Annotated in this window: 224 protein-coding genes, 2 tRNA genes and 3 pseudogenes (2 of these 229 only partly in view); 102 read left to right on the forward strand and 127 right to left on the reverse strand. The window is 64.1% G+C overall.

The features are described from left to right. The 7 genes from MAFF_RS19505 to MAFF_RS19535 form a co-directional block, all read left to right on the forward strand. Nucleotides 1-507, forward strand: partial view of a hypothetical protein gene (locus MAFF_RS19505; protein ID WP_010912668.1) — the end only. It extends 1,311 nt beyond the left edge of the window; the window shows 507 of its 1,818 coding nt (coding positions 1,312-1,818); the start codon falls outside the window, past its left edge; the stop codon is at nt 505-507. Between the two features lie 211 nt (nt 508-718). Then, the gene (locus tag MAFF_RS19510; protein ID WP_010912669.1) at nt 719-2,068 is read left to right on the forward strand and encodes a putative bifunctional diguanylate cyclase/phosphodiesterase; all 1,350 of its coding nucleotides are present in this window, start codon (nt 719-721) and stop codon (nt 2,066-2,068) included. Between the two features lie 268 nt (nt 2,069-2,336). Next, entirely contained in the window at nt 2,337-3,104 is a 768-nt protein-coding gene (locus MAFF_RS19515) for an SDR family NAD(P)-dependent oxidoreductase (RefSeq protein WP_044548629.1), read from the forward strand. Further along, nucleotides 3,101-4,060 (forward strand): 2-dehydro-3-deoxygalactonokinase, encoded by a 960-nt coding sequence (locus MAFF_RS19520; protein WP_044548631.1) that lies wholly within the window; start codon nt 3,101-3,103, stop codon nt 4,058-4,060. Before MAFF_RS19515 ends, MAFF_RS19520 begins: the two co-directional genes overlap by 4 nt. Further along, a complete protein-coding gene (locus tag MAFF_RS19525) occupies nt 4,057-4,695 on the forward strand; it encodes a 2-dehydro-3-deoxy-6-phosphogalactonate aldolase (protein WP_010912672.1) in 639 nt (212 codons plus the stop codon). The genes MAFF_RS19520 and MAFF_RS19525 overlap by 4 nt, the downstream gene beginning before the upstream one ends. Then, nucleotides 4,695-5,567 (forward strand): SMP-30/gluconolactonase/LRE family protein, encoded by an 873-nt coding sequence (locus tag MAFF_RS19530; RefSeq protein ID WP_010912673.1) that lies wholly within the window; start codon nt 4,695-4,697, stop codon nt 5,565-5,567. Before MAFF_RS19525 ends, MAFF_RS19530 begins: the two co-directional genes overlap by 1 nt. Before the next feature lie 159 nt (nt 5,568-5,726). Beyond that, nucleotides 5,727-6,800, forward strand: coding sequence for a D-alanine:D-lactate ligase-like protein (locus MAFF_RS19535; RefSeq protein WP_044551081.1), 1,074 nt, complete (start codon nt 5,727-5,729; stop codon nt 6,798-6,800). A gap of 7 nt (nt 6,801-6,807) precedes the next feature. Here MAFF_RS19535 and MAFF_RS19540 read toward each other — a convergent pair whose 3' ends face one another. Then, nucleotides 6,808-7,344 (reverse strand): autotransporter, encoded by a 537-nt coding sequence (locus MAFF_RS19540; protein WP_010912675.1) that lies wholly within the window; start codon nt 7,342-7,344, stop codon nt 6,808-6,810. Nucleotides 7,345-7,426: 82 nt separating this feature from the next. On the opposite strand from MAFF_RS19540, the gene MAFF_RS19545 reads away from it, so the two are divergent. Further along, complete coding sequence (locus tag MAFF_RS19545) at nt 7,427-8,173, forward strand: GntR family transcriptional regulator (RefSeq protein WP_010912676.1); 747 nt, start codon at nt 7,427-7,429, stop codon at nt 8,171-8,173. Between the two features lie 106 nt (nt 8,174-8,279). On the opposite strand, the gene MAFF_RS19550 is transcribed toward MAFF_RS19545, so the two are convergent. The 6 genes from MAFF_RS19550 to dnaK all read right to left on the reverse strand — a co-directional run bounded on the left by MAFF_RS19550 (nt 8,280) and on the right by dnaK (nt 14,084). Then, nucleotides 8,280-8,567: a DUF1330 domain-containing protein gene (locus MAFF_RS19550; RefSeq protein ID WP_010912677.1), complete on the reverse strand. Its 288-nt coding sequence runs from the start codon at nt 8,565-8,567 to the stop codon at nt 8,280-8,282. Nucleotides 8,568-8,583: 16 nt separating this feature from the next. Next, a complete protein-coding gene (pyrF, locus tag MAFF_RS19555; RefSeq protein ID WP_010912678.1) occupies nt 8,584-9,297 on the reverse strand; it encodes an orotidine-5'-phosphate decarboxylase in 714 nt (237 codons plus the stop codon). A gap of 11 nt (nt 9,298-9,308) precedes the next feature. Further along, entirely contained in the window at nt 9,309-9,905 is a 597-nt protein-coding gene (locus MAFF_RS19560) for an NADPH-dependent FMN reductase (RefSeq protein ID WP_010912679.1), read from the reverse strand. 152 nt (nt 9,906-10,057) lie between these two features. Continuing rightward, nucleotides 10,058-10,663, reverse strand: a complete 606-nt coding sequence (gene pmtA, locus MAFF_RS19565) for a phospholipid N-methyltransferase PmtA (RefSeq protein ID WP_010912680.1) — start codon at nt 10,661-10,663, stop codon at nt 10,058-10,060. A gap of 150 nt (nt 10,664-10,813) precedes the next feature. Beyond that, entirely contained in the window at nt 10,814-11,944 is a 1,131-nt protein-coding gene (dnaJ, locus tag MAFF_RS19570; protein WP_010912681.1) for a molecular chaperone DnaJ, read from the reverse strand. 223 nt (nt 11,945-12,167) lie between these two features. Continuing rightward, nucleotides 12,168-14,084, reverse strand: coding sequence for a molecular chaperone DnaK (gene dnaK, locus MAFF_RS19575; RefSeq protein ID WP_010912682.1), 1,917 nt, complete (start codon nt 14,082-14,084; stop codon nt 12,168-12,170). A gap of 212 nt (nt 14,085-14,296) precedes the next feature. Between dnaK and MAFF_RS19580 the strand changes: the two genes are divergently transcribed. From MAFF_RS19580 to MAFF_RS19600, 5 genes are all read left to right on the forward strand, one after another. Further along, nucleotides 14,297-16,534, forward strand: coding sequence for a hypothetical protein (locus MAFF_RS19580; RefSeq protein ID WP_010912683.1), 2,238 nt, complete (start codon nt 14,297-14,299; stop codon nt 16,532-16,534). A gap of 10 nt (nt 16,535-16,544) precedes the next feature. Next, complete coding sequence (locus tag MAFF_RS19585; protein ID WP_010912684.1) at nt 16,545-20,399, forward strand: hypothetical protein; 3,855 nt, start codon at nt 16,545-16,547, stop codon at nt 20,397-20,399. Between the two features lie 207 nt (nt 20,400-20,606). Further along, nucleotides 20,607-21,284, forward strand: a complete 678-nt coding sequence (rpe, locus tag MAFF_RS19590) for a ribulose-phosphate 3-epimerase (protein ID WP_010912685.1) — start codon at nt 20,607-20,609, stop codon at nt 21,282-21,284. A gap of 325 nt (nt 21,285-21,609) precedes the next feature. Next, nucleotides 21,610-22,353: a GntR family transcriptional regulator gene (locus tag MAFF_RS19595; protein ID WP_010912686.1), complete on the forward strand. Its 744-nt coding sequence runs from the start codon at nt 21,610-21,612 to the stop codon at nt 22,351-22,353. A 177-nt stretch (nt 22,354-22,530) separates the two neighbouring features. Then, nucleotides 22,531-24,045: a malonate--CoA ligase gene (locus tag MAFF_RS19600; protein ID WP_010912687.1), complete on the forward strand. Its 1,515-nt coding sequence runs from the start codon at nt 22,531-22,533 to the stop codon at nt 24,043-24,045. A gap of 138 nt (nt 24,046-24,183) precedes the next feature. Here MAFF_RS19600 and MAFF_RS19605 read toward each other — a convergent pair whose 3' ends face one another. The 6 genes from MAFF_RS19605 to MAFF_RS19630 form a co-directional block, all read right to left on the reverse strand. Next, nucleotides 24,184-26,247 (reverse strand): ABC transporter ATP-binding protein/permease, encoded by a 2,064-nt coding sequence (locus MAFF_RS19605; protein WP_010912688.1) that lies wholly within the window; start codon nt 26,245-26,247, stop codon nt 24,184-24,186. A gap of 75 nt (nt 26,248-26,322) precedes the next feature. Then, nucleotides 26,323-27,435, reverse strand: a complete 1,113-nt coding sequence (locus MAFF_RS19610) for an NAD(P)/FAD-dependent oxidoreductase (protein ID WP_010912689.1) — start codon at nt 27,433-27,435, stop codon at nt 26,323-26,325. A 10-nt stretch (nt 27,436-27,445) separates the two neighbouring features. Beyond that, nucleotides 27,446-28,618: an N-acetylglucosamine-6-phosphate deacetylase gene (nagA, locus tag MAFF_RS19615; protein ID WP_010912690.1), complete on the reverse strand. Its 1,173-nt coding sequence runs from the start codon at nt 28,616-28,618 to the stop codon at nt 27,446-27,448. Then, entirely contained in the window at nt 28,615-29,649 is a 1,035-nt protein-coding gene (locus MAFF_RS19620; RefSeq protein ID WP_010912691.1) for an SIS domain-containing protein, read from the reverse strand. The genes nagA and MAFF_RS19620 overlap by 4 nt, the downstream gene beginning before the upstream one ends. Beyond that, the gene (locus tag MAFF_RS19625) at nt 29,646-30,428 is read right to left on the reverse strand and encodes a GntR family transcriptional regulator (RefSeq protein ID WP_010912692.1); all 783 of its coding nucleotides are present in this window, start codon (nt 30,426-30,428) and stop codon (nt 29,646-29,648) included. Before MAFF_RS19625 ends, MAFF_RS19620 begins: the two co-directional genes overlap by 4 nt. Next, on the reverse strand, nt 30,425-31,306 hold the full coding sequence (locus MAFF_RS19630; RefSeq protein ID WP_010912693.1) for an N-acetylglucosamine kinase: 882 nt from the start codon (nt 31,304-31,306) through the stop codon (nt 30,425-30,427). The genes MAFF_RS19625 and MAFF_RS19630 overlap by 4 nt, the downstream gene beginning before the upstream one ends. 198 nt (nt 31,307-31,504) lie before the next feature. Between MAFF_RS19630 and MAFF_RS19635 the strand changes: the two genes are divergently transcribed. The 7 genes from MAFF_RS19635 (at nt 31,505) to MAFF_RS19665 (ending at nt 38,295) form a co-directional block, all read left to right on the forward strand. Further along, nucleotides 31,505-32,464, forward strand: coding sequence for an N-acetylmuramic acid 6-phosphate etherase (locus MAFF_RS19635; protein WP_010912694.1), 960 nt, complete (start codon nt 31,505-31,507; stop codon nt 32,462-32,464). Between the two features lie 2 nt (nt 32,465-32,466). Then, a complete protein-coding gene (locus MAFF_RS19640; RefSeq protein ID WP_010912695.1) occupies nt 32,467-33,726 on the forward strand; it encodes an ABC transporter substrate-binding protein in 1,260 nt (419 codons plus the stop codon). Nucleotides 33,727-33,979: 253 nt separating this feature from the next. Further along, nucleotides 33,980-34,909 carry a carbohydrate ABC transporter permease gene (locus MAFF_RS19645; protein ID WP_032932454.1) on the forward strand — a complete coding sequence of 310 codons (930 nt, stop codon included), beginning with the start codon at nt 33,980-33,982 and terminating at the stop codon, nt 34,907-34,909. Nucleotides 34,910-34,919: 10 nt separating this feature from the next. Further along, complete coding sequence (locus tag MAFF_RS19650; RefSeq protein WP_010912697.1) at nt 34,920-35,759, forward strand: carbohydrate ABC transporter permease; 840 nt, start codon at nt 34,920-34,922, stop codon at nt 35,757-35,759. Continuing rightward, on the forward strand, nt 35,756-36,223 hold the full coding sequence (locus tag MAFF_RS19655) for a DUF4304 domain-containing protein (RefSeq protein WP_010912698.1): 468 nt from the start codon (nt 35,756-35,758) through the stop codon (nt 36,221-36,223). The genes MAFF_RS19650 and MAFF_RS19655 overlap by 4 nt, the downstream gene beginning before the upstream one ends. Nucleotide 36,224: 1 nt before the next feature. Further along, a complete protein-coding gene (locus MAFF_RS19660) occupies nt 36,225-37,280 on the forward strand; it encodes a Gfo/Idh/MocA family protein (protein ID WP_010912699.1) in 1,056 nt (351 codons plus the stop codon). A gap of 16 nt (nt 37,281-37,296) precedes the next feature. Beyond that, entirely contained in the window at nt 37,297-38,295 is a 999-nt protein-coding gene (locus MAFF_RS19665; protein WP_010912700.1) for an ABC transporter ATP-binding protein, read from the forward strand. A 79-nt stretch (nt 38,296-38,374) separates the two neighbouring features. Here the strand turns inward: MAFF_RS19665 and MAFF_RS19670 are convergent, their stop codons facing one another. The 5 genes from MAFF_RS19670 to MAFF_RS19690 all read right to left on the reverse strand — a co-directional run bounded on the left by MAFF_RS19670 (nt 38,375) and on the right by MAFF_RS19690 (nt 44,828). Further along, nucleotides 38,375-39,220, reverse strand: a complete 846-nt coding sequence (locus MAFF_RS19670) for a fumarylacetoacetate hydrolase family protein (RefSeq protein ID WP_010912701.1) — start codon at nt 39,218-39,220, stop codon at nt 38,375-38,377. 192 nt (nt 39,221-39,412) lie between these two features. Beyond that, a complete protein-coding gene (locus MAFF_RS19675) occupies nt 39,413-40,144 on the reverse strand; it encodes an SDR family oxidoreductase (RefSeq protein WP_010912702.1) in 732 nt (243 codons plus the stop codon). A gap of 189 nt (nt 40,145-40,333) precedes the next feature. Next, on the reverse strand, nt 40,334-42,706 hold the full coding sequence (locus MAFF_RS19680) for an aldehyde dehydrogenase family protein (protein ID WP_044548642.1): 2,373 nt from the start codon (nt 42,704-42,706) through the stop codon (nt 40,334-40,336). A 67-nt stretch (nt 42,707-42,773) separates the two neighbouring features. Continuing rightward, entirely contained in the window at nt 42,774-43,820 is a 1,047-nt protein-coding gene (gene deoC / locus MAFF_RS19685; RefSeq protein WP_010912704.1) for a deoxyribose-phosphate aldolase, read from the reverse strand. A 180-nt stretch (nt 43,821-44,000) separates the two neighbouring features. Next, a complete protein-coding gene (locus MAFF_RS19690; protein ID WP_010912705.1) occupies nt 44,001-44,828 on the reverse strand; it encodes a ferredoxin--NADP reductase in 828 nt (275 codons plus the stop codon). Between the two features lie 220 nt (nt 44,829-45,048). Between MAFF_RS19690 and MAFF_RS19695 the strand changes: the two genes are divergently transcribed. From MAFF_RS19695 to MAFF_RS19710, 4 genes are all read left to right on the forward strand, one after another. Then, complete coding sequence (locus tag MAFF_RS19695) at nt 45,049-47,133, forward strand: hydantoinase/oxoprolinase family protein (protein ID WP_010912706.1); 2,085 nt, start codon at nt 45,049-45,051, stop codon at nt 47,131-47,133. A gap of 16 nt (nt 47,134-47,149) precedes the next feature. After that, the gene (locus MAFF_RS19700; RefSeq protein ID WP_010912707.1) at nt 47,150-48,892 is read left to right on the forward strand and encodes a hydantoinase B/oxoprolinase family protein; all 1,743 of its coding nucleotides are present in this window, start codon (nt 47,150-47,152) and stop codon (nt 48,890-48,892) included. Nucleotides 48,893-49,015: 123 nt separating this feature from the next. Further along, nucleotides 49,016-49,789, forward strand: a complete 774-nt coding sequence (locus MAFF_RS19705) for an ABC transporter substrate-binding protein (RefSeq protein WP_010912708.1) — start codon at nt 49,016-49,018, stop codon at nt 49,787-49,789. A 177-nt stretch (nt 49,790-49,966) separates the two neighbouring features. Next, nucleotides 49,967-51,097, forward strand: coding sequence for an aminomethyltransferase family protein (locus MAFF_RS19710; RefSeq protein WP_044548644.1), 1,131 nt, complete (start codon nt 49,967-49,969; stop codon nt 51,095-51,097). Between the two features lie 153 nt (nt 51,098-51,250). On the opposite strand, the gene MAFF_RS19715 is transcribed toward MAFF_RS19710, so the two are convergent. From MAFF_RS19715 to MAFF_RS19725, 3 genes are all read right to left on the reverse strand, one after another. Beyond that, nucleotides 51,251-51,907 carry a methionine ABC transporter permease gene (locus MAFF_RS19715; RefSeq protein ID WP_010912710.1) on the reverse strand — a complete coding sequence of 219 codons (657 nt, stop codon included), beginning with the start codon at nt 51,905-51,907 and terminating at the stop codon, nt 51,251-51,253. After that, on the reverse strand, nt 51,888-52,985 hold the full coding sequence (locus tag MAFF_RS19720; protein ID WP_010912711.1) for a methionine ABC transporter ATP-binding protein: 1,098 nt from the start codon (nt 52,983-52,985) through the stop codon (nt 51,888-51,890). The genes MAFF_RS19715 and MAFF_RS19720 overlap by 20 nt, the downstream gene beginning before the upstream one ends. Nucleotides 52,986-53,078: 93 nt before the next feature. Next, nucleotides 53,079-53,933: a MetQ/NlpA family lipoprotein gene (locus MAFF_RS19725; RefSeq protein WP_010912712.1), complete on the reverse strand. Its 855-nt coding sequence runs from the start codon at nt 53,931-53,933 to the stop codon at nt 53,079-53,081. A gap of 248 nt (nt 53,934-54,181) precedes the next feature. Between MAFF_RS19725 and hpaR the strand changes: the two genes are divergently transcribed. Together hpaR and MAFF_RS19735 are read left to right on the forward strand one after the other, a co-directional pair. Next, nucleotides 54,182-54,685 carry a homoprotocatechuate degradation operon regulator HpaR gene (hpaR, locus tag MAFF_RS19730; RefSeq protein ID WP_010912713.1) on the forward strand — a complete coding sequence of 168 codons (504 nt, stop codon included), beginning with the start codon at nt 54,182-54,184 and terminating at the stop codon, nt 54,683-54,685. Between the two features lie 45 nt (nt 54,686-54,730). Next, nucleotides 54,731-55,020 (forward strand): annotated as a pseudogene (locus tag MAFF_RS19735) (helix-turn-helix domain-containing protein); the annotation flags it as partial. 257 nt (nt 55,021-55,277) lie between these two features. Here MAFF_RS19735 and MAFF_RS36875 read toward each other — a convergent pair. The 5 genes and pseudogenes from MAFF_RS36875 to MAFF_RS19760 form a co-directional block, all read right to left on the reverse strand. Beyond that, on the reverse strand, nt 55,278-57,701 hold the full coding sequence (locus MAFF_RS36875) for a glycoside hydrolase family 99-like domain-containing protein (RefSeq protein WP_157866022.1): 2,424 nt from the start codon (nt 57,699-57,701) through the stop codon (nt 55,278-55,280). Between the two features lie 226 nt (nt 57,702-57,927). Further along, nucleotides 57,928-59,247 carry a rhamnan synthesis F family protein gene (locus MAFF_RS36670; protein ID WP_080511896.1) on the reverse strand — a complete coding sequence of 440 codons (1,320 nt, stop codon included), beginning with the start codon at nt 59,245-59,247 and terminating at the stop codon, nt 57,928-57,930. Next, nucleotides 59,237-60,112: a glycosyltransferase family 2 protein gene (locus MAFF_RS19750; RefSeq protein ID WP_157866024.1), complete on the reverse strand. Its 876-nt coding sequence runs from the start codon at nt 60,110-60,112 to the stop codon at nt 59,237-59,239. The genes MAFF_RS36670 and MAFF_RS19750 overlap by 11 nt, the downstream gene beginning before the upstream one ends. A 295-nt stretch (nt 60,113-60,407) precedes the next feature. Continuing rightward, nucleotides 60,408-60,800 carry a lysozyme inhibitor LprI family protein gene (locus MAFF_RS19755; protein WP_010912718.1) on the reverse strand — a complete coding sequence of 131 codons (393 nt, stop codon included), beginning with the start codon at nt 60,798-60,800 and terminating at the stop codon, nt 60,408-60,410. Nucleotides 60,801-60,943: 143 nt separating this feature from the next. Further along, nucleotides 60,944-61,174: pseudogene (locus MAFF_RS19760) on the reverse strand (ketopantoate reductase C-terminal domain-containing protein); the annotation flags it as partial. A gap of 255 nt (nt 61,175-61,429) precedes the next feature. Here MAFF_RS19760 and MAFF_RS19765 point away from each other — a divergent pair. Both MAFF_RS19765 and MAFF_RS19770 read left to right on the forward strand, forming a co-directional pair. Continuing rightward, nucleotides 61,430-61,768 carry a GNAT family N-acetyltransferase gene (locus MAFF_RS19765; RefSeq protein ID WP_244420582.1) on the forward strand — a complete coding sequence of 113 codons (339 nt, stop codon included), beginning with the start codon at nt 61,430-61,432 and terminating at the stop codon, nt 61,766-61,768. Between the two features lie 164 nt (nt 61,769-61,932). Then, a complete protein-coding gene (locus MAFF_RS19770) occupies nt 61,933-62,127 on the forward strand; it encodes a hypothetical protein (RefSeq protein WP_010912721.1) in 195 nt (64 codons plus the stop codon). Between the two features lie 360 nt (nt 62,128-62,487). On the opposite strand, the gene MAFF_RS19775 is transcribed toward MAFF_RS19770, so the two are convergent. Together MAFF_RS19775 and MAFF_RS19780 are read right to left on the reverse strand one after the other, a co-directional pair. Then, nucleotides 62,488-62,564, reverse strand: a tRNA-Arg gene (locus MAFF_RS19775). A 277-nt stretch (nt 62,565-62,841) separates the two neighbouring features. Beyond that, a complete protein-coding gene (locus tag MAFF_RS19780; protein ID WP_032932475.1) occupies nt 62,842-64,329 on the reverse strand; it encodes an ATP-binding protein in 1,488 nt (495 codons plus the stop codon). A gap of 280 nt (nt 64,330-64,609) precedes the next feature. Between MAFF_RS19780 and rpmH the strand changes: the two genes are divergently transcribed. From rpmH to yihA, 6 genes are all read left to right on the forward strand, one after another. Continuing rightward, nucleotides 64,610-64,744 carry a 50S ribosomal protein L34 gene (gene rpmH, locus MAFF_RS37835; protein ID WP_008833937.1) on the forward strand — a complete coding sequence of 45 codons (135 nt, stop codon included), beginning with the start codon at nt 64,610-64,612 and terminating at the stop codon, nt 64,742-64,744. A gap of 14 nt (nt 64,745-64,758) precedes the next feature. After that, entirely contained in the window at nt 64,759-65,112 is a 354-nt protein-coding gene (rnpA, locus tag MAFF_RS19785) for a ribonuclease P protein component (protein WP_044548651.1), read from the forward strand. Between the two features lie 14 nt (nt 65,113-65,126). Next, nucleotides 65,127-66,938, forward strand: coding sequence for a membrane protein insertase YidC (gene yidC, locus MAFF_RS19790; RefSeq protein ID WP_010912724.1), 1,812 nt, complete (start codon nt 65,127-65,129; stop codon nt 66,936-66,938). 164 nt (nt 66,939-67,102) lie between these two features. Beyond that, nucleotides 67,103-67,663 carry a fasciclin domain-containing protein gene (locus tag MAFF_RS19795; protein ID WP_010912725.1) on the forward strand — a complete coding sequence of 187 codons (561 nt, stop codon included), beginning with the start codon at nt 67,103-67,105 and terminating at the stop codon, nt 67,661-67,663. Nucleotides 67,664-68,126: 463 nt separating this feature from the next. Beyond that, the gene (locus MAFF_RS19800) at nt 68,127-68,765 is read left to right on the forward strand and encodes a CatB-related O-acetyltransferase (protein ID WP_010912726.1); all 639 of its coding nucleotides are present in this window, start codon (nt 68,127-68,129) and stop codon (nt 68,763-68,765) included. Beyond that, complete coding sequence (gene yihA / locus MAFF_RS19805; protein ID WP_019862432.1) at nt 68,762-69,421, forward strand: ribosome biogenesis GTP-binding protein YihA/YsxC; 660 nt, start codon at nt 68,762-68,764, stop codon at nt 69,419-69,421. The genes MAFF_RS19800 and yihA overlap by 4 nt, the downstream gene beginning before the upstream one ends. Here the strand turns inward: yihA and MAFF_RS19810 are convergent. Continuing rightward, nucleotides 69,418-70,152, reverse strand: a complete 735-nt coding sequence (locus MAFF_RS19810; protein ID WP_010912728.1) for a TetR/AcrR family transcriptional regulator — start codon at nt 70,150-70,152, stop codon at nt 69,418-69,420. The genes yihA and MAFF_RS19810 overlap by 4 nt on opposite strands. 128 nt (nt 70,153-70,280) lie before the next feature. On the opposite strand from MAFF_RS19810, the gene MAFF_RS19815 reads away from it, so the two are divergent. Together MAFF_RS19815 and MAFF_RS19820 are read left to right on the forward strand one after the other, a co-directional pair. Then, complete coding sequence (locus tag MAFF_RS19815) at nt 70,281-71,468, forward strand: HlyD family secretion protein (protein WP_010912729.1); 1,188 nt, start codon at nt 70,281-70,283, stop codon at nt 71,466-71,468. Between the two features lie 72 nt (nt 71,469-71,540). Next, complete coding sequence (locus MAFF_RS19820; RefSeq protein WP_010912730.1) at nt 71,541-73,136, forward strand: DHA2 family efflux MFS transporter permease subunit; 1,596 nt, start codon at nt 71,541-71,543, stop codon at nt 73,134-73,136. Between the two features lie 122 nt (nt 73,137-73,258). Here the strand turns inward: MAFF_RS19820 and msrB are convergent, their stop codons facing one another. The 4 genes from msrB to MAFF_RS19840 form a co-directional block, all read right to left on the reverse strand. Then, nucleotides 73,259-73,762 carry a peptide-methionine (R)-S-oxide reductase MsrB gene (gene msrB, locus MAFF_RS19825; protein WP_010912731.1) on the reverse strand — a complete coding sequence of 168 codons (504 nt, stop codon included), beginning with the start codon at nt 73,760-73,762 and terminating at the stop codon, nt 73,259-73,261. 209 nt (nt 73,763-73,971) lie between these two features. Beyond that, nucleotides 73,972-74,529 (reverse strand): fasciclin domain-containing protein, encoded by a 558-nt coding sequence (locus MAFF_RS19830; protein ID WP_044551090.1) that lies wholly within the window; start codon nt 74,527-74,529, stop codon nt 73,972-73,974. Between the two features lie 215 nt (nt 74,530-74,744). Beyond that, nucleotides 74,745-75,467: an anti-sigma factor gene (locus MAFF_RS19835; protein WP_080511898.1), complete on the reverse strand. Its 723-nt coding sequence runs from the start codon at nt 75,465-75,467 to the stop codon at nt 74,745-74,747. Next, the gene (locus tag MAFF_RS19840; protein WP_010912734.1) at nt 75,464-76,003 is read right to left on the reverse strand and encodes a sigma-70 family RNA polymerase sigma factor; all 540 of its coding nucleotides are present in this window, start codon (nt 76,001-76,003) and stop codon (nt 75,464-75,466) included. The genes MAFF_RS19835 and MAFF_RS19840 overlap by 4 nt, the downstream gene beginning before the upstream one ends. A 138-nt stretch (nt 76,004-76,141) precedes the next feature. Here MAFF_RS19840 and MAFF_RS19845 point away from each other — a divergent pair, with 138 nt between their 5' ends. Together MAFF_RS19845 and argB are read left to right on the forward strand one after the other, a co-directional pair. Beyond that, nucleotides 76,142-77,638, forward strand: a complete 1,497-nt coding sequence (locus MAFF_RS19845) for an amidase (protein ID WP_010912735.1) — start codon at nt 76,142-76,144, stop codon at nt 77,636-77,638. Between the two features lie 162 nt (nt 77,639-77,800). After that, nucleotides 77,801-78,694: an acetylglutamate kinase gene (gene argB / locus MAFF_RS19850; protein WP_010912736.1), complete on the forward strand. Its 894-nt coding sequence runs from the start codon at nt 77,801-77,803 to the stop codon at nt 78,692-78,694. A gap of 31 nt (nt 78,695-78,725) precedes the next feature. Here the strand turns inward: argB and MAFF_RS19855 are convergent, their stop codons facing one another. From MAFF_RS19855 to MAFF_RS19865, 3 genes are all read right to left on the reverse strand, one after another. Further along, nucleotides 78,726-79,124, reverse strand: coding sequence for a RidA family protein (locus MAFF_RS19855; RefSeq protein WP_010912737.1), 399 nt, complete (start codon nt 79,122-79,124; stop codon nt 78,726-78,728). 174 nt (nt 79,125-79,298) lie between these two features. Beyond that, nucleotides 79,299-80,834, reverse strand: a complete 1,536-nt coding sequence (bchE, locus tag MAFF_RS19860; RefSeq protein WP_010912738.1) for a magnesium-protoporphyrin IX monomethyl ester anaerobic oxidative cyclase — start codon at nt 80,832-80,834, stop codon at nt 79,299-79,301. 116 nt (nt 80,835-80,950) lie between these two features. Further along, nucleotides 80,951-81,427 (reverse strand): Lrp/AsnC family transcriptional regulator, encoded by a 477-nt coding sequence (locus MAFF_RS19865; RefSeq protein WP_010912739.1) that lies wholly within the window; start codon nt 81,425-81,427, stop codon nt 80,951-80,953. Nucleotides 81,428-81,562: 135 nt separating this feature from the next. Between MAFF_RS19865 and phhA the strand changes: the two genes are divergently transcribed. After that, complete coding sequence (gene phhA, locus MAFF_RS19870) at nt 81,563-82,399, forward strand: phenylalanine 4-monooxygenase (RefSeq protein WP_044548657.1); 837 nt, start codon at nt 81,563-81,565, stop codon at nt 82,397-82,399. 109 nt (nt 82,400-82,508) lie between these two features. On the opposite strand, the gene MAFF_RS19875 is transcribed toward phhA, so the two are convergent. Next, complete coding sequence (locus tag MAFF_RS19875; protein ID WP_010912741.1) at nt 82,509-82,913, reverse strand: VOC family protein; 405 nt, start codon at nt 82,911-82,913, stop codon at nt 82,509-82,511. Nucleotides 82,914-83,015: 102 nt separating this feature from the next. Here MAFF_RS19875 and MAFF_RS19880 point away from each other — a divergent pair, with 102 nt between their 5' ends. Beyond that, entirely contained in the window at nt 83,016-83,648 is a 633-nt protein-coding gene (locus MAFF_RS19880) for a TetR/AcrR family transcriptional regulator (protein ID WP_010912742.1), read from the forward strand. Between the two features lie 52 nt (nt 83,649-83,700). Here the strand turns inward: MAFF_RS19880 and MAFF_RS19885 are convergent, their stop codons facing one another. Further along, on the reverse strand, nt 83,701-84,195 hold the full coding sequence (locus MAFF_RS19885; protein ID WP_010912743.1) for a MarR family winged helix-turn-helix transcriptional regulator: 495 nt from the start codon (nt 84,193-84,195) through the stop codon (nt 83,701-83,703). A gap of 94 nt (nt 84,196-84,289) precedes the next feature. Between MAFF_RS19885 and MAFF_RS40075 the strand changes: the two genes are divergently transcribed. Together MAFF_RS40075 and MAFF_RS41440 are read left to right on the forward strand one after the other, a co-directional pair. Then, entirely contained in the window at nt 84,290-84,457 is a 168-nt protein-coding gene (locus MAFF_RS40075) for a hypothetical protein (protein WP_010912744.1), read from the forward strand. A 2-nt stretch (nt 84,458-84,459) separates the two neighbouring features. Next, nucleotides 84,460-85,668: an FAD-dependent oxidoreductase gene (locus tag MAFF_RS41440; protein WP_010912745.1), complete on the forward strand. Its 1,209-nt coding sequence runs from the start codon at nt 84,460-84,462 to the stop codon at nt 85,666-85,668. Nucleotides 85,669-85,710: 42 nt separating this feature from the next. Here the strand turns inward: MAFF_RS41440 and MAFF_RS19895 are convergent, their stop codons facing one another. The 3 genes from MAFF_RS19895 to MAFF_RS19905 all read right to left on the reverse strand — a co-directional run bounded on the left by MAFF_RS19895 (nt 85,711) and on the right by MAFF_RS19905 (nt 88,273). Next, nucleotides 85,711-87,150, reverse strand: a complete 1,440-nt coding sequence (locus tag MAFF_RS19895; protein WP_010912746.1) for a GMC oxidoreductase — start codon at nt 87,148-87,150, stop codon at nt 85,711-85,713. Beyond that, nucleotides 87,147-87,326: a hypothetical protein gene (locus MAFF_RS19900; protein ID WP_032932495.1), complete on the reverse strand. Its 180-nt coding sequence runs from the start codon at nt 87,324-87,326 to the stop codon at nt 87,147-87,149. Before MAFF_RS19900 ends, MAFF_RS19895 begins: the two co-directional genes overlap by 4 nt. 185 nt (nt 87,327-87,511) lie before the next feature. Then, nucleotides 87,512-88,273: a GGDEF domain-containing protein gene (locus MAFF_RS19905; RefSeq protein WP_010912748.1), complete on the reverse strand. Its 762-nt coding sequence runs from the start codon at nt 88,271-88,273 to the stop codon at nt 87,512-87,514. A gap of 162 nt (nt 88,274-88,435) precedes the next feature. Here MAFF_RS19905 and MAFF_RS19910 point away from each other — a divergent pair, with 162 nt between their 5' ends. Further along, nucleotides 88,436-89,161, forward strand: a complete 726-nt coding sequence (locus tag MAFF_RS19910; RefSeq protein ID WP_010912749.1) for a pyrimidine 5'-nucleotidase — start codon at nt 88,436-88,438, stop codon at nt 89,159-89,161. An 88-nt stretch (nt 89,162-89,249) separates the two neighbouring features. Here MAFF_RS19910 and MAFF_RS19915 read toward each other — a convergent pair whose 3' ends face one another. Then, nucleotides 89,250-90,095 (reverse strand): LOG family protein, encoded by an 846-nt coding sequence (locus MAFF_RS19915; RefSeq protein ID WP_027047607.1) that lies wholly within the window; start codon nt 90,093-90,095, stop codon nt 89,250-89,252. Nucleotides 90,096-90,320: 225 nt separating this feature from the next. Between MAFF_RS19915 and dapD the strand changes: the two genes are divergently transcribed. From dapD to MAFF_RS19935, 4 genes are all read left to right on the forward strand, one after another. Beyond that, the gene (dapD, locus tag MAFF_RS19920) at nt 90,321-91,175 is read left to right on the forward strand and encodes a 2,3,4,5-tetrahydropyridine-2,6-dicarboxylate N-succinyltransferase (protein WP_010912751.1); all 855 of its coding nucleotides are present in this window, start codon (nt 90,321-90,323) and stop codon (nt 91,173-91,175) included. A 72-nt stretch (nt 91,176-91,247) separates the two neighbouring features. Beyond that, a complete protein-coding gene (locus MAFF_RS19925; RefSeq protein WP_010912752.1) occupies nt 91,248-91,610 on the forward strand; it encodes a DUF805 domain-containing protein in 363 nt (120 codons plus the stop codon). Then, nucleotides 91,603-91,980 (forward strand): DUF805 domain-containing protein, encoded by a 378-nt coding sequence (locus MAFF_RS19930; RefSeq protein ID WP_010912753.1) that lies wholly within the window; start codon nt 91,603-91,605, stop codon nt 91,978-91,980. The genes MAFF_RS19925 and MAFF_RS19930 overlap by 8 nt, the downstream gene beginning before the upstream one ends. Nucleotides 91,981-91,993: 13 nt before the next feature. Then, nucleotides 91,994-92,767, forward strand: a complete 774-nt coding sequence (locus tag MAFF_RS19935; protein WP_044548661.1) for a hypothetical protein — start codon at nt 91,994-91,996, stop codon at nt 92,765-92,767. Here the strand turns inward: MAFF_RS19935 and MAFF_RS37845 are convergent. Then, complete coding sequence (locus MAFF_RS37845) at nt 92,670-93,728, reverse strand: 2-dehydropantoate 2-reductase (RefSeq protein ID WP_010912754.1); 1,059 nt, start codon at nt 93,726-93,728, stop codon at nt 92,670-92,672. The two genes, MAFF_RS19935 and MAFF_RS37845, sit on opposite strands and share 98 nt — an antisense overlap. Before the next feature lie 125 nt (nt 93,729-93,853). Between MAFF_RS37845 and dapE the strand changes: the two genes are divergently transcribed. Together dapE and MAFF_RS19950 are read left to right on the forward strand one after the other, a co-directional pair. Beyond that, nucleotides 93,854-95,047 carry a succinyl-diaminopimelate desuccinylase gene (gene dapE, locus MAFF_RS19945; protein WP_010912755.1) on the forward strand — a complete coding sequence of 398 codons (1,194 nt, stop codon included), beginning with the start codon at nt 93,854-93,856 and terminating at the stop codon, nt 95,045-95,047. 5 nt (nt 95,048-95,052) lie between these two features. Next, nucleotides 95,053-95,703 carry a hypothetical protein gene (locus tag MAFF_RS19950; protein WP_010912756.1) on the forward strand — a complete coding sequence of 217 codons (651 nt, stop codon included), beginning with the start codon at nt 95,053-95,055 and terminating at the stop codon, nt 95,701-95,703. Between the two features lie 21 nt (nt 95,704-95,724). Here the strand turns inward: MAFF_RS19950 and truA are convergent, their stop codons facing one another. From truA to def, 4 genes are all read right to left on the reverse strand, one after another. Further along, nucleotides 95,725-96,471, reverse strand: coding sequence for a tRNA pseudouridine(38-40) synthase TruA (truA, locus tag MAFF_RS19955; RefSeq protein ID WP_010912757.1), 747 nt, complete (start codon nt 96,469-96,471; stop codon nt 95,725-95,727). A 121-nt stretch (nt 96,472-96,592) separates the two neighbouring features. After that, a complete protein-coding gene (locus MAFF_RS19960) occupies nt 96,593-97,099 on the reverse strand; it encodes a GNAT family N-acetyltransferase (RefSeq protein WP_010912758.1) in 507 nt (168 codons plus the stop codon). Beyond that, nucleotides 97,096-98,049 (reverse strand): methionyl-tRNA formyltransferase, encoded by a 954-nt coding sequence (fmt, locus tag MAFF_RS19965; RefSeq protein ID WP_010912759.1) that lies wholly within the window; start codon nt 98,047-98,049, stop codon nt 97,096-97,098. The genes MAFF_RS19960 and fmt overlap by 4 nt, the downstream gene beginning before the upstream one ends. A gap of 6 nt (nt 98,050-98,055) precedes the next feature. Continuing rightward, nucleotides 98,056-98,586, reverse strand: a complete 531-nt coding sequence (gene def, locus MAFF_RS19970) for a peptide deformylase (protein WP_010912760.1) — start codon at nt 98,584-98,586, stop codon at nt 98,056-98,058. Between the two features lie 103 nt (nt 98,587-98,689). On the opposite strand from def, the gene MAFF_RS19975 reads away from it, so the two are divergent. After that, entirely contained in the window at nt 98,690-99,961 is a 1,272-nt protein-coding gene (locus tag MAFF_RS19975) for a DNA recombination protein RmuC (protein ID WP_032932506.1), read from the forward strand. Here MAFF_RS19975 and MAFF_RS19980 read toward each other — a convergent pair. The 4 genes from MAFF_RS19980 to MAFF_RS19995 form a co-directional block, all read right to left on the reverse strand. Beyond that, nucleotides 99,958-100,770, reverse strand: a complete 813-nt coding sequence (locus MAFF_RS19980; RefSeq protein ID WP_010912762.1) for a class I SAM-dependent methyltransferase — start codon at nt 100,768-100,770, stop codon at nt 99,958-99,960. The genes MAFF_RS19975 and MAFF_RS19980 overlap by 4 nt on opposite strands. 80 nt (nt 100,771-100,850) lie before the next feature. Then, a complete protein-coding gene (locus tag MAFF_RS19985; RefSeq protein WP_010912763.1) occupies nt 100,851-101,255 on the reverse strand; it encodes a GFA family protein in 405 nt (134 codons plus the stop codon). A gap of 76 nt (nt 101,256-101,331) precedes the next feature. After that, nucleotides 101,332-102,285 carry a cation diffusion facilitator family transporter gene (locus tag MAFF_RS19990; protein ID WP_010912764.1) on the reverse strand — a complete coding sequence of 318 codons (954 nt, stop codon included), beginning with the start codon at nt 102,283-102,285 and terminating at the stop codon, nt 101,332-101,334. Between the two features lie 125 nt (nt 102,286-102,410). Continuing rightward, the gene (locus MAFF_RS19995) at nt 102,411-103,220 is read right to left on the reverse strand and encodes a transglutaminase-like domain-containing protein (RefSeq protein WP_010912765.1); all 810 of its coding nucleotides are present in this window, start codon (nt 103,218-103,220) and stop codon (nt 102,411-102,413) included. A gap of 212 nt (nt 103,221-103,432) precedes the next feature. On the opposite strand from MAFF_RS19995, the gene MAFF_RS41180 reads away from it, so the two are divergent. Beyond that, complete coding sequence (locus MAFF_RS41180) at nt 103,433-103,558, forward strand: hypothetical protein (RefSeq protein ID WP_013891842.1); 126 nt, start codon at nt 103,433-103,435, stop codon at nt 103,556-103,558. Nucleotides 103,559-103,761: 203 nt separating this feature from the next. Then, the gene (gene sugE / locus MAFF_RS20000) at nt 103,762-104,076 is read left to right on the forward strand and encodes a quaternary ammonium compound efflux SMR transporter SugE (RefSeq protein WP_010912766.1); all 315 of its coding nucleotides are present in this window, start codon (nt 103,762-103,764) and stop codon (nt 104,074-104,076) included. Between the two features lie 100 nt (nt 104,077-104,176). On the opposite strand, the gene MAFF_RS20005 is transcribed toward sugE, so the two are convergent. After that, complete coding sequence (locus MAFF_RS20005; RefSeq protein WP_027047610.1) at nt 104,177-104,605, reverse strand: DUF6481 family protein; 429 nt, start codon at nt 104,603-104,605, stop codon at nt 104,177-104,179. 221 nt (nt 104,606-104,826) lie between these two features. Here MAFF_RS20005 and MAFF_RS20010 point away from each other — a divergent pair, with 221 nt between their 5' ends. The 5 genes and pseudogenes from MAFF_RS20010 (at nt 104,827) to MAFF_RS20030 (ending at nt 109,933) form a co-directional block, all read left to right on the forward strand. Then, nucleotides 104,827-105,888, forward strand: coding sequence for an LLM class flavin-dependent oxidoreductase (locus tag MAFF_RS20010; RefSeq protein ID WP_010912768.1), 1,062 nt, complete (start codon nt 104,827-104,829; stop codon nt 105,886-105,888). Between the two features lie 96 nt (nt 105,889-105,984). Next, nucleotides 105,985-107,154 (forward strand): AI-2E family transporter, encoded by a 1,170-nt coding sequence (locus MAFF_RS20015; protein ID WP_032933935.1) that lies wholly within the window; start codon nt 105,985-105,987, stop codon nt 107,152-107,154. Nucleotides 107,155-107,225: 71 nt separating this feature from the next. Further along, the gene (locus MAFF_RS20020; protein WP_010912770.1) at nt 107,226-108,062 is read left to right on the forward strand and encodes an arylamine N-acetyltransferase family protein; all 837 of its coding nucleotides are present in this window, start codon (nt 107,226-107,228) and stop codon (nt 108,060-108,062) included. Beyond that, a pseudogene (locus MAFF_RS20025) lies at nt 108,059-109,058 on the forward strand (LLM class flavin-dependent oxidoreductase). The gene MAFF_RS20020 and the pseudogene MAFF_RS20025 overlap by 4 nt, the downstream one beginning before the upstream one ends. Nucleotides 109,059-109,138: 80 nt before the next feature. Further along, on the forward strand, nt 109,139-109,933 hold the full coding sequence (locus tag MAFF_RS20030; protein ID WP_010912773.1) for an inositol monophosphatase family protein: 795 nt from the start codon (nt 109,139-109,141) through the stop codon (nt 109,931-109,933). A gap of 31 nt (nt 109,934-109,964) precedes the next feature. Here the strand turns inward: MAFF_RS20030 and MAFF_RS20035 are convergent, their stop codons facing one another. The 6 genes from MAFF_RS20035 to MAFF_RS20060 form a co-directional block, all read right to left on the reverse strand. Then, nucleotides 109,965-110,426 (reverse strand): MarR family winged helix-turn-helix transcriptional regulator, encoded by a 462-nt coding sequence (locus MAFF_RS20035; RefSeq protein ID WP_010912774.1) that lies wholly within the window; start codon nt 110,424-110,426, stop codon nt 109,965-109,967. After that, a complete protein-coding gene (locus MAFF_RS20040; protein ID WP_010912775.1) occupies nt 110,423-111,007 on the reverse strand; it encodes an amino acid synthesis family protein in 585 nt (194 codons plus the stop codon). The genes MAFF_RS20035 and MAFF_RS20040 overlap by 4 nt, the downstream gene beginning before the upstream one ends. After that, nucleotides 111,000-111,884, reverse strand: a complete 885-nt coding sequence (locus tag MAFF_RS20045) for a UPF0280 family protein (protein ID WP_010912776.1) — start codon at nt 111,882-111,884, stop codon at nt 111,000-111,002. Before MAFF_RS20045 ends, MAFF_RS20040 begins: the two co-directional genes overlap by 8 nt. Beyond that, nucleotides 111,884-113,425, reverse strand: a complete 1,542-nt coding sequence (locus tag MAFF_RS20050) for a hypothetical protein (RefSeq protein ID WP_010912777.1) — start codon at nt 113,423-113,425, stop codon at nt 111,884-111,886. Before MAFF_RS20050 ends, MAFF_RS20045 begins: the two co-directional genes overlap by 1 nt. Further along, nucleotides 113,422-116,199, reverse strand: coding sequence for a molybdopterin cofactor-binding domain-containing protein (locus MAFF_RS20055; RefSeq protein ID WP_044551092.1), 2,778 nt, complete (start codon nt 116,197-116,199; stop codon nt 113,422-113,424). Before MAFF_RS20055 ends, MAFF_RS20050 begins: the two co-directional genes overlap by 4 nt. A 68-nt stretch (nt 116,200-116,267) precedes the next feature. Further along, on the reverse strand, nt 116,268-117,131 hold the full coding sequence (locus tag MAFF_RS20060; RefSeq protein WP_044548669.1) for an FAD binding domain-containing protein: 864 nt from the start codon (nt 117,129-117,131) through the stop codon (nt 116,268-116,270). Between the two features lie 297 nt (nt 117,132-117,428). Here MAFF_RS20060 and pncA point away from each other — a divergent pair, with 297 nt between their 5' ends. Next, nucleotides 117,429-118,043, forward strand: a complete 615-nt coding sequence (gene pncA, locus MAFF_RS20065; protein ID WP_010912780.1) for a bifunctional nicotinamidase/pyrazinamidase — start codon at nt 117,429-117,431, stop codon at nt 118,041-118,043. A gap of 49 nt (nt 118,044-118,092) precedes the next feature. Continuing rightward, a complete protein-coding gene (locus MAFF_RS20070; protein WP_010912781.1) occupies nt 118,093-119,502 on the forward strand; it encodes a sodium:proton antiporter in 1,410 nt (469 codons plus the stop codon). On the opposite strand, the gene MAFF_RS20075 is transcribed toward MAFF_RS20070, so the two are convergent. The 8 genes from MAFF_RS20075 to gcvA (MAFF_RS20110) all read right to left on the reverse strand — a co-directional run bounded on the left by MAFF_RS20075 (nt 119,503) and on the right by gcvA (MAFF_RS20110) (nt 128,474). Continuing rightward, a complete protein-coding gene (locus MAFF_RS20075) occupies nt 119,503-120,225 on the reverse strand; it encodes an ABC transporter ATP-binding protein (protein ID WP_010912782.1) in 723 nt (240 codons plus the stop codon). It abuts the gene before it with no gap. After that, nucleotides 120,222-120,947 carry an ABC transporter ATP-binding protein gene (locus MAFF_RS20080; protein WP_010912783.1) on the reverse strand — a complete coding sequence of 242 codons (726 nt, stop codon included), beginning with the start codon at nt 120,945-120,947 and terminating at the stop codon, nt 120,222-120,224. Before MAFF_RS20080 ends, MAFF_RS20075 begins: the two co-directional genes overlap by 4 nt. Further along, nucleotides 120,944-121,906, reverse strand: coding sequence for a branched-chain amino acid ABC transporter permease (locus MAFF_RS20085; RefSeq protein WP_010912784.1), 963 nt, complete (start codon nt 121,904-121,906; stop codon nt 120,944-120,946). The genes MAFF_RS20080 and MAFF_RS20085 overlap by 4 nt, the downstream gene beginning before the upstream one ends. Next, entirely contained in the window at nt 121,903-122,784 is an 882-nt protein-coding gene (locus MAFF_RS20090; RefSeq protein ID WP_010912785.1) for a branched-chain amino acid ABC transporter permease, read from the reverse strand. Before MAFF_RS20090 ends, MAFF_RS20085 begins: the two co-directional genes overlap by 4 nt. A 158-nt stretch (nt 122,785-122,942) precedes the next feature. Continuing rightward, nucleotides 122,943-124,265, reverse strand: a complete 1,323-nt coding sequence (locus MAFF_RS20095; protein WP_010912786.1) for an ABC transporter substrate-binding protein — start codon at nt 124,263-124,265, stop codon at nt 122,943-122,945. A 155-nt stretch (nt 124,266-124,420) separates the two neighbouring features. Then, nucleotides 124,421-125,863 carry a hypothetical protein gene (locus MAFF_RS20100; RefSeq protein WP_044548671.1) on the reverse strand — a complete coding sequence of 481 codons (1,443 nt, stop codon included), beginning with the start codon at nt 125,861-125,863 and terminating at the stop codon, nt 124,421-124,423. 197 nt (nt 125,864-126,060) lie between these two features. Further along, nucleotides 126,061-127,365 (reverse strand): nicotinate phosphoribosyltransferase, encoded by a 1,305-nt coding sequence (pncB, locus tag MAFF_RS20105; protein ID WP_010912788.1) that lies wholly within the window; start codon nt 127,363-127,365, stop codon nt 126,061-126,063. A gap of 134 nt (nt 127,366-127,499) precedes the next feature. After that, nucleotides 127,500-128,474: a transcriptional regulator GcvA gene (gene gcvA, locus MAFF_RS20110; RefSeq protein WP_010912789.1), complete on the reverse strand. Its 975-nt coding sequence runs from the start codon at nt 128,472-128,474 to the stop codon at nt 127,500-127,502. A 209-nt stretch (nt 128,475-128,683) separates the two neighbouring features. Between gcvA (MAFF_RS20110) and speB the strand changes: the two genes are divergently transcribed. From speB to MAFF_RS20130, 4 genes are all read left to right on the forward strand, one after another. After that, nucleotides 128,684-129,745 carry an agmatinase gene (gene speB, locus MAFF_RS20115; protein ID WP_044548674.1) on the forward strand — a complete coding sequence of 354 codons (1,062 nt, stop codon included), beginning with the start codon at nt 128,684-128,686 and terminating at the stop codon, nt 129,743-129,745. Between the two features lie 81 nt (nt 129,746-129,826). Next, complete coding sequence (locus MAFF_RS20120) at nt 129,827-130,636, forward strand: transporter substrate-binding domain-containing protein (RefSeq protein WP_010912791.1); 810 nt, start codon at nt 129,827-129,829, stop codon at nt 130,634-130,636. A gap of 8 nt (nt 130,637-130,644) precedes the next feature. Continuing rightward, a complete protein-coding gene (locus tag MAFF_RS20125; RefSeq protein ID WP_010912792.1) occupies nt 130,645-131,301 on the forward strand; it encodes an amino acid ABC transporter permease in 657 nt (218 codons plus the stop codon). Then, nucleotides 131,298-131,945 (forward strand): amino acid ABC transporter permease, encoded by a 648-nt coding sequence (locus MAFF_RS20130; RefSeq protein ID WP_010912793.1) that lies wholly within the window; start codon nt 131,298-131,300, stop codon nt 131,943-131,945. The genes MAFF_RS20125 and MAFF_RS20130 overlap by 4 nt, the downstream gene beginning before the upstream one ends. Before the next feature lie 59 nt (nt 131,946-132,004). Here MAFF_RS20130 and MAFF_RS20135 read toward each other — a convergent pair whose 3' ends face one another. Next, nucleotides 132,005-132,889, reverse strand: coding sequence for an AraC family transcriptional regulator (locus MAFF_RS20135; protein WP_044548678.1), 885 nt, complete (start codon nt 132,887-132,889; stop codon nt 132,005-132,007). Between the two features lie 176 nt (nt 132,890-133,065). Between MAFF_RS20135 and MAFF_RS20140 the strand changes: the two genes are divergently transcribed. Continuing rightward, nucleotides 133,066-133,929, forward strand: coding sequence for a dienelactone hydrolase family protein (locus MAFF_RS20140; protein ID WP_010912795.1), 864 nt, complete (start codon nt 133,066-133,068; stop codon nt 133,927-133,929). Nucleotides 133,930-134,060: 131 nt separating this feature from the next. Beyond that, nucleotides 134,061-134,465, forward strand: a complete 405-nt coding sequence (locus MAFF_RS20145; RefSeq protein WP_044548679.1) for a c-type cytochrome — start codon at nt 134,061-134,063, stop codon at nt 134,463-134,465. Between the two features lie 22 nt (nt 134,466-134,487). On the opposite strand, the gene MAFF_RS20150 is transcribed toward MAFF_RS20145, so the two are convergent. Beyond that, on the reverse strand, nt 134,488-135,891 hold the full coding sequence (locus MAFF_RS20150) for an MATE family efflux transporter (protein WP_010912797.1): 1,404 nt from the start codon (nt 135,889-135,891) through the stop codon (nt 134,488-134,490). A gap of 249 nt (nt 135,892-136,140) precedes the next feature. Here MAFF_RS20150 and MAFF_RS20155 point away from each other — a divergent pair, with 249 nt between their 5' ends. From MAFF_RS20155 to MAFF_RS20180, 6 genes are all read left to right on the forward strand, one after another. After that, on the forward strand, nt 136,141-137,058 hold the full coding sequence (locus tag MAFF_RS20155; RefSeq protein WP_010912798.1) for an AraC family transcriptional regulator: 918 nt from the start codon (nt 136,141-136,143) through the stop codon (nt 137,056-137,058). A gap of 241 nt (nt 137,059-137,299) precedes the next feature. Beyond that, the gene (locus MAFF_RS20160; RefSeq protein WP_032932535.1) at nt 137,300-138,574 is read left to right on the forward strand and encodes an ABC transporter substrate-binding protein; all 1,275 of its coding nucleotides are present in this window, start codon (nt 137,300-137,302) and stop codon (nt 138,572-138,574) included. A gap of 130 nt (nt 138,575-138,704) precedes the next feature. Next, entirely contained in the window at nt 138,705-139,571 is an 867-nt protein-coding gene (locus MAFF_RS20165) for a carbohydrate ABC transporter permease (protein WP_032932536.1), read from the forward strand. After that, nucleotides 139,568-140,380, forward strand: coding sequence for a carbohydrate ABC transporter permease (locus MAFF_RS20170; protein WP_044548682.1), 813 nt, complete (start codon nt 139,568-139,570; stop codon nt 140,378-140,380). Before MAFF_RS20165 ends, MAFF_RS20170 begins: the two co-directional genes overlap by 4 nt. Before the next feature lie 15 nt (nt 140,381-140,395). Then, on the forward strand, nt 140,396-141,442 hold the full coding sequence (locus tag MAFF_RS20175) for an NAD(P)-dependent alcohol dehydrogenase (RefSeq protein WP_010912802.1): 1,047 nt from the start codon (nt 140,396-140,398) through the stop codon (nt 141,440-141,442). A 2-nt stretch (nt 141,443-141,444) separates the two neighbouring features. Continuing rightward, complete coding sequence (locus MAFF_RS20180) at nt 141,445-142,530, forward strand: ABC transporter ATP-binding protein (RefSeq protein WP_044551095.1); 1,086 nt, start codon at nt 141,445-141,447, stop codon at nt 142,528-142,530. Nucleotides 142,531-142,537: 7 nt separating this feature from the next. Here the strand turns inward: MAFF_RS20180 and MAFF_RS20185 are convergent, their stop codons facing one another. The 9 genes from MAFF_RS20185 to gcvA (MAFF_RS20225) form a co-directional block, all read right to left on the reverse strand. Further along, nucleotides 142,538-144,124: an FGGY-family carbohydrate kinase gene (locus MAFF_RS20185; protein WP_010912804.1), complete on the reverse strand. Its 1,587-nt coding sequence runs from the start codon at nt 144,122-144,124 to the stop codon at nt 142,538-142,540. Further along, a complete protein-coding gene (locus tag MAFF_RS20190; RefSeq protein WP_010912805.1) occupies nt 144,121-144,804 on the reverse strand; it encodes an HAD family hydrolase in 684 nt (227 codons plus the stop codon). Before MAFF_RS20190 ends, MAFF_RS20185 begins: the two co-directional genes overlap by 4 nt. A gap of 15 nt (nt 144,805-144,819) precedes the next feature. Next, nucleotides 144,820-146,298: a mannitol dehydrogenase family protein gene (locus tag MAFF_RS20195; RefSeq protein ID WP_010912806.1), complete on the reverse strand. Its 1,479-nt coding sequence runs from the start codon at nt 146,296-146,298 to the stop codon at nt 144,820-144,822. Nucleotides 146,299-146,453: 155 nt separating this feature from the next. Then, the gene (locus tag MAFF_RS20200; protein WP_010912807.1) at nt 146,454-147,224 is read right to left on the reverse strand and encodes an L-iditol 2-dehydrogenase; all 771 of its coding nucleotides are present in this window, start codon (nt 147,222-147,224) and stop codon (nt 146,454-146,456) included. After that, a complete protein-coding gene (locus tag MAFF_RS20205) occupies nt 147,221-148,225 on the reverse strand; it encodes an ABC transporter ATP-binding protein (RefSeq protein ID WP_010912808.1) in 1,005 nt (334 codons plus the stop codon). Before MAFF_RS20205 ends, MAFF_RS20200 begins: the two co-directional genes overlap by 4 nt. A 62-nt stretch (nt 148,226-148,287) precedes the next feature. Beyond that, nucleotides 148,288-149,112: a carbohydrate ABC transporter permease gene (locus MAFF_RS20210; RefSeq protein WP_010912809.1), complete on the reverse strand. Its 825-nt coding sequence runs from the start codon at nt 149,110-149,112 to the stop codon at nt 148,288-148,290. Nucleotides 149,113-149,124: 12 nt separating this feature from the next. Continuing rightward, nucleotides 149,125-149,997, reverse strand: coding sequence for a carbohydrate ABC transporter permease (locus tag MAFF_RS20215; protein ID WP_032932545.1), 873 nt, complete (start codon nt 149,995-149,997; stop codon nt 149,125-149,127). A 123-nt stretch (nt 149,998-150,120) separates the two neighbouring features. Further along, nucleotides 150,121-151,431, reverse strand: a complete 1,311-nt coding sequence (locus MAFF_RS20220; RefSeq protein WP_010912811.1) for an ABC transporter substrate-binding protein — start codon at nt 151,429-151,431, stop codon at nt 150,121-150,123. Between the two features lie 203 nt (nt 151,432-151,634). Beyond that, entirely contained in the window at nt 151,635-152,540 is a 906-nt protein-coding gene (gcvA, locus tag MAFF_RS20225; protein WP_010912812.1) for a transcriptional regulator GcvA, read from the reverse strand. A gap of 110 nt (nt 152,541-152,650) precedes the next feature. Between gcvA (MAFF_RS20225) and MAFF_RS20230 the strand changes: the two genes are divergently transcribed. After that, nucleotides 152,651-152,836, forward strand: a complete 186-nt coding sequence (locus MAFF_RS20230) for a hypothetical protein (protein ID WP_010912813.1) — start codon at nt 152,651-152,653, stop codon at nt 152,834-152,836. A 61-nt stretch (nt 152,837-152,897) separates the two neighbouring features. Here MAFF_RS20230 and MAFF_RS20235 read toward each other — a convergent pair whose 3' ends face one another. Next, entirely contained in the window at nt 152,898-153,857 is a 960-nt protein-coding gene (locus MAFF_RS20235) for a sugar-binding transcriptional regulator (RefSeq protein ID WP_010912814.1), read from the reverse strand. 244 nt (nt 153,858-154,101) lie between these two features. Between MAFF_RS20235 and MAFF_RS20240 the strand changes: the two genes are divergently transcribed. Further along, nucleotides 154,102-154,734, forward strand: a complete 633-nt coding sequence (locus MAFF_RS20240; RefSeq protein ID WP_010912815.1) for an HAD family hydrolase — start codon at nt 154,102-154,104, stop codon at nt 154,732-154,734. Here MAFF_RS20240 and MAFF_RS20245 read toward each other — a convergent pair. The 8 genes from MAFF_RS20245 to ureC all read right to left on the reverse strand — a co-directional run bounded on the left by MAFF_RS20245 (nt 154,731) and on the right by ureC (nt 160,946). Beyond that, complete coding sequence (locus MAFF_RS20245) at nt 154,731-155,498, reverse strand: class II aldolase and adducin N-terminal domain-containing protein (RefSeq protein WP_044548688.1); 768 nt, start codon at nt 155,496-155,498, stop codon at nt 154,731-154,733. The two genes, MAFF_RS20240 and MAFF_RS20245, sit on opposite strands and share 4 nt — an antisense overlap. A gap of 86 nt (nt 155,499-155,584) precedes the next feature. Beyond that, entirely contained in the window at nt 155,585-156,226 is a 642-nt protein-coding gene (gene ureG, locus MAFF_RS20250) for an urease accessory protein UreG (protein WP_010912817.1), read from the reverse strand. Then, a complete protein-coding gene (locus tag MAFF_RS20255; protein ID WP_010912818.1) occupies nt 156,223-156,663 on the reverse strand; it encodes a DUF3995 domain-containing protein in 441 nt (146 codons plus the stop codon). The genes ureG and MAFF_RS20255 overlap by 4 nt, the downstream gene beginning before the upstream one ends. Then, nucleotides 156,660-157,331 carry an urease accessory protein UreF gene (locus tag MAFF_RS20260; protein ID WP_010912819.1) on the reverse strand — a complete coding sequence of 224 codons (672 nt, stop codon included), beginning with the start codon at nt 157,329-157,331 and terminating at the stop codon, nt 156,660-156,662. Before MAFF_RS20260 ends, MAFF_RS20255 begins: the two co-directional genes overlap by 4 nt. Beyond that, entirely contained in the window at nt 157,324-157,914 is a 591-nt protein-coding gene (ureE, locus tag MAFF_RS20265; protein WP_010912820.1) for an urease accessory protein UreE, read from the reverse strand. Before ureE ends, MAFF_RS20260 begins: the two co-directional genes overlap by 8 nt. Next, nucleotides 157,911-158,516 (reverse strand): glutathione S-transferase family protein, encoded by a 606-nt coding sequence (locus MAFF_RS20270; RefSeq protein WP_010912821.1) that lies wholly within the window; start codon nt 158,514-158,516, stop codon nt 157,911-157,913. Before MAFF_RS20270 ends, ureE begins: the two co-directional genes overlap by 4 nt. Before the next feature lie 44 nt (nt 158,517-158,560). Next, nucleotides 158,561-159,154 (reverse strand): hypothetical protein, encoded by a 594-nt coding sequence (locus tag MAFF_RS20275; RefSeq protein ID WP_010912822.1) that lies wholly within the window; start codon nt 159,152-159,154, stop codon nt 158,561-158,563. Between the two features lie 79 nt (nt 159,155-159,233). Then, complete coding sequence (gene ureC, locus MAFF_RS20280; protein WP_010912823.1) at nt 159,234-160,946, reverse strand: urease subunit alpha; 1,713 nt, start codon at nt 160,944-160,946, stop codon at nt 159,234-159,236. A gap of 167 nt (nt 160,947-161,113) precedes the next feature. Between ureC and MAFF_RS20285 the strand changes: the two genes are divergently transcribed. Beyond that, on the forward strand, nt 161,114-161,491 hold the full coding sequence (locus MAFF_RS20285) for a hypothetical protein (RefSeq protein ID WP_080512088.1): 378 nt from the start codon (nt 161,114-161,116) through the stop codon (nt 161,489-161,491). Between the two features lie 114 nt (nt 161,492-161,605). After that, nucleotides 161,606-162,100 carry a hypothetical protein gene (locus MAFF_RS20290; RefSeq protein WP_010912825.1) on the forward strand — a complete coding sequence of 165 codons (495 nt, stop codon included), beginning with the start codon at nt 161,606-161,608 and terminating at the stop codon, nt 162,098-162,100. 59 nt (nt 162,101-162,159) lie between these two features. Here the strand turns inward: MAFF_RS20290 and MAFF_RS20295 are convergent, their stop codons facing one another. From MAFF_RS20295 to MAFF_RS20315, 5 genes are read right to left on the reverse strand one after another with little or no spacing between them, the layout of a single operon-like run. Then, the gene (locus tag MAFF_RS20295) at nt 162,160-162,465 is read right to left on the reverse strand and encodes an urease subunit beta (RefSeq protein WP_010912826.1); all 306 of its coding nucleotides are present in this window, start codon (nt 162,463-162,465) and stop codon (nt 162,160-162,162) included. Nucleotides 162,466-162,471: 6 nt separating this feature from the next. Continuing rightward, a complete protein-coding gene (locus MAFF_RS20300; RefSeq protein ID WP_010912827.1) occupies nt 162,472-163,059 on the reverse strand; it encodes a HupE/UreJ family protein in 588 nt (195 codons plus the stop codon). Between the two features lie 30 nt (nt 163,060-163,089). Next, entirely contained in the window at nt 163,090-163,344 is a 255-nt protein-coding gene (locus MAFF_RS20305) for a DUF1272 domain-containing protein (RefSeq protein WP_010912828.1), read from the reverse strand. A 10-nt stretch (nt 163,345-163,354) separates the two neighbouring features. Continuing rightward, on the reverse strand, nt 163,355-163,657 hold the full coding sequence (locus tag MAFF_RS20310) for an urease subunit gamma (protein ID WP_010912829.1): 303 nt from the start codon (nt 163,655-163,657) through the stop codon (nt 163,355-163,357). A 13-nt stretch (nt 163,658-163,670) separates the two neighbouring features. Continuing rightward, nucleotides 163,671-164,513 (reverse strand): urease accessory protein UreD, encoded by an 843-nt coding sequence (locus MAFF_RS20315; RefSeq protein WP_010912830.1) that lies wholly within the window; start codon nt 164,511-164,513, stop codon nt 163,671-163,673. 202 nt (nt 164,514-164,715) lie between these two features. Between MAFF_RS20315 and MAFF_RS20320 the strand changes: the two genes are divergently transcribed. From MAFF_RS20320 to MAFF_RS20330, 3 genes are all read left to right on the forward strand, one after another. Further along, nucleotides 164,716-164,970: an acyl carrier protein gene (locus tag MAFF_RS20320; RefSeq protein ID WP_010912831.1), complete on the forward strand. Its 255-nt coding sequence runs from the start codon at nt 164,716-164,718 to the stop codon at nt 164,968-164,970. A gap of 4 nt (nt 164,971-164,974) precedes the next feature. Further along, a complete protein-coding gene (locus MAFF_RS20325) occupies nt 164,975-166,183 on the forward strand; it encodes a beta-ketoacyl-[acyl-carrier-protein] synthase family protein (RefSeq protein ID WP_010912832.1) in 1,209 nt (402 codons plus the stop codon). Between the two features lie 230 nt (nt 166,184-166,413). Further along, nucleotides 166,414-167,118, forward strand: a complete 705-nt coding sequence (locus tag MAFF_RS20330) for a glutathione S-transferase family protein (protein WP_010912833.1) — start codon at nt 166,414-166,416, stop codon at nt 167,116-167,118. A gap of 62 nt (nt 167,119-167,180) precedes the next feature. Here the strand turns inward: MAFF_RS20330 and MAFF_RS20335 are convergent, their stop codons facing one another. The 4 genes from MAFF_RS20335 to MAFF_RS20350 all read right to left on the reverse strand — a co-directional run bounded on the left by MAFF_RS20335 (nt 167,181) and on the right by MAFF_RS20350 (nt 171,284). After that, on the reverse strand, nt 167,181-167,486 hold the full coding sequence (locus MAFF_RS20335; RefSeq protein ID WP_010912834.1) for a hypothetical protein: 306 nt from the start codon (nt 167,484-167,486) through the stop codon (nt 167,181-167,183). Between the two features lie 93 nt (nt 167,487-167,579). Further along, nucleotides 167,580-168,191, reverse strand: coding sequence for a nucleoside triphosphate hydrolase (locus MAFF_RS20340; RefSeq protein ID WP_044548690.1), 612 nt, complete (start codon nt 168,189-168,191; stop codon nt 167,580-167,582). Between the two features lie 92 nt (nt 168,192-168,283). Continuing rightward, nucleotides 168,284-169,384, reverse strand: a complete 1,101-nt coding sequence (locus tag MAFF_RS20345; protein WP_044548691.1) for a hypothetical protein — start codon at nt 169,382-169,384, stop codon at nt 168,284-168,286. A gap of 85 nt (nt 169,385-169,469) precedes the next feature. Next, on the reverse strand, nt 169,470-171,284 hold the full coding sequence (locus tag MAFF_RS20350) for a methyl-accepting chemotaxis protein (protein WP_044548692.1): 1,815 nt from the start codon (nt 171,282-171,284) through the stop codon (nt 169,470-169,472). Between the two features lie 211 nt (nt 171,285-171,495). On the opposite strand from MAFF_RS20350, the gene MAFF_RS20355 reads away from it, so the two are divergent. The 3 genes from MAFF_RS20355 to MAFF_RS20365 all read left to right on the forward strand — a co-directional run bounded on the left by MAFF_RS20355 (nt 171,496) and on the right by MAFF_RS20365 (nt 174,074). Continuing rightward, nucleotides 171,496-172,389, forward strand: a complete 894-nt coding sequence (locus tag MAFF_RS20355; protein WP_052292093.1) for a D-alanyl-D-alanine carboxypeptidase family protein — start codon at nt 171,496-171,498, stop codon at nt 172,387-172,389. A 458-nt stretch (nt 172,390-172,847) separates the two neighbouring features. Further along, complete coding sequence (locus tag MAFF_RS20360; protein WP_010912839.1) at nt 172,848-173,771, forward strand: DUF1003 domain-containing protein; 924 nt, start codon at nt 172,848-172,850, stop codon at nt 173,769-173,771. Nucleotides 173,772-173,997: 226 nt separating this feature from the next. Continuing rightward, nucleotides 173,998-174,074 (forward strand) — tRNA-Arg (locus MAFF_RS20365). Nucleotides 174,075-174,213: 139 nt separating this feature from the next. Here the strand turns inward: MAFF_RS20365 and MAFF_RS20370 are convergent. The 3 genes from MAFF_RS20370 to MAFF_RS20380 all read right to left on the reverse strand — a co-directional run bounded on the left by MAFF_RS20370 (nt 174,214) and on the right by MAFF_RS20380 (nt 176,828). Next, on the reverse strand, nt 174,214-174,549 hold the full coding sequence (locus tag MAFF_RS20370) for a hypothetical protein (RefSeq protein ID WP_157866026.1): 336 nt from the start codon (nt 174,547-174,549) through the stop codon (nt 174,214-174,216). Between the two features lie 450 nt (nt 174,550-174,999). Continuing rightward, the gene (locus MAFF_RS20375; protein WP_157866028.1) at nt 175,000-175,596 is read right to left on the reverse strand and encodes a hypothetical protein; all 597 of its coding nucleotides are present in this window, start codon (nt 175,594-175,596) and stop codon (nt 175,000-175,002) included. Nucleotides 175,597-175,724: 128 nt separating this feature from the next. Continuing rightward, nucleotides 175,725-176,828: a LacI family DNA-binding transcriptional regulator gene (locus tag MAFF_RS20380; protein WP_162034360.1), complete on the reverse strand. Its 1,104-nt coding sequence runs from the start codon at nt 176,826-176,828 to the stop codon at nt 175,725-175,727. Nucleotides 176,829-177,432: 604 nt separating this feature from the next. On the opposite strand from MAFF_RS20380, the gene MAFF_RS20385 reads away from it, so the two are divergent. From MAFF_RS20385 to MAFF_RS20395, 3 genes are all read left to right on the forward strand, one after another. Beyond that, on the forward strand, nt 177,433-178,395 hold the full coding sequence (locus MAFF_RS20385; RefSeq protein WP_010912842.1) for a sugar-binding protein: 963 nt from the start codon (nt 177,433-177,435) through the stop codon (nt 178,393-178,395). A gap of 115 nt (nt 178,396-178,510) precedes the next feature. Beyond that, a complete protein-coding gene (locus MAFF_RS20390) occupies nt 178,511-180,049 on the forward strand; it encodes a sugar ABC transporter ATP-binding protein (protein ID WP_010912844.1) in 1,539 nt (512 codons plus the stop codon). A 54-nt stretch (nt 180,050-180,103) separates the two neighbouring features. Further along, on the forward strand, nt 180,104-181,099 hold the full coding sequence (locus MAFF_RS20395) for an ABC transporter permease (RefSeq protein WP_032932571.1): 996 nt from the start codon (nt 180,104-180,106) through the stop codon (nt 181,097-181,099). 96 nt (nt 181,100-181,195) lie between these two features. Here MAFF_RS20395 and MAFF_RS20400 read toward each other — a convergent pair whose 3' ends face one another. The 11 genes from MAFF_RS20400 to MAFF_RS20450 all read right to left on the reverse strand — a co-directional run bounded on the left by MAFF_RS20400 (nt 181,196) and on the right by MAFF_RS20450 (nt 192,284). Further along, nucleotides 181,196-181,411: a hypothetical protein gene (locus MAFF_RS20400; protein WP_010912846.1), complete on the reverse strand. Its 216-nt coding sequence runs from the start codon at nt 181,409-181,411 to the stop codon at nt 181,196-181,198. Next, nucleotides 181,408-182,163: a COG4280 domain-containing protein gene (locus MAFF_RS20405; protein WP_010912847.1), complete on the reverse strand. Its 756-nt coding sequence runs from the start codon at nt 182,161-182,163 to the stop codon at nt 181,408-181,410. The genes MAFF_RS20400 and MAFF_RS20405 overlap by 4 nt, the downstream gene beginning before the upstream one ends. A gap of 170 nt (nt 182,164-182,333) precedes the next feature. Further along, nucleotides 182,334-182,963 (reverse strand): phosphonate metabolism protein/1,5-bisphosphokinase (PRPP-forming) PhnN, encoded by a 630-nt coding sequence (gene phnN / locus MAFF_RS20410; protein ID WP_044548694.1) that lies wholly within the window; start codon nt 182,961-182,963, stop codon nt 182,334-182,336. After that, entirely contained in the window at nt 182,960-184,099 is a 1,140-nt protein-coding gene (locus MAFF_RS20415) for an alpha-D-ribose 1-methylphosphonate 5-triphosphate diphosphatase (RefSeq protein WP_010912849.1), read from the reverse strand. The genes phnN and MAFF_RS20415 overlap by 4 nt, the downstream gene beginning before the upstream one ends. Before the next feature lie 35 nt (nt 184,100-184,134). Then, nucleotides 184,135-184,842, reverse strand: coding sequence for a DUF1045 domain-containing protein (locus MAFF_RS20420; RefSeq protein WP_010912850.1), 708 nt, complete (start codon nt 184,840-184,842; stop codon nt 184,135-184,137). Between the two features lie 244 nt (nt 184,843-185,086). Next, nucleotides 185,087-185,899 carry a 5-deoxy-glucuronate isomerase gene (gene iolB / locus MAFF_RS20425; RefSeq protein WP_010912851.1) on the reverse strand — a complete coding sequence of 271 codons (813 nt, stop codon included), beginning with the start codon at nt 185,897-185,899 and terminating at the stop codon, nt 185,087-185,089. A gap of 197 nt (nt 185,900-186,096) precedes the next feature. Beyond that, complete coding sequence (locus MAFF_RS20430; protein ID WP_010912852.1) at nt 186,097-186,315, reverse strand: hypothetical protein; 219 nt, start codon at nt 186,313-186,315, stop codon at nt 186,097-186,099. 43 nt (nt 186,316-186,358) lie between these two features. Next, a complete protein-coding gene (gene iolE, locus MAFF_RS20435) occupies nt 186,359-187,276 on the reverse strand; it encodes a myo-inosose-2 dehydratase (RefSeq protein ID WP_010912853.1) in 918 nt (305 codons plus the stop codon). Nucleotides 187,277-187,462: 186 nt separating this feature from the next. Then, on the reverse strand, nt 187,463-189,313 hold the full coding sequence (gene iolD, locus MAFF_RS20440; RefSeq protein ID WP_044551101.1) for a 3D-(3,5/4)-trihydroxycyclohexane-1,2-dione acylhydrolase (decyclizing): 1,851 nt from the start codon (nt 189,311-189,313) through the stop codon (nt 187,463-187,465). Between the two features lie 35 nt (nt 189,314-189,348). Then, nucleotides 189,349-191,283, reverse strand: coding sequence for a bifunctional 5-dehydro-2-deoxygluconokinase/5-dehydro-2-deoxyphosphogluconate aldolase (locus MAFF_RS20445; RefSeq protein WP_010912855.1), 1,935 nt, complete (start codon nt 191,281-191,283; stop codon nt 189,349-189,351). A 155-nt stretch (nt 191,284-191,438) separates the two neighbouring features. Then, nucleotides 191,439-192,284 carry a MurR/RpiR family transcriptional regulator gene (locus MAFF_RS20450; RefSeq protein ID WP_010912856.1) on the reverse strand — a complete coding sequence of 282 codons (846 nt, stop codon included), beginning with the start codon at nt 192,282-192,284 and terminating at the stop codon, nt 191,439-191,441. A gap of 156 nt (nt 192,285-192,440) precedes the next feature. Between MAFF_RS20450 and MAFF_RS20455 the strand changes: the two genes are divergently transcribed. Next, a complete protein-coding gene (locus MAFF_RS20455) occupies nt 192,441-193,550 on the forward strand; it encodes a Gfo/Idh/MocA family protein (protein ID WP_010912857.1) in 1,110 nt (369 codons plus the stop codon). A gap of 11 nt (nt 193,551-193,561) precedes the next feature. On the opposite strand, the gene MAFF_RS20460 is transcribed toward MAFF_RS20455, so the two are convergent. After that, nucleotides 193,562-194,257, reverse strand: coding sequence for a helix-turn-helix transcriptional regulator (locus MAFF_RS20460; protein ID WP_044548695.1), 696 nt, complete (start codon nt 194,255-194,257; stop codon nt 193,562-193,564). Between the two features lie 129 nt (nt 194,258-194,386). On the opposite strand from MAFF_RS20460, the gene MAFF_RS20465 reads away from it, so the two are divergent. Beyond that, nucleotides 194,387-195,022 carry a LysE family translocator gene (locus MAFF_RS20465; protein WP_010912859.1) on the forward strand — a complete coding sequence of 212 codons (636 nt, stop codon included), beginning with the start codon at nt 194,387-194,389 and terminating at the stop codon, nt 195,020-195,022. A 33-nt stretch (nt 195,023-195,055) separates the two neighbouring features. Here MAFF_RS20465 and MAFF_RS20470 read toward each other — a convergent pair whose 3' ends face one another. The 7 genes from MAFF_RS20470 to MAFF_RS20500 all read right to left on the reverse strand — a co-directional run bounded on the left by MAFF_RS20470 (nt 195,056) and on the right by MAFF_RS20500 (nt 202,732). Next, nucleotides 195,056-196,147, reverse strand: coding sequence for a 3-deoxy-7-phosphoheptulonate synthase (locus MAFF_RS20470; RefSeq protein ID WP_010912860.1), 1,092 nt, complete (start codon nt 196,145-196,147; stop codon nt 195,056-195,058). A gap of 409 nt (nt 196,148-196,556) precedes the next feature. Continuing rightward, on the reverse strand, nt 196,557-197,351 hold the full coding sequence (locus MAFF_RS20475; protein WP_010912861.1) for an SDR family oxidoreductase: 795 nt from the start codon (nt 197,349-197,351) through the stop codon (nt 196,557-196,559). A gap of 37 nt (nt 197,352-197,388) precedes the next feature. Continuing rightward, entirely contained in the window at nt 197,389-198,384 is a 996-nt protein-coding gene (gene iolG / locus MAFF_RS20480) for an inositol 2-dehydrogenase (protein ID WP_010912862.1), read from the reverse strand. A gap of 121 nt (nt 198,385-198,505) precedes the next feature. Further along, complete coding sequence (locus MAFF_RS20485; RefSeq protein ID WP_010912863.1) at nt 198,506-199,273, reverse strand: ATP-binding cassette domain-containing protein; 768 nt, start codon at nt 199,271-199,273, stop codon at nt 198,506-198,508. Nucleotides 199,274-199,275: 2 nt separating this feature from the next. Beyond that, entirely contained in the window at nt 199,276-200,352 is a 1,077-nt protein-coding gene (locus tag MAFF_RS20490) for an ABC transporter permease (RefSeq protein WP_010912864.1), read from the reverse strand. Nucleotides 200,353-200,461: 109 nt separating this feature from the next. Next, on the reverse strand, nt 200,462-201,403 hold the full coding sequence (locus MAFF_RS20495) for a sugar ABC transporter substrate-binding protein (protein WP_010912865.1): 942 nt from the start codon (nt 201,401-201,403) through the stop codon (nt 200,462-200,464). Nucleotides 201,404-201,700: 297 nt separating this feature from the next. Beyond that, nucleotides 201,701-202,732: a LacI family DNA-binding transcriptional regulator gene (locus tag MAFF_RS20500; protein WP_010912866.1), complete on the reverse strand. Its 1,032-nt coding sequence runs from the start codon at nt 202,730-202,732 to the stop codon at nt 201,701-201,703. Nucleotides 202,733-202,897: 165 nt separating this feature from the next. Here MAFF_RS20500 and MAFF_RS20505 point away from each other — a divergent pair, with 165 nt between their 5' ends. Genes MAFF_RS20505 through MAFF_RS20515 form a run of 3 tightly spaced genes read left to right on the forward strand, consistent with a single transcriptional unit; the run spans nt 202,898 to nt 205,573 of the window. Further along, nucleotides 202,898-203,989, forward strand: coding sequence for a fatty acid desaturase family protein (locus MAFF_RS20505; protein WP_010912867.1), 1,092 nt, complete (start codon nt 202,898-202,900; stop codon nt 203,987-203,989). Between the two features lie 34 nt (nt 203,990-204,023). After that, nucleotides 204,024-204,338, forward strand: coding sequence for a MocE family 2Fe-2S type ferredoxin (locus tag MAFF_RS20510; RefSeq protein WP_010912868.1), 315 nt, complete (start codon nt 204,024-204,026; stop codon nt 204,336-204,338). Further along, a complete protein-coding gene (locus MAFF_RS20515) occupies nt 204,335-205,573 on the forward strand; it encodes an NAD(P)/FAD-dependent oxidoreductase (RefSeq protein ID WP_010912869.1) in 1,239 nt (412 codons plus the stop codon). Before MAFF_RS20510 ends, MAFF_RS20515 begins: the two co-directional genes overlap by 4 nt. A 6-nt stretch (nt 205,574-205,579) precedes the next feature. On the opposite strand, the gene MAFF_RS20520 is transcribed toward MAFF_RS20515, so the two are convergent. The 5 genes from MAFF_RS20520 to hslV all read right to left on the reverse strand — a co-directional run bounded on the left by MAFF_RS20520 (nt 205,580) and on the right by hslV (nt 209,702). Further along, entirely contained in the window at nt 205,580-206,554 is a 975-nt protein-coding gene (locus MAFF_RS20520; protein ID WP_010912870.1) for a DUF1402 family protein, read from the reverse strand. Between the two features lie 168 nt (nt 206,555-206,722). Next, on the reverse strand, nt 206,723-208,033 hold the full coding sequence (hslU, locus tag MAFF_RS20525; protein WP_032932595.1) for an ATP-dependent protease ATPase subunit HslU: 1,311 nt from the start codon (nt 208,031-208,033) through the stop codon (nt 206,723-206,725). A 2-nt stretch (nt 208,034-208,035) separates the two neighbouring features. Then, on the reverse strand, nt 208,036-208,635 hold the full coding sequence (locus MAFF_RS20530; RefSeq protein WP_044548699.1) for a DUF2585 domain-containing protein: 600 nt from the start codon (nt 208,633-208,635) through the stop codon (nt 208,036-208,038). A gap of 4 nt (nt 208,636-208,639) precedes the next feature. Continuing rightward, nucleotides 208,640-209,161, reverse strand: coding sequence for a GNAT family N-acetyltransferase (locus tag MAFF_RS20535; protein WP_010912873.1), 522 nt, complete (start codon nt 209,159-209,161; stop codon nt 208,640-208,642). Then, nucleotides 209,151-209,702 carry an ATP-dependent protease subunit HslV gene (gene hslV / locus MAFF_RS20540; RefSeq protein WP_019862614.1) on the reverse strand — a complete coding sequence of 184 codons (552 nt, stop codon included), beginning with the start codon at nt 209,700-209,702 and terminating at the stop codon, nt 209,151-209,153. Before hslV ends, MAFF_RS20535 begins: the two co-directional genes overlap by 11 nt. Nucleotides 209,703-209,939: 237 nt before the next feature. Here hslV and hisB point away from each other — a divergent pair, with 237 nt between their 5' ends. The 9 genes from hisB to coaA are packed head-to-tail and all read left to right on the forward strand — an operon-like array spanning nt 209,940 to nt 215,674. Further along, a complete protein-coding gene (gene hisB, locus MAFF_RS20545) occupies nt 209,940-210,539 on the forward strand; it encodes an imidazoleglycerol-phosphate dehydratase HisB (RefSeq protein WP_010912875.1) in 600 nt (199 codons plus the stop codon). A gap of 3 nt (nt 210,540-210,542) precedes the next feature. Then, nucleotides 210,543-211,019, forward strand: a complete 477-nt coding sequence (locus MAFF_RS20550; RefSeq protein WP_010912876.1) for a DUF2628 domain-containing protein — start codon at nt 210,543-210,545, stop codon at nt 211,017-211,019. A gap of 1 nt (nt 211,020) precedes the next feature. Beyond that, the gene (gene hisH, locus MAFF_RS20555) at nt 211,021-211,671 is read left to right on the forward strand and encodes an imidazole glycerol phosphate synthase subunit HisH (protein WP_010912877.1); all 651 of its coding nucleotides are present in this window, start codon (nt 211,021-211,023) and stop codon (nt 211,669-211,671) included. Between the two features lie 2 nt (nt 211,672-211,673). Beyond that, the gene (locus MAFF_RS20560; protein WP_032933946.1) at nt 211,674-211,964 is read left to right on the forward strand and encodes a DUF1330 domain-containing protein; all 291 of its coding nucleotides are present in this window, start codon (nt 211,674-211,676) and stop codon (nt 211,962-211,964) included. 1 nt (nt 211,965) lies between these two features. Then, nucleotides 211,966-212,709, forward strand: a complete 744-nt coding sequence (hisA, locus tag MAFF_RS20565) for a 1-(5-phosphoribosyl)-5-[(5-phosphoribosylamino)methylideneamino]imidazole-4-carboxamide isomerase (protein WP_010912879.1) — start codon at nt 211,966-211,968, stop codon at nt 212,707-212,709. After that, nucleotides 212,706-213,542, forward strand: a complete 837-nt coding sequence (locus MAFF_RS20570) for an arginase family protein (RefSeq protein WP_010912880.1) — start codon at nt 212,706-212,708, stop codon at nt 213,540-213,542. Before hisA ends, MAFF_RS20570 begins: the two co-directional genes overlap by 4 nt. After that, nucleotides 213,539-214,333, forward strand: coding sequence for an imidazole glycerol phosphate synthase subunit HisF (gene hisF, locus MAFF_RS20575; RefSeq protein WP_044548702.1), 795 nt, complete (start codon nt 213,539-213,541; stop codon nt 214,331-214,333). The genes MAFF_RS20570 and hisF overlap by 4 nt, the downstream gene beginning before the upstream one ends. 33 nt (nt 214,334-214,366) lie before the next feature. Beyond that, nucleotides 214,367-214,690, forward strand: coding sequence for a phosphoribosyl-ATP diphosphatase (locus MAFF_RS20580; protein ID WP_010912882.1), 324 nt, complete (start codon nt 214,367-214,369; stop codon nt 214,688-214,690). 24 nt (nt 214,691-214,714) lie between these two features. Next, nucleotides 214,715-215,674, forward strand: coding sequence for a type I pantothenate kinase (coaA, locus tag MAFF_RS20585; protein ID WP_010912883.1), 960 nt, complete (start codon nt 214,715-214,717; stop codon nt 215,672-215,674). A gap of 76 nt (nt 215,675-215,750) precedes the next feature. On the opposite strand, the gene MAFF_RS20590 is transcribed toward coaA, so the two are convergent. The 4 genes from MAFF_RS20590 to MAFF_RS20605 all read right to left on the reverse strand — a co-directional run bounded on the left by MAFF_RS20590 (nt 215,751) and on the right by MAFF_RS20605 (nt 220,226). Beyond that, the gene (locus tag MAFF_RS20590) at nt 215,751-217,292 is read right to left on the reverse strand and encodes a DegQ family serine endoprotease (RefSeq protein ID WP_010912884.1); all 1,542 of its coding nucleotides are present in this window, start codon (nt 217,290-217,292) and stop codon (nt 215,751-215,753) included. Between the two features lie 197 nt (nt 217,293-217,489). Further along, nucleotides 217,490-218,206 (reverse strand): MBL fold metallo-hydrolase, encoded by a 717-nt coding sequence (locus tag MAFF_RS20595; RefSeq protein ID WP_010912885.1) that lies wholly within the window; start codon nt 218,204-218,206, stop codon nt 217,490-217,492. Beyond that, entirely contained in the window at nt 218,206-219,372 is a 1,167-nt protein-coding gene (locus MAFF_RS20600; protein ID WP_010912886.1) for a diphosphate--fructose-6-phosphate 1-phosphotransferase, read from the reverse strand. Before MAFF_RS20600 ends, MAFF_RS20595 begins: the two co-directional genes overlap by 1 nt. An 86-nt stretch (nt 219,373-219,458) precedes the next feature. Then, nucleotides 219,459-220,226, reverse strand: a complete 768-nt coding sequence (locus MAFF_RS20605) for a L,D-transpeptidase (RefSeq protein WP_010912887.1) — start codon at nt 220,224-220,226, stop codon at nt 219,459-219,461. 80 nt (nt 220,227-220,306) lie between these two features. Here MAFF_RS20605 and MAFF_RS39780 point away from each other — a divergent pair, with 80 nt between their 5' ends. Together MAFF_RS39780 and MAFF_RS20610 are read left to right on the forward strand one after the other, a co-directional pair. Then, a complete protein-coding gene (locus MAFF_RS39780; RefSeq protein WP_010912888.1) occupies nt 220,307-220,588 on the forward strand; it encodes a hypothetical protein in 282 nt (93 codons plus the stop codon). A gap of 147 nt (nt 220,589-220,735) precedes the next feature. Beyond that, nucleotides 220,736-221,359, forward strand: a complete 624-nt coding sequence (locus tag MAFF_RS20610; protein WP_010912889.1) for a LysE family translocator — start codon at nt 220,736-220,738, stop codon at nt 221,357-221,359. Nucleotides 221,360-221,408: 49 nt separating this feature from the next. Here the strand turns inward: MAFF_RS20610 and MAFF_RS20615 are convergent, their stop codons facing one another. After that, nucleotides 221,409-221,828, reverse strand: coding sequence for an autotransporter outer membrane beta-barrel domain-containing protein (locus MAFF_RS20615; RefSeq protein WP_244420584.1), 420 nt, complete (start codon nt 221,826-221,828; stop codon nt 221,409-221,411). Between the two features lie 76 nt (nt 221,829-221,904). Here MAFF_RS20615 and MAFF_RS20620 point away from each other — a divergent pair, with 76 nt between their 5' ends. Together MAFF_RS20620 and xylB are read left to right on the forward strand one after the other, a co-directional pair. Then, on the forward strand, nt 221,905-223,227 hold the full coding sequence (locus MAFF_RS20620; protein WP_010912891.1) for a tetratricopeptide repeat protein: 1,323 nt from the start codon (nt 221,905-221,907) through the stop codon (nt 223,225-223,227). A gap of 82 nt (nt 223,228-223,309) precedes the next feature. Next, nucleotides 223,310-224,543 carry the 5' portion of a xylulokinase gene (gene xylB, locus MAFF_RS20625; RefSeq protein WP_010912892.1) on the forward strand. Its footprint extends 221 nt past the window's final position, so the window shows 1,234 of its 1,455 coding nt (coding positions 1-1,234); it begins with the start codon at nt 223,310-223,312; its stop codon lies beyond the right edge, outside the window.

Consider the following 224,543-nt stretch of genomic DNA (forward strand, 5'->3'; position numbering starts at 1 on the left):
GCACTCAGGGTGGTCGCGGCCTGGCTGGTCTCGGTCAACGCACTCTGGGCGTGCGCAGCCGTGGCTGCATCAAGCGCCTTCGAAACCGGTGCGGCCGTCAAGGCCGCCAGTGTCAATGGGACCTGCCAAGGCAAGACCGCGTTCGCAGCGCTCAGCCAGCTGCCGGACACCACCGTGCTCGCCATTTCCAATCTTGGCTCACCCATCCTGGCCTATTCCGGACATCGCGTGTTCGCCGGGCCGTATCATCGCAACGTCGCGGGAAACCTGCTTGCACTCGATACCTTCCTCGGATCGAATGCAGATGCCAGGAAGGTGGTCGAAAGCAACCATGTCGGGCTTGTGGCGCTCTGCCGCGGCAACGCGGAAACCCGCCTGCTCGTTGCCAGGGCGCCGGACGGCTTTCTGGCCGGGCTGACGCACGGCAACGTACCGGACTGGCTGGAGCCCGTGGCGGAGACACGGGGCGCCCAGCTCGAGCTCTATCACGTCAAGCTCGGCGGCTGAAAATCACCGCGAGAACAAAGGTTTGACACAAGGTTTAGCCGGCTTCCCAAAGGCTTCCGGCTTTCTGCCACGGCAAGATCGCTGGTGAAAACCGGATTCCGTTTCTCCAGATCGCGTCCCGGCCGCGAAAAATCGATTTTCGAGATACGTTTCCTAAAGGGTTTGCTGGCAGTCTCCGACATAAATTCCGACGTCAAAAACAGGGACACCGATGCAAACTCCGTTTGGCACCGGTCAGGCAAACAGGGAGAGCACGGATCTGGCCTTCACCGATCCGTTGACCGGGCTTGGCAACCATCGCCGCTTCTTCGACAAGGTCGATCGCCTGATCAGCGACCGCGCCGACGATCCCGCGCCCTTCACCGTCGGCATTCTCGACCTCGACGGCTTCAAGCCGATCAACGATCTGTTCGGCCACAAGGCCGGCGACGATATCCTGATCCAGGTCGCCATGCGGCTGCGCGCCTCGATGGACGGCCATTCGACGGTCTGCCGCATCGGCGCCGACGAATTCGCCTTCCTCTATCCGCTGGTGTTCTCCGAGGAAGCGGCGGCGGAAAAATCCCGCATGCTGATCGAGATCCTGTCGGCGCCCTACGATGTCGGCGAACGCACCGCCAGGCTGTCGGCCTCGGTCGGCTGCTCGCTGTTCTCTTCCGGCGACGAGACCACCGAGATCCTCATCAACAAGGCCGAGACGGCGCTCTACCACGCCAAGCGTTCCGGCCGTGGCCGGGTCGTCGTCTACACCCGCGAAATGGAAGAGGCGGCCAAGCGCGTCACCCGCATCGAGCAGGCGCTGCGCCGCGCCGTCTCGGCCGGCGAGGTGGAGCCGCATTTCCAGCCGATCGTCGACCTCACCACGCGCCGCACCATCGGCTTCGAGACGCTGGCGCGCTGGACCGATCGTGACCTCGGTGCGGTGCCGCCGACGGTCTTCATCCCCATCGCCGAGGAACGCGGCATCATCGGTCCGCTGTCGCAGCTGGTGCTGCGCAAGGCGACCGAGGCGGCCCGGAGCTGGCCGAGCGACCTGTTCCTGTCCTTCAACCTGTCACCGTCGCAGCTCGTCGACCAGAACACCGGCCTGCACATATTGGCGATCCTCGACCGCACCGGCTTCGATCCGCGTCGGCTGGAGATCGAGATCACCGAGACCGGCCTGATGAACGACCCGGCCTCGGCCGCGCAGATCGTCGAGGATCTGCGCCGCGTCGGCATCCGCGTCTCGCTCGACGATTTCGGCACCGGCCAGTCTTCGCTCGGCCGCCTGCGCGAATTCCATTTCGACAAGCTCAAGATCGACCGCGCCTTCGTCTCCTCCATTCTCGACGACCGCCCGTCCGAACACATCATCCGCGCCATTCTCGCCATGTGCGAAGGGCTTGGCATGGATGTGGTCGCCGAAGGCATAGAAGAGGAAGCGCAGGCCGATCGCCTGGTCCAGTTCGGCTGCGCCGGCGGGCAGGGCTATCTGTTCGGCAAGCCGGTCGATGCCGACGCCACGCTCGGCTATCTCCGCGATTCCTTCCGCGGCGCCCTGCGCGCCAAGGCGATCTGACCGGCGATTTCGACGCAATCGACATTCCGCCGATGTCGCGGCGCGCTTCCAGTGCGGCGCATTGTCGTTTTGTCCGACATAAGCCTGAAAATCCGACGTTTCGCCCTTGCCCACGCGACTTGCGTGACTAGGATGCGCGCCATTCATGCCTACAGCGCCGCGCGTCCCTTGGGACGCGCAAAGGACGCTGTAGTAATTTACATTTTGCGCATGATCCCTTTCCGAAAATCGGATCGATTTTCGGGGTCATGCGCTGGGAGAGTAGAATATGATGCCATCGGCGGATTTTGCCGACCTCAAGGGCGCCTCGGTGCTGATCACCGGCGGCGGTTCCGGGATCGGCGCGGCGCTGACCGAGGGGTTTGTGCGCCAGGGTGCCAATGTCGCCTTCATCGACATCGCCGAGGGTCCGAGCACGCTGCTTGCCGACCGCATCGAGAAGGAATTCGGCCGGCGGCCGCTCTACCTCAAGACCGATCTGCGCGACATCGAGGCGCTGCGCGCCTCGGCGGCCAGGGCGGCGGAGGCGCATGGCGATGTCACGGTGCTGATCAACAATGCCGCCTGGGACGAGCGCCACGCCGTCGAGGACGTGACGGTGGAGTTCTGGGACAACAACCAGGCGATCAACCTCAGGCCGCATTTCTTCACCGCGCAGGCGGTGGCGCCGGGCATGAAGCGGGCCGGCGGCGGCTCGATCATCAACTTCACCTCGACATCCTACCTCATCAACCATCCCGACATGCCGGCCTACACCGCCGCCAAGGCGGGCATCCTCGGCCTCACCAAGGGGCTCGCCGGCAAGCTCGGGCCGGACCGCATCCGCGTCAACGCCGTCGCGCCCGGCTGGGTGATCACCGAACGGCAGCAGGAACGCTGGGTGACCGAAGGAGCGCTAGCAGCCCATGTCGCCAAGCAGTGCATCAAGGAGGTCATGCGCCCGGACGACATGGTCGGCACGGTGCTGTTCCTGGCCTCGGATGCCTCGCGCATGCTGACCGCGCAGATGCTGATCGTCGACGGAGGTTTTCTGTGAGCCCAGAATTTGCCGGCAACGCTCCGGCGGTAGCCGCACTCGATTGGGGCACGACCCGGCTCCGCGCATGGCTGATCGACGGCAGCGGCAAGCTGCTTGCCGAGCGCCGCGGCGATGACGGCCTGATCACCGCACGCGAAAAAGGTTTTTCGCACGTTCTGGAAGGCCATTTGGCCGCCATGGGCGCGCCTGACGGGCTGCCCATCATCATCTGCGGCATGGCCGGCTCTCGTCAGGGCTGGATCGAGGCGCCGTATGTGACCGTGCCGGCGCCGATCGGCGCCATCCTGCGCGGCGCAGCCCGCATCGAGGGCGAACGCCGCGACATCCGTATCGTGCCGGGCCTCGCCCAGCGCCTGGCCGATGCGCCCGATGTCATGCGCGGTGAGGAAACACAGCTTGCCGGCGCCGGTTTGCCGGCAAAGGGACGGCATCTCGCCTGCATGCCCGGCACCCATTCGAAATGGGTCGTGGTCGAGGACGGCGCGGTTGCCGGCTTCGGCACATGGCCGACCGGCGAGTTGTTTTCGGTGCTGGCCGGGCACTCCATCCTGAGGCATTCGCTGGGCGAACATCCGGCTCCCGTCGCTGCGGACAATCCATTCTTCCGGCAATGGTGCGAACGGGCGCTTGGCGAGGGCGGCGACGTCACGTCTAAGCTGTTTGCCATCCGTGCCGCCGGGCTCTTGCAGGACCTGAAGTCGGAAGATGCGGCGGCCTGTCTGTCCGGGCTTTTGATCGGCGGCGAGATCGCCTCGGCGAAGCGCCGCTATGGCGCCGGCAATGCGCCCGTCGTGCTGATTGCCTCGGGTGCGCTCGCTGTGCTCTACCAGGCTGCGCTCGACCTTGCAGGGCTTGCCGTCCGCACCGTCGACGCGGATGAAGCGGTGCGCGCCGGCCTCGTCGAAGCCGCGCGCGAAAACGGCATGATCGCCAGAACCGGAGCCTTGGCATGATCGAGACCGCAGCCTTTCCAAAACTCAAGCGCGGGCTGGTCGCCATCCTGCGTGGCCTGAAACCCGCCGAGGCGATTGCCATGGGGCAGGCGGTGTTCGATGCCGGCATCGAGGCGATCGAAGTGCCGCTCAACTCACCCCAGCCCTTCTCGTCGATCGCCAGGATTGTCCAAGTGCTGCCGAAGTCGGCCCTGATCGGCGCCGGCACGGTGCTGACGGCGGCCGATGTCGACGGCCTGCACCAGGCTGGCGGGCGGCTGCTGGTCAGCCCCAACATCGATGCCGAGGTGATGGCGCGCGCCATGCATTACGGCATGGTCACCATGCCCGGCGTGTTCACGCCGACGGAAGCTTTCCAGGCGATCCGGCTGGGCGCTTCGGCCTTGAAATTCTTTCCGGCGAGCGCACTCGGCGCATCAGGCATTTCCGCCATCCGGGCGGTGCTGCCGGCGCAGACCCTGGTCGGCGCCGTCGGCGGCGTTTCGGAGAAGGATTTTGCCGGCTACAAGTCGGTGGGCGTCACGGTCTTTGGCTTGGGCTCCAGCCTGTTCAAGCCCGGCATGAGCGTCGATGACGTCGCGGCGCGTGCGCACGCCGCCGTTGCGGCCTGGGATGCGGTTTTCGGAGAGGCATGATGAGCGCGGTTTCGATTTTCTCCGATCACATCTGCCAGCTCGGCGAGGGCCCGAGCTACGATCCGGCCAGCGATGCGCTGTTCTGGTTCGACATCGTCAACGGCCAGCTTCTGGAAAAGCCGCTCACGGGCGCGTTGAAAATCCACGAGCTTGGCCAGATGGCCAGCGCCATCGCCATCATCGACGACCAGCGCCAGCTGATCGCCACCGAGACCGGGCTTTTTGTCCGCGACGTCGCGACCGGCACGATGACGCTGCATACGCCCATCGAGGCCGATAACCCGCTCACCCGCTCCAACGATTCGCGCGTCCATCCCTGCGGTGCCTTTTGGGTCGGCACGATGGCGAAGGACGAGAGCAAGGGTGCGGGCTCGATCTACTGGTTCTCTAGGGGCGAATTGCGCCGCCTGTTTTCGGACATCACCGTGTCGAACTCGATCTGCTTTTCCGAGGACGGGGCGATTGCCTACTACACCGACACCGCGACCGGTCTGTTGATGCGCGTCGGCTGCGATCCGGTGACAGGCCTGCCGGTTGGCGAACCGAAAGTGTTCGTCGACCATCGCTCGTCGAAGGGCTATGTCGACGGCTCCGTCGTCGACCGCGACGGCGTGCTGTGGAATGCCGTCTGGGGCGGCAAGGCGGTGAAGGCCTATTCGCCCGACGGCACATTGTTGCGCGAAATTCCCATGCCGGTGACGCAGGCCTCCTGCCCGGCCTTTGTCGGCGCCAAGGCCGACCGGCTGGCGGTGACCTCGGCCTGGAAGGGCAAGGACGACAAGCAGCGCAAGCTCGACCCGCAGGCGGGCATGACCTTCCTCATCGACATCCCCGTCAACGGCCGGTTCGAACCGCGCGTGCTGATCGCCTGAACAGGAGCGGTAGATGATTGTTTTTGCCGGGCGTTGTCACGCAACCGCCCGGCGCGGTCGGTTTCGCGAAAGCCGATGGCAGGCGCCGTGCGATGGTAATGCATGTCGCTTGGACGCGCCGCGCTCCAAGCCATCGCACCGTTGGAATCCCGCCCCATCATGTCAAAGCACAAGCCGAAACTGATCCTTGTCTACGAGCCGGAAAAGGCTTGCTTCGACCGTTTGATCGCCGACGGCTACCCGCCGCAGCGTGCCACCGAAATCTCGTCCTACCTGGCGCAGTCGACGGATATCGCCCCCGAATTCGCGGCACTCGCCGCCGCCTGCGAGGCCCGGGGTGTCGCCTTTGCGCCGGTGGCGCTCGACGATGCCGCAGAAGTGCTGGAGGCTGAGGACGGGCAGAGCACACTGGTCTGGACGCTGACCGACGGCATCGCCTATTTCCGTGGCGGCGCGGCCCCCGCGCTGGCACGGCTGAACGGGCTGCGCACCGTCGGCGCCGACGATTCGCTGTTCGCGCTTTGCCAGGACAAGTTCCGCTCCGGCGCCGTGCTCGGCGCGCTCGGCCTGCCGGCGCCGCAGGCCGGCCTTGCCCGCGATGGTAAATGGCTGGTCGAGCCGCCGGCCTCCGCCGCCGGCTGGTTCGTCAAGCCCAACCGGCTTGGCGCCAAGATAGGCATCTGGCCGGATTCCCGATGCCATGAGCTGGGTCATGCGCTGGAGCTTAGCCGGCGCGTCTTCGCCGCCTATCGCGACGATGTCGTCGTCCAGCCCTATGTCGCCGGCCGCAATGCACGCGCCAGCTTTCTCGGCCTGACGCCGCAAACCGGTGTCGAGGCGCTCGGCATCGCCTTTGTCGATTCCGGCGCCGATTTCCAGACCATGGCGGACAGTATGGCGCTCTATGGCGAAACCGGCGAGGCGGTGAAGGCGGCAGGACTTTATGCTGAACCGGAGCTCGTTGCCGTTGCCGACGTCCAGCCGGGCGCCGATGCCAGGATCAGGGCGATCGCCGGGCGGCTGATCGGCGGGCTCGGCCTGCGCGACGTGTTTTCCATCGACCTGCGCGTCGAGGCCGACGACACGGTTCACCTGATCGAGTTCGAGGTCTGTCCCGGCCTGCCCTGCTTCGATTTCCGCGCCTACTGCCGCCAGCAATGGGGCCTGGAGCTTGCCGAGGCCATGGCCGCGACGGCGGCAAGCCGATTTATCGGCCAGCACCACGGCGGCTAGGCTCGGTCTATATCGGCCGTGCGCCGGCCATGTACCTGGCGTTGTCGAACGGCTCCGGCCGGTTGTCGGCCAGGCTCCACAATTGGCGGTCGGTGCCTGGCAGATCGCCGAGATAGACATGCAGGGCGCCGGAGCGGGCGCTGCCGGTATTGGCGACCGAGTGGATGGTGTTGGCAGACATGTGCACCAGCGCGGGCGCCGCAAAATCCTGCCGCTCCGGCTCGTCGACCTCTTCGCCGGCGAGTGGGTAGATGAAATTGGTCTCGCCGCCCCAATAGATGCCGACCAGGGCGTCCATCAGATGGTTATGCGGCGGATACTGCACGCCGGGCGAAAGCGTGATGTGGTAGATCGTCAGCTGCGGGCTGGCATGCAGCAAGAGCTCGTCGTCATCCTCCTCGTGAACCAGCCCGCCGAGCGCATGGAAGCGGTTGGTATAGTCGCCCAGGACGGCCTTGACCTCCTCGAAGGGATTGGCGCCAGCCGCCGCGTTGACGATATCCATGATCGCGCGGTAGAGAAGGGAGTCGGCGGATAGAGGCATGCCACAGCTCCTGACTGAGATGCTCAGGGAAAATACCTAAGATGGCCAGTGCTCGTCAATGCCGGTGCGAAGCGAGAGAAGCATGAAGCCGACAAAAACCACGCCATCGAAATCGGTCACGCCCCCGGGCGGGACGGCGGCGCTGTCGACGGCGGACCTGCTGCGCAGCGAACAGGCCTACGAACAGCTGAAGAGCGATATCGTCGCCTGCGTCCTGTCACCCGGTGAAGCCTTGACCGAAAAGCAGATCGAGGCGCGCTACGGCATCAAGAAGGCGACGATCCGCTCCGCACTGGCCCGCCTCATGCAGGAAGGACTGGTCCGGAGCGAGCCGCGCCGCGGCTATGTCATCACCACGCTAACCCTGCGCGACGTCAACGAGATCTTCGACGTGCGCAGCCTGGTCGAGCCGGAAGTGTTCCGGGTTGCCACCACCGGCATTACCGAGCGCGGGCTGGATGAGATCAGGCTGGCGGCCAGAAAGGTGCTGAAGCCCGAGACGCTGCGCAGCCCTGTTGCGTTCCTGGCCGCCGACCGCGCCTTTCGTCTGGCGATCGCCGAGCTTTCCGAGAATTTGCGTCTGGCGCAGCTGCTCAGCCAGATCCTCGACCAGTCGGAACGGGCGCTCCATCTCGGCTTCAAGTCGCGCGATTTCATGCCGCTGATCATCGAACAGCAGAAGCAATTGCTGCAGGCCTGCGAAAAGAGCGACGTTCCCGGCATCGTGAAACTCGCCCGCGCACAGTGCCTTGCCCTCAAGCATCAGCTGGTCGGAGCTCTGCTTGGCGGGGCCAAGCTGCGGGACGTGAACCTTCAGGACTTCGTCTGAAGCAGTTCCGGGGAAAGTGAGTAGCGGTTTCCCCGGGAAAAGCGCATGGCGCTTTCCCTTGGGGATTGCTTCAAAACAAAAGGGCCCTGTCGAGCCGGGATAGGCTTCAGGCCCCTTCGACCAGCACGATCTCGCCGTCGGCGACCTTCTGGCGGATGGCGACCGCGCGCTGATATTCCGGCGAATGGTAGCAGTCATGCGCGACCGCAAGCGATTCGAATTCGATGATCACGTTGCGGGCGCGGCCAGGCCCCTCGGCCAGTTCATGGGCTCCGCCGCGCGCCAGGAATTTCGCGCCAAAACGCTCGAAGGCGAGCTTCGAAGCGGCGATATACTCCTTGTAGCCTTCGGCATCGCGCACATCGACGCGGGCGATCCAGTATCCCTTGGGCATTGTTCTCTCCCTTATTCTATGCAGAGCGCATTTCGTCGAGGATCGCCTGCGCCGCCGCGCGGCGGTCGCTTGCCGCGACGATCGGGCGGGCCACCACAAGATGGCTGGCGCCGTTGCGGATCGCTTGCGCCGGCGTCACCACGCGTTTCTGGTCGCCATGGTCGCTGCCGGCCGGCCGGATGCCGGGTGTCACCACCGCCATGTCGGGGCCAACGATGCGGCGCACCGCTTCTGCCTCCGCCGCCGAGCAGACGATGCCGCCCATGCCGGCATGCAGCGCTTGTTCAGAGCGCCGCAGCACCAGCGTGTGCGGGTCATATTCATAGCCGACATCGATCATGTCCTGCTCGTCCATCGAGGTCAGCACGCTGACGGCGAGCAGGCAAAGGTCACTGCCCCTGGCCGCTTCCACCGCCGCGCGCATCGCCTTGGGATAGGCGTGGATGGTCAGCATGGTCATGCCCATCTTGACGATGTTCTCGACGCCCTTGGCCACCGTGTGGTCGATGTCGAGCAGCTTCATGTCGAGGAAGATCTTTGTCCCGCCGCTGGCCAGTTCCCTGGCAAAGTCGAGCCCGCCGGCGAAAGCCAGCTGATAGCCGATCTTGTAGAAGGAGACGACGCCGTCGAGTTCGCGCACCGCCTGCTCGGCTTCCCGCACGGTCGGTAGGTCGAGGCCGACGATCAGTCTTTCCTGGATGGACTGGGCCTGGATGGATTTGGCCTGCATGGTCGCGGCGGTCACGCCTCGATCCGGGTCGACAGCATGCGCGAGGTTTCGATCAGCGTGCGGCATAAATGCTCCATCGATTTGTATAGTCTTTCGTCACGGAAATTGCCGCCTTCGTCGAAGGCGGCGCCGCCGTCCGGCACCGAACATTCCGGTGTCACCACCTCCATCTGGCAGCGTACCAGCACGGCGCGCAGATGGTTGATGCAGCGTATGCCGGCAAAATGGCCGTTGGAGGACGAGCACAGCCCGGCGACCTTGCCGGCAAGCGGCCTGACCGATCGGCCGCCATCCCGGCGCACCCGGCTCACCCAGTCGATCGTGTTCTTGAGCAGCGGCGGGATCGAGCCGTTATATTCGGGCGTGGCGATCAGCAGGCCGTCATGGGTTGAAATCAGACGGCCGAGTTTGACGGCGTTTTCCGGGACACCCTTTTCCTTCTCGAGATCCTCGTCGAGGATCGGCAAGGGATAGTCGGCGAGCGAAATGCGGGTCACCTCGGCGCCTTGCACCGCAAGTTCCTTCTGCGCCACATCGGCGGTCCTGCCGCTATAGGCGCCGCTGCGCACCGAGCCGGCAAAGACGAGGATTTTCGGGATCACTGCCATTGGCCACCCTTGTTCCCGGACAGGTACAGCCAGAGGCGGCTCAAATCAACGGCTGGGTCGGTGAATAGGGGAGTAAGGCAGTAGGGTAGGGGGCACAGTCTGGAAATTGAATCGTCATTTCCTACTCCCTTACTGCCCTACTCCCCTCTCACTTAATGCGGTTCGCGGCGGTAGATCCAAAGCTGCGTCGGCGGGATGTTGCGGAAGATGAAATCGAAATGCTTGACCGTATAGTCGCCGCGGCCGGCCGGAATCGGCGACATCGGGCCATAGGTCAGTTGCACGATCGGACGGCCCGCCGGGATGCGGTCGAGCAGGCTCTCTATATACGCGATGCGCTGGGCGACCGGGAAATTGAGAAGCGGCACGCCGGACACGACGGAATCGAAAATCATCCCGCTCCTCTCGCCAAGCGTGGCGTTGAGGTTGAAGGCGTCGCCCTCGATGACGTTGACGCCGGGATAGAGCTGGCGCAGATGGCGCACGAAATCCGTGGAATATTCGACGGCATAGAGGTTTTCGGGCCGTACGCCCTGGGCGAGGATGGCGCGGGTGATGACGCCGGTGCCCGGACCGACCTCAAGCACCGGCAGGCCGGACTTGGGATTGACGATCGAGGCCATCTTGCGCGCGGTGATCGAACTGGTCGGAACGATCGAACCGACCGTCTTCGGCTTGTCGATCCAGCCCTTGAAGAATTTGAGTTCGTCGTCGAACTTCTCGGCAAGCGCCTTCCGCAGTCCGTGACCACGTGTCATGCAAGCTCTCCTCAAGGCTCCCCGCAAAGCTACTTAACACCTGGTTGACGCAAGGCAAGGCGTTGCGAGACGCATGTCGTGGATAAGATAGATTTCGTCGCGTCTCAAGACCCGGCGCGTTTCATGCATTCCCGCGCCGTTCTTGCACGATCAACGCTCGCCGAAAGACTCGAAAAAATCCTTCATGCGGGCGAAAAACCCGCTCGATTGGGGCGAATTGTCCTGCGAGGAGAGCTGTTCGAACTCCTCCAGCAACTCGCGCTGGCGGCGCGACAGGTTCTGCGGCGTCTCGACAGCGGTCTGGATATAGAGGTCGCCGACATTGGGCTGGCGCAGCACCGGCATGCCCTTGCCCTTGAGGCGGAACTGGCGGCCGTTCTGCGTGCCTTCGGGCACTTTCACCTTGGTCTGGGTGCCGTCCAGCGTCGTCACCTCGAAGGAACCGCCAAGGGCCGCCGTCGTCATCGAGATCGGCACCTTGCAATAGAGGTCGGCACCATCGCGCTGGAAGAATTCATGCGGCTTCACCGCCAGGAAAATATAGAGGTCGCCCGAAGGCCCGCCGCGCAGGCCGGCCTCGCCCTCATTGGCAAGGCGGATGCGGGTGCCGTCCTCGATGCCGGCCGGAATGTTGACCGACAGCGAGCGTTCCTCGGTGACGCGGCCCTGGCCGGCGCATTTCGGGCATGGATCCTTGATCGTCTGGCCGCGGCCCTGGCATTGCGGGCAGGTGCGCTCGATCGAGAAGAAGCCTTGCGTCGCCCGCACCTTGCCGTGGCCGTGGCACATCGAGCATGTCACCGGCTGGGTGCCGGGTTTGGCGCCGCTGCCGGAGCATTCGGTGCACGATATCGAGGCCGGAACGCGGATTTGCGCGGTCTTGCCGGCAAAGGCCTCTTCCAGCGAGATTTCCATGTTGTAGCGCAGGTCGGCGCCGCGCTCGCGGCCGCCTGACGAGCGGCGCTGGCGCCCGCCCATCATGTCGCCGAAAATATCCTCGAAGATGTCGGCGAAGCCGCCGGCACCAAAGCCTTGCGCGCCGCCATTCATGCCGCCCTGTTCGAAGGCGGCGTGGCCGAAACGGTCGTAGGCCGCGCGCTTTTGCGGGTCCTTCAGCGTCTCGTAGGCTTCGTTGATTTCCTTGAACTTGTGCTCGCAGGAATGATCGCCGGGATTGCGGTCAGGATGGAACTGCATGGCGAGCTTGCGGAAAGCGCTCTTGAGCTCCTTCTCGTCGGCGCCCTTTTGCACGCCCAGCGTTTCGTAGAAATCAGCTTTCATTTTTTCCCGCTGTCCGGATGCTCAACGTCTTGATGCATTGTTGCGTCGTTTGCCGGCACGTCGCCTCGATTTAGGAGCGGTGCTGCCCCGATGCTAGGGCCGGCGCGAACTTGTCCGTGGTTTTCAGTGATTTTTTCGGCAGGACCCGCACTTTTCTCAGCGAGGGTTGCAAAAAAGCCCGGCTTTACGCCGGGCTTTCCGCTTTATCTTGCCGTCAGGCGGCTCAGGCCGACTTCTTCTTGTCGTCGTCCTCGTCGATTTCCTCGAAATCGGCATCGACCACGTCGGAGTCCTTGGCGGCATCCGCCTTGGCGTCGGCTTCCGCCGCTTCCTTCTGCGAGGCCTCGTACATGGCCTGGCCGAGCTTCATCGAAGCTTCGGCGAGCGCCTGGCTCTTGGCCTCGATGTCGGCCGCGTCGTCGCCCTCGGCGGCGGTCTTCAACGCCGCGATGGCATCGGAAATCGCCGTGCGCTCGGCTTCCGAGACCTTGTCGCCATATTCCTTCAGCGACTTCTCGGACGAATGCACCAGCGCCTCGGCCTGGTTGCGGGCCTCGACCACGGCGCGCCGCTTCTTGTCGGTCTCGGCATTGGCTTCGGCGTCCTTGACCATCTTCTCGATGTCGGCGTCCGAAAGACCACCCGAGGCCTGGATGCGGATCTGATGCTCCTTGCCGGTGCCCTTGTCCTTGGCCGAAACGTTGACGATGCCGTTGGCGTCGATGTCGAAGGTGACCTCGATCTGCGGCACGCCGCGCGGCGCCGGCGGAATGCCGACCAGGTCGAACTGGCCGAGCGCCTTGTTGTCGGCGGCCATTTCACGCTCACCCTGGAAGACGCGGATGGTCACGGCCGACTGCGAATCCTCGGCGGTCGAGAACACCTGGCTCTTCTTGGTCGGGATCGTCGTGTTGCGCTCGATCAGCCGGGTGAACACGCCGCCCAGCGTCTCAATGCCGAGCGACAGCGGCGTCACGTCGAGCAACAGCACGTCCTTGACGTCGCCCTGCAGCACGCCGGCCTGGATGGCGGCGCCGAGAGCGACGACCTCATCCGGGTTGACGCCCTTGTGCGGCTCCTTGCCGAAGAACTGCTTCACGATCTCCTGGATCTTGGGCATGCGGGTCATGCCGCCGACCAGGACCACTTCGTCGATCTCGCCAGCCTTCAGCCCGGCATCCTTGAGCGCCGCCTTGCACGGGTCGATGGTGCGCTGGACGAGGTCTTCGACCAGGCTTTCGAACTTGGCGCGCGTCAGCTTCAGCGTCAGGTGCTTCGGGCCGGTCGCGTCGGCGGTGATGAAGGGCAGGTTGATTTCGGTCTGCGTGGTGGACGACAGCTCGATCTTGGCCTTTTCAGCCGCCTCCTTGAGGCGCTGCAAGGCAAGCTTGTCGTTCTTCAGGTCGATGCCCTGTTCCTTCTTGAACTCGGCCGCCAGATATTCGACCAGGCGCATGTCGAAATCCTCGCCGCCGAGGAAGGTGTCGCCATTGGTCGACTTCACCTCGAACACGCCGTCGCCGATTTCGAGCACCGAAATGTCGAACGTGCCGCCGCCAAGGTCATAGACGGCAATGGTCTTGCCATCCTTCTTGTCGAGGCCGTAGGCGAGTGCGGCAGCCGTAGGCTCGTTGATGATGCGCAGCACTTCGAGGCCGGCGATCTTGCCGGCGTCCTTGGTGGCCTGGCGCTGGGCGTCGTTGAAATAGGCCGGAACGGTGATGACCGCCTTCTCGACCTTCTCGCCGAGATAGGCTTCCGCCGTTTCCTTCATCTTCTGCAGGATCATGGCCGAGATCTGGCTGGGCGACTGCTTCTTGCCGCCGGCCTCGACCCAGGCATCGCCATTGTCGCCCTTGACGATCTTGTAGGGGACAAGCTTCTTGTCCTTTTCCGTCACCGGATCGTCATAACGGCGGCCGATCAGGCGCTTGACCGCGAAGATGGTGTTTTCAGGATTGGTGACCGCCTGGCGCTTGGCCGGCTGGCCGACCAGACGTTCGCCGTCGCCCGAGATGGCGACGATGGAAGGCGTCGTGCGCGCGCCTTCCGCATTCTCGATTACCTTGGGCTCCTTGCCATCCATGATGGCGATGCAGGAATTGGTGGTGCCGAGATCGATACCGATTACTTTTGCCATTTTTCTAGTCTCTCCGCTAAGCAGGCTTTCAGGACCCGTGAAGGCGTTCCGACGAAAGCCCCTGTTCACAAGAAATCCCGTCCGGCCACCGATGTTCCGGCGCCGCACGGCTTGGCGCGTATATAAGAACAGCCGGCATCGGGCGCAAGCATTCTGCGCAAGGCTTCCGTGAACCTTTCCACCTCAGCCGGCGACTGAGGTCCAGGTGCCGCATGGTGCGGCCCGGAAAGGAAGCCCCCATGACCAGCAACCCAGAGGCTCTGAGGTCTCCGGGAACAACAGGAGCTCGGCGCGACCACCGCCTTCGGGACGGGGTCGATGCGCTGGGCTTCCCGCTGATTCCGTTGACCCTGCGTAAGAGCAGGCGTATCGTGACAATGAGGAAAGCAGACAATTCGAGCAGGGAAGAACGAGCCGGACCGCCGCGCCTTGCCCTGGTTTGCGCGGCACAGCCGGAGGCTCCTCCCGTAGACTTCGGGGGGAGTTCCATGTCTTGCGATCGCGGCCCGTTCGTGTCTTCTCACACCAGCCGTTTGCACCGCCTGATCAAGGCAACCGGCGGATTTCTTGCGATTGCCCTGACCGCCGGCCTTTGGCTTGGCGGCATCGCCAAGGCGCAGGATACCCAGATCATCTACCCCGGCTCGATGGCGGTCACCGGATTTTCCGGCACCGTCATTCCGAACTTCGACGAAGGCCTGCCGCCCGGCGTCGATCCGGTCGACGAAACCTTCATCGACACCACGCGCGCCACCTTGCGCGTTTTCGACGTATCGCATCTGGGCGGGCCGGCCTCGGGCCAGCTCGTCTTCACGCCGCCGCCTTTCGAGGTCACGGCCGGCCAGGTCGGCCAGGTTTTCGGCCTCACCTATGACGATGGCGTGCGCGACGGTGTTCCGTCGGGCGTTCCCAATCTTTATGCCGCAGCAACCTCGCTGCACGGCATCCGCATCGTCACGCCTGACGCCGACAGTGACGGCAGGCCGGAACGGCAGCGCCGCGGCACCGCGGGCGCCACCTTCATGGAAGGCCAGTTCGGCGCCCAAAACGGCGGCGGACCCGGCACCATCTGGAAGATCGACGGCATCACCGGCCAGGTCGCCAAATTCGCCGACATCGACACCAACAGCGGCCCCGGCATCGGCAACCTCACCTTCGATCCCAACCACCGCCAGTTCTTCGCCTCGGATCTCGACACCGGCCTGATCCATCGCATCGACGCCAACGGCAGGCTGATCGACACGTTCGATCATGGCGTCGCCGGGCGCCCGGCGCATGGTTTGGCTCCCGTCGCCGACGATGGCGCGGTGATGGACATTCAAGGTGCCGCCTTCGACACGGAAGACCCCGAGACCTGGGGCTACACCCAGGACGAGCGCCGCGTCTGGGCCGTCTCCTATCATGGCGGCCGGCTGTACTATTCGGTCGGCGAAAAGTCGGAGATCTGGTCGGTGGGCATTGCCCGCGACGGCAGCTTTGCCGGCGACCCGCGCTGGGAGCTGACGGTCAAGGCCGACAAGGACTACGCCGTCACCGACATCGCCTTCGACAACGGCGGCTTCATGTATCTCGCCCAGCGCGGCCCGGTCGAAAACCGCTATGATTACAGCCAGTTCGCCGATTCCGGCAAGGGCGAGGTCATCCGCTACTGGCACGAGAATCCGGACGATCCGACAACGGAATCGGTCTGGGTGGAAGTGCCGCAGGAATATGCGGTCGGTTTCCCGCAGGGCAACCGGCAGTCGGCCGGCGGCCTCGACCTGCAATATGGCTATGACGCCGACGGCAATCTCGACACCTCGGTGTGCACGCAGACGCTGGTCAATACCGGCGACAAATTGCGCGACAATCCAACGCTGGCCGAGCAGCTCGCCGCCGGCGGGCCGCTCGCCGTGCATGGCGTGCAGATCACGCCCAAGGATCTGGTCAAGCCGGCCAACGTGCCGCCCTTCGGTTCCTGGTTCGTCGATTTCGACGGCTATTTCGAGGATCCCGAAGTGGAAGGCCATGTCGGCGACGTCGCTGTCTGGCACCCTTGCGAGGGCCGCGCCGGCTATTATGAAGAAATCCCGGGCGGCTATCTGCCACCCTTCTACCCGCCGGACTTCCCACCGCCCGGCAATCTGCCTCCCTGTCTCGATGTCGAGGACGTCCAGTACTACTGCACGCCTTCGGGCCTCGAGGCCGATCTTTATCTCCATGACCATGCCGGCTTCGGCGGCGATTCGATCAAGGCCCAGTCCAGGACGCCAGGCGTCGCGGTGACGTCACCCATGTCGCATGCGCCCGGCACGCCTTACACGATCAACATCACCGGCCACTATCCGGGCGACAGAGTGGATGTTGGACTTTGCTTCTACAGGAAGTCCGACAAGGACAAGGGTGGCTACTACCCTTGCTGCAAGATGACCTTGCCGCTCCGCACCCCAGCCGTCAGCTGCGAACGTTGAGGAGGGGAAGATGAACAATCTCGCACTCTCCCCGCTCGCGCAAAACAACACAACCGTCATGGAGACGATCATGAAACCCCTGTCATACGCCAGGCGCGGCGCGCGCTGGGCGATGGCGGCCGGTATCGCGGTCGCCATGCTAACCCCTCTCGCGAGCCACGCGGAAGACGCCGCTCCGATCACCCCGGAACTGAGGCTCGACCTCGGCAATTCACGCGTCGTCAATCCGAGGCCGGAACGGGTCGTTCCCTTCTTCACCAAGACAGGCACCCAGAGAGGCTGCGACTATGTCGTCTACTCCCTGAGCTTCGGCCTGCGCGGTGATCCGCAGGGCTTTGCCGATCCGGGCCTGGCGGGCTTGCTGAAGAAACTCAAGATCGAGTTCAAGGACCAGCTCCCGCACGGCCTTGCCATCGTCAACGTCAACGTGTCCGGCGACGGCACGGATGCCTCCGGCGGACCCCTGCCGGGCGCGACGATCAGCAATTCGGCAGGCCCCGACGACACGGCAACGGTGTCCGATTTCCGGCTCTCCGCCGCCGATCTCGACGGTGCGGGTGCCGCCAATGAACGCGTCATCAATTTCCAGATCACGGCCAAGATCGACCATGCGGCGTTTCCCGCGCCGACGATCATCGACAACCAGGGCCTGATCAAGGTGAGCAACGAAGCCGGCACCGGGACCATCATCCCGTCGCAGGATCCGAGCAAGCCCGATGATGGCGACTACAAGACCGGCGTGAAGACCTCGATCAAGATCGATGTCACCAAGTGCAACCCGCCACCGCCACCTCCCGGCAAGGAATGCTTCAAGGTGGAACGCGGCACGGTCGATTGCGTGCCTGGCGGCGGCGCCTTCATCTACCACATGCCGGTCGGCCCGGAGATGGGCGGCAAGTGGGTGCAGGTGTCGACCACCACGCCCGGCATCACCATCATCCCCGACACCCAGCTGGTGCCTCCGGGCGGCGGTGTGCTCAACTGGAAGATCGTCGGCGCGTCGCCCGGCGACGTCATCCATCTCATCGTCACCGGCATCGAGACTTATGCCGGGCCGAAGGAAGGCTGGGGCCTGTGCTGCACGCAGACCATCGACATCGTCATCCCGCGTGACCAGAGGTGCCCGCCCAAGGACAAGGAGCCGGACCTCAAGGTCGAGAAACGCGCCGATGTCCCACGCTGCACCATGGCCGGCGGCTGCGACTTCACCATCAGGGTCACCAATGTCGGCACCGCGCCCTACAACGGCAAGATCGTGCTCGACGAGGTGACGCTGCCGGCCGGCTCGACGCTGAGCTCAGGGCCCAATCCGCCCTGGGTCTGCGTGCCCGGCACCACCCCGATGACATGCACCTATCCGGTGACCACGCTCAATCCGGGGGCCTTTGTCGACCTCAAGCTCGGCTTCAGGCCTGCCGGCGGCTGGCAAGGCAGTGCACTGCGCAACTGCGCGACCTACAACTATGCCGCCAGCGGCAAGCCGTTGTTCGGCAGCCAGTCGAACGACCGTGGCTGCGCCTCGATCCCGATCTGCCGCCGTGGCGATCGTGACCGCGACTGCCAGCCGCCGGTCGAGAAGAAGGTCGACCTGATCCTGAAGAAGCGGGCCCGTACCGAAATCTGCACGCCGGACGGCGTCTGCACTTTCGTGATCGACATCATCAACAACGGCACGTCGACCTATAACGGGCCGTTGACGGTGATCGACAACTATCCTGGCGGCGCACCGAGCTCCTCGACCTTCGGGCCGAGCCCGCCCTGGACATGCGGTCCGAACGGCCCCGGCCAGTTCCGCTGCGACAATGCCGGCATTTCGCTGCCGGCGGGCGCCTCGACGCCGATCTTCGTCAAGGCGGTCATGCCGGCCGGCTACCAGTCGGATACGGTCGAGAACTGCGCCGAGGTGAAGGCCATTCCCGGTGAGGTCGACCTCACCAACAACAAGGCCTGCGCCAAGGAACGCATCCGTCGGCCCAATGGCGGCAAGCCTGGCCTGCGCATCACCAAGGTGTGCAACGGCTCGCTGGCCGGCGCCGCGGTCGTTTCTTGCCGCATCACCGTCTCCAACGCCGGCACGGCAGCCCCCACCGGTCCGGTGCGGGTCAACGATGCCGCCACGCTGGTGTCGGGCGGCGCGCCCGTCCAGGTCCAGACCGTCACCCCTGACGGCGCGGAATGGGCGTGCGGACCGGTTCCGGCCAACACGCTGTCGTGCCAGATTCCCGGCGCCGTCATGACGCCCGGAACCAGCAGGCACTTCGACGTCACGGTCTCGGCCAATGGCGAGTTCGAAAACTGCGCGCGCGGCTCCTATGGGCCGGCGCCGGGCGACGACATCGTCTATCCGATCGGCCAGGCCTGCGCCAAGGGCGGCGGCTCTTCGACCATCCGTGTCGAGAAGACCGGCGACCGCGAATGCCGGCTCGGCCAGCCCTGCTCGTTCGACATCACCATCACCAATGACGGGACGAGCCCCTTCTCCGGCCCGGTCCGCATCGGCGATGCGATCGGCGTGGAAGGTCTCGGCCGGCTGGATGGCGTTGCGATCACTTCGATCGACCCGCCCTTCGGCTGCTCGCCGGAACCGGTAACCTTGCCTCTATCCTGCATCGCCAACCTGACGCTCGGCGCCGGCGAAAGCCAGTCGCATCACGTCACCGTGGTCATTCCCGACGACGGGCGTCTGGCCAACCTGCAGGGCAACGTCAACGGCCAGAACTGCGTTGGCGTCCTGTCTCCCGACACGCGGGTGCAGGACGGCGGCGACGTGCTGTCCAAGGATGCGGCCAATGTGCAGGGCGATCGCGGCAAGGCCTATGCGTGCCATCCCTTCATCATCACCCATGAGGTGAAGAAGGAATGCTCGCCGGGCTTCGTCATGAACGATGCCGGCCGCTGCGTCTGCCCGGAAGGCACCACCTTCCGCAACGGCCAGTGCACCGGCGGCGGCACCAACATTCTGCCGACGCCACCGCCGCCGCCGAAGCGCTGCGTGCTGCTCGAAGGCCAGATCCGCACCGAGGACGGGCGCTGCGTCTGCCCGCGCGGCACGGCGCTGGAGAACGGCAAGTGCGTCAGCACCAACAACAGGCCCGAACAGTGCACCATCCGTGGCCAGATCCACGACGCCGACGGCTACTGCGTCTGCCCGCAAGGGACCGAAGTGCGCAACGGCGCCTGCCGTCCGATCCGGCCGAAGCCCCAGGAGTGCCGCATCCCCGGGCAGATCCGCAATGCCGATGGCGACTGCGTCTGCCCGCAAGGGACCGAGGTGCGCAACGGCGCCTGCCGTCCGGTGCGGCCGAAGCCTCAGCAGTGCCGCATCCCCGGCCAGATCCGCAATGCCGATGGCGATTGCGTCTGTCCGCAGGGCACCGAGGTGCGCAACGGGGCCTGCCGTCCGGTCCGGCCGAAGCCTGAGCAGTGCGCCATCCGCGGCCAGGTCCACGATGCCAATGGCGATTGCGTCTGCCCACGTGGGACCGAGGTGATCGACGGGGCATGCCGACGCAAGCAGCCGCAACTGGAGCAGTGCGACATACGCGGCCAGGTCCACAACAAGCGCGGCGAGTGTGTCTGTCCGCGCGGGACCGAGGTGATCGACGGCGCATGCCGCAGGCCCAGGCAGGAGACGGAATGCGCACCGGGCACGCAGATGATCAATGGCCAGTGCCAACCGATCTTCAAGCGGCGCTGCCCGGAAGGCACGATCGGACGGTATCCAAACTGCCGGCCGATCCGCGGGCAGCCGTCCCTGGAGATCAACCCGGGCCTGCTGTTGCAGCAAGTCCTGCCACGGCGTCAGCCGCAGGTCGAGCAGCAGGATCCAGAACCGAACAGGATCCTGAAGCTTCAGCAGCAGTAACCATCTGCTCGACGCCAGACAGAAACCCGCCGGAGCGATCCGGCGGGTTTTCTTCATGGCTCGGGGCAATCGGGGATCGCAGACGCGGCAACGCCCACCCAAGCCTGTGGAGCCGCCACGCCTGCACCCTCGACAAGTCACCCGCCGGGCATTAGGCAGTCGGTCCAGAGTGACCGGTATGAAAAGGGCGCCCGGAAAGGCCTCGAGATGAGCACAAAGACCTTGATCGCACCTTCGGTGCTGGCTTCGGACTTTTCGAAGCTCGGCGACGAGGTCGAAGCCGTCGCGGCCGCGGGCGCCGACTGGATCCATCTCGATGTCATGGATGGCCATTTCGTCCCCAACATCACCTTCGGCCCGCCCGTCATCAAGGCGATCCGCAACCGCACCAAGGCCTTCTTCGACTGCCATCTGATGATTGCGCCGGCCGATCCCTATCTCGCCGCCTTCGCCGAAGCCGGCTGTGACGGCATGACGGTGCATGCCGAGGCCGGACCGCATCTCGACCGCTCGCTGCAGACCATCAGGAATCTTGGCAAGAAGGCCGGTGTGTCGCTCAATCCGGCGACGCCGGAAACGATGATCGAATATGTGCTCGACCGGCTCGACCTGATCCTGATCATGACCGTCAATCCGGGCTTCGGCGGCCAGGCCTTCATCCCGGGGATCGTCGACAAGGTGAGAAGGGTCAAGGCGCTGATCGGCGACCGGCCGATCCGCATCGAGATCGATGGCGGCGTTTCGCCCGAAACGGCGCCCCTGGTCACGGCAGCCGGCGCCGATGTGCTGGTGGCGGGTGCGGCCATCTTCAAAGGCGGCAGTGTCGAAGCCTACCGCGCCAACATCGAAGCGATCAGGACAGCGGCCGACAAGGCCGCCGGCTGACGCGCCACCACGAATCAGATTCGCTGAAAGGCCTGATTCGGGCGAACCGCCCGCTGTCTTTGCGCGCGACAGAAAAGATGCTCGCACAGGCACACGCCAAACAGATAATCCTGCGTGCATACGAAACACGTTAAGTTTCTACTGGTTGCAGCGACGCGCAAATTTCCACGATCGGATGCAGATCGGGCGTATATTCCTTTGTGCTTAAGTACTATGGCGCTATCTTCTGCTTGAGCCGCTTGACGCAGACACTGTATGGTACAAGTACGAAAGGGTTGTTTAGGACTCGCATTGCCCGGAGAAAAATGGGGACAAGGAGTCAACCTTGACATATGGAGCTGCCAACCTGAACGACGACGGCACAGGATCCAAGAGCACACTCGCCAGCACGGTCTATCACCAATTGCGGGATGATCTTCTCGGCGGCGCTCTTGAAACCGAAAGCAAACTGCGGGTCGAGTGGGTTGTTTCCAAATATGGCGCCGGCGCTTCGCCGGTTCGTGAAGCTCTTAATCGCCTTGCCTCCGAAGGACTTCTTGGTCGCCACGACCAGCGTGGCTTTTTCATCATGCCGGTCAGTGCGGCGGAGCTCGAGGAGCTGACGCGGACCCGCTGCTGGCTCGAGGAGCGGGCGCTTCGCGAATCCATCGCCCACCGCACCGCCGAATGGGAAGAACAGCTGGTGCTGGCGCTGCATCGCCTGGGCCGCGCCTCGCGTCTTTCGCCGCAAAATGCCACGTCGCTCGATCCGGACTGGGAGAAATTGCACCGCACCTTTCATCGGGTGCTGATCTCGGCCTGCCGGTCGCACTGGCTGGTGGGTTTCTGCGATCAGCTTTCCGATCACGCCTATCGCTACCGGCAAATGGCCAATGACGGCGAAAGCATCCCGCGCGACGATTTCGCCGAACACCGGCAGATCGCCGAATACGCGCTGGACGGCAATGCCGACGAGGCCGTCAAGGCCTTGATCGATCACTACCAGCTGACCGCTTCCATATGCATGGAACGTTTCAAGCAAGGCGAAGTCGCAAAGGTCGCCGCCTCGGCCGAACGCGCCCGGCGGTAACGATCTTTCCTTCGGCGCCTTGGCGCAATCCTCGCGACCGTTCGGCGGACGTGAGGTGCCGGACCGCCGTTTGCGGTCTTGACGGCATGGCCGGGAAACGCGAACTCTTCGCCGCCGACTCATGTCGCCCCAAAGGCATTGCCGGCGTCGCCATTGCCGTCACTGCAGGAAGACTTCATGAGCAATCATCTGTTCGATGCGTTCCGGTCCCGGATGCCGGCGCCCGGGCATCTGTTGATGGAAACCGATGACGGGCGCTCGCTGAGCTATGGCGACATGCTGGCGCGGTCGGCACAGTTCGCGCACGCGCTGCTGCAATTGGATGTCGAGCCCGGCGACCGGGTGGCCGTGCAGGTCGAGAAGAGCCCGGAGGCGCTGCTGCTCTATCTCGCCTGCGTGCGCGCCGGTGCCGTCTTCCTGCCGCTCAACACCGCCTACACGCTGACCGAACTCGGCTATTTCTTCGGGGATGCAGCGCCGCGCGTCATCGTCTGCGATCCGGCAAGGGCGGCCGATATCGGGCGCATGGTCGAGCCATCCGGCGCCGTCGTCGTCACGCTCGACCGCAACGGCCGGGGATCGCTGGCGGACCAGGCCTCGCGTCTGCCGTCGGATTTTCACGATGTGGCGCGCGGGCCGGATGATCTCGCGGCAATCCTCTACACGTCGGGAACGACCGGCCGCTCGAAAGGCGCCATGCTCAGCCACGAGAACCTGGCCTCGAATGCACGGGTGCTGGTCGAGCAATGGCGCTTCACATCAGGCGACGTGCTGATCCACGCACTGCCGATCTTTCACACCCATGGCCTGTTCGTCGCCACCAACGTCGTCCTGATGGCGGGCGCCGCGATGCTGTTCGAGCAGAAATTCGATCCGGCCCGCATCGTCGCGCTGCTGCCGCGCGGCACCGCGCTGATGGGCGTGCCGACCTTTTATGTGCGCCTGCTGCAGCAGGATGGACTGGACCGGCAGGCGGCGAAGACTATCCGCCTGTTCGTGTCCGGCTCCGCGCCGCTGCTGGCCGACACGCACAAGGCCTGGCGCGAGCGCACCGGCCACGCCATCCTCGAACGCTACGGCATGACCGAGACCAACATGAACACCTCGAACCCCTATGAGGGCGAACGGCGCGCCGGCACGGTCGGCTTCCCCTTGCCGGGTGTCGCTTTGCGCATCGCCGATCCCGACACGGGCAAGCCGCTGGCCCAAGGCGAAGTCGGCATGATCGAGGTCAAGGGTCCGAACGTTTTCGGCGGCTATTGGCGCATGCCGGAAAAGACCAAGGCGGAATTCCGCGCCGACGGTTTCTTCATCACCGGCGATCTCGGCATGGTCGACACCGACGGCTATGTCCATATCGTCGGCCGCGGCAAGGATCTGATCATTTCGGGCGGCTACAACATCTATCCGAAGGAGCTCGAAAGTGAGATCGACGCGCTTGATGGAGTGAGCGAAAGCGCCGTCATCGGCGTCGCCCATCCGGATTTCGGCGAAGGCGTCACCGCGGTCGTCGTGCGAGCGCCGGGGGCAGCGATCACCGGAGCCGAAGTGCTTGGCGCAATCGCCGGACGCCTGGCTAGGTACAAGCATCCGAAGCAGGTGATCTTCGTCGACGAATTGCCGCGCAACACGATGGGCAAGGTCCAGAAGAATCTTCTGCGAGACGCCTACAAGGATCTCTACACATCCTAGATCAGTTCACCGTTTCACGGAAACGGCGAACTGATCTAACTCTTTGTTTCGACGCAATTCCCCAGGGAAAGCGCTACGCTTTTCCCAGGAAAACCGCACACACTTTTCCTGGAATTGCTCTAGGCAGCGGGCGCGCCGTTACTTCGTCTTACGCGGCTTTTCGATCCTCGTGCCGGAACCCCACAAGGCGCGCTGAAATAGCCCGCGTTTGCGGTTGCGCGCCATGAGATCGATATCCCCGACCAGTTTCGCGCCGCCCTTGCGCCGCTCCAGCGTGATCTTGCGGGTGTGGAACGCTTCCAGTTCGGCGCGATGCGCCACGCTGACGATGGTGACCTCAGGCAGTTCGCGGATCACCATTTCCATCATCTGGTCCTGGCTCTTTTCGTCCAGCGCCGACGTCGCCTCGTCCAGCACGACGATGTCGGGGCGATGCAGCAAAAGGCGCGCGAAGGCGACACGTTGCTTTTCGCCGCCCGACAGGGTCTGGTCCCAGGGTGCTTCCTCCTTGATCCGGCCGGCGAGGTGACCGAGGCCGACCTTGTCGAGGGCGGCCTTGATCTGCTCGAGCTTCCAAGTGTTGGCCGCCGCGGGGTAGGCGACCACCCGGCGCAGCGTGCCCGAAGGGATGTAGGGCCGCTGCGGCAGCATGAACAGCCGCTTGTCGGGATGGAAATTGACGCTGCCGCTTCCCCACGGCCACAGGCCGGCGATCGCCCGCACAAGCGTTGATTTGCCCGAGCCGGATTCGCCTGAAACCAGCACCCTCTCGCCCGCTTCGACCGCGACTTCGGTTTCCTTCACCATGGACGTGCCGTCGTCGAGCGTCACGGAGAGATTGTCGAGGGAGAGCATCGTGTCGCCCTTGGTCTCGCCGTGTTGGATGCGCCCGAGCTCGTCGCTCTGCTCGGCGCGCTCGAGCCCGTCGAGCGACATCATCAGCGAGGCGATGCGGCGTGCGGAGGCGTTCCAGTCGGCGAGGCGCGGATAGTTGTCGACCAGCCAGCCGAAAGAGCCTTGCACGATGGCGAAGGCGGAGGCGGCCTGCATGACCTGGCCGAGCGACATCGAGCCTTCGAGGAACTTTGGCGCGCACAGCAGCACCGGCACGACCGGCGCGAACAGGCTCGATCCCTGCGACACCAATGCCGTGCGCATGTGCTGGCCGGTCAGTTGCGCCCAGCGTTTCAGCACGCCGGAAAAGGTCTTGTCGATGCCGCTGCGTTCCTCTTCTTCGCCGCCCAGCAAGGCGATGCTCTCGCCGTTTTCGCGCACGCGCGTCAGCACGTAGCGGAACTCGGCTTCTGCCTGGTTCTTCTCCTCGGACAGCCGCACGAAATTGCGGCCGATGACGAACATCGACGTGGAGGTGATCGCGGCATAGATCACCGCCGTGACGACGAGGAAGCCTGGCACCGTGAAGGTCGAGCCTCCCAGGTTGAAGCTCAAGGCCCCGCCGATCGTCCACAGCACCACGATGAAGGTCGAGGCCGAAAGGGTGGCGACGATCACGCCGGCGACGAAGTCGACCGGCGCCTCGGTGGCCACCCGCAGGTCTTCCGAGAGGCGGGCCTCGGGGTTCTGGTGGTCGCCCTGCACGAGATTCAGCTGGTAGTAGCGGCCATTGGCGAGCCAGCGCGCGATCACCGAGGTGGACAGCCAGGATCGCCAGCGACGCTGCATCGTCATGCGAAGGTAGACCTGCGCGACAACAAGGCTCATGCTGCCGATGACGAGCGGCACGAACACCGCGCTGAGAAAATACACGGTGTGGGCGTCGCGCTTCTCGATGGCGTCGAAAATCGAACGGTTCCAGACATTGATCCCGTACTGGAAGCCGACATTGATGCCGATCAGGATCAGCAGCCCGATCGTCAATGGCCAGCCGAGCCTGTCGCCGTGCCGCCCCCAATAGCCACGCCCGCTGATCCAGAAACGTTTGAGCAGGTATTTCTTACGCGCCTGCTCTGCCTGCTCGGGTGTCAGCTCGGGATCGGATTCGACCGCCTCCGGCGGTGGGGCTTCGCCGACAATCTCGGACGCGGCCGCTTCGACGATCGATGCCTTCTTGTCGCTTGGCTTCTTCTCGCGCGGTTCATCGTCGCGCGGTCTCTCGTCACGCGGCTTTTGCCGTCGCGGCTTGGGGGTGCCGCCCGGTTTGATGCCGTCGGCCGGTTTCGATCTGGGTTTCGCCTCGGACATACGCCCCGACAACGAGCTCGAAATCAAAAGGTTTCATGACGGCCGCTTGAGACGGCAAATTCCTGACCACGCCCGTTATCGCGGGTACAGCAACTCGACGACATGGTCGGCGATGGCCAGGCTTGCCGTCAGGCCGGGGCTCTCAATGCCGAACAGGTTGACGATCCGCCCAGCGCCATGGTCGGCCGGACCCTGAATGATGAAATCGGCGGCAGGCTGGCCAGGACCTGACAGCTTCGGCCTGATGCCGGCATAGGCCGGCTGCAGCGCCCCGTCCGCAAGATCGGGCCAATAGCGCCGGATCGCTTCGTAGAAGACGACGCTCCGGCCGGGGTCGACCGTGTAATCCACATGGTCGATCCATTCGACATCGGGCCCGAAGCGCGCACGGCCGCCGAGGTCGAGCGTCAGATGGACGCCGAGGCCGCCTTCGACCGGAACTGGATAAATCAGCCGCGAAAAGGGCGACCGGCCCGGAAGCGCAAAATAATTTCCGCGCGCCAGCCATTGCCGGGGGATGAAATTCCTTGGGAAACCCTCGATCCGGCCGGCCAGGGCCTGCGCCTCAAGGCCTGCGGCATTGATAAAGGCGCCGGCCTCCAGGGCGAAGGTCTCGCCAGTGGCATCGCGCGTGTCGATCCGGATCCCGTCGGCCTCGATCGTCGCCCCGGCAACAGCGGTCAGGAAAGCAAAGGACGCACCGGCCGCTTCGGCCTCGCCGCGCAGTGACAGCATCAGCGCATGGCTGTCGACAATGCCGGTCGATGGCGACAGCAGCGCGCCCGCGCACGTCAGTGCCGGCTCCAGGTTTTCGGCTTCGTCACGTGTCAGGAACTGGAGATCGTCGACCCCGCTGCGTCGCGCATTGGCCTCGATCTTCCGCAACCCGTCGGTCTGGCCAGGCTCGCTGGCCACGATCAGCTTTCCGGTACGCTTATGGGCGATGTCGTGCTCGGCGCAATAGGCGTAGAGACGCTGGCGGCCTTCGACGCAGAGCCGGGCCTTCAGGCTTCCCGGCGCGTAGTAGAGCCCGGCATGGATGACTTCGGAATTGCGTGAACTGGTGACGGTGCCGATCGCGTCCGCCTGCTCGACCACCACCACCTCGCGGCCCGACACGGCAAGCGCCCTGGCGACGGCAATCCCGACGACGCCCGCTCCGGCGACGACACAATCGATTGTCTGCATGGCCCCGCTCTTAGCGTGAAGCGCCGGCCTCGAACACCTTGTCGCCGCCGATCCACACGCTTCTTATGTCGAGACCGTCCGACAGCGCAACGATGTCGGCCACCGTGCCGTTGGCCAGGCGGCCAAGCCGGTGCGACTGGCCGATCGCCTGCGCCGGATAGAGCGAAGCCATGCGCAAGGCCTCGGACAGATCGACACCGACGATATTGTGCATGAACCGCACGGCCGAGATCATGTCGAGGTCGGCGCCGGCCAGCGTGCCGTCGGCAAGCCGCAGGCTCCCGTCCTTGCGGTAGATGGTGCGGCCGTTGAGCGTGAACGAGGTCATGTCGGTGCCGATCGTCGCCATGGCGTCGGTGACCAGCACGATCTTGCCCGGCCCCTGTTTGGCGTCGAGCGCGATCCTGATGGCTGCCGGATGGACATGGATGCCGTCGGCGATCAGCCCGGCGGACAATGTGCCGATGTCGATGGCCGCGCCGACGAGGCCGGGCTCGCGGTTGCCGATCTGGCTCATCGCGTTGAACAGATGCGTGACCACGGCGGCGCCGGCCTCGGCGAAGCCCTTTGCCGTGGCGTAGCCCGTATCGGAATGGCCGAGGCTGACGATGATGCCGGCCTTGGCCAAGGCCGCAACACGGGTGGGATCGACGGATTCCGGCGCGATCGTGGTGAGCAGCACCGGCAGCTTTGGCCGCGCCGCGATCAGCATCACCTGGTCGGCATCCGTCATCGGCCGGATCAGCGCCGGATCATGCGCGCCCTTGCGCGCGATCGACAGGTGCGGGCCTTCCAGATGCAGGCCGAGGAAGCTGGGCACCTTTTGCAGCGCGGCGGCCTCGCCGGCGGCGATGGCGGCAGCGGTGATCGCGGGCGTGTCGGTGATCAGCGTCGGCAGCAGCGCCGTCGTGCCGAAGGGTGCATGCGCCCGGCAGATGGTTTCGATCGAGGCAACATCGGGGTGGTCGTTGAGCATGACCCCGCCGCCGCCATTGACCTGGATGTCGACGAAGCCCGGCACCAGCATGCCGCCACCGGTGTCGACGGCGCGGACATCCCTGGCAATGGCGCCGGAGGGCACAATCGCCTCGACAAGGCCGTCGCGCACGACGAGTGCGGCATCGTCATGCCAGTCGTCACCGTCGAAAATGCGGGCGCCAGTCAGGGCAAAACGGTCGCTCATACTGTCTCCGTCACCTTGCGAAGATTGCGCGGCGTGTCCGGATCGAGGCCGCGATGGCGCGCGAAGGCCTCGACGAACACGTAGAACGAAACGATCAGTGTCAGCGGATCGGTCAGCGGATGACCGGTGGCGACATGCGGCAGGCGCGTGGCGCGGTTGGCAAGCGCCGAAGTGACGAACACCGGCGCCCCCTTGGCCGCCAGCCCGTCGGCCGCCTCAGTGATGGAGGGTTCTGACGCATCGCGCGCGGCCAGAGCCAGCACCGGAAAGTCGGGACCGATCAGCGCCAGCGGGCCATGCATGACCTCGGCCGCGCTATAGGCCTCGGCATGCATGCCGCAGGTCTCCTTGAACTTAAGCGCCGCCTCGTTGGCCATCGCCGCCGACGGGCCGCGGCCAAGGATGAACAGCGATTTCTGCTTCTCGATGGTTTCAGCCAGCACGCTCATCCAGTCGCAGGCGATCGCCTTGCCGAAATGCTCTGGCAATCGGGCCAGCGCTGCCAGAAGAGCTTCGTCGCCGGTGGAATGCGCCATCAGGGCAAGACCGGCGACGGCGGAATTGACGAAGGTCTTGGTCGCCGCGACGCTGCGCTCCGGGCCGGCAAGGATGTCGATCGCATAGTCCGAGGCGCGCGCCAGCGGCGAGTCGGCGGTGTTGGTGATGGCGATGGTCAGCGCGCCGCCGGCGCGTGCGGTTTCGGCCATGGCGACGATGTCGGGGCTCTTGCCCGACTGCGAGATCGCCAGACAGGCCGAGCCGTCGAGCCTCAGCTTGCGGCCATAGATCGAGGCAATGGACGGACCGACCGAAGCGACGGCAAGGCCCGCGGTCAGCTCCACGGCATATTTCATGAAGGTCGCGGCATGGTCGGACGAGCCGCGCGCCACGGTGACAACGAAATGCGGGTCGCGCTCCTTGATACCGCGCCCGGCCTCGGCGAGCGCGGCGCCGGAGCCGTCGAGCAGGCGGGCGACGGCCTTCGGGATCTCCTCGATCTCGCGTTGCATATGGGTGGTGTTGGAGATCATGGTCGGCCCTCTTCGCTCGGCCCTGTCAGCCGCAGTTCGGCGACGAAATCATAGGCGTCGCCCCGGTAGATGGAGCGGGTGAATTCGATCACCTTGCCGCTCGCCAGATAGGAGATGCGTTCGATATGCAGGCCGGCGATACCCGGCGGCACTTCGAGCAGGCGCGCATCGCTGTCGCCGAGATTGGCGGCCGAGATGCGCTGCACCGCCCGCACCGGCCGGTTTCCGGTCAATTCCAGCGCGGCATAGAGCGAGGAGCCGATCCCGGCCGGGTCGGGCAGCACGCTGGCCGACAGCGAGGCGCGTTCGATCGCCAGTGGCGTGTCGTTGGCGATGCGCAGACGCGCCACGCGCGCCACCAGTTCGCTCGACGACAGGCCAAGCACCATCATCTCGTCGGGCGAGGGCGCGTAGAGGCCGCGGTCCAGCCATGCCGAACGCACCGCCATGCCGCGCCGCGCCATGTCTTCGGTAAACGAGGTCAGCCGCGACAGCGATTGCTCGACGCGCTCCATGCGCGGCGCCACGAAAGTGCCGGAGCCGTGGCGCTGCACGAGGATGCCGCCCTTGACCAGATCCTGCACCGCCTTGCGCACGGTGACGCGCGAAATGTCGGCCTTGGTGGCGATGTCGCGTTCGGAAGGCAGCGCGTCGCCCGGGCCGATCAGGCCGCGATTGACGGCGTCCTCGATGCTTTTGCGCAGCTGCAGATAGAGCGGCGCGCCGCTTTGCGCGGACTGCTTCAGCGTGGCAAAGATCTGGTCGGCGGCGTCATTCATCGCGCCGCCTCCACCGGTCTGGCGAAAAGCCGGACCGCCATCTGCACCGCGCCGCCCAGCGCATCGTCGAGCGGCGGCTTGAGCAGTGCCCGGTAGCGCGCCGACAGGCGCGGCGCGTAGAGCGGCGCCAGCCCGCCGAGCAGGCAAAGCGGCGCATCGTCCGAAAGGCCGAGCGCGCCGAGTGACGCCTCGACATCGCCGACCGCCTTGTCGACGATCCAGTTGGCGACGGCATCGCCCTTTTGCGCATGCTCGAACACTTTCGGCGCGAAGCCGCCGAAATCGCCGGGCTTGGCATTGGTGGTGAATTCCACCACGTCTTCGGGATTGTTGCGGAAGATGGCCATCATGGCGTCGGTCAGCGGCGAAGCCGCGCGCACGCCGTCATGGGCAAGCAGCGTCTGCTCCAGGAGGTCGCGGCCGATGCGGGCGCCGCTGCCCTGGTCGCCGACCTGGAAACCCCAGCCGCCGATGGCACGCGACGTGCCATCCTTGCGCGCCATATAGGCGGTGCCGGTGCCGAGGATGGCCATGGCGCCGTCACCGGAGCCAACGGCCCCTTCGAGCGCGATCTCGGCATCGGTCTCGACACGGCTGATGCTGAACGGCAGGATGGCTTCGAGCTGCTGCCGGTAGGTGCCGACATTGGCGCCAGCGAGGCCGAGAATGGCTGGCGTTTGCGGGATCAGCTCGGGATCCTGCCCGGCGGCGATGAAAGCCTGCCGCGCGGCGTCGACAATGTTCGACCGCGCCCCGGTGAGGTCGGTGCGGATGTTGGCGGCGCCGCTCTTGGCGCGGCCAATGACCGAACCTTCAACTGTTGCCAGGGCGGCCCTGCAGCTGGTGCCGCCGCCATCGATACCGAGCACGAATTTCACGCGATTTCTCCTCCGGGCGGATAATACCAATAAAATACCAATAGCCAAGAGTTAATTTCCGTTTCAAAAAGATTAAGCCGTATTTTATTGAAAATCCTGCACATTTCGTCGGCTCAGCGATTTCCTGTCCGCGATTTCGTTAATGCATGTGGACAAGTGGTATTTTTTTGGTATTGTTCTGGTATTGGAGGAACACGGATGGCTGAAACGCGCACCGAAGCGCTTCACAGGAATGCCGAGGGGCTGGATATCCAGGCTCCGGAAGCCATCCTTGTTTCGCTGGCCGATGCGCAGATCGAAGCCGCCAAGGCCGTCCGCAACGCCATCCCCGCCATCGCTCGGGCAGCCGAGATCATCGCCAGCCGGTTGAACGGCGGCGGCAAGCTCGCCTATGCCGCGGCCGGCAGTTCCGGCCTGATGGCTTTGGCCGACGCCCTGGAGCTTCCCGGCACGTTCGGCATCCAGCGCGACCGCATCGCCATCCTGATCGCCGGCGGCGACGAGGCCTTCAAGGCGCTGGCCGGGGGTCCTGAGGATGATACGGAGGAGGCCACGGCGGCCGTCGCCAAGGCCGGCATCGGCGCCGGCGATTGCCTGATCGCCCTTTCAGCCAGCGGCACCACGCCCTATGCGGTGCGCGCCATCGAGGACGCCCGGCGCCGTGGCGCTGCGACGATCGGCATTGCCAACAACAAGGACTCGGCTCTGCTGCGCCAGGCCGAAACCGCCATCCTCTTGGAAACGCCGCCGGAAGTGATCGCCGGCTCGACGCGCATGGGCGCCGGCACCGCCCAGAAGATCGCGCTCAACATGTTGTCGACACTGACCGCCGTCCATCTCGGCCATGTCCATGACGGTTATATGGTCAATCTCATGGCCGACAACATCAAGCTGCGCGACCGCGCCGCGCGCATCGTCGCCGCCATCAGCGGGCGCGACAGGGACGAAGCCGCCCGGCTGCTCGAAAAGAGCGGCGGCGCGGTCAAGACCGCCATTCTGCTCGCCGCCGGCGCCGACAGCGCCGATGCGGCGGAGAAACTGCTGGAAGGAACCGGCCAGAAGCTGCGACCGGCGCTTTCCGCGATCGAGGGGAGCAAGGGGTCAAAAGCCTCTGTTCTCATCAAAACCGAACCTGAAAAAGGTCAACAGGGAGACTGAGCATGACAACGAAATTACTGACGGCACTGCTTCTGGGCACAAGCATTCTCGGCTCGGCCGGGTTGGCTCACGCCGAGGACGTAACGCTCAACATCGAAAGCTGGCGCGGCGACGACCTTGCCATCTGGAAGGACAAGCTGATCCCGGCCTTCGAAGCCAAGAATCCCGGCATCAAGGTGGTGTTCGCGCCATCGGCACCGACCGAATATGACGCCGCCCTCGGCGCCAAGCTCGCCGCCGGCTCGGCGGGCGACCTGATCACCTGCCGCCCCTTCGACAAGTCGCTTGAACTCTACAAGAAGGGCAACCTCGCCGATCTCTCGGCGCTGCCCGGCATGGAAAACTTCTCGCCCGTCGCCAAGTCCGCCTGGCAGACCGATGACGGCAAGGCGAGCTTCTGCGTGCCGATGGCGTCGGTCATCCACGGCTTCATCTACAACAAGGACGCCTTCGACAAGCTCGGCATCAAGGTGCCGACGACCCGCGACGAGTTCTTTGCCGCGCTCGACAAGATCAAGGCCGACGGCACCTACATCCCGATGGCGATGGGCACCAAGGATCTCTGGGAAGCCGCGACCATGGGCTACCAGAACATCGGCCCCAACTACTGGAAGGGCGAGGACGGCCGTCAGGCACTGATCAAGGGCACGCAGAAGCTGACCGACAAGGACTGGGTCGCTCCCTATGAGGAACTGGCCAAGTGGAAGCCGTATCTCGGCGATGGCTTCGAAGCGCAGACCTATCCGGACAGCCAGAACCTGTTCACGCTCGGCCGCGCCGCCATCTACCCGGCCGGCTCGTGGGAAATCGGCCTGTTCAACACCCAGGCCCAGTTCAAGATGGGCGCCTTCCCGCCGCCGGTCGAGAAAGCCGGCGACACCTGCTACATCTCCGACCATACCGATATCGGCATGGGCCTGAATGCAGCCTCCAAGCATGCCGACGCGGCCAAGACCTTCCTGTCATGGGTGGCCTCGCCGGATTTCGCCACCATCTACGCCAACGCTCTGCCGGGCTTCTTCAGCCTGAACTCCTCGCCGGTGAAGATGGCGGACCCGCTGGCGCAGGAATTCGTCTCCTGGCGCGGCAAGTGCAAGTCGACGATCCGCTCGACCTACCAGATCCTGTCGCGCGGCACGCCGAACCTCGAGAACGAGACCTGGGTTGAATCGGCCAACGTCATCAACGGCACCGACACGCCGGAAGCCGCGGCCAAGAAGCTGCAGACCGGTCTCGACAGCTGGTATAAGCCGGCGAAGTAAGAGCTCAGGCAACGGAGCCGGCCGGGCGCATGCCTGGCCGGTTCCGGATACCCTGGCTTTCAGAATAAGTCCGTTCAGATAGCGATTGTCGGCACCGCCTCGCGGCCTTACCCTTGCTCGTCTTGGGGAAGGCTGGCTGATCAGTCGCAGGCCTTTGTTCTTGCCGCACCGGGCAAGGATGTCTGGGCCGTGCATCGAGGCATCATCTAGCATTGACACCCTTTGGAACCGAGAGACGGCGGGGACCGAACTCATGGCCGCAGATATCCGACCAAAAAGACCGTTCCGCTGGCATATCGCCATTTTCCTGGCGCCGGCCGTGCTCGTCTATACGGCGATCATGATCCTGCCGCTGGCCGGCACGCTGCAGCTGTCGCTGTTCCGCAACATCGAGCAGCACCAGGTCTTTGTCGGCCTGGACAATTTCCGCACCCTGTTCGGCGACCCCAACTGGTCGGTGAACTTCTGGAATGCGCTGCGCAACAATGTCTGGTTCTTCATCATCCATATGCTGGTGCAGAACCCGATCGGCGTCATGCTGGCCGCCCTCTTGTCCAGCCCGAGGCTTAGATTTGCGGCCTTCTACCGCACGGCGATCTTCGTACCGACCATCCTGTCCTTCGTCATCGTCGGCTTCGCCTGGAAGCTGATCCTGTCGCCGCTCTGGGGCGTGGCGCCGCATATGATGGACCTGGTCGGCCTGAAAAGCCTGTTCACGCCATGGCTCGGCAAGGAAGAATACGCGCTGACCGCGCTCAGCCTGATCTCGGTGTGGCAGTTCGTCGGCATCCCGATGATGCTGATCTACGCAGCCCTCCTGTCGATCCCCGACGAGGTCATCGAGGCCGCCGAATGCGACGGCATCACCGGCATGTCGCAATTCTGGAAGATCAAGCTGCCGCTGATCCTGCCGTCGATCGGCATCATCTCGATCCTCACCTTCGTCGGCAATTTCAACGCCTTCGACCTGATCTACACCGCGCAAGGCGCGCTCGCCGGACCGAACTATTCGACCGACATTCTCGGCACCTTCCTCTACCGCGCCTTCTTCGGCTTCCAGCTGCAGGTCGGCGACCCCAACATGGGGGCGGCGATCGCCACGATGATGTTCCTGATCATCCTCGGCGGCGTCTGCGTCTACCTCTTCCTCGTCCAGACGCGCCTGCGTCGCTACCAGTTCTGAGGGGCAAGAGATGAGCACCGCCACCCGTTCGCTGCCTCGCACCATCGGCGCCCACGCAATCCTGTTGACCTACACGGCGATCGCGCTGTTCCCGGTGATCCTGGTCATCATGAATTCGTTCAAATCCCGCGCCGGCATCTTCGGCGCGCCGTTGACGCCGCCGACGCCGAAGACCTTCGACCTGATCGGCTACACCACGGTGATCGGCCAGGGCGACTTCATCCACTATTTCCAGAACAGCCTCGTCGTCACCGTCGCCTCGCTGTTCTTCGTGCTGCTGTTCGGCGCCATGGCGGCGTTTGCGCTGTCGGAATACCGCTTCCGCGGCAATTCGCTGATGGGGCTCTACCTCGCGCTCGGCATCATGATCCCGATCCGGCTGGGCACCGTCGCCATCCTGCAATTGATGGTGGCGAGCGGCCTGGTCAACACGCTGACGGCGCTGATCCTGGTCTACACCGCGCAAGGCCTGCCGCTCGCCGTCTTCATCCTGTCGGAATTCATGAAGCAGGTGTCCGACGATTTGAAGAATGCCGGCCGCATCGACGGCCTGTCGGAATACACCATCTTCTTCCGGCTGGTGCTGCCGCTGGTCAGGCCCTCCATGGCGACGGTCGCCGTCTTCACCATGATCCCGATCTGGAACGATCTGTGGTTCCCGCTGATCCTGGCGCCGTCGGAAGAGACCAAGACGGTGACGCTCGGCGCGCAGCTCTTCCTCGGCCAGTTCGTCACCAACTGGAACGCCATCCTGGCCGCCCTCTCGCTGGCGATCATGCCTGTGCTGATCCTCTACGTCATCTTCTCGCGGCAGCTGATCCGCGGCATTACGTCGGGAGCCGTCAAGTGAGCGACGGTCGAGACATCGTCGTCCAAGCACTAGCAGAGACGGCTAGCCACTATGGATTTCGAGGCGTCCGCGCCACGAATTTCTACCGGGAGTGGCCGGAAACGATCTGCTTGCTGAACCTTCAGAAGTCTTCCTGGGGGCCGCAGTTCTATGTGAACGCCGCCGTCTGGTTTACCCGGCTTGGCCCGGAGCGTCGGCCGAAAGAACACAAATGTCACATTCGTTGGCGCGTGGATTCAACGATGGAAGACGAGCAGTCGAAGATGTTCACGCAGGCCCTCAACCTCGAACATCCCTTGCCTGGCGATCTGAGGCTTTCGCTTATCAAGGACGGGGTCGCTGCTTATGGCTTCCGGCTCTTGTCTCACTGTGAAAGTGAACAAGCAGCTTTGCGAGTTGCGGATGAGCGCGAGCCCCATGTGATGGTGGCTCTCAAGGCGCGCAGCCAAGAAAAGGCGAACTGAAATGGCTCAACCTCTTCGCGTCGTCGTCGCCGGGCTCGGCAATATGGGCCGCAGCCATGCGCTGGCCTATCACACCAATCCTGGCTTCGAGATCGCCGCCCTCATCAACCGCTCCGACGTGCCGCTGCCCGACGGGCTGTCCGGCTATGGCATCAGCCGGTCCTTCGACGAGGCGCTGCGCGAGGAAAAGCCCGACGTCGCCTGCATCGCCACCTATTCCGACAGCCATGCCGACTATGCGGTCAGGGCCTTCGAGGCCGGCTGCCACGTCTTTGTCGAAAAGCCGCTGGCAACGACGGTGGCCGACGCAAAACGCGTTGTCGCGGCCGCCAAGGCCAACGGCAAAAAGCTGGTGATCGGCTATATCTTGCGCCACCACCCGTCCTGGATCCGGCTGATCGCCGAGGCGCGCAAGCTCGGCGGCCCCTATGTCTTCCGCATGAACCTCAACCAGCAATCCTCCGGCCATACCTGGGAGACGCACAAGCAATTGATGCAGACGACGTCGCCGATCGTCGACTGCGGCGTCCACTATCTCGACGTTATGCTGCAGATCACCGACGCCAGGCCGGTCGAGGTGCGCGGCATGGGCGTGCGGTTGACGCAGGAGGTTGCGCCCTCGATGTACAATTACGGCCACCTGCAGGTGCTGTTCGATGACGGCTCGGTCGGCTGGTATGAAGCCGGCTGGGGTCCGATGATTTCCGAAACCGCCTTCTTCGTGAAGGACGTCATTTCGCCGAATGGCTGCGTGTCGATTGTCATGAAGGAAGGTATCAAATCCGACGACATCGACACCCACACCAAGACCTCGACCATCCGCCTCCACAGTGCGGCGACCGGCCCGGATGGCAAGTTCGTCAAGGCGGACGAGATGCTGTCCATGGCAGGCGAACCTGGCCACCAGGACCTCTGCGACCTCGAACAGGCCTTCGTGTTGAAGGCGGTCCGCGAGGACCTGGATCTCACTCGCCACATGGACGACGCGGTCAAGTCGCTCGCCGTCTGCCTTGCCGCCGACGAGAGTGTGCGCAGCGGCGCAGCCGTCAAACTCTAAAGCTAGGAACAATATTGTGGGCTCGCTGAAGATCGAAAATGTGAAGAAGGCCTTCGGGCCGGTCGAGGTGCTGAAGGGCATCAACCTCGAAGTGACCGATGGCGAATTCGTCGTCTTCGTCGGCCCGTCGGGCTGCGGCAAGTCGACCTTGCTCAGGGTCATCGCCGGGCTGGAGGATTCGACCTCGGGCCGCGTGGTCATCGACGGTCAGGATGTCTCGGCCACGCCGCCGGCCAAACGCGGCATCGCCATGGTGTTCCAGACCTATGCGCTCTATCCGCATCTGACGGTGAAGAACAATATGGGCCTCGGCCTGAAACAAGCCGGCACGCCGGCGGCCGAGATCGATCGCCGTATCGGCATCGCCTCGTCCATGCTGTCGCTGGAACCCTATCTCGAAAGGCGGCCTGCCGAACTCTCCGGCGGCCAGCGCCAGCGCGTCGCCATCGGTCGCGCCGTGGTGCGCGAGCCAAAACTGTTTCTCTTCGACGAGCCGCTGTCGAACCTCGATGCGGCGCTGCGCGTCAACACCCGCCTGGAGATCGCGCAGCTGCACCGCCGGCTGAAGGCGACCATGATCTACGTCACCCATGACCAGGTCGAGGCGATGACGCTGGCCGACAAGATCGTCGTGCTCAATGCCGGCCGGATCGAGCAGATCGGCGGTCCGATGGAGCTCTACAATTCACCGGCAAACGAATTCGTCGCCGGCTTCATCGGCTCGCCGAAGATGAACTTCATCGACGGCGCTCGCCTCGGCGAGACGGCCAAGACCATCGGCGTGCGGCCGGAGCATCTGACCGTCGACACGAAGTCAGGCGCCTGGAAGGGCACGGTGGTGCATGCCGAGCATCTCGGCGCCGACACCAATCTTTATCTCGACTGCGAGAAGGCCGGGCTGATCACAGTGCGCATCTTCGGCGTGTATGACGCGGAGCCGGGCGCGACGCTCTATGCGACGCCGGACCCGGCGAAGACGTATAGGTTTGGAGCGGACGGGAAAGTGCTGAAGTAGGGCAAGGTTGACGCCGCCCCTCATCCGCCTGCCGGTACCTTCTCCCCGTATAGTGACGGGGAGAAGGAAAAGCTAACCGCTACACGTCAGCCTTGAACGTCTGCTTCTGCTGGCCGAGGCCCTCGATGCCCAGTTCCACCACATCGCCGGCCCTGAGGAATACTGGCGGCTTCATGCCGAGGCCCACGCCGGGCGGGGTGCCTGTCGAAATAATGTCGCCGGGGTGCAGCGACATGAACTGGCTGAGATAGGACACCAGATATTTGACGCCGTAGACCATGGTCTTGGTCGAGCCGTTCTGCATGGTCTTGCCGTTGACGGTCAGCCACATCTTCAGGTTCTGCGGGTCGGCGACTTCGTCCTTGGTCACCAGCCACGGGCCGGTCGGGCCAAACGTGTCGCAGCTCTTGCCCTTGGTCCACTGGCCTTGCCGCTCCGCCTGGAAGGCGCGCTCGGAGACGTCATGCGCAACGGCATAGCCGGCGACATAATCCAGCGCGTCGGCTTCGCTGACATACTTTGCCGTCTTGCCGATGACCACTGCGAGCTCGACTTCCCAGTCGGTCTTTTCGGAACCGCGCGGGATCAGCACGTCGTCGTCCGGGCCGACAATGGCCGAGCTCGCCTTCATGAAGATGATCGGCTCCGGCGGCACGGTGGCACCGGTTTCGGCGGCGTGGTCGGAGTAGTTGAGGCCGATGCAGATGAATTTTCCGGTGCCGGCGACGCAGGCGCCGAGGCGAGGCTTGCCGGAAACCGCCGGCAGCGACTTCGGATCAAGCTTGCCCAGCATCTCCAGCGAGGCCGGATGAAGCGTGGTGCCGGCAATGTCGGCGACATGGGCGGAGAGATCGCGGATCGTTCCATCCGCATCGAGCAGGCCGGGACGTTCGCTCCCCACCTCGCCATAGCGCAGCAGTTTCATCTAAATCCTTCTCCTGGTTGCGGCCTCGCGGCCTCTTGCAAACTCTCCGTCGAGACGATGGCTCCCCGAGGAGCCGGGCGGACCGTACCCATCGACCTGATCCCGGGCAAGCGCCGACAGCTGTCGGGCGGGCCGGCGCGCGGGATTTTCAGACTTCCTGATCCAGCGCAAACGTTGGGGCGGAGCCCGATCTCAGATCGACCAGCCGCCGTCGATATTATAGGCCTGCCCGGACGTGTAGGTCGCGCCGGCCAGATAGACCGCGAGATCGGCGATTTCCTCAGGCGTGCCGAGCCGGCCCATTGGCTGGCGGGCGATGAAGGCGGCGCGGGCGGCTTCGTAGTCGCCTTGCGCATGCATGCGGTCCTGCAGCGACGGGCTTTCGACCGTGCCGGGGCAGATGGCGTTGCAGCGTATGCCCTTGCCGACATAGTCGGCGGCAATCGCCTTGGTCAGGCCGATGACGGCGGCCTTGGTGACGCCATAGGCGAAGCGGTTCGGCACGCCTTTGCCGGCGCCGGCGACGGAAGACATGTTGACGATCGATCCGTCGCCTCGTTCCAGCATGCCGGGCAGCACGGCCCTGATGGTGCGGATCATGGCGCGGACATTGAGGTTGAAGGCGAAATCGAGATCGCCATCCTTCATCTCCAGGATCGAGCCGGAATGGACGAAGCCGGCGCAGTTGAACAGCACGTCGACGCGGCCGATCTCGGCGAAGGTGGTGTTGACGGCCTCGTCGTTGAGCACATCCAGCTTGCGGGTCTTGATCCCTGGCGTCTTGGCGAGTTCGGCGAGAAGCGTCTCGTTGATGTCGGTGGCGTGGACGGTGGCTCCAGTCTTGGCGAAGGCCAGCGCGCTCGCCTTGCCGATGCCTTGCGCCGCCGCCGTGATGACAACGACCTTGCCTGCCAGATCCGCCATGCTTCTTTCCTCGCCTGCTTGGGTCAACTGCCTTTATCGGCGGCCGGCCAAGGCGTCATGTGCCAGTCAGGCTCGATTGTGCGGCCTGTGTCGCAGCCAGTTCACTGATAAAGATGTTTTTTCTCGTTAAAGAACATATGCCCGGGCGTCAAGCCCGAACACGATCACCATTGCGACAGGCCGGAAATGTCAGTCGCCGTAAGGCACCCAGACATTCTTGACCTCGACGGCGCGGCGCAGGAAAGCATCGCCGGCCGCCTCGTCGGAAGCCCAGTCGAGGCTGCGGCCATTGCCGCTCCAGACGCGCTTGAGGTTGCCGATGGACTCGGCTTCCGCCCTGGCGCAGGTCTCGGCATCGGCGAACACCCAGAGCCCGTCGACATCGTCATGCTTGGCCAGCACGCCGGCAAGTTCGGCGCTGCGGCCGGTGACGATGTTGATGGCGCCGGCCGGGACGTCGGAATATTCGATGACCTGATAGAGATCGGTGGCGAGCAGCGGATAGCGTTCCGAAGGCACCGCGACCACCGTATTGCCCATGGCCAGCGCCGGCGCGACCAGCGAGATCAGGCCGAGCAGCGGTGAGGCATCCGGCGCGACGATGCCGACGACGCCGACCGGCTCATGCAGCGCCAGCGTCACGGCGCGGGCTGGCGGCTGGTGCACGCGCCCTTCGAACTTGTCGGCAAGGCCGGCATAGAGGAACAGCCGTTCGATCGACTGGTCGACCTCTTCGCGCGCGGCCTTGGGCGTCGCCCCGGTCAGTTCGGTGAGACGCGCGGCAAACTCCCCCGCGCGGCCGGAAAGGTTCTCGGCCAGATAATAAAGCACCTGGGAGCGGTTATAGGCGGTCGCCTCGGGCCAACCCTTGCAGGCGCGGGCGGCGGAAACGGCGTCACGGATGTCCTTGCGGTTGCCAAAGCCGACTTCGCCGGCCAGCTTGCCCTTGGCGGTGGCGACGGCCAGTGAATAATTGCCGTCCGGCCGCACCTGCTTGCCGCCGATGAACAGTTTTGCGGTGCGGTCGATGGCCGCGCCGTCAGCCTGCTCGACCGGTTGCGCCGAAACCGCCGCCGGCTTGATGACCGGTCCGAGCGGCAGTTTTGCCGTGAGATATTCGAACATGCCTTCGCGCCCGCCCTCGCGGCCGAAGCCGCTTTCGCGGTAGCCGCCAAAACCGCAGGCGGCGTCGAACATGTTGGTGCCGTTGACCCAGACCACGCCGGCCTTCAATTGCGGCGCCACGTGCAAGGCGAGGTTGACGTTCTCGCTCCACACGCTCGCCGCGAGCCCATAGCGCGTGTTGTTGGCAAGCTCGATCGCTTCCTCGGTGTTGCGGAAGGTCATAGTCGCCAGAACCGGGCCAAACACCTCTTCCTGCGCCAGGATATTAGCCGGCGAAACACCGGTGGCGAGTGTCGGCAGATGATAGTAGCCGGAAGACGGCAGCGCTGCATCCGGCTGCCAGCAGACGGCGCCTTGCTTCGCGCCTTCGGCGACCAGGCCCTTGACGCGGTCGAGCTGGGTCAGATCGACCAACGGGCCGATATCGGTGTTCTTGTCGAGCGGGCTGCCGACGCGCAGCCGGCTCATCCGCGTCTTGACCTTGGCGATCAAAGCCTCGGCGATGCCTTCCTGCACCAGGAGCCGCGAACCGGCGCAGCAGACCTGGCCCTGGTTGAACCAGATGCCGTCGACCAGGCCTTCGACCGCGCTGTCGAGATCGGCATCCTCGAAGACGATGAAGGCCGATTTGCCGCCGAGCTCCAGCGACAGTTTTTTGCCCGATCCGGCGGTGGCTTTCCTGATGATCTTGCCGACTTCGGACGAGCCGGTGAAGGCGATCTTCTGGATGCCGGGATGGTTGACGATGGCCGCGCCCGCTTCCGGTCCGCCCTGCACGATGTTGACGACGCCCTTCGGTACGCCGGCGCGCTCGCAGATTTCGGCGAACAGGATGGCGGTCAGCGGCGTGAATTCGGCCGGCTTCAGCACCACCGTGCAGCCGGCGGCCAGCGCCGGCGCGATCTTCCAGGCCAGCATCAGCAGCGGGAAATTCCACGGGATGATCTGGCCGACGACGCCGACGCCCTTGTGACCGGGAAAATCCCTGTCCAGCGCCTGCGCCCAGCCGGCGTGATGGATGAAATGGCGGATGGCGAGCGGCACGTCGATGTCGCGGCTTTCGCGGATCGGCTTGCCATTGTCGATCGACTCCAGCACCGCGAACAGGCGCTGATGCCGCTGCATGGCGCGGCCAATGGCGTAGAGCACCTTTGCCCTGGCGTAGCCTGAACTGGCGCTCCATTTCGGCAATGCCTTGGTGGCCGCCGCAACCGCCGCGTCGATATCGGCGGCACTGGCGTCGGAGACCTTGGCCAGCAGCTTGCCGGAAGACGGCTCGCTGGTGTCGAAGGTCTTGCCGCCGGAAGCGGCCTTCCAGGCACCGTCGATGAACAGCGCCTTGCCGAAATCGCGCGCGGCAAGCCACGCATCGGCCTCGTTGCGGGCTTCCGGCGCCGGGCCGTATTCCATGGCGTGATAGCGGTCGAGAATATTCATGGGGTGCCTCCTTCACCCTTCCCCTTCGCGGGGAGGGTCGATCGGCCAGGCCGATCGGGGTGGGTGCTCAAGCCATTGCGTGGCGGTGATTGGCCGAATAGTGCCCGGTCAGATGATGCTCGAGCTGCCGTTCGATATCGGTCAAAAGGCTCGACGCGCCGAAGCGGAATAGCTCCGGTTCCAGCCATGGCCGGCCGAGCTCTTCCTTCATCAGCACCAGCCAGTCGAGTGAGGCCTTGGCCGTGGATATGCCGCCGGCCGGCTTGAAGCCGATGAGATAACCGGTTTCCTCGAAATAGGCCCTGATGGCGCGCACCATGGCGAGGCCAACGGGCAACGTCGCGTTGACGCTTTCCTTGCCGGTCGAGGTCTTGATGAAATCGGCGCCCGCCATCATCGCCACCATCGAGGCCAGCATGACGTTGCGCAAAGTGGCGAGGTCGCCGGTGCCCAGAATGACCTTCAGATGCGCGTCGCCGCAGGCAGCGCGCATCGAGACGATCTCGTTGTAGAGCTCCCGCCACTTGGCGCCGAACACCAGCCCGCGCGGAATGACGACGTCGATCTCGTCGGCGCCGTCGCGCACCGAAGCCTCGATCTCCTGCAGCCGGGTCGACAGCGGCGCAAGCCCATGCGGAAAGGCGGTGGAGACGGCGGCGACGTGGATGCCGGTGCCGCGCACGGCATCGACGGCCGTGGCGACGAAGGGATGGTACACGCAGACGGCAGCCGGCCGGATGGTTTCACCCGCAATGCCGAGGCCTTCGACGATGTCGCGGCGGAACGGGTTGATCGCCTTGGCGCAGAGCCGGCGCACGCGCTCCTCGGTGTCGTTGGAGTTCAGCGTCGTCAGATCCATGCAGGCGACGGCGCGCAGCAGCCAGGCCGCCTGGTTGTCGGCCTTGATCGAACGCCGTTTGGTCAGGCTGGCGACGCGCCGTTCCAGCGCCGAACGGTTGACGCTGCGCACCGATTCCATGAAGCCGAGGTCAAGCTTCATGCCGGGATTGCGCGCGATGCGATGGTCCAGCGGTACGGGGGTGTTGGCGGCGGCGCGGGCCGGCAGCGGCGTCACCTTGGTGCCAAGATCGGCTTCGCGGATTGTGCTGCTCATCTCCTGCCCTTTCATTCAGCGACTTGCGCTTATGTCTTGGTGCGCGTCGTTTCCCGACAAGATAGCCCGTGAAGCCACGCTTCACGAGTCCTCAAGCGAGGGATAGCTGAAAAAGGCCGCAAAAGCAGCTAGTTTTTGACCGCATGGTCAAAATGCAGGTCTGAGGTGTCGGCGTCCGCCTCAGCCGACGAAGGCGCGCTCGACGACGAAGGTCGCGGGATGGCTGAGCGAGCCTTCCTGGAAGCCGAGGCTTTCGGCGAGTTCCTTGACATCCTTGAGCATATGCATCGAGCCGCAGATCATGATGCGGTCCGTTTCCGGATTGAGCTTGTCGATGCCAAGGTCGGCGTAGAACTTGCCTGAACCGATCAGCGCGGTGATGCGGCCCATGCGGGCCGATTCTTCGCGGGTCGTCGAATTGTAGAGCGTGACGCGCCCGGTGGTCAGTTCGCCGATCAGCGGGTCGCTTTCCAGCGCCGCCACCAATTCCTGGCCGTAGGTCAGCTCGGCATTGTCGCGGCAGGTATGGGTCAGGATCAGCTGGTCGAATTTCTCATAGGTGTCGGGGTCGCGCAGCAGGCTGGCGAAGGGCGCGATGCCGGTGCCGGTCGAGATCATGAACAGCCGCTTGGCCGGGGTCAGCGCGTCGACCACCAGGGTCCCGGTCGACTTCTGGCGCATGATGACGGTGTCGCCGACCTGGATCTTCTGCAGTTCCGAGGTCAGCGGGCCGTCCGGCACCTTGATCGAGAAGAATTCCAGCTCTTCGTCCCAGGCCGGGCTTGCGACCGAATAGGCACGGAACACCGGCTTCTCGGCATTGGGCAGGCCGATCATGACGAATTCGCCGGAGCGGAAGCGCAGCGACTGCGGACGGGTGATGCGGAAAGAGAACAGCCGGTCGGTGTAGTGCTTCACCGAGACGACGGTTTCGGCATAGACATTGGCCGGTATAGGAAACTGCAGCGGGCGGGCGCCGGCGGTGTTGAAGGCGGATGTGGTGTTCATCAAATCCAACTTTCTGGCCCAACCGGGGACGCGGGCGCCAAACCTTTTCCTGCGCGCCCGGACCGTTCAGGTCCCGGCGTGCTGTTCGCACACTCCAAAGCGGTAAGCTCTTGTGTCCGGAATTTATTAGTATACAAACGATATTTGCGTCAAGATACCGCCGCGAAACACCTTTCCAAACTGTGCCATATCCGTAGTCCCAGCATTTCGGGTTTCGACAATGAAAGAGAATTTTTCGGTGCAGCCGCCGGATTCCCTGGGCAGCGTCGCAGCCGGCATCGATGTCGGCGGGACCTTCACCGACCTGCTTCTGATCGACGGCAGAGACGGCGGCAAGGTGCATATCGCCAAGACCCCGACGACGGTCGATAACCAGGCCTTCGGTGTGGTTTCGGCACTTGGTGCCACCGGATTTGCCATCGACGGCATCGACCTCATCGTGCATGGCACGACCACTACCACCAATGCCGTGCTGGAGCGCCGGCTGGCCAGGACCGGCATGATCACCACGCGCGGCTTTCGCGACGTGATCGAGCTTGGCCGGCGCACGCGGCCGCAACCTTATGGCATGACCGGTACTTTCGTTCCCGTCATCCCGCGCAATCTCAGGCTCGAAGTGTCGGAGCGCGTCGAGGCTTCCGGTGCGGTGCGCACGCCGCTCGACGAGGCCGAAATGCGCGAGGCGGTGACGGCGCTGATCGCCGCCGGCTGCGAATCCCTCGTCATCCATTTCCTGCATTCCTACGCCAACCCGGCGCATGAGCGGCGCGCCGCCGAGATTGCCGCCGAGCTCTGGCCGAACGGCTACATCACCACGGGCCATGCGCTGCTGTCGGAAGCGCGCGAATTCGAGCGTGGCGTCACAGCGTCGGTCAACGCCTCCGTGCAGCCGATTCTCGAACGCTATGTCGAGCGGCTGCGCAAGGAATTGGCCGCCAAAGGCTATGCCCGGGACTTCCTGATCATGAACGGCAATGGCGGCATGATCTCGGCCCGCTTCGTCACACGTGAATCGGCCAAGACGGTGATGTCCGGCCCGGCCTCCGGCGTCATCGCCGCCGCCTATACGGGCAAACGCGCCGGCTTCGAAAACCTCGTCACCTACGACATGGGCGGCACCTCGACCGATGTGGCGCTGATCCGCAACGCCGAGCCGGCGGTCTCCAACGAGATCGAGATCGAATATGCCATGCCCATCCATGTGCCGATGGTGGCGGTGCACACGGTCGGCGCCGGCGGCGGCTCGATCGCCCGTGTCGACGCGGCCGGCCTGATCCAGATTGGTCCGGAAAGCGCCGGCGCCAATCCCGGCCCGATCTGCTATGGCCGCGGCGGCCTGGAGCCGACCATCACCGACGCCAATCTGGTGCTCGGCCGGCTGGCGCCGAAGAAGCTGCTGGCCGTCGACAACCCGGTCACTGTGGAGCGCGTCACCGGCATTTTCGCGGACAAGATCGGCAAGGCGACTGGACTGTCCGGCGTCGAGGCAGCAGGTGCTGTGCTGAGGCTCGGCAACATGAAGATGGCCGGCGCCATCCGCATGGTCTCGGTGTCGCGAGGCCATGACCCGCGCGATTTCGCGCTGTTTGCTTTCGGCGGCGCCGGGCCGCTGCATGCGACCGCCCTGGCGCGCGAACTCGGCCTGCCCCGTGTGCTGGTGCCGGCGCGTCCAGGCATCACCAATGCGCTCGGCTGCGTCGTCGCCGATCTGCGTCATGACTTCGTCAACACCATCAACCAGCCGGTTGCCGTGCTCGACGAAACCCAGCTGCACCATGTATTGGAACGGCACCGAAACGAAGGCGAGCAGCTGATCGGCAAGGAAGCGGTGAAGCCCGAGACGATCCGCGTCACCCACTCCGCCGACATGCAGTTTGTCGGCCAGACCCACATCATCAACGTGCCGCTGCCGTCCTCGACCGTGACCCGGCAGGAGTTGCAGGCGCTGTTCGAAAAGGCCTATTTCGCCCGCTTCAAGGTCGAGCTGCCGGAAATCCGCGCCAACCTGGTCAACCTCAACACCTCGGTCACCGGCGTGCGCCCGGCGATCGACCTGTCGCGCCTGATCGACCCGGCCGGTCGCGCGAAAACGCTGGACGAGGCGCGGCGCGAGATCCGGCCGGTCTGGTATGCGGGCCAGTGGCACGACACGCCGGTATATGCACGCGAAAAATTGCCGCTCGATGCCGTCATCGAAGGCCCGGCGATCCTCGAACAGATGGACGCCACCACCGTGCTCGAACCCGGCGACCGCGCCCGGTCGGATGCCGACGGCAACATCATCATCGACATTGGCGAGGCCTGATATGCCTGACATTGATATGGCAAAGCTCGACGCCATCACGCTTTCGGTCCTCCAGGCGGCCTTGCAGCAGGTCTGCGATGAGATGGACCTGACCTTCTCCCGCGCCGCCTTCTCGCCGGTCATCGCCGAAGCCAACGACCGCTCCGACGGCATCTATTCAGCTGTCGACGGCTCGCTGATCGCACAGGGAAGCCAAGGCCTGCCGGTGTTCGTCGGCGTCATGCAATATTCGACGAAAACGGTGATCGAGATGATCGCCGACGGCCGTTGCCTGGCCCCTGAGCCGGGCGACATATACATCGTCAACGACCCCTATCTTGGCGGCACGCATCTGATGGATGTGCGCTTCGCCATGCCGGTCTACCGGGCGGGAAAGATCTTCTGCTGGCTGTCCAACACCGGCCACTGGCCCGATATTGGCGGCTCGGTGCCGGGTGGTTTCTCGGCCTCCGCCACCGCGGTCGAGCAGGAAGGCCTGCGGCTGCCGCCGGTGAAACTCTTCAAGAAGGGCGTGCTCGATCCCGAGATCTACGCCATCATCTGCTCCAACATCCGCGTCGCCGACCAGCGCATCGGCGATATCAGGGCCCAGGCCGCCGCACTGCTGATCGGCCAGGATCGGCTCAATGGAATCCTGGATCGTTACGGTGACGAAACTGTTGTCGAAGCAATCGCCGAACTGCGCCGCCGCGCCGCCGAGCAGATGCGCGCCAACATAGCGGCTATTCCCGACGGCACCTATCATTCGAAGGCCTTTGTCGATTCCGATGGGGTGGTCAACGAGCCGCTGACCATCGCGCTAGCGGTGGAGAAACAAGGCGACACGCTGACCTTCGATTTCGCCGGCTCATCCAAGCCTTGCGCCGGGCCGATGAACAGCGTGCTGGCGACGACCCTGTCCTCGGTCTATCTCGCCATGCGTCATATCTTTCCGGATGTGCCGATCAGCGCCGGCGCCTTCGAGCCGTTGATCGTCAGGCGGCCGGAAGGCACCTTCCTCGACGCCAAATACCCGCGTCCCGTGTCGGGCTGCGCGGCGGAAGTCTCGCAGCGCATCGCCGAGGCGGTGTTCGCGGCCATGGTGCAGGCATTGCCGGACAAGGTGACGGCGGCGCCCGCCGGCTCCAGCGGCAATTTCGCGCTCGGCGGCAACGACCCGGCGCGCGGCCGCGATTACGTCATGTACCAGATCTCCGGTGGCGGCTATGGCGGCAATTCAGGCCATGACGGGCTGACCAATGGTTGCTCGACCATCGGCATTTCCAAGTCGCCGCCGGTCGAGATCATGGAGCAGGCCTTTCCGGTGCTCTATCGCCACTATGCGTTGCGCGAAGGCTCGGGCGGCGCCGGCAAGCATCGCGGCGGTTTCGGCCTCGCCTATGAGGTCGAGATCCTGCGCGGCGATGCGCGGGCCTCCTTCGTCATGGATCACGGCCGTTTCGGCCCGCAAGGCGCGCTCGGCGGCAAGGATGGCGAACCCAACAGCGTGACCGTCTTCCGCGGCGGGGTGGCGCATGTGCCGCCGCATCTGTCCAAGGAACAGGACATCCCGCTGAAGGCCGGCGACCGCGTGCGCGTTGGCACGCCGGGCGGCGGCGGCTATGGCGACCCGCGCGAGCGCGACGCCGATCAGGTGCAGCGCGACGTGGCGCTGGGATACTACACCGCAGAGGAAGCCAGCGAGAAGTTTGGCGTGGTCCTGTCGGCGGACGGTCTCACCGTTGACCGGAAGGCGACGGACGGGCAGCGCGCCGGCTAAACACCGCCCCTTGCCACAATGTGGATCGCTCACGGCGCCGTGATCGCCGCAGCACATGTCGCTTCCGTCTCCGCCGAAAGCACCAAAGCCCGTAGACTTCCCCAGTCAACGGAGATCTGGAACATGCGTCTTTTCGGTCGTTTCGTGCTTGCCGCTTCCGTCGCCCTCACGCTTGCCAGCGGTGCCGCCAGCGCCCAGGACAAGCTCAGGATCGGTACCGAGGGCGCCTATCCGCCCTTCAACTACGCCAATGCCGACGGCACGCTGGGCGGCTTCGACATCGACCTCGGCAAGGCGCTGTGCGCTGAGATGAAGGCCGAATGCGAATTCACAGTTCAGGATTTCGACGGCTCTATTCCTGCACTGCAGGCTGGCAAGTTCGATGCGATCATCAACATCACCATCACGCCGGAGCGGGCCGAGAAGGTCGAGTTCACCCATAAATACTACCAGACGCCGCCGGCCATCACGGTGCCGAAGGACTCGACCATCGCCGGCACCTCGCCGGACGACCTGAAAGGCAAGGCGCTCGGCGTGCAGACCGCGACCATCCACCAGAAATTCGCCGAGCAGAAATACTCAGGCTCGACCGTCAAGGCCTATCCGACCGGCGACGACGCCCGCACCGACATGGCCAATGGCCGCCTCGATGCGATGATGGACGGCTCGATCATCCTGACCGAATGGCTGAAGAAGCCCGATGGCGCCTGCTGCAAGCTGCTCGGCACGCTGACGGCCGATCCGGCCATTCACGGACCCGGCGTCGGTATCGCCCTGCAGAAGGGCAACAAGGAACTGGCCGGCAAGTTCAATGCGGCGATCGACGCCTTGCGCGCCAACGGCAAATACAAGGAAATTAACGACAAGTACTTTTCCTTCGACGTCTACGGCAACTGAGACCGTTGGAAATTCTACTCTGGCGGCCATCTGAAGGCGGTTTCTGCGCTTCCCCGTTCTACTGCGTGCAGTAGAACTGAGCTCACGGACCTGAATGTCCGCTGCGCTCCGGTTCTCGAAACCACCTTCATATGACTCGCCAGAGCGAATTTCGAAACGGTCTCCGGACTGCAATGAATGATGGAGACCTTCTTGGCTGAGCGGCGTTCCCCCTTCTACAGCAGCATCGTCGGGCTCGGTGCGACCATGGGTCGGGTCGGCGGCGATTTCATCTCGGCCAAATACTATTCCGGCGTCACCGACGAGCACCTGAACACGCGCGCCAATGTCGGCGTGCAGGATCTCAGCACCATGGGCAAGATGGACATCAAGGGGCCGGACGCCGAGGCGCTGGTCAACCATGTCATCGTCAACGATGCCGTGGCGATGAAGCCGGGCCAGGTCCGCTATTCCACAGTCTGCCGCGAGGATGGCGGCATCATGGACGACCTTACCGTGTTCCGGCTGGGGCCGGAGCATTTCATGCTGGTCACCGGCTCGGTCAACCGCCTGAAGATGCTGCCCTGGCTGCAGCACCATGCCCAGGGCCGCAAGGCCTACGTCACCGACATTACCGCCGCCGTCGCCTTCCCGACCATCCAGGGCCCGCGTTCGCGCGAACTGTTGAAGGCGATGATCTCAGATGCCGATCTGGACGGTCTCAAGCGCTGGGCGTTCACCTCAGGCCATGTCAACGGCACGCGCGTCCTGATCTCCCGCACCGGCGTGACCGGCGAACTCGGCTTCGAACTCTTCGTGCCGGCCGACGAGGCGGCCTCGGTCTGGGATACGCTGATGCGGGCCGGCAAGGACTTCGGCCTGAAACCCTATGGCGTGCTGGCGATGTTCACGCTCGGCCTGGAAAAGGCCTATCCGGCGCATGGCATCGACATGGACGAGACCCGCACGCCGTTCCATGTCGGCCTCGACCGCTGGATCAAGTTCGACAAGGGCGATTTCATCGGCCGCGAAGCGCTGCTCAAGATCCGTGACAAGGGCCTCGACGAGCGCTGGACCGGGCTGATCCTCGACGGCAACAAACCGGCGGCGACGGACGCCAGGGTTTTGGCCGATGGCGAGGATGCCGGCATCGTCACCTACAGTGACCACGGCTATTCCCTCGGCAAGGTGCTGGCCACTGCGCATCTGCGGCTGCCCTTCACGGCCATCGGCACCGAACTCAGCATCGACATCGACGGCAGGCCGACCCGCGCGGTCGTGGCGCCGATGCCGTTCTTCGATCCGGAAGGGGTTAGGTTGAGAGGCTAGCCCGGCTCGCGCCGACGGACGCATGCTTCGGTAGTTGGCCGGAACGCCCATCGCTTCGTCATCCTCGGGTCTCCGCGACGCCGCTTCGCGGCTGCTCCGCCCGTGGATGACGAAGTCGGGGAGCCTCGCCCCATTCCTCGCGAGCCCACCAAATCACCCCCGCCGGTCCAGCCGCGCCACCAGGCGATCCCCCGCCCATTGGACCCCACACACCAGGATGATCAGCACGATGACCACCGCCACCATCACCGACGTCTCGAAACGCTGGTAGCCATAGCGGATGGCGAGGTCGCCGAGACCGCCGGCGCCGATGGCGCCGGCCATGGCCGAGGCGCCGATCAGCGTCACCAAGGTCACCGTGAAGCCGGCGACGATGCCGGGCAGCGCCTCGGGCACCAGCACCTCGCGAATGATCGTCCAGCGGTTGCCGCCCATGGCGCGCGCCGCTTCGATCAGGCCGGGGTCGACCTCGCGCAGCGACACTTCGGCGATGCGCGCATAATAGGGCGTGGCGGCGATCGACAGCGGCACGATGGCCGCCCAGGTGCCGATCGAGGTGCCGACGATCAGCCGCGTCAGCGGGATCAGCGCCACCAGCAGGATGATGAACGGTACCGAGCGGAAGCCGTTGATGATTGCGCCGAGCACGCGGTTGACCCACAGGCTCTCGGCGATGCCGCCGCGTTCGGTTGATATCAAGGCCAGACAAAGCGGCAGGCCGAAGACCAGCGAGATCAGGCCGGAGGCGGCCGTCATCAGCACCGTCTCCCAGATCGATCGCAGCAGAAGCTCAAACAGGATGGGCGACATGGCCAAGCACCTCCACCCGCGCCTGGCGGGCCTTCAGGAATGTGATGACAGCAGCGAGGTGGCTCGCATCGCTGCCGGGAATGGAGAGGAAAAGCGTCCCGACGGGCTGCTGCTGGATATGGTCGATGCCGCCATGGACGAGGCGGAAGGCGCCCGGAACAGAAGTGGCAAGGTCGGACAGCAGCGGGCCGCTTGCCGCGTCGCCGGCCACGTCCACACGCAGGATCGTCTCCGCGCCGGAAGCCGGCAGCAGCCGCGCCGCCAGTTCGGCGGGCAATTGCGGCCGGATGGCGCCGAGCAGGCTTTTGGTGATGTCCGATTGCGGATCGGCGAACACCGACCAGACCGGGCCTTGCTCGACGATGCGCCCGGCATCGATCACCGCCACGCGGTCGGCGATCGAGCGGATCACCTCCATCTCATGGGTGATCAGCAGGATGGTCAGGCCAAGCTGCCGGTTGATGTCTTTCAGCAGCGCCAGGATCGAGCGCGTCGTCTCGGGGTCGAGCGCCGAAGTCGCTTCGTCAGACAACAGCAGCGCCGGCCGCGCGGCAAGCGCCCGGGCGATGCCGACGCGCTGCTTCTGGCCGCCTGACAGCGATGCCGGATAGGCCCGGGCTTTCTCCGACAGGCCAACGAGGTCAAGCAGCTCCGCCGCCCGCGCCAGCCGTTCGGCCTTCGGCCTGCCCTCGATCTTCAGCGGCAGCGCCACATTGTCCTCGACCGTCTTGGCCGACAGCAGGTTGAAGTGCTGGAAGATCATGCCGATGCGCCGCCGCAGCGGCTGCAGGTCGCGCTCGCCGAGCCGGCCGATCTCGCGGCCCTCGATGAACACTTCGCCGGAATCGGGCCGCTCCAGCCCGTTCAGGCAGCGGATCAGCGTCGATTTGCCGGCGCCGCTGCGGCCGATAATGCCGAGGATCTCACCCTTGCGCACCGTCAGCGAGATGCCGTCGATCGCCGGCGTGGTGCCGAAGCGCCGCTTCAGGTCGACTAGGCGCACCACGTCTTGCGACGCGTCGGGTCTGGCGTGGGTCGGATCGGCGATCGCCTGGGATGCCGTTATATGCTGGTTCATGCGTGTTCCTGCTCTCGCCATCCGAAAATGCAAGTGCGGCCCGCGCTCGGGCGCGGACCGCGTTTGCTCTCGAACCGGGCGTCCGGTCGCGGATCAATAGGCGCTGAGGCCGGTGCCCTTGTAGACCTTGTCGAATTCGGCCTTCACCGCGTCGTTCTGGTAGGACGCCACCAGCGTCTTCACCCAGGCCTCGTTCTCATTGCCGACCTTGACCGCGATGAAGTTGCGGTAAGGATTGTCCGCGATGGGTTCCTGCGCGATGCGGTTTTCCGGCGTCAGCCCGCTCTTCAGCGCCCAGTCGGTGTTGACCACGGCGGCGTCGAGATCCTCGACCGAGCGGCCGACGATGCCGGCGTCGAGTTCCTTGATCTCGACCTTCTTGGGGTTTTCCGCGATGTCGGCGGTGGTGGCCAGGATGCCGGTGCCGTCTTTCAGCTTGATCACGCCCTCATTCTGCAGCACGCGCAGCGCGCGGCCTTCATTGGACGGGTCGTTCGGCACGCCGATCACCGCCCCCTCGGGCAAGTCGGCGACCGCCTTGTACTTCTTGGAGTAGAGGCCGATCGGCCAGACGCCGGTGTAGCCGACACGCACGATATGGTAGCCTTGAGTCTTGATCTGGTTGTCGAGATAGGGCTGGTGCTGGAAGGCGTTGGCGTCGATCTCGCCGCGCTCCAGCGCCTCGTTGGGCTGGGTGTAATCGTTGAACACCACGGTCTCGATGGTCAGGCCCTTCTCGGCGGCCTGGGCGACGACGACGCGCCAGACATCCTCATCCTCGCCGCTGATGATGCCGACCTTGATCGCCTTCTTGTCCTCGGCCAAGGACGCATGCTGCGCCATCAGGCTGCCGACCGCGACGGCCGATGCGAACAGCAGAGCCAGGCCGCTGCGCCGGTTGATGGTTGACCAAAGGGAAGATGGCAAAGTGTTGTTGACGTCGGACATGATTGATCTCTGCGGTTGTGAAGTCATGGCAGCAAGGCGGATTGCCCAAGCTTGGTCACATCGTCAGAAATTCTATCGATTTTATCAAAGAACGTGTTTCGCCGTTCTCGGCAAAGCCGGGAATATTCTCTCAAAAATTTGAAGGGCGGGAGCACAAGACGGCGCCGGACCGACCATGGCGCCAGCGCGCCGCGATCCGGGGACATCGGAAGTCAAGCCTTGCATCAGGCCTGAGGCGACGATACGGGATGAAGGTGACCGGCTTTAGGGCTAGCGCTCGGCAAAGCCTGCCGATTGCAAGCCTGCGCTGGAGAGAATTTCACTTGCTGCCCGAGAACACCCGCCGCTCCTTACCAATGGCGCTGCTTCATGCCCGCGAAGTGGTGATGGCGCGGTTTCGCCCGATGCTCGCCGCGCATGACGTGACCGAGCAGCAATGGCGTGTGCTGCGCGTGCTGAGCGAGGCCGGCCCGGTCGAGGCGACCGAGCTCGCCGATCGTGCATCGGTGCTGCCGCCCAGCCTGACGCGCATCATCAAGGCGCTCGAGGGCCGAAGGTTCATCACCCGCAACAAGGCGGAAGGCGACGGCCGCCGCGTCGTGCTGACCATCGCCCCGGCCGGCTCCGCCCTGATCGATGCCCTGTCGCCCGAGCGCCGCGTCATCTACGACGACATCGAGCGGCGGCTTGGGCACGAGAAGCTGGAGCAGCTGCTCGATCTCCTGGAGGGTCTGATCGAGGGTGAGAGCTGAGGCGTTCGGTTCGTCGCGGCAGAACTTTCCACGGTCATGCGCATTTTCCGCGATAACTGGCCGGTCGACCTCTATGTCGAGATGCTGGCCACGACGTCGTCCTCGACTTGGCCGCCCATGCGGTGCTGGGCAGCGGCGTCAAGCGCGTCGCCAGCGAGCGGCGGCTGCTGGAAGCCAAGCGGCTGCTGCTGTTCACCGTGCGCACGGTCGAGGACATCGCCTACGAGATCGGCTTCGACGACCCCGCCTATTTCTCAAGGTTCTTCCGCGAACGGGTCGGCGAAGCGCCTGCCGCCTGGCGGCGGAAGCAGCTGCAGGGCGCTGATCGCACATAGGTGGATGCGGGCCTCGCGACCCGCATCCAATTTTCCTGCTAGCGCCCCTGCTGCTGGCGCGCTTCCCGCTTCTTGCGCCAGGGCGCGTTGGCTTCCCAGTCGCCGGCCATTCCCTTGGGGCCGAATTGAGGATAGGGCGCCCCGGAATAGTTTTCATTGAAGATGACACGGGTGCCAGGGACGCCGGAGTGATACTCCAGAAAAGGACTGCCTCCAGGATGCGGTCCATACGTTCATGCAGGTAGCGGGCGGTAATTTTAGTTCGGCACGATGATCGGGACCGCGGGCGGTTGGCCTGCAACCTTCCGCATGGTCGACAGCAGGCGCGGAAAGACCCGGTCGGTGGAAAAATGTCGCCGCGCCTTGGCGCTCGCCTGCTTGCCGAGCGTCGTCCGCAGCGGCTGGTTCCGGATCAGTTTCAGCGTCGCATCGGCCATCGCGGCCGGATCGGCCCGCTCGACGATGATGCCGGCATCGTCCTCGACGAAATCCGGCGCCCCGCCGCTGCCTGCGAAGCAGATCACCGGCAACTCGGCGAATGCCGCCTCCAGCATGACGCGGCCGAACGGCTCTTCGCGGGATGTCAGAAGAAACAGATCGGCGGCCCGAAGATAGCCGCGCACATCGTCGACATCGCCCAGAAATGTCACCTTTTCGTCCAACCCGTCCGCCCGCATCCTGTCGAGGTGCTGCGACCAGGTGCCGAGAACCTCATCCCGTTCCCGCTCCGGAAATGAGCCGAGCCAGTAGAAATGATAGTCCTCAACCCCACGGGCTCGAAGAATTCGGGCCACTTCGATAAACAGGTCGGCACCCTTGCGGAAGGGCATTGCGAGGCCCGATCCCAGGACGATGGTCTTGTCCACGGGCCAGCCGGCCAGCCGGCGACGTTCAAGACGCTGGATTTCCGTCTGACCGGGATCGGCGCCGGGCTGCGGAACTGCGCTTGGAATGACGTCGATGGCGTTCGTTTCGACCTTGTGCTCGGCCACCAGATAGTCCCGGACACTTGGCGAACACGCAACGAATCTCTGCGTGTGGGAAACGACATCCTCCATGTCGTCCTTGGCGTATCGGGCGACGCTGGTTGCCAATTCCCTGGCATGCGTCAGGATAGGAATGTCCAGTTCACCAAGCAGCGCATGCACACGGCCGGTGGCCAGGCTGTTGCAATAGATGAGGTCCGGTCTGCCGCCGTACCAATCGGCGATGCGGGCCAGCTTCGTGGCCGTCGTCTCGGTTGGCGAAACCAGATCGTCCAGAAGGGCGGTATCGACGATGCGTCGAAACTGTTCGAGCCGTTCACCGCCTGCCAGGCACAGCACCTTTATCTCCAGCTCCGTGTGCGATTGCAGCCATTGGACGATGTCGATCAACGAAGCCTGCGCCCCACCGAGAGCGGCATCGTGCGAAACGAACAAAACGCGCCAGGACGCACCCGTGGGAAATTTGCCGGCCGCTGATGGAGCCGACAGGACGTTCCGCGTCTCCTGCAGATAGGCGTAGCCATAGCGGGCGTCAGGCTCGAGATAGGCTCCTTCAGCCCACTCGTTCCAGGCATTGACGAAGATCAGGCGGCTGTCGAAATCGGCGAAACGATCGCATGTATCGGCGACCGCGTTGGCGAGCCATTCTGCGTAGCGGGACGGCGATGCGTTCATCAGAATGTGGGCTGCCTCCATCCTCCGTGCGGTGTTGTCCCAGGAAGGGCAAAGTCCGCGAAACAGCGTGTAGGGGACCTGTGGGTAGGCGCGGCTGCGATTGAGGAGCTCTGTCCAGTCGAAGATCTTTCCCCTGAAGCCGCTCTTGAGCGTTGGAATTCTGCCGCTGATCTCGCGTAATTTTCCAAGATTCGGTGGAAATTCGACGGCGGCGTCGAATCCGAATTCGGCGGGATCGTCCTTGTCGAACGACTGCGGATAGGCAAGAAAAATCTCGCCGATGCCGGCTTCCCGGCAATAGGCTCTCCAGCGTTGTGCTGTTTCAGTGGCTGATGGAAACAATCCGGGCCGGTAAATCATCAGCAGTGGCTTGCCACCGATGCGGATGTATCGCCGGTCGCGAAAATAGCGGGATACATATTCGATGAAGGCCAGGTCGTCTTCGGGTGAATGCGATTGCGCAATCAGCACCTCCTGATCGCGCCCATCCCAACGGCGGCTCCAGGGTTCATTTGCCCAATTGATGCAGAAGCCCAGTTCGTGCGCGTCATTTTCGATAAATTGTGTGATCGGCATCTCGAGGACGCGCTTGCCGTTGAACCAGTAGAAGTGAAAACAGAACCCCGAGACACCGTACTGAACGGCAATCTCGATCTGTTCCTTCTGGATGTCCTTCACCCTCAGGTCGTAGAAGCCGAGGTCCGCCGGCCGCCTGGGCTGATAATGATCATCGAATTGCGGCGCCGCGCGTGTCACATTCGTCCATTCCGTGAAACCCTTGCCCCAAAAGGCGTCGTTTTCAGGAATCGGATGAAACTGGGGTAGGTAGAAGGCAATGAGGCGCGCCTTCAATGCGGCGGGTGGCCTCTCGCTGGATCGCGGCACGTAGGTGTCGGGTCTCTGGATGGCGCCGGCATTTGTGCCCGAAGCACGTCGGGGGCTGCGCCCCTCGCTCTTGCCGAAACGAATGTAGTGATCCAACGGGTTCATCGACGCGGCAGCCACGTCGGGATTTTTCACCAGATAGTATTCGTTGTCGAAGTTCGGACTAGGGTTTCGGGACTCCGAGACACCATATCTGATGTAATGCAGGATCGGATCTTTCCCGCTGCGGGCTACATCCGGATTTTGAGCCAGATACCACGATACATCGAACAGCCCACTGGCTCGAATTCGTTGCCAGAGGCGAAATGTCTTCCATCGGCTTCTGCTGATGAGCGATCTTACAAGGATCAAAAATTCGGATCTATCCAATCGGGTCTGCCTCGCGGGAATCCGTCGTCATGTCACCATCCGAGGCAACGCCGATCTTTGTGCAGATCATTCCAAGAACACGCTCGAGGGCATGCTGCAATGTGCCGTCTTGTTGGCCTGTCTCTTCGGGAAAGGCTGCCAAAGGCAGATCGAGCCGTCGCAGTGGTTCCAGCGCGCCGCGACGGACCCAGAACATCGTCCCGGCAAAGAAATCGAGGCGAGAACTGGAGGGCATCCCCATTGTCTCCAGGAGATTGAGGGCCATCGCCCTGTTCTCGCCCCACGCAGACTTCTCCCCCTTCCATTCATTGGGCAGCCGAAAGCGTCTGGATCCAATCATCTGGGTGTCGGGCGAACGCTCGAAGTTGGCGATGATGCGGTCGACCACGCCGCGGGATCCGATCAGGTCGAACGCGCTCACCTGACGCCAGATCTCACCGAGAACCATGCGCGGCCCGCTCTGCCCCGACTTCTTGCCATGCAGCTTGCAGATAAGATCGAACGGATCGAACTTTCCTTCGCGAAGCAATTGGATGAAGGGGCCGACGTCGCGGCCACGATTTTCGTAAACCGTGATCTCGGCACCCGGAAATCTTGCCTGAACGCGTTGCGCGAGTGCCGCGTCAGGCCGGGTCAGCGTGAGAAAGAGCTGGAATTGACGACCGGTCGCCTCCAGCAACGCCTCGAACTCGGGCCAGAGATCGGGGTAATGCAGGTGAAGCGCGACGGCGATCTTCGGCTCGACGGTGGGTAGGCGTTCGGGGGCCTCGGCTTGCGGACCATTGAAGTGCCGCGACAGGGTCTTCTGCAGATTGTCGCTCGCTGTGCCAAAGCCCCAACCGGCAAGACTGCCAAGGGCGCGGGCCAATTCACGCCCTTCCGGTCCTGAGATGTGCAAAAGAGGCTGCAAGACGGCGCCTCGGCCAAGCGGCAGCTGAAATCGCTTGTGGCGACGACGCCGACTCAGCAGCGCGCCAACATCTCCGATGTTTAAGGGCCGAACACGCGCCGCAACGACGTCGCCTCTGTCAAATCGCAGCACCATGCCGCCTTCGCTGCTTTTGAGCAGATAGGACGTCCGCGTGGTGACCGGCACGTAGACGATCCTGTCCGCATGTCCTGGGCGGCGAACATCGAGCCGGACAAACGGCATCCACCTCTCTGTTGGCCAAAGCTCGACGATGTAGCGCCCCGGTGCGTGGATGTGGATTTCGCTCACCGCACTGCTTGGGTCGACGCCGTCGCCTTTACGCGGCTCGCGGGGCAGGACATCAGGTAAGGCAACCCTCGTGTCGGCAGCGTCAGGCGACATAGCCGCCGTTCCGATTCGCACGCGATCGGTCAAGGATGCTGTCGAATATACCAATCAGTCGGCCCAGGGAATTGATCAATCTGTTTCGATTAAGCGTCAGGCAATAGAAGCCTATTTTCGTCGAGTAACGGAGTATGTCCACAAATGGGCTATAGGCGATGCCGTATTTCTTGCGCAAGTGGATCTCCGATCGCATCTTCGAGCGATACCGAAAAATACGTGACCGGGTTGATTGCGCAACCGACGTGCCAATGTCGTGGACAGCATGCGCGCCACTGACAAGGATCATGGGCTCGTCACGCTGCAGCAGACGATATGAAAGGTCGTCATCTTCGAAATACAGGAAAATGTCCTCATCAAACCCGCCCGTATCGAGAAAGAGCGTTCGTTTGATCATGAACACGCCGCCATTGACGAAGCGGACGCAACAATCTCCCCAGACCTGCCGGATTCGTGTGGGCAGCGACACGCCGGAAAGGCGATCGATCTCGCTCTCCTCGCGAAACCAAAGCCGGCCATCCACCGTATTGGTGCGCGGCACGAAGACGCCGCAATTTGGATAGCGTTCGGCCGCCTGCAGGAGCGCGTCGACGGCATCCGTCCCAAGACGCACGTCGGGGTTGATGAACAGCAGATACTCCCCCGTCGCCGCCGCCGCCCCGATGTTGCACGCGCGCCCGAAGCCGAGGTTTACGGGATTGTCGATGCGATGAACGGCAAGGTCGGACAGCGCGGTGGAAAGATCGTCGGTACTTGCATTGTCGACGCATACGATCTCCACCCCTGGCGGCAGGCGAGCGAGCGCGCCCCGCACGGTATGGGCGCTGTTATGCGTCACAGTAATGGCAGTTATCGACCTGTTCATTGCCAAAGCCATCCTGATATCTCAGTTGGCTTCCCCCGTAGAAGGCTAGTGATCCGTACGCAATCTAAGCGTTGCGACTCCGGTGGTCGAGTCAATACTCCTGGAACCATCGGCTAAGGAAAAGATGACCGGCGCGGCCATCCCGACTGGCCGAGGCTGTGCGAAAGGCATATCCCGCCCGCGGTCGATCGGCCCGCGCAGCCGCGGCACCAGCGCCGGCATGGGGGCCAACTAGAGCAATTCCAGGAAAAGTGTGAACGGTTTTCCGTCCGGAATTGCGTCAAAACTAAAGACTCTAGGGGTTTTGCTGGACACGTTTTTCGAGTTCGGCCGTGCGTGCGCTCAAATCGTCCAGCTCAAAGCTTTGCGATGTGAGGAAGGCGGCCGATCCGTTGTCGGGATCGGCGGCAAGACGGTGCGTTTCCCGCAGATGATGCTTCAGCCAGGCGCGCTGCTCGCGCTGCAGCCGGGCGCGTTCAGGGCCGTGTTCGCGATGCATCAGCGTATTATAGGCCGTGTTCAACCTGGCATCGAACTTGTCGATCTCGGTCTTCCCGCAATCCAGCATTGCCGAGGTGGCGCCGCCGGACCGGTCGACGCAAGCTTTCATTTCGGCGTCGCTCTGCGCCATCGCGGAATGAGCCGTTGTCATGGCCAAAATTCCGAGGAGGCAGGCATATCGAAGCATGGAGGCGGTTCCTTGATACCAAAGGCTGGACGTGGGTCAGGGCATATCTGTTTCGGCACGCCCCTCCCGGATCGGCAACAAGGGCGGCCCACGATATTTTGGGCGGGGCATGAGCGCGTCAAGGTTTGGCCCGCCGTGCCGCATCACCCGTAACATCCGCGCTCCACCGCCAGCCGCCGCACCAGCGCCAGCACCGCATCTATGGTCGGCGTCGGCTTGTCCGCCAGCCGACCAAGCTCCTGCACCGCGCTCACCAGCGCGTCGATTTCCATCGGCCGGCCGCGTTCCAGGTCCTGCAGCATCGAGGTCTTGTGTTCGCCGACATCGCCGGCGCCCTTGATGCGGCGGTCGACCCCGATCGGAAAGCGCACGCCGCCTCTTCCTTTGAGACCGGCGAACAATCGGCCCGCTACATTATCGCCATGGCTTAAGGAACCGCCATACATGGAAACGCTGATAATTGAACTCGACGCTACCGCCATCGAAAAAGGCTGGGGGAGCTTTCCAGGGTTCTCGCGGACAGCGTAGCCGATGGAGCGGCTATCAGCTTCATGGCGCCCATGCACTACGAGGACGCGGCTCGGTTCTGGTCAGGCGATGTCCAGCGTGAGGTCGCCGCAGGACGTAGAGTGCTTTTCGGCGCCGAGCGGGACGGCGAGATCGTCGGAACCGTCCAGCTTCTCACCACCATGCCGCCCAACCAGCCGCATCGCTGCGAGATCGCAAAGATGATCGTCCATCCGCAAGCACGCAGGCGCGGCATCGGGCGAGCCCTGATGAATGAAGCGCTGAATCGCGCGCGTGAACTGCGGAAAACCCTCATAACCCTCGACACGCGAACCGGGGACGCCGCGGAGCCGCTATACGCTTCCGTCGGCTTCGAGGTGGCTGGTGTGATCCCTGACTTCGCCTGGGACCCGGACGGCAAGGCGCTGCATGCGACGACCTACATGTTCAGGCGGATATAGCCAGGTGCCAGCGGGCCTGATTCTCGCCGGCGTGAAAGGCGAACGGTGGCGCTCATGCAAGCCACCCGGCGACGAAGTGTGACCGGCTGTAGCCAACCGTGACGGAACCAAGACCGCCTTGGAAATATTTCCTCTAGCGCAAACCAGCGCAGCGAGGTTGTCCCGTGATCCCGAACCCGAACTTTGACGCGACCGCCAAGGCCGATGTTCTGACCCAGGAACTCGCCGATTCCAGGCGGCGCATCCGCCAGACCGAGATCGCACTTAAACGCTCAGAACAAATGCTGGCCGAGAATATCGCCCGGTCCCGCAGGATACGCGTCGCGGTCGACGCCGCCGACAGTTTGGTGAAGAGGTGAACGAAGCCGACTTCTCATTCGTCGCGCCCTTCCGGCCAGCGGCGCCACCACTCCCGCTCCAGAACCGTGGCCACCAGCGCTTTCGGCTTACCCGTGCAATGTTGCGCCGTAGAAACCGCAAGGCACACATGGTGAAAGCCTGCTCTGCGCCGTAATTTTCATCGAAAGTGTGCTCGCGCTGGCGGGTCAACCAATCGTTCGACGCCGGTGCCAACTGGAGAATACCGGCAGCAATGTCGGGTTCGAATGTGAACTGAACAGTCACGTGCTGCGCAAGTGGACGGCTCGGAGCCAGTGCCCCCAGAGTGCCCCCGAGGTTTCGGCTATTCTTGGCCATCCACCTCAAGCCTTTGGAAATATTGGCGCGCCCGAAGAGATTCGAACTCCTGACCCCCAGATTCGTAGTCTGGTGCTCTATCCAGCTGAGCTACGGGCGCGCACTGGGCCATGTTTTCAATGGCCCCGCGATCCGATCCCAGGGACCGGCCGCGAATGTGTGCAGTTCCCTAACGACTGAATTTGCGAAAAGCAAGCCGATCCGGCAAAAGTTTTGTCGCGAGTGCGTCATCTGGGGATGGCGACCCGGATCCCAGGGCTTTGAAGCTGCCGCGAAGCAGGTCTCGTTCAGGCCGAGCGGGGAAAAAGTCTCGGCAAAGGTCTTGGAAAGCGTGCGGACCGAAGGGTAGAGCCCTTGGGAAAATTGCACCGAGGCCGTCACGCCGGGCGGCGCAGACTGCCGCGGGCCTGGTCGAGCCGCACCGGTTGGTCGGGGATGGTGACGGCGAAAGTGGTGCGCCCGCCAATCGATTCGACCAGTTCCACCGTGCCGCCATGCGCTCGGATCAGTTCGTGGGCGATCGCCAGGCCAAGGCCGGTGCCGCCGCTGCGCGCCGAGCCGCGGAACGCCGCGAACAAGTTTTCGCGCGCCTTCGGCGGCAGGCCGGGGCCGGTATCGGTGACGGCGATGCGGCTGACGCTGCCCATGCGCTCGGCGGATACGGCGAGCCGCCGTACCACCGCGCTCTCTGTGTCGGCCGCCATCGCTTGCACCGAGTTGCGGCACAGATTGGTGAGCACCCTAAACAGCTGGTCGGAATCGGCGTCCACCTCGAAAGCCGTCTCGACGGCGTTGATGAACTCGATGCCTTCCTCGATGTCGAGCAGACCGTGCACGTCCTCGACCAGCTGGCGCAGCCGCACCCGGCGGCGCGAAGGCGGCGGCTCCTGCGTGCGGCCATAGTGAAGCACGCCTTCGGAATAGGAGACGGCGCGGTCGAGCGCCCGCAAAAGCTTCGGCGCAAAGGCCTGCACGGTCGGGTCCCTGACCTGGCGCAGGCGGTCCGACATCAGCTGCGCCGAGGCCAGGATGTTGCGCATGTCATGGTTGATCTTGGAGACCGCCAGGCCGAGATCGGCAAGGTGTTTCTGCTCGGAAAGCATCTTTTGCAGCCGCTCCTGCATCTGCGACAGCTCGCGTTCGGCAACGCCGATTTCATCGGAGCGGGCGGCGGGACGGATGATGCGCCCGGGGTCGTCGGGCGCTTCGGAGAAGGACAGCATCGAGCGCGTCATGGTGCGGATCGGCCCGATCATGATCAGGTCGATCGCGGCATAGACCAGCATGGCGGTGAACAGCGAGATCAGCAGCGACACGAAGGCGACATTGCGCGAATAGATGAGCATGGCCTTGCGCAGCGAGTAATCCGGCATGATCAGCTCGAATTCCTTGTCGCTGTCGCCGACCGGTCCGAAGACGCGCAGCATCCGGTCGCCGCCGAAGAACAGCGTGTCGAGCGCGCCGGTCATGCCTTTGATCATGCCGACGCTGGCGAGGTCGATATGCTCGTCGACCTGCGGCGGCATGTCCGCCACCACCAGAAGCCGCGAGACGCCGCCATCGCGCACCGCGATCGCCTTGGCGCCGATCGCCATCAGCACGTCATTCTGGGCCGTGCGCGACAGCGAGGTCGACTCGCCCTGCACCAGCACGATCGACACGGCCGCCGCCGTGCTCAGCCGTTCCTTGAGCCAGCTCAGCCGGTAGCTGGCGATCCAGGGCAGGAAGATGAGCACTTCGGCCAGAAGCACGAAAACGATGGTCAGCAGCAGCAGTTTCGTCGACAGGCCGCGCGACAAGGGCACCGTGCGGACGGCGGCGGGCGCCGTTCCGTTCCCTTCCCCCGCTTGGCTGGTTTCGCTCATGCGACCCTGTCTTCACAATCACTTGATCGGCCAAGATTAGGCGATTACGGCATTTTTGCCAATTTCATCCTTTGGCCGGAACATTAAATTACCGTCATAAAGCCGGCGTCCATGTCGCGCCGACGCCGGATTGACTTCCAAAACCCTTCTTTCTATAAGCCCGCTCACGCTCGGGCCACTCGTCCCGGCGCGGTTTCGATCGCGCCAAAGCCGGCCCGGCAAAGCTCCTGTTACAGAGTGACAGAATCAAGAAGGGCCGCACCCCGCGGTATTAAAACAAATGAAGCGTACCTACCAACCGTCCAAACTCGTCCGCAAACGCCGGCACGGTTTCCGTGCCCGCATGGCCACCAAGGGTGGTCGTGGCGTCGTCGCAGCTCGCCGCAACCGCGGCCGCAAGCGGCTTAGCGCCTAAGCGAGACGATATCGTTGCCCGCAACCGGCAAGCCAGTGGGGCAAAATCCCAAGCGGCTTCTGAAACGCGCGGAATTCCTGGCCGTCCGTCGTGGTGAAAAGCGACGCGGACGGTTTTTCCTTGTCGAGGTCCTCGACCGCGGCGATGGCGGGGTGCCGCGCGTCGGCTACACCGTCACCAAGAAGGTCGGCAACGCTGTTGTGCGCAACCGCGTCAGGCGGCGGCTGAAAGAAGCCGTCCGCGTCCATGCTGCAGATGACATGGTGCCCGGCAATGATTATGTCATCGTCGGGCGCGATGATGCGCTGCGCGCCCCCTTCGGCCAGTTGAAGGCCGAACTCTCCCGCCGATTTCGCGGAACACGATAGGCCAAGGGCTCTCGATGGAAAACAACCGGAACTTCTTCATCACCATCGCGCTGTCGGTGCTGATCCTGGCGGTATGGCAATATTTTTATGTCTTGCCGCGCAGCGAAGCCCAGCGCGAGGCCGCCCGCGTCGAGCAGCAGCGCGTCGAGGAGCAGAAGAAGGCGGCCGAGGCCGCCAATCCGGGTGCTGGAACACCGGCTCCGGCGCCGGGCACCATTCCCAACGCGCCCGGCGGTGACACCGTCACCGTGGCCGGCCGCGATCAGGCGCTGGCCGCTTCCAAGCGCGTCAAGATCGACACGCCGAGCCTCGAGGGCTCGATCAACCTGACCGGCGCGCGCCTCGACGACCTTAAGCTCAAGCACTACACCGAGACCGTCGACAAGAATTCGCCCGAGATCGAACTGCTCAACCCGCAGGCTTTGCCCACCGGCTATTTCGCCGAGATCGGCTTCGTCGGCAACGACAAGACCGGCGCGGTGCCGGGCGCTGAAACGGTGTGGAATGTCGACGGCAATCCGACGCTGAGCCCGTCGACGCCGGTCACGCTGACCTACACCAACGACAAGGGCCTGACCTTCAAGCGCACCTTCTCCGTCGACGCCAACTACATGTTCACGGTGTCGGACACGGTGCAGAATTCCGGCTCGAGCGCGGTTTCGCTGTTCAATTACGGCCGCGTCACCCGCTACGACAAGCCGGCCGTCGCCAGCACCTATGTGCTGCATGAGGGCCTGATCGGCTTCACTGGCACCGAAGGCCTGCAGGAACACAAATACGCGTCCATCGAGAAGGACAAGCAGTACCAGCCCGGCAAGGCGACCGATGGCTGGCTCGGCATCACCGACAAGTATTGGGCCGTCACGCTGGTGCCGACCGAGAAGCAGCCGTTCCAGCCGCGCTATGCCTTTTTCGAGGATGGCCGCCACCGCTACCAGTCCGACTTCCTGACCGACGCGATCAATGTCGAGGCCGGCCAGTCGGCGACCGTCGAGACCGAGGTCTTCGCCGGCGCCAAGGAAGTCGCCAAGATCAACGCCTATGCCGAAGACCGCCACATCAAGCGGTTCGACCTTCTGATCGACTGGGGCTGGTTCCATTTCATCACCAAGCCGATGTTCTGGCTGATCGACACGCTCTACAAATTCCTCGGCAATTTCGGCCTGGCGATCCTCGCCACCACCGTCATCGTCAAGGCCCTCTTCTTCCCGCTTGCCAACAAGTCCTACGCGTCGATGGCGAACATGAAGAAGGTGCAGCCCAAGATGCTGGAGATCCGCGAGAAATACGCGGACGACAAGATGAAGCAGCAGCAGGCGATGATGGAGCTGTACAAGACCGAGAAGATCAATCCGCTTGCCGGCTGCTGGCCGGTGGCGCTGCAGATCCCGGTCTTCTTCTCGCTCTACAAGGTGCTCTACATCACCATCGAGATGCGCCACGCGCCGTTCTTCGGCTGGATCCAGGATCTGGCGGCGCCCGATCCGACGTCGCTGTTCAACCTGTTCGGCCTGATCCCGGTGACGCTGCCGCACATGCTGATGATCGGTGTCTGGCCGCTGATCATGGGCGTCACCATGTTCCTGCAGATGCGCATGAACCCGACGCCGCCGGATCCGACCCAGGCCGCGATCTTCACCTGGATGCCTGTCATCTTCACCTTCATGATGGCGGGCTTCCCGGCCGGCCTGGTCATCTACTGGGCCTGGAACAACATGCTGTCGATCCTGCAGCAAGGCGTGATCATGAAGCGCCAGGGCGCCAAGATCGAACTATGGGACAATCTGATGGCCCTGTTCAAAAAGAAACCGTCACCGGCGGAATAGAAACTCCTCTCTCGAAAAAGCCCGGTTCGTCCGGGCTTTTTCTTTGGGCGGATATTCGTTCACGTTCCCGTGATCGGCGAAACTAGCGCGCCGGCAGCGGCGTGACTGCGGGTGCATTTCCAAGGCTATCAATTCCGATCAGCCCTCACCCGGAGGAAGACCACATGCGCTTGCCGTCATTCAGGATCATCGCCATTTCCGCCCTCGTCACCGGCGTGGCGATCGCCACCCCCGCCTACGCCAAGAACCCTGTTGTCGGCGGCGCGCCGATGTACACCACCAAGAACATCGTCGAGAATGCCGTCAATTCGAAGGATCACACGACGCTGGTCGCTGCCGTCAAGGCCGCCGCCCTGGTCGACACGCTGCAGGGCGCCGGCCCGTTCACCGTCTTCGCACCGACCAACGAGGCCTTCGCGGCACTGCCGGCCGGCACGGTCGACACGCTGCTCAAGCCCGAGAACAAGGACAAGCTCACCAAGGTGCTGACCGCGCATGTCGTGGCCGGCAAGATTTCAGGCGCCGAGATGATGAAGCAGGCCAAGGCGATGGGCGGCAAATACGAGATGAAGACCGTCTCCGGCGACACGCTCACCGCCGAGGTCAAGAAGGGCAAGCTTTACATCATGGATGAGTCCGGCGGCGAGGCGAAGGTGACCATCGCCGACGTCAACCAGTCGAACGGCGTCATCCATGTCGTCAACAAGGTGCTGTTGCCGAAGTAACGGCTTCCGGTGAAAGGGGCAGTGGCAGGTCGTTGGGGCTTTCTCGGTCTGCCATCCCCGCCTCATGACGAGGTGCCATGTTTCTTGGGGAAGTCGTTTTCGGCGAGGCCGGGGTCCTGTAGTCCCTCGCAGGGCCCCGGTTTCTTTTTGCGTACCGACGGCTGGGTTTCAGCGATCGAACCTGGACCGCTTCCAGGGCATCACTCACGGCACTGTGGTCGACCTGGGCCGGCGTGCCTGGCTTGCGCAGCTGCCGCCAGGTGCAGCCAACGTCACCGTCTACCAAGGCGGCGGTTTCGACAGCTGTCAAATCCGATCGTGATCTGCCGCGGCGACAAATGAGCCCGGCGCTCACGGAAGACTCGCTCCCCGGCCGATTGGTGCTATAGGGCGGATCACGTTATTTTGACCAGGCGCCTCCGGTAGCGGATGCGCGGGTCTGCCAATTCCCGGACGAACCGACATGGACGGACCCAACCCCAACATCAAGCACCCGATCCCGATGCACACCCGCGTCGGTTTCCTGAAGCCGCTGGTGACGGAGCCGAACATCGAGATCGGCGACTTCACCTATTACGACGACCCGGACGGACCAGACAAATTCGCGCAGAAATGCGTGCTGCACCACTACCCCTTCATCGGCGACAAGCTCATCATCGGCAAGTTCTGCGCCATCGCCGAAGGCGCGCGCTTCATCATGAACGGCGCCAACCACGCAATGTCCGGCTTTTCGACCTATCCGTTCAACATTTTCGGCCATGGCTGGGAAAAGGGCTTCGACCCGGCGACATGGTCGAAGGAGGTGCGCGGCGACACGGTGGTCGGCAGCGACGTCTGGATCGGCATGGAGGCGGTGATCCTGCCCGGCGTGGAAATCGGCCATGGCGCCATCATCGCCGCCAAATCGGTTGTGACGCACGATGTGCCCCCCTATGCCATAGTCGCCGGCAACGCGGCCAAGGTGGTGAAGATGCGTTTCGACGACAGGACGATCAGGCGGTTGCTGGCATTGGCCTGGTGGCATTGGCCCGTGGACAAGATCGGCCGCAACCTCGATGCCATCAGGGGCGCCAATATCTCTCTTCTGGAGGCAGCAGCTTGAACGCTCTGAACAGCACTGTGATCACCACCGACCTGTTCACGCGCGGGTGGATCTTCATCCGCGGCGTGCCGGCCATGAAGTTCCTGCCGCCGGAAGGGCCGCCGGAAATCGCCTTTGCCGGCCGCTCCAATGTCGGCAAATCGTCGCTGATCAACGCGCTGGTCAACCAGAAGGGGCTGGCGCGCACCTCCAACACGCCGGGGCGCACGCAGGAGCTCAACTATTTCGTGCCGGACGGATTTTCGGGCGAGGGCGCCGACCTGCCGCCGATGGCGCTGGTCGACATGCCGGGCTACGGCTACGCCACCGCGCCCAAGGAGAAGGTCGACGAGTGGACCAAGCTGGTCTTCGACTATCTCAAGGGCCGGGTGACACTGAAGCGGGTCTATGTCCTGATCGACGCCCGCCACGGCATCAAGGCCAAGGACGACGAAGTGCTGTCGCTGCTCGACAAGGCGGCGGTGTCCTACCAGATCGTGCTGACCAAGACCGACAAGATCAAGGTCGCCGGCGTGCCGCGGCTGATCGAGGAGACGCTGCAGAAGATCAAGAAGCGGCCGGCGGCGTTTCCGTTCGTCCTGGCGACGTCATCGGAAAAGGGCGAGGGACTGGAGGAATTGCAGGCCGCGATCGTGCTTGCGGCCAATGGCGGCTAGGCCTTTGCCTCCAGCGCGATCATCTGGTGGCTTTCTTCCTCGGCGAGCTGTTCGGTGCCGTAGTTCTTCAGGAACATGTCGACGCCCGACCTGACGATGTGGTCGATTTCTTCCTGGCTCGGAGCCTTGGTGCGGTAGGCGAAGATGCACTGCCGGAAGAGGCCGGCCAGGCACAGTTCGGTGAACTGGTAGGCGGCAAGATCGACATCGTCGATCTTGAGCAGGCCGCGTTCGATGGCGGCATTGAGAAACTTCACCACCTTGTCATGGCCGCGTTTGGGGCCGCGTTCGTAAAACCGCGCGCCCATGTCGGGGATCCTGTCGGAGGCGCCGATCACCGTGCGCTGCGCCTGGATGACCCTGGCCGAGGTGATCTTCATCGACAGCACCTTGCCGAACTTCACCAGAGTCTGGCGCAGATCGTCGGCGCGGTCGAGCATGTCGTACATATTCTTGAAGATGGTGCCGCGCTCTTCCTCGATCAGCGCCTCGAACAGCTCTTCCTTGTTGGCGAAGTAGACATAGATCGTGCCCTTCGACACACCGGCCTCGCGCGTGATGTCGTTCATCGAAGCGGCTTCGAAGCCTTTCTCAATGAAGACACGGCGGGCGCCATCGATGATCTGGCTGCGCTTGACCGGATCCTGTCCGGCCGCCGGCCTGCCACGACGCAGGCTTTCCAGCAGGTCGTCGCATTTATCGGTTTCGACGTCAGGCGTTGTGTCGGCCATAAAAGTCACACCTCGAAAATAATTCGAACCAACCGGTTCGATTGCCTCTTGATATGGTCCTCTTTCCACGCTATGTCAACGGCCTGATCGAACCGAACGGTTCAGTATTATTACTTTAGAGAGATGTCATGTCCTCGAACGCGCCCAACACAGCCGAAGTCCGCCCCTTCCCTAACGCCAAGGTCGCTCCGGCGACGGAAGCACCGGAAATTCCCGTCCTGCCCGTTGCACCGCCGCCGGCGGCTGAAGCTCCGGCCAAGAAGAAGCGCTCGGTGCGCTCCTTCCTGCTGCCGATCATCGGCCTTGCCCTGTTGAGCGGCGGCGCCTGGTATGGCTACGACTATTGGACCACGGGCCGTTTCATGATCTCGACAGACGATGCCTATGTCCAGGCCGACATGGCGTTCGTTTCGCCCAAGATCTCCGGCTATGTCGATCAGGTCAAGGTCAGCGAGAACCAGCAGGTCAAGGCCGGCGACCCGCTGCTGACGATCGACGATGGCGACTACAAGATTGCCGTTGCCCAGGCCGAGGCGCAGATCGCCACATTGTCCAAGACGCTCGACCGCATCGACGCGCAGACCAAGGCCGCGCAGGCTTCCCTGCAGCAGGCCAAGGCGCAGAAGGTCGCCGACCAGGCCGCTGCCGACAATGCCGCCCGTGCCCAGCAGCGCGCCGCGCAGTTGGTCAAGACGCATGTCGGCACGCAGGCGCAGCTGGACGATGCCCAGACCGCGCTCGACCAGGCCAATGCCGCTCTTGTCGGAGCAGATGCCCAGATCGCCGCCGCACAGGCCAATATCGGCGTGCTCGAGGCGCAGCGCGCCGAGTCGGCAAGCACGCTCGCTTCGCTGCAGCTCGGCCGCGACAAGGCCGCGCGCGACCTTTCCTTCACCGTGCTCAAGGCGCCTTATGACGGCATTGTCGGCAACCGTTCCGTCGAGCAGGGCGACCTCGTCAGCCCCGGCCAGAAGCTCGCCGTCGTCGTGCCGATGGACAAGCTCTACGTCGTCGCCAACTTCAAGGAGACGCAGCTCGCCCGGCTGGTTCCCGGCGAAAAGGTCAACATCTCGGTCGACGCCATCGACGGCCATCCCATCCAGGGCACCGTCTCGTCGCTGGCTCCGGCTTCAGGCGCGGTCTTCTCGCTGTTGCCGCCGGAAAACGCCACCGGCAACTTCACCAAGGTCGTGCAGCGCGTCCCGGTCCGCATCGACGTCCCGGCCGATGCCCTGAAGACCGGCAAGCTGCGTGCGGGCTTGAGCGTTGTCGTCAACGTTGACAGCCGCACCGCGCCTGCCGCGACGACCAACTAAGCGCTTTCGGAGGGTGGCTCGGCGGCTGATGAAGCGCCGGGCCGCCCGGCCTGCCTCAAGGAGGCCCATGCAATGGCAACCGCAACGATCACCGCAGGAGCGCCGCCGGCAAGACCGGCGGTCCCTGACACCATCTCCACACGCCGCGTCATCGCCTTCCTGGCGATGGTGTTCGGCATGTTCATGGCGATCCTGGACATCCAGATCGTCTCGGCCTCGCTGGCCGAGATCCAGGCGGGCCTCAGCGCCAGCTCCGATGAAATTCCGTGGGTGCAGACGGCCTATCTGATCGCCGAGGTGGTGATGATCCCGCTCTCGGGCTTCCTTAGCCGGATGCTGTCGACGCGCGTGCTGTTCACCATCGCCGCCGCCGGCTTCACCGCCGCCAGCGCGCTTGCCGCGACCGCCACCAACATCGATCAGATGATCGTCTACCGCGCCGTGCAGGGCTTCATCGGCGGCGGCATGATCCCGAGCGTCTTTGCCGCGGCCTTCACCATCTTCCCGCCCTCCAAGCGCGCCGTCGTCTCGCCCATGATCGGCCTGGTGGCGACGCTGGCGCCGACCATCGGCCCGACCGTCGGCGGCTATATCAGTCACGCCTTTTCATGGCATTGGCTGTTCCTGGTCAACGTCGTGCCCGGCATCCTGGTGGCGACCGCCGCCTGGTCGCTGATCGACTTCGACAAGCCCAATCTCAAGCTGTTCAACAAGTTCGACTGGTGGGGCCTCGCCGGCATGGCGGCTTTCCTCGGCTGCATGGAATATGTGCTGGAAGAAGGCCCCAACAATGACTGGCTGCAGGACCAGGGTGTGTTCATCTGCGCCATCGTCATGACCATCGGCGCGGTGATCTTCTTCTGGCGCGTCTTCACCGCCGAGGAGCCGATCGTCGACCTCAGGGCCTTCAGCAACGTCAACTTCGCCTTCGGCTCGCTGTTTTCCTTCGTCATCGGCATTGGCCTCTACGGGCTGACCTATCTCTATCCGGTCTTCCTCGGCCGTATCCGCGGCTATGATTCGATGATGATCGGCGAGGCGCTGTTCGTCAGCGGCCTGGCGATGTTCGTCACCGCGCCGATTTCGGGCTTCCTGTCGAGCAAGATCGATTTGCGGCTGATGATGATGATCGGCTTCTTCGGCTTCGCCACCGGCACCTGGTGGATGACGCATCTGACCGCCGACTGGGATTTCTACGAGCTGCTCATCCCGCAGATCCTGCGCGGCTGTTCGATGATGCTGTGCATGGTGCCGATCAACAACATCGCGCTCGGCACCTTGCCGCCCGACCGGCTGAAGAACGCATCCGGCCTGTTCAACCTCACCCGCAACCTCGGCGGTGCCGTCGGCCTTGCCCTCATCAACACCGTGCTGATCAACCGCAACGCCTTCCATTATGCGAGGCTCGGCGAGCATGTGCAGTGGGGCAGTGCGGCCGCGCAGACCAAGCTGCAGAACATGACGCTCAACTTCGAGCAGACATCAGGCCTCGACGCGGCCGGTGCGGCGATCTCCAAGCTGTCGGGCATGGTCCATCAGCAGGCGGCGCTGCTGTCCTTCATGGACGTGTTCTACATGCTGACGGTGCTGTTCGCGACGCTCGGCCTGTTCGCGATGCTGATCAACAAGCCGGCCGCGCCTGGTGGCGGCGGGGGTGGCGGGCATTAACGGAAGAACCATACGCGACAGCGGTTTCGGGAAGCTCCTCCAGTCCACGCCCGAAAAGCTCTGACCGCGAAAAAAACTCCGGGCCGCAAGACCCGGAGTTTTTCGTTTCCAACTGAATCTCGTCAGGCCGCGGCCGGCTTGAAGCTCAGCGCCACGCCGTTGATGCAGTGGCGCAGGCCGGTCGGCGCCGGACCGTCGTCGAAGACGTGGCCGAGATGGCCGCCGCATCGGCGGCAATGCACCTCGGTGCGGGTCATGCCGAGCGACCTGTCCTCGGTCTTGCCGATGCCGTTGGCGATCTCTTGCCAGAAGCTCGGCCAGCCGGTGCCGGAATCGAACTTCGTTTCCGAGGGGTAGACCGGCAGGTCGCAGCCGGCGCAGGCGAAGATGCCCTTGCGGTGTTCGTTGAGCAGCGGGCTGGTGCCCGGATATTCCGTGCCTTGCTTGCGCAGCACGTCGAAGGCGGCCGGCGACAGGATGGCTTTCCACTCGTCATCGGTCTTGGTGACCTCGAACTTTTCGGCGGCCTGGGCGACCTGCGGACTGCCCATGCGCAGCATCGTTGCGGCAGCCCCGACGAGGCCGATGGCGGCGGCACCGCTCAAAAGAAAGTCGCGACGGTTCATGACCGGTTCCTCCTGTTGTCTCTTTGCCAAACTCTGCCGCCACGCGGAAATCAAAAGCCGGTGACGGGCCCCTCGAACGAACACTCCGCGCCGTTCCCTGGTTGACCATGGGCGGCGCGGAGCGTGCGTGCCGATTGCGGATCAAGGGAGCTGGACGACGCAATCGGCGGAGAGCTCTTGCCGCAGGTTCGTCCGCGGCAAGCCCCTTGTTACATCTTCGGCAACAAAACCTTGTCGATGACGTGGATGACGCCGTTGGACTGCTCGACATCGGCGATCGTCACATTGGCGACATTGCCGTTCTCGTCAGTGACGGTGACCTTGCCGCCCTCGGCCTTGAGCGACAGCTCGCAGCCGCCGACTGTCTTGACCTTGTGCGTGCCGCCGTCGGCCTTGGCCATGGCGGTGACATCCGCCGCCATCGCCTTGGCGCCGATGACATGGCAGGTCAGGATCTTGGTCAGCTTGTCCTTGTTCTCGGGCTTGAGCAGCGTGTCGACCGTGCCGGCCGGCAATGCCGCGAAGGCCTCGTTGGTCGGCGCGAAGACGGTGAACGGGCCGGCGCCTTGCAGCGTTTCGACCAGGCCGGCCGCCTTGACGGCAGCGACCAGCGTCGTGTGATCCTTCGAATTCACGGCGTTCTCGACGATGTTCTTCTGGGCATACATGGCGGCGCCGCCGACCATCGGGTTTTCGGCATAGGCAGCGGTGGCAAGCGCGGAAACAGCGATCGTACCGGCAAGCAAAAGGGTGGCGTATCTATGCATGATGTTCAAACTCCTCGGGTTTCTCTTCCCATTTTTAGGGACGCAAGGAGATACGGAAAACAAACGCGCGAGTTTCAGGCTATTTTTGGAATTTTAAATGTTTCGCTCGGGCAAAGAGATTTACCCGGCACAACTGTTTGCCGGCCTGCGCACTTATTTAGACACATGCAATATAAGATAGATTGGGGTTGTTCTAGCAACGGAGGAGAAGCGGGTCAGATGCCCTTCAGGTCGCCAGCGGCAACCACCGGTCCGGTCGGTTGCCCCGTCGGCGAGCCGCCGGCCGGCTCCAGGCTGACGGCCAGCACCGCGCCCTGGGCGAGCTTCTGCTGCGTGGCGGGCGAGACCCCGATATGCGCGGTCGCGCCGGCCGGGATGACGCCCATCGAGACCGGAGCGTTCTTGCCCTCGATCATCCACAGTTCGAAGTCCTTGCCGGCAGCGAGCGTACCGGAAACATGCGAAAGGCTGACCTCATGCCGCTCTGAATCATAGACGGCGAGATATTTTACATCGCTGCCGTCGGCGGCCAGCGAGGCGACAAGCCGCGCGTGCGGCTGTTCAGCCGGCCGATTGACATAGGGCACGGCGATGTAGAGAGCCAGGGCAGCAACGGCCGCCACGGCAAGGCCGCGCCAGAAGGCGAGGCTGGACCACAGACCGGCACGCGCCTCGGCCGGAGTGGCCGCGGTCGAGGCAAACAGCCGGCGGTCGACTGCCGCTTTCACCGAAACCGGCGGCTCGACCTCCGCATAGGCTGATGCCAGCGGCGAGAGGTGCACCTCCCAGCCATCGACGAGCCGCGCGAAATCGGTCTCGGTGTCGATGCGCCTGGATGCGATCTGCCGCTCTTCCACCGGCAGAACGCCGATAACGTATTCGGCGGCGAGCAGGTCGTCGCCTCCACGTTCCGGTCCATTGTCCTCTGCCAGTGTCATCTTTCCAGACATTCTCTCAGTTTCATCAGGCTGCGGCGCAGCCAGGTACGCATCGTGTTCAGCGGCACGCCGTGGCGTTCCGCCAGTTCGGCATAGCTTTCGCCCTTGAGATAAGCGCCCCGAACGGCCGCCGCCCGGTCCTTCTCCAGCTCCTCCAGACAATGATGGATGCGTTGGGATTCGTCGCCCGCCACCACCATCGCTTCAGGTCCCGGTGCCGGATCGGCCACCTCGAGCGCGGCATCGATATCGGCGGCAGACTTACGCCGTGCCCTGACGCGATCGATCGCGTGGTTGCGGGCGATTGCCACCAGCCAGGAGATCGGGCTCAGATCGGAGACGGCAAAACGGTCCGCCTTTGTCCATATCTTGACGAAGACTTCCTGCAGCGCTTCTTCAGCATCTCCCCGGTCGTTCAATACACGAAGGCACACGCCGAAAAGTTTCGCGCTGGTCTGCCGGTAGAGCAGATCGAACGCTGCCCGATCCTTCATCGAAGTCCGGACGATCAGCTTGGTGATGTCCTGCGGCGTCATGCGAACCAAGTTAGGCGATTGCGTTGTATTTGCAACGCCGGAAATATTCCTTGCACCTAAAGCTCCGGTGTCCAGGCGCAGGCTTCGATTGCCAAGGGATTAGCCGCTGGGTAGCTTGGCGGGAAGGGGGAAGCGCCGATGTCGGTCGAACGGATCCTGTGGGAAGAAGACGCGACCGGCCTCGCCGGCCTGGTGCGCAAGGGCGAGCTGTCGGCGATCGAGTTGACCGAAGCGGCGATCGCGCGCGCCGAGGCCACAAGGCCTGAAATCAATGCCACGGCCGAGCCGCTCTACGAAGCCGCGCGGGCGCGGGCGAAAACCATGGACCGCTCGCTGCCGCTGGCCGGCGTGCCCTTTGCCATCAAGGACCTCGGCATCGCCGTCAAGGGTGTGCCCTCGCATGGCGGCAGCCGCATTCCGGCCTCGGTGCCCGACGTCAATTCGGTGATGACCGACCGCTATCTGGCCGCCGGGCTGATCCCGATCGTCACCTCGACATCACCGGAACACGGTCTTCGGCTGATGACCGAATCCAGGGCCTTCGGCATCACCCGCAATCCCTGGAACACCGGCCACACCAGCGGCGGCTCGTCGGGTGGCGCGGCGGCCCTGGTCGCTGCCGGCGTGGTGCCGGTGGCGCATGCCTCCGATGGCGGCGGCTCGATCCGCGTGCCTTCCGCCTGCACGGGCCTGGTCGGCCTCAAGACCTCGCGCGGCCGCATCCCGCTGACGCCGCTGGTCAGCGAGAGCTGGTACGGCATGGTGGTCGACCACGCCGTCACCCGCTCGGTGCGCGATAGCGCGCTGCTGCTCGACCTCACCCACGGTCCCGACTCCCTGTCGCCCTATGCGGCATTGCCGCCGAAGGGCACATTCGCCGCCGCCGCCGCGCGCGATCCCGGCAAGCTCAGCCTGGCCGTCTACCGCAAGTCGCCGCTTGGCCTGCCGATCTCGGCCGAGACGATGAAAGCGCTCGACACGGCCGTGGTGCTTGCGCGCGAGGGCGGTCACACCGTCATGGAGATCGACCTCCCTTTCATAGGCCGCGATTTCCTGGCCGATTTCTGCAGGACGGTTGCTTCCGCCGTCGCCGGCACGCTGCGGGCCGAAGCGCTGCGCGTCGGCCGTTCCGTTACCGGCGACGTCGAGCGCGCCACGCGGGTGCTCGGCCGGTTGGGCGAAATGGTCTCGGCCGGCGAGATCTATGCCGGCCTGCAGCGGCTGCATGCCGCCTCGCGCCGGATGATCGAGGAAACCGCGCAGTATGACGCCGTGCTGATGCCTGTTATCGCGCATCCGCCGCTCGCCTGCGGCGCCTTGGATCCGAAAGGCGCCGACGAGCTGATCGAAAACCTGCTCGACAAGCTTCATCTGACGCCTTTGCTGAAGCTGAAACCCTTGTTCGGCCAGCTGATGGACAAGAGCCTTTTGTTCACGCACTGGCCGGCAATCCACAATGTCAGCGGCCAGCCCTCGATCGCGCTGCCTGTCCATGTCACCGAGGCCGGCCTGCCGCTTGGCATCCAAGCCGCCGGGCGCCCGGGCGACGAGGAGACGCTTTTGTCGTTTGCCGCGCAGATGGAGAAGCTTTCGGGCTGGCTGAAACGGCGGGCGCCGCTGATGGTGCCGTCATGATGACGAGGCCGTGAACGCGGCCAATATGACAGCAATGCCATTTGCCCCCCGCGCCAATTCCCGCTAAGACGCCGCCGTCTTAATCTGATGCATGTCGCCCAAAAGTGCCCGGCGGTTTTGGGGCAACGACATGCACAAACCAAAAAGCCAGGGAACCGCCCGATGACGGATATCGCCGCCACCGCCGAAATGCAGGCCGCCCTGCTGTCGCGCGCTTTGCCCTACATGCAGCGTTACGAACACAAGACCGTCGTGGTGAAATATGGCGGCCACGCCATGGGCGACATCGAGCTCGGCAAGGCTTTTGCGCGCGACATCGCGCTGCTGAAGCAATCCGGCGTCAACCCGATCGTCGTTCATGGCGGCGGGCCGCAGATCGGCGCCATGCTGACCAAGATGGGCATCGAATCCAAGTTCGAGGGTGGGCTGCGCGTCACCGACCAGAAGACGGTCGAGATCGTCGAGATGGTGCTGGCCGGCTCGATCAACAAGGAGATCGTCGCGCTCATCAACGCCGAAGGCGAATGGGCGATTGGCCTCTGCGGCAAAGACGGCAACATGGTGTTCGCCGAAAAGGCGCGCAAGACCATGATCGACCCCGATTCCAACATCGAGCGTGTGCTCGATCTCGGCTTCGTCGGCGAACCGGTCGAGGTCGACCGCACGCTGCTCGACCTCCTGGCCCGCTCCGAAATGATCCCGGTGCTGGCGCCGGTGGCGCCCGGCCGCGACGGCCACACCTACAACATCAATGCCGACACTTTCGCCGGTGCCATCGCCGGCGCCTGCAAGGCCTCGCGCCTTTTGTTCCTGACCGACGTGCCCGGCGTACTCGACAAGAACAAGAAGCTGATCGACGAATTGACCGTCGCCGAGGCCAAGGCGCTGATCAAGGACGGCACGGTCTCGGGCGGCATGATCCCCAAGGTCGAAACCTGCATCGAGGCGATCGAGCGCGGCGTCGAGGGCGTCGTCATCCTCAACGGCAAGACGCCGCATGCGGTGCTGCTCGAGCTCTTCACCGAACACGGCGCCGGCACGCTGATCGTGCCCTGAGGCGACTCATGCGTCGCCCGCAGCCAACCGATCAGGCAGGCTGCGGAAGGCGCGCGATGACCTTTATCTCGAAGTCGAAGCCCGCCAGCCAGTTCACGCCCACCGCGGTCCAGTTCGTGTAGGGCGGTTCCCCAAACACCTTCAGTCGGACGGCGTCAATCGCCTGCCACTGCGCGGCGGGATCGGTGTGGAACGTGGTGACGTCGACAATATCGTCGAACGTGCAGCCGGCGGCCTTCAGCACGGCCGCGAGGTTGTCGAAGGCAAGCTGGACCTGCTTTTCGAAGACAGGCTCGGGCGATCCGTCCTCGCGGCTGCCGACCTGGCCGGAGACGAACAGCAAGTCTCCCGAGCGGATCGCCGCCGAATAGCGGTTGATGTCATAGAGAGCCTGCCTGCCGGCAGGGAAGATTGCGTCGCGCTTGGTCATTTTCACTCCGTTCAAACAAAAGCAGGCCCGATCTCCCGACGATCGCGACCTGCGCTCCACTGTCCGGGACGATTCACATACGCCCCGTATGTAGGATATGGGGACATACGCGGCGTATGTCAATACACATACGCCGCGTATTTTTGTGAGACCCGAGAGCCGTCAGGCGCCCGGCTAGATCGAGACTGCAGCTTCGGCCGGCTTGCGCGGCGGTCGCGCGACGGACATCGATTCCTCCTCCGCGTCCTGTGGCGTGCCCCAGAATTCGGCAAGCGTCGGTCCGTCCTTCACCCTGCCGTCGCGAGCCAGAAATCCCCAGACCTCGCGGAACCAGACGCGGCGGCCCATTTTCGTGTACCAGCGCATCGAATGCCGCTGCTCGGGATCGGGGTGGAACAGGATGCGCGCCAGCGCCTTCGGCCGCGACTGCACGGCGAGCTCGATGAGCTTGACGCTGAAGAACAGCATCCAGGGCTTCAGCCGTGTCATCTGCAGCACCTGGTGCTTGTAGTCCCACAGCCGGGCATCTTTTTGGATGACCTTGCGGTCGCGCGCGATACGGAAGAACGGCGTCCAGCGATGCGGCGTCACATAAAGCGCCTGGATCTGGTCGGGGTCGTAGGCGATGAGCTGGCGGAAGCCGCGCCACAGGTCGCGAAACCCCTCATCCTCGAAGCCGGCCACCCAGGTCGCCATCGACAATATGCCATGCTTGCGCAGCAGCCTTATCGCCTCGCGGTCGGATGAGGTGCTGCCGCCCTTGCGGATCAACTGAAGCGTCTGCTCGTCGGTGTTTTCCATGCCGAGCAGCCATCGGATGACACCGGCCTTGCGGTAGAGATGCAGGATGTCGGCATCGCGCACGATGTCGTCGGCGCGGGTCGAACCGACGATCAGCACCGGCACGTTTTCGGCGATCAGCGCATCGAGAAAGGCGCGCCACGCCTTCTTCGAAACCGTGGGGTTCTCGTCGGCGAGGTTGATCAGTTCGACGCCGTGTTCGCGGTGCAGCCAAGCGATTTCTTGCGCGAACTTTTTGGGATCGCGATGCCGCCAGCGAGTCCAGAAGCCGCGTTGGCCGCAATAGTTGCACAGATGCGGACAGCCGCGCGAAAACTGCATCACCACCGCGCGCTTGCCGCCCCAGTAGCTGTAGCGGCGGTGGTCGATCAGCTCCCAGCCGACCCGGTAGGCGTCGAGTTCGGCAATCGTCATGGCCGCCTGCGTGGCAAAGGGGCGGTGCAGATCGTCGCGAAAGGCGATGCCGGCGACGCTTGCCGGCGGCTGGTGCATTTCCAGCGCCTCGACCAGCGCCACGACGGTCGCCTCGCCCTCGCCGCGCACGATGAAATCGAAGACGTCCGTGTCCGTCAGGATGTCGCGCCAGTGATAGGTCGGGAAGACGCCGCCATAGATGATGATCGTCGCCGGCTCCCGCTGTTTGATCATTTCGGCGATCAGCAAGGCGGTCGGGTGCGCCGAGGTCGAGCCGGAATGGCCGATCAGGACGAAGTCCGGGAAATCATCCAAGGCGTCGCGCACCACTATGTCGAGCGGCATCGGCCCGAACTCGGCATCGACGAGGCGTACGTCGTGGCCGGCATCGATCAGCGGGCCGCCGATCGCCAGCAGGCCAAGCGGGGGCAAATGGTCGTCCGGCACGCGGCTGCCGATGGCGGTGTGCGGCGGATTGATCAGGACGATTTTCATGGCGGACCTCATGAGAGATTGGTCCGCATATGCTGGACGGCGATCTAGCCACCCGATTGGCCCGTTTCAGCAGTTTGCGTGCAGCTTCTCCGCAAGAATGCGCAAGGCACGCACCGTCACCGCCGCAGATGCGCGAGCGGCACGTGGCCGGGTCCCTTGATGTTCTGCAGCACCAGCTGCGTGTGGACGTCGCGCACGCCGTCGAGCCGCATCAGCCGGTGCATGACGAAGGCGTTGAGCTCGTCGACCGACGGCACCATGACATGCAGCAGGAAGTCGTGGTCACCGGTCATCGTCCAGCATGACGACACTTCGTCCATGCGCTGCACGGCTGCAATGAAGCTTTCGGGCGAGCCGTCGCTGTGGCTGACAAGGCGCACCTGGATGAACACCTCGACCGTCAGGCCGACCGCGCGGCGGCTGATCACCGCGGCAAAACCCTTGATGATGCCGGCATCCTGCAGTGCCTCGAAGCGCCGCGCGCAAGGCGTCGTCGACAGGCCGATCTCTTGCGCCAGTTCGGAGACGGGTTTGCGCCCGTCGCGTTGCAGCACATCGAGCATCTTGATCTCGAAATCGTCGAATTGAGGCATTTTCACTCCTCCGTCGCCAATTGTGAGGGAATGTTATCCCGAATATCGCTAATGAGCCATCATCAAAACCAAATTGCCTCGCCAAATCCGGCTACCCTGCACGTCTGCCATTGCCGGTTTGCGAGGAGAAAAACCATGACGACGATGAGTGTTGCCGAATATGCCCGCGATTGCGCGGCGCAGGGGCTGCGCGGCGACTATTCGGTCTGCCGTGCCGATTTCACCGTGGCCCAGGATTATGACTACAGCGACGAGGAACAGGCGGTGTGGCGCACGCTGTGCGACCGCCAGACCAAGCTGACGCGCAAGCTCGCCCACCATTCCTATCTCGACGGTGTCGAAAAACTCGGCCTGCTCGACCGCATTCCCGATTTCGAGGACGTCAGCACCAAGCTGCGCAAGCTCACCGGCTGGGAGATCATCGCCGTGCCCGGCCTCATTCCCGCCGCTCCCTTCTTCGACCATCTCGCCAACCGCCGTTTCCCGGTCACCAACTGGCTGCGCACCAGGCAGGAGCTCGACTACATCGTCGAGCCGGACATGTTCCATGATTTCTTCGGCCACGTGCCGGTTCTGTCGCAGCCGGTGTTCGCCGACTTCATGCAGATGTATGGCAAGAAGGCCGGCGACATCATCGCGCTCGGCGGTGACGAGATGATCACCCGGCTCTACTGGTACACGGCCGAATATGGCCTGGTGCAGGAGGCCGGCCAGCCGTTGAAGGCCTTTGGCGCCGGCCTGATGTCGTCCTTCACCGAACTGCAGTTCGCCGTCGAGGGCAAGGACGCCCACCATGTGCCTTTCGACCTCGAAACGGTGATGCGCACCGGCTACGAGATTGACAAGTTCCAGCGCGCCTATTTCGTGCTGCCGTCTTTCGACGCCTTGCGCGACGCCTTCCAGACCGCCGATTTCGAGGCGATCGTCGCGCGCCGCAAGGACCAGAAGGCGCTCGACCCGGCGACGGTCTAGCAAGTCCAGGGCCGGTGTTTAAGGCGCTCCGCCCGGAAACAAAGACCTGAAGCGCGTCGCATGAATCCGTTTCAACGCGACGCGCTTTGGACGCTTTGATCGTGCTGGGCTATTGCATGGCGGCGGGGTTCATCCACAGGAATTCCCAGACATTGCCGTCGGGGTCTTCGATGTGGCGGTTGAACATGAAGCCGAGGTCCTGCGCGGGGTTGGGATCGGCGCGGCCGCCGGCCGCCACGCCCTTCTCGATCGTGGCATTGACCTCGTCCTTGCTGCCGGCGGTGAGTGCGATCAGCATCTGGCTGTCGCGCCTGGCATCGCCGATCTGGCGCGTCGTGAACTGGCTGTAATGCTGGTGCGTCAGCAGCATGACCCCAATCGAGTCGGAGAACATGATCGAGCTGGCCTGGTCGTTCGAGAACTGCGGATTGAGCGTGCCGCCGATCGCGAGATAGAAATTGGTCGCCGCCTGCAGATCGCGTACCGGCAGATTTATGAAGATCATCTTGGTCATCGGTCTAAGCCTTGCCTTCGTTGACAGGTACTAGTCAGTCCAGTACCGTTTTATGGCTACCATGTGGGAACGGTACCGTCTAGTACTGGTTAGGAGGGCGCCATGAAAATCGACGGTGAGACCAGATCGGCGCGTAAGGATCGTGAGATCATCCAGGCGGCCACCGCGGCGTTCATCAGCAAGGGTTATGACGGGACCAGCATGGAGGAAATCGCCACCAAAGCGGGGGCTTCCAAGCAGACCGTCTACAAGCATTTCACCGACAAGGAGACGCTGTTCGGCGAAGTCGTTCTGTCAACCGCTAGCCAGGTCAACGACATCATCGAGTCCGTGACGACGCTGCTTTCCGAGGCGATATTCATGGAAGGCGGCCTGCAGCAGCTTGCCCGACGTCTGATAGCGGTGCTCATGGATGAAGAGCTGTTGAAGCTGCGGCGCTTGATCATCGCCAACGCGGATCGAATGCCACAGCTTGGCCGCGCTTGGTACGAAAAAGGCTTTGAGCGCATGCTTGCCTCGACGGCGTCCTGCTTTCAAAAGCTCACCAATCGAGGACTGATACAAACCGGTGATCCCTATCTGGCAGCCAGCCATCTTTTTGGAATGCTTCTTTGGATCCCCATGAATGAAGCCATGTTCACGGGAAGCAACCGGCGCTCCAAGGCCGAACTGGAACGGCACGCGGATGCCTCGGTGGAGGCATTTCTTGCCGTCTATGGGGTCCAGCCGAAATAGTCCCGTTGCCCGCCGACATTAGCGGTAACGCCGCCAACACATCGCACCCCTATCATCCAGGGGTGTCCGACCCCTCGGCCTTCAGCCGCGCAAGCTGGGCACGCTGCAGGTCGAGCGCGGCAGTGACGAAGCGCGATATGGTCGCGAGCTCGGCGTCGCTGAATGTGGCGATCACCTTTTCGCCCTCCTTGGCGATGGCGCCGTAATAGCGCGCCGACAGTTCCCGCGTCGCCTCGGTCGCTTCGATCACCACCTTGCGCCTGTCCTCGAGGCTGCGCTTGCGCGTCAGCAGCCCGCGCGCCTCCAGCCGGTCGATCAGCGCCGTCACGGCCGCCGGTGTCAGCCCGGTCGCGGTCGCGATCGCGCCAGCCGATTGCGGGCCGCCATAAAGCAGCCCGATGCAATGGCGCTCGGCCATGTTCAGCCCGAGCCTCGCCCCGACCGCCTCGTCATAGGCCTGCGTCGCGTCCTGCCATTGCATCACGGCAAGGCCGATCGCGGCCGCCATTTCGTCGCGATATCCGCTTGACGAATTTACTTCGATCATCTAACTATTAATCCGTCTAACATTTAGACTATCGCAGCAATATGCGGCCGCAGCGCCGACAAGGCAAGGGCCGGCCGCCGACAAGGAGTGAAAAATGAGCCTGATTCAACAACGTACCCCTCTCTCCCATGAGGATGAATTCAAATACGCCAAGCTGGCGATGGAATGGTATGGCTGGGGCTCCCCCATCGGCCTCGGCATCCTGCTGGTGGCGCTGGCCGCCGCGGCCGTGCTGGTGCGCATCGCCATCTACGGCCTGTGACGATGGCCGTCACCACCCCCTCGGCATTGCCGGTCGCCATCATTGGCGCCGGCGTTGCCGGGCTGGCCCTGGCCGTCATGCTTCGTCGGCAAGGGCTTGGTGTCTGTCTGTTCGAGGCACGGTCGCGCGAAGCGTTGAGCGAAGGCGTCTTCTTCACCTTGGCGCCCAACGGCATCAACGCCTTGCGCGCGCTTGGGCTTGCCGAGCGCGTAAGTGCGCTGGGCGTGCCGACGCTTGGCTTCGAGATCATGAACGCCGCCGGGCGCCGGCTCATCCATCTCGACGAGCGGCAATCGATGCGCGAAGCGGGCGCCGAAAGCGTCACGCTGCGACGCTCGGACCTGCTCGGCGCGCTGCTGGATGAAGCGTTTGCGCTTGGCGCCGACATCCGTTTTGACCATGCGCTTGGCGAGATGGAAGAGCAGCCTGACTGTGTGCGCCTTGCCTTCGGCAATGGCGCCACTGTCGATGCCGCGTGGCTGGCCGGTTGCGATGGCGTCTGGTCGCGCGTCCGCCGCGTCTGTTTTCCGGCCTCCCCGGATCCTGTCTATACCGGACTGACCGGCGTCGGCGGCGTGGTGGAACTGCCCTTTGTCGAGCCGACCGACGGCCGGATGCATATGGTGTTCGGCAAGAAAGCCTTCTTCGGCTACATGAAACCGGATGACGGGCCGGTGTTGTGGTTCTCGTCCTTCCCGCTGGACGAGGATGCTGCCTTAGCGAGACCCGATCCCCTGCATCTGGCGGCAACCGTTCGCCAGCTGCATGCCGGCGATCCCCGGACGATCCGTCGGATCGTCGAGAGTGTCACGCAAATCCCGCGCACCTATTGTTCGACATGCTGCATCTGCCGCAATGGCACACCGACCGGGTGGTTGTTCTGGGCGATGCCGCGCATGCCGTCGCGCCGCATTCCGGGCAGGGCGCGTCGATGGCCATCGAGGACGCCGTCGTGCTTGGCCGCCTGCCTGGATGCGACACCGCTGCCGGCACAGGCCTTCGCCGCCTTTCAGGCGCTGCGCCAGGACCGCGTCGAGCACATCGTCAAGGTTAGCCGGCGTATCGGTTCGCAAAAGCAGGTGAAAGGCCGCGTCGCTCTGTTCCTGCGTGACCTCATGCTGCCGTTCTTCGTCCGCTTGGGCGCACGCACGAACCGCGCCATGACGCGTTACCGTGCCGACCTGGCGCCGCTCGAAAAACCGTCTATCTGACCGGCATCCGCGCCCGTCGCGGGCGCGGACATGCCCGGCCGCTCAGACCGCGACCACCTTGCTCAGATGCTCGCCCAGCCGGCAGGCCAGCGCGGTGATCGTCGTCGTCGGGTTGGCTTGACCGGACGTGCAGAACACCGAGGAGCCGCCGACATAGAGATTGTCCATGCCGTGCACCTTGCAGTTGGCGTCTACCACACTTCTGGTCATGTCGATGCCCATGCGCGTGCCGCCCATATGATGGTGGCCAGCGGTCTCCTCGTCGGTCGGATAATCCTCGCCATTGGCAATCCAGTCCATGAGACGGACGCGGCCAAGATCCTTTTCGATGAGCGTCGTGCCGAACAGCTTCAGGCCTTCGACTAGCGTGCGGCGTTCGAGTTCCGATTTCTTCCAGTGCAGCTCGATGCGCGGCACGCCGGCATGGTCGACATCGGTCTTGGACAGCTCGATCTGGTTGGAGGCCAGCGGCGCCTGTTCCCAGGCGACGTAGAGCTGGGCCGCGCAGCGCAGGTTCTGGCTGAGTTGATAGGCGACCCATTCGGCCATGTCGGGCGCCGTGCAGGCGAGATCTGCAATCACATGCTTGACGCCGGCATAGGGCGTCTCGATCAGCCTGATGCCGAAATTCATGATCCGCAGGCGCTCCATCGCGGCAAGCGTCGGCGAGAAGAAGGCCTCGTTGACGGCATCGACCTCGAACTCGCCGTAATCGGCCAGGATGGCATTGCCGCCCTCGAAAGTCGGGTGCTCCATCCAGTAGCGGCCAAGTGCCGTGGCGTTCGGGACGACACCGCCGTTGGAGCGCTGGTTCGACCACAGAAGCAGCCGCGAATTCTCCAGCCCGCCGGTGCAGACGATGAAGTAGTCGGCGCTGAAGGCGCCTGCGTCCTGGCCGTTTGACCATAGTTTGGCGCCGGTCACGCGTTTACCGTCGCCGGCGAGCTCGGTGGCATAGGTGTTGAGCACGACCGCGATGTTGCCGCTCTTGTCCAGTTCGTCGGCGAATTTTTCGGCAAAGCGCACCGCCGGGCTCTTGATCAGCTGCACCCAGCGTATGTCGTCCGAGATCGGCACATCCGGCCGGAAGTCGGGAAGTTCGAGGATATCGCGCACCTCCGTCAGATAGGGCTCGATGTCGGCACGGCGGATCGGCCAGCCCGTATCCGGCGCCCAGGCCTTCGGCTCGAAATCCAGTTTGTCGAGCACACGGCACCAGCCGGCCCAATGGTTGGAGCTGCCGCCCATATACCGCAGCCGCGTGATGTCGAGGTCGAAATAGAAATCGCCGACTTTAGTACCGCGGTAGAAATCCTGCGACTCGTCGCTGAACTCCCGCGAGCCGGCCTCCAGCACCACGACCGGGATGCCGGCAGCGCCCAGCTTGCGGGCAATGGTGGTGCCGGCCGGACCCGAACCGAGGATGCAGACCTTGGGTTTGAAGTTGGCGGCGCGATACGCCTCATAGCCGTCGAAGATCATGCCAGATCGCTCCGCTTCAGGATCCAGCCATTGATCTCGACGATCTCATTCGGGTCGGCCCGCAATGGGTCGGCCGCGTCGGCCTCGGGCAGCTTGCGGAACAAGGACAAAGCAGGCAGGGCGATCAGCGCCTGCACGATCACGCGGCGCGGCATCTTTTTGATGAAGAAACTCATGGCAGGTCTCTCGGATAGGGGGCTTCGATGCGCGCATAACATTCCCCGAACGGCACACGCGTCGTCCCAGAAGCCAGTATCGTGCCAAGCCCGGCCTCGAGGTGGTGAAAGGCGGGCTGGCGGTACAACCGAATGCAAACAGGGTTAGAAATTCCTTAACGGGCGGGTGTGCCGGACCGGCCGGCTCAGGCGGCCGCGGAAATGTCGGTATCGAGGATCGTCAGGTTGCGGCCCCGATGCTTGGCCTGGTAGAGGCGCCGGTCCGCGGCGCGCATCAGTTCCGATACGTTGACATCCTCGCCGCAGACGGTGCCGCCGATGCTGACGGTCAGCGGAATGGTCCGTTCGTCGACCGGCCGGAAGCGGATCAGTTCGACTTCGCGGCGAATGCGTTCGGCGACACGCTTGGCCTCCTGCTCGGTGGCGCCGACCAGGAACGCGCCGAACTCCTCGCCGCCGATGCGGCCAAGCACGTCGCCGCTGCGCACGCCGCGTTCGATGGCGCTGGCGATCAGCAGCAGTGCGTCGTCACCGGTCAGGTGGCCGAAACTGTCATTGATCTTCTTGAAATGATCGGCGTCGATGATCAGCAGCGCGCCGCGGTCGGACTTGCGCCGGGAACCGTCCAGCGCGGCAAAGAAACTTTCCCGGTTGAGCATGCCGGTCATGTCGTCGCGGCTGGCTTTCTCCGACAGGCGGCGATGTGCGGCGGCAAGCTGGGCGTGTGCCCGGGCCAGTTCGCGGTGCGCGTTCTTCAGCCTGTCGCTCTGCCAGAAGGTGCTGGCACAGGCCACCCATGCAAGCACCAGCGGGCAGAGCGTCGAGGTCAGCCAGATCGTTCGGTTGATCGGGAAACCCAGGGCCGGAACGATGATCAGCGTCAGAAGAAGCGAGGCGGCGACGGAAGCGAAAGCGATAGCGGCGGCTTTCAGAATGATGCTGTTCATCGCAGGCTCCCCACAGGACTGTCTCTGTGCCAGCAAGCCCTGAAGGCCACCTTTCCCGGTTGCTTAAAATTTGAATCGTGAGGCCATTTCTGCCACTAAAAGCGCGTGGAAGTTGTGGATAAAGTCTCTTTCAGAATCCGCGTTTCATGCCATAAGGGGCGCATGACCACGCAGCCTGATCCCGCCCGCTTCGCCCATGTCACCGACTGGGTGTTCGACCTCGACAACACGCTCTATCCGCATCATTCGAATCTGTTCTCGCAGATCGACGTCAAGATGACCGCCTATGTCGGGGAACTGCTGGCGCTGCCGCGCGAGGAGGCGCGCAAGCTGCAGAAGGAGCTTTATCTCGAATATGGCACGACGCTGAACGGGCTGATGACGCGCCATGGCATCGATCCCGATGATTTCCTCGAGAAGGTGCATGACATCGACTATTCTTGGCTGGTGCCCGACCCTGTCCTGGGCACCGCCATCCGCCAGCTCCCCGGCCGCAAGTTCATCTTCACCAATGGCGATCGCCGGCACGCCGAGCGCACCGCGCGCCAGCTAGGCATTCTCGACCATTTCGACGACATTTTCGATATCGTCGCCGCCGGCCTCAATCCCAAGCCGGCGCGCCAGACCTACGAGAAGTTCGCCGAGCTGCATGCCGTTACCGGCCACAATGCGGTGATGTTCGAGGACCTCGCCCGCAACCTGGAGGTGCCGAAGGCACTGGGCATGACCACCGTGCTCGTCGTGCCGCGCAATTTCGAGCCGACCTTCGCCGAGATCTGGGAACGCGACCCCGCGCAGGAAGACGATGTCGATTTCGTCACCGACGATCTGGCGGCGTTTTTGACGGCGATAGTTGCGGGAGAACGAGCAGTAGGCAGTAGGGAATAGGCAGTAGGCAGTAGGGGGAAATTGATCTGGAAGCAGCGACTGCAAACGCCTTATTCTCCTACTGCCTACTGCCTACTGCCTACTGCCCTTATTCCCCTAATTTGTAGAACCGGCTGACAATGCCCCAGGCTTCGTCGGCGGTGTCGACGAAATCGATGATGTCCTGGTCGCCGGGGCTGATCGTGCCTTGCTCGGCGAGGAAGTCGAGGTTGATCGCCCGTTTCCAGAAGGATTTGCCGAACAGGATCACCGGCACGCGCTCCATGCGCCCGGTTTGGATCAGGGTCAGTGTCTCGAAGAACTCGTCCATCGTGCCGAAGCCGCCGGGAAACACCGCCACCGCCTTGGCGCGCATGACGAAATGCATCTTGCGGATGGCGAAATAGTGGAAGTTGAAACACAGCTCCGGCGTCACATAGGCGTTCGGCGCCTGCTCGTGCGGCAGCACGATGTTGAGCCCGATCGACGGCGCGCCGACATCGTCGGCGCCGCGGTTTCCCGCTTCCATCACGCCGGGGCCGCCGCCGGTCACTACGACATATTCGCGGTAATATGAGGCGGCCGACTGTTGCGAACACAGGCGAGCGAATTTACGCGCCTCCTCGTAATATTTGCTGTTTTCCTCGAGGTTCTTCTTCTGCGTCTCGTTCTTGGCCGCCCAGGCCACGCCGCCGGGTTCCGGCAGGCGCGCGCCGCCAAACAGGATCACCGTCGAACGGATGCCGCGCTCGGCCAGGATCATTTCCGGCTTCAACAGTTCGAGCTGCAGCCGCACCGCGCGCAATTCACGCCGGGTCATGAAGTCGGGGTCGTTCCAGGCAAGCCGGTAGGTCTCGGCCCGCGTCTGCGGCGTGTCCGGCACGCTTTTCGACCGCTCCAGATCCTCGTCCGAATGCGGCAGCGGCGTCCACCCCGCCTTTTCCATAGGTGTCATCAAATTACCCGTCCAAATTTCGTTGACTGCGCCGTCCCATGACGCAGGTGCGATTGACCCCCACTGAGCCTTAACATAAGCAGGTTCCGCAAACGTGTCCGGCGGTTTTGCGACAAGAACCTGCTACATGCAAAGACCCAGGCAGGCGAAGCACGCCCAGGGTCCACGCGACTTCAAAACAGGTTAAGGCGCAGCCCCTTAACAGCTTGGTAATGGAGCGAATTCATGTCGAAGCCCGATCTGGCGAGCCTCGAAAAGACCATCGAGAAGGCCTTCGACGAACGCGACGCGATTTCGACCGCGACCCGTGGCGAGACGCGCGACGCCATCCAGGCCGCGCTCGACCTGCTCGACCGCGGCACGGTGCGCGTCGCCGAGCGCCAGGCCGACGGCAAGTGGCACGTCAATCAGTGGCTGAAGAAGGCCGTGCTGCTCTCCTTCCGACTCAACCCGATGGAGATCATCAAGGGCGGCCCGGGCCAGGCCGTCTGGTGGGACAAGGTGCCGTCCAAGTTCGATGGCTGGAGCGCCGTCGATTTCGAGAAGGCGGGTTTTCGCGCGGTGCCGTCGTCGATCGTGCGCCGTTCCGCCTATGTCGCGCCGGGCGCCGTGCTCATGCCATCCTTCGTCAATGTCGGCGCCTATGTCGACACGGGCACCATGGTCGACACCTGGGCCTCGGTCGGTTCCTGTGCGCAGATCGGCAAGAACGTGCATCTGTCGGGCGGTGTCGGCATCGGCGGCGTGCTCGAGCCGATGCAGGCCGGCCCCACCATCATCGAGGACAATTGCTTCATCGGCGCGCGTTCGGAAGTCGTCGAGGGCTGCATCGTGCGCGAAGGCTCGGTGCTCGGCATGGGCGTCTTCATCGGCCAGTCGACCAAGATCGTCGACCGCGCCACGGGCGAGATCTTTTACGGCGAAGTGCCGCCCAATTCGGTGGTTGTTGCCGGCTCGCTGCCGGGCAAGCCTTTTCCGAACAACGAGCCTGGCCCCGGCCTCTACTGCGCCGTCATCGTCAAGCGCGTCGACGCCAAGACCCGGTCCAAGACCTCGATCAACGAATTGCTGCGCGATTGATCTTTCCGCAAAGCGGGCGCACCTTCCGCCGGCGCGTCAATCGGTCGCGCTGGTTCAACATGGAGGGGTGACATGGACTGGAAATATCTGCTGACGAGTTTCGACGGTCGCATCAATCGTGCCAAATTCTGGGCCGCGATCGGGGTCTTCATCGTCATTGGTATCGTTGCCTTCATTATCGATGCGATCCTGGGCACACGCATCACCACCGCCAGCGGCGGCCAGATCGGTATCGTCGGCATCCTCACCGCGCTGGCCTCGATCTATTTCGCACTCGCAGTCTACGCCAAGCGCTGGCATGATCGCGGCAAGTCGGGCTGGTGGAGCCTGATCATACTGGTGCCTTTCATCGGCGAGATCTGGTTTCTGGTGGAATGCGGCATTCTCGAAGGCACCAGAGGTGCCAATCAATACGGACCGGACCCGCTTGCCTGACAGTTCAAATCTCACCTGGCTTTTCTTCAAGACATCGGGCCGCGTCAGTCGCGCGGCCTATTTTCTTGGTGGCCTGCTCGTCGCCATCATCCAGGCCTTCCCGCTCTACCGCTTTACGCTGGTGCCGGAAGGCTCGGCCGAGAGCAATATGTGGTCGTTCATCTTCTTCATCGCCTTCATTGCCTCGCTATGGTCGAATATCGCGCTGGCGGTGAAGCGGCTGCACGACCTCGACAAGCCTGGCATTGCCGCGCTGATCCTGTTCGTGCCGGTCGTCTCGATCGTCGCCTTTCTTGTGTTGTGCCTGTTTCCAGGGCAGCCTGGGCCTAACCGCTATGGCCGGCGCACCAACGAGCCGGCGCAACCCTGAGGGCCGATCGGACATGCGCTACCGTACGCTTGATCCGAAACTGATCATAGAGACCGCCGAACGGCTGGAGAGCCGCGTTGCAGAACGGTTTCCCAAGGCCGGGCTGCGCGGCGTTGCCGGCGAACTGGTGTCGCTGTCGCGCGATCTGGCCAAGGCGGCAAAGGCGCTCGAGGAGCCGATCTGGTGGCTGCGAGGCGTGATCGCCGCCGCCTTCATCGCCGGTGTGCTGGTGTTCCTGTTCGTCGGCACGATCCTGCCCCTGGACCGCATCTCCGGAAACGACGATGCCCTGCAATCGGTGCAAGGCATCGAGGCGTCGATCAACACCTGCATTCTCGCCGTGCTCGGCCTGCTGGCGCTGATCCGCACCGAGGAGCGCATCAAGCGCAAGAAGGTGTTTCGCCAGCTGCATGGCCTGCGCTCGCTGATCCATGTCATCGACATGCACCAGCTGACCAAGGATCCGGCCGCACTTTCGGCCAGTTTCAAGCCAACCTCGCACTCGCCGGCCCGCATCACCAATGCCGCCGACCTTGCCCGCTATCTGGATTATTGCTCGGAAATGCTGTCGATCACCGGCAAGATCGCCGCGCTCTTCGCCCAGTCGGTCAATGATGACGTCGTCATCGACGGCGTCAATGATATCGAGAATTTGAGCTCGAACCTGTCGCGCAAGATCTGGCAGAAGATCACGCTGATCGAGAGGCACCCGGCGGAGCAACCTGTTCCGGCGCCAGCCCGGGCGCGCCAAGCCGCGCCGCTTCCGCCGCGCGCACCAAAGCGTTAACGTTTTTCAAGAGCGGCGCCGGCGTCCCCGTTCTCTGGGCGAGGCCGAGCACCGCGCCTTGCAGTTCGCCGATCTCCGTCGGCCGGCCGCGCTGCAGATCGTCCCACATCGACGAGCGCGCCTCGGGGTCGATCGCCAGCATGCGCCGCGCCAGCAGTTTGAACAGCCAGTCCGGCAGCCGCAGCACTTTCGGCAGCAGCGCCGGCCGCAGTCCGGCGATCCGCGCTGGCACGATGCCGGAGGCTTTCATCGCCCGCAGCGCCTCGTCGATCTGGCCGGCCAGGATCAGCCGCCAGCGGCGATCGGCGAGTTCGCGCGCCAGCGGCAGGTCCGACAGCGCCACCAGCGCGTTGTTGAGGTTCATCAAAAGCTTGCCCCACAGCACGGCTTTCATGTCGCCATGTGTCTCGACCGCCAGCCCCTCGACATCAAGAAGACGGGCGACATCAAGAAGACCGGCAAGTCCGGCGCCGCCGTCCTCGATCATAACCTTGCCCTCGCTGGCGCGGTGGACGGGCAGCGGCAGCTCGCCGTCAGGCGATTGCACCACATTGAACGGCACCATGCCGGCCAGCACGGTTCGCTGGCCAGACCCGGCGCGCAGTCTGTCGGCATTGTCGACGCCGTTCTGCAGGCTGACCACCACCGCATCGGGGCGGGCATGGGCCTCGATCAGCGCTGCCATCTCCTGCGTGGCGCCGCTCTTGACGGTCACCAGGATCACATCCGCCTCAGGCAGCGCGACGGCGGGATCGGCGGTGATCCCGAGTGCGTCGGGCTTGACCAGGCGATCGCGGCCGTCAAGGTCGCTGACGCGCAATCCGTCCTGCCGCAGCGCCGCCTCGATGCGTGGCCGCGCCAGCAGGACAACCTGCCGCCCGGCGAGTGCCAGGCAACCGCCGACATAACAGCCGATGCTGCCGGCACCGGCGATGACGATCCGTTTTTCCCCGTCTGCCATGTCTTACTCCGCACCGGCCCGACTATACGACATGAAAACCATAATGTCGGCGGCATCGTCTGCCATTGGGCTGGCCCCCATGTCTGCCCGTGACAGGCCCTCAGCTTTCGACTATCGCTTTTGCCATGACGCTGCCGACCGACCCCGCCGCAAACCTCGCCGCCCTTATCCGTTGCGCCTCGGTGACTCCAGCCGAAGGCGGCGCGCTGGGCGCGCTGGAAACGATGCTGAAGCCGCTCGGCTTCCTGGTCGACCGGCCCGTCTTTTCGGAAGACGGCACGCCGGACATCGAGAACCTCTATGCGAGGCGGTCCGGCAACGGCCCGCATCTGATGTTCGCCGGCCATACCGATGTCGTGCCGGTCGGCGACGAAGCCGCCTGGACGCATCCGCCTTTCGCCGCCGAGATCGCCAATGGCGAGATGTATGGCCGTGGCGCCGTCGACATGAAGGGCGGCATTGCCTGCTTCGTCGCGGCGATAGCGCGCCATGTCGAGAACAATGGCGGCCCCAAGGGCTCGGTCTCGCTGCTGATCACCGGTGACGAGGAAGGCCCGGCCATCAACGGCACGGTCAAGCTGCTCGAATGGGCCGCTTCCAGGGGCGAGAAATGGGATGCCTCGATCGTTGGCGAGCCGACCAACCCGGACACGCTTGGCGACATGATCAAGATCGGCCGCCGCGGCTCGCTGTCCGGTTCGATCACGGTCAATGGCCGTCAGGGCCATGCCGCCTATCCGCAGCTTGCCGACAATCCGGTGCGCGGCTTGATGGGCCTGGTCGATGCCCTGCTGCATCCCGTCTTCGACAAGGGAACCAAGGATTTCCAACCGACCAATCTGGAGGTCACCTCCATCGATGTCGGCAACCCGGCCACCAATGTCATCCCCGCGAAGGCGACCGCGACCTTCAACATCCGCTTCAACGACACCTGGACGGCCGAGACCGTCCAGGCCGAAATCCACAACCGGCTCGACCAGGCGGCGAAGCGCAAGAAGTATCGGCCGGGCAAGAAGACACCGGTCGACTATGACCTCGTCTGGCGCGACCGGCCGAGCCATGTCTTCCTGACCCGCGACGACAAGTTGGTCGACACGCTTGCCGGCTCGATCAAGGCGGCGGTCGGCAAGGAGCCGACATTGTCCACTTCGGGCGGCACGTCGGATGCGCGCTTCATCAAGGATTACTGCCCGGTGGTCGAGTTCGGCCTGGTCGGCAAGACCATGCATATGGTCGACGAGCGCGTCGCCCTTGCCGATCTCGAAACGCTGACGCGGATCTACCAGCGCTTCATCGAAGACTGGTTCGGGCAGGGCTGAGCAGCATGCTTTCGGCGGATGAAACCCAAGCTTCGCTCACTGGTGCCTGGCGGCTGATGCTCGGCAAGGTCGACGGCCTGCGCCTGCTCGACCTGTCGGCCGACGGATTCTGGAATTCCTTCTTCGCCATCGTCGTTGCCGCGCCGGCGCTGATCGTCAGCTGGGTCGGCATCGCCAACCAGATCGGCGATCCCGACGCCTTCGTGGGCCGTTTCGGCATGCTGTTGCGCCTGGCGACGGTCGATATCGGTTCCTGGGTGCTGCCGTTGATCGCGCTCGCTTTGGTCGCGCCGCGCGCCGGCATTGGCGGGCGCTTCGTGCACTATGTCGTCGCCAGCAACTGGGCTTCCGCCATTACCGCCTGGCTGATGCTGCCCTCGGCGCTGATCCGGCTTTTCCTGTCGTCGGCAAGCCAGGTCTCGAGCCTTGTGTCGCTGCTGCTGTTTGCCCTGTCGATGGTGCTGACCTGGCGCATGACCAATGCCACGATCGGCAAGGGCGCGGCGGTCGGCACCGCCGTTTTCGTCGGCATGTTCATCGCTTCGCTGCTGGTGCTGTTCGGGCTGCAGATGCTGCTTGGCATCTCCGTGCCGGACGATATCGGGGCTCAAAGCCTTTCCGGACCGTTCCCGGGGTTAGAGCCTGCCGGGCTCTGAACAGAAGCCCCCCGACCCTATTCAGGGATAATCGACGCCGATGAGAAAAAGCCCGTCGGGCGGCGCCACCTGGCCGCAGGCGGCGCGGTCGCGCGCTTCGAGCGCCGCCTTGAGCTCGGCCTCGGTCCAGCCGCCATCGCCGACGCGCTTGAGCGAGCCGACCATGGAGCGCACCTGGTTGTGCAGGAAGGAACGGGCCGAAGCCCTCACCTCGATCATGTCGCCCGCCCGGCTAACATCGAGGCGTTCCAGCGTCCGAACCGGGCTGTTGGCCTGGCACTGGGTCGAACGGAAGGTGGTGAAGTCATGCCGGCCGAGCAGGAGTTTCGCGGCCTCGTGCATGGCGCCGGCATCGAGCCGCTTCGGCACCCACCACACCTTGCCCTTTTCCAGTGCCGCGGGCGCACGCCGGTTGAGGATGCGATAGAGATAGTGGCGCCCGGTGGCAGAGAAGCGGGCGTCGAAATCGTCCGGGACGATCGCCGCTTTCAGGATGGCGACATGCGCGCCGGCCGCCTGCAGATGGGCGTTGACGGCATCGCGCACCTTGTCGCCGGGCCATGGCTTGGCGAGGTCGACATGCGCCACCTGGGCGCTCGCATGCACGCCGGCATCGGTGCGGCCGGCGGCGCGCAACCGCACCGCCTCGCCGCAGAATTTCTCGATCGCCTGCTCGATCGCCTGCTGCACCGAAGGCTGGTCGGCCTGATGCTGCCAGCCGGCGAACAGGCTGCCGTCATATTCGATGTCGAGGCGAAAACGCGGCATTTGCGGCTAGAGCTCTCGCCTTGAGCAATTCCAGGAAAAGTGTGAAACGGTTTTCCGTCCGGAATTGCGTTAAAACAAAGAGGTAGAGCAGGTCACCGTTTCCATGAAACGGTGGACTGCTCTACGCGGCGAGAGCGGTGAAGGCGGAAGCGTAGACCAGCCTGCCGGCCTCCGGAGCGTCGCCCCAGGCCAGCGCCTGCAGCGCCTCGCCCTGGTATTCGCTCTCGAACTTCTCGGCCCGCGCATGGCTGTAGCCGAAACGGCCATAATAGGCCGGGTCGCCCAGCACCACCGCCAGCGTCTCGCCGGCATCCTTCAGCCGGATATGCGCCTCGCGGATCAGCGCGCCGCCTATGCCGCTGCCATGGAACGAAGGTTCCACCGCCAGCGGCGCCAGCGCCACCGCCGCGAAGCTCCTGCCGCCAGTCTGGACGAACAGCCGGGAAAACAGGATGTGGCCGACCGCCTGGCCGTCTTCTTCCGCCACCAGTTCGACGACGGCGTCGCCGCCGGTGACCAGCGCGTCGACCAGCCCGGCCTCCGCCTGCTGGCCGAAGGCGTGTTCCTCGACGAGGCGAATGGCCTCGCGATCCCGCGGCGTCGCCGCGCGTATCGACATCATGCTCATGAGAACTTCATTCCTTTTACGATCTTGGCTCCGCGCAGGAATTCCGACGCGGCGGCGGGCTTTCCGCCCGCACGTTGAACTTCGACCAGTCTGATCGCGCCTGCCCCGCAGGCGACCGTCAGCCGGTCATCGAGAATTCCTCCCGACTCGCCCAAATCTTCCGAAGGCGACAGGCCATCGGACAGCGTCGAGCGAAGCAGTTTCAGCCGTTCCATGCGGCCGCCAATGTCAATTTCGGACCAGGCGCCGGGAAAGGGCGACAGGCCACGAAGGTGGTTGTGGACCTCGGCCGCGGGCCGCGTCCAGTCCACGCGCGTCTCGGATTTATCGATTTTTCTGGCGTAAGTCACCCCTTCCGCCGCTTGCGCGGTAAATGTCAGGGTGTTCTTTGCCAGCCGCGCCAGCGCTTCCACCATCAGGGCAGCACCGACGCGCATCAACCGATCATGCAGATCGCCGGCTGTCATATCGGGGTCGATGGCGCATTTTTCAAGCAATCCCACCGGGCCGGTGTCGAGACCCTCTTCCATGCGCATAACCATCATGCCGCTTTCCAGGTCACCAGCCATGATGGCGCGCTGGATGGGGGCGGCACCGCGCCAGCGCGGCAGAAGCGATGCATGGCCGTTGATGCAGCCAAGCCGGGGTGCGTCGAGAATTACCTTCGGCAGCAGCAAACCATAGGCCACGACCACGGCGATATCGGCCCGCAGGGCGTTGAAAGCGGCCTGTTCGGCCTCGCCCTTGAGGGATGTCGGCGTCCGCACCTCGATGCCCAGCCGCTCGGCCTCGCGCTGCACCGGTGAAGGCGTCAACTCCAGTCCGCGCCGGCCGGCGGCGCGCGGCGGCTGCGTGTAGACGGCGGAAATCTCATGTCCGGCCTTGGCGATCGCGCGCAGCGTCGGCACCGAAAACTCCGGCGTGCCCATGAAGATGACGCGAAGGGGCATTTTCCCCTATCCCACCAGCTTGCCCGGCGCCTTGTCCTTGGCGAGCTTCTTGAACTTCTTCACCACCATGTCGCGCTTCAGCTTCGAGATGTGGTCGATGAACAGCACGCCGTTGAGATGATCGATCTCGTGCTGCAGGCAGGTCGCCATCAGTCCCTCGGCCTCCATCTCCTGCAATTTGCCGTCGCGGTCGAGATATTTCACGCGCACGGAAGCCGGGCGCTCCACCTCGGCGTAATAGTCGGGAATGGACAGGCAGCCTTCCTCGTAGACGGAGCGCGCCTCGGCGCTTTCCAGGATCTCCGGGTTGATGAAGACATGCGGCGCCGGCGTTTCGTCTTCCTTGGCGAGATCGATCACCAGCATGCGCAGCGGTTCGCCGATCTGGATTGCCGCCAGCCCGATGCCGGGCGCGTCATACATGGTCGCCAGCATGTCGTCGGCCAGTTTGCGCAAAGGCGCGTCGACGCGCTCCACCGGCTTGGAAACCTGGCGCAGGATGGGATCGGGAAGGATGATGAGTGGCTTGATCGGCATGGCGTCCCACGTAAGACGTCCAGCGAAAAGCGTCAACCGGTGGACCTGAGTATCGTTCACGTTTTGATCTGTGCCGGGCCACCGAATCGGCTATGCTGTCCACATGAATGATCTGAACACCATCCTTTCGCAGCCCGTCGCACGGCTTGGCGCGTCGACAATCACGCTCGGCCACGCGCTGGCCTTCGGCGCCTTGTTGTTTCTCGGCCTGTTCCTGGCGCTGGTCGTCGCGCTGTGGCGGTCGGCCAAGGCGCGCGCGGTCGCTGCCGCGGAAGCCGCCGACCATGCCCGCGACGCCGAGGCGCGGATGGCCGGCATCCTGCAAAGCCAAGCCGAGATGCAGGGCCGCATGGGCGCCATTGCCGAAGTGTTCGGCGCGCGCCAGGCGGAGTTGACGCAGTCGATCGGCCAGCGCCTCGACGCCATGACCGGCCGCATCGGCCAGACCATGACCGAACAGACCAAATCCACGCATGAGAGCCTGGCCAAACTGCAGGAGCGGCTGGCGATCATCGACACCGCGCAAGGCAACATCCAGTCGCTTGCCGGCCAGGTCGTGCAGTTGCAGGCCATCCTCTCCAACAAACAGACGCGCGGCGCCTTCGGCCAGTCGCGCATGGAGGCGATCGTCGCCGACGGCCTGCCGCATGGCGCCTATGAATTCCAGGCGACGCTGTCGAATGGCAGCCGGCCCGATTGCCTGGTGAAGATGCCGAACGGCGCGCCGTCACTGGCCATCGATGCCAAGTTTCCGCTGGAGGCCTGGAATGCCATCCGCGCCGCCGACGGCGCCGACCTGCAGAAAGTCGCGTCCCAGGCCTTCCGCCGCGACATCGAGATCCATGTCCGCGACATCTCGGAAAAATACCTGATCCAGGGCGAGACGCAGGACACCGCCTTCATGTTCGTGCCGTCGGAATCGGTGTTCGCCGAGATCCACGAGAATTTCGAGGCGATCGTCCACAAGGCGCACCGCGCCCGCGTCGTCATCGTCTCGCCGTCGCTGCTGATGCTGTCGATCCAGGTCATCCAGGCGATCCTCAAGGACGCCCGCATGCGCGAACAGGCGCATCTGATCCAGGGCGAGGTCATCCGGCTGATGGAGGATGTCGCGCGCGTCGACGAGCGCGTGCGCAAGCTGCAGGTGCATTTTGGCCAGTCGGCCAAGGACATTGACGATATCCTCGTCTCGACATCGAAAGTGACCAAGCGCGGCCAGAAGATCGAGGCGCTGGAGTTCGGTGCGCAGGCCGATGGCGATGCCGGCTCGGAGACGCCGTCACGGGCGCCGGCCGCGAAACTCGAGCCCGGCCCGCGCGTTGCCGATTCAAAGACCGGGCAGCTCAGGCTGCGGGTCGTCGAAGGCGACGACTAGGCCAACGCCACGATGACATGTGCCTGGATTTTGGCGGCAACAGCGCCGCTGCCATGTCTGGCCGCAATCGCGGATGCGGCGTAGTCCGTTGCCACGTCGAGTTTCCCGGGGTCCCTGGCCTCGATTTCGGTGCGAAGCACGGTTCCCTGGCAATAGGCGACGGCCGGAATGCGCGGCGAAGGGGCACGGCTTTGTTCGGCTCTCGTCTCGATCGCCACATCGGAGAAACCGGCCTCTTCCAGCTCGCCGCGGATCAATGCCGTATCGTGATAGCCATGCGGTGTGCGGGCGAGAAAGCGCGGCGGATCGTTCGGGAAAATCCTGGCCAGCGCATTGGTCACATCATCGGCGAAGATATTCTCCTCGATGCGGTCCCATACGTTGAACAGGAAATGTCCGCCGGGCTTCAGCACCCGCCTGGCCTCGCGGTAGGCGGATGGACGGCTGGGAAAGAACATCGCGCCGAACTGGCAGCAAACCAGATCGAAGGCCGCGTCCTCGAACGGCAGCGCGAGCGCATCGGCCTGGCGCCAATGGACGCGAGCGTCGGGAGCTTGTCGCGAAGCGGCATAGTCGAGCATCGGCTGGTTGAGGTCGGTCACGACATAGATTGCGTCAGGGGATAGTTTTGGCGCCAAGACGCGGGTGACGACCCCGGTGCCGGCGGCGACTTCCAGCACGGCTTGGGGCGAGAAGGACGCTGCCCGCCGTGCAAGGTCCACGGCGAACGGCTCGAAAATCAACGGCACCATATAGCGGTCGTAGTTTTCCGGGATCGAGCCGGCAAACAGTTTGTCCGCTTCCAACATCGCTATCGCCCGCCCTTGATGGTGAGCGAAGCTAGCATAGAATTGCTTGTCCTGGGCGGCTTTCGACCGAGAGGCCGGCGCTACTGCTCCTCCACGATGCTTATGCCCTCGAATTTCGGAAGCCAGTGCAGGGCCGACCGGTGCCACTTCTGTTGCGTTGGCACCAGATCCTCGCGTTGCCGCGCGGTGCCTGCTCTGATTCCATAGACCTTCGGGCCATCGCCAACAGACGTCGCGTAAAGATGCGAACCGCACTCGCCGCAGAAGGCCTGGGCGCGCTTGGCGCCGCTCGATCCGGTCTTGATATAGACTTTTGGCGTGCCCCTGGTGATCCGGTAGTGATCCTCGGGCGCGGGAACAGTGACGCGAAAGGCCGTGCCGGTCAGCTGCTGGCAGTCCGTGCAGTGGCAGATCGAGGTCTTTTCCGGGTCGACCTCAGCTTCGTAAGTGATGGCGCCGCAATGGCACCCGCCGTCGATCTTCATGGTCGTTCCTCCGAAATCCGTAGCCTGATCTTAGCAAGGCAATGCGCCAGGGCAACGGTGCAGCGCTGGTCCAGGACTAGCTGGACTCGGCTTCGACCAGCTTGCGCCGCTGCTCCCAGGTGCCCGTGGTCTGCGGCTTGACGAACAGCCGCGAGATCTCCGGCATCTCCTTCTTCAGTCGTGCCTCCAGGCGCTCGACACAGGCTTCGATCTCCGGCGCGGTCAGATGGTCCTCGAACTCGATACTGAGCCCGGCAACGATCTCCCGCGGTCCCATGTGGACGGTCAGGACACCGTTCGCGCGCTGCACCGCCGAATCCTGCTGCACGATCGCCAGCACCTTTTTCTGCACTTCGGGCGAAGCCGGCTCGCCGATGAGCAGCCCCTTGCTTTCGCGGGCGAGGAAAATCGCCGTGGCGCCGAGGATGAACGCGATGCCGATCGAGGCGGCACCGTCGAGTTCCGGCATCTCCAGCAGCTCCGCCGCCAATATGCCGGCAAAGGCGACGATCAGGCCGAGAAGCGCCGCACTGTCCTCGAACAGCACGGTATAGACGCTCGGGTCCTTGCTCGACTGCAGGGCCTGCAGCCAGCTCTGTCTGCCTTTCTCTCGGCGGAATTCCTTCAGCGCCACCAGCCAGGAGCTGCCTTCGAAGAGGAAGGACAGGCCCAGAACGATATAGTTGACCTTGACGTTGGCGACAGGCTCCGGCGCTATGATGTGGATGATGCCCTCGTAGAGCGACACGCCGGCGCCCAGCGCGAACACCAGGAGGGCAACGATGAAGCTCCAGAAATAGAGTTCGCGGCCATGGCCGAGCGGATGCGTCCGGTCGGCCGGGCGCGCGGCACGGTGCATGCCGTAGAGCAGCAGGCCGCCATTGCCGGTATCGACCAGCGAATGCACACCTTCCGACAGCATCGCCGAGCTGCCGGTGAAGAAAGCGGCGGCGAATTTGGTCAGCGCGATCGCCAGATTGCCGGCGAGCGCCGCATAGATGACCGTTTTGGAGCCGCCGTGCCCGGCCATGCGGTTTGGTCCTCGTTCAACGTGCCCCGTGTAACGGCCGGACGGCCGCGGCTCCACCATAACGCGCCAACTGCCGGGTCGTTCAAGACGCGATTTGTTTGGGACCGGCCGGCGGGAGACGGCGACTATTCGACGATCTCGTCGGTCCACACCCTGAAGCCAGCCAGTGTCCCCGGTCCGAAAATATGGGTCAGCGGCACATCCGCCGCGTCGCGCCCGGAAGCGATCAGGATGCGGCCGATGCGCGGCGCATTGTTGCGCGGGTCGAAGACGTGCCAGCGGCCGCCGAGATAGACTTCCATCCAAGCGGCGAAATCCATGTCCGACCAGGGCTTCGGCATGCCGATATCGCTGATGTAGCCGGTGCAGTAGCGCGTCGGGATGTTGAGCGCCCGGCAGAAGGTGACGGCAAGATGCGCGAAGTCGCGGCACACGCCGCTCTGTTCACGATAGGCTTCCGCCGCGGTGCGCGTCGGCCGCGCATTGCTGTAGTTGAAGACGATGTGGTTGTGGACGAAGTCGCACACCGCCTGCACGCGCGCAATGCCAAGCGGCGTATGGCCGAACAGCCGCCAGGCTTCGCTGGCCAACAGGTCGCTCTCGCAAAACCGGCTGGGGAGCAGGAACAGCAGCGTTTCCGCCGGCAGGTCGCGCACCTCGTGCTGCCAGGCCATCGGCTCGCCCATCTCGAATGTGCCGGGGTCTCGGATCACCGCATCCGTACCGAAGGTGAACCGCCCGGGCGGCGCGACGAAGCGGTTGCACCAATTGCCGAAACTGTCGCGATAACCCTCAACCGGAACTGGCGGGCTGGAGGTCAGGAAATCCGGCCGCTCGAGGTCGGAGGCGCGCGAATAGTGGACATTGAGCATCGCGATGAGCGGCGTTTCCTGCGGGAAGTCGAAGCTCATCTCGCAGCCGATGTGGATCCGCATTGTCGTCCTGACCGGCCTGCCCGACGATCACCCGGCGAAGGCGCGGGTCGATGCTGCAGTGCGAAGATGAGAATGGCACGGACGGCCATGGTTTACGAGCAAATTAGAAACCGGTTGAAAGCAGTCGGCCTGCGGTTACGACAGATACTGCCCTCTTGCAGCAAAGCGTTTCTCTTGTTTCACTTCATCCCCCGCAACAGGAGGAACGAATCATGGCTAAAGGCGCGATGAAGGCAGGCAAGGAAGCCCGCAAGCCGAAGAAGGATGCCAAGAAGCCGGCGCCCGCTCCCGCCCTGAAGGCGCCGCCGGTCAAGGCGATGCGCATCAAGGAAAAGTAGGCCTCGGCAAGTCAGGCGCGGCGAATCCCACCGGCGGCGTCAGACAAGGCCGCCGGGTTGATCGGGCGTTTCGGACAACCTACTTCCATGGCGCGGGGACGACCCCGCGCCTCCCCAAGAATTCGGTCGGGACGACCCGCCATAATGATCGGCATCTGAGGATCGGATCCAGTCTCCGGCCCGATGCTGGATGGAGCGTTCCGATGTCCTGGACTTTTCTATTCTTCGCCGGCCTCTTCGAAATCGGCTGGGCGATCGGCCTCAAATACACTGACGGATTTACCAGGCTGGTTCCGACCGTGCTCACGGTCGCCTCGATGATCGTCAGTCTTACCTTGCTCGGCCTGGCGCTGAAGGCGCTTCCCGTCGGCACCGCCTATGCGGTGTGGACCGGCATCGGCACGGTCGGCACGGCCCTGCTCGGCATCTGGCTGCTCGGCGAGCCCGCCACCGCGATCCGGCTTGCCTGCATCGCGCTTATCGTCTGCGGCATTATGGGGTTGAAGTTCGCGGCCTGAGCGGAAGTCGTCCAAAAAAGCAAAAGCGCCGCACAAACACCTTCAGGGCCGCTGCAAGGCGACCCTGATTCAATGTTCGAACTTGGCTGCGCCGAGGCTGCTAGCGGGCGGAGAAGCCCGGAGGAGCCCTGCCGGTCCGTGCCTTGCGCGCCGCATAGCGTGCGTCGCGCTTGGCCTTGCGCTCGGCCTCGTCGGCGAGCAGGCGGGCAATGCGCTCGGTCTCTTCGGCTTCCCGAATTTTGGCCTCGGCCTGGGCTGCCTCTTCGGCGGCGATGCGTGCCGCTTCGGCTGCTGCCTCGCGCTCGGCCTTCTCGGCGGCTTCGCGTGCCAGCTTTTCCTGCTTCAGCCTCGCCTTCTCGGCTTCGCGGATCTCACGAGCCTGGAGGATTGCCTTGCGTTCGGCCTGTCGTGCCAGCACCGCAGGATCATCTGCCGCCGGCTTTGACTTGAAGCGCTCCAGAAGCGCCTTCTTTGCCTCGTTCGCGGCATTGCGCCGCTCGAAAATGTCTTTTTCCCTGTAGATAGCCAAGTCCACTTCCCTGAAGTCAATTCGCGAGGCTTACATACGCGCGAATGCCGAGAGTTCAAGCGCCAAAACGGTATGCCAGCCATGAAATTGCGTGATGTTGCAGCCGGGAGACGCCTTTTCCCGACCAAACCGACATGCACTGTTCACCGTCCACGCCTCTGGCGGCAAGACAGTTCGCTCGCTACGTCTAGCTGCAAAGCCCAACACCAGGATGACATCAAATGGAACTCGGACTCTACACTTTCGCCGACGTCAGCCCGCAGCCCGGCCCGGGCGCCATCGGGCCGCATGAGCGCTTGCGCAACCTGATCGAGGAGGTCGAACTCGCCGACCAGGTCGGTCTCGACGTCTTCGGTCTCGGCGAGCATCACCGGCCCGATTATGCCGCCTCCGCGCCGGTCGTGGCGCTCGCCGCCGCCGCCGAGCGCTCGAAGCGCATCAAGCTGACCAGTGCGGTCACCGTGCTCTCTTCGGACGATCCGGTGCGCGTCTTCCAGCAGTTTGCCACGCTCGATCTTCTCTCGGGCGGCCGTGCCGAGATCATGGCCGGGCGCGGTTCGTTCATCGAATCCTTCCCGCTGTTCGGCTACAATCTGGAAGACTATGACGAGCTCTTCGCCGAAAAGCTCGACCTGCTGCTCGCCATCCGTGACAGCGTCAAGGTCACCTGGTCCGGCAATCTGCGCGCGCCGATCAATGATCGCGGCGTCTATCCCCGGCCCTTCCAGGACAGGCTGCCGGTCTGGATCGCGATTGGTGGGACGCCGCAGTCCGCCGCCCGCGCGGGTGCGCTCGGTCTGCCGCTGGCGCTTGCCATCATCGGCGGCGAGCCGGCCCGCTTCGCGCCGCTGTTCGACCTCTACCGCGAGGCCGCCAGGCGCGCCGGCAGCGATCCGACGGGTCTCGCCACCAGCATCAACGTGCACGGCTTCATCGCAGAGACGACCGAACAGGCGGCCGACGATTTCTACGGCCCGCAGGCCGAGGTGATGAACCGCATCGGCCGCGAGCGTGGCTGGGGCCCGACATCGCGGGCGCATTTCGACCAGTCGCGTGGTCCCAACGGCGCCCTGTTCGTCGGCAGTCCCGAGCAGGTAGCAGAGAAGATCGTCGCCCAGCACAGGATCTTCAACAATGACCGCTTCCTGCTGCAGATGGCGATCGGCACCATGCCGCACGCCAAGATCATGAAGGCGATCGAACTCTACGGCACCAAAGTGGCGCCGATCGTGCGCAAGGAGACGGCGAAGTCCGCGCCCGCGGTGGCAGCGCCCGTCGCATAGCTACCCGCGGCCATGCCGGCTAAAGGAACCTTGCTGGCGCGCCGGCGTTTTCGTCAACGGATTGCACCAGTCGCGGTGCACCGCTGAGGGTCCATGATGAAAGCCGAACCCGCCGCTACGGGCGCAGGCGTTGCCGAAAGCCCGGATCCGCGCGTTGAGGCCCGCGCGGACACGCATTTGATGCGCTCGCTGCTGGTCGGCATCTTCATCTTCATGACGGTCTATGCGCTCTATTTCGGCCGCGCCTTCTTCATGCCCGTCATCCTGGCTTTCCTGCTGGCGCTGACATTGACGCCGATCGTCCGGCTGCTGCGCAAGCGCGGCATTCCCGAAGTGGTTTCGGCGACGCTCCTGGTGCTTTTGTCCATCTGTGTGCTCGCCATCGCCGGCTATTTGCTCTCAGGTCCGGTCATCGACCTCCTCAACAACACCTCGTCGATCGGCCAGCAGCTCACCGAACGGCTGGCGCAATTGCGGCGTCCGCTGGAAAAGATCATGCAGGTCTCGCATCAGGTCGAACAGATGACCGAGACTTCGCAGGAGCCTGGCGTCCAGAAGGTGGCCGTCGCCCAATCCGGCATCTTGTCGTCGGCCGCCAGCAACATCCTGTCGGCGGGAACAAGCCTCACCATCATCTTCGTGCTGTCGCTGTTCCTGCTTGCCTCGGGCACGATGTTCTACGAGAAGATCATCCAGTCCTTCGCCAGCCTCAGCGAGAAGAAGCGGGCGCTGCGCGTCGTCTATGACGTCGAGCGCGAGATCTCGCACTATCTGCTCACCGTCACCATCATCAATGCGGGTCTCGGCACCGTCATCGGCCTTGGCCTCTGGGCGCTCGGCATGCCCAACCCGCTGGTCTGGGGTGTCGCCGCGGCATTGTTCAACTTCCTGCCCTATGTCGGCGCACTGCTGACCATTGTGCTGGTCGCGGTGATGGCGCTGATCAGCTTCGACACCATTTCCTATGCGCTTCTGGCGCCGGCCTTCGTGCTTTTGTGCGATGTCGTCGAAGGCCAGTTCGTGACACCGATGGTGGTCGGCAGGCGTCTCGAGATCAATGCGGTGGCGATCTTCATCGCCATTGCCTTCTGGTCGTGGCTGTGGGGGTTCGTCGGCGCGCTGATGGCGGTGCCGCTGCTGGTCGTGATCAAGGTGTTCTGCGACCATTTCGAAGGGCTTGGCCATGTCGGCAATTTCCTCGCCGCGCAGCAAACCGCCGTGGTGGAGGACGAACCCGTCGACGACAACGGCAAGGCGGCGGCATAGCGCGCTCGCCGTGTTTGCGGCGGCCGCGTCGAATGCCTATATCCGGCCGATCGATGCCCGGTGCCTTCCTTATGAACGATGCTCCTCCCTTCGACCTCGACGCCTATCTCGCTCGCATCGGTTACACCGGTCCGCGCAACGCGTCGCTGGATACGCTGAAGGCGCTGCATTTCGCGCATCCGCAGGCGATCCCCTTCGAGAACATCGATCCGTTTCTTGGTCGCCCGGTCCGGCTCGACCTTGCCGCGCTGCAGGACAAGATCGTCCTTGGCGGGCGCGGTGGCTACTGCTTCGAACATAACCTGCTCTTCATGCATGCGCTGAAGGCGCTTGGTTTCGAGGTCGGCGGGTTGGCCGCGCGTGTGCTCTGGGGCCAGAGCGAGGACGCCATCACCGCGCGCAGCCACATGCTTTTGCGCGTCGAGCTCGACGGCCGGACCTACATCGCCGATGTCGGCTTCGGCGGCCTGACCCTGACCGCGCCGCTGCTGCTGGAACCGGGCCGCGAACAGAAAACCCCGCACGAGCCTTTCCGCATCGTCGAGGCCGACGATCATTTCCGCCTGCAGGCCGCCATCGGCGGCGACTGGCGCTCGCTCTACCGCTTCGACCTGCAGCCGCAATACGAAGTCGATTACTCCGTCACCAATTACTTCCTGTCGACCAGCCCGACATCGCATTTCCTCTCCTCCGTCATCGCGGCACGCGCCGCGCCGGACCGGCGCTACGCGCTGCGGGGAAACCGCTTGTCGATCCATCACCTTGGCGGCCGCACCGAGCAGACAGAGATAGCCACCGCCGCCGACCTTGCCGACACGCTGCAAGGCCTGCTCGGCATCATCATTCCCGACCGCACGGCTTTCGAGGCCAAGGTGCGTGAGACGAAGATCGTGGAGACCAACGCATGACCGAACTGTCCGTTCTCGACCTGTCGCCAATCGTCGAAGGCAGCAATGCATCGCAGTCGCTGGCCAACTCGCTCGATCTTGCCCGCCATGCCGAGCGGCTGGGCTACAAGCGCTACTGGCTGGCCGAGCACCACAACATGCCGGGCATTGCCAGCGCCGCCACATCCGTGGTCATCGCCCATGTTGCCGGCGGCACCAAAACCATCCGCGTCGGCGCCGGCGGCATCATGCTGCCCAACCATGCGCCGCTGGTCATCGCCGAGCAATTCGGCACGCTGGCCGCCTTGTTTCCGGGCCGCATCGATCTCGGTCTCGGCAGGGCTCCCGGCACCGACATGAACACCGCGCGCGCCTTGCGGCGCAACCTCGAGGCCGGCGCTGACAGTTTCCCGCAGGATGTCGTCGAGCTGATGGGCTATTTCCTGCCCGCGGAGGAAGGCCAGCGCTTGCGCGCCGTGCCTGGCGAGGGCCAGACCGTGCCGATCTGGATTCTTGGCTCCAGCCTCTATGGCGCGCAGCTCGCCGCCATGCTCGGCCTGCCCTATGCCTTCGCCTCGCATTTCGCCCGCAGAGCTCGATCATGCGCTGGACATCTACCGCTCGCGCTTCCAGCCGTCGGAACAGCTCGACAGGCCGCATGTGATGCTCGGCCTCAACGTCTTTGCCGCGCCCACCGATGCCGAGGCGCGTCTGCTGTTCACCTCGCTGCAGCAGGCCTTCGTCAATCTGCGCACCGGCCGTCCCGGACGATTGCCGCCGCCGGTCGAGAATTATGACCGCGATCTCGACCCGATGGCCAAGACCATGCTCGGACAGGCGCTGTCCTGCGCCGTCGTTGGCTCTCCCGAAACCGTCCGCCAGGGCATCGATGCCTTCGTGCGCCGCACCGGCGCCGACGAGCTGATGGTCACCGCACAGATCTTTGATCATGCGGCGCGGGTGCGGTCATTCGAGATCCTGGCTGACGCTCACAAATCGTTGTCGCAGGCGGCCTGACATTTATCCGCCAGGTGCTTTTGCCGGCAGCGATGCTCTGCTAAGTGCGGGCGCATCCCCAGGCAAGAGCGAGCCTTCCCGTGACCCATGATCTTGACGCCCGCACGCAGTTTGCCATCGACCTGGCGCGGCGGGCCGGCGAACTCGGGCTCGAATATTTCCGCGATCTGGAAAGCCTGACCATCGAGAGCAAGGGCCATCAGGACCTGGTCTCGCAAGCCGACCGCGAGGTCGAGCTGTTCATCCGCGCGGCGATCGCCAAGGACTATCCGCGGGACGGCATCGTCGGCGAGGAACATGCCTCGGTCGCCAGCTCGACCGGCCATGTCTGGGTCATCGATCCCATCGACGGCACCGCCAATTTCGTGCGCGGCATTCCGGCTTGGTGCGTGGTGATCGCTTGCGCAAGGGATGGGGAGACGGTCGTCGGCGTCATTCACGAACCGTCGACCGGCGAGACGTTCCACGGCAGGCGCGGCGGCGGCGCCTTCATCGACGGCAGGCCGATCAAGGCAAGTGCGGCGACCAGCCTGGAAGAAGGCTCGGTGGGGACCGGATTCTCGAACCGGGCCGAGGCCGAGAACATCGCCGTGCTGATCAAGAAGCTCCTCGCCGAAGGCGGCGTCTTCTTCCGCAACGCCTCCGGCGCCCTGATGCTGGCCTATGTGGCCTCGGGCCGGCTGCTTGGCTATGTGGAAGAACACATGAACGCCTGGGACTGCCTGGCCGGCATGCTGCTGATCGAGGAAGCCGGCGGCACCGTCCTGAAGGCGGATCCCAACACGGTGCTGCAGAACGGCACGCAGGTCATCACCGGTGGCAAGGGTGTCTTTTCGAAGCTGCAGGCGCTTTGCTCCGGGGTGTTCAGGCCCTGATTGCGATCCAGACAACAGACATCGAATAGACCTACGCCAGCTTGGCCAGCAGCTTCATGAAGGTGGCGATCTCCTTGGCGGAGAGCGGCGCCAGCGTTTCCCTGGTGATCTCCCGCGCCAGCGGGATCAGCCGTTCGATCGCGTCGCGGCCTTCGGCAGTCAGATTGACCAGCAGCCGCCTTTTGTCGACCTCATGCTTGGAGAGCTCGACTAGGCCGCGCGCCTTAAGCCGGTCGATGACGCCTTTCACGGTCGCCGCATCCATGGCGATCAGCGTGCCGAGCTGGTTCTGCGAGGTCTCGCCGACATCGCGCAGCTTGGCCAGCGCGGCGAATTGCGGCGGCGTCAGGTCGCCGATATGCGCGGCGAAGATCGAGACATGGCGCTGATGCGCCTTGCGCAGGATGAAGCCGACCTGCTCCTGCAGGAGGTAATCCTGCTCCTCCGGCTCTTCGACCTCGACCAGCTTGAGCAGATTGTCCTCGCCGCTCACCGCAGCCCGTCCCAGGCCTTGATGTCGGCTGCCGCCAACCCGCCCATGCGGTTGTGAACCCGCGGCCCGCAGGTCATGGCCAGACAAAAAAGAATCTCGTCGGGACGCGGCCCGTCGCTGATGCCGACTTCCATGGCGTCGAAATGGCTGCGCACATAGGCGGCGTTGATATGGCCGAGCGGCACGTCGAGCTTCGAGCCGAAGGCGCCGACCTTCTTGGCCGACGGCACGATCGCCTTGGCGTCGCCGAGCCGCTCGCGCATGGCGTAGCCGCCCGGCACATGCCAGAGCGCGCCGTGTTCCAGTTCGCCCGCCGTGCCGACGATGGCGCCCTTGCCGTAGCCGTCGATCTGTTTGACATCGCCGCCCAACGCGGCGATCAGCCTGTCGGAAAGCAGCAGGCCAAGCGGCTTCAGATCGTCCATGGCGCTCTGCAGATCCTCGACATAGCGCCCGGCGAACGGGTTCCTGACAACGGCCATGGCCGCGGCACGCCGGCGCGGCACGTCCGCGACCGGACCGCCCTCATGAAAGATCTCTTCGCTCAGCACCGCAATCTTGCGGATCGGAAACTCAGGCATGGGCAACTTCCTCCCTCGGATTTTTGTTGGGCGCGGCAAGCGCCACGGAACCACTGATGCGGGCCTCACCGCCAAGAAACAGCGCCGATCCGGCAATCAGGCCGCGCCGGCGAAAATCTTCGGCGACGGCAAGGCCATTGTCCAGCGCCCGCGCCACCTCGCCAGGCGCCAGCGTGCCGACGCCTTGCGTCACCAGCCGCGCGCCGAGGTCGCTGTCGGGCGACAGTTCACGTGCGGGAATGCGCTTGATGGCGGGATTGCCGGGCAGGTCCACCGCATTGGCAATGAGCGTCGCCGCCGCATCGGCCTCTGCGCCTGTCCGCGCCAGCACGGTGACGGCGTCGGCAATGCCAAGCGAGAAGGAACGGCCGCGCCAGCCGCTGGTGGCGACGCCGCGAACGCCATCTTCGGCGCGGATCGTGATCCGGTCGGCCATGCCGTTGCCGGTGCCGGCGACCACCAGACCGATCGATCGGCCCGTGCCGATGTGAAGGGCGCTGTCGCCGCCATTGTTGACATAGGCGCGCTCGAGCCTGCGGCCGGCAAGCAATGCGGCGAGCATTTCGTCGGCTACCGATCCCGCAACGGCGGCCATCGGCGTTATGAAACATTCCGCCAAGGGCATGACGGCCGCTTCCATGCGGCGTGCCGTCGGACCGTCAAAGGCGCGCGGCGCCAGGAAAAATGCCGGAAGCCGCAATTCGGGAAGCTCCCTGACCAGCTCGATCAGGATCGTCTGGAACCGCGCGACGGCTTGCTCATAGGCCAGGCGGCATTCCTGCGCCTCGCCAAAGGCCTCGATGATCAGGTCGATCGGCCCATGGTTGAGATGCAGCCGCTTGCCGTCCTGCAGCCAATGCGCTTGCGGGCCGTCCATCATCCGGTTCCGTTCGACGCGGCGCGCCGCAACTGCGCCAGCGGCGGCCATGGATTGTCGGACGGCGCACCGGTTCCGTGGCGCGGGTTGAGATATTCGCCGCCCTTGGCGACGATATCCTCGACGCTGCGGATCTCGGCTTCGTAGCCGCCGAGCCTGACATAGTCGTCGCGGCGCAAGGTGAACTCGATCGGCGCCACCAGCGCCGGCGTCGGCACATAGCCGAAGGCGCCTTCCGGCACGCGCGTGACATCGACCATCAGCGTGATGCCGCCGCCCGGCCAGACATAGACCGGCGCGCCGCCGACCGTCACATAAGTCTTCAGGCCTTGCACCGAGCGGGTGAGATTGACCGGGTTTTCGGTGACGCCAGCGCGCAGCGAGCCGCCGGCGCCGCCGATGAAAAGCACGGTGCACAGAGCCGGCTCGCAATTGTCCTCGATCAGGTTGACTGATTTCTGCAACCGCTCCGGAAACGGCTTCTCGACCGGCTTCAATTCGTCGTCGAGCTCGTAATAGGCGAACTGCTCGCCGGTCGTCGAAACCATCAGCAGCGACAGGCCCGGCCGCGCGCCCTTCTTGGCGTTCCACTCACCGAGGATCGACAGCGGGTCGGAAATCGAGGTGCCGCCCCAGCCGAGGCCGGGCTCGGAGACCTTGAAATAGCGGCCCGGCGTCGAGCGGCGTCCGATGATTTTGATGCCCGTATCCTGCCAGCCCAGCACCTTGCCGGCCTGATGCTCGGAGACGACGCCGGTGATGTGGTCGTCGACCACCACCACCTCGTCGACCAGCCCGCGCCATTGCGTGGCGAACATGCCGATCGTGGCCGAGCCGCAGCCGACGCGCATGCGGTGTTCCTGCTTGCCGTCGATGACAGGTGGTTTGCCGGCTTCGACGATGATGGTGGCACCGCCGTCGATGGTCAGTTCCACCGGCTTGCGATTGCAAAGATTGAGCAGCGCGTCGCAGGTTGCCCGGCCTTCCGCCTTGGAGCCCCCGGTCAGATGATGCACGCCGCCCAACGACAGCATCTGTGAGCCATATTCGCCCGTCGTGACATGGCCGATCGCCTCGCCTTGTGAGCGCACGACAGCCGTTTCAGGCCCGATATGACGGTCGGTGTCGATCTTCACCTTGACGCCGCAATACGAAAAAATGCCTTCGGTGACGACGGTGACGAGATCGACGCCTTCGACCTCCTGGCTGACGATGAACGGCGCCGGCTTGTAGTCGGGATAGGTGGTGCCGGCGCCGATTGCCGTGACGAACCGGCGGCCGGTGTTGACCAGTTCGCCGTCCCACGCCTCGCCTTCGGCGACGAAGGGCACGATTGTCCCGCCGGTCCCGGCCGCATGATCGAGAATGGTCAGCGGGTCCATGCGCACGATCCGGCCGCCGGCATTGCCGTAGCGGTCGCAGGCGCCGGTGCGGCCATCGGCTATGTAGCACATGACCGGACAGGCATCGCAGCGGATCTTCTCCGCCACCTGCTTCTCGCCGGGATCATGGGTCTCGAAACGCTCGGCAAGCTCGCTCATGCGCGTGCCTCCTTTTCGCGGATGCCATCTTTTTCACGGATGCCAGCGCGGATGCGCGTCGGCGTCGCCGGAACCTTGGTGACCAGCACGCCGGTGGCATGGCGGATGGCGTTGAGGATCGCCGGCGCGGTCGGGATCAGCACATGCTCACCCAGGCCCTTGGCGCCGAACGGCCCTTCGGGATCGGGAACCTCGACCAGGATGGTCTCGATCGGCGGCACGTCGCCGATGGTTGGGATGAGATAGTCGTGCAAATTCTCGGTGCGGCCGGGAATGTACTCTTCCATCAGCGCCATGCCGATGCCTTGCGCGATGCCGCCCTCGATCTGGCCCTCGACCAGCAACGGATTGATCGCCTTGCCGACATCATGCGCGGCAGTTATTTTCAGGAGCTTCACTGTGCCCAGCTTGAGATCGACCTCGAGCTCGGCGATCTGCGCGCCATAGCCATAGACGGCATAGGGCTTGCCCTGGCCCTTGGCATCGAGCGGCAGCGTCGGCGGGTCGTAGGTCTCCTCGGCGCGGAAGACGAAGCCGTCGGCATCCATGTCGAGCGAGGCGAGATCGATGCGGCGCGTGGCTTCGCCTTCGCGGATGACGATCACCGCGCCGTCCAGTTGCAGAGATGCCTTTTCGGAGACATTGGCAAAGCGCAGGATCTTTTCGCGCAAGGCACGGCCAGCTTTTTCGGCGGCTTTGCCGGTCACAAAGGTCTGGCGCGAGGCCGAGGTCTTGCCGGCATCGGGACTGATCGCCGTATCGGCGCTCTTCAACCGGAATCTTTCCAGCGGCAGGCCAAGCGCGTCGGCACAAATCTGCGAGATGACGGTGTTCGAACCCTGGCCGATGTCGACCGCGCCCTGGTGCAGGATGACGGTGCCGTCAGCCGCGATGCCGACCCGGATGGTCGATGGATTGGGCAGCGAGGTGTTGCCGCAGCCATACCAGCAGGACGCCACGCCGACGCCGCGCTTTTTATCTGCATGGTTACTGTTGAAAGCACCCGCGTCAGCCAGCGCCCGTGCCCAATGCGGCCGCAAGGCCTCGAGACATTCTGCAATGCCGACGCCGGATTCCAGCCTCTGGCCGGTAACCGTTTCGGATCCGTTCCGAAGGCAGTTTCTCAGGCGAAAGTCGAGGCGGTCGATGCCGAGCTTGCCGGCCAGCTCGTCATAAAGTGTCTCCTGCATGATCGTCGCCTGCGGTACGCCGAAGCCACGGAAGGCGCCGGAGATCGGGCCATGCGTGTGGATGGCGCGGCCTTCGGCGCGGTAGTTCGGCGTCGCATAAGGGCCGGAAGCATGCACCGGCACGCGGTTGGCGACGGTCGGCCCCCAGCTGGCGTAGGCTCCTGTGTTGAAATCGCCTGAAAAGATCATGCCGGTGACATGGCCGTCGGCATCGGCGCCGATGGTCGCCTTCATTTCGGCCGGATGGCGCTTGGTGGTCGACATCATCGATTCGTTGCGGGTGTAGGCCAAGGCGGCCGGCCGGCCGGTCTTCAGCGCCACAAGGCCGATCAGCGGCTGCAGCGAAACGTCGAGCTTGGAGCCGAAGCCGCCGCCGGTGGCGGTCGGTACGATGCGCACCTTGTCGACGGGCAGACCAAGCACCTTCGCCATATCGTCGCGGTCCATATAGGGCGCCTGGGTGCAGGCGACGACGACCAACGTGTCGCCATCCATATAGGCATGGCCGGCCTCCGGCTCGATATAGGCGTGCTCGACATAGGAGGTGTCGATCGCGCCCGTCACGGTAACGGCCGCATTGGCTAGCGCCGCCTCGGGGTCGCCGCGCTCGACGAAGCCGGAGGTCAGCAGGTTCGAGGGGCGGTGCGGATGGATCAGGGCAGCACCCTCGCCCTGTGCTTCGCTGGGCTGCAGGACATGCGGCAGTTCGGTCCAGCGGATCGGAAAATCCGACAGGTCCAGATCGAGGATCGCCTCACGCTCGCCGGCGACCAGCGCCACCGCCTCGCCGCGCAGCCGCGCAAACCCTTCGGCGAGCGCCGGCTGGTCGGCGAACGGGCCGATGACGCCAAAACAATTTTTCCCCGGAATGTCGGCCGCCGTGAAGATACCGACGATGCCGGGGTGCTTCCTTGTCCACCCGTCGAGATCGCCGAAGGCGAAGCCGGCGTGATAGTGCGGCGAACGGACAACCAGCACGGCAAGCGCATCGGCCGGGAAGGAATCGCCACCGAATTTCTCAGCCCCGGTCACCTTTGGCACACCGTCCAGCCTGACGGGTGACGCGCCGATCGCATGGCCGGACTGAGGCAGGCGGAAATCGAGGCTTGCCGTTTGCGAGGAGGCCTCCATCACCGCCGCGATGATCTTCCGGTAGCCGGTGCAGCGGCACAGAATCCCGCCCAGCGCATCCTGTACCTCGGTCTCGGTTGGTCTCGGCGTCGTGTCCAGTAGCGCTGTCGCCGCCACCAGCAGCGCCGGCGTGCAGATGCCGCATTGCGCGGCGCCATGGGCCAGGAAAGAGGCCTGAAGCGCCGAAAGCCGGCCATTGGCCAGCCCTTCGACCGTCGTCACCGATGCGCCAGCGGCCGAGGCCGCCGACATCAGGCAGGCGCAGACCGGATCACCGTCGACCAGCACCGTGCAGGCGCCGCAATCGCCGGCATCGCAGCCGACCTTGGTGCCGGTGAGCCGCAATTCGTCGCGCAGCACCTGGGACAGCCTCCGCAACGGCGGCACGTTGACCGAGACGGCGGCGCCATTGACCGCGAAGGCGATGTCGGCGCGTTCGAGGCCAGACTGCATCCCACCCAGGTCGGGCAGCGCTTCACTGACTTCAGGCAGGACCTGGTTCATGTCAGGCTGAGCTTGTCTCATGCCGCCGCCACCATATGATCGTTCATCGGTCCGGCGGCCGTCAGCACGGCCCGGGCAACAATCTCGCGCACAGCGTCGAGCCGGTACTCGGCGCTGCCGCGCACATCGGCGATCGGCGACAGTTCGATCATCGGCGCGGACTGGATGGCGCTGACGAGCTCGCCATCCCTAAGCAATCCGAGCAGAGCCTCCTCGACGCCGCCAAGCCGCTTGGCGACAGCCGAGCAGGACCCGACGGCAATGGCCGCTTCGGCAACCCTGCCGTTCTCGATCACAAGGCGCGCCGCCACCATGGCAATGGAGATGACGAGATAGCGCCGCGCGCCGAGCTTGACGAAAGCCGACGCACCGGCGGCGGCCATCTTCGGCACGCGGATGGCGGTCACCATTTCGCCAGGCCGCAGGGCCGTGCGCCGATTGCCGAGAATGAAATCCGGCAAGGGCAGATGCCGCGTCGCGGCCGCCGAACGCAGTTCGACCTCTGCATCGAGCACGAGCAGGCCTGGCACGCCATCGGCGGCCGGTGAGGCGTTGCAGAGATTGCCGGCGACGGAAGCGACGTTCTGGATCTGTGGCGAACCGACCTCGCGCGCCGCCTGTTTCAGCGCATCGAAAGCCGGCGGCAAGGGGTGGCGGATGAGGTCGGTCCAGGTCGTGCGCGCGCCGATGAAAAAGTGGTCGTCCGTTTCGGAGATGCCGCGCAGCGCAGCGAGGCCGTTGATGTCGAGGACATTGTCGCGGAACGGCTTCGCGCCCTGTGCCGGATAAAAATCCGTGCCGCCGGCAAGAATGCGCCAGGCGCCCTCGCCAAGCAGAGCGAGCGCCTCGTCGACCGTGGTGGGTTTCGCGTAACGGATCACGCTTTGCCTTCCCAGAGAGTGGGCCTTCCCCGAAATGGCCCTCCCAGGGCGTTTACCCCGGGTATGATCTTGCCGGTTCGCAAACCGGAAATTCATTCGTATGCAAATGATATCAAGCCGGTGGAAATTGTCAAAGCCAGAGTTTGGGCTGTTGTGCTTGCCAGGGTGCGGGCAACGAGATTGTTACGCCTTCGGAGGTTGACGCGGCCGGCCATCTGGTCAAGTTTCTGCCTCCGGTCGCATCAGCGGCATCTTTCTACTGGAGCCTGAGCCCAACGCAGAGAAGAAGGAGGCCCAATGGCCGACCAAGCGCTTGTTGTGATCGACCTGCAGAACGACTTTTGCCCGGGCGGCGCATTGGCCGTGACCGGCGGCGACGAGATCGTGCCGCTGGTCAATGACATGATCCGGCGCACCGACCATGTCGTGCTGACGCAGGACTGGCATCCCGCCGGCCATTCGAGCTTCGCCTCCAGCCATCCGGGCGCGCAGCCCTTCACCATGATCGAAATGCCCTACGGTCAGCAGACCTTGTGGCCGGATCATTGCATCCAGGGCAGCCTCGGCTCGGATTTCCATTCCGGCCTTGCCTGGACCAAGGCCGAGCTCGTCATCCGCAAGGGCTTTCGCCCTGATATAGACAGCTATTCGGCCTTCTTCGAGAACGACCACACGACGCCGACCGGCCTCGGTGGCTACCTCAGGGAGCGCGGTATCGACACCGTCACCCTGGTCGGGCTGGCGACCGATTTCTGCGTCGGCTTTTCGGCGCTGGACGCCGTCAGCCAGGGTTTCAAGACCACCGTGCGGCTCGACGCCTGCCGCGGCATCGATCTCAATGGCTCGCTCGAAGCCATGCTGCGGCGCATGCGCGATGCCGGCGTGGCGCTCGAAGACCATTTGTCGGACTGAACGGAAGGTGGGGCGGCAGGGGGACTTTTCGCGGATGAGTGCAGGCGTGATGGCGGGTTCGGCCATCGCCTTCGCCATGCTGTTTCCGGACGCGGCCGTCGCGGCCGAGGAACACGCGCTGCCCGGCGCCGCGATGTCGCTGTGGTGGGCGCTGCCCTTTGCCGGTCTGCTGCTGTCGATCGCCACCGGTCCGCTGCTGTTCCACCATGTCTGGGAGCATCATTACGGCAAGATCGCGGCCCTGTGGGCGGCACTGGTTGTCGTGCCGCTGGCGCTCGCCTTCGGGATCCCCCAGGCGACCGAGGCGGTGCTGCATGCGCTGCTCACCGAATACATGTCCTTCATCATCCTGCTGTTTGCGCTGTTCACCATTTCGGGCGGTATCCTGGTCGCCGGCAACATCCACGGCACGCCGCTGGTCAATGCCGGGCTGCTGCTGGTCGGCGCGCTGTTCGCCTCGGTCATCGGCACGACGGGCGCCTCGATGATCCTGATCCGGCCGATCATCCGCGCCAACGACGCCAGGCCGTTCAACGCCCATGTCGTCGTCTTCTTCATCTTCCTGGCCTCCAACATAGGCGGCTCGCTGACGCCGCTCGGCGATCCCCCGCTGTTCGTCGGCTTCCTGCGCGGCGTCGACTTCTTCTGGACGACCGCCAACCTCTGGCGCGAGACGCTGTTCGTCGGCGGCCTGGTGCTGGCCGTGTTCCTGGCCATCGACATCATCCTGCACCGGCGCGAGGCAGGCGCGCCGAAGATCAAGGACCCGACGCCGGATTCGAAGGTTCGCATTCGCGGCCTGCCCAACATTCCGCTGCTGGCCGGCGTCATCGGCGCCATCCTGCTGTCGGCGACGTGGAAGCCTGGTGTGTCCTTCTCCATTCAAGGCGTGACGCTGGAACTGCAAAACCTGGTGCGTGACGCCATCATCCTGGCGCTTGCCTTCGTGTCACTGGCGGTTTCGCGCAAGGAATACCGCGAGGCGAACGGCTTCAACTGGGGGCCGATCGCCGAAGTGGCGAAATTGTTTGCCGGCATCTTCATCTGCATCGTGCCGGTCATCGCCATCCTGAGGGCCGGTCACGAGGGCGCGCTGGCGCCGCTGGTCGCGCTCGTCACCTCGGCGCAAGGCACGCCCAACAACCTCGCCTATTTCTGGCTGACCGGAGCGCTGTCGTCCTTCCTCGACAATGCACCGACCTATCTGGTGTTCTTCGAGCTTGCCGGCGGCGATCCACACCACCTGATGACCGAATTCGCCTCGACCCTTGCCGCTATCTCGGCGGGAGCGGTGTTCATGGGGGCCAACACCTATATCGGCAATGCGCCCAACTTCATGGTCTACGCCATCGCCAGGCAGCGCGGCGTGGAAATGCCCGGCTTCTTCGGCTACATGCTGTGGTCCGGGCTGGTGCTGATCCCGACCTTCTTGATCGCGGGTTTTCTGTTTTTCGGCTGATCAGCCAACGCCGACATAGCGCCTGACCGCCGATGGGTCGGCGCGCAATTCCTCGACATCCACCGTCTCGCGGTTGCGGCCGTTCTCGATGAACGAGACGCGGTCGGCGACCGACAGCACCGCGTCGACCCGCTGTTCCACCAGGATGGTCGAGACGTCCATCTCGCGCAGCTTAGCCACCGTCTCGCGGATCTTGGCGATCATCGACGGCATCAGCCCTTCTGTCGGCTCGTCAAGCAACAGCACCTGCGGTTCGAGGCAAAGTGCACGCGCCATCGCCAGCATCTGCTGTTCGCCGCCCGACAGCGTGCCCGAGCGCTGCCGCAGCCGCTGGCGCAGCAACGGGAAAAGGTCGAGGACGGTTTCCCGCACGGCCTTGCCCTTGCGGCGCGCCATCAGCCCGATCTCGATGTTCTCCGCCACCGTCATCTCGGCAAACAGCCGCCTGCCTTGCGGCACATAGGCGACACCGGCCTTCGGCACTTCATGCGCCGGCAGGCCGGTCAATTCCTGGCCGGCAAGCTTGATCGAGCCGGCGCTTGAAGGAAGCAGGCCCATGATCGCCTTCAGCGTCGTCGTCTTGCCGGCGCCGTTGCGGCCGAACAGGCACAGCACCTCGCCTTTGTTCAGCACGAGGTCGAGGCCGTAGAGCACCTGGACCTCGCCATAGAAGCAGTCCAGTCCGGCGATCCGCAATGCTTCGACCTTGTTCGTTTCAATCATGGGGCGGTCCCCAGATAGGCTTCCTGCACCGCCGCGTTTTCGCGGATCGCCTCGGGCGTGCCTTCGGCCAGGATCTTGCCGGCGTTGAAGACGGTGATGCGGTCGGCGAGCTGCATGACGACGGGCATGTTGTGTTCGATCAGAAGCACCGTGGCGCTGCTGGCGATGTCGCGCACCAGCACGATGAAATTGTCGATCTCGCTGTCGGCCAGCCCTTGTGTCGGCTCGTCGAGGATCAGCAGGCGCGGCTTCAGCGCCAGGCCCATCGCCACCTCCAGCAGCCGCTGATGGCCATAGGACAATTGCCCGGCCGGCATATGGGCGCGGTCGGCCAGCCCGGTGCGTTCCAGCGCCGTCATGACAGCGGCCTGTATCGCGCTCTTGGAAGGCCCGTGCCGCAGCGTCAGTTGCACGGGCAGCGCGACGTTGGCGTAAACGGACAGGTTGGCATAGATGCTGGTAATCTGGAACGTGTAGGCGATGCCTTGGCGCACCCTGACATAGGCCGGCAGGCTGGTGATGTCGGCGCCATCGAAGACGATTGCTCCCGAAGACGGCTGGATGCGGCCGCTGACCATGCTGACAAAGGTGGTCTTCCCCGCCCCGTTGGGGCCGATGACGGCGCGGATCTCGCCGGGCATCAAGGTAAAGTCGACGCTGTCGACGGCGCGAAGGCCACCGAAATTGCGCGACAGGCCCTTGGTGGCCAAAAGCGGCGTCATGGCAGCCACCCGAGCCAGCGCTGGCGGATGCTGCCGAGAATGCCTTTCGGGAAAAACAGCACCAGCAGGATGAGCGCAATGCCGACGATCAGGAGATAGGCCGAGGTGTAGCCGCTGGAGACGTCGATGACATAGTACATGAAGACGGTGCCGATCAGCGGCCCTAGCGTCGTGGCGGCACCGCCGAGCAAGACCCACAGCAGCGGCAGGATCGAATACTGCACCGACGCGAAGCTCGAGCCGACATAGCCGAACAGCAGCGCATAGGCGGCACCCGACGCCGCGCAGATCGTGCCGGAGACGACCACGGCGATGAGCTTGTTGGAGAAGGTGTCGTAGCCCAGCATCTTGGTGCGCTCCTCATTCTCGCGGATGGCGACGAGCACGCGGCCATAGCGAGAGCGGACGACGGCCAGCGTGAGCAGAAGCACGAGCGAGAACAGCACGAGCGCGCTCATGTAGCGCACGGTCGGGTTGGTGAGGTCGAGCGAGGTTGCGCCGAGATTGAGGGCGCGCGCCGGCTGCGGCACGACCTGGCCCTGATCGCCGCCGGTCCATGCCGCGAAGTAGAGGATCAGGAGATAAAACACCTGCGCGAACATCATGGTGACGATCATGAAGGCGACGCCCGTGGCGCGCAACGCCAGCAGGCCGATCACCAGCGCCAGAACCGCGCCGCTGGCAATCCCGCCGAGGAAGGCCAGGGGCACGCCCCAGCCGAGCTGGATGATGGCAAGGCCGGCGCCGTAAAGCCCGGCGCCGAAGAACATGGCATGGCCGAGGCTGAGCAGGCCGACATAGCCGAACAGCATGTTGTAGCCCATGGCGAACACCGCCAGCACCATGATGCGGGCGAGCAGGCCGTGATAGTATTCGGGCAGAACGAAGCTCAGCACGAAGAGCAGCGCGATGACGCCGAGATGCAGCGCATAAGCCTTTGCCGGCGAAGCTTCGCTCATCGCGCTGCCGTCCCGAACAGGCCTTGCGGGCGGAACACCAGCACCATGGCGACCAGCAGCGTGGCGATCATCTTGGCCAAGGTCGGCGAGAAGAACATCGAGATGATGCCGTCGGACAGGCCGATCAGCACGGCGGCGACGACGGTGCCGCGCAGCGAGCCGAGGCCGCCGATGATGACGACGATGAAGGACAAGAGCAGCGGATCCTGCCCCATCAGGTAATGCGCCTGGCTGATCGGCACGATCAGCACCGCGGCGATCGCCGCCAGCATGGCGCCGAGCGCGAAGACGCCGCCATAGACGCGGTCGACCGGAATGCCGAAAGCTTGCGCCGTCTCGCTGTCATACTGCGTGGCGCGCATGATCAGGCCGATCCTGGTGCGCGTCAGCACCAGCCATGTAGCGATCAAGAGAAGCGCCGAGGCGGCAATGATCGACAGTTTGTAGCCGGAATAGCCGAACCACGGCAAAAGGATGCGGTAGCTGAACGGCGGCTCCACCGGCCGCGCTTCGGGACCATAGAAGCTCAGTGCCAGCTGCTGGATGATGTAAAGCATGCCGATGGTGGCAACGATGGTGGCTTCCGGATTGTAGTTCAGCCGGCGCAACACCAGCCGTTCGGCGACCAGCGCAATGGCACCGACGATCAGCGGCGCGATCACCAGCGCCGCTAGGAAGCCGAGCGCCGGATGGCCGCCGATTGCTGATGTGATTGCCCAGGCGAGCACGGCGCCCAGCATGAAGAACTCGCCATGCGCGACGTTGACCACCCGCATCACGCCGAACACCAGCGACAGTCCAAGCGCCGTCAGCGCCAGCACGGCTGATGTGACGAGGCCTTCGAGGGCGGCAAGGAGGAGATGCGGTCCGAAGTGCATTCAGGGGGGCCCTTACCCTCCCCCTCGTGGGGAGGGTGACCGCGAAGCGGTCGGGTGGGGGGTGGGGCATGGGCCGTCGCAGCCCCCACCCCGTCTCACCGGCTTCGCAAATGCGAAGCCTGTTCGCCGACCCTCCCCACAAGGGGGAGGGTGAGGCCTCACAGCGCCTGCGTCGTGTAATCGCCCTCGGCTTCGTAAAGCCCGTCCTCGATCTTGGTCTTGTGCACCACCTTCAGCTTGCCGCCTTCGACCTTGGAGATGTTCTGTATGCCGAAGCACTGGTGGATCTTGCCGTTGAAGGTTTTCGCGCCCTGCGGATGCTCGGGCCCTTCGGCAAAGGCGGTCAGCGCCTCGGTTGCCTCGACCAGCTTGGCGCGGTCTTCCGGGCCCTTGTAGCCGGCGTCTTCCATGGCCTTCTTGACGACATAGAGCGTCTCCCAGCAGCCGAACATGTGCGACGCGGTGGAGACGTCCTTGGGATCGCCGACGGCCGCGCCATTGTCGTCGATGCCGACGGCGGCGCGATAGGCTTTTTGCGCGGCGCTGTCATCGGCCTGCGCATAGCGCGGCGAACCCTCCCAGAAATGGCTGCCATCCAGGAATTCCAGCCCGGGGCTGTTGATGTCGGTGGCTTCCAGCGAATCCATGAAGCCGAACAGCTGCGGCCGGTTGGAGCCGTAGAACTCGCCGAGTTCCTTGACGAAGGTAAGCACCGCCGGGCCGACCATGACGTGGTAGATCACCTCGGTCTCCGGCGGGATCTGCGGAAAATATTTGGTGAAGGAGGATTCCGTAGGCGGGATGGCGATCTGCGCGATGACGTCGGCGCCTTGCGCCTTCAGCGCCGGCGGCAGGTAGTCGCGGTGATCGTAGCCGAAGGCGAAATCGGGGAAGATCTGCGTCACCTTCTTGCCGGCATTGGCCGCGATCCACGGCGCCATCGACTGGATCTGGCTCTTCACGTCGGTGATGCCGGGCTGGAAGACATAGCGATTGAGCTTGGTCGAGGCGACGTGGTGGCCTTCGCTGACGACGAAGTAGGGGATCTTGGCCTCGCCGGCGGCAGGCGCCGAGCCGATGACGACATGCGAGAACAGCGTGCCGAAGACGATGTCGGTCTTGTGCTGGGTGGCGAACTTGCCGACCACTTCCGCACCACGGCCGGGATCGGTGCCGTCATCCTCGATGATGACCTCGACCGGACGGCCGTTGATGCCGCCGGCGGCGTTGATCGCCTTGACGGCGGCAGCGGTGGTCTTCTCGTACCAGCGGCCATAGGCGGCGCCGATGCCGGTGCGGTGCGACTGGAAGCCGATCTTGATCGGCGCCGAGCTCTGCGCCTGGGAATAGCGGACGAAACCGGGCGCCACGGCGAGGCCGGCGGTCGCCGCCAGGCCCTTCAGAGCCGTGCGGCGGGTAAGGCCAGTCTTGGAGATGAGGCCAGTCTTGGAGAGGTCGAAAAATCCGTTCTTGTCAGCCATGTTCGTTCCCCTGTTTTTTCAGTCTTGACCAACGATAAGGCGGGTTCGGCATCCTCGCTCGGAGGATGCGGAAAATTGCATGTGTACAAACTAAATCACCAAAGCCCCGATGTGGCAAGCGAGCTTTCCCCAACGACATCGGGGCCGCCCTTTTCTCATCCAACCGTTGGCGTGGCAAGCAGCCAGAGGCCGAAGACGGTGTAGGCGATCATCAGCAGGGTGAGCGGAAACTGGCTGAGCGCGGCGCGGGTTGGCTGTGGATGCAGGCGCCAGGCAAAGCCGTGCGCAACGAGGACTGCGAGCACGTGGCCCAGGATGATGGCGCCGGCCTGGATGTTCCACAGCCACCAGGCCGACTCCGCCCCGGCGACGATGCCGGCCTCGATTGGCATGTCGGCGGTGCCGAACAGGTTCCAGCCCTGCGCGAACGGGTCGGACAGCGAGGCTAGTGCATACTGGCCGCCGACCAGCAGCGCTGTCAGATAGTGCGCGACATGGTAGGCGAGCGCGATCGGCACGATCGACCACACCAGCAGTCCCGCGGCCTGGCTGAGCGGCGGACCGCTGCCGGCCAGGCGCTGGCCGAGCCAGACCGCGAAAAGGAACACCGCCGCCAGCAGCACGAATGTCAGAACGAGCCCAAAAGTGCCGCTGCCGATCACCGCCGTGCGGCCAGGGAATTCGAGCGGATTGACGCCGAACAGGCCAAGCCAGAAGAAGGTTTTCGACAAGCCGTCGAAGGAGACCGAGGACAGGGCCAGCAGCAGGAAGGCGATGCCGCTGGGCGGCAGCGGCTCCCCCGCGAGCAGCTTGGCGGCCGGCCAGCACAGCGCAAGCCGGCCATTCTCGTCGCGCTCGATCGGCGCGAAACGCGCCACCATCGAGAAGAAGACGGTCAGGAACTCGCCACTGCGGCTCCAGCCGCGATAGCCGAACACCAGCATGGCGAGAAAGGCGAACAGCCAGTAGAGGCCGGCGGCAAAGGCGAGCCGTGCCGGGTCGTCAGGCGCCGGATCGATGAGTTCGAACCAGGCAAAGGCGAAGAACAGGATGACGGCAGGCCAGCAGCCGAGCCATCTGGGGAGGCGCCAAGATCCCCCGTCGCCTGTGCCGAGCGGGCGCGAGACGAGACGCCACGGTCCAACCCAAGGGTTCAGCCACGACCAGAGATCGCCGAAAACGCCTTGCAGAAGCGTGATGCCAGCCCACAGCAGCGTCCAGATCACCAGCGGCAGCGGGTTGGAGAGCGGGTCGCGGCTGCCGAAAAAGCCGGCGGCAATGAGAGTTGCGAAGCCGGCAAAGGATATCAGGCTGATGGCGGCGCGGGCACTGTCGCCGAGGGTGAACAGCGGCAGGCGCCGGCGCCAGAAACGGTCGAGGGAAGCCGCTGGCAGCAGCGCCAGCACGAGGAAGCTGATGGCCACGGCGAACGCGCCGCCGATCAGGTAGTAGCCGGTTGGGAGCAGGAGGACGTGGCCCCGATCGGAGGCGTGGGCGAAGGCGGGGGTGGGGAGGAGGGCGAGTAGGGCGATGGGGTATAGGAGCGCAACTCTCGCAGGAAAGCGCTCTACGGCGCCCCCCTCTGTCCTGCCGGACATCTCCCCCACGAGGGGGGAGATCGGCAGTTCGCGCGATCGGCGCCTTTCTTGCGACGCTGAAAATTGGCGAAAGCGGAGATGACAGCCAATCTCCCCCCTCTTGGGGGAGATGTCCGGCAGGACAGAGGGGGGCGCCGTAGAACTCCGCCTATCCAACTTTGCCGTCTCGTATGGCGATGCCGGAAGCACCGGTCACCTCACACCTTGACCAGTTGCTCCACCCGGTCCTTCTCGCCGAAAATCCTGAGATACCGCTCGATTTCCTTCTCGTCCCCCGTCGCCTTGGCGGGATTGTCGGACAGCTTCACCGCCGGCCTGCCATTGGCTTCCGTCACCTTGCAGACCAGCGATATGGCGTCGAGGCTGTTGGTTTCGGTCGGCGCGCAGCCCTCGAAATCATTGGTGAGATTGGTGCCCCAGCCGAAGGACATGCGCACCTTGCCCTTGAAGTGGCGGTAGGTCTCCTCGATGGTTTCCACTTCGAGACCGTCGGAGAAGATCAGCAGCTTTTGCTTCGGGTCCTTGCCCCTCTCGCGCCACCAGGACAGGATCTTTTCGCCGCCCTCGATCGGCGGCGCGCTGTCGGGGCGAAATCCGGTCCAGTCGGCCACCCAGTCCGGCGCGTCGCGCAGGAAGGAGGCGGTGCCAAAAGCGTCGGGCAGCACGATCAGGAGGTTGCCGCCATAGTAGCGCTGCCAGTCCTGCAGCACCTTGTAGGGAGCCTGTTTCAGCTCCTTCTCCGAATTGGCAAGGGCTGCAAACACCATCGGCAGCTCATGCGCATTGGTGCCGAGCGCTTCGAGGTCGTTGTCCATCGCAAGCAGCACGTTGGAGGTGCCGGTGAACGCCTCGCCTATGCCTTCCTTCAGCGCTTCGACGCACCAGCGCTGCCACAGGAAGGAATGCCGGCGGCGCGTGCCGAAATCGGAAATGCGGATGCCCGGCAGCGCCTTCAGCCGCTCGGTCTTGGCCCACATCTTGGCCTTGGCGCGGGCATAGAGCACATCGAGCGCGAAGGGGCCGAAGGCCCGCATGGCGGCCCGGGAGCGCAGTTCGTTGATGATGGCGAGCGCCGGGATTTCCCACAGCGTGGTGTACATCCACGGGCCGCTGAAGGAGAGCTCATACTGGCCGTCACGCTTGGACAGCTCGTAGTCCGGCAGCCGGAAACCTTCCAGCCAGGCCAGGAATTCCGGTTCGAAGATCTGCTTGCGGCCATAGAAATTGTTGCCGCCGAGCCAGATCATCTCCTTCTTGGAGAAGCGCAAGGTGCGGGCATGATCGAGCTGCTCGCGCAGTTCGCCCTCGTCAATCTCGTCGGCAAGCCGCACCGAGGTGGTGCGGTTGATCAGCGAGAAGGTGGCATCGACCTTTGGGTACATGCCCCAGATCATCTGCAGCATCAAAAGCTTGTAGAAGTCCGTGTCGAGCAGGCTGCGCACGATCGGGTCGAGCTTCCAGGTGTGGTTGTAGACACGCCGCGCTATATCGGTTCTTGCCATGCTTGCTGCCGCCTTCGCTGCCTGCCATCCACAATCGCGACAGGCCTCATAGCATCGAATTGGCCAAAGCGCTGCCCGCTTTCAGGCTGGCCCGACAAAAAGAACGGCCTGCGCATGGCCATGAGAAGCCGGCCTCAGCCCGCCGTCTTTGCACCGATGACCTTGAGTTGCGGACGCTTGCGGCGGCTGATGATACGGCCGGCGACCGGGGCGTCGGCGCGGCCGTCATCCCCGGCCTTCTCGGCGAACAGCCAGTCGATGAACACCTGCACGATCGGCGTCGTGCGCATCTCATTGCGGCAGACGACATAGAAATCGTCGACCGCCGGCACCGAAAGGCTGAACGGCGCGACCAGCATGCCCCTGGCCAGCAGCGCGCTTGCCGTCACGGAGTCGCCGAGCGCCACGCCGTGGCCGTGCACAGCGGCCTCGGCCGCCATGCGCGCGTCGCCCAGATGATGGCGGCGACCGCGCTCGAGGTCCAGCGCATCGGCGGCCGCCAGCCAGGTGTGCCATTCGCGGCCGTCGTCGCCATGCAGGAAGACATGGTCGGCAAGGTCCCTGACGCTGCGGATCGGCCGGTTGTTGATCAAGGTCGGGCTGACCACGGGAAACAGTTCGAGGCCTGACCATTTCCGCATCCAGCAATCCGCCCAGCTGCCATCGCCATAGTGCACGCAGACATCGATATGCGGCGCACGGATATCCTTGGGGTCGTTGGAGGGGATCAGCGTCAGCTGGATGTCGGGATATTGCGCGGTGAAGCTGCCCAGCCTCGGCGTCATCCACAAAAGCAGCAATGCCGGCACGCAGGACACCGACAGCGCGCCGCTGCTTGCCGGCCGCGTCAGCCGTTGCGTCGCGGCGGCGATGCCGTCGAAGGCGGTCGATACCGCCGGCAGCAGCTCCGCGCCATGCGGGGTCAGCCTGACCCGCTGGCCGATACGCTCGAACAGCTTGACGCCGAGCGACTGCTCCAGCGCCTTGATCTGGTGGCTGACGGCGCCATGCGTGACATTCAACTCACTCGCCGCCTTGGTCAGAGAGCCATGGCGCGCCGTTGCCTCGAAGGCGCGCAGCGGGTTCAGGGGTGGCAGGCGCGTGACCATGGATGCTCGACTTCTTTGTGAGATTTTCTCACAGAAAACACCCTAACAATATCAATTGCTTTTTCAATCGGGCTGCCGGACACTTCGGCTCGAAATACACCAAGACGTGAAATCTGCAGGCAGCCAGCGGGACAGCGACCCGGCCGGATGACGGTCAGTTCGTTTGAGATCGCCGACGGCCGCACTGCATCAGCCCAGGAGGAGCGGATATGGGTTACGATCGCGGCAAGCTCGACGCGTTGCGTCGCAAATATGGCGAGAGCCATGGCGGCGAGATGTTCGACCCGAAATTCCGCAAGGTCGCCGACAAGATCTTCTCCAAGAGCGGCACAAGACTGGCGCCCTATTCCGGCATCCCGACCTTCCTCGCCGCGCCCTATCGCGAAATCGCTGCCGAAAATCCGAATTTCGGCGACTTGCAGGTGGCCATCATCGGCGTGCCGATGGATCTGGGCGTCACCAATCGGCCCGGTTCGCGCTTCGGGCCGAGGGCGCTGCGCGCCATCGAGCGCATCGGCCCCTACAACCACGTGCTGGAATGCGCGCCGACGCACGAGCTTCGCGTCGCCGATATTGGCGATACGCCGTTCCGCAGCCGCTACCGGCTCGAGACCAGCCATGAGGACATCGAGCGCCGCACCAACCAGATCGTCGATGCCGGCGTCATTCCGCTTTCGGTCGGCGGCGACCATTCGATCAGCCATCCGATCCTGAAGGCCGTCGGCAAGAAGGCGCCGGTCGGCCTCATCCACATCGACGCCCATTGCGACACCAGTGGCCTGTTCGACATGACCAAGTTCCACCACGGCGGCCCGTTCCGCAACGCGGTGCTCGACGGCGTGCTCGACCCGACGCGCACCATCCAGATCGGCATCCGCGGCTCGGCCGAATACCTCTGGGAGTTCACCTACGAGTCCGGCATGACCGTGGTGCACGCCGAGGAGGTGACCGGTCTCGGCATTCCCGCCATCATCGAGAAGGCGCGCAAGATCGTCGGAGACGGCCCGACCTACGTCTCCTTCGACATTGACAGCGTCGATCCGGCCTTCGCGCCGGGCACCGGCACGCCGGAAGTCGGCGGCCTGACGACGCGCGAAGTGCTTGAGCTGCTGCGCGGCCTCAAGGGCCTCAACATCGTCGGCGGCGACGTCGTCGAGGTGGCGCCGCAATACGACGCCACCACCAACACCGCGCATGCCGGCGCCCAGGTGTTGTTCGAGATATTGAGCCTGATGGTGTTCAGCCCGGCCATCACGGGCAAGGGAGCCTGACACCTGAAACGAAAAGGCGGCCGCCGCGCTGGAGCCGGTAGCCGCCTCAAACAATCAAAAGCTTCCAGAAGGGGAATACCAATGGCAATCCATTCGACACTGAAATCATCCATTGCCGCCATACTGGTGCTCGGCGCCGCCGGCCTCGGCATCGCCACACAGGCGGCCAATGCCGACGCGCTGGCTGACATCACCAAGGCCGGCACCATCAATGTCGGCGTCTTCGCCGACTTTCCGCCCTTCTCCTCGGCCAGCGCCGATATGAGCCTCAAGGGCTACGACATGGACGTCGCGCAATACATCGCCGACACGCTCAAGGTGAAGCTCAACCCGGTCGCCGTCACCGGCCAGAACCGTATCCCCTATCTCAACGACCATCGCGTCGACATACTGATGAGCGTCGGCTACTCGAAGGAGCGCGAGCAGGTCATCGACTTCGCCGCTGCCTACGCGCCCTATTACATCGCGGTGATCGGTCCGGCGGCGATGTCGGTCAAGGGCAAGGAAGACCTCGCCGACAAGTCGATCGCCGTCAATCGCGGCACGCTCGAGGACACTTCGCTCACCGAGGCAGCACCCGCCTCGGCCGACATCAAGCGCTTCGACAACTACAATTCAGTCATCCAGGCCTTCATCTCCGGCCAGACCCAGCTGATGGTCGTCGGCAACGATGTCGGCGCCCAGGTGCTGGCCAAGCAGGATGTGCTGAAGCCGGAGCAGAAGTTCCAGCTGCTGACCTCGCCTTCGCATATCGGCCTCAACAAGAACGAGGATGGGTTGAAGAAGGCGGTCAACGACGCCATCGCCAAGATGCTGGCAGACGGCAAGCTGGACGAAAGCTCGAAAGCCTGGCTGAAGACGCCGCTCAACCCAGATAACCTCAAGGATTGAGTTCTCCCGTGGCCTTTGCCTGGCTCCCAGGTGCCTTGGGCGACATCGCGCACGGCGCGGCCACGACGATCCTGCTGATCGCCGTGACCACGCTGGCCGGCACGCTGCTCAGCATCCTGGGCGCCGCCGGACGGCGAAACGGCCCGGTGCTGCTGCGCCACGCCATCGCCTGGTATGTCGAGGTGATGCGCAACACGCCGTTCCTGGTGCAGCTGTTCTTCATCTTCTTCGGCCTGCCCAGCCTCGGCATCCGGCTCGATCCGATCCTGGCCGCCATGCTGGCCATGACGCTCAACATGGCGGCCTATACGATCGAGATCGTCGGCGCCGGGCTCGATGCCGTGCCGGGCGGGCAGACGGAAGCAGCCCTGGCGCTGGGGCTGCGGCCCCGCCAGGTGTTCATCAAGATCGTGCTGCCGCAGGCGCTCAAGATCATCTATCCGGCGCTCACCAGCCAGATCGTCATCATGATGCTGGAATCGGCCGTTGTCTCGCAGATCGCGGTGCGCGAGCTGACCTATGAGGCCGACATGCTGCAGGCGCGCACCTTCCGGTCCTTCGAGACCTATTTCGTCGTGACGCTGGTCTACCTCGCAATGTCGATGGCCTTGCGTCGGCTCCTGGTCACCGGCGGCCGCCGCGCGCTCGGAGCGGGCGTGTCATGATCGAGTTCACCCTCTGGGACATCGTGCGCAACCTTCTGCTGGCCACGCGATGGACGGTGCTGTTGTCGCTGGCGGCTTTCGTCGGCGGCGCGCTGGTCGGCATGGCGGTGCTGTTCTTCCGGATCTCCAAGCATAAATGGAGCCGCCGCCTTGCCTCGGGCTATATCGCCCTGTTCCAGGGGACGCCGCTGTTGATGCAGCTGTTCCTGATGTTCTTCGGCCTGCCGATGCTCGGTCTGCGCATCGAGCCCTGGACCGCGGCGGTGCTCGGCCTCACCTTCTTCGCCAGCGCCTATCTCGCCGAGATCTGGCGCTCGGGCGTCGATGCCTTGCCGCGCGGCCAGTGGGACGCCGGCGCCAGCCTCGGCCTGCACTATCTGCAGGAGCTCAGGTTGATCATCCTGCCGCAGGCATTCTCGATCACCCGCGCGCCGACGGTCGGCTTCCTGGTGCAGCTGATCAAGTCGACGGCGCTGACCTCGATCATCGGCTTCGAGGAACTGGTGCGGACCTCCAACGCCATCAACAACGCCACTTTCGAACCGTTCAAGGTCTACGGGCTGGTGGCACTGATCTTCTTCCTCATGTGCTTCCCGCTGACGCAATATGCGCGTTCGCTCGAAAAGCGTGCGGCGGCCCGCTAGATCTTGTAGCAATAACGGAGGTGGGGCGGACAACAGCCTGTCCGCCGCCACCCCAAGCGCTATTTCAGAGGCAGGAACAGCTCAACGAGCACTTCGTGCAGCGGGCCTTCCGCGAGGCGGGACAGCCGGCGCTGGCAATAGACTGGAAAGTCGCGCACTTCCTCGCCGCTGGCCGGAAGCCATTCACGGTAGAGGTAGAGTGCCGCGGGTTCGAGATTGTTGGTGTTGCCGGGGTAGCGCAGCACTGCGCAGCGTCCGCCGGGGATCACGCCGGCCTTCATCTGCCCGTCTTTCTCGTCGATCGGCTGATCGGTCCCAACACAAATGTCCATGCTGTAGTCGGCGGCGATCGCCGGCTCCCTTTCGGAACGGAAGACGTTGAAGGTCGGGCTTGTCTCGGGCGACAAGCCCGCCGCCTTGCGCCAGGCGATGAACCGCTGGATGGTGTCCTGGAGTGTCGCCCGGTCTCCGCGATGCTCCATGATCGCCACCGGTGTGGGCGGCACATCGCGGATCGTCACGTCGTCTTGGTCGAAGATGATCTGCATAAGCGTGTTCCTTGCTTTGTCGAAAGGCCCGAAGGCCATCAGCCACGCCCCCCAATCGGGGGATTTCCGGAACGACGAAGGCGACTGTCCGAACCGTTGCCGAAAGGCGCGGGCGAAGGCATCCGGTGCGTCGTAACCTGCATCCATCGCTATATCGGTGACGCTTTGGGCGTCGCTCGCCGCAAGCCTTTGCGAAGCGCGCTTCATGCGGGCGAGTTGGACGTAGCGGTGCACGGACAGACCGAAGGTGGCCATGAACTGCCGGTGGAAATGGAATTTCGAGAACGCCGCGACGCTGCTCAATGCCTCCAGGCCCAGATCGTCGTCCAGATGCTGGTCTATGTGGTCCAGCACCCGCTGCATTCGGGCATGGTAGTTTTCAAGTGACGCCTTCACCGTCTCTTCCTCCGTGGCGACCCCAGATAGGCGCTCCCAGATATGTCGCGCTCGACCGATCTTGCGCTTTGGCCTGGCCGTCTCTCCCTCTTCGCCACGCAACCGTGATTTGCGGTAAGCCGGCCTGCGCCTCACTGTGAGCATAGAAGCTTTTCGCGAGGGAGGGCGCTTTGGCGATGCAGGCGAAACATCTTGTCGCTCTCGCTGGCCTGTTCGCGCTCTGGATGTCACAGCCGGCCGCGGCAGCCTCCCAGGAACCCGATCGCGTCAGCATTCCGGCCGCCGGCAAGAACGAGCCGGCGACGCTGGACGCAATGCTGTTCAAGCCGCAAGGGCAAGGGCCGTTTCCGGCAGTCGTGGCCATGCATGGCTGCAGCGGCCTGTGGAGCAGCAAGAACAGCGCGGAACTCAGCCCGCGCCATGCCGATTGGGGTCGGCGCCTGGCCGCTCTCGGCTATGTCGTGATCTTTCCGGACAGTTTCGGCTCGCGCGATCTGGGTCCGCAATGCAAGAACGGCGACCGCGAGGTCGAACCCTATCGTGAGCGCGTGGAGGATGCCAATGCCGCCCGCCGCTATCTGCAGGCACTGGCCTATGTGAAGCCTGCCGCCATCGCCTTGCTTGGCTGGTCGAATGGCGGCTCGACCGTTCTTTATACGGTCCGGCCGAAGGATACGCCGAAGCCGGATTCGCCTGACTTCCGCGCGGCGGTCGCTTTCTATCCGGGCTGCACGGCTCCGGCCGAAAAAGGCGATTGGGCGACCCGTGTGCCGCTCCTGATTGTGATGGGCGAGGCGGACGACTGGACACCCGCCAAGCCGTGCAAGGCGCTGGCGGACGCAAACCCCGACAGTGTGAAGCTCATCCTCTATCCCGGCGCCTATCATGATTTCGACAATGAGGCGCAGAAACTGCACGAACTGCATGGGTTGGCCTACACCGCCAACGGCGACGGCGTGGCCCATGCCGGCCTGAATCCGGCAGCGCGGGCGGCGGCGCTCAAGGACGTGCCCGACTTCCTCGCCGTGCTGAAGCAGTGAAGCGTGGCGCGCCATGAGCACTTGACGCCATAAATGTGAGGGTTTATCACGTTACATAACATGATGAACCCTCACATTTGGTGTGCGATATATCTTTACCTTCTTTCCTTGCGCGCAATCTTGGAAGTGCCGTGGGCTGGTCTGCCGCGTTTGCGGTTCTGCTGCTGGCCACCGCTGCGCCAGTATTGACTGCTGCCCGGGCGGCATCTGTCGCCCTGCCTAAGGGAGATGCCATCAGCGGGCGTGGGTATTTCGAGGACCGTTGCACCGGCTGCCATTCGATTGTCCGAAACGGCTTCGGCCCTCGCCTTGGCGATGTCTACGGCAGACGCGTGGGATCAGTTGCCGGATTTCAATACAGCCAGGCGCTGCGGCAAAAGCGATTCGTCTGGTCGGAAAAGTCGCTCGACAGCTGGCTGTCCGGCCCCGGGCAATTCCTGCCCGGGACGCGGATGGGCATCTCGATAGCAGATCAGCAAATCCGCGCGGATATCATCGCCTATCTCAAATCTCATCCGTCCGGACAGGACGAATGAAGCGCGCGACGGCTTTCCCGTCTCAATGCCCGAACGCCAGCGGTGGTGCGATCCGGTCGCGGCGCAGCCAGCGCGTCAGGAGCAGCGCCGCCACCACGGCCAGCCCTGATGACAGGCCGATCCAGATACCGACGCCGTGGAAGCCGAAATGGAAGGCGAGCAGCACGCCGAGCGGCAGGCCGACGCCCCAATAGCCGATCGCGGCATAGATCATCGGCACCTTGGTGTCGTGCAGGCCGCGCAGCATGCCGGCGGCGACCGCCTGCGCGCCGTCGAAGACCTGGAACAGTGCGGCAAACACCAGGAACGACACGGCAAGCGCGATCACCCGGGCATTGGCCGGGTTGGCGAGATCGATGAAGGCGCTGATCAGGAGATGCGGCCACAGCACCATCACCAGCCCCATCAGCGCCATGAACGAGACGCCGATGACGAAGGCGGTCCAGCCGGCGCGCGACACGCCTTCCGGATTGCCGGCGCCATGCGCAAGCCCGACGCGCACCGTCACCGCCTGGTTGAGGCCGAGCGGCACCATGAACGAGATCGAAGCGATCTGGATGGCGATGGCGTGCGCGGCCAGCGAATCCGCGTCGATCAGGCCCATCAGCAGGGCCGCGGCGTTGAAGATCGTCACCTCGAAGGCGAGGATGCCGGCAATCGGCAGGCCAAGCCGCAGCAGCCCGTTGAAGCGCGGCCAGTCGGACCGCCAGAAGCGGCCGAACAGCCGGTAGCGCCGGAACTTCTTCTCCAGCATTACCACAGCGGCCATGCCGGCGAACATCAGCGTGCTGGACAGCGAGGTGGCGAGACCCGAGCCGGCAATGCCCATGGCCGGAAAGCCGAGATTGCCGAACATGAACACCCAGTTGAACAGCGCGTTGCAGGCGACGGCGACGAAAACGATGATCAGCGCCCAGCCCGGCCGCTCCAGCGCCGAGATGAACGAGCGCAGCACGATATAGCCGTAGAAAGGCAGCACCGCCCATTCCAGCCAGCGCAAATAGATGCCGGCCTGGTGCGCCAGCGCGGGTTCCTGGCCCATGGCCAGCAGGATCGCTTCGCCGTGCCAGAGCACGATCCAGATCGGGATCGAAATCAGGATCGCCAGCCACAGGCCCTGGCGCACGGTGCGGCGCAGGTCACGCACCGAATAACGGCGTCGGCCAAGCTCGGTGGCGATCATCGGCGACGTCGCCAGCATCAGGCCGAGGCCGAAGATCAGCGGCATGAAATAGAGGTTGGCGCCAAGCGCGCCGCTGGCCAGCGTGTCCGGCCCAAGCCTGCCCATCATCATGACGTCGGTGGCCGTCATCGCGGTCTGGCCGAGATTGGTCAGCACCATCGGCCAGGCCAGCGCCAGCGTCGCCCTGATTTCCTGACGCCAAAGATTTTCCGGCGCGCGAGCGCCGGCATCGATCGCAGACATTGTTCCGCTCTTTCCAGGCGCGGCGCGTCGGCAAAAGAGCCGGAAGCCGCATGACAAACGGCAAAACCGTAGGTTTCGCGGCGTTTGCGCCGTGTATTGAACGAAATGCGACATGAAGGCAAGGAGGAGGAGCGGGCAGCGATTGAGCCAGCGCCGTTCTGGGGGCCGTAGCCTCGTTCCCTTGCCGGCAATGGGCTGCTACGGACTGCCGTGGAGACCGGCAGCCAGCGAACCCGCCGGGAGGAATGGATGCAGTTCAGGCAGCGAAAAAACACGGCCGCGATCCCGCGCACCGCGCCGGCCTTCGAACATATCGTCACCGAGGCCAGCGACAGTTTCCTGTGGCGGCTGGATGACTATCCCTGGGAACGCAATGTCTGGAACTTCCATCCGGAATACGAAATCCATCTGCTGCGGAAATCCTCCGGCGTGGTCCTGGTCGGCGATCACATCGGCGAATTCGGTCCGGGCTACCTGACCATCGTCGGTGGCGGCCTGCCGCATGATTGGGTAACGGCGGTGCGGCCGGGCGAGCTGATCGAAGGCCGCGACATCGTCCTGCAATTCGATGCGCAGAGGCTGCGCGGCTCGGCGGGCCTGCTGCCGGAACTGCGCGAGCTGGAGCCGTTCCTCGAGCGATCGCTGCGCGGCATGGTCTTCCATGGCCGTACGGCGCTGGAGGGCGCCGGACTGATGGAGCGGATGGGAACCGTGCATGGGCTCGCGCGGCTCTGCCTGTTCCTCGAACTGGTCGACCTCCTGGCCAGGACCGACGAATACGAGCTCTTGTCGTCGCCGGATTTCTCGCCGGTTCTCGACGCCGCCTCGCTCGACATCATCCAGCGCACGCTGACCTATCTGTTCCAGCATTTCGCCGAGGATCTGAAGCTGCCCGACGTTGCCGAACGCGCCGGAATGAGCGAGAGCACATTCTCGCGCTTCTTCCAGAAGAACACCGGCAACTCCTTCAGCGACCACCTCGCCAAGCTCCGGCTGTGGCAGGCCTGCAAGCTCCTGGCCGACACCGATGTCGCGATCACCGACATCTGTTTCCAGGTCGGCTACATGAACATCTCCAACTTCAACCGAGCCTTCCTGCGCAAGCACAAGATGACGCCGTCCTCTTATCGCAAGCTGTCGCGCCAGCGCCTGACGATGCGCGCATAAGCACAGCCTAAAATCAGCGGCTTTCACGCGATCGATACTCATGTGACGGAGTTCGTTGCGGAGCACCGAATTTTGCGCTGCACAATGCATAAAAGTACAGGTTTGCTGCAACGGGGCTTCTAGCTTGGCCGGAATGAACTCCGCATTTTGGCGATGGGTGGCATGTCGCTCGGGCGATGGTGAGGATCGCAGAGCCCGACGACTTCCGCTTCCTGCGAGTGTTCCTGGAGGAGAAAAATCAATGAAACCAATTCGGCTCGCTGCGGGCTTGGGCGCAGCTTTCCTGCTTTCCGCTACCGTATCAACCATCGCGCTGGCGCAGGCCCCGGTCTGCTCGGCTCCGGTCAAGGTGCTGGCGCAGCCGCGCGACGGCCTGACGCTTCTGGAGGACTCCAAGGCCGAGTTCGAGAAGCTCGCCGGCGCCGGCTTCCAGATCGACTATCTGAACGAAAACGACCGCCGGGCGAAATCGCGCGCCGATGCGTCCACCGTCGGCAATTACAACGTCTACTATGTCGACGAAGCCAATGTCGCGCTGTTTGCCTCGTCGAAATGGATCGTGCCGCTCGCCGATTATTATCCGGCTGACTATGACTATGCCGACTTCGATCCCGGCCGCCAGAAGGTCGCCACCTATGGCGGCAAGGTCTGGTTCGCGCCGCTGACCGGCGGCGGCGACCTGATGGTCTACCGCAAGGACGTGCTCGAGGCCGCCGGCATCCAGCCGCCTAAGACGCTGGACGAACTGATCGCCGACGTGCCGAAGCTCACCAACCCGGACAAGGGCATGTATGGCATCGCGCTACGCGGCGCGCGCGGTTCGGGCGCCAATGTCTGGCGCTGGATGCCCTTCTTCAAGGCCTATGGCGGCCAGTGGTTCGATGGCGACAAGCCGGTCTTCAATTCGGACGCCGCCGTCAAGGCGACCGAGACCTATCTGAAGCTGTTCAAGGATTCGGCACCGGGCACGCAGACCGGCAGCTGGGATGAATCGACCGGCGCCTTCCTGTCGGGCCAGGTCGCCATCCTCGTCGAATCGACGCCGCTGTCGGGCATGGCGGTCGATCCGAAGACCTCGCAGGTGGTCGGCAAGATCGGCTTCCTGCCGCCGCCCTCGCCGCTGCCCGGCGGCGGTTACGGCCATGGCCTTGCCATCGCGGCGAAGGCCAATGCCGACGATGCCTCGAAGAAATGCGCCGGCCTGTTCATCGCCTGGGCGACGTCGAAGGAAAACGAGAAGCGCCGGCTCGACGCCCACCAGTTCGGCGAGCTGAACCGCACCAGCATCCTGTCCAGCAAGGAGTTCGCCGGCATCTACGGCGCCGATCTCGGCCAGGCGCTGGCCGAAACCGGCAAGGTCACCGCGGTCAACTTCTGGCAGGATCCGCGCTGGCCCGATCTCGGCGACCGCTGGGGCATCATCCTCGAGGAACTGGTCACCGGCACCCGCACCGACGTCAAGGGCGGCCTCAACGAGCTCGAGGCCTACGCCAACGAACTGGCGAAGAAGAAATAGAGCCATCCTCCCGCCCGTGGCGCGCGGTCCGCGGCATTGTACGCAATGCCGGGACCTGCGCGCCGCGGGGACTTTGCCGAACGAGGAAATCATGCCGACACGATCGAGACGCAAGCGAGGATAGATGCCCATGGCCCGACGCACGTCGCTCCCCGTCACCTTCGTCGTTCCGACCATCGCCATCCTCTTGGTGCTGTCGATGGTGCCGACGCTCTACGCCATTGTCATCGCCTTGCAGAATCGCGAGCTGAGCACGCCCGATTATTCCTGGGTCTGGCTGTCGAACTTCGTCGACCTGTTCCTCGACCGCCGCTTCCTCAACGCGGTCTGGGTGTCGGTGAAGTGGGAGATCGTCACCGTGGTCGCCACCATGGTGGTGGCGATCGGGCTCGGCGTGCTGATGTTCGAGGTCGCCAGCCCACGCCTGCGCAATGTCTACTGCCTGCTCTTCATCATCCCGGTGCTGTTGCCGCGCGTGTCGGCGGCTTTCGTCTGGAAGTTCGCCTATCACCCGCTCTACGGCATCGCTACCTATCCCTACAGGCTCGTCACCGGCGGGCTGATCTTCGACCCGCTATCCAAGCCCGGGACGGCCTTGTTCGCCGTTGCGTCGGTCGATGTCTGGCAATGGGGGCTGTTCTTCGCCGTCATCGTGCTGAAGCTGCTCGAAACCCTGCCGCCGCAGCCGATCGAGGCGGCGCGGCTTGACCACGCCAAACGCTGGCAGATCCACGCCTACGTCACCTTGCCGATGCTGAAGGCGCCGTTGATCAGCCTGATGTTCGTCAAGATGATCGAATCGTTGCGCTCCTTCGACCTGATCTATGTCATGACCCGCGGCGGACCGGGCGTCGCCACCGAGACGCTCGACATGTACGCCTTCTCGCAAGGCTTCATCGAATCCGGCAAGGTCTCCTATGCCTCGGCCATGGCCGTACTGATGATGATCGCCACCGTCATCACCTTCACCATGCTGTGGAAGCGGGTGCAGGCATGAGGCCCGGCAGACTGATCGGCAAGGCAACATTGGCGCTGGCTGGGTTCCTGGCGGTGTTTCCGCTGCTGTGGACGGCGCTCAATGCGCTGAAGAACAATGTCGACATCATCACCCGCGTGCCGCGGCTGGTGTTCACGCCGACATGGGCCAACATCGGCTATATCCTCGGCCGCGACAGCGTGCTGACCGGGCTCTACAACTCGGTCGTCGCCTGCGGCTCGGCCGTGTTGATCGGCATCGTGCTCGGCCTGCCGGCGGCTTACGCGGTGGCGCGCTATCCCAACCGCTGGGCCGGCGACATCCAGTTCTTCGTGCTGTCGCTGCGCTTCCTGCCACCCGTGGCGGTCGCCATTCCGCTGATGGTGATCTGGCTGCAGGTCGGCCTCTACGATACTTTGCCGGCGCTGATCATCACCTATTCGCTGCTCACCATCTCGGTGATCATGTGGCTCGCCATCCCCGCCTTCCAGAGCGTGCCGAAGGAGATCGAGGAAGCCGCCTTCGTCGATGGCTACGGCGCCTATTCGGTTTTCTGGCGCATCGCGCTGCCTGTCGCCGCCCGCTCCCTGGCAGGGGCGGTCGCCTTCAGCTTCGTGCTGGTCTGGAACGAATTCCTGATCGCGCTGATGCTGTCGAGCTCCAACGCCAAGACCTTGCCGATCGTCGCCTCGGAACTCTCCCAGCAAGGCATGAACGTGCCCTGGGGCATTCTCAACGCCTCGGTCGTGCTCCTGTCGCTGCCGCCGCTGCTGTTCCTTGGCGTGCTCAGCGGCTTCCTGAATTCCGTTTTCCGGCAAAAAAAGACTTGATGTGAGGATTTCCCGATGCGGGCACTGGTGCTTGAGAAAAAAGGCGAACTGTCGTTGCGCGAGATCGCGCTGCCGCTCGATGTCGGGCCGGATGATGTCAAGATCGCCATCCACACGGTCGGCGTCTGCGGCAGCGACGTGCACTATTACACGCATGGCGCCATCGGCAGCTATGTCGTGCGCGCGCCGATGGTGCTAGGCCACGAAGCCGCGGGGACGGTCGTCGAGACCGGCGCCAATGTCGAGACGTTCAAGGCCGGTGACCGCGTCTGCATGGAGCCCGGCGTGCCGAACCTGTCGTCGCGGGCGACCAAGCTCGGCATCTACAATGTCGACCCCGACGTCAGCTTCTGGGCGACGCCGCCGGTGCATGGCGTGCTGGCGCCCTACGCGGTGCACCCCGCCGCCTTCACCTACAAACTGCCGGACAATGTCTCCTTCGCCGAGGGGGCGATGGTCGAGCCCTTCGCCATAGGCATGCAGGCGGCAAGCCGTGCCCGCATCGTTCCGGGCGATGTCGCCGTCGTCGTCGGCTGCGGCCCGATCGGCATCATGATCGCGCTTGCCGCCCTGGCCGGCGGTTGTTCGAAAGTGCTGATCTCCGATTTTTCCGCGCCCAAGCTGAAGATCGCCGCGCAATATGCCGGCATCGTGCCGGTCAATATCGGCGAGCGGTCGCTGGTCGACGCGGTCGCGGCGGCGACCGACAAGTGGGGCGCCGACATCGTCTTCGAGGCCAGCGGCAGCCCGAAGGCTTTCGCCGATCTGTTCGATGTCGTGCGGCCGGGCGGCGCGGTGGTGCTGGTCGGCCTGCCGGTGGAGCCGGTGGCCCTCAACGTGCCGGCGGCGATCTCGAAGGAGGTGCGCATCGAGACGGTGTTCCGCTACGCCAACATTTTCGACCGCGCCTTGCAACTGATCGCTTCCGGCAAGGTCGACCTCAAGCCGCTGATCACCGGCACCTATGATTTCGCCGACAGCATCAAGGCATTCGAGCGGGCTGCCCAAGGCAATCCGGAAGACGTCAAGCTGCAGATCCTGCTCACCGGCGAGAAGGGATGATCATGTCCGCGATCGTTTGCTCCCATGTCGACAAGGCCTATGGCGCCACCACGGTCATCCGCGATCTCAACCTCAGCATTGAAGAGCACGAATTCGTGGTGTTCCTCGGCCCGTCCGGCTGTGGCAAGTCGACCTTGCTGCGCATGCTGGCGGGGCTGGAGGATATCAGCGGCGGCGAGGTCTCGATCGGCGGCAAGGTGGTCAACGATCTCGATCCGGGCGACCGCGGCATCGCCATGGTGTTCCAGAACTACGCGCTCTATCCGCATATGACGATCTTCGACAATATCGCCTTCGGGCTGCGGCGCCAGAAGGTGCCTTTGGCCGAGATCCGCAAGCGGGTCGAGGCTGTGTCGAGGACGCTCGGGCTGGAGCCCTATCTCGGCCGCAAGCCGGCCGAGCTTTCCGGCGGCCAGCAGCAGCGCGTCGCCATTGCCCGTGCGATGATCAAGACACCAAAGGTGTTCCTGTTCGACGAGCCGCTTTCCAATCTCGACGCCAAATTGCGCAACCATATGCGCGTCGAGATCGCGCGGCTGCACCAGTCGCTGAAGACCACCACCGTCTACGTCACCCATGACCAGCTGGAGGCGATGACGCTTGCCGACCGCATCGTGCTGCTCAAGGAGGGTGTCATCGAGCAGATCGGCGCGCCGGCGGAAATCTATCTGCGGCCCGCCAACATGTTCGTGGCCGGCTTCATCGGCACGCCGAACATGAATTTTGTCGAGGTGACGGTCGGCCGCTCGGGCAATGGTTGGGCGCTGACCGGCGCCGGAACGGTGCTTTCGATCGAGGGCCGGGCTTTCCATCTGCAGCATGGCGACCGCGCAGTGCTTGGCATCCGGCCACCGGACCTGAAGACGGCCAGCGCCGGCACCGCCGGCATTTTGCAAGGCACGGCCGATCTCATCGAATTTCACGGCAATGATGCGCTGGTGACATTCGGCTCCGGCGGCAAGGAGATCAGCGCGCTGGTTCCGGCACGCGAATGCCCGGCGCTGAATGCTCCTGTCCGTTACGCATTCGAGGAAGAAAGCATCCATTTGTTCGACGCGACGTCAGGCGCGTCGCTGCGCAAGCAGTAAGCAAGGCCTACCGGATGTCGTCAAGCGCCTGGCGCTGGCGGTGCATTTCCAGGAAAATCCGGTAGTCGCGGTCGAAGCGGGCGCCGGCGGCCGGGTTGGCGGCACGCCTCTTGCCGCCCTGCTGCATGGCAAGGCAGGCGGCATTGAGGTCGGGGAAAAGCCCGGCGGCGGTGGCGGCGACCATGCCGGTGCCGAGCAGCACCGCCTCGTCGGCCAGCGGTTCGACCACCGTGCAGCCGGTGGCGTCGGCGTAGAGCTCCATCAGCAGTGGGTTCTTGGTGTGGCCGCCGGTGACATGCAGCGTGTCGATCAGGTAGCCGTTCTCGTTCAGCGCTTCCAGCACATGGCGCACGCCGAGCGCGATGCCGACGGCGGTGCGCCAGTAGAGCTTGCACAGGCTGTCGAAGGAGGAATCCAGCGTCAGCCCGCTGACGACGCCGACAGCATGCGGGTCGGCGAGCGGCGACCGGTTACCGTGAAAATCCGGCAGCACATGCAGGCGCGCGGCGAGGTTGTCGCCCTCGGCGGCGCGCAGTTCGGCGACCCGCCTGGCGATTTTGGCATGCATGGCGGCATCCGGCTCGCCGCCGGCGCCGTGCCAGCGGATGATGTGGTCGAGCAGCGCGCCGGTAGCCGACTGGCCGCCTTCCGACAGCCACAGCTTTGGCAACGCCGCGCCATAGTAAGGGCCCCAGACGCCGGCGAAAGGCTGCGGGTCGGGCGACATCGCCATGACGCAGCTCGACGTGCCGGCAATCAACGCCAGATGCCGGCCAATATCCTGCTCATCACCGGCAAAGCCGCCAAGCACGCCAAGCGCGCCGGCATAGGCATCGATGACCCCGGCGCCGACCCGGCAGCTTTCCGTCAAACCAAGTTCCGCCGCCGCTTGCGCCGTCAGAGGGCCGATGTCGGCGCCGACCGGACTAGCCCGCTCCGGCAGATTGCCGTGCTCAAAGAGATCGTCGAGGCCGACGATCTCGAAGAAATCGCGCTGCCACGCGCTCTCCTCATGTGCGAGATAAGTCCACTTCGCCGTCAGTGTGCATTGCGAGCGGGCCAGCGAGCCGCTCGCCTGCCAGGTCAGGAAATCGGCCAGGTCGAATAGATAGCCGGCTTCATTCCAGGTCTGCGGCAGGTTGCGCTTCAGCCACATCAGCTTCGGCGTCGCCATTTCCGGCGACATGACGCCGCCTATATAGTTGAGCACCTCGTGGCTGCTCGCCGTGCATTCGTCTGCTTCGGAAATGGCGCGGTGGTCGAGCCAGACGATGGTGTCCCAGCGCTTGTCGCCCGTGGTCGAAACGCTGAGCTGATCGCCTTGCCGGTCGCGCACCACCAGCGAGCAGGTCGCATCAAACGAGATGCCAACAATATCCTGCGCCGCGACGCCGGCTTTTTCGCGGGCGGCACGCACGGCGGCGCAGACCGCCGACCAGATATCGCGCGAATCATGCTCGGCATGATCGGGCTTCGGCTGGTTCATGGCGATCGGCCGATCGGCACGGCCAAGCAAGGTGCCACTGGCGTCGAGAATGCCAGCGCGAGCGCTCCCGGTGCCGACATCGACCGCGCAAACAAACTGTTTCGTCAAGATGCTCTAACTCTCGCTCCCAGGCCTGCAATCAGATCGGGCAATTGCAGCATGTCAGCGAATATAAAGTCCGGTTCACTCGACGCAAGCCGCGCTTTCAAGGCAGGGTTGCCGGCATGCGCGCCGCCGGTGAAGGCAAGGACGCGCATGCCCGCCGCGCGCGCCGCCGCGACCCCGGCCGGACTGTCCTCGATGACGAGGCATTTGCGCGGATGCGCCCGCATGCTGGCGGCGGCGTGCAGGAAGAGGTCGGGCGCCGGCTTTCCCTTGGCGACCATGGCGGCACTGAACAGATGCGGTTCCATCAGCCCGAGCAGGCCGGTGACATCGAGCGCGTAGCGGATGCGCTCCAGCGTGCCCGAAGAGGCGACGCAGAACGGCAGGCCGAGCTTCGGCAACATTTCCTTGACGCCGGGGATCGGCTTGAGCTCCTCACGGAATTTGCGCATGAGGTCGACGCGCATGGCGGTCAGATGCTGGTCGCTGATCTCCAGGCCGAAGTCGCGGCCAAGGATCTCGCGCACGCTCTTCATGCTCTTGCCGAGGAAATGCTCGTAGGCGGCGTCCTCGCTGACAGTGCCGCCGGCACGTTCGATCATGCCGAGCAGCGCCGAGACGGAGAGCGCCTCGCTGTCGACCAGCACGCCATCGCAGTCGAAGATGACCAGTTCAGGCGTCATGATGGCTGATAGCTTTCAGAGCTTGCCGGCGATGTAGCGTGTCAACGTGGCGCGGGCGCCATTGGCCCACAGCACGTTGAGCGCGTGGCCGAAGGCCTCGACGAATGCCGTGGCGCGGCCGACATCGCCATAGATGTCCTCCATGGCGAGCCAGGCGGCGGGCGCGTCCTTCGCCGCCTTTGCCGTCGCCTGCAGCCGGTCCCAGCTCGGGTCGTTGGGTTCGATGACGGCGCCGCTGTCTGATGTGCCGAAACAGTAGCGGCACCACAGCGCCGATTCCAGCGCCAGGCCGGCGACGCCCTTTCCCGCCTTCAGGCGGTCGGCGATTGTCGGGATGATGAATTTCGGCTGGCGGTTGGAGCCGTCGAGGCAGAGCCGGCGGATGGTGTCGCCGATCTTGGGGTTGGAAAAGCGCTTCTCGATGAGCTGGTAATAATCCTCCAGCACCGTGTCCGGCACCGGCGGCACCGTCGGGATGATCTCGTCGTGCTCGAGCTTGTCGAGAAAGCCGCGCACCAGCGGCTCCTGCATCGCCTCATGAACGAAATGGATGTCCATCAGCCCGGCCGGATAGGCGATCGTGGCATGGCCGCCATTGAGGATGCGGATCTTCATCAACTCGTAGGGCGCGACATCCCTGACGAACTGTACACCGACCTTTTCCAGCGGCGGACGGCCATCGGTGAAATGGTCTTCCAGCACCCATTGCCGGAACGGCTCGCAGAACACCGGCCAGGCATCCTCGACGCCGAAATCCTTGGCCAGTATGCCGCGCTCGCGGTCTGTGGTGGCCGGCGTAATGCGGTCCACCATGCCGTTTGGAAAGGCGACGTTGCTGCTCACCCAACCGGCCAAATCCTCATCGATCAGCCGCGCCAGACCAATGACGCCATCCGAGGTGACATGGCCGTTGTGGGGAATGTTGTCGCAGGACATCACGGTAAACGGCACGGTGCCTTCGTCGCGCCGGCGCAGCAGTCCTGCCAGGATGATGCCAAACACTGTCTTTGGGGTGGCGCCCGGTTGGGCGTCGGCGACGATATCCGGATGGGCTGGGTTGAACTTGCCCGACGCCGGGTCGATGAAATAGCCGCCTTCGGTGATGGTCAGCGAAACGATCTTGATCGCCGGGTCGGCCAACCGGTCGATGATGCCGGCCGCATCGCCAGGCATCAGGAAATCGATCATCGCGCCGGTGACACGGGCGCTCATATGGCCTTCATCCTGCTCGACAACCGTGGTCAGCCAGTCCTGCTCTTCGAGCTTGCCGCGACCGATCTTCTCGCCCTCGAACACGCCTGCGCCGACCAGCGCCCAGTCATGGCCGACACCTGAATTGAACAGATCGTCGAGGTAGACCGCCTGGTGCGAGCGATGGAAATTGCCGACGCCGAAATGCACGATGCCGGCCTTGAGCTTCGAGCGGTCGTATTTCGGACCGGCAACATTGCCGGGCAGGCTGGAGAGGTTTGAAGACGAGAGTTTCACGGTCATCTGTTTTACCCTTTGGCCGGCTTCGGCCTCGTTACTCCGCCTCTCCCCGTCCTCTCGGGAGAGGGTAAGGGACGGCATATGCCTTGCGAGGCCGATGCGGCCTCAGATATCGACCTCTGCTCCTCGCGGAGGGACGAGAAGCAGAGGCCGCCCCCTCAACTCATCCACTGGCCGCCATCGACATTGTAGGTCTGGGCGACGATGTATTCGGCCTCATCGCTGGCCAGGAAGACGGCCATGCCGGCGAGGTCCTCCGGCTTGCCCATGCGGCCGTAGGGCACCCCTTCGCCGACAAGCCGCTTCTTCTCGCCCTTCGGCCGGTTCTCGTATTTGGCGAACAGGGCATCGACCTGGTCCCACATGTCGCTGTCCACGACTCCGGGCGCGATACCGTTGACGTTGATGCGGTGCTTGATCAGGTCGAGCCCCGCCGACTGGGTCAGCGAAATGACGGCGGCCTTGGTCGCGCAGTAGACGCCGACCAGCGGCTCGCCGCGCCGTCCGGCCTGGCTCGCCATGTTGATGATCCTGCCGCCCTTGCCCCGCGCGATCATCGAGCGGGCCGCCGCCTGCAGCATGAACAGCGTGCCGGCGACATTGACCGAGAACAGTTTTTCATAGCTCGCCCGCGAGATCTCGACGATCGGCGCCAGGTCGAACAGAGCGGCGTTGTTGATCAATATGTCGAGGCCGCCGGTCCTCGTCTCCACCGCTTTCACCGCGGCGTCGATAGAGGCCTGATCCGTGACATCGAGTTTGACCGCATAGGCCTTGTCGCCGATATCTGCCGCCGTTTTTTGCGCGGCCTCGAGATTGATATCGGCAATGGCAACGATAGCGCCTTCGCGCGCATAGGCTTCGGCGAAGGCCTTGCCGATGCCACGCGCCGATCCGGTGATCAGCGCCGATTTGCCTTTCAGCCTCACGTCGCCATCGCCTTGCCGTCAGGGCCGAAGCTGTGCAGCTTGGCCTTGTCGGGCGTGAGGTAGATGGTATCGCCATGATGCACGGCCAGTTCGCCATCGGCACGCACCGTCAGCGGACCGACGCCGTCGGCCTGGACATGCAGGAAGGTGTCGGAGCCCAGATGCTCGGCAACGCCGACAGTGGCCTTCCATTCGCCCGCCGTGGTCGAAATCTGCATATGCTCGGGGCGGATGCCGATGGTCTTGGCGCCATATTTGGCGGCCGGCGCGCCTTCGACCAGGTTCATCTTCGGCGAGCCGATGAAGCCGGCGACGAACAGATTGCGCGGCGTCTTGTAGAGCTCCATCGGCGAGCCGACCTGCTCGATGTTGCCGGCATTCAGCACGACGATCTTGTCGGCCATGGTCATGGCCTCGACCTGGTCGTGGGTGACGTAGATCATCGTCGTCTTGAGCTGGTGGTGCAGTTCGCTGATCTCCAGCCGCATCGTGCCGCGGAGCGCCGCGTCGAGGTTGGACAGCGGCTCGTCGAACAAGAAGGCCGAGGGCTGGCGCACGATGGCGCGGCCGATGGCGACGCGTTGGCGCTGGCCACCGGAGAGCTGGCCGGGCCGGCGTTCGAGATAATTGGTGAGGTTCAAGACGCGCGCCGCGTCCTTCACCTTCTTGTCGATGGTCGCCTGGTCCTCGCCCGCCATCTTCAGCGGGAAGGCGATGTTCTTGGCCACCGTCATATGCGGGTAGAGCGCATAGGACTGGAACACCATGGCAAGTTTGCGCTTGGCCGGCGCCTCGCCGGTGACGTCGCGGCCGTCGATGTTGATGGTGCCGCCGCTGGTGTCCTCCAGCCCGGCGATCAGCCGCAGCAGCGTGGACTTGCCGCAACCCGACGGCCCGACGAAGACGACGAACTCGCCATTCTCGATCACCAGGTCGATGCCCGGAATGATGACCGTCGACCCGAAGGACTTGGAGACGTTCTTGAGCGTGATGTTTCCCATGGTTTCCTCCCCGAGGGGTTATTGTCCGACGTTCTTGAGCGTCACGTTAGGTCACGGCTTACTTACTTCACGGCGCCAAAGGTCAGGCCGCGCACCAGCTGCTTCTGGCTGAACCAGCCCATGATCAGGATCGGCGCGATCGCCAGCGTCGAGGCCGCCGAAAGCTTGGCCCAGAACAGGCCTTGCGGACTTGAGAACGAGCTGATGAAGGCGGTCAGCGGCGCTGCTTCCGTGGTGGTCAGGCGGATCGTCCAGAACGCCTCGTTCCAGGCCAGGATGATGTTCAACAGCATGGTCGAGGCGATGCCGGGCACCGCCATCGGCGTCAGCACATAGATGATCTCGTTCCACAGCGACGCACCGTCCATGCGCGCCGCTTCCAGGATCTCGCCGGGGATTTCGCGGAAATAGGTGTAGAGCATCCACACCACGATCGGCAGGTTGATCAGCATCAGCATGACCATCAGGCCGATGCGGCTGTCGAGCAGCCCGAAATCGCGGAAGATCAGGTAGATCGGGAACAGCACGGCGACCGCCGGCATCATCTTGGTGGACAGCATCCACATCAGGATGTCCTTGGTCCGCTTGGTCGGGGAGAACGCCATCGACCATGCCGCCGGAATGGCGACAAGCAGGGCCAGGATCGTCGAGCCGACCGAGAGCAGCACCGAGTTGAAGAAGAACTTGAAGTAGCCGCTCTGCGCCTGAACCTCGGAATAGCTCTCGAACGTCCCCGATGGGATCAGGTTGAAGCCCTGGATCGCCTCCTGCTCCGACTTGAACGAGGTGATGATCGTATAGAGGATCGGGAAGAAGATCAGCAGCGCGACGATCCAGGCGGCAACGGTCGCGATTGTCTTGTGCTGGGTGGTGACTGCACGTGCCATCTCAATCCTCCCTTACTTGTCCAGGTTCTTGCCGACGGCGCGCATGGCGAAGAAGGCAACGATGTTGGCGAGAATGACGGCGATCACACCGCCTGCGGATGCCTGGCCGATTTTGAACTCCAGCAGCGCCTTCTGGTAGACGAGGAAAGGCAGGTTGGTGGAGGCGTATCCAGGGCCACCATTGGTGGTGACGAGGATTTCGGCATAGACCGACAAGAGGAAGATCGTCTGGATCAGGATGACGACGGTGATGGCGCGCGACATGTGCGGCAGCGTCAGATAGATGAAGCGGCTGATGAAGCCGGCGCCGTCCATCTCGGCGGCCTCCTTCTGCTCACCGTCGAGCGACTGCAGCGCGGTCAACAGGATCAGCGTCGCGAAAGGCAGCCACTGCCAGGCGACGATGATGATGATCGCCGTCATCGGATGTTGCCCGAACCAGTCGATCGGTTGCGCCCCGAAGAAGCGCGCTATGTCGGCGAACACCCCGTATTGCGGATGCATGATCATGTTCTTCCAGACCAATGCGGCCACCGGCGGCATGACGAAGAACGGCGAGATGACGAGGATGCGCACGATCCCTTGTCCCCACATCGGCTGGTCGATCAGCAGTGCCAGCAGGATGCCGCCGATCACTGTGATCAACAGCACGCTGATCACCAGGACAAGCGTGTTGAGGATCGACTGCAGGAAAGCCGGGTTGGACCAGAACAGCGCGTAATTCGAGAAGCCGACGAACCCGTCGTGGATCGGATTGAGCGGGTTGTACTGTTGGAAGGAGAACCACAGCGTGAGCGCCAGTGGAATAACCATCCAGACCAGCAGCAGCACGACGGATGGCGCCATCATGAAACGGGCAAGCGAACGGGTCTGCTGAGTAGCCATGACGGTCACCCTTCAATGGTCAGACTGAATTTTCAGAGGCGTTGAAGGCGGCCGCCCGAGCTGGGAACTCGGGCGGCCGTTGCCGGTCGAGGAGGCAACCGGCATTCGGCACCGGGAGGAGCCTTACTTGATATACCCGCCTTCGGTCATCGCCGCGGTGGCGGCGTCCTGGGCCTGCTTCAGCGCGTCGTCGACGCTCGACTGGCCGGCAAGAGCCGCCGAGAAGAGCTGGCCGACCGTGGTGCCAAGACCCTGGAATTCAGGGATGGCTACGAACTGGACACCGACATAAGGCACCGGCTTGACGGTCGGATGCGTCGGGTCGGCGGCGTTGATGGAGTCCAGCGTCATCTTGGCGAACGGAGCCGCCTTCTGGTACTCGGCATTGGCGTAGAGCGAGGAGCGCGTACCCGGAGGAACGTTGGCCCAGCCTTCCTTCGAAGCGACGAGTTCGGCATAGTGCTTGCTGGTCGCCCACGACACGAACTTCTCGGCGGCGTCGGCCTTCTTGGTGCCGGCCGGGACGGCGAGCGACCATGCCCACAGCCAGTTGCCGCGCTTGCCCAGGCCATTGTCGGGCGCCAGCGCGTAGCCGACCTTGTCGGCGACCTTGGATGCCTTGGGATCGGAGACGAAGGACGCCGCGACGGTGGCGTCGATCCACATGCCGCACTTGCCCTGCTGGAACAGCGCCAGGTTTTCGTTGAAGCCGTTCGAGGACGCGCCCTCGGGGCCGTCGGCCTTCATCAGGTCGACATAGAACTGCAAGGTCTTCTTCCACTCGGGCTGGTCGAATTGCGGCTTCCAGTTCTCGTCGAACCAGCGGGCGCCGAAGGAGTTCGACATGGCGGTCAGGAAGGCCATGTTCTCGCCCCAGCCGGCCTTGCCGCGCAGGCACACGCCGTTCACGCCGTTGGCGCGGTCGGTCATCTTGTCAGCGGCCTGCTTGATGAAGTCCCAGGTCGGCGCGTCGGGCATCTTCAGTCCGGCTTTCTCCATCAGGTCCTTGCGGTACATGACGAAGGAGCTTTCGCCGTAGAAGGGCGCGGCATAGAGCTTGCCGTCGACCGAAAGGCCGCCAGCGATGGCCGGGATGATGTCCTTGGCGTCATAGTCGTCGCCAAGCTTGTCGAGCGGCAGCAGCCAGCTCTGCTTGGCCCAGATCGGAACCTCGTAGGTGCCGATGGTCATCACGTCATACTGGCCGCCCTTGGTGGCGATGTCGGTGGTGACGCGCTCGCGCAGCACGTTCTCTTCAAGAGTGACCCAGTTGAGCTGGATGTCGGGGTTGGCCTTGGTGAAGTCCTCGGTCAGCTTCTGCATGCGGACCATATCGCCATTGTTGACCGTGGCGATGGTGATGGATTCGGCATGTGCGGCAAAAGCGAGAGCGCTGGCCGACAACAAGCCCAGGGTGAGCGTGCGCAGTTTCATCAAATTCCTCCCATGAACCAAGATGAGCATTTGCCTTGGCTGTGAGCAATTACTCACTTACCGTGAAATATGTCAAGCCGGATTCGATGCTGCAGCGCAGCACCGGACCCGCCGATGGACGGACGACGAGAGCCGCATCCGCGCCCGATATCAGGCGGCGGGACAGGAAGGCCTGGAGGATTGGATCGGGAGAAAAACGCCTCTCAGCAGGCGATCTCGGCCAGCAGCCAGTCGCGGAAGGCGCGGATCTTCGGCACGTTGCGGCGCGCCTCGGGATAGACCAGCCAGTAGGCGTGGCCGTCGTCGCCGACCAGGTCGAAAGGCTGGATCAGGCGGCCGTCGGCAAGTTCCGCCTTGAACAGCGCCCGGGTCAGGATCGCCACGCCATGGCCTGCGATGGCCGCATTGGCCTCATAGGCCTGCGCGCCCATGCTGCTGCCGGGCCGCTTGGCAAGATCATGCGCATGCACGCCGGCCATCTCGAACCACTGCGTCCACCAGATATCGCCCGGATCGAGGATCGGCAGCCGCAACAGGTCGGCCGGCTCCTTGACGCCGCCGATGCTCGCCGCGAGCTTCGGGCTCAGCATCGGCGTGAAATCGGCGTCGAGCAGCTTGTGGGCCTCCAGCCCCGGCCATTTGCCGCTGCCCGAGCGGATGGCGAGATCGACATCCTCGCGGGCGAAATCCGTCAGCCGGCTCGATGTTTCGAGCCGCACGGCAAGCGCGGGATGAGCCATCTGGAACGAGCCCAGATGATGCGCCAGCCAGTTCGAGGCAAAGGTCAGCACGGTGGTGACGCACAGCAGCCCGTCCGCGCCGCCCCGCGCGGCGGCATAGGCCTGGCTAAGAATGGCAAAGGCCTCGCTGACCGCCGGCGCCAGCCTTTGGCCGGCTTCGGTCAGCTCGATCTGCCGCGGCCGGCGCAGGAACAGCGGTGCCCCGACGCGCTCTTCCAGCACCTTGATCTGATAGCTGACGGCGGCCTGTGTCATGGCGAGTTCCACGGCGGCCTTGGTGAAGGAAAGCTGCCGCGACACCGCTTCGAACACCCGGATCGCCTGCAGCGGCGGCAGTTGCGAAACCTGCGGTGAGCTCAGATCCGGCATAAAGGCTCCTTATGGGTCCTTATCGACGTTCGATTGGCAAAGCCGGCCGGCAGGACCGACATTCAGTGTCAACCCGTCATTCGGGTCCAGGATAGCGAAGGTTGACGATCATGACCATGGCGCAGCAAAAATGCACTCCCGCTCCGGATCATCGCTGGATTTCGTGGCTTACAGACGGATTCGGCTGGTTCGCGATCAGAAGAAAGGCGCATCTCGACATCAGGGACCTGTCGCCGCATCTGCAGCGCGACCTCGGTCTCCTCGATGGCAACGATCCTTTCGGGCGGCATAAATAGACTTGTTGGCTTTATCGCCAGGCGCCGCGGCCGTAGCCGGCAGGCGCCGCCGCGTTCCCGGTCAGATGCTGGCCAGCAAAGCGGTAGCCGTCCGTTCGTCGGTGATGAGACCATTGACCAGCCGGCGATTCACGGCCGCCAGGATGCCCGGCAGCTTGCGCTCGCCCATGGCGAGCGCAATGACAAGCGATTTCTCGCGCGACGGCAGCGATGCCGACGACACCCGGTCGTTGGTGATGCCCTCGATCATGCGGCCTTCCCGGTCGAAAACCCAGCCGACGATCTCGGCGATGCCGCCAGCTTTTTGCAGGGCCTTCAACTCGCTTTCGGAAATGAAGCCGTCCTCGTAGAGCGGGGCCTTCGGGCCGAGGTCGCCGATGCCGATGAAGGTGACATCGGCTTCCGCCGCAAGCGCCAGCGTCGGCTGGATCATCGGCTGGTTGAGCAGCATCTCGCGCTCCTGCGGCGAGGAGGCGATGACCGGAAGCGGCATCGGGAAGGAGCGCGCCTTGACCCGGTCGGCCATGGTGAAGATGACGTTGTAGAAGGCGGCCGAGCCGTCCGGCGAAATGTTGCCGGTCAAGGACACCACCTTGTGCTGCGGGCATTCCATCGGCGGCAATTGCTCGATCGCCGCCTTCAGCGTGCGCCCTGTGCCGATGCCCATGACGATCGGCGTCGGCGAGCGCAGCCTCCGCTCGATCTCGGCCGCCGCCGCCTCGGCAATGCCGATGGTGGTGGAGGATGAATTCGGGTCACTCGGCACCACCTCGACCAGGTCGAGCGCGAAACGCGATTTCAGCCGGGCGGCAAGGTCCAGGCAGTTGGCGATCGGATGGTCGACACGGACCTTGATCAAGCCTTCCGACACCGCCAGCGACACCAGTCGCTGCGCCGTCTGCCGCGAGATGCCGAGCGTGGCGGCGATCTGGTCCTGTGTGTTGCCGGCGACATAATAAAGCCAGCCGGCGCGCGCCGCGTCGTCCAGCCTGTTGCTGCCGCCATCTTGTCGGGTATTCACGTCCTGCCTCCGAAACCGCTGCTCACAGGAGCGGTCCGCCCTCAGTCTCGCAGGGAACGGCTTCCTGCGCAATTGTCAATCTCAAGGGCAATTGTTTGCGCCTGCGCGGCCGGGATTTTCCTGCTGGCAATCTCCGGCCGGAGAAGGCGGAGCGGCTTCGCTTCCAGTCGCGGGCATCTTCTGTGATCCCGACGGTTTATCTCCCGGCGCAAACCCTTTAAGGGGATCGCAAAAGGAGCGCTGCATGACACCGAAGGCGGTTTTCTGGGACATGGACGGTACGCTGGTCGACAGCGAGCCGTTGCACGAAGCAGCCCTCGTGGCGGCGATGCGCAATGTCGGCCTCAAGCCGCCCGCCGACCTGCATGAGCGCGTGCTCGGCGTCGCCGCCTGGCCGGTCTACGAAATGATGCGCGACGAGTTCGGCCTCGATCTTCCCTTCGACGACTGGATCATGCGCAAATACGAGCACTATCTGCCGCTGGTGGAGGGGCTGAAACCGCGTCCTGGCGCTATAGAAGTCTTCAATGAATTGCGCGCGCTTGGCGTGCAGCAAGCGGTGGTCTCGAATTCAGACCGGATGATCGTCGACGCCAATCTGCGCATGGTCGGCCTCTTTTATCCAGGCATGAAAACGATCAGCCGCAACGACGTGCGTGATGGCAAGCCGCACGCCGAACCTTTCCTGCGCGCCGCGTACCTGGCCGATGTCGATCCCGCGCACGCCGTGGCGGTCGACGACAGCTGGCCGGGCGCCATGGCGGGTCTGGCGGCGGGCATGAAGACGATCTTCTGGCCGGAAAAGCCGATGGAAGGCCCGCCTGGCGCCATCGTCATCAACAGCGCCGAGGAATTGCGGGCTCAGCTCGGGCTCTAATTCCGGTAGATCGGCTCTTCCTCGTCGAGGATCGCCTTCAACTCGGCGAGATGGCGTTCGGCCTGGCCGGGATAGTCGTCCATTTCGCTCGCCGTCTTCTCGGCAATCGCATCGGACAGCGTGCGCAGCGGCCGGCCGGTCCACAGCGCCTTGATGTAGGTCTCGGCGGCGCGCTCGAAATAGAACATGCGGTTGAAGGCATCGGCGACGGTGTCGCCGATCACCAGCACGCCGTGATTGCCCATCACCATGACCTTGACCTTGGGATCGGTGAGAAGCTGCGAGCAGCGCTCGCCCTCTTCCTCGAAGGCCAGCCCGCCGTAGTGCGCGTCGACGACATGACGGTTGAAGAACATCGCCGAATTCTGGTCGATCGGCGGCAATGTCGAGTCGGCCAGCGAGGCCAGTACCGTGGCATGGATCGAATGGACATGCATGACGCAACGCGCATGCGGCACATTGCGATGGATGGCGCCGTGCAGGCCCCAGGCCGTCGGGTCGGGCGCGTTGGGGCCCGACAGCGTGTTCGGATCGTTGGCGTCGATCATCAACAGGTCGCTCGCCTTGATGCGCGAGAAATGCACCTGGTTGGGGTTCATCAGGAACTGCGTGCCGTCCTCGTTGACCGCCAGCGAGAAATGGTTGGCCACCGCCTCGTGCATGTTGAGCCGCGCCGTCCAGCGAAACGCACAGGCGAGATCGACGCGCTCTTCGTAGAAGGGCAGGTTGGTCCGCGTTTCCTTCTGCAGGCGGGCGATGCTCATCGAAAATCCTCCGGTTTTGGCAAGAATGCCGCGACCGACGGCTGCCCGCAACGGGTTTTGGTTGGTGCAGAGGGAACGGATGCCTGTCAGGCCGCCGTGCTGGTGGCGGTGCCAACCCTCAGCCCGCCATGCTCGACGATGAAATCGATGACCTCCCGCAAGCCCTTGCCGCGCGACAGATCGGTGAAGCCGAAAGGCCGCTTGCCGCGCATGCGGGCGGCGTCGCTCTCCATCACGTCGAGGTTGACGTTCACATAGGGCGCCAGATCGCTTTTGTTGATGATCAGGAAATCCGAGCGGGTGATCGCCGGCCCGCCCTTGCGCGGGATTTCCTCGCCCTGGCAGACCGAGATGACATAGAGCGTCAGATCCGCGAGGTCCGGCGAGAAGGTAGCGGCAAGATTGTCGCCGCCGGATTCGATGAAGATGATGTCGAGATCGGGGAATTTCCGGTTGAGCTCGGCAATCGCCTGCAGATTGATCGAGGCGTCCTCGCGAATGGCGGTGTGCGGGCAGCCGCCGGTCTCGACGCCGACGATGCGGTCCTCCGGCAGCGCCTGCAACCGGGCCAGCATCATGGCGTCTTCCCTTGTGTAGATGTCGTTGGTGACAACGGCGATGGAGAATTCGTCGCGCAGCGCCTTGCAGAGTTTTTCGGTGAGCGTCGTCTTGCCGGAGCCGACAGGGCCGCCAATACCGATGCGAAGGGGACCGTTGGCTTGGGTCATGTCGGGAACTCCATGATGGCAAGGATTGCGAAGCCGAGCCCGATCAACAGGCACAGCGGCGAATAGTAACGCACGTCGAGCCGCGCGAAAGGCTGTTCGGGCGCCAGCTGCCGCCACCATGGCGTGAAGCCGGCAACGCCGCGCCCCAGGAACACCAGCCCGATGAGCAGCGAGCTTGCGGCAAGGCCCTCCCTGGGGAAGGGCGAGGCAAAGAAGCCGATGAGCGCCAGCGGCCAGAGCGTCGCCAGGCCAAGACAGGCGGCAACGGCGAAACTGGCGAAGGGCGTCGGCATTTCGTCGACGCCGCGAAAGCCGACCACGGCGCGGGCGCAAGAGGCGCCGTCCGTACCCGGCCAGATGCCGCCAATGCCCCAATAGACATGCAGCGCCGTGATCAGCAGCAGGACGAATGAGAGGACAAAGGCGAGGACGATCATGAGCGGAACAGCCGCGAATACTGGGTTTCGTGCTTCATCGCCACGACGTCCGAGACGAAGGCGCAGCCGCCGAGATCGTCCAATGTCGAACGGGACGCGCGGTCGGCGGTTGAGAGCGCCAACGGCTCGAAGCCGGCCAGCAGCGTGGTGGCCTCGCTCTGGCCAACGACACCGAGCCTGATCGCCGCCTGGACGAGGTTGGAGAAGAAGGCTTGCAGGAAGGCGGACAGCGCATCCTGCAGGGCAATGCCGTTGCCGCCGGCAATGGCGCCGACGGTGACGCAATAAGCGCATTCGGCCGGCAGGCGCGCCAGCACCGGATTGGGCCAGGCGGCGGCGGCTTTCAGGAAGGCCGCGCCTTGGAGCATGGTCTCGGCGTGGCGCTCCCGCGAGCCGGCGAGCGCCTCGGCCAATGCGGCCACTTCGTCGAGATCGCCGGCGTTGCGGGCGCGGCGCCAGCTTTCGCAAAACAGCACGGCATCGTTCCAGCCCGAGCCCATCTTGACCAGCGTTTCCAGCCAGTTGGCCAGGCTTGTGGCATCGGCAACCAGCCCGTCATGCACCGCGCACTCGAGACCGTGGCTGTAGGCAAAGCCGCCGACCGGGAAGGCCGGCGACAGCCACGCCATAAGCCGCAGCAGGGCGATGCTCGAAGGCTGGTCAGTCATGGTCGTGGTGATGATGGTCGTCGTGGGAATGGCTGTGCGAATGGGAATGCGATTCGCCGTGCGCGTGAGAATGCGCTTCCGCATGGCTGTGCGCATGCGCGTGCCCGTGATCATGCCCGCCGGAATAGGCGCCGCGCACCGGCTTGAACGGCTCGGAGACCTCGCGCACCGTGGCGCCGAGCCCCTCCAGCATCGCCTTGATGACGTGGTCGCGCAGGATGACGATGCGATCCGCCTCGATGCCCGCCGCGAGATGGCGGTTGCCGATATGCCAAGCCAGTTCGGTCAGATGCACGCCGTCGCGGGCGCGGATGTCGTAGACCTCTTCCGGCGCCGCGATGATCTCGACATGGCGGCCATCCTCCAGCACCAGCCGGTCGCCATCGTTCAGGGCGACGGGTTCGGGCAGGTCGACCAGCACCTTGCTGCCGTCGGTCAGTTCGACGGCGCGGCGGCGCAGATGCCGCTCGTCATGCGCAAGCACAGCCTTTGCAAACGCGGGCGCCGCGCCCGCCTCGCCGGCGGCCAGCACCGAGACGGCGCGCGGGAATTTGGTGAAGTCGGTGTTGAGGTTGAGTTTCATTTCATGGAGCCTCCGTTGGCCTGCGCCCGCGCACGGGCTGGACGCGAAAGCACCCGGTCGAAATAGGCGTTGACGCGGTCGGATTCGATCGGAAATTTTCCGGCGCGCGCCCAGCCGCCCATGTCGCCGAGCAGCACGTCGACAGCGGAAAACCGGTCACCCAGCGCAAACGGCTTGTCGCCGAGCCGGCGGTCCAGCGCTTTGGCTTCCGACGCGAAATCGTAGGCCGCCGCCGGGCCGACATCGACGCGTACTTCCTTCGGCAGCAGGAAGCGGTGGCGCAATTTGTTCCACAGCGGCGCCTCGAATTCGCTCTGGGCAAAATGCATCCAGGAATCCATCTCGGCACGGCCGGCGACTCCGGGGCTGGCGCCCATGCCTTTGTCGGCGTGCTTGTCGGCGAGATAGACGCAGATCGCCGCCGAATCCGTCACAGTGAGTTCGCCGTCGATCAGGACCGGCACCTTGCCCGACGGGTTGAGCGCATAGGCTTCCGGCGAGCGCAGTTTGACCTCGACGAATTCATAGGGCTGCTCGAGCTCCTCGAGCATCCAGAGAACGCGGCTGACCCGGGATCCCCGTGATCCGACGGCCTTATACATGGTTGAACCCTGCCTTTTCCTGGACTCTAGACCATCCGCTACAGTCATACGATCGTGTCGAAGAGCCGCAGGATGAACGATATCTGGTAGATCAGTGCCGCCGCGACAAAGGCGATGTGGAAGCGGCGGTCGCGCACCAGGATCGCGGCGATGCACAGTGCCACGAAGACCGGCGTGCGGAACAGATATTCGTTGCCGAAGCGGGCGAAATGCTCGGGCCCTTTCAGCAGCGTATCGATGACATCGAGCAGATAGGTCGCCGCCAGCAGGCCGAAGAACCAGGCGCGGCGCGAATAGAAGAAATCCTCGTAGCTGGTGTAGTCCAGCATCGAATCCGGAAACAGCAGCGCGCACAGCAGGAACAGCGTGATCGCGTAGAAAATGATGAACAGGTATTTGCCGAAGGTCCAGGTCTCGATGGCGTAGAGCCCGAACTCCCACCACCAGAAATGCACTAGCATCAACAGCACCGAGGCGACCCAGGCCAGATGCACGGGATAGAGCCGGTACTGGCCGGGATGCTGGACGATGCGCGCCACCCCCGACAGCAGGCGGGCAACACCAAGCCCGATCACCATGCCCATGACGATGCGGATATGCGGGAAGACGTCGTGGGGAGAGGCGATTTCGGTGGCCATGCCTGATCACGATGGGTTTCTGCTCGACCGCATATTGCGGCCTACGCATACCAGCCGCAACGGAATTTGGCCGGCCGACTCAGAACAGGAAATACCTTTGCGCCATCGGCAGCACGGTCGCCGGCTCGCAGGTCAGCAATTCGCCGTCGGCGCGGACCTCGTAGGTTTCCGGGTCGACCTCGACATGCGGCGTGGCGTCGTTGAGCACCATGGAATGCTTGCCGATGCCGCCACGGGTGTTTTCCACGGCGACGAATTGCTTTTCGACGCCAAGCCGGCCATGCAGGCCCGACTCGAGGGCGGCTTTCGAAACGAAGGTCACCGATGAGTTGGTCCTGGCCTTGCCATAGGCGCCGAACATCGGCCGGTAGTGCATCGGCTGCGGCGTCGGGATCGAGGCGTTCGGGTCGCCCATCGGGGCGGCGGCGATCATCCCGCCGACCAGCACCATGTCCGGCTTCACGCCGAAAAAGGCCGGGTTCCACAGCACCAGGTCGGCGCGTTTGCCGACGGCGATCGAGCCGATGTCTTTCGACAGTCCATGCGCGATGGCCGGGTTGATCGTGTATTTGGCGATGTAGCGGCGAACGCGGAAATTGTCGTTGTCGCCGGTTTCCTGCGGCAGCGCGCCGCGCTGGCGCTTCATCTTGTCGGCGGTCTGCCAGGTGCGGATCGCCACCTCGCCGACCCGGCCCATGGCTTGTGAGTCCGACGAGATGATCGAGAAGGCGCCGATGTCGTGCAGGATATCCTCGGCGGCGATCGTCTCCTTGCGGATGCGGCTCTCGGCAAAGGCGATGTCCTCGGGGATCGACGGCGACAGATGATGGCAGACCATCAGCATGTCGAGATGCTCGGCCAGCGTGTTGACCGTGTAGGGCCGTGTCGGATTGGTCGAAGACGGGATGACGTTGGGCAGGCCGCAAACCTTGATGATGTCGGGCGCGTGGCCGCCGCCGGCGCCTTCGGTATGGAAGGCGTGGATGGTGCGGCCCTTGATCGCCGCTACCGTGTTTTCGACGAAGCCGGATTCGTTCAGCGTGTCGGTATGGATCATCACCTGCACGTCGTAATCGTCGGCCACCGACAGGCAGCAGTCGATCGCCGCCGGCGTCGTGCCCCAATCCTCATGCAGCTTCAGCGAGCAGGCGCCGCCCAGCACCATTTCTTCCAGCGCCGCCGGCAGCGAGGCATTGCCCTTGCCCGACAGGCCGATATTCATCGGAAAGGCGTCGAAGGACTGGATCATGCGCGCCATGTGCCACGGCCCCGGCGTGCAGGTGGTGGCCAGCGTGCCGTGCGCCGGGCCGGTGCCGCCGCCCAGCATTGTGGTGATGCCGCTCATCAGCGCTTCCTCGATCTGCTGCGGGCAGATGAAGTGGATATGCGCGTCGAAGCCGCCGGCGGTCAGGATCTTGCCCTCGCCGGCGATAATCTCGGTGCCCGGGCCGATAATGATGGTGACGCCATCCTGCGTATCCGGATTGCCGGCCTTGCCGATTGCCGCGATGCGGCCGTCCTTGAGGCCGATATCGGCCTTGAAGATGCCGGCGCCGGCATCGACCACCAGCGCATTGGTGATGACGGTGTCGACCGCGCCCTGGGCGCGGGAAACCTGGCTCTGGCCCATGCCGTCGCGGATCACCTTGCCGCCGCCGAATTTCACCTCCTCGCCGTGGATGGTGAGGTCCTTTTCAACCTCGATGAAGAGTTCGGTGTCGGCCAGCCTGACCTTGTCGCCAACAGTCGGCCCATACATCTGGGCGTAGGCGGCACGCGAGATTCTGGCCATCAGCGATTGCTCCCGAAATGCGGTGTGGTTGAGGCTGGGCTGCACATTGCCGCCATCCAATGGTCACGCAATGACCCGCTGGGCGACACCTTCTGATCCCATTTGGCGGTTGAGGTTGGCAGGTCACCCCAAAACGGCCGTTTGCCAAATCGATGGAAGGAAAATCCATGCGCAAAACGATAATTCTTGCAGCCGCCGCCAGCCTGATGCTGGCCGGTGCCGCCAGTGCCCAGCAGCAGCCCGCTCCTGCCACGCCTGCCCCCAAGGCGACGACTCCCGCCGCCGGCGGTCAGCAGGCCGCGCCGGCGATCCAGAGCGTCAACATTGTCGACATCACCGAACTGCCGAAGGACACCCAGACGCAGGTCAATCAGGTGATCGCCCAGCGCGGTGACGCCGGCCTGCAGAAACTGCGCAGCTCGATCGATGCCACCCCCAAGGTGAAGTCCGCCCTCCAGGCCAAGGGAATGACCTCGGCCCAGGTGGTCGCGGCCAGCATGGAGCCCAACGGCGCGCTGACCTTGATCACCAAGAAAGCCAGCTGACGACCCGGCGCGGCGGGCCGGCATCCGGTCCGCCGGCCGAATTGCGAAGGGAACCGTGGCAGGGCTGGAGTCGTTTCGCTTGCTGATTGTTGAAACAAGCTGCGAAAGCGAACGATGACCTCCACCACCTTGCCCGATGCCCGATGGCTGCATGCCATTGCGGCGGCCGCGTTTCTGGCAGCGAGCCTTCCCCAGGCCGCGCTGAATGCGCAGGGTCTTGAAAGTCCGGAGACCGTCGACCGCATCGTCGGCTCGCAAATCAGCGAGGAACAGGCCAAGACGACAGCTGAAATCGGAAAGGTCAGTTCGGCGATCGACCGCACGCGCGACAATATCGGCACGGTGCGCAAAACCTCCAAGCTCGACAAGGTCGATATCGTGTTCCTGACCGACGCGGCGCGCAGCGAAGGCGGTCCGCCGCCGGTCATCGAGAACAAGGTCCGGCAGCATCAGGACGACGTCGCGGAACTGCGCAAGGAGATCGAGGCCAACGCCCTGCTCTACAACGCCATCGATTCGCGGCGCGTGGCTGCGCAGGACGTTCTCGCCGTCGAGTTCGACAATCCAGGAAAGATCGTCATCTATGCGGCCGCCAAGCCGTCGGACTGAGCCGATTGCCCTAACGCCGGCCGCCACCCTTACGCGCCGCGCATGAGACGCCACGGGTCTCACAGCTTGCCCATCACCTTCTGCTGGAATCCGTAGACCTCGCGCTTGCCGCCGAGCGGCACCAGCGTGACGTCGCGTTCCTGTCCCGGCTCGAAGCGCATGGCGGTGCCGGCGGCGATGTCGAGGCGCATGCCGCGGGTCTGTTCGCGGTCGAACTTCAGTCCCTCATTGGTTTCGAAGAAATGGTAGTGGCTGCCGACCTGGATCGGCCGGTCGCCGCTGTTGGCGACTTTCAGGGTGACGGTCGGCAGGCCCTTGTTGAGCTCGATGTCGCCTTGGACGGGGATGATTTCGCCGGGGATCATCTGATGTCACACAACGCTGAAGGCAAGACCGACGCCGATCGCCGCGCAGGCAGCACCGGCGACACGGGCCAGACCACGGAACCTCACGCCAAGGCCCATGCCCGCGGCGATGCCGACGGCATGGAGCAGCACGGTGGCGACGGCAAAGCCGGCCATGTATTCGAGCCCGCCGGCATTTTCCGGCGCCTCGGTGCCGTGTGCGTGCCCGTGGAACAGCGCGAACAGGCCGATAATGGCGACGCCGGCCGAGACCGGGAGGTCGACCGCCAGCGCCACCAGCAGGCCAAGCGCCACGACGGAGGCCAGTATGCCCGGCTCGACGAAGGGCACCGGCACATGCGCCATGCCCAGGGCCGCGCCGCCAAGCATGACGCCGATAAAGGCGGCCGGCCACGCCCAAATTGCCTTGCCGCGCTTGAGGGCCGCCCACAGGCCGACGGCGAGCATCACGGTCATATGGTCGGGGCCGGACAAGGGATGCATGAAGCCGGCCGTGAAGGAAGAGGTCGTGCCGATGCCGACATGGGCATAGGCCGGCATGGCCGCAGCCATGAGCAGGATCGCCGCGAGGCACAGGCGTTTGGCAGGGATCATTCTACTTGCCTTTCGTTTGCGATGGTGCAGTCACGCGGCCTTGCGCGGGCCGCAGCCCTCGGCCTTGAGGACGCGCTTGGTCGACGCCGGGTATTTGTTCAGCTTCGCTGCCGGGCGGATCGGCCGGGCCGAAAAATTGCCGCCGCAATTGGGACAGACGCCGTCCAGCACGTTTTCCACGCAATCGGCGCAGAAGGTGCATTCGAAGGTGCAGATCAGCGCATCCGTCGCCTCCGGCGGCAGGTCCTTGTCGCAACACTCGCAATTTGGGCGCAGCTCAAGCATCGCGGTCTCCTCACCTGATGGGCGCGTGCACGGTCACCAGCTTGGTGCCGTCGGGGAAGGTCGCTTCCACTTGCACGTCATGGATCATCTCGGCGATGCCTTGCATCACCTGCGCGCGGGTGACGACATGAGCGCCGGCCTCCATCAGTTCGGCGACCGGGCGGCCATCGCGGGCGCCTTCGACGACGAAATCGGTGATCAGTGCGATCGCTTCCGGATGGTTCAGCTTGACGCCGCGCTCCAGCCGCTTGCGTGCCACGATCGCCGCCATGGCGATCAGCAGCTTGTCTTTTTCCCTCGGGGTCAGGTTCATGCGGTTTCCAGAATCACAGTGACCATAATTTGGGCAGCCCCGCCCTTCCGTTGAGCAGTCCGACGAGCGGAACCAGCCGCTGGCGCAGTTGGTAGCCGTCCCCGGCGTAAAGCCTCGCAAGAAGCTTGCCAGATGCCTTCACGCTCCAGACGCTGGCGCCGCCCTGGTGGCCGACGATTTCCCGGACCGGGTCGAGCAGAGCCTCGGCCCGCGGCGACACCAGCAGCAGCGTCGCCACGGCGATCACGCCGCCGGCAGCCGCGGGGCGTGCCAGGGCACCAGTGATATCGGGTCCGATACGGAAATCCTCGGCATGGATGAGGAAACCGTCCTGGCGAACCCGCCAGCGGTCACGGAAAGTGCCTTGCGACGCGCGTTCGCCCATGGCCAGGCGGCCGAAGACGGTGGCCTCCAGCACCAGCGCCTCGGCCCCCGCGGCAAGCTCGACATCCAATGTGCGGGCAAAGGCCGCCCGGTCGAAGACGATGGTCTCCTGCGGCAGCCAGGCGATGCGGCCGTTCTCGCCGACCGTCAGCTTGACCCGCACCTCGGCCTGGTCGGATGCGGCGCGGTAGACCTTCTCGCAGGCCTGGGTCGTTATCGATGCCGAGGCTTCTGTGCCGACATCCACATCCCAACCGATGCGGTCGCCGCCGGTCAGTCCGCCGGCGGTGTTGATCAGCACTGCCTCCAGCGGGTCGGCCAAAACGGCCGGCAGCCTTATCTTGGCGGAACCGTCCTGATAAAGGCGCCGCAGCCGCGTGCGCCCGTCCGCGCTGGCGCAGCCCAGCTGGGCCAGACCCGCGGCGCGCTGGGCCAAAGGGGGCGAAAACTCGGTATATTCGATCGTATCCACGCCGTCAGGTTAAGCACTGCGGCGGTTTTGTCGATATATAGCTTGTTGCTTGATGGCGTTTCCGTTTCTATAGAGGGAGCCACCTCGGTACGGTCAGGCGATGCTTGGCGGGGGTAGAAGGCGACGATCGCGGCCTGATATCGAGGACAAGAAGGCGCTTTTCAGTTGGCGTCGGGAAACGACAAAGTGGGGAAGAAACCGAATGGCTGACCAGCTGGCAACGGACATCATCGAAAAGATCAAGGCCCATGCCGAGCCGGGCGGTGAAGAAATCACCACCAGCACCGAATTGACGTCGCTCGGCATCCATTCGCTGGAGCTGACGGAGATCATCTTCGACCTCGAGGAGCAGTATGGCATCGAGATCGAGATGAACACGGTCGATGCCTGGAGCAATCTGAAAAATGTTGGCGACATGGTCGAGGCCGTTCGCGCGCTGATCGCGAAAAAAGCCTGACCGAATGCTGAAACGCGTCGTCATTACCGGCATTGGCGGGCTGTGCGGACTAGGCGTCGATGCGCAGTCGATCTGGGCCGAAATGCGGGCCGGCCGTTCAGCCATAGGCCCGATCGACAATCCCTTCCTGCATGATTTGAAGGTCAAGACCGGCTGCGAGATCAAGGCGCTGCCCGATCATGGCATCGAGCGCAAGCAGCTGGTGTCGATGGACCGTTTCAGCCTGCTGGCGGTGATCGCTGCTAAAGAGGCCATGCGGCAGTCCGGCCTGGCCCCGCATGCCGACAACACCTATCGCATGGGAACCATCGTCGGCGTCGGCGTCTGCGGCTTCGAGACCGTCGAGGAGAACTATCGCGCCATTCTGGTCGAGGGCAAGAATCGCGCCGGCATCTTCACCGTGCCCAGGGTCATGCCGGGCGCCGCCGCCGGTCAGGTCAGCATGCATCTTGGCCTGCGCGGACCGGTCTTCGGCGTCACGTCGGCCTGCTCGTCGGCCAACCACGCCATCGCCTCGGCGGCCGACCAGATCAGGCTCGGCCGCGCCGACGTCATGGTTGCCGGCGGCACCGAAGCGCCACTGGTCTGGGGCGTGCTCAAGGGCTGGGAGGCATTGCGCGTGCTGTCACCCGACACCTGCCGGCCGTTCTCGGCCGACCGCCAGGGCCTCGTGCTCGGCGAAGGTGCTGGCATGGCGGTTCTGGAAAGCTACGACCACGCCGTGGCGCGTGGCGCCACCATCCTCGCCGAAATCGCCGGCGCCGGCCTTTCGGCCGATGCCTCCGACATCGTCGCCCCGACCATCGAGGGACCGGAAGCGGCGATGCGCTTCTGTCTCGTCGATGCCGGGCTCAATCCCGAGGACATCGATTATCTCAACGCGCATGGTACCGGCACCAAGGCCAACGACCAGATCGAGACCAACGCGATCAAGCGCGTCTTCGGCGATTACGCGCGGTCGCTGTCCATCTCCTCGACCAAGTCGATGCATGCCCATTGCCTGGGCGCGTCGGGCGGGCTGGAGATGATCGCCTGCGTCATGGCGATCCGCGAAGGCGTCGTGCCGCCGACCGCGAATTACCGCGAACCCGATCCCGATTGCGATCTCGACGTGACGCCCAATGTCGCGCGCGAGCGCAAGGTGCGCGTCGCGATCAGCAACGGTTTTGCTTTCGGCGGCACCAACGCAGTGCTGGCATTCAAGGCCATCTAATCCCGGGCGGTCACTACCGCCCCGGGCGGTCACCAGCGCCCGAGGGATTAACGTCTGCCGGGGCGGTTTGAGCGCCCTTTGGCATTGCGCGTCCCGCTGTTCGATCCGGTTCACTGTCCATGCATGGCGAAACCGTCGCTGCCATATTGATCCGGCCCGGCCCTGCGCCTAATTCTTGGCCACCCGCCAACACCGCGCCCTTGCCGCAAATCCCCGCTCAGGAGTTCTCGATGGCCGACCTGTCCGCCTTTCCGATCACAACCCGCTGGCCGGCCAAATATCCCGACCAGATCCAGCTCTATTCGGCAACGACGCCCAACGGCGTGAAGATATCGATCGCGCTGGAAGAGGTCGGCCTGCCCTATGAGCCGCATCTGGTCAACATCAGCAAGGACGAAAGCTGGACGCCGGAATTCCTGTCGCTCAATCCCAATGGCAAGATTCCGGCGATCATCGATCCCAACGGCCCGGACGGCAAGCCGATCGGCCTTTTCGAATCCGGCGCCATCCTGCTCTATCTCGCCGACAAGACCGGCTTGCTCGTCCCGGCGGACGCAGCGCGGCGCTACGAGACGATCCAGTGGGTCTTCTTCCAGATGGCTTCCGTCGGGCCGATGTTCGGCCAGGTCGGGTTCTTCCACAAATTCGCCGGCCGCGAGATCGCCGACAAGCGCCCGCTGGAGCGCTACCGCGACGAATCGCGGCGGCTGATCGGCGTGCTCGACGGCCGATTGAAGGGTCGCAAATGGATCATGGGCAACGACTACACCATCGCCGACATCTCGCTGCTCGGCTGGGTGCGCAATTTGATCGGCTTCTATGAAGCGCGCGAGCTCGTCGGTTTCGATGATTTCGCCAATGTAGCGGCATGGCTGGAGCGCGGCCTGGCGCGACCGGCGGTGCAAAAGGGCCTGACCATTCCGGCCAAGGGCTAAACCGCCTGTCGCCACAGGGCGACGAGCTTGGCCAAAGATATCTGAGCGGACGAAGCAGCCTGCTACTTCGCCTTGGCCTTCGAGCCGCCCCTGCCGATCACTGATGCGGCAAGCGAAACGGCGCCACGCGCGGTTGCGACCACCGCGCCGGCGGCGACATTAGCCGCCGTTCGGACGGCACCGGCTTTGGCCGGCGCCGGTTTGCGTGTGGCGGTCTTGGCGGCGGGTACGACCTTTCGTGGCGCGGCCTTGCCGAAAGCGGCCTTGCCGTCCTTCGAGCGTTCGGCAATCGCCGGGCCAGCCCCGGCTTTCGCTTGAGTTGCCTTCGCAGGCCTCGTCTTGGCTGGTTTTTTTGCCTTGGTTGCCATTGGAAAATCCCTTACGCCGGACAAACGGGTTCTGAGGCATAACGGCGAGAAACTCTTAAGGTTCCCGTCCAAAAATACCGAAAATTAAGCTTGTTAACCAATGATCAGGTCGGCGGCCCGGCGCCGGGCCAGCACGCGTTCGATGTTGGGCATGTCGTTGGAGGCGATCCAGGCGCGCGCCTCCTCGTCCGAACGGCCATGGCCATGCCACCGCTCCATCAGGCGGCGCTCGAGCTCATTGCGCGGCACGTCGACGAAGATCGAGAAATCGAACAGCGGCGACAGCCGCGACCATGGCTCCTCGTCGAGCAGCAGGTAATTGCCTTCGACCAGGATGAACTTCGTCTCGGTGCGGACGATCGCCGCGGCGGCGCGCGACAGTTCCATGCTGCGATCGAAGACGGGAATGGCGATGTCGGGTTCACCGGCCCGGATGCGCTTCATCAGGGTCTCGAAGCCGGCAAAGTCGAAGGTCTCCGGTGCGCCCTTGCGCGCCCGCAGACCGCGCGCGTTGAGCACGATGTCGTCATAGTGGAAGCCGTCCATCGGCACGACTTCCACCGCCCCTTCCGGCAAAAGGTCATGCAGGCCGGCCGACAGCGTCGACTTGCCGGAGCCTGGCGGCCCGGCAATGGCGACGATGAAGCGTTTCGCCTTGCCGGCGCGCTTGAAGATGGTGGCGGCGAGGTGGGCGATTTCGGACATGGGAGCCTCACTTGCCTGGGGCATGATATTTCCGCCGTATCTTGGCGGCAGTCGCTGGAAATTTCAAACCCTGCGCTCGCGCAAACGCCGCCTCAGGCGGCCGCAGGCTGGCCAATGCGCAAGAACGCGCTGTCGAACGGCACGTCCCGGGTGGAGCCGCCGGCTGAGAGCCGCATCTGGCCGTCGGCCGTGGTGATTTCCTGCGGCGGTTGGCCACTGGACAGAGACAGGGCGCCGATGACATGGCGGAACGAAAAGCTGTGGCCTTCGCCGAGCGCAAAGGCGGTCGCCACGCCTTCGCGTTTCAGCCAGTTGTCGCCGATCGAGGCGACATGGCCGACCGCGGCGCGGCCATCCTCGATGCCGAGCACGCCGAGATGGCGGCCGCTCCAGGGTGCATAGTCGCGCCCGCCATTGCTGAGCCACAGCATGGTGATCGGCAACTCGGCCGGGTTCTTCAGCACCAGCACCAGATCGTCCTCGGCCTGGCGCGCCAGCGCCGTCCAGCCCGGACCGCCATGGTCGGCCTCGACCAGGGTGACGAAATCCTCGCGCCGGTCCTCCATGCGGTATTGCGTCAGGTCGAGCGTGCCGCCGGCGGCGGCGGGAAACCGGGCGAGGTCGGGCGAACGCGCCGGATAGGCCAGCATGAAGCGGCCGCGCGTGGGATCGGGCTCCAGCGGATCGGGCAATGTCGCGGCAAAGCGCTTCGGCGAAAAGGCCAGCTTGCCGCCGCCTTTCATCACCGTCATCGGGTGATGGGCAACGGAAATCGCCCCGGAGCCGCCGGAAAACACATGTTCCTGGTAGAGGAAGGGATGGCCGTCGATGAGCGTAAAAATCTTGTCGACGCCGGCGCCCATGACCTTGTGCCGCAGCCGGAAGACAGCGCGCCAGCCGCCGTCCGTCGCACCGCTCTCAACCAAATCCCAGGCGCTGTTGGCCGTCCAGCCATGCAGTGGCGCCTCCTCGACATCGCTGCGCGAAAACGGCGCACAGAGGAAATCGCCCGACAGCCGGACCGTGCCTTGCGGCAGGTCCTTCGGCAGCGCCTCGCCCGAATCGACCCAGGGCGCGCGGTGCAGCGGCTTCAGCCGCCGTCCGCCGCTCTCGACGGTCATGTCGGCGATATGGCCGACGGTGAGGTCGAGAGAAACCGAAATGCCTTTGGCCTTGATCGTGATCGTATCCATAGCGCTCTCACCCGAATCTGACGGGTGCAAGCAGAACCCTTTCGGCGCGGCTTGCGCAAGCACCGCGGCCGGCATTTCGCATCAGCTACTGCCGCTTGTATTCCCGCACCGGGGATTTCGTCCCGTCCGTATAGGTCACCTGCACCGACATCGATTTCACGCTGTCGGCGACCTTGAAATAGCCCTTGGCGTCGTAGGGGATGGCGTAAGGATCCTTCTTGTCGCAAGGCGGTATCTCGAGCGACTTGTCGAGCGCGGCACCGTTCAGGCTGTAACGCACCTCCTTGATGGCGCAGCGGTAGGACAGCATCTGGGTGAAATAGACCAGGCCGTGATTGCCGCCGGAATCGAAGGCGATCCATGACGTCCAGAACTGGTCGAGGATCTGCTTGTCACCTTGCTGCAGCGCGGCGTCCGGATCGAAGCGTATGTCGAACGGGCCGGTCTCGCGGCCTCTGATGTCGAGATATTTTATCGCGATCGTGGTCGCCGCCGTGCTGTCGGGCAATTCGAAGCTCGGATTGGCCATCGGCTTGCCGGTGGTCTGGTCCTTCATCGCCAGGAAGCCGGTGTCGGTGAACGGGCCGCTGTCGCCGAGACGCCAGTAGATCGCGGTCGCCGGCTCGGGCAGCGAAATGGTCATCGACCAGCCCTGGTTGGAGCGCATCGGCGTCAGCGACGGCGCGAAGCGCGCGGGGTCGAGCACGTCGCCAAGGGCGGCCAGCCGGCTGCGGCTGCGGTCCAGCCAGTCGGCCAACTGCGTCTGGTCGACGAAATATTTGAGCAGTCCGCCATCCTTTTCGTAGGACACGAACTTGGTCAGCGCCTGGGCTTCATTGCGCTTGTCGGCCAGCGTCTGGCTGCCGAGGCGGTCTTCCGAAAACTCCTGCGCCTTGAGGAAATAGGCCGGCGCATAGTCGGGATTGGCCGTGATGAAGGTGTTGAGCTTGTCGAGCCGCTGCGCGTCCTCGAACTGCAATATATGCACCAGCTTGATCGACAGCGCCTTGCCCTTGTCGGCGAGCTGCCCGAACACTTCGCGGGCGCCGGCCTTGCCGTCCTGCACCCGAAGCAGCGTGGCAAAGCGCGTATAGGGGTCGATGGCATCGACATCGAAGCCGGCAAAGGCGAGGTAGGAGCGCCTTGCGTTGAGCATGTCGCCCGACAATTCGTAGACGCGGGCATTGTGGTAGAACTCGTCCGGCCGCTTCGGTTCGGCGATCGCCCCGCCTTGCGCCGCGAGCTGCGCAAACCCCTTGGCGATGGTGTCGATCGAGGCGGCGATCTGCTCGGTCGTCGCCTGCAGCTTTTCCGCCTGGACCTGCTGCTGTTGCTGGCCGGCGGCGAGCGTATCGGTCGTCTGCTTGACCGCCTCGACGGTCTTTTGCGTCTGCGCGCCCTGCTGCGTCTGCTGCTGCTGGGTGGACGCGATCTGGTCGGTCTTCTGCGCCACCGTGTCGGTCGATTTCTTGACCTCTTCGACGGTCTTTTGCGTTTGCGTCACCGTCTGCTCGATCTTGGCCACCTTTTCGGAGACGATGCCCATCGACTGCTGCAGCCGTGCGATCGCCGGCACCAGGCCGGCGATGACGCCGTTCTGCGAATTGGTCTCCTGCTGCACGGCATAGACGCCGCCGGCGACCGCCGCAGCACTGGTGGCGAACAACAGCGCCGGCAGCGCCTTGGCCGCCAGCACGAGCCGCAGCACAATGGCGATGGCGATGATGGCCGCCGCGATTGCCGCGACCAGCGCGATATAGGCGGCGAACGGCGCCAGCGGATTGAGCACGTCGCCAACCGCGCCGCTGATGAAAGCGACGCTGCCGGCCCATTTGCCGGTACGGCTGAGCGATGCCTTGATAAGCGAGGGCGCTGCGCCCCCGGCCCCGATGTTCGTCATGCCACCCCCCAAGCCAGCCAATGCCACGCCCCTTCCCACAGGAAACGCGGCTCTGGCAAGGAAAGACACAGAAACAGGCGTTTTCGGGGCGAGGAACCAGGTCGAGCTCGACAATCCTGGGACTAACAGCCATTAACCAAATGGACGCATCCAGCGCGTTACGTTAGCTTCGTCTCATCTCAGCAACAGCATGGCCAGAACAGTTCCGCCCTTGTCCAAATTGCGTCCTTTCCCGCTCCTCCAGAGAGTTCTCGTCGCCCTTGGCCTGTTGCTGATGGTGGCCGGCTGCTCGACCGCGACGCCGCCTGACCAGGTGCTGACTGTCCCCGCACCGCCGCAGAAATATGCCGCCATCGTCGTCGACGTCAAAACCGGCAAGCAGATGTTCGAGGTCAACTCTACGGCGCAGCGCTATCCGGCCTCGCTGACCAAGATGATGACGCTCTATCTCCTGTTCGAGGCGATGGAGTCCGGCCGCGTCACCAAGGAAACGCAGATCCCCGTCTCCGACCACGCCGCCTCGCAGCCGCCGACCAAGATGCGCTTCCGGCGCGGCGAAACGATCGACGTCGATTCCGCCATCCGCGCCATCGTCGTCAAATCCGCCAATGACGTGGCGGTGGCGGTCGGCGAATATCTCGGCGGCTCCGAAGACCGGTTCGCCGCCATGATGACATCCAAGGCGCGCTCGCTCGGCATGACCAGCACCACTTTCCGCAACGCCTCGGGCCTGCCCGACGACGGCCAGATGACCACCGCGCGCGACATGGCGGTGCTCGGCATGGCGCTGCGCCAGCGCTTCCCCCAGCATTTCCACTATTTCTCCGAAAGCGACTTCATGTTCCGCGGCAGGCTGGTGCGCGGCCACAACGACATGCTCGGCCGCGTGCGCGGCGTCGACGGCATCAAGACCGGCTACATCAGGGCCTCCGGCTTCAACATAGTCACCTCCTACAATGCCGACGGCCGCCAGCTGATCGTGGTGGTGATGGGCGCCGACTCGGCCCGCCAGCGCAACGACCATGTCGAAGCGCTGATCCAGCGCAGCCTGTCGCCGACCACGGCCGACAGCAAGACCAGGCTGATGTTCGCCGAACAGCAGTAAAGAGCGGAACCGCTTCACTTCGTCATCCTGGGGTGGAGCAAGGAGCGCACCCACCCTCACTTCGTCATCCACGGGCGGAGCAAGGAGCGCAGCGACGCGGCGCAGACCCCTGGAGCTGCTCCGCAGCCCAAGGGATCCATGCCGCGCCCTCAACGCGCCGCTACGGAGCATAATCCTGCTCCGCTGCACCCTACGATCAACGTCCCGGCATGGATCCTCGGGTCTCCGCGACGCCGCTCCCGCGGCTGCTCCGCCCGTGGATGACGAACTCGGGAAGCGTCTCGGCCCAGCTAAGGGGGAGGCTGTCGCCGCATAAGAAACCCACAGCCGGCTATTGTTATCCTGTTGTCATGCAATCGTCTGGAAGCCATGGCATAGGCAGCGCAAACCGATAGTGGATATGCCCCGTCACCTCGGCGTATCCTCAAACCAGCAGCGCCACAGCAGGAGCCCGCACCATGAGCACCGTCCCCAAGGCACCCGAGCAGCAGGCGGCGGACACTGAAAACGACAGCGGCGGTGAATATTTCGAGGCGCCGATCACGCCGGAAGATTTGCACGAGGTTTCGGACGAGCACTTCGACACGCCGGAAGTGCCTGACTCCGAACCATCCGGTCCCGGCGCGTCACGCATAAAGCCCAAGAAAAAACCGTCGGCGATCTCGGGCCGCAAATTCCACAAGCGCGACCTGGTGCGCATCGACACGCTGCGCCCGAGCCTCGCCGACCGCATCCGCTCCGACCATCCGGACCTGCCCAGGGGCGCCCGCATCAGCCGCGAGGAGCTCGGCCGCTACCGCATGCGCTACATGGAGGAACTGCTGCAGCAGGAACACGGCGAATTCTCCGAGCTCGACCGCCAGGTGGTGGAATCGATCGCCAGGCAGGACACGATTTCCGAAAACTCTGAAGAAGAATTCGAGGAGCACCGCACCTTCCCCGACCGCGTCTCCGACAACATGGCCGCCTTCGGCGGCAGCTGGTGGTTCCTGATCTCGTTTGCCACCGTGCTTTTGGTCTGGATCGGCATCAACCTGTTCGAGGGCTTGAACGGCGCCTTCGACCCCTATCCCTTCATCCTGCTCAACCTGCTGCTCTCCTGCATCGCGGCCATCCAGGCGCCGGTCATCATGATGAGCCAGAAGCGCCAGGAGGTGAAAGACCGCCTGCGCTCCTTCAACGAATACCGCGTCAACCTCAAAGCCGAGCTCGAAGTGCGCCATCTGCACGAAAAACTCGACTACCTCATCTCGCGCCAATGGACGCGGTTGGCCGAGATGCAGCAGATGCAGCTCGATGCCATGAACGAGCTGGCGGGTACGAAGAAGGTGAAGCGGGCCGTGCGGGGGAGACGGGTGGTGAAGAGTGAGGCAGGAGAGTGAGAGGGTTCCTCGCCCCCACGAATGTGGGGGAGAGGTGGCTCCGCGAAGCCGAGACGGAGAGGGGAGCGCCGTCCACAACTAGCCAGCACCCGTGAAAGTACCAACCCACCCCACCGCCGGACGCGCCGCACAATCGCCAATTGCCCGTTGAAGCCCGCGCCGGCTTCCGCTAAGAAGCCGTGACTTGCCGGTTCGCCGGCTGGTTCGTTTTCCGGAACGCCGGGAAGCACCCGTAGCTCAGCTGGATAGAGCGCTGCCCTCCGAAGGCAGAGGTCACAGGTTCGAATCCTGTCGGGTGCGCCAATAAAATCAATTGGCTGGAATTTGGGCTAGTTGGGGCCTACTTCCCACGCGCTTTTTCCTACACAGCGAGCTTATGAGAGACGGGAAGCGACCGCGAAGAAGATCAGCGGGGCGGCATCTGCCGCCCCTTCTCATGTTCTCAATTGTCCCAACCATCCTCGTCGTCACGCGGCTGATAGTCGGGAACGACCCGGATAATTGGCCTCGAACGCTCATAGCGCCAGTAGTACTCGTCCGGCGGTTGAGGCTCATAGGTCCGATAGGCGTGCTCGTAGTAGCGCCGGTGCTTCCAGTGCTTTTTGTGCTCGTTGTGTGGTCGCACACAGTAGCCGTCGCGGGTTAGGTACGCGCACGTCACTCGCACCTCCTGGACCAGACCGCCATGGGCCGGCGCGCCGACTATCATCGGCGCCGCTTGGGCACCAGAGGTCAGCGACAAGATTGCGCCAGCCAAGGCAAAAGCAGGTAGTTTCATTCACGTCTCCATCCAACTCAGGGCCACGGCCGAACAGCATCCTGATTTCGGGCAATTTGGGGCGACCCGAAATCACTTTGTTTTTCCGTCGCACATAAGTGGAGTGCTCGCAGCCATCACGTCCACGGCCCGGCCGCCGCGATCGTGTCGGCCCCTCTTGGGCGGATGCGGACATAGGAGCTGGCCTTTCCTGCGCCTCCACGAGCAGTCGAATATTGGAATTGGGGATCAGCGTTCCGTCGGTGTTTCCAACGCGGATCCTGCCACGAACAAGAAGCGGTAATCTGCTCAGTCGCCGACGTGCTGGCACTCAACCTTCGCAATCGGATACCATCCCCGCCCGCGCGGCGAAGGTGCCTTGAGCTGTCCGATCGCCCATTGGCCCATAGCCATGTGCGGCAATCCTCATCCGATCATGGCACCATCTCCAGCGATGCCGTCCGCCACTCCCTACGACGAAGGCACCCTCGGCTCCTCCACTAGGTAAAACCTGTCCTTCGGCGAAAAGTCCGTCACCAGGAACGAAAACGACGCGCTCTCCTGCGGGTCGACCTTGCCTTTGCTGAACAGCAGCCGGTCATAGGGTTCGAAGTCGCGTTTGAATTCGGCGAAGCTGTCGGACTTGATCATGTTGTCCACGCGCTGCGCCTGGTCGAAGGACAGCCCGTCGCCATAGTCGCTCGGCACGTTCAAAATCGCCTGCAGCTCGAAGCCGAATTCGATCCAGGCGTCGCCGCTGTTGTTGCGGGTGACGATTTTCAGCGGCAAAAAGCCGGTCGCGTAGTCGCCGGTCGATCCGAAGGGCTGGATCGGCCGCGCGGCGCGTATGGTCAGCGTCACCGGGTCGGCGGTGTCCAGTTCCTCGGTGATGACGATCGGGTCGTCGCGCGTCCCGGCGCCCGTGGCCGAAAGGATCCTGAAGCCGCCGCGTTCGTCGGAGAAGGAGTAGGCGCCGGCTTCGAAGATCCCGTCGGCCAAGGCGCGCGGGCAGCTCGCGGCCAGCAAAGCCGCGAATACCTGCACACAGCGCAAGCCCGGACGCGTCATGGCCCGAGTATGAACGACAATTGCCTGGCCGCAAACTGGCCGGCGACAGACCGGAATGCGATGACCTTGGTCGGCTGTCGAAAGAATGCCGGCCGCACCGCGCAACGGCATGGCCCGGCCGCCTTGCCTCAGCCTCCCACCACCCCCCTCACACTCTCCCGCTCCACCAGCGGGCACTCCAGCTTGGTGATGGGATAGCGCCCCTGTCCGGGCGCCGTCGGCGCTTCGAGCTGTTCGATCGCCCATTGGCCCATCGCCATGTGCGGCAGGATGGAGGTGGTCAGCGGCGGGAACAAATGTCGGGCGATTTCCTCGTCGTCGTAGCCGACCACGGAAATGTCTTGCGGAATGTGCAGGCCGGCTTCCTTCAGCGCCTCGTAGCAGCCGATCGCGGTGCGGTCGTTCTGGCAGAAGATGGCGGTCGGGCGGTCTTTGAGCGCAAGCAGCTTCACCGTCGCGGCATAGCCGGCACTGGCCGACCAGTCGCCCTCGACCACCAGGTCCGGGTCGAAGGGGATATCGGCGGTGGCGAGCGCGCGGCGATAGCCTTTCAGCCGGTCCTGTGCGGCCTGCATCCACGGCTCGCCGGTGATGGTGGCGATGCGGCGGTGGCCGTGGCTGATCAGGTGCCTTGTCGAGCTCTGGCCGCCGGCGATCTCGGACGGCACCACGGCGGGGAAGGCATAGTCGGCCGTGTAGCAATTGAGCAGGATCACCGGGATGTCGAGGCTGTAGAGATAGTCGGGCGCGGTGATTTCGCGGGTGAAGATGGTCATGTAGATCAGCGCCGAAATGCCCCGTCTTGTCAGCGCCTGGATGGCGCGTGGCTCCATCACGGCGTCGCCCATGGTCTGCGCCACCAGGAGAACGTTGCCGGCATTCCACGAGGCCTGGCGCGCGCCTTCGATCGCCACCACCGCTTCCGGGCTGGTCGCCAGCTGGTCGACGGCAAAGCCGATCACCCCGTCCAGCCCGTCGAAGGCGGCAACCGGCTTGCGCAGCGCCGAGAAGGCGGGCGCGCTGTAGCCCAGCGCCCGTGCGGCCTCGATCACCCGCTCCCGGGTCTGCTGCGACAGCTTGATCCCTGGCGAATTGTTGAGCACGAAGGAAACCGTCGCCTGTGAGCAGCCGGCGGCCCGGGCGATATCGGTCATGGTGACCCGCCCCTTGGGCTTGGCCGGCGCCTTGCGGCGCCTTGCCGTCTCGATGGTCGGATCCGTCGTCTCGCTCATGGCAGTCGTGTCCCCAATCCCACCTGTCTAGCGGCAGCCTGCCGGCCCGACAAGATGGCGCGGCAGCGCCGGTTTATAGGAGCCGCCACCTAACTTATAGATATTAGCGGCCGCGCGGTCCATCGATCATCACGCTCAAAACGTGCAGGGAAAGCAATGACCGTAAGGCTTGCGCTGCCGTGCGGCCAAGGCATGGGCTCGTCGGCGCATCGTTCGCGGTGGCGCCACGCTGTGTCCGGTTATCGGCTCAAAACTAATAGTGTTTACTAATACAAAGATGCGCTGTAACGTCAATCGTCGCACCCGGCCCTGTTGGGTCCGGGGCGGTGGGAAAGCGAACGTCAATGGCCCGATGGCTTGCGGGGATTGCCTCCGCAGGTCCGTCTCAGATATGTGATATGTCAGACAAATCGGACTATTTACGAATGAAGAATGAGTCTCTAAAGTCCGTGACCGTGGCTGGAACGAGGCCATTCTTGTGAGTGCCGGGAAACCCTGAGGAGGAGGGGGTGTCCAAGCCGCAAACGGCAAATTCAGGTGAGCAGGCAATTTTAGTGAGCAAGACGGTCCAGCCCGACGGCTGAACCAAAACGGGAGGTTGAACATGAAGTCCTTGATACGCAATGCATCCGTGGCCGCCGCGGCCCTGGCTGTCGGCCTGACGGCGACGGCCATCGCGCGCGCCGACGACAAGCCGACGCTGGCTTTCGTCGTCAACGGCGCTTCCGATTTCTGGAAAGCGGCCGAAGCCGGCGTCAAGAAGGCGCAGGGCGAACTGCCCGACTACAATCTCGAACTCAAATATCCCGAACAATCCTCGGTCGCCATCCAGCAGCGCCTGATGGACGATCTGGTGACGGCCGGCGTCAAGGGCATCATGGTCTCGGCCGTTGATCCCAAGACCTCGACCGATGGCCTGAACAAGATCGCCTCGCAAACCGCGCTGTTCACCACCGACAGTGACGCGCCGCAGACCAAGCGCGTCGCCTATATCGGCTCGTCCAATGTCGATGCCGGCAAGCAGGCGGCCGAAATCGCCAAGAAGGCGATGCCCAATGGCGGCAAGTGCCTCGGCTTCGTCGGCCTGCTCGGCGCCGACAATGCCAAGGAGCGCATCCAGGGCATGAAGGATGGTCTGGCCGGCACCAAGATCGAACTCGTCGACGTGCGTGGCGACGATATCGATCAGGCGCGCGCCAAGAAGAATGTCGAGGACGCGCTGGTCGCCAGCCCCGACGTCACCTGCATGGTCGGCTTCTACTCCTACAACACGCCGCGCATCTATGAGGCGCTGCGCGATGCCGGCAAGCTCGGCCAGATCACGGTCGTCGGTTTCGATGACGATCCGATCACGCTGGGCGGCGTCAAGGAAGGCACCGTTGCCGCCACCGTCGTGCAGCAGCCCTTCGAATGGGCCTATCAGGGCATGAAGCTGATGGCTGCCTATCTCAAGGGCGACAAGTCAGGCATCCCGGCCGGCAATCTCATCATCATCCCGACGAAGATCATCGGCAAGGATGATGTCGACGCCTACGCCGCCAATCTGAAGGCGATGGCCGGAAAGTAAGACCACAGGCAGTTCAGCCGGCTCAACTTCGCTTGAGCCGGCTGCGCGCATTGACGAACCCTTCGAGGATCGTCAGTCTGCCGGAAGGCCGGCCCGCTAACTGCTGTCAGGCATGATGAACTATTCCGATACATCCATCGCAGCGACCACGCCGTTCCTCAGCCTCGAGAGCGTGCGCAAGACCTATCCGGGCGTCGTCGCGTTGGATGGCTTCTCCATGGAGGTCAGGCCGGGCGAGGTCATCGGCCTGGTCGGCGAGAACGGCGCCGGCAAGTCGACCCTGATGAAGATCCTCGGCGGCGTCACCACGCCGGACACCGGCACGATCACGGTCGACGGCACCGCCCATAAGGGGCTGAGTGTCGAAGGCAGCCTGGGTTCGGGCATCGCCTTCGTCCACCAGGAACTCAATCTGTTCGAAAATCTCGACGTCGCCGCCAACATCTTCTTCGGCCGCGAGCCGCTGCGCGCCGGGCCGCTGAAACTCGTCGACCGCTCGAAGCTGCGCGAGATGGTGGCGCCGCTCCTGAAGCGCGTCGGCGCCAATTTCTCCGCCGATGCGCAGGTCGCTTCCCTGTCGCTGGCGCAGCAGCAGATGGTCGAGATCGCCAAGGCGCTGTCGATCAAGGCAAGGCTGGTCATCCTCGACGAGCCGACATCCAGCCTGCCGCTCGCCGAGACCGACAAATTGCTCGACGTCATCAAGGCGCTGAAGGCCGACGGCATCAGCGTCATCTTCATTTCGCACCGCCTGCACGAGGTCGAGCGTGTCGCCGACCGCGTCGTCGTGCTGCGCGACGGCATGCTGGCCGGCACGCTGGGCAAGCGCGACATCAACCACGACCAGATGGTCAAGCTGATGATCGGGCGCATGCTGAAGGAGCGCGAGAAGGCCTCCGAGGCCGCGCGTGCCCCTGGCGCCGTGGCACTTGCGGCCAAAGCCATCCGCACCCCTACCTATCCCAGCCGGCCTGTCGACCTCGATGTCAGGCGCGGCGAGATCCTCGGCCTTGCCGGCCTCGTCGGCTCCGGCCGCACTGAGCTCGCCCGCGTGTTCTTCGGCATCGACGGCAGCCTCGGCGGCACGCTCGAGCTCGACGGCAAGACGCTTGTGCTGGGTTCGGCGGCCGACGCCGTCGCGCACGGCATTTTCCTGGTGCCGGAAGACCGCAAGCTGACCGGCATCCTGCTCGACCTGTCGATCGCCCAGAACATTTCGCTGCCCAATCTGCCGGCGCATGCCAGGCGTTCGCTGGTCTCGGCAAGCGCTGAGACGGCAACCGCCGAGAAGCAGAAGAAAAATCTCGGCATCAAGGCGCCTTCGGTGCAGACGCGCACCGGCACGCTGTCGGGCGGCAACCAGCAGAAGGTCGTGCTCGGCAAGTGGCTGGCCATGAACCCGAAGGTGATGATCCTCGACGAGCCGACGCGCGGCATCGACATCGGCGCCAAGGCGGAAATCTACGGGCTGATGCGCGCCCTGGCCGATGCCGGCGTCGCCGTGCTGATGATCTCCAGCGACATGGAGGAGGTGATCGGCGTGTCCGACCGCATCGCCGTCATGCATGAGGGCCAGATCTCGGGCATTCTCGACAAGGACCAGTTCAGCCAGGAAAACGTGCTGCTGCTGGCGGTGGGCAAGCAGCCGAAATAGTTTTTGCGCTGCGAGACCGCGCAACCTGCCCAGGCAGGAATTGGGGAGACGACGATGAGCAAGAAAGATCTCGGCCTGCTGATCCTGATCCTGGTGGTCGGCGCGATCGTGGCCATCATCAATCCGCGCTTCCTCTTGCCGATCAACCTTGCCAACACCTCGAACCTGATCGGCCTGTTCGGCATCCTGTCGATCGGCCAGGCCTTCGTCATCATCACCGGCGGCATCGAGCTGTCGGTCGGCTCGGTGGTGGCGCTGCTGGGAACACTGTTCATCGACTTCATCGCCGTGCGCGAACTGGACTGGCCGCTGGCCTTCGTGCTGATCATCGCGCTTGGCGCCATCATCGGCCTGGTGCATGGCTGGCTGATCACCAGGCTGAAGCTGCAGCCCTTCGTCGTCACCTTGTGCGGCCTCTTGATCTATCGCGGCGTCGCCCGCTTCTACACCGCCGACGGCACCGCCGGTTTCGCCTTCGGCCAGAATTTTCCCGAGCTCGAATTCCTGACGGCCGGGCGGTCCTATGGCGTGCCCAACAGTTTCATCGCGCTGATCGTCATCGCCATCGTCATGTGGGTGGTGCTGCACCGGTCGGTGTTCGGCCGCTATCTCTACGCCATCGGCAAGAATGAGGAGGCGGCGAAATATTCCGGCATCCGCACCGGCCGCATCGTCATGGCCGCCTATGTCATCTGCGGCGTGCTGACGGCGCTGTCGGCGATCTATTTCGCCATGTACACGCGTTCGATCTCGCCGGCCAGCCATGGCCAGTTCTATGAGCTCTACGCCATCGCCGCCGCCGTGCTCGGCGGCTTCTCGCTGCGCGGCGGCGAGGGCTCGCTGATCGGCGTCATCCTCGGAACGGTGCTGTTGCAGGAACTGCAGAACCTGGTCAATCTGCTCGGCATCCCGTCCTCCCTCAACTTCGCGGTGATGGGCGGCGTCATTCTCATCGGCGTGCTCGTCGACCAGCAATGGGGTGTGTTCCGCGCACGGCGGCTGATGGTCGATGCCGCCCGCAAGAACATTGCCGGCGCGCCGGCGGAATAATCGCGCGGGCGACGCTGCCGCACGAAAAGCGCGTAGCGCTTTCCCTTGGGAATTGCGTCAAAACAAAGCGTTAAAGCAACCGCGCCAGCGCCAGCCCTACCGTTTGGTCCCGCGGGCCGCGCGGCGAACGCTTTGCAGCAGGATGGCGAGGCAGCCGACCAGCAGCAGCGCACCACCGAGCAGCGGCGGCAGGGCGAGCAGCTTCACAGCCGCCGCGACAGCGGCCACCAGCACCAGCGCCAGCAGCGCCAGATTGCCGTCATCGACGAACATGCCGAGGAATTCCTTGGCAACAAAACGGATGACGCTCATCGGGCGAGCCCTCCAGCCGATACGGGATAGGTGCCGCGCAGCCAGCGCACCATGGCAAGGGACGCCAGCGCGACAATGGCGAAGATGGCGAGCAGAGCGAGATCGGCGCCCGGCCAGTCGGCGCCGATGCCTTCGCCGGTCCAGAAGATGCCGAAGCTGGTCAGCATCAGCCCGACCACGAATTTGAGCGCATTCTCCGGCACACGTGCCAGCGGCCGGTGCACCGCCAGGCCGATAGCCATCACCAGGACAAACGCCGCCAGCGCGCCGAGGCTGGCATAAAGCGTCTGCCCGTGCGCCGCGCCAACGGCAATGACGATGAACACCACCTCGACACCTTCGAGCAGCACCGCCTTGAACGAGGCCAGCCCGGCGAGATAGTCGGCGCGGCGGTCATTGGCCTGCTGGTTGAGGGTAGCGGTCTCCTTGGAGAAGGCCGCCTCTTCGTCATGCAGCGCGACGACGCCGACGCTGCGCAGGATCGCCTTTCGCAGCCAGCGCATGCCGAACAGGATCAGCAGCACGCCGACGACGAACTGCAGCACGGTGATCGGCACCAGCGCCAGCAGCGGTCCGAACACGAGCACCAGCGCCGCCAGCAACGCCAGCGCCAGGGCGGCGCCCGTCAGCGCCGGGCGCCAGCTGCGCGTCACGCCGACCGCGAGCACGATGGTGAAGGCTTCGACGACCTCAACGAAGGAGGCGAGAAATGCCGCCGTGACTGTCGAGAGAATGGGCGTCAGCGTCTGCATAAAACTTCCTGTCCTGCTGAGCGGGTGTCCCGGACGCGTGGCCCGGAATCACTTGCGCGGCCAGCACCACATAGCGCTCCGCAGGCAGCAGGAAAGCAAGTGGGCGCCGATGGGCAGCGCTTCAGGCCAATCCCGCCGCGCACGCCGCTGCTGCGGGACACACGCGTAAATCAGATCAGGCCCGATATGTCGGAGAAGGCCATTGCCTTGCGCAGCAGCTCGGCGAAGCGCTCGCCGGCCACCTCGCGCGGGCCACTATTGTCGATCGTGGTGACGCCGGGACCGGTCAGGGTGACGTTGGCGCTGCGCGCCAGCCGCGCCAGCACTTCGCCGCGCGACTCGCGGCCGCGCATCGCCAGCCGCTCGGCCAGCACATCGGCCGAGGCGGTGATCTCGACAATGGCCAGGTTGGCATAGCGCTCGCGCAAGGTGGGAATGACCGCGCGCGACACGTTCGCCACCGCCACATGGCCATTGGCGACCGACCAGTCGACATCGGCAGGCAGGCCGTAGCGCAAGCCATGCGCTTCCCAGGAAATGGCGAAGGCGCCGTCGGCCTCGGCCTCGACGAAGGCGGCGTCGGCCAGTGTGTCGTGATCCTCGCTCGCCGCATCGCTCGGCCGGGTGATGACGCGGCGAACGAATTCCAGCCGGGTCTCATCGGCGAAGAGCGCACGGGCGTAGCCGATCACCGTGTCCTTGCCGGCGCCGCTAGGCCCCACGACGGCGACAAAAACGCCATGACGGACAGGGAACGTTTCAGCGGATAACTCGCGCTCGATCAAGGCCGACACCATCATGCGACCCGGCGTCCCTGCCGCCAGACGGTGCGCACCACCGGAACATGGTCGTCGACGCGCACACGTACCAGGTCGGCGCGGCGGCCCTGTTCGATGGTGCCGCGGTCGGTCAGGCCAACGGCCTCGGCCGGGTTCTTCGACACCATGGCGACCGCATGCGGCAGCGAAATGCCTTCGACCATGTCGCCGAGGAAGAAGGCCGACTGGATCAGGCTGAAGGGGATATAGTCCGAAGACAGGATATCGAGCAGGCCGTCGCCGGCCAGCGTGCGCGCCGAGACATTGCCCGAATGCGAGGCGCCGCGCATGACGTTGGGCGCGCCCATCAGCACGCCCAGGCCCGCGGCCTTCGAAGCACGCGCCGCTTCCTCGGTCGTCGGGAACTCGGCAACGCGCACGCCTTGCTCGATCGCCTCGTCGACATGGCCTGAAGTGGCATCGTCATGGCTGGCGAGCACGATGCCGCGCTCATGGCAGGCAGCCGCGATCACCGCCCGGTTCGGCGCCGAATTGCGCGCCGATTCCGCCATCCGCTTCTCGCAGAACAATTTGAAGTCGCGGTCGCTCAGCTTCAGCTTGCGCTGGTAGTAGTAGGCATAGGTTTCGAGATTGACGAACTGGCGCTGGCCGGGCGCATGATCCATCAGCGAGGCCAGCTTGACCCGGTCGTCCTGGTCGAAACTGGCGAAGGCTTGCAGGCAATCCGGCGCCGAGACCTCGCAGCGCAGATGCAGGAAGTGATCGGCGCGCAAACGATCCTGCGCGACGCTGTCCTCGATCGCATCGGCCAGCTTGCGGATATCGGCCAAGGTGAGATCGGCGTCCTCGTCCATGCCGACACGCAAGGCGTCGAGCACGGTGGTGATGCCGGCCGTCGCCACCTGCGCGTCATGGGCAAGCACGGCTGCGATCGGGTTCCAGCGCACCTTCGGCCGGGGTGCGTAATGGCCTTCGAGGTGGTCGGTGTGCAACTCGACCAGCCCGGGAGTGACATAGTCACCGCCCATGTCCTCGCCGATCCGGCTGCTGCCCGCGTCGATGCCGGCGATAAAGCCGTCACGCAGCACCAGCGACCCCTCGACGATTTCGTCGGCTAGCACGATGCGGGCGTTGGAAAGAACGGTCTCGGCGGTCATTTCGGGCAGTCCTTTGATTCTTCGAGCAAGGGTGTTCAGGCGGTTTTTCTCGCCGGGCGGCGTCCCAGCGCGTGCTGCGAAAGCACCATGAACGGCGCACCAGGTTCAGGTTCGACAAACAGCGTCAGCGCGTCGACCAGCACCGGCTGCCGCAGTATATCCGCGAACAGGCTGTTGATTGCTGCGCGCAAACGAGGGCTTTCCTGTGGCCCGGCCCGGCCTGACAGCGTCATGTGGAAGCGGAAAGTCTCGAAGACATAGGGGTAGCCCCATTGGCAGAGATTGCGGAACTCGGCCGGCTTCAGCGAATCCGGGCTGCGCCGCTCGATTTCGGCCTCGGTCAGCGGCGCGCGGAACCGGTCGAAGTCGCGCACCACCTCGTCGGCGAAACGGTTGAGTGGCGGCAGCGGCCCCTCCGGCACCAGCGCGAAGAAGCTGTCGATCTGGCTGACGACGAGACGCGGGATCGTCACGACAGGCGTCGCTTCGGCAAAATGGTCGAGCCCCGCGCGCAGCGAAGCCTCGGTCTCGCTGGCGGCCAGGCGGAAGGGGGCTTTCAGCGTCGCGTGGAAGCCATAGCGGCGGGCCGAGGCGGTGTGGAAGGCAACTTCCTCCGCCGCCAGATCGGCCACGGCCTCGACCGGCCTTGTCGCCGCGCCGAACGGGTCACGGCCCAGCCAGTTGGCGGCGATCCGCGCCAGCGGTTCGTCCTGCCGGGGGGTGAAGTAGATGGCATAACGCATCGAAAATCCTCGTTAAAGCGCGCCCCGGGGCGCGCTTTAAGTCTTCTATTTGGTGCGCATGTCGTCGCCCCCAAAAACCGCTGCACACTTTTGGGCGACATGCACTAGCCCCGCTGCCATAGGCGATTTCCATGACGAATTGACGAAGCTTTGAAGGGTTTTCGAAGGCAAATCGACCCAATAGGTCCTTAGCCGACGATTTTTCCGAGCTGGACCAACAGGTTCAGGAGGAATCTCGGACCGGTCAGGCCTTCATCAACCATTCGTGCTCGGGCGCATTGTGGAATTTCCACGTCCGCTTCGGCCCGGCCATGACGTTGAGATAGTAGAGATCGTAGCCATGGCAGGCGGCGCAGGGGTGATAACCCCTGGGCACCAGCACGACATCGCCATCCTCGATCGCCATGGCTTCGTCGAGCGCGCGATGGCCATTCGTGTCCGCATCAGTGTAGACGCGCTGGAAGGCAAAGCCCTGCGGCGGGTTGAGGCGGTGGTAATAGGTCTCCTCGAGATAGGATTCTGCGGGCAGATTGTCCTGGTCATGCTTGTGCGGCGGATAGCTCGACGTGTGGCCGCCTGGCGTGATGACCTCGACCACCAGCAAGGAATCGGCCGGCTTGCCCTCCGGCAGGATGTTGGTGACGTAGCGCGTGTTGGTGCCCTTGCCGCGCACTTCCTGGCCGAGATCGTCGGGTCCGATCACGCGAACCGGCAGTCCGCCGCCAAGGCCGGGGGCCGAGCAGACCGCGAGCTCCAATTCGGTGTCCGCTGTCACCGACCAGTCCGATCCCTCGGGCACATAGACCGACCACGGCTTGCCCTCGAAAGGCGACATACGCGCGCCGAGCAGGCCGAGATCCTTGCCGCCGGCTGTCGCGGTGCCCTTGCCGGTGACGAACACCAGGCAGACTTCGCGGTCTTGCGTCTTTCCCGAGGCGCTTTCGCCGGGTTGCAGCCGATGCAGGTCGAAACCGACATAAGTCCAGCCGGCGCTTTTCGGCGTCACATGGGCAACGCGGCCATGGCCCTTGTCGGCTTTGACGAGCAGTTTCGACATTTTTGTCTCCTATTCCGTTGGCTCGAAGGGCTCCGTGAAGCCAAGCCGTCTGTTTGAAAGGGCCATCGCAAAATCTTCGACCGGCGCCCTCCAACTTCGTCATCCTAGGGTCTGCGCTGCGTCGTTACGCTCCTTGCTCCGCCCTAGGATGACGAAGTTAGAAGCACTGCAAGCTAATCGCCAACGCATGCGATCGGTCACTCCTTCGGTTCGGACTCGGCCGTCGCCTTGTTCTCGTCGGCCGGCTTGTAGAGATAGAAGAACTGCCAGACGGCATAGCCGGCGAAGCCGAGCGCGATGGTGCCCCAGAATGGCGTGCCGGTGGCGAACTCGATGATCGACCAGATGACGCAGACCGCGACGACGGCGACGCGCCGCCACAACGGCCGGAAGAACGGGTGCTCGGAATCTTTCATCCGACCAACCTACAGCAACCCGGCTTCGCCGAGAACCAGCGAGTCAGGCATTGGGAAAGCCCTGTGTCTCGACCGTGTAGCCGGCCGCCGTCATCACCCGCATCAATTCCTTGTGGCCGACCTGGGCCATCCTGAGCGGCGGGTTCTTTTTCGGATCCTGCTCGGCCTCGACCACGAACCAGCCCTCATAGCCATCGTCGGCGAACCGTTGCACGATGGCGCCGAAATCCAGCGAGCCGTCGCCCGGCACCGTGAAGGCGCCCAGCGCCACGGCGTCGAGGAAGGACTGTTTCGTGCGGTCGAGCTTGTCGATCACGCCCATGCGCACGTCCTTCACATGCACATGGCTGATGCGCGCGTGATGGTTGTCGATGGCACGCAGCACATCGCCGCCGGCAAAGGCCAGATGTCCGGCATCGAGCAGCAGCGGAATGCCTTCGCCGGAATGGCGCATGAAGGCGTCGAGTTCCGGCTCGGTCTCGACCACCGCCGCCATGTGATGGTGGTAGGACAGCGGCATGCCTTGTTCGGCGCACCATTCGCCGAATTCGGTCAGGCGCCTTGCATAGGCCTTCATCTCGTCGCCGGTGAGTTTCGGCTTGGTGGCCAGCGGCTTCGAGCGGTCGCCCTGGATCGAGCGGCCGACCTCGCCATAGACGATGCAAGGCGCGTCGACCGCCTTGAACAGTTCGATCATCGGCTGGATGCGATCCTTGTTCTTGCTCATCTCCTCATCGACCAGCGTGCCGGAAAACCAGCCGCCGCACAGCGTCACGTCGGCGGCCTTCAGGATCGGCAGCATGATTGCGGGATCGTTGGGGAAACGCCGCCCCATCTCCATGCCGGTGAAGCCGGCCGAACGCGACTGGCGCAAGCATTCTTCCAGCGACACGTCATCGCTGAGTTCCGCAAGATCGTCGTTCCACCACGCGATGGGGGACATGCCCAGTTTGGCTTTCAAGTCGTCACTCCAGTTTCAGTTCGTATCTGTCCTCCCCCTTGTGGGGGTCCGAAGGACGGGCGAGACCCGTGGCTCGCCCCGGCAAGTCGCTGCGAAGCAGCGGGGTGGGGGTGCGGCGCCGACCCCCACCCGGACCTTCGGTCCGACCTCCCCACAAGGGGGAGGTGGGGGCTGCCAGCGCCGGCATCAATCGCCGACGCTCTGCATCTGGCGCTTTTCGTCATAGGCCTTGCGCGCCGCGATGACCTGCGGCCGCGCGGAGACTTCCGGCACCGCCACATCCCACCAATGACCGCCGGCATCGGTGGAGACCAGCGGGTCGGTGTCGATGACCAGCACCGTGGTGCGGTCGTTTGTCTTGGCCTTCTGCAGCGCGTTTTCCAGGCCGGCGATCGACGGCACCTTCTCGGCGATCGCGCCCATGCTCGCCGCATGCGCGGCGAAGTCGATGTCGGGCAGGATTTCGTGGCGCGAATCCTTCAGGAGATTGTTGAAATTGGCGCCGCCGGTCGCCATCTGCAGCCGATTGATGCAGCCATAGCCACGGTTGTCGAGCAGCACGATGATGAGCTTCAAACCCAGCATCACAGAGGTGGCGATCTCCGAATTCAGCATCAGATAGGAGCCGTCGCCGATCATGACGACCACCTCTTCGCCGGGCTTGGCCATCTTGGTGCCGAGTCCGCCGGCAATCTCGTAGCCCATGGTCGAGAAACCGTATTCGGCGTGGTAGGAACCCGGCGTGCCGGCCTGCCAAAGCTTGTGCAATTCGCCGGGCAGACCGCCGGCGGCATGCAGCAGCGTCACGCCGGAGCCCATGGCCCGCTGCACGCCGCCGATCACCTGCGCGTCGGACGGGAAGGCGGCGTTGGTCGACGCCGTCACCTTGGCCGCGTCGGCCTGCCAGGCCTTCTTGCCCTTGGCGGCATTGTCGGTCCAGCCGGCAGGCGCCTTCCAGCCTTTCAGCGCCGCGCCAAGTTCGGCGATACCCTCGGCCGCGTCCGCGACCAGCGGCAGGGCGCGGTGTTTGCCGGCGTCGAAAGGTTGGACGTTCAGCCCGATGATGGTCTTGCCGGAATTCTTGAACAGCGCCCATGAGCCGGTGGTGAAATCCTGCAGGCGCGTGCCGATGGCGAGCACGACATCGGCTTCTTCCGCCAGCCGGTTGGCGGCAGACGTGCCGGTCACGCCGACCGCCGCCATGTTGAGCGGATGATCGTCCGGCAGCGAGGATTTGCCGCCTTGCGTCTCGCAGACCGGGATGCCGGCGCCTTCGACGAATTTGGCCAGCGCATCGGAGGCCTGCGAATAGAGAACGCCGCCGCCGGCGATGACCAGCGGCTTCTTCGCACCCTTGAGTGCCGTCACAGCGGCGGCGAGTTCGTGGCGGTCCGGGCGCGGCCGGCGCTGGTGCCAGACCCGTTCGGCGAAGAAGCTCTCGGGATAATCATAGGCCTCGGCCTGCACATCCTGGCACAGCGACAGCGTCACCGGGCCGCAATCGGCCGGATCGGTCAGCACCTGCATGGCACGGCTCAGCGCCGGAATGATCTGCTCGGGCCGCGTGATGCGGTCGAAATAGCGCGACACCGGACGGAAGCAGTCATTGACCGTCGCCGTGCCGTCGGAAAAGTCCTCGGCCTGCTGCAGCACCGGATCGGGAATGCGGTTGGCGAAGACGTCGCCGGGCAAAAACAGGACAGGCAATCTGTTTACATGCGCAAGTGCCGCCGCCGTCACCATGTTGAGCGCGCCGGGACCGATCGACGAGGTCGCGGCCATGAAGCGGCGGCGGAAATTGGCCTTGGCATAGGCGATCGCCGCATGCGCCATCGCCTGTTCGTTGTGGGCGCGGAAGGTCGGCAGTTCGTCGCGCACCTGGTAGAGCGCCTCGCCCATGCCAGCGACGTTACCGTGGCCGAAGATCGCCCAGACACCGCCGAAGATCGGCATTTTCTTGCCGTCGATCTCGGTCATCTGGCGGGACAGGAAGCGGGTCAGCGCCTGCGCCATCGTCAGGCGGATTGTCTTGCTCATGATGGTTTCCTCCGCAGTCCTTGTGCCGCGCCTTCTTATGCCGCCTTGCGGCCGCGCGCGGCAAGCCACGCCTCGGTCAACTGTTCAAAGCGCGAGGCCATGTCGGCGACAGCCTCGTCATCCGACATCCTGCCGGCCAGCCACTCTTCGGCCGCGTGCACGAAGATCGTGCGGCCGACGGCAAAGCCCTTGACGATCGGCGCCTTGGCGGTGGCGGCGAAAGCCGCCTCCAGCTCGTCCTGCGGCGCTTCCAGGCCAAGCAGCACGATGCCACGGCACCAGGGATCATGCTTCAGGATGACCGCTTCGATCCTGGTCCAGGCACCGGCTGAAGCCTGCGGTTCGAGCTTCCACCAATCCGGCTTGATGCCGAGTGCATAAAGCTCTTCCAGCGCGCGCGGAATGGTCGTGTTGTCGAGCTTGCCGTGCTTGCCGGCGATGATCTCGACGAGCAGTTCCCGGCCAACTTTCCGCGCCGCCTCAAACAGCGCGCGCAATTTCTGCTGCTGTTCTTCCTTCAAGGCCGCCGGATCGTCGGGATGGTAGAAGCACAGGCACTTGATGCAATGGTCGACCGGCCATTCCACCAGTTGCGAGCCGATATCCTGCGAGAACTCGAAGCGCAGCGGCCGCGAGCCCGGCAGTTCCACCGGGCGCCCGAGCCAGGCGAAGGGATGCCTGGCGAATTCGAACATCGCCTCGCGGCCATGTTTCTCGTCGATCAGCATGCCATAGCCGTCACGGCCGGCGGCGACCTTCGCCGCCGCCTTGACCGCCAGCACCTTGAAGTCGCGGATGCGCGCCGGATCGGCGCCGGCCTTCGCCGCCACGTCCTCGAGCTGCACGCGGTGGTCGCAGGCGAGCGCCATCAGCGAGGGGATGTCGCGCCGCCGGGTCGTTGCCCAATGAATGTGGTTGATCGCCTCGTCCTTGCGCAGCGCCCTGTATTTGCTGCCGTTCTTGAGGAAGAACTGCAGCTCCTCGAAGGTCGGATATTCCGGTGCGCACAGCAGTCGCGACACGGCGAAGGCGCCGCAGGCATTGGCCCAGGTCGCCGCCGTCGCATGATCTTCGCCGCCCAGCCAGCCGCGCAGGAAGCCGGACATGAAGGCGTCGCCGGCGCCCAGCACATTGTAGATCTCGATCGGGAAACCCTTGCCGACGATACCGTCTTCGAGATCGTCGCTGATCGGTCCGTCATAGACGATGCAGCCCATGGCGCCGCGCTTGAGCACGATCGTCGCCGCCGACAGCGCGCGGATCGTCTTCAGCGCGCTCAGGCAATCGTCGGCACCCGAGGCGATCATGATCTCTTCCTCGGTGCCGACGATGAGATCGCAATCGGGCAGAACCGTCTTCAGCTGCGCCGAGACCCGGTCCGATTTGACATAGCGCTCGAAGCCTTCGGCATGGCCGGCGAGGCCCCACAGATTGGGCCGATAGTCGATGTCGAAGACAACCTTGCCGCCCTTGGCTTTCATGATGCGGATCGCCTTGCGCTGGGCGGCGTCGCTGTTGGGGCGGGAAAAATGCGTGCCGGTGACGACGATCGAACGCGCCGAGGCGATAAACGCCTCGTCAATGTCCTCCGGCGCAAGCGCCATGTCGGCGCAGTCTGAGCGGTAGAAGATCATCGGCGACACGCCTTCGCTCTCGACCGAAAGCAGCACCAGCGCGGTCAACCGCTCCTTGTCGGTCTTCAGCCCGTCGGTGTTGACGCCTTCGCGCCTCAGCTGTTCGCGGATGAAGCGGCCCATCTGCTCGTCGCCGACGCGCGTCAGCAGCGCCGAGCGCAGGCCGAGCCTTGCGGTCCCGACCGAAATGTTGGCCGGGCAACCACCGACCGACTTGGCGAAAGAGGTGATGTCCTCCAGCCGCGAGCCGATCTGCTGGCCGTAGAGGTCGACGGAAGCGCGACCGATGGTGATGACGTCGAGCGGCGCCTGTTTGGCGTCCACGGCTTCGCTCATTGGAACCTCCCTTCAGACTTGTTGTCAGGAACAACATTGTTTGGGTAACACGCGCGAGCGGCAGCGTGGTGCCGGGAATATGAAATAATAATTCCAATCCATAGTCAATATGGAATGAGCATTCCCGGATCTAAAATTGGCTTTTAGGTGCCCGATCAGGCTTTGCGCCTGCGGGCGGTATCGCGCCGCTTCTCGCCGACGCCAACGGTCAACGCCATGGCCAGGGCCATCGTCGCCGACAGCGAACGGAAGCCGGCGAAATCCGCCTCGGCAACCTCGAACCAGACCCTGGCGAACTGGGCGAGCGGCGAAAACGAACTGTCGGTGATGGCGACGATCGGCACGCCCTGTTCCGAAATGGTGCGTGCTTCCTCGATGGTGGCCGGCGCATAGGGCGAGAAGGAGATGGCGATGACGGCGTCCGCCGGCGTGGCGAAGGCGATCATCTCGGCGTTCAGGCCGGCGGCCGATTCGATCAGCTGGTTGCGGATCTTCAGCTTGCCCAGCGCATAGGCGATATAGGTCGCCACCGGATAGGAGCGCCGCTTGGCTAAGACATAAATGGTCTGCGCCTTTGCCAGCAGCGAAATCGCCTCTTCCAGATGCGCATCGTCCAGCGTGCGCGAAATGTCGTTGAGCGAGGTGCTGGCGGCGGCGACGAAGCCGTCGAAGATCGCGCGGTGACCGGCGCCGCCCTCGGCCTTGGCGCGCAGCGCCTGCAGCCGCTCGTCATAGGATGAGTTGCGCTCGCGCAGCCGCTCGCGGAACACCTGCTGCAGGCTGGTGAAGCCGTCGAAGCCGAGCTGCTGGGCAAAGCGGATCAGGGTGGAGGGCTGCACGCCGGCCGAGGCGGCGATGCTGGCGGCGGTACCGAAGGCGATGTCGTCGGGATTGTCGAGCGCGTAGGCGGCGATCTGGGCGATGCGCTTGGGCAGGCTTTCGCGCCGGTCCAGGATGGTGGCGCGCAGCGTCTCGAAGTCGCGAGGTACCCGTTCGTCCATCGTCGGCCCGTCCAAGCTCATCCGTGAAACGTCCTCTCTGCCCCATCATAGCGAGCCTGCGCAAGAACGCCATAAAAAATGAGGCAGACATTCCATTTGGAGAGAAAATGGACTAATTCATCCACGCAGTGCTTCAGCCAGCGGAGGAAACGGAAAATGGTCGGCGTCGGTCTTATCGGCACGGGTTTCATGGGCAAGTGCCACGCCATTGCGTGGAGTGCCGTCGGCGCCGTCTTTCCCGACGTGGCCAAGCCCAGGCTCGTCCATCTCGGCGAGGTCAATGAGGAGCTTGCCCGGCGCAAGGCCGGGGAGTTCGGCTTCGCCAAGGCCTCAGGCGACTGGCGCGCCGTCGTCAACGATCCGGAAGTCGATATCGTCTCGCTGACCACGCCCAACCAGTTCCATCCGGAAATGGCCATCGCCATCCTCCAGGCCGGCAAGCATCTGTGGTGCGAAAAGCCGATGGCGCCGAGCTTTGCCGAAGCCGAGGCGATGGCGGAAGCGGCCAGGAAATCCGGCAAGGTCGCTGCCCTTGGCTACAATTACATCCAGAGCCCGGCCATCCGTCACATCGGCGCGCTGCTCGACGAGAAGATCATCGGCGAGGTCAATCATCTGCGCATCGAGATGGACGAGGATTTCATGGCCGATCCCGAGGCGCTGTTCTTCTGGAAGCACGAAGCCGCCTCCGGCTACGGCGCGCTCGACGACTTCGCCGTGCATCCGCTGTCGCTGGTCTCGGTCCTGTTCGGTCGCGTCGCCAGCGTCATCTGCGATATGGCCAAGCCTTATGCCGACCGCAAGCTGGCGGCGGGCGGACGCCGCGCGGTCGAGACCTATGATATCGCCAGCGTCTTGATGCATCTCGAAAACGGCATTGCCGGCACGCTCCAGGTCAATCGCTCGGCCTGGGGCCGCAAGGGCCGCATCGCCATCCAGATCTTCGGCTCCAAGGGCTCGATCCTGTTCGATCAGGAGCGGATGAACGAATTGCAGCTCTATCTCACCGCTGATCGCCCGACCGAGCAGGGCTACCGCACCATCCTGGTGGCGCCGCACCACAAGCCCTACGACGCCTTCCTGCCGGCGCCCGGCCATGGCCTGGGCTTCAACGACCTCAAGATCATCGAATGCCACGAATTGCTGACGCGGCTCGCCGGCAGACGGGCGCGGCTCATCGAATTCGCCGAAGGTCTGGAGATAGAGCGCACCGTCCACGCCATGGCGCGCTCCTTTGAGGAGAAGCGCTGGATGGATGTGCGGTAATACCGCTCGTCTTAGCCGCCGACGGCCGGGGTCTCCCAGCCCTCGACCCAGATCTGGCGCAGGCGGTCGCCTTCGCCCTTGAAGTGCAGCCCGGTCGGCTGGCAACCCTCGATGCGGTCGCTGCGGAAATTGCGGATGGCCTGGCGCAGCTCGCACCAGGCCACCGTGTTCACCGCCTCCGCGTAATAGATCAGCGCGATCGGCCGGATGATGCGTTGCGTGGTCCGGCCTGCTTCGTCGCGGTAGGAGAGGTCGAGCTTCTCCTCGTCGCGGATGGCGCGGCGCACCAGCGCCAGGTCGATCGTGCCGGCCGAGGGTGCGGCAAAACCCCAGGCATGCAGCGCATTGGCGTCGAAGGTCTGGCGCAGCGGCGGCGGCACCGCGCCGGCGATCTTGCTGCTGACGCGCTTGGCCGCCTGCTTGAGTTCGTCGTCGCCGGTGCGCTCCAGCAGCGCCAGCGAGAGCACAATCGCCTCCATCTCCTCGATCGAAAACATCAGCGGCGGCAGGTCGAAACCGGGGCGCAAGATGTAGCCGATGCCGCGCCCGCCCTCGATCGGCACGCGCATCGCCTGAAGTGCGGCGATGTCGCGATAGATCGAACGTATCGTCACTTCCAGCCGCTCGGCGATCATGGCCGCCGTCACCGGCTGCCGCGCCAGCCGCAGGATCTGGATGATCTCGAACAGGCGTGACGCCTTGCGCATTTTCCTCACCCGGCTCCGACCGCAACTGACACACCATTGTCAGTTGGGTCGACCTATAGGACTGCCTATCGAATTGAAAATCAACAGGTTCCGCTACGGCTTGGTGGAACGAGGCGACAGGCAACTGACATGGGTTACGCTGAAAATCTCTGGCTTTTCTTTATCCTGCTGTTCGGCATCATCGCCGTTCCAGGCATGGATATGCTGTTCGTGCTGGCCAATGCGCTGACCGGCGGGCGCGACAGGGGCCTGGCCGCGACCGGCGGCATCATGGTCGGCGGCATGGTGCACACGCTGAACGGTGCCATCGGCGTCGGCCTTCTCATGCATTTCGTGCCGATCCTGTTCAAGCCGCTGCTGATCGTCGGCGCCGCCTACATGGCCTTCATCGGCATCACGCTGATGCGCAGCTCCATCACCGTCGGTCGCGATGGGCCTGTCGGCAGCCGCTCGGCATGGAAGGCGTTTCGCCAGGGGCTGGTGACCTGCCTGATCAATCCGAAGGCCTATCTGTTCGTGCTTGCCGTCTATCCGCAGTTCCTGAAGCCGGCCTACGGCCCGATCTGGGTGCAGGCGACTGTCATGGGCCTGATGACGGTCATCACCCAGGCCGCGATCTATGGCGGGCTCGCGATATCAGCCGGCCGCAGCCGCAAGCTTCTGATCGCCAATCCGCGGGCGACCATTCTTGCCGGCCGGGCGGCCGGGCTGCTGCTTTTTGCCGTCTCGGTGTTCACCGCCTGGGAAGGGCTGAGGGCGGCGTAATCTAGCGCCGCCCTTCCGATATCGTCAGCCGTGTCAGGCAGCACCCTGCCGGCTTTCCAGCATGGCGCGGCGTGCCGACCGGCGCCACTCGACGGCACCGGCAAGGCCATGCAGCACGGTCTCGGTGGTCGCCCAGTCGATGCAGCCATCGGTGATGCTCTGGCCATAGACGAGCGGCTTGCCGGGCACCACGTCCTGCCGGCCGGCGACGAGATTGCTCTCGATCATCAGGCCGATGATGCGCTCGTCGCCCGCCGCCACCTGGCCGGCCACATCGGCCGCCACCTTCGGCTGGTTCTCAGGCTTCTTGGCGGAGTTGGCGTGGCTGACATCGATCATCAGCCGCGGCGCGACACCGATGCGGGCGAGTTCGACCGAGGCCGCCTCGACGCTCGCCGCGTCGTAGTTGGGCTGAACGCCGCCGCGCAGGATGACATGGCAGTCCTCATTGCCGGTGGTGGTGGCGATGCCGCTGCGTCCGCCCTTGGTCACCGCCATGAAATGATGCGGCTGGGCGGCCGATTTCACCGCCTCGCCGGCGATCCTGAGATTGCCGTCGGTGCCGTTCTTGAAACCGACCGGGCAGGACAGGCCCGAGGCCAGCTCACGGTGGATTTGGCTTTCGGTGGTGCGCGCGCCGATGGCACCCCAGGCGACGAGGTCGGCAATGTATTGCGGCGTGGTCATGTCGAGGAATTCGGTGGCCGCCGGCAGGCCGAGATTGTTGACGGCGGAAAGCACGTTGCGTGCCATCCTGAGCCCCTTGTCGATGTTGAAGCTGCCGTCAAGGTCGGGATCGTTGATCAGGCCCTTCCAGCCGACCGTGGTGCGCGGCTTCTCGAAATACACCCGCATCACGATCTCAAGCCGGTCGGACAGGGTCTCGCGCAGCGCCGCCAGACGGCTGGCATAGTCAACGGCCGCGACCGGATCGTGGATCGAACAGGGACCGACGACGACAAGCAGCCGGTCGTCGGTGCCGTTCAGAATAGCGTGGATCGCATTGCGTGAGGCGCTCACGGTGCGCGTCGCCGTCAGCGTGCGCGGGATTTCCCGCATCACCTGGTCCGGCGTGCTCAGTTCTCGGATTTCCTTGACCCGGAGGTCGTCTGTGGTGGTCAACACGGCTTTCTGCTCCTGTTAGGAGACCTGCCGGCTGAAACAAAAAAGCCGCCAGGTCTGGCGGCTGTTCGGATCTTGTTGCTGCAATCTTCAGATCGAGCGCAATCCTCCCGCCGCCAGCGAGCTGCTAAAGTACCAATAGGTGGCGGACAGGTGGATCATGCGGCTCATATAGTCGAAGCGGAGGCGTTTGTCACGTCCCCTCGACGACGGTCAATTCCGAAGGCCGAAGTCCCCGATTTCGCCATCCCTGGGCGGAGCAGCCGCGAAGCGGCGTCGCGAAGACCCTGGGATCCATTCCGTGACCTTGGCCGTGGAGTGCGGCGGATCCTCGGGTCTGCGCTGCGTCGCTTCGCTTCTTGCCCCGCCCGTGGATGACGAAGTGAGGAGCATTTCCGCCAGACCGTCGGCCCTACTCCGGCGACGACCCCGCAACACTCTGGTCGTAGTCGACCAACGACCCGGTCATGACGCCCGATTGCGGGCTGACCATGTAGCTGATCAGCCGCGCGAGCTGGTCCGGTTTGACCAATTGGCCCATCGGTTGCGCGGCTTCGGCCTTCGCCAGCCAATCGTCCGGGGCGTCGTGCCATTTCTTTTGCACGATGTCCTCGCCCTCGGTATCCATCCAGCCGGGCAGCACGGCGTTGCAGCGGATGCGGTCGAAGCGATAGGCGTTGGCGACGTTCTTGGTCAGCGTCATCAGCGCGCCCTTGCTGGTCGAATAGGGCGTCAGGAACGACTGGCCACAATGTGCCGACATCGACAGCACGTTGACGATCGAGCCCGGCGCCTTGCGCTCCAGCAGATGGGCAACCAGTCCCTGCATCAGGAAGAAAGGTCCGCGCACATTGGTTGCGAATATCTGGTCGAAAAGCTCTTCCGAGGTTTCGACCAATGAGCCGCGTGCCGAGGTGGCGGCGGCGTTGACCAGCGCATTCAGCGTGCCGAAATGCGCGAGCGCGGTCGCCACCGCGCGCTTGCAATCCGCCACCTTCGAGACGTCGGCGCTGATGAAGATCGCGTCGACGCCGGCCTTTTTGAAGTGGGCGACGGCCTTGTCGCCCTTCTCCTGCGAACGGCCGATGAGCGCCAATGCCCGGCAGCCCTCGTCGGCCAGCGCCTCGGCGACGGCAAAGCCGATGCCTTGCGCGCCACCGGTGACGATGGCGCGTGTCTCATGATTGCGATCGGAAGATGCGCTCATCGTTTTGCTCCTGTGGCTTGGGCCTGGATTCCGGTTCTTACTTGTCGAGACGAACGGTCTTGCCTGTTGTCGCCGACTTCAGCGCCGCATCCGCCAGCTTCAGCGCCACGAGGCCGTCGGCGCCGCTCGGCGCCGCCTTCTTGCCGGACGTCGCGGCAGCGATGAACGAGGCGATCTCGATGGCATAGGCGTCGAGATAGCGGGTCATGAAGAAATCGTGCAGCGGCGGGCGCGTATAGCCCTTCTCGTTGGCCAGTTCGATCGACACCGGCCGCTGGTTCTCGGCCGCGATCATGCCTTTCGAGCCATGCACCTCGATGCGCTGATCATAGCCATAGGTGGCGCGGCGCGAATTGGAGATGACGGCCTGCTTGCCGGAAGCCGTCTCCAGGATGACGCTGACGCTATCGAAATCGCCGGCCTCGCCAATCTTCTTGTCGACCAGCACCGAAGCATGCGCGGAGACCGCCACCGGCTCTTCGCCGAGCAGGAAGCGCGCCATGTCGAAATCATGAATGGTCATGTCGCGGAAAATGCCGCCCGAGCGCTTGATGTAGTCGATCGGCGGCGCGCCGGGATCGCGCGAGGTGATGGTGACCATCTCGACCGTGCCGATGGCGCCGTCGTCGATCGCCTTGCGCACGGCGGCGAAATGCGGGTCGAAGCGGCGGTTGAAGCCGACCATCAGCGTCGCCTTGGCCTTCTCGACCACGGCCAGGCATTTCTCGACGCGCTTAACGTTCAGGTCGATCGGCTTCTCGCAGAAGATCGCCTTGCCGGCCTTGGCGAAACGCTCGATCAGATCGGCATGGGTGTCGGTCGGCGTGCAGATGACGACGGCGTCGATGTCCTTGGATTTTTCGATGGCGTCGATGGTGCGTACCTCGGCGCCATAGGCGCTCGCCAGCTCCTTTGCCGCCTTCTCGAAGGCATCGGCCACCGCCACCAGTTTTGCATCGGGGTTGGAGCCGACGGCGCGGGCGTGGACCTTGCCGATGCGGCCGGCACCGAGGAGGGCGAAACGAACAGTCATGGATATTTCCTTTGAGGGATGGGTTCGAGAGCGTTGTGTCCGCACCTTCCTGTCAGGGAAAGGTGGCTGGGGTATTTTCTAGGCGCGGCAGATCGTCCCGGAACCGGGCAATCGCCTAGCCTCAAGCCGCGAGTTCCGCCTCCCCGGTCTTGGCGCCGGTGATGTAAGAGACAATGTCCTGACCGTCGGTATTCTCCTTGCGCAGATTGGCGACGATGCGGCCGCGCCGGAACACCACGATGCGGTCGCACAGGTCGAACACCTGGCGCATATTGTGGCTGATCAGGATCAGCGGCTCGCCATTGTCCTTCAGCGTGCGGATGATGTTTTCGACCTGCGCCGTCTCCTGCACGCCGAGTGCGGCCGTCGGCTCGTCCATGATGATCAACTTGGAAGCGAAGGTCGCCGTCCGGGCGATCGCCACGCACTGCCGCTGGCCGCCCGACATGTGGCGGATGGTGTTGGAAAGATTGGGGATCTTCACCGCCGTGCGCACCAGTGCCGCCTCGGTCGCCTTGCGCATATATTTGCGGTCGAGGATCGAGAAGGGGCCCAGATTGAACAGCACCTTTTCGCGGCCGAGGAAAAGGTTCGACGGCACGTCGAGATCATCGGCCAGCGCCAGGTTCTGGAACACGGTCTCGATGCCCGCGGTGCGGGCCTCGATCGGCCCGGCAAAATTCACTTCCTTGCCGTCGAACCAGATCTGGCCGCTGGTGCGCTGCTCGACAGCGGTGATCTGGCGCACGAAGGTCGACTTGCCGGCGCCATTGTCGCCCATGATGGCGACATGCTCGCCCTTGCGCAGCTCGAAATTGGCGCCTTCCAGCGCATGCACGCCGCCATAGCGCTTGGTCAGGTTTTCGGTCTTCAGGACGATGTCTGACATGGTCAAGCCCTCAATGCCCGCAAGCGTTGGCGCCACTGGTCGAGAACGACCGCACCGACGATGATCACGCCCTTGACCATCTCCTGGTAGTAGGCGTCGAGGCGCAGGAAGGTGAAGCCGGAGATGATGACTCCGAAGATCAGCGAGCCGATCACCGTACCGACGATCGAGCCGCGGCCGCCCGACAGCGAGACGCCGCCGATGACCGCCATGGCGATGGCGTCGAGTTCATACATCACGCCCATGCCGGCCTGGGCGGTGAGGTTCTTGGAGCAGAGCACCACGGCGGCGAGCGAGGCGAGAATGCCAGCGATGACATAGACCAGGATCTTGTGGTTGGCGATCTTGATGCCGGACATGCGCGCGGCGTCCTCATTGGAGCCGATCGCGTAACAATGCTTGCCGTAGCGTGTGTAGCTCATGATGAGCTGGAACAGCACGGCCAGCGACAGGAAGATGATGACTGGCATCAGGCCTTTGCCGATCGCCGCGAAACTGTCGGTGGGAAACGAGATCGGCTGGCCCTTCGACCACCATTTGGCGATGCCGCGCGCGGTGACCATCATGCCAAGCGTGGCGATGAAGGGCGGAATGCGCGTGTAGGCGATCAAAGAGCCATTGACCAGGCCGGCGAGCAGCCCACAGCCGATCGCCACCAGCAGCGGCACGATGACGGGCAGGTCGGTCCAGCCTTGCGCCAGGAACATCGCCTTCGGGTTGGGATTGCCGTTGACGGTCGCCACCTGGGCGAAACTCATGGCGATCATGGCGGTGGCGCCGACGATCGAACCCGAAGACAGGTCGATGCCGCCGCAAATGATCACCTGCGTCACGCCGATGGCGATGATGCCGACGATCGACACCTGCAGGATGATGATCTGCAGGCGGGCCTCATTGAAGATCCCCGAGACGTCGCTGCGGGTGTTGAACAGGAAACTGTCGCCGAGAAAGATGCGGCCGATCGCTTCGAAGATGACGACGAGAATGACGAGCGCCAGGAAAACGTTGAATTCGGCGGGCCAGGCGCGCTTCTTCGCATCGTAGGTGAGCCCTCCGACGCCATGAGATGTCTGTGCCAATCTTCTATCCTCCGTCAGCCGCGGTCGCACCTCGAGCGCCGTCAGGCGCCGAGGGAAAGGGGAGCGGCGCTGTCTTTTGCGCGACAGCGCCGCTCCCTATGTCCGCGGCTCAGTTCTTCTTCAGGAACTTGTCGATGTTCGCCGGGGTCACAAGCTGGAACGGCACGTAAACCTTGTGCTCGACCTTCTCGCCCTTGGACAGTTTCAGCGCCGCATCCAGCGCGCCCGCGCCCTGGCCGGCCGCGTCCTGGAACACGGTTGCGTCGAGGTCGCCGGCCTGCATGGCGGCCAGCGCGTCCTGCGTGGCGTCGACGCCGCCGACGACAACCGACTTCATGTCGATGTTGGCGGCTTTCATCGCCTGGATGGCGCCGATGGCGCTTTCGTCATTGTTGGCGATGACACCGTCGAACTTCTTGCCGGTCGACAGCCAGTTGGTCATCAGGTTTTGCGCCTGGTCGCGATCCCAGTTCGACGTCTGCTTGTCGATGATCTTGATGAAGCTGCAGTCCGGCGTGGCGATCACCTCTTCAATGTCCTTGGTGCGCTGCACGGCGGCCTGGTTGGAAAGCTCGCCCATGATCACATAGACATTGGCTTCCTTCTTGCCGGCTTCCTTGAACAGACGGCAGACTTCCTTGGTCTCGAGCGTGCCGGAATCGGATTCGTTCGAGGCGACGAAGGCCTGGTTGTCGGGCAGCGAGTTCACATTGACCGGCTCGCGGTTGACATAGACCAGCGGGATCTTGGCGGCGGCCGCAGCGTCGGACATCGCCTGCGTGGCCGAGGTGTCGACCGGGTTGACGATGATGGCGTCGACGCCCGAAGCGGCGAAGTTCTTGATCTGGTCGAGCTGCTTGGCAACGTCGTTCTGTGCGTCTTCGACCTGCAGCTCGACGCCGCTCATGCCCTTGGCCTGGGCGATCATGCCGTTGCGCAGCACGGTGAGGAAGTTGTCATCGAACTTGGCCATCGATACGCCGATCTTGGCGGCAAAAGCCGATGAACTCATCAGCGCCGCGAAGGCGACGCCCAAAAGCAGTTTCTTCATTGTATCTCTCCTCCACTTTTGGTGTCCGGTTGCACCGATCTATCCGGAATCCCCGATCTCCCCGGGGAATCTCTCCCTGATATCGCTTCGCTCCGTGTGGCATTCCCTGTTTGAGCTGGAACGCCAAACCATCTGTTTGAAACAGATGTTCCGGAACGAAAGAACCAAAATACACAGCTAGTGAAATATTTATTCCATTCCAGCGGAACGTCAAGGGCGATTCCGCGGCGTGCCGCCGGATTTTCGGATCGTTCTGATGGATTCTATCATTTCCGCGGCTGCTCTCGCCCGAAAAGCTTAGATATTTTCCGGCAGATAGATGTCGAAGGGCAGGAAGGTCTGGCCAGGCGCGTTGGCCGCGCCGGTTTCGATGGCATGCACCATGCGATCGACCAGTTCGCGGCAGAGCGCGGCCAGCGGCGTCGAGATCACCATGGTGAGGATGTTATCGGCGAGTGCCGCCCGCGACTCGGCGTTGATCTCGTTGCAGACGACCACAGGCATATTTAGGGGCCTTGCCGCCCGCAGCGCCGAGACCGCGCCTTCCATGCCGCCGCCCGCGACGTAGCAGCCTGCAAGATCCGGATAGCGCGCCAGAAGATCGATCATCGCATCATGGGTTACCTGGTTTGCCTCCAGATTGACCAGCGTTTCCAGCACGTTGAAGTCGGGTGCATGCTCGCGAAAGAAAGAGCGGAAGCCGATCTCGCGCAACTCGTGGCCATGGAAGCGGTGGCTGCCGACGAAGAGGGCGACTTTGCCGGGCTGCCGCGCCGCCCTGGCGATCATCCAGGCCGCGGTACGACCGACCTTGCGGTTGTCGAGGCCGACATAGCCCTCGCGGATACCGGCGGCAAAGTCCGACAACAGCGAGAACACCGGTTGCCCTCTCGCCTTCAACGCCTCGACCGCCGCCGTCAGGGTTGGATGGTCCGGGCCGACAACGGCGATGGCCCTCGATTTTGCCGCCAGCTTGCGCATCTGGGCGGCGATCTCGTCGGGGACCAGGGAGCTGGCGAAGTCGATGGTTGCGGCGCCACGGAACCGCTGCGATTGCGACACCGCCAGTTCGAGCTCCGCTGCGAAATCGCCGTAGAAGACGTCATTGCCCCGCAAAAGCAGGAAGCCGAGCCGGTACTCCGGCAGTTCATGGCGCATCCGCTGCTTGATCAGGCCGGCTGCGTGATAGCCGATCTCGGTCGCGGTCTCATAGACGCGCCGTGCGGTCTCCTCGCGCACCGGCAGGCGATTGTTGAGCACCCGATCCACCGTGGCAACGCTGACGCCGGAGATGCGCGCCAGATCGGATATGGTCGGCCGTTTCGCCATGATCGCCCTCGGTTCCGTTTCCTGGCACGATACACCAGTCTGATAGGAAATGATAGAAACTATCTTTGTGATATTGAGTCTATCATAGACAAGCGGTACTTTCAGGCTGGAAGGCATATGGGTAACCGGCATTCGCTTGGGCGGGTGCCTGCCGAGGAGGCAATCATGACCACTGCGCCGTCCCGGCGGGACTACAGCCTGATCGGTCGCGACGCCAAGCTCGCCGTGGAAAACGGCCTGTCGGCGGCCGAGTGGTATCACACCGACGTGCCCCGCAAGCAGATGAAGGAGCTGATGCAGCGCTCCGACGGGCCGGCGATCCGCGACACCGCGATCTGGCTGGCCGCCCTCATCGCCAGCGGCGCCGGCGGCGCCTGGTTCTGGGGCAGCTGGTGGTGCGTGCCGTTCTTCTTCGCCTATGGCGTCCTCTACGGCTCATCGACGGATTCACGCTGGCATGAATGCGGCCACGGCACGGCGTTCCGCACGCAGTGGATGAACGATGCGGTCTATCAGATCGCCTGCTTCATGATCATGCGCAATCCGGTGACCTGGCGCTGGAGCCACACGCGCCATCACACCGACACCATCATCGTCGGCCGCGACCCGGAAATCTCGGTCATGCGGCCGCCGGACCTGGTGCGCGCGCTCCTCGGCTTCGTCGGTGTCCTCGACGCCTGGCATGCGATGTCGGACATGCTCCGCAACGCCGCCGGCAACATCAGCGCGGCCGAAAAGACCTTCATTCCCGAGCAGGAACAGGGCAAGGCGATCCGCATTGCCCGCATCTGGACCGCGATCTATGCCGCAACCATCGCGCTGGCGCTCTATTCCGGCTCGTTCCTGCCCTTGATGCTGGTCGGCCTGCCCAGGCTCTATGGCGCTTGGCATCACGTCATGGTCGGCCTGCTGCAGCATGGCGGCCTGGCCGACAATGTCATCGACCATCGGCTGAACAGCCGCACCGTCTACATGAACCCGATCAGCCGTTTCATCTACTGGAACATGAACTACCACGTCGAGCATCACATGTTCCCGATGGTGCCCTACCATGCGCTGCCCAGGCTGCATGCGCTGATCAAGCATGATCTGCCGGCGCCGACGCCGTCGATCCTGGCTGGCTACCGCGAGATGATCCCGGTCTTCCTGCGCCAGCTGCGCAACGAGGACTATTTCCTCAAGCGCGAACTGCCGCCGACCGCCAGGCCGTATCGCGAGGAATTCCACAGCGATGCCATCGCCGCCGCGGCGGAATGATCGCGGCGAATCCATTTTTCCAGGGAGTGCTGAAATGAGCGACTGGGTCGAGGCCTGTGCTACCGACGACATCGATGAAGAGGATGTGATGCGCTTCGATCATGGCGGGCGCACCTTCGCCATCTATCGCAGCCCCGACGACGAATATTTCGCCACGGACGGGCTCTGCACGCATGAGAAGGTGCATCTCGCCGACGGTCTGGTGATGGACGACATCATCGAATGCCCCAAGCACAATGGCCGCTTCAACTACAAGACCGGCGCGGCCAGGGGCGCCCCGGTCTGCGTCAACCTGAAAACCTATCCGGTCAAGGTCGACGCCGGCAAAGTTCTCGTTCAGGTCGGATGACGGAGATGGCGCGAGGAATGGTCATCATCGGCGCCGGCGAATGCGGCGGGCGGGCAGCTCTCACGCTGCGCGATCTCGGCTATGATGGGCCGGTGACGCTGGTCGGCGACGAGCCGCATCTGCCCTACGAACGGCCGCCTCTGTCCAAGGAGGCGATGGCCAGCGACGCGCCGGAAATCAAGGCGATCGCCAGCGACGCGGTGCTGGCCGAGAGGTCGATCCGGCATATCCATTCCGTCCAGGCCGCGGCGATCGATCGCGCGGCGCATTCGGTGCGCCTTTCGGACGGTTCGGTGCTGCCCTACGACAAACTCCTGCTGGCCACCGGCGCGACCCCGCGCAAACTGTCGATGCCTGGCCTTGGCGCGCGCTGCGTGTATCTCAGAACCTTCGCCGATGCGCTGGCCATTCGCGGCCATCTCCGTGCCGGCAGCCGCATTGCCGTCATCGGTGGCGGCTTCATCGGCCTCGAACTCGCTGCCGCTTCCCGCAGGCTCGGCGCTGCGGTCACGGTCATCGAGGCGCAGCCGCGCATCCTGATGCGCGGCGTGCCGGCCGAGATCGCCGAGATCGTCCATGATGCGCATATCGCCGAGGGCGTCGACATCGTGTGCGGTCAAGGTATTGCCTCCATCGCCGACGACGGTAGGCAAGTGCGCGTGACGCTCGCCGGCGGGCGCGAAGTATCAGCCGATCTCGCCATCATCGGCATCGGCGCGGTGCCGGTGACCGGGCTCGCGGCCGACGCCGGCTTGATGATCGACAATGGTATTGCGGTCGATGCCGAGCTGTGCAGCAGCGATCCCGACATCTTTGCCGCCGGCGATTGCTGTTCGTTCCCGCTTGCCGTCTATGGTGGCCGCCGTGTGCGGCTGGAGGCCTGGCGCAACGCGCAGGAACAAGGTGCGCTGGCAGCGAAAAACATGCTCGATGCCGGCGAGGCGCATGCGGCCGTGCCATGGTTCTGGTCGGATCAGTATGGCTTGTCACTGCAGATCGCAGGGCTTTCGGACGAAGGCAAAAACACCGTGCGCCGCGATCTCGACGATGGTGCCTTCATCCTCTTCCATCTCGCCGAAGATGGCACGCTGGTGGCGGCCAGCGGCATCGGCCCCGGCAATGCGGTCGCCCGCGACATCCGGCTAGCCGAAATGCTGATCGGCAAGCGCGCCAAGCCGGCGCCGGAAGCGCTGGGGTCGCAGGCGGTCAAGTTGAAATCGTTGCTGGCGGCGTGAAACGATCTAGAACAGTGCCTTCAGCTCCGGCAGCTTGTCGTTGACCAGCCAGCCGTAATAATTCTCCTCCGGCAATTTTTCCGGCTCGCCGGCGGCATGGCGCCTGTCGTTTTCCGCCTTCAGCGCATCGGCGCGCTGCTCCGGATTGCCGACATTGTAGAGCGTGGCGGTCAGCCCGGGATTGCCCGAAATGTCGAAGCCGGCAATGTTCTTGTAGGCATCGATCGATTTCCTGATCGTCGCGGCGACATAAGGCAGCGTCAGGTCGGGATCCATGATGGTCTTGTAGACCGAATTGGGGTCGCCGACATCGAGCTTCGGCAGGCCCGACACTTTGTGCACGAGATCGCTCATCTGCAATGCGGTCAGCGGGTTCAGCTGGCCGAGCCCAAAAGTCTGGCCGGCATAATAGGGCTGGAAGAAGGTGGCGCCGAAACGGTCGTCGGGAAAGTCCTCGCCGCCGACGTTCTTGCCGCGAAACGCATGGTTCCACACCTGCTCGCGGCATTCCCACAAATCATAGCTGTCCGACATTCCGGCGCATTTCTTGAATTCCGGCCGCTGCACGAAATCGGTGATGTCCTCGCCGTCATAGGCGAAGGACAGCTTGCTGGAGAGGTAGGAGATCGCCTTGACGTAATAGGTTTGCAGCCGGTCATAGGCGTCGACATTGTACGTGTGCTCGCCGACGATGGCGCCGACGATATGCATCGGATCGATGCCATAGGCGGCAGCGGCCTTCTTGATCTTGCCGCGCAGATCGGGGTCGTTCTGCAGCAAGGCATATACCTTGCGGTATTTCGCCTGGAAGGTGGTGTTGGTCGCCTGCGTGCGCCGGCTCGAGGCGCCGGGGATATCGGGCTGCTCGGCATTGCGGTTTCCCGGCGGCACGAGTGTCGCCGCCTCAGCCGCGAACAGCGTCGCCGCCAGCGTCAAGCCGAGAATGACTGGCCTGAGAATGATTGGGATGAGTTTTTTCATGCGTCCGCCGCCTGCAATCTTGCGGGCAAACTAGGGTAGTGCTCTGGGTCGAGTCGAGAGCGCCCCTTCACCCGGCAAGACGAAAGGTGGCCAGATGGTACCATCTGGCCACACATGATTGTTCTGCCGGGTTGCCTGAACCGGCGCCGAAATAGCCGGCGTCGTGCTTTAAAGGATGAATCGCGACAAATCTGTGTTTCGCGAGAGGTCGCCGACATGCTTTTCCACATAGGCGGCGTCGATGGTGACCGATGTGCCGTTGCGGTCGGGCGCGTCGTAGGAAATCTCGTCCAGCACCCGCTCCATCACGGTCTGCAGCCGCCGGGCGCCGATATTCTCGACGCTGTCATTGAGGTCGACGGCAATGCCGGCCAGCGAATCGATGGCGTCGTCGGTGAAGGTCAGGTCGACACCCTCGGTCTTCATCAGCGCGATATATTGCTTGATCAGGCTGGCTTCCGTCTCGGTCAGGATGCGGACGAAATCTTGCTTCTCCAAGGCCCGCAGTTCGACGCGAATCGGCAGGCGGCCCTGCAATTCCGGCAACAGATCGGACGGCTTCGACACGTGGAACGCGCCCGAGGCGATGAACAATATGTGGTCCGTCTTCACCGGTCCGTATTTGGTCGCCACCGTGGTGCCTTCGACCAGCGGCAGCAGGTCGCGCTGCACGCCTTCGCGCGAAGGGCCGCCGGAAATGTCGGATCTCGCGGCGATCTTGTCGATCTCGTCGAGGAAGACGATGCCGTCATTTTCCGTCGCGTCAAGCGCCCGGCGCACCACCTCGTCCTGGTCGAGCAGCTTGTCGGACTCGTCGCTGACCAGCAGATCGTAGGACTCCTTCACCGTCGTCTTGCGCGATTTGGTCTTCTTGCCGCCCATCGCCTTCGACAGCATGTCGTTGATGTTGAGCACGCCGATATTGGCGCCCGGCATGCCGGGAATCTCGAAGCCGGGCATGCCGCCATTGCCGGTGTCGGCCACTTCGATCTCGATTTCCTTGTCGTCGAGTTCGCCGTCGCGCAGCTTCTTGCGGAAAGAGTCGCGGGTCGCCGGGCTGGCAGTCTTGCCGACCAGCGCTTCCAGGACGCGTTCCTCGGCATTGATGTGGGCACGTGCCTTGACGTCCTCACGCATCTTTTCGCGCACCAGGCCGATGGCGATCTCGACGAGATCGCGGATGATCTGCTCGACGTCACGGCCGACATAGCCGACCTCGGTGAATTTGGTGGCCTCGACCTTGACGAAAGGCGCGCCTGCCAGCCGCGCCAGGCGGCGCGAGATTTCGGTCTTGCCGACGCCGGTTGGCCCGATCATCAGGATGTTCTTCGGCATCACCTCTTCGCGCATCTGGCCTTCCAGCTGCTGGCGGCGCCAGCGGTTGCGCAAGGCGATGGCCACGGCGCGCTTGGCGTCCTTCTGGCCGATGATGAAGCGGTCGAGTTCCGAAACGATTTCGCGGGGAGAAAAAGTCGTCATAGCTAAATTCCACTTTGCCACTGCTTGATGGCCTCGAACGGATGCAGCAGCATGATCACGTTGAGTGTCAGATTGTCCCGGATGAGATAGCCGGTACCGAGTTCGAAAAGGATGGCGAGGCTGACGATCACCCATATAGGTAGCCTTCGCGCCATCACAAATCCCAGCACCATGGCCAGTGTGTCGGACACCGAATTGATGATGCTGTCGCCGTAATAATCGAGCGAGATGGTGCCGGCGCGGTAGCGGTCGATGATGAACGGGCTGTTCTCGAGCAATTCCCAGCCGCCCTCGATGAGGACGGCGAAGGCCAGCCGCAATCCGATCGGCGAACGCGGGAAGAGGAACCTCACCAAGGCATAGAAGAGGAAGCCGTGGATGATGTGCGAGAAGGTGTACCAGTCGGCGATATGCTGGGAGTTCTCCGAACTGTTCACCACGCCATGCCAGAGTTTCACATAGCCGCAGGTGCAGATCGGCGTCCGACCCATGCCATAGAGAGCCCCGGCCTGGAAGATGAGCAGGCCAAGGACGAGCAGAAGACCCATGCGCCAGCTGTCTTCATAGGCCGAGTAGCCATCGTCCGCGGCCGGCTTGCTCATCTGATTATTCCCCCTCTTGCTCATCGTCGGCATCGATCGCCATCAGCACGACGTCGCCATAGACCGATTGCCTGCGGTCTATGGCCCGGAATCCGGCCTTTTCATAGGCGCGGATGGCCCTGAGATTGGCTGGGTCGGGGTCGATGATGACGCGGGGCACGCCTTCCCTAAACAGATCTTCGACGAACTGACGCACGATTGCCGAGCCATGGCCGATGCCTAGCAGCTCCGGCCGGCCGATCGACAAATCGATGCCGAGCGTGCCGAACGGCTGGTCGGCATAGGGATGGTCGTCTTCCAGATGCGGGTCGTAGCTCTGCAGATAGGCGATCGGCTTGCCGTCGAGTTCGACGATCAGCGGCTCGACCGAAATCGAGTCGATATGATCGCGAATCTCGGCGATCTCCGTGTCCGGATCGTTCCACCACTCGGCCACTTCAGGCTCGGCCAGCCAGCCGGCGATCATCGGCAGGTCCTTTTCGGTAACCGGCCGAAAATCGTAGAGCACCACCTTCTCAGGCGGCATCGAGCGTTTCGACGACGAAATTGTTGTTGGTGTAGACACAGATGTCGGAGGCGATCTGCATCGCCTTGCGGGCGATCTCCTCGGCATCCTTGTCGGTGTCCATCAGCGCGCGGGCAGCAGCCAGCGCGTAATTGCCGCCTGAACCGATGGCCATGACCCCGTGTTCGGGTTCGAGCACGTCGCCGGTGCCGGTCAGCGCCAGCGAAACCGACTTGTCGGCCACCAGCATCATCGCCTCCAGCCGGCGCAGATAGCGGTCGGTGCGCCAGTCCTTGGCAAGCTCGACGCAGGCGCGCGTCAGCTGGTCGGGATATTGTTCGAGCTTGGCTTCCAGCCGCTCCAGCAGCGTGAAGGCGTCCGCCGTAGCGCCGGCGAAACCGGCGATCACATTGCCGCCCTTGCCGATGCGGCGCACCTTGCGGGCATTGCCCTTCATGATGGTCTGGCCAAGGCTGACCTGGCCGTCGCCGGCGATCACCACCTTGTTGCCCTTGCGCACCGTCACGATGGTCGTGGCGTGCATGGTCAGATTATCAGACATTTATTGGCTCCGATTCGCGCGATCCCAAAAGGCGATTGGCGCGGTACGAGTGATTTTATCGGCCATATGTATGCATGGGACCAATGATTGCAAATCGCCTCTCCGGCAAGGCCGATACCTCTGTCCGAGGCAACTGGCAATCGCCGGATCATGCTGATAGAAGGCTTTCGTTTTCAAGCCGGTGAATGTTCGAAGCTCGTCCGCGGAGCTTTGAAACCCTGAGACAAGGACAAGGTCATGGCGCCCCGTTCCGCCGAAGCCAGCCGCAAGACCAAGGAAACCGATATCTCGGTGTCGGTCCATGTCGACGGCTCGGGCAAATCCGATATCGCGACGGGCGTCGGCTTCTTCGACCATATGCTCGACCAGCTGTCGCGCCATTCGCTGATCGACATGACGGTGAGGGCCAAGGGCGACCTGCACATAGACGACCACCACACGGTCGAGGACACCGGCATCGCGCTCGGCCAGGCCTTGACGAAGGCGCTGGGTGAGCGGCGCGGCATCATGCGATATGCCTCGATCGACCTTGCCATGGACGAGACGCTGACACGCGCGGCGATCGACGTGTCGGGCCGGCCGTTCCTGGTCTGGAACGTGTCTTTCTCGTCGCCCAAGATCGGCACCTTCGACACCGAGCTGGTGCGGGAATTCTTCCAGGCGCTGGCCCAAAATGCCGGCATCACGCTGCATGTCACCAACCATTATGGCGCCAACAACCACCATATCGCCGAGACCTGCTTCAAGGCGGTGGCGCGCGCGTTGCGTGCCGCGCTCGAGCCCGACCCGCGCCAGCCGGACGCGGTTCCCTCCACCAAGGGATCGTTGAAGGGATAGGCCATGGCCACCTATGTCGTGATGGAACCGCCCAGCCGCAGCGAAAAGGTCGATGCAACGGCCTTTGTCCGCGACGGCTTCACCTGGCTCGGCCTGCTGGTACCGCCGCTATGGCTCGCCTGGCATCGGCTGTGGATCGAGGCCGGACTTGCCTTCGTCGTCATGGGCCTGCTTTCGATGGCTGGGGAAAACCTTGGCCTCGGATTGGCAAGTTCACTGCTGTCGCTCCTGGTTTCGTTCTATATCGGCCTGGAAGGGCAGGGGTTGCGCATCGCGGCCCTGCGCCGGCGCGGCTGGCATGAATGGGGCGTGGTTCAGGCCGGCCGGCTCGACGATGCCGACATTCGCTATGCGCTGGAGGTCGAGGCGCATGGGGACAACACCACACCCGCGCCGCGCATCGTTCCGGATGCCGCCCTGGCGCGCCGGGCGCAGCCGGGCATAGCGCTGGGCCTGACCCACATACCGGGACGGCCCTGACATGCGGGTAGCAATCATCGACTACGGCTCGGGCAATCTGCGCTCGGCCACCAAGGCCTTCGAGCGCGCCGCGCGCGAAGGAGGCATATCGGCCGAGATCGACCTGACGGCCGATGCCGACCGGGTGCGCACGGCCGACCGCATCGTCCTGCCTGGCGTCGGCGCCTATGCCGACTGCGCGGCCGGCCTGCGTGCCGTCGACGGCATGTGGGAAGCGGTCGAGGACGTCGCCATCGCTCAGAGCCGGCCCTTCCTCGGCATCTGCGTCGGTATGCAGCTGATGTCTGAGCGCGGCCTGGAAAAGACCGTCACCCATGGCTTCGGCTGGATCTCGGGCGACGTCAAGGAGATCACGCCCACCGATCCGGCGCTGAAAATCCCGCAGATCGGCTGGAACACGATCGAGCTCAGGCGCCAACACCCGCTGTTTGCCGGCATCCCGACCGGACCAGAGGGGCTGCACGCCTATTTCGTGCATTCCTACCATCTCGACGCGAAAAAGCCGGACGAGATTCTGGCCGTCGCCGACTATGGCGGTCCGGTGACGGCGGCCGTCGCCCGCGACAATCTCGTCGGCACGCAGTTCCATCCCGAAAAGAGCCAGGCGCTGGGTCTGGCGCTGATCACCAATTTCCTGCGGTGGAGGCCCTGATGGTGAGCAAGAAAGGGTATTGGATGGTGATGCTCACGGTGACCGATGCCGAGGGTTACCAGCGCTATCGTGAAGCCATTGGCGATGCCATTTCGCACTTTGGCGGCCGCTACCTTGTGCGCGGCGGAGAGGTCACAAACCCCGAAGGATCCGATTTTGGCAGGCATGTGGTGGTCGAATTCGACTCCTATGAAACGGCCCTGAGTTGCTATCGGTCGCAGGGCTACCAGACGGCGTTGCAGCATCGAGTGGCAGCTTCAACCGGTCATTTCGCGATCGTAGAGGGTGCCTAGAATGATCCTGTTTCCTGCCATCGACCTCAAGGACGGCCAGTGCGTGCGCCTGAAGCACGGCGACATGGCGACCGCGACCATCTACAATGATGATCCCGCCGCGCAGGCAAAAGCCTTCGAGGACCAGGGCTTCGAATGGCTGCATGTCGTCGACCTCAACGGCGCCTTCAAGGGCCAGAGCGTCAACAGCGCGGCGGTCGGCGCCATCCTCAAGGCGACGAAGAACCCGGTGCAGCTCGGCGGCGGCATCCGCACGCTGGCGCAGATCGAGGACTGGCTCGACCGGGGGCTGGCCCGCGTCATCCTCGGCACGGTGGCGGTGCGCGATCCCGACCTGGTCAGGCAGGCCTGCAAGGCTTTCCCGGGCAAGGTGGCCGTCGGCATCGACGCCAAGGGCGGCAAGGTGGCCGTCGAGGGCTGGGCCGAGGCGTCGAGCCTCGGCGTCGTCGAACTGGCCAGGAAATTCGAGGGTGCCGGCGTCGCCGCCATCATCTACACCGATATTGATCGCGACGGCGTGCTGACCGGCATCAACTGGGACGCCACCATCGACCTCGCCGAGGCAGTATCGATCCCGGTCATCGCTTCCGGCGGCCTCGCCTCGATCGCCGACATCGTGCGCATGACCATGCCCGATGCACAGAAGCTCGAAGGCGCCATCTCCGGTCGCGCGCTCTATGACGGCCGCATCGATCCGGCCGAGGCGCTGGCGATCCTGCAGGGTCGGCCGGAGGCGAAATCGTGAAGATCACCATCATCCTCGCCTCCTATGACAGCGGCCACTATCATGGCGGCATGGGCCAGGGCCCGGATGCGCTGATCGCAGGCGGTCTGGTCGACGCCCTGACCATTGCCGGCCACGAGGTCGCGGTCGCGGATATCGGCAGGGTTGGTGACGACCAGGAGCGCGAGATCGCCACCGGTTTTGCCGTCTGCAACGCCGTCTCGGGCGAGGTTCGCATTGCCATCGACAGGGGACGGTTCCCCATCGTGCTCGCCGGAAACTGCCTGACATCAGCCGGCGCGGTCGCCGGCGAGGGTGCCGACGCGATCATCTGGGCCGACCAGCATGGCGACCTCAACACGCCCGAAACCTCGGTTTATGGCTTTCTCGACGGCATGGCGCTGGCGACCGTGCTTGGCCTGTGCTGGCGTCCGATGGCAGGGGCCATTCCAGGCTTCAAGCCGATCGACCCGTCACGCTGCGTGCTCGTCAATGCCCGCGATCTCGATCCGGCCGAGGAAGAACTCCTCAAGACCTTGCCGGTCATCCGCACCGAATGTCCAGGCATTGGACCGGCAACCGCAAAGCTGAAGGCCGTAGGCGCCAAAAGCGTGCACATGCATCTCGATCTCGACGTGCACGACCCCAAGGAACTGCAGGCCAATCGATACGTCACGTCAGGCGGGCCAAGCCCCGGACAATTGCGCGACGCGGCCTGCGCCATGGCGCTTGCGGTGCCAGTCGTCGGCATCACCGTTTCCGCTTACGATCCGGCCTTCGACGCGCGGGGTGACGTCCCGCCGTTGGTCGGCGAGCTGCTCAACGATCTCATCGCCACGATAGAGGGCCGCTGATGCTGAAAGCCCGTGTCATCCCGTGCCTCGACGTCAAGGACGGCCGCGTCGTCAAGGGCGTCAACTTCGTCGACCTCATCGACGCCGGCGACCCGGTCGAAGCGGCCAAGGCCTATGACGCCGCCGGCGCCGACGAACTCTGCTTTCTCGACATCACCGCCTCGTCCGACAACCGTGAAACCATCTTCGATGTCATCGCCCGCACCGCCGAACAGTGCTTCATGCCGCTGACCGTCGGCGGCGGCGTGCGCCAGGTCGCCGACATCAGGAAGCTGCTTCTGGCCGGCGCCGACAAGGTGTCGATCAACACGGCGGCGGTGAAGAATCCGGATTTCGTCGCCGAAGCCGCCGACAAGTTCGGCAATCAATGCATCGTCGTCGCCATCGACGCCAAGAAGGTCTCCGGCGCCGGCGAGGCCGACCGCTGGGAGATCTTCACCCATGGCGGACGCGAGAAGACCGGCATCGACGCCGTCGAATTCGCCCGCAAAATGGTCGATCGCGGCGCCGGCGAGATCCTGCTGACATCGATGGACCGCGACGGCACCAAGGCCGGCTACGATATCGCGCTGACGCGTGCGATCGCCGATGCGGTGCGCGCGCCGATCATCGCTTCGGGCGGCGTCGGCACGCTGGATCACCTGGTCGAAGGCATTCGCGACGGCCACGCCGGCGCGGTGCTGGCTGCCTCCATCTTCCATTTTGGCACCTACACCATCGCGCAGGCCAAGGCGCATATGGCCGCCGCGGGCCTGCCGATGCGGCTGGACTCCTCGGGCGATCGGCCCTAGAGCCTGTCCGGCTAAGAAAAGGGCCCAGGCGCCATGGCTGAATTTTCGTTCTCCGATCTGGAGGCAATCATCAGGGACCGCGCCCATTCCGGCGACCCGGATTCCTGGACGGCGAAACTGTTCGCGCGCGGCATCGACAAGGCGGCCCAGAAACTCGGCGAGGAGGCGGTCGAGACGGCGATTGCCGCCGTCAAGGGCGACAGACAGGGCCTCGTTTCCGAAAGTGCCGATCTTATATATCATTGGCTCGTCGTTCTCGGCCTCTCGGGTGTTCCGTTGAGCGACGTGCTCAAGGAGCTCGAAAGCCGCACCGGGCGTTCGGGCATCGCCGAAAAGGCGTCACGGCCCAAGGGCTGACCGCGAGGGAGGGCAGGTATCTCGATGGATCAGCTCGCGCAAACCGAGAAATATTCCCCCTTTCGTTTCTTTTCGGCCGAGCAATGGTCGCGATTCCGCGCCGACACGCCACTGACGCTGAGCGAGGACGAGTTCCGCCGCTTGCGTTCGCTTAACGACCCGGTCGACCTCGAGGAGGTCAAGCGCATCTATTTGTCGCTGTCGCGGCTTCTGTCCGCCCATGTCGAGGCGAGCCAGCTCTTGTTCCGGCAGCGCCAGGCCTTCTTCAACGCCGTCGATATCGTCAAGACGCCGTTCATCATCGGCATCGCCGGCTCCGTCGCCGTCGGCAAATCGACCACCGCGCGCGTGCTGAAGGAGCTTCTGGCGCGCTGGCCGTCGAGCCCCAAGGTCGATCTCATCACCACCGACGGCTTCCTGCTGCCCAACGAGGTGCTGCGCCGTGAGAACCTGATGGAACGCAAGGGTTTTCCCGACAGTTACGATGTCGGCGCGCTGCTGCGCTTCCTCTCGGGCATCAAGTCGGCGCTGCCCGATGTCCGCGCGCCGGTCTATTCGCACCTCACCTATGACGTCATTCCGGGCGAGTTCGTCACCATCGACCGGCCCGACATATTGATCTTCGAAGGCATCAATGTCCTGCAGCCGGGCAAGCTGCCGCAGGACGGCAAGATCGTGCCCTTCCTGTCCGACTTTTTCGACTTTGCCATCTATATCGATGCCGACGAGAAGCTGATCCATGAGTGGTATATCTCGCGCTTCATGCGGCTGCGCGAGACCGCCTTCCGCAATCCGGACTCCTTCTTCCACCGCTACTCGCAGCTTTCGGAGGAAGCGGCGCGCGCCATCGCCGAAGGCCTGTGGTCCAACATCAATCTGAAGAATTTGCGCGAGAACATCTTGCCGACGCGCGCCCGCGCCGACCTCATCCTGCGCAAGGGCGCCGACCATCTGGTCGAGGAAGTGGCGCTGCGCAAACTTTAGGGCAATTCCAGGAAATGTGGCGGCCCTGCCACCGGCAGGCCCGCCACCTCGACGTTCATGTCATCGGCGTCGCGGCTCAGCCATTGGCGAACGGCACGGCGACATAGAGCTGGCCGCCGTCGCGTTCGACCAAAAGCAGCACCGACTTGCGGCCCGATTTGCTGGCCTGCGCAATCGCCTGCGTGACCTGCCTGGCGCTCTTCACCGGGGCCTGGTTGACGGCGACGATGATGTCGCCCGGCTGAATGCCGGCAGCGGCGGCCGCCTTGTCGGGATTGACGCGCGCAACCACCGCGCCATGCTCATTGCCGGCGAGGTTCATTTCCTGGCGAATGTCAGGCGTGATGTCCATCAGGCCAAGGCCAATCGCCGGCGCACGCGAGCCCTGCTCGGCGCTCGGTGCGCCGGATTCGCCGGCCGACGCCGTCTTCACATCGTCGCTGTTTTGCCCGACTTCGACGGAAATCTGCATCGCCTTGCCCTTGCGCCAGACATCCAGCGTTTCCTTGGCGCCGGGTGCGACATCGGCGACGGCGCGCGACAGATCCTTGGGGTCTTTCACGTCCTGACCGGCGAAGCCGGTGATGACGTCGCCGGCCTCGACGCCGGCGCTGGCGGCGGGCGAGCTGTCATTGACCTTGGAAACCAGCGCGCCGCCGGCATGATCGAGCCCGATGGCGCTTGCCACGTCCGGCGTCACCTCTTGGATCTCGACGCCGAGATAGCCGTACTGGATGGAACCGTCCTTCATCAGCTTGGCGACGACCTTTTGGGCCTGGTCCGACGGGATGGCGAAGCCGACGCCGACACTGCCGCCATTGGGCGAATAGATCGCCGTGTTGATGCCGACGACATTGCCGTTCACATCCACAAGCGGGCCGCCGGAATTGCCGTGGTTGATCGGCGCGTCGATCTGGATGAAGTCGTCGAACGGCCCGCTATGCAGGTCGCGGCCGCGTGCCGAAACGATGCCGGCGGTGACCGTGGTGCCGATGCCGAACGGATTGCCGATCGCCAGCACCTGATCGCCGGTCATCAGCCTGTCGGAATCGCCCCATTTGACCGTCGGCAAGGGCTTGTCGGATTTGATCTTGAGCACGGCGAGGTCGTTCTTGGCGTCGCGGCCGACAAGCTTGGCGGGAAGTTCGGTGCCGTCATCGAGCGTCACCTTGATCGAAGAGGCGCCGTCGACGACGTGATTGTTGGTGACGACGGTGCCGTCGGCTGTGACAATGAAGCCGGAACCGAGCGCTTCGGCCCGTTGCGCCTGTTGCGGCGGCGTCTGCGGAGCGGGCATGCCCTGGTCGCCGAAGAACTGGCGGAAATACTGGTCGAACGGCGAGTTGCCGAGAGGCATGCCGTCGTCGTCACTTGCCGGCTGCCCCTTCATGATGCTGGTGACCGTGACCACCGCCGGCTTGTCGGCCGCCACGATCGGCGCGAACGAGCCGTTGGGGGCGGTGATGCCGGCAACCGGGGTCTGGGTCGTCGCGACAATTTTGCTGACGCCGGTGCTGTTCGCGCTCTGGGCGAACGAGACGACGACGGGGGAGATGATCAGCGCAGCGCCCAGCAGGGCCGCGACGCGATGCCTACGAAGAATACCAAGAGGTGACATGGTCGTTCTGTCCGGGCGAGGGTTGATCCGGCGCCGCGGGCACCTTGGGAGGAGCGCCCGCCGGCGTGTCGACGACCGGATTGCCTGTCTCGCCGTACATGGCGGCCGGCCGGATCGACACCAGGCTATCTAGGGTGCCGATCGGCCCGAATTAGGGTTTTTGGCCGACCTTACGAAGATTTAATTCAGGAGAGCGCTTACGGATCGTCATGCCGGCGCAGATAGTCGGTCGCAATCTCACGCATACGCTTGCCGTCGAAACTCGGCCCGTGGCCGCCATGGCCGATGCGGATCAGCAGGTCGAGCAGGCGTCGCATGGTGCTGACATAGGCGGCCCGGTCGGAATCCTGCAGCGAGTCGATCAGCGTGTCGTCGTAGATGGCGTCGCCGCTGAAAAACAGCCCGTCGGCCTCGTCGAACAGAGCGATCGAATCCGGCGAATGCCCAGGCAGATGCAGCACGCGGAATTGCCGGTCGCCGAGATCGATCACGTCGCCCTCGTCAAGCGTTCGCGTCAGCGGCGCCGAGGGGATTTTGTAATCCGCCGACCGCCAACCCGGCGCCGGCAATTTCGACACGGCGCCTTCGAGATCGTGGAACATCCAGGCATAGGTCGCCGCCTCATCCATGCTCTCGAATTGCGCGGCACTCATCCTCGGCCCGGCCCGCCACGAAAATTCATGCAGCGAGCCGACATGGTCGAGATGGATATGTGTGGCGACCACCAACAGCGGCTTGCCCCGAGGCGTTTCGATCTGCGGCGCCAGCGGACAGATGCCCATGCCGGTATCGACCAGGAGGTCGGCGTCGCGGCCGCGCAGATGCCAGATGTTGGCGCGCACATAGTCATGCACGAACGGCTCGGTCAGCATCGTCGTCCTGTCGTCGACGATGCTCTTGCTGAACCACTCCATTAAACGAAAGGCTTCCCGACCTTGTACTTTTCCGGCACCAGCCGCTTGAGATAGGCCATGCCGGCTTCGGACAGCTGGTTGACGTCGGGCTTCATGAAATCGTCAGGCATGTGGCGGGTCTTGCCGGCGACATTCTTCAGCGGCACCTTTTTCAGCACCGTCTTTGTCCCGTCATACTGCAGCGCCACCGAGCCGCCGCCCTGTTCGGCGACGGAGACGGCGAAGGCGCCGGCATCGAACGCCTCCTGCGCGTCGACGGCGCTGATGGCGCCGACATAGCCGCGCGGCATGTAGCCGAGCGCGTCGACGCGGGCCCGCTTGCCGGGCAGGCCTTCGGCCAGCGCGCGCTCAAGCGCGGCTGGCAGGTCGCTGCCCGACAGCTTGACGTTACCATGGGCGTCACGCTCGAGCTTCTCCGGCGGCACCAGGCTTTCGACCAGCGCCTTGCCGTCGGCGGTGCTTACCCCTTCCGACACGGCGACGATGCAGCGCTTGTGCCGGTCAAGCGTGGCGCGCACATCATCGATGAAGCCGGCGGCCGAGAACGGCCGCTCCGGCACATAGACCAGATGCGGGCCGCTGTCGGGATCGAGCTGCCAGGCGGCCGCCGCCGCGGTGAGAAAACCGGCATGCCGGCCCATGACGATGCCGACATAGATGCCAGGCAAAGCGCGGAAATCGAGATCGACGGAGAGGAAGGCGCCGGCGACGAACTCGGCCGCCGAGATGAAGCCCGGCGTGTGGTCGTTCTCCTCCAGATCATTGTCGATGGTCTTGGGTGCATGGACGAAAGCAATCGAGCCGCCGGCGGCATCGGTCAGGATCTGCTGCGTGCCCGACGTGTCGTTGCCGCCGATATAGATGAAGGCGTCGGCGCCGGCCTTCTTCAGGCCTTTGAGGATGACGTCGCAATAGGCGGCATCCGGCTTGTCGCGCGTCGAGCCAAGGGCGGCGCTTGGCGTTCCCGCTATCAGCCGCAGCCGATCCTCGGGGATGGCCGAGAGGTCGACATAATTGCCGTCGCGGATGCCGCGCACGCCATGGATGGAGCCCAGGACCTTGGCGCCCGGATGCCGCTTGCGGATCTCCAGCGTGGCGCCGACCACCGTCTGGTTGATGACGGCGGTCGGGCCGCCGCCCTGCGCGATGATAAAAGTTCCGGCCATTCCTGACGTCTCCCGAGCGATGGTTTTCAAGGCACCTTGGCCTGTCTTGCCGCATCACGCAACGGGAGAAACAGAGGGATAAAGGATCACATGACGACGACCGGGTTTTTCTTCGAAACGCGGCTGTAGAGGTCGATAATGTCCTGGTTGATCAGCCGCACGCAGCCCGACGACATCGCCTGGCCGATGCTCCACCATTCGGGCGAGCCGTGGATGCGATAGCCGGTGTCCTTGCCGTCCTGATAGATGTAGAGCGCGCGCGCGCCGAGCGGATTGGTGAGGCCGCCGGGCTGGCCGCCCTGCCACTTCACCAGTTCGGGCTTGCGCTGGATCATCTCCGGTGGCGGCGTCCAGGTCGGCCATTCCCTGCCGTACTGGATGTTGGCGCGGCCGGACCAGCGGAAGCCGTCCTTGCCGATGCCGACGCCGTAGCGGATGGCGTCGCCGCCCGGCTGGACGAGATAGAGCATGCGCTCCTTGAGATGGACGACGATGGTGCCGGGCGCTTCGCCGGTCGTGTCGACGACGATCTGGCGGCGGAATTCCGGCTTGACCTTGAGATACGGCACTTCAGGCACGTTGAAACCGTTGTCCGTCAAAGCGGCGTACATCAGGTCGGGGCTGGTGATGTTCTTGTCGACGCTGATCGCCGGCCGCATCGGCGGCACGGAACCGGTGACAGTATTGTCGAGTTCCAGCACCGGCATTCCACCGCCGGACGTCGAGCAGCCGGCGGCGCTGAGCAGCGCCAGCGCGCCTGCCCCTGAGAGGACGGCGCGGCGGGAAAGAGGATGATCGGTTTCGATTGCGTCGCCGTTTCGTGGCGGCGTCAGACCTTGCGGCAACTCACGCATATACCCAAACCCTACGCTGTCGGCGGGAAGCACGGTCCGGCCGGATAGCGGGCATTTTCATCATTCATGGTTGATAAAGCGTGAATGCCTTGCGCTGCCTGCATTTGCGCCAGGCCTGGCGGCATCGAGTCGTGCCGAATGAGGCTGCAACCGGGCGTTCCTGCACAAAAACACCCAGGTCGGGTCATAATCCCGGCACCGGCCTTTCCTACGCATCAGGCGATCAGCGAGGGGCCTCCATGTGCAAGACGTTAAAAACCGACATCACGCTTTTTGCCGCTGCCATTGTCGCGGCCGCACTGGTTCTCGGTGCCGATGTCAGCCTGGCCGATATCGTGAGCACGCTGGGCGGCGCGAACTGACGCCAACCTGCCTTTGGCGCAATTGATTCCGTGGCAATTCCGGCGCGGCGGTTGCTGTTCGTAACCGCGCAAAAACAGAGATCAGACCTCTTTACATTCCCCCTGGGCTGAGGATTTATCCTTTTCCTTAACCCAAGGGAGACAGACATGTCCTTCGAGAACTGGGCCGCTTTCGCCGCCGCGTCGACCATCCTGCTCGTCATTCCGGATCCAACCATCCTGCTGGTCGTGTCCTATGCGCTGGGCCAGGGCTGGCGCACAGCTTTGCCGATGGCGGTTGGCGTGGCGCTCGGCGACTTCACCGCCATGACCTTGTCGATGCTCGGCATCGGCGCGCTGCTTGCCGCTTCGGCGACCGTCTTCACCGTCCTGAAGCTGATCGGCGCCGGCTATCTGATCTATCTCGGCGTAAAACTGTTCCGCGCCGGCGGCGCGCTGAAGGCCGAGCCGCGAACCGATGTGGTCTCTTCGGCCAAGATGATGGCGCACGCCTGGCTGGTCACCGCGCTCAACCCGAAAAGCATCACTTTCTTTGTCGCCTTCCTGCCGCAGTTCCTCGACCGGCATGCCGATTTCTGGACGCAGATGCTGATCTTCGAGACGACGTTCCTGGCGCTCGCCTTTGCCAATGCCTTCGGCTACGCGCTGATCGCGGCACGCGCCCGCAATGTCGTGCGCAATCCCAAGGCGATCCGCATCTTCAACCGCACCGGCGGCACGCTGCTGGTCGGCGCCGGCATCGCCACCGTGGCGATGCGTTCGGGGAATTAGGCCTTTTATTCGACCATTCGAAACCGGTTCCGGTTTCGAATGGTCTGGTTCACCACTTCATGCTGATACCGACATTGCCCTCGAGGATGCGGCGCTTGTCGCCGCCGAGATTGGTGGTGTAGTCGCCGGTGGCAAAGAGGCTGACCTTGTCGGTCACTTTGGCGACCACGCCGCCGCCGAACTCGAAGGAGGTCGACCGGCCCTCGGTGGTGATGTCGGTGGTATCGAAGCTGACACGGTCGGTGCCGCCGAAATCGTGCCAGATGTTGGCTTTGAGGTAGGGCTGCAGCGCGATACCGTTGATCGTGGTCTCGCCCTGCAGCCGCGCACCCCGCCGGCCGCTGACGCTCTCATCGGTGACGAAGGAAACCGACGAGAAACGGTCGTTGGTGTCGTCGAGCGACAGGCTCCATGGTTGATGAACTGCAAAGGCTGCTGGGATAGACCTTATGCAGTGCGTGATTGGCACGTCCGTGGCCCATGATTTAAGATCGCCTTGGCCTGAAGGGCCGCGAGCTTGTCCAAGGTCGATCAGAGGATGTTGCATGGCAATCAGGGACGCATTCGGCCTGACATTTTCGGGCGCCACCGAAACCGGGTTCACGCCCTACAGCCAGGCCGTGCGTGAACTGTTGTGCTTCATCGGCGATCCCGTCGCCTCCGTCGACCGTGCCATATTGGCGGATCCCGGTTTCGTCATGGCGCATGTCTTCAAGGGCTATCTCTTCGGCCTCGCCACCGAGCGCGATGCAACGGCGGTGGCCAGGGCTTGCCACGAGGCGGCGCTGCCGCTTGCCGCGACGACGCGCGAAGAGGCGCATGTTCTGGCCCTCGGCCACCTCGCCAATGGGCGCTGGCATGACGCCGCCAGGATCCTCGAGGATGTCGCCATCGAGACCCCGCTCGACGCGCTGGCGCTGCAGGTCGGGCACCAGATCGACTTCTTCACAGGCAATGCGCGAATGCTGCGTGACCGCATCGCCCGCGCCTTGCCGTCATGGCAGAGCGGCATGCCGGGCTACCACGCCATCCTCGGCATGCAGGCCTTCGGGCTGGAGGAAATGGGCGACTATACCAGGGCCGAAAAGCTTGGTCGCACGGCGGTCGAGATCGAGCCGCGCGATGGCTGGGCGCAGCATGCGGTCGCGCATGTCATGGAAATGCAAAGCCGGCAAAGGGACGGTATCGTCTGGATGCGCGCCAATCCCGAAGCCTGGACAAAGGAAAGCTTCCTGCAGGTGCACAATTGGTGGCACTTGGCGCTGTTCCACTACGATCTCGGTGAGATCGACCAGGTGCTGGCGCTCTATGACGGACCGATCTATGGCGCGCCATCGGCGATGGCGCTGAACATGGTCGATGCGTCGGCGCTCCTGTGGCGGCTGCATCTCGGCGGCATCGATGTCGGCGACCGCTGGGCGGCGCTCGCCGCCAATTGGCCCAAGGCCGGCGCCGGCGATTATGCCTTCAACGATGCGCATGCGATGATGGCCTTCGTCGGCGCCGGCCTCGACGGACCCGCCCTTGCCTTGCTCGAGGCGCAGCGCGAGGCGATGCACGGCAGCGGCGACAACGCCGCTTTCACGCGGGATGTCGGCCATCCGCTGACGCTGGCAATCAAGGCATTCGGCGAGGCCAACTACACCGAGGCCGTGCAGCTGATCCGGCCGATCCGGGCGATCGCCAATCGCTTCGGCGGCAGCCACGCGCAGCGCGACGTCATCGACCTGACGCTGATCGAAGCGGCCTTGCGGGCCGGTGACCGCGCGCTCGCCGGGGCGCTCACGGCCGAGCGTTCGATGGCGCGGCCGGATAGCCCGCTCTCTGTGCTGCTTGCGCGACGCGCGGCCGATTTGTCAGAGAATTGACCGCAAGCCGATCTTGCCTTAAAAACTGGCTCGGCCAGATTTTTTCGAGACCCGAAAAAAATAAATGGCATGGGAGGATGACATGTATCTCGGCCTCGACCTAGGCACGTCGGGCGTCAAGGCGCTGCTGATCGATGCCGGACAGACCGTCGTCGGTTCCGGCCACGGCTCGCTTGACGTTTCGCGGCCGCATCCCGGCTGGTCCGAACAGGACCCGTCCCACTGGATACGCGCCTGCGAAGACGCGATCGCAGAACTGAAGGCCTCTCATCCCAGGCAGTTCGCGGCGGTGAAGGGCATCGGCCTGTCCGGCCAGATGCACGGCGCCACCTTGCTCGATGCGGCTGATCATGTGCTGCGCCCCTGCATCCTGTGGAACGACACGCGCAGCCATGTCGAGGCAGCAGTGCTCGACGCCGATCCACGCTTCCGCAAGTTGACCGGCAACATCGTCTTCCCCGGCTTCACCGCGCCCAAGCTCGCCTGGGTGAAGAACAACGAACCCGCCGTCTTCGCCAAAGTGGCGAAGGTGCTGCTGCCGAAGGATTTCCTGCGGCTATGGCTCACCGGCGAGCACATTTCCGAAATGTCCGACTCCGCGGGCACGTCCTGGCTCGACGTCGGCAAGCGCCGCTGGTCGGCCGAATTGCTGGCGGCTACGTCGCTCGACGAGAAGCAGATGCCGTCCCTGGTCGAGGGCACTGAGAAGGCTGGCGGTTTGCGCGCCGAACTGGCGTCGAAATGGGGCGTCGAGGCCGGCATCCCGGTTGCCGGCGGCGCCGGCGACAATGCTGCCTCGGCCTGCGGCATGGGCACGGTCGGCGCCGGCCATGCGTTTGTCTCTCTCGGCACCTCTGGCGTGCTGTTTGCCGCCAACGCGTCCTATCTGCCCAACCCGGCGAGTGCTGTCCACACCTTCTGTCATGCGCTGCCCGACACCTGGCACCAGATGGGTGTCATCCTGTCGGCAACCGATTCGCTCAACTGGCTGTCGGAGATCACTGGAAAGGGCGCGGGTGAACTGACCGCTGAACTCGGCGATACGCTGAAGGCGCCGACCGGCGTGTCTTTCCTGCCCTACCTCTCGGGCGAGCGCACGCCGCACAATGATTCGGCCATTCGCGGCTCCTTCACCGGCCTGGCGCATGAATCGAGCCGCGCAGTGCTGACGCAGGCTGTGCTCGAGGGCGTCGCCTTCGCCTTCCGCGATAGTCTCGAAGCCCTGAAGACCGCCGGCACCACATTGACACGGGTGACGGCGATCGGCGGCGGCTCACGCTCGCGCTACTGGCTGAAATCGATCGCCACCGCGCTGC

This window comes from Mesorhizobium japonicum MAFF 303099 (genome assembly GCF_000009625.1).
Taxonomy (GTDB): Bacteria; Pseudomonadota; Alphaproteobacteria; order Rhizobiales; family Rhizobiaceae; genus Mesorhizobium; species Mesorhizobium japonicum.

Coding starts and splice junctions, on each gene's coding strand:
- MAFF_RS19510 (WP_010912669.1), top strand. CDS start 719: ATGCAAACTCCGTTTGGCACCGGTCAGGCAAACAGGGAGAGCACGGAT.
- MAFF_RS19515 (WP_044548629.1), top strand. CDS start 2,337: ATGATGCCATCGGCGGATTTTGCCGACCTCAAGGGCGCCTCGGTGCTG.
- MAFF_RS19525 (WP_010912672.1), top strand. CDS start 4,057: ATGATCGAGACCGCAGCCTTTCCAAAACTCAAGCGCGGGCTGGTCGCC.
- MAFF_RS19530 (WP_010912673.1), top strand. CDS start 4,695: ATGAGCGCGGTTTCGATTTTCTCCGATCACATCTGCCAGCTCGGCGAG.
- MAFF_RS19535 (WP_044551081.1), top strand. CDS start 5,727: ATGTCAAAGCACAAGCCGAAACTGATCCTTGTCTACGAGCCGGAAAAG.
- MAFF_RS19540 (WP_010912675.1), bottom strand. CDS start 7,344: ATGCCTCTATCCGCCGACTCCCTTCTCTACCGCGCGATCATGGATATC.
- MAFF_RS19545 (WP_010912676.1), top strand. CDS start 7,427: ATGAAGCCGACAAAAACCACGCCATCGAAATCGGTCACGCCCCCGGGC.
- MAFF_RS19550 (WP_010912677.1), bottom strand. CDS start 8,567: ATGCCCAAGGGATACTGGATCGCCCGCGTCGATGTGCGCGATGCCGAA.
- pyrF (WP_010912678.1), bottom strand. CDS start 9,297: ATGCAGGCCAAATCCATCCAGGCCCAGTCCATCCAGGAAAGACTGATC.
- MAFF_RS19560 (WP_010912679.1), bottom strand. CDS start 9,905: ATGGCAGTGATCCCGAAAATCCTCGTCTTTGCCGGCTCGGTGCGCAGC.
- pmtA (WP_010912680.1), bottom strand. CDS start 10,663: ATGACACGTGGTCACGGACTGCGGAAGGCGCTTGCCGAGAAGTTCGAC.
- dnaJ (WP_010912681.1), bottom strand. CDS start 11,944: ATGAAAGCTGATTTCTACGAAACGCTGGGCGTGCAAAAGGGCGCCGAC.
- dnaK (WP_010912682.1), bottom strand. CDS start 14,084: ATGGCAAAAGTAATCGGTATCGATCTCGGCACCACCAATTCCTGCATC.
- MAFF_RS19580 (WP_010912683.1), top strand. CDS start 14,297: ATGGTGCGGCCCGGAAAGGAAGCCCCCATGACCAGCAACCCAGAGGCT.
- MAFF_RS19585 (WP_010912684.1), top strand. CDS start 16,545: ATGAACAATCTCGCACTCTCCCCGCTCGCGCAAAACAACACAACCGTC.
- rpe (WP_010912685.1), top strand. CDS start 20,607: ATGAGCACAAAGACCTTGATCGCACCTTCGGTGCTGGCTTCGGACTTT.
- MAFF_RS19600 (WP_010912687.1), top strand. CDS start 22,531: ATGAGCAATCATCTGTTCGATGCGTTCCGGTCCCGGATGCCGGCGCCC.
- MAFF_RS19605 (WP_010912688.1), bottom strand. CDS start 26,247: ATGTCCGAGGCGAAACCCAGATCGAAACCGGCCGACGGCATCAAACCG.
- MAFF_RS19610 (WP_010912689.1), bottom strand. CDS start 27,435: ATGCAGACAATCGATTGTGTCGTCGCCGGAGCGGGCGTCGTCGGGATT.
- nagA (WP_010912690.1), bottom strand. CDS start 28,618: ATGAGCGACCGTTTTGCCCTGACTGGCGCCCGCATTTTCGACGGTGAC.
- MAFF_RS19620 (WP_010912691.1), bottom strand. CDS start 29,649: ATGATCTCCAACACCACCCATATGCAACGCGAGATCGAGGAGATCCCG.
- MAFF_RS19625 (WP_010912692.1), bottom strand. CDS start 30,428: ATGAATGACGCCGCCGACCAGATCTTTGCCACGCTGAAGCAGTCCGCG.
- MAFF_RS19635 (WP_010912694.1), top strand. CDS start 31,505: ATGGCTGAAACGCGCACCGAAGCGCTTCACAGGAATGCCGAGGGGCTG.
- MAFF_RS19640 (WP_010912695.1), top strand. CDS start 32,467: ATGACAACGAAATTACTGACGGCACTGCTTCTGGGCACAAGCATTCTC.
- MAFF_RS19645 (WP_032932454.1), top strand. CDS start 33,980: ATGGCCGCAGATATCCGACCAAAAAGACCGTTCCGCTGGCATATCGCC.
- MAFF_RS19650 (WP_010912697.1), top strand. CDS start 34,920: ATGAGCACCGCCACCCGTTCGCTGCCTCGCACCATCGGCGCCCACGCA.
- MAFF_RS19660 (WP_010912699.1), top strand. CDS start 36,225: ATGGCTCAACCTCTTCGCGTCGTCGTCGCCGGGCTCGGCAATATGGGC.
- MAFF_RS19670 (WP_010912701.1), bottom strand. CDS start 39,220: ATGAAACTGCTGCGCTATGGCGAGGTGGGGAGCGAACGTCCCGGCCTG.
- MAFF_RS19675 (WP_010912702.1), bottom strand. CDS start 40,144: ATGGCGGATCTGGCAGGCAAGGTCGTTGTCATCACGGCGGCGGCGCAA.
- MAFF_RS19680 (WP_044548642.1), bottom strand. CDS start 42,706: ATGAATATTCTCGACCGCTATCACGCCATGGAATACGGCCCGGCGCCG.
- deoC (WP_010912704.1), bottom strand. CDS start 43,820: ATGAGCAGCACAATCCGCGAAGCCGATCTTGGCACCAAGGTGACGCCG.
- MAFF_RS19690 (WP_010912705.1), bottom strand. CDS start 44,828: ATGAACACCACATCCGCCTTCAACACCGCCGGCGCCCGCCCGCTGCAG.
- MAFF_RS19695 (WP_010912706.1), top strand. CDS start 45,049: ATGAAAGAGAATTTTTCGGTGCAGCCGCCGGATTCCCTGGGCAGCGTC.
- MAFF_RS19700 (WP_010912707.1), top strand. CDS start 47,150: ATGGCAAAGCTCGACGCCATCACGCTTTCGGTCCTCCAGGCGGCCTTG.
- MAFF_RS19705 (WP_010912708.1), top strand. CDS start 49,016: ATGCGTCTTTTCGGTCGTTTCGTGCTTGCCGCTTCCGTCGCCCTCACG.
- MAFF_RS19710 (WP_044548644.1), top strand. CDS start 49,967: ATGATGGAGACCTTCTTGGCTGAGCGGCGTTCCCCCTTCTACAGCAGC.
- MAFF_RS19715 (WP_010912710.1), bottom strand. CDS start 51,907: ATGTCGCCCATCCTGTTTGAGCTTCTGCTGCGATCGATCTGGGAGACG.
- MAFF_RS19720 (WP_010912711.1), bottom strand. CDS start 52,985: ATGAACCAGCATATAACGGCATCCCAGGCGATCGCCGATCCGACCCAC.
- MAFF_RS19725 (WP_010912712.1), bottom strand. CDS start 53,933: ATGTCCGACGTCAACAACACTTTGCCATCTTCCCTTTGGTCAACCATC.
- hpaR (WP_010912713.1), top strand. CDS start 54,182: ATGAAGGTGACCGGCTTTAGGGCTAGCGCTCGGCAAAGCCTGCCGATT.
- MAFF_RS36670 (WP_080511896.1), bottom strand. CDS start 59,247: ATGTCGCCTGACGCTGCCGACACGAGGGTTGCCTTACCTGATGTCCTG.
- MAFF_RS19750 (WP_157866024.1), bottom strand. CDS start 60,112: ATGAACAGGTCGATAACTGCCATTACTGTGACGCATAACAGCGCCCAT.
- MAFF_RS19755 (WP_010912718.1), bottom strand. CDS start 60,800: ATGCTTCGATATGCCTGCCTCCTCGGAATTTTGGCCATGACAACGGCT.
- MAFF_RS19780 (WP_032932475.1), bottom strand. CDS start 64,329: ATGAGCGAAACCAGCCAAGCGGGGGAAGGGAACGGAACGGCGCCCGCC.
- rpmH (WP_008833937.1), top strand. CDS start 64,610: ATGAAGCGTACCTACCAACCGTCCAAACTCGTCCGCAAACGCCGGCAC.
- yidC (WP_010912724.1), top strand. CDS start 65,127: ATGGAAAACAACCGGAACTTCTTCATCACCATCGCGCTGTCGGTGCTG.
- MAFF_RS19795 (WP_010912725.1), top strand. CDS start 67,103: ATGCGCTTGCCGTCATTCAGGATCATCGCCATTTCCGCCCTCGTCACC.
- MAFF_RS19800 (WP_010912726.1), top strand. CDS start 68,127: ATGGACGGACCCAACCCCAACATCAAGCACCCGATCCCGATGCACACC.
- MAFF_RS19810 (WP_010912728.1), bottom strand. CDS start 70,152: ATGGCCGACACAACGCCTGACGTCGAAACCGATAAATGCGACGACCTG.
- MAFF_RS19815 (WP_010912729.1), top strand. CDS start 70,281: ATGTCCTCGAACGCGCCCAACACAGCCGAAGTCCGCCCCTTCCCTAAC.
- MAFF_RS19820 (WP_010912730.1), top strand. CDS start 71,541: ATGGCAACCGCAACGATCACCGCAGGAGCGCCGCCGGCAAGACCGGCG.
- msrB (WP_010912731.1), bottom strand. CDS start 73,762: ATGAACCGTCGCGACTTTCTTTTGAGCGGTGCCGCCGCCATCGGCCTC.
- MAFF_RS19830 (WP_044551090.1), bottom strand. CDS start 74,529: ATGCATAGATACGCCACCCTTTTGCTTGCCGGTACGATCGCTGTTTCC.
- MAFF_RS19835 (WP_080511898.1), bottom strand. CDS start 75,467: ATGACACTGGCAGAGGACAATGGACCGGAACGTGGAGGCGACGACCTG.
- MAFF_RS19840 (WP_010912734.1), bottom strand. CDS start 76,003: ATGACGCCGCAGGACATCACCAAGCTGATCGTCCGGACTTCGATGAAG.
- MAFF_RS19845 (WP_010912735.1), top strand. CDS start 76,142: ATGTCGGTCGAACGGATCCTGTGGGAAGAAGACGCGACCGGCCTCGCC.
- argB (WP_010912736.1), top strand. CDS start 77,801: ATGACGGATATCGCCGCCACCGCCGAAATGCAGGCCGCCCTGCTGTCG.
- MAFF_RS19855 (WP_010912737.1), bottom strand. CDS start 79,124: ATGACCAAGCGCGACGCAATCTTCCCTGCCGGCAGGCAGGCTCTCTAT.
- bchE (WP_010912738.1), bottom strand. CDS start 80,834: ATGAAAATCGTCCTGATCAATCCGCCGCACACCGCCATCGGCAGCCGC.
- MAFF_RS19865 (WP_010912739.1), bottom strand. CDS start 81,427: ATGCCTCAATTCGACGATTTCGAGATCAAGATGCTCGATGTGCTGCAA.
- phhA (WP_044548657.1), top strand. CDS start 81,563: ATGACGACGATGAGTGTTGCCGAATATGCCCGCGATTGCGCGGCGCAG.
- MAFF_RS19875 (WP_010912741.1), bottom strand. CDS start 82,913: ATGACCAAGATGATCTTCATAAATCTGCCGGTACGCGATCTGCAGGCG.
- MAFF_RS19880 (WP_010912742.1), top strand. CDS start 83,016: ATGAAAATCGACGGTGAGACCAGATCGGCGCGTAAGGATCGTGAGATC.
- MAFF_RS19885 (WP_010912743.1), bottom strand. CDS start 84,195: ATGATCGAAGTAAATTCGTCAAGCGGATATCGCGACGAAATGGCGGCC.
- MAFF_RS40075 (WP_010912744.1), top strand. CDS start 84,290: ATGAGCCTGATTCAACAACGTACCCCTCTCTCCCATGAGGATGAATTC.
- MAFF_RS41440 (WP_010912745.1), top strand. CDS start 84,460: ATGGCCGTCACCACCCCCTCGGCATTGCCGGTCGCCATCATTGGCGCC.
- MAFF_RS19895 (WP_010912746.1), bottom strand. CDS start 87,150: ATGATCTTCGACGGCTATGAGGCGTATCGCGCCGCCAACTTCAAACCC.
- MAFF_RS19900 (WP_032932495.1), bottom strand. CDS start 87,326: ATGAGTTTCTTCATCAAAAAGATGCCGCGCCGCGTGATCGTGCAGGCG.
- MAFF_RS19905 (WP_010912748.1), bottom strand. CDS start 88,273: ATGAACAGCATCATTCTGAAAGCCGCCGCTATCGCTTTCGCTTCCGTC.
- MAFF_RS19910 (WP_010912749.1), top strand. CDS start 88,436: ATGACCACGCAGCCTGATCCCGCCCGCTTCGCCCATGTCACCGACTGG.
- MAFF_RS19915 (WP_027047607.1), bottom strand. CDS start 90,095: ATGACACCTATGGAAAAGGCGGGGTGGACGCCGCTGCCGCATTCGGAC.
- dapD (WP_010912751.1), top strand. CDS start 90,321: ATGTCGAAGCCCGATCTGGCGAGCCTCGAAAAGACCATCGAGAAGGCC.
- MAFF_RS19925 (WP_010912752.1), top strand. CDS start 91,248: ATGGACTGGAAATATCTGCTGACGAGTTTCGACGGTCGCATCAATCGT.
- MAFF_RS19935 (WP_044548661.1), top strand. CDS start 91,994: ATGCGCTACCGTACGCTTGATCCGAAACTGATCATAGAGACCGCCGAA.
- MAFF_RS37845 (WP_010912754.1), bottom strand. CDS start 93,728: ATGGCAGACGGGGAAAAACGGATCGTCATCGCCGGTGCCGGCAGCATC.
- dapE (WP_010912755.1), top strand. CDS start 93,854: ATGACGCTGCCGACCGACCCCGCCGCAAACCTCGCCGCCCTTATCCGT.
- MAFF_RS19950 (WP_010912756.1), top strand. CDS start 95,053: ATGCTTTCGGCGGATGAAACCCAAGCTTCGCTCACTGGTGCCTGGCGG.
- truA (WP_010912757.1), bottom strand. CDS start 96,471: ATGCCGCGTTTTCGCCTCGACATCGAATATGACGGCAGCCTGTTCGCC.
- MAFF_RS19960 (WP_010912758.1), bottom strand. CDS start 97,099: ATGAGCATGATGTCGATACGCGCGGCGACGCCGCGGGATCGCGAGGCC.
- fmt (WP_010912759.1), bottom strand. CDS start 98,049: ATGCCCCTTCGCGTCATCTTCATGGGCACGCCGGAGTTTTCGGTGCCG.
- def (WP_010912760.1), bottom strand. CDS start 98,586: ATGCCGATCAAGCCACTCATCATCCTTCCCGATCCCATCCTGCGCCAG.
- MAFF_RS19975 (WP_032932506.1), top strand. CDS start 98,690: ATGAATGATCTGAACACCATCCTTTCGCAGCCCGTCGCACGGCTTGGC.
- MAFF_RS19980 (WP_010912762.1), bottom strand. CDS start 100,770: ATGTTGGAAGCGGACAAACTGTTTGCCGGCTCGATCCCGGAAAACTAC.
- MAFF_RS19985 (WP_010912763.1), bottom strand. CDS start 101,255: ATGAAGATCGACGGCGGGTGCCATTGCGGCGCCATCACTTACGAAGCT.
- MAFF_RS19990 (WP_010912764.1), bottom strand. CDS start 102,285: ATGGCCGGGCACGGCGGCTCCAAAACGGTCATCTATGCGGCGCTCGCC.
- MAFF_RS19995 (WP_010912765.1), bottom strand. CDS start 103,220: ATGCGGATCCACATCGGCTGCGAGATGAGCTTCGACTTCCCGCAGGAA.
- MAFF_RS41180 (WP_013891842.1), top strand. CDS start 103,433: ATGGCTAAAGGCGCGATGAAGGCAGGCAAGGAAGCCCGCAAGCCGAAG.
- sugE (WP_010912766.1), top strand. CDS start 103,762: ATGTCCTGGACTTTTCTATTCTTCGCCGGCCTCTTCGAAATCGGCTGG.
- MAFF_RS20010 (WP_010912768.1), top strand. CDS start 104,827: ATGGAACTCGGACTCTACACTTTCGCCGACGTCAGCCCGCAGCCCGGC.
- MAFF_RS20015 (WP_032933935.1), top strand. CDS start 105,985: ATGAAAGCCGAACCCGCCGCTACGGGCGCAGGCGTTGCCGAAAGCCCG.
- MAFF_RS20020 (WP_010912770.1), top strand. CDS start 107,226: ATGAACGATGCTCCTCCCTTCGACCTCGACGCCTATCTCGCTCGCATC.
- MAFF_RS20040 (WP_010912775.1), bottom strand. CDS start 111,007: ATGCCTGAGTTTCCGATCCGCAAGATTGCGGTGCTGAGCGAAGAGATC.
- MAFF_RS20045 (WP_010912776.1), bottom strand. CDS start 111,884: ATGGACGGCCCGCAAGCGCATTGGCTGCAGGACGGCAAGCGGCTGCAT.
- MAFF_RS20050 (WP_010912777.1), bottom strand. CDS start 113,425: ATGAGCGAGCTTGCCGAGCGTTTCGAGACCCATGATCCCGGCGAGAAG.
- MAFF_RS20055 (WP_044551092.1), bottom strand. CDS start 116,199: ATGCAGTCTGGCCTCGAACGCGCCGACATCGCCTTCGCGGTCAATGGC.
- pncA (WP_010912780.1), top strand. CDS start 117,429: ATGGCCGACCAAGCGCTTGTTGTGATCGACCTGCAGAACGACTTTTGC.
- MAFF_RS20070 (WP_010912781.1), top strand. CDS start 118,093: ATGGCGGGTTCGGCCATCGCCTTCGCCATGCTGTTTCCGGACGCGGCC.
- MAFF_RS20075 (WP_010912782.1), bottom strand. CDS start 120,225: ATGATTGAAACGAACAAGGTCGAAGCATTGCGGATCGCCGGACTGGAC.
- MAFF_RS20080 (WP_010912783.1), bottom strand. CDS start 120,947: ATGACGCCGCTTTTGGCCACCAAGGGCCTGTCGCGCAATTTCGGTGGC.
- MAFF_RS20085 (WP_010912784.1), bottom strand. CDS start 121,906: ATGAGCGAAGCTTCGCCGGCAAAGGCTTATGCGCTGCATCTCGGCGTC.
- MAFF_RS20090 (WP_010912785.1), bottom strand. CDS start 122,784: ATGCACTTCGGACCGCATCTCCTCCTTGCCGCCCTCGAAGGCCTCGTC.
- MAFF_RS20095 (WP_010912786.1), bottom strand. CDS start 124,265: ATGGCTGACAAGAACGGATTTTTCGACCTCTCCAAGACTGGCCTCATC.
- MAFF_RS20100 (WP_044548671.1), bottom strand. CDS start 125,863: ATGTCCGGCAGGACAGAGGGGGGCGCCGTAGAGCGCTTTCCTGCGAGA.
- pncB (WP_010912788.1), bottom strand. CDS start 127,365: ATGGCAAGAACCGATATAGCGCGGCGTGTCTACAACCACACCTGGAAG.
- gcvA (WP_010912789.1), bottom strand. CDS start 128,474: ATGGTCACGCGCCTGCCACCCCTGAACCCGCTGCGCGCCTTCGAGGCA.
- speB (WP_044548674.1), top strand. CDS start 128,684: ATGGGTTACGATCGCGGCAAGCTCGACGCGTTGCGTCGCAAATATGGC.
- MAFF_RS20120 (WP_010912791.1), top strand. CDS start 129,827: ATGGCAATCCATTCGACACTGAAATCATCCATTGCCGCCATACTGGTG.
- MAFF_RS20130 (WP_010912793.1), top strand. CDS start 131,298: ATGATCGAGTTCACCCTCTGGGACATCGTGCGCAACCTTCTGCTGGCC.
- MAFF_RS20140 (WP_010912795.1), top strand. CDS start 133,066: ATGCAGGCGAAACATCTTGTCGCTCTCGCTGGCCTGTTCGCGCTCTGG.
- MAFF_RS20150 (WP_010912797.1), bottom strand. CDS start 135,891: ATGTCTGCGATCGATGCCGGCGCTCGCGCGCCGGAAAATCTTTGGCGT.
- MAFF_RS20155 (WP_010912798.1), top strand. CDS start 136,141: ATGCAGTTCAGGCAGCGAAAAAACACGGCCGCGATCCCGCGCACCGCG.
- MAFF_RS20160 (WP_032932535.1), top strand. CDS start 137,300: ATGAAACCAATTCGGCTCGCTGCGGGCTTGGGCGCAGCTTTCCTGCTT.
- MAFF_RS20165 (WP_032932536.1), top strand. CDS start 138,705: ATGGCCCGACGCACGTCGCTCCCCGTCACCTTCGTCGTTCCGACCATC.
- MAFF_RS20170 (WP_044548682.1), top strand. CDS start 139,568: ATGAGGCCCGGCAGACTGATCGGCAAGGCAACATTGGCGCTGGCTGGG.
- MAFF_RS20175 (WP_010912802.1), top strand. CDS start 140,396: ATGCGGGCACTGGTGCTTGAGAAAAAAGGCGAACTGTCGTTGCGCGAG.
- MAFF_RS20180 (WP_044551095.1), top strand. CDS start 141,445: ATGTCCGCGATCGTTTGCTCCCATGTCGACAAGGCCTATGGCGCCACC.
- MAFF_RS20190 (WP_010912805.1), bottom strand. CDS start 144,804: ATGACGCCTGAACTGGTCATCTTCGACTGCGATGGCGTGCTGGTCGAC.
- MAFF_RS20195 (WP_010912806.1), bottom strand. CDS start 146,298: ATGACCGTGAAACTCTCGTCTTCAAACCTCTCCAGCCTGCCCGGCAAT.
- MAFF_RS20205 (WP_010912808.1), bottom strand. CDS start 148,225: ATGGGAAACATCACGCTCAAGAACGTCTCCAAGTCCTTCGGGTCGACG.
- MAFF_RS20210 (WP_010912809.1), bottom strand. CDS start 149,112: ATGGCACGTGCAGTCACCACCCAGCACAAGACAATCGCGACCGTTGCC.
- MAFF_RS20215 (WP_032932545.1), bottom strand. CDS start 149,997: ATGGCTACTCAGCAGACCCGTTCGCTTGCCCGTTTCATGATGGCGCCA.
- MAFF_RS20220 (WP_010912811.1), bottom strand. CDS start 151,431: ATGAAACTGCGCACGCTCACCCTGGGCTTGTTGTCGGCCAGCGCTCTC.
- gcvA (WP_010912812.1), bottom strand. CDS start 152,540: ATGCCGGATCTGAGCTCACCGCAGGTTTCGCAACTGCCGCCGCTGCAG.
- MAFF_RS20230 (WP_010912813.1), top strand. CDS start 152,651: ATGACCATGGCGCAGCAAAAATGCACTCCCGCTCCGGATCATCGCTGG.
- MAFF_RS20240 (WP_010912815.1), top strand. CDS start 154,102: ATGACACCGAAGGCGGTTTTCTGGGACATGGACGGTACGCTGGTCGAC.
- MAFF_RS20245 (WP_044548688.1), bottom strand. CDS start 155,498: ATGAGCATCGCCCGCCTGCAGAAGGAAACGCGGACCAACCTGCCCTTC.
- ureG (WP_010912817.1), bottom strand. CDS start 156,226: ATGACCCAAGCCAACGGTCCCCTTCGCATCGGTATTGGCGGCCCTGTC.
- MAFF_RS20255 (WP_010912818.1), bottom strand. CDS start 156,663: ATGATCGTCCTCGCCTTTGTCCTCTCATTCGTCCTGCTGCTGATCACG.
- MAFF_RS20260 (WP_010912819.1), bottom strand. CDS start 157,331: ATGACTGACCAGCCTTCGAGCATCGCCCTGCTGCGGCTTATGGCGTGG.
- ureE (WP_010912820.1), bottom strand. CDS start 157,914: ATGAAACTCAACCTCAACACCGACTTCACCAAATTCCCGCGCGCCGTC.
- MAFF_RS20270 (WP_010912821.1), bottom strand. CDS start 158,516: ATGTATAAGGCCGTCGGATCACGGGGATCCCGGGTCAGCCGCGTTCTC.
- MAFF_RS20275 (WP_010912822.1), bottom strand. CDS start 159,154: ATGGCCACCGAAATCGCCTCTCCCCACGACGTCTTCCCGCATATCCGC.
- ureC (WP_010912823.1), bottom strand. CDS start 160,946: ATGGCCAGAATCTCGCGTGCCGCCTACGCCCAGATGTATGGGCCGACT.
- MAFF_RS20285 (WP_080512088.1), top strand. CDS start 161,114: ATGCGCAAAACGATAATTCTTGCAGCCGCCGCCAGCCTGATGCTGGCC.
- MAFF_RS20290 (WP_010912825.1), top strand. CDS start 161,606: ATGACCTCCACCACCTTGCCCGATGCCCGATGGCTGCATGCCATTGCG.
- MAFF_RS20295 (WP_010912826.1), bottom strand. CDS start 162,465: ATGATCCCCGGCGAAATCATCCCCGTCCAAGGCGACATCGAGCTCAAC.
- MAFF_RS20300 (WP_010912827.1), bottom strand. CDS start 163,059: ATGATCCCTGCCAAACGCCTGTGCCTCGCGGCGATCCTGCTCATGGCT.
- MAFF_RS20305 (WP_010912828.1), bottom strand. CDS start 163,344: ATGCTTGAGCTGCGCCCAAATTGCGAGTGTTGCGACAAGGACCTGCCG.
- MAFF_RS20310 (WP_010912829.1), bottom strand. CDS start 163,657: ATGAACCTGACCCCGAGGGAAAAAGACAAGCTGCTGATCGCCATGGCG.
- MAFF_RS20320 (WP_010912831.1), top strand. CDS start 164,716: ATGGCTGACCAGCTGGCAACGGACATCATCGAAAAGATCAAGGCCCAT.
- MAFF_RS20325 (WP_010912832.1), top strand. CDS start 164,975: ATGCTGAAACGCGTCGTCATTACCGGCATTGGCGGGCTGTGCGGACTA.
- MAFF_RS20330 (WP_010912833.1), top strand. CDS start 166,414: ATGGCCGACCTGTCCGCCTTTCCGATCACAACCCGCTGGCCGGCCAAA.
- MAFF_RS20335 (WP_010912834.1), bottom strand. CDS start 167,486: ATGGCAACCAAGGCAAAAAAACCAGCCAAGACGAGGCCTGCGAAGGCA.
- MAFF_RS20340 (WP_044548690.1), bottom strand. CDS start 168,191: ATGTCCGAAATCGCCCACCTCGCCGCCACCATCTTCAAGCGCGCCGGC.
- MAFF_RS20345 (WP_044548691.1), bottom strand. CDS start 169,384: ATGGATACGATCACGATCAAGGCCAAAGGCATTTCGGTTTCTCTCGAC.
- MAFF_RS20350 (WP_044548692.1), bottom strand. CDS start 171,284: ATGACGAACATCGGGGCCGGGGGCGCAGCGCCCTCGCTTATCAAGGCA.
- MAFF_RS20360 (WP_010912839.1), top strand. CDS start 172,848: ATGAGCACCGTCCCCAAGGCACCCGAGCAGCAGGCGGCGGACACTGAA.
- MAFF_RS20370 (WP_157866026.1), bottom strand. CDS start 174,549: ATGAAACTACCTGCTTTTGCCTTGGCTGGCGCAATCTTGTCGCTGACC.
- MAFF_RS20375 (WP_157866028.1), bottom strand. CDS start 175,596: ATGACGCGTCCGGGCTTGCGCTGTGTGCAGGTATTCGCGGCTTTGCTG.
- MAFF_RS20380 (WP_162034360.1), bottom strand. CDS start 176,828: ATGAGCGAGACGACGGATCCGACCATCGAGACGGCAAGGCGCCGCAAG.
- MAFF_RS20385 (WP_010912842.1), top strand. CDS start 177,433: ATGAAGTCCTTGATACGCAATGCATCCGTGGCCGCCGCGGCCCTGGCT.
- MAFF_RS20390 (WP_010912844.1), top strand. CDS start 178,511: ATGAACTATTCCGATACATCCATCGCAGCGACCACGCCGTTCCTCAGC.
- MAFF_RS20395 (WP_032932571.1), top strand. CDS start 180,104: ATGAGCAAGAAAGATCTCGGCCTGCTGATCCTGATCCTGGTGGTCGGC.
- MAFF_RS20400 (WP_010912846.1), bottom strand. CDS start 181,411: ATGAGCGTCATCCGTTTTGTTGCCAAGGAATTCCTCGGCATGTTCGTC.
- MAFF_RS20405 (WP_010912847.1), bottom strand. CDS start 182,163: ATGCAGACGCTGACGCCCATTCTCTCGACAGTCACGGCGGCATTTCTC.
- phnN (WP_044548694.1), bottom strand. CDS start 182,963: ATGATGGTGTCGGCCTTGATCGAGCGCGAGTTATCCGCTGAAACGTTC.
- MAFF_RS20415 (WP_010912849.1), bottom strand. CDS start 184,099: ATGACCGCCGAGACCGTTCTTTCCAACGCCCGCATCGTGCTAGCCGAC.
- MAFF_RS20420 (WP_010912850.1), bottom strand. CDS start 184,842: ATGCGTTATGCCATCTACTTCACCCCCCGGCAGGACGAACCGCTGGCG.
- iolB (WP_010912851.1), bottom strand. CDS start 185,899: ATGTCGAAACTGCTCGTCAAAGCCGACAAGGGCCATGGCCGCGTTGCC.
- MAFF_RS20430 (WP_010912852.1), bottom strand. CDS start 186,315: ATGAAAGATTCCGAGCACCCGTTCTTCCGGCCGTTGTGGCGGCGCGTC.
- iolD (WP_044551101.1), bottom strand. CDS start 189,313: ATGAGCAAGACAATCCGCCTGACGATGGCGCAGGCGCTGACCCGCTTC.
- MAFF_RS20445 (WP_010912855.1), bottom strand. CDS start 191,283: ATGAGCGAAGCCGTGGACGCCAAACAGGCGCCGCTCGACGTCATCACC.
- MAFF_RS20450 (WP_010912856.1), bottom strand. CDS start 192,284: ATGGACGAACGGGTACCTCGCGACTTCGAGACGCTGCGCGCCACCATC.
- MAFF_RS20455 (WP_010912857.1), top strand. CDS start 192,441: ATGGTCGGCGTCGGTCTTATCGGCACGGGTTTCATGGGCAAGTGCCAC.
- MAFF_RS20460 (WP_044548695.1), bottom strand. CDS start 194,257: ATGCGCAAGGCGTCACGCCTGTTCGAGATCATCCAGATCCTGCGGCTG.
- MAFF_RS20465 (WP_010912859.1), top strand. CDS start 194,387: ATGGGTTACGCTGAAAATCTCTGGCTTTTCTTTATCCTGCTGTTCGGC.
- MAFF_RS20475 (WP_010912861.1), bottom strand. CDS start 197,351: ATGAGCGCATCTTCCGATCGCAATCATGAGACACGCGCCATCGTCACC.
- iolG (WP_010912862.1), bottom strand. CDS start 198,384: ATGACTGTTCGTTTCGCCCTCCTCGGTGCCGGCCGCATCGGCAAGGTC.
- MAFF_RS20485 (WP_010912863.1), bottom strand. CDS start 199,273: ATGTCAGACATCGTCCTGAAGACCGAAAACCTGACCAAGCGCTATGGC.
- MAFF_RS20495 (WP_010912865.1), bottom strand. CDS start 201,403: ATGAAGAAACTGCTTTTGGGCGTCGCCTTCGCGGCGCTGATGAGTTCA.
- MAFF_RS20500 (WP_010912866.1), bottom strand. CDS start 202,732: ATGGCGAAACGGCCGACCATATCCGATCTGGCGCGCATCTCCGGCGTC.
- MAFF_RS20505 (WP_010912867.1), top strand. CDS start 202,898: ATGACCACTGCGCCGTCCCGGCGGGACTACAGCCTGATCGGTCGCGAC.
- MAFF_RS20510 (WP_010912868.1), top strand. CDS start 204,024: ATGAGCGACTGGGTCGAGGCCTGTGCTACCGACGACATCGATGAAGAG.
- MAFF_RS20515 (WP_010912869.1), top strand. CDS start 204,335: ATGACGGAGATGGCGCGAGGAATGGTCATCATCGGCGCCGGCGAATGC.
- MAFF_RS20520 (WP_010912870.1), bottom strand. CDS start 206,554: ATGAAAAAACTCATCCCAATCATTCTCAGGCCAGTCATTCTCGGCTTG.
- hslU (WP_032932595.1), bottom strand. CDS start 208,033: ATGACGACTTTTTCTCCCCGCGAAATCGTTTCGGAACTCGACCGCTTC.
- MAFF_RS20530 (WP_044548699.1), bottom strand. CDS start 208,635: ATGAGCAAGCCGGCCGCGGACGATGGCTACTCGGCCTATGAAGACAGC.
- MAFF_RS20535 (WP_010912873.1), bottom strand. CDS start 209,161: ATGCCGCCTGAGAAGGTGGTGCTCTACGATTTTCGGCCGGTTACCGAA.
- hslV (WP_019862614.1), bottom strand. CDS start 209,702: ATGTCTGATAATCTGACCATGCACGCCACGACCATCGTGACGGTGCGC.
- hisB (WP_010912875.1), top strand. CDS start 209,940: ATGGCGCCCCGTTCCGCCGAAGCCAGCCGCAAGACCAAGGAAACCGAT.
- MAFF_RS20550 (WP_010912876.1), top strand. CDS start 210,543: ATGGCCACCTATGTCGTGATGGAACCGCCCAGCCGCAGCGAAAAGGTC.
- hisH (WP_010912877.1), top strand. CDS start 211,021: ATGCGGGTAGCAATCATCGACTACGGCTCGGGCAATCTGCGCTCGGCC.
- hisA (WP_010912879.1), top strand. CDS start 211,966: ATGATCCTGTTTCCTGCCATCGACCTCAAGGACGGCCAGTGCGTGCGC.
- MAFF_RS20580 (WP_010912882.1), top strand. CDS start 214,367: ATGGCTGAATTTTCGTTCTCCGATCTGGAGGCAATCATCAGGGACCGC.
- coaA (WP_010912883.1), top strand. CDS start 214,715: ATGGATCAGCTCGCGCAAACCGAGAAATATTCCCCCTTTCGTTTCTTT.
- MAFF_RS20590 (WP_010912884.1), bottom strand. CDS start 217,292: ATGTCACCTCTTGGTATTCTTCGTAGGCATCGCGTCGCGGCCCTGCTG.
- MAFF_RS20595 (WP_010912885.1), bottom strand. CDS start 218,206: ATGGAGTGGTTCAGCAAGAGCATCGTCGACGACAGGACGACGATGCTG.
- MAFF_RS20600 (WP_010912886.1), bottom strand. CDS start 219,372: ATGGCCGGAACTTTTATCATCGCGCAGGGCGGCGGCCCGACCGCCGTC.
- MAFF_RS20605 (WP_010912887.1), bottom strand. CDS start 220,226: ATGCGTGAGTTGCCGCAAGGTCTGACGCCGCCACGAAACGGCGACGCA.
- MAFF_RS20610 (WP_010912889.1), top strand. CDS start 220,736: ATGTCCTTCGAGAACTGGGCCGCTTTCGCCGCCGCGTCGACCATCCTG.
- MAFF_RS20620 (WP_010912891.1), top strand. CDS start 221,905: ATGGCAATCAGGGACGCATTCGGCCTGACATTTTCGGGCGCCACCGAA.